The following is a 181,171-nucleotide window of genomic DNA, read 5'->3' as shown; positions in this document are numbered from 1 at the left end:
TTTCTAGAACTAGGGAATAAATACCTTTTTTTATTTCCAAGGCTTACAGCCAGAATTGTCACAAATCAAACCTTCCATATTGTTGATTGGACCAGAATAGATGATCTTACCTATTGTATTAGTTTTATCGTCTATTATTCTGACGGTGGTTTGGTATGAGTCGCTTTTACTCGGACCAAAATATACATACCAGCTTTCACTATCAACAAGTGTATGACTATCACCAGTATCATTTGGTGCTTTATATACGATAGCTTGATTACCCATGTTATTTATAGGAAAACAAGATTCTATGTTTGGATGACCAGCTTTATAACTGTTGCAATACAACTCACCACTTTGAAGGTTTGTATAATTGCTTGTAGCGGATACTATCGAGTGTTTATTTGCTGCTTGAGCCTGACAAGTACTTGCAATAAGTATTGCAGTCATTAAAAGGAATTTCTTGTTTAACATTTTACTCTCCAACGACTTCATGATGTGAGGAGGGATTTTAATCACTTTGCATTGTAAGATAGATATCAATTTAACTTCATGAATCTTTATTAAGATCAACCTTGTAATTTGATGGGCATAGCTCTGATTGTTCAGAGGGCATCTATAGTCTCAATAATTATTATTGTTCAGCTTTTACCGTCAAGCTTTCATTAAGTTTATCGCTCAGCATATTTTTTATATATAGCAGTGCGTGGCACTGAATAAACTTTCCATTAGAGATTTGAAATGATGCTGCAAGGTCTAGTAATTCTGTAATATTCTCCAAAGAAGTGACGGACTCTTTTTGAGCAGTATCCTTCAGTTCATCTATTTTTGTAAAATGTAATTCTCCAGCTTTAGGAAGGTAGCTCTTTAGCTCAGTAATTAACTGGCTGAATATTAAGTTGAGGGAGACAGGTTCTTTGTCTGACGAGCCTTCAAGTATTTCATTTAGCGATTGAATTAAATTAGCTCTTTGTTCAAAGAGTGATTTTAGCTCTAATCTATTCATTAGCGTTACCTTATACTTTTTAGGTTCAGCTTTCTTCGACAGTGGTTCGAGTTCTACAAAGGTTTCTTGACGAAGGCCAACGACCTTTACGGATAAGGTTGGTTTTTGTGCCATTTTTAGTTTTGAAGTATTAGCCCTTTCACGCTTAGCTTCTACTTTGGACTTTACTTCAGGCTGAGTTTTTACCTTGGTTTTAACCTCAGGATTTTTAACTTCTGTAGGGCTTCCAATTTCTCCACAGTCTTTTTGAATGCTGGCAGTCAATTTAGGCGAGTCTGCTGTTGGGGTTAGTTTACTTTTAACTTCGACCTGACTTGAACTAGATGCTGGTTGCAGCTCTATTTTTGGGAGGGAGTGATTAATTTCGGCTTTTGCTTTTCTTTTAGGTTTTGACCTTGACCTTCTAGGCTTGGGATTAACCGTACTCGAATTTCGTGGCGTTGCACTTGCTTCTGTAGAGATGGTAGAGAATTCATCTTCACCTATCGTTTCTTCTTGCTGAGTTATGGCGGCATTTAACGTGCTGTTTTGCCATTGTGCTACTTTGTCTTGTGGTGTTGATGGAGCCTCGGTAACTTCAAGAATTGACTGGTCTCTTGCCTTGTTTAGAGAAGGAGGGATATCTGAACTGGGCTCATTCTCGCTTTTAGTTACCGGTATTTGGTGAAGAGAATAATAACTTTGGCTTGTGGTACTGCTTTTTACGCTTAAATTATCATTTGCAGTTTGAAAGCTACAGTTAGATTCTGAATCTGCACTTTTTAATTTAATGCTGTCTGCCGCATTTTCGACTGGCCATTTATGTGCGATAGCTAAGTCCTGTGCCCTTAAAACATTTTTAGTTGAAGGGTGTTCAAATGTTTTTAACTCTGAATCATCAATTTCAACTAGCCTATCAATAGCACAATAGAGTTTTAAGCGTTCAGCGGTATCAAGTTGAAGATATTGAGGTTGGTATGCCAAGTTTTTGGCCCACTTTAAGATCAGGCTGAGCTGGAGCTTATTTTCTTTATTAAATTCTTCAGTAGGTGATAAAGATAATGCTTCTATCGCATTCACGATAAGGACTTTTATAAAATTGGGGTGATTACATGGGGCTATTTTCATTACACAAAATACGGTTGCTATCCCTTTTTCTGTAGCTGAGGAGGTTACTTCTGTTAATGAGCGAGAATAAAGCTTGGCTAAATTTTTTTGCCATGCAGTTTGTTGTGGCTCAGTAGCAAATCTGAAGATAAGTTGGTAACGGTAAGCTATTTTTATCAGCTCTTCCTCATTTTCGAAGTGATAATACCCTTCCTTTCTGAATTGAGCTGATTGTTTTAATGTATGACTTAAGGGGATTGCAAGGGCTTCTATTAGTGTATGACAAATCCTTTCAAACCTAGAACTTAGAGTTGGGGGCTGTTGCTCATTATAAGGTCGAGTTAATCGAATTGAAGATATCTGCATAGTTTCAAAGACATCTAAGGCTGCTTTAAAGTTTTCCTCCTTGATTAACGCTTCAACCTGACGTAATTCATAATCATGAATTTTAAGACTGTGATTTGTAAATAGATGAGCTAGCCCTCTTTCAAGAGAGAAACTACATACTGGAGGCATTATCAGCGCAGAGGTAAGGGAGGCGCTCGGTGTAGGGGATTCACAAAAACGTTTTGTTAACTCCTCCAGGCGGTCTGTTTCAGTCTTAAAAACAGAGCCATTTAGTCTCGGCAATAAGAACAAGTCTTGAGAAAATAAAAGTAATTGGTTGATAACAGCCGTTGACAATGAGCGTTGTGTTGGCTCCAATTGTTCGTCAAGGATACGAAATAATGCCTTACCAATAAGGTTAAGGGCATGTTTATCTATAAAGTTAATGGGAACCATTTGCCTAATCATAAGCAGGTGTTCGACTTGGCTTGAAGGGTATTTATGTGTAAATATGTTTTCTAAATCAATATGCCATGCAAAACAAATCACTAGGTATAGCTTTTCAACTTCTCTATCACTGAGCTTTTTAATTAATACCTGTAATTGTGATATAACTTTTAATTCTGGTTGAAACCTTTTGTAGTACTCGGTTAGTACAACTTTTTCGCTTTTTGTGCGATGTGGTGTATTGTCCAAACTGCTAATGATCGGATCGATATAGATGACTTTTACTCTTTCTAGCAATCTGTTATATGCCGTTTCAAAATAGCGAGGTGAAGTGGTTTTCTCAATCTCACAGCTTACCTCTAGCTGAGTTAATAATTCCATTGCTTGTTGCGTTTTATCTTGTCTAGCAAGCAAATAAATTTGGTCAAGTTGGCGCTGTAACTGAAAGCTTAGTTTTAACTGCTGTGTAAATGTAATAGCTGTTTTGGTGGACTGTAAATCTTCTATTAAGTTGCAACATTGCGGTGAAATACTAACGCCAGTATCGCTAAACTCTTCTATTTCAGCTACACAGAGCTTTACTGCAGTTTGCATATTCACTTCGTTTTGCCTAAAAAGATAAGAAAAAACGGCGTTAGATAGTGCTATTTCATAATCATCTTTTAGTCCTGAAAACTGTGAGATTGAGAGGGGGCTTTTTTGAACCATTTTCTTTATCGTTTGCAAGGTGGATAAAGAGTGAGTTGAGGTTCCTACGGAAAGCAACGCAACATCGTTTAAATAACATTTCAAGTTAAACTTTGCCTGATGTATTAGAAAGCATCGATATACTTGATGTTGCGGTTGAACGCTTGTCAAAACCATCTGTTCTAGTTGATTGAATTCACCTGAACTGGCCAAACGGTATAGTTTCCCATCTGTTGTAAACCGCTTCATGCTTCTGGGTGCTGTACATGTCTCAGATTTGAAATGGCAAATATCGTCTATTTGTTGGCGAGAAAAAAATTGCATTTGATAGGCTATTGATTTAAACAAGTCCATAATCTCGCGACGAGTATCTTCAAATGCTGCTTTATTACCTAGTTGGTGATATAAGCCCCCAAGTTCCACGAGCCTACTTACTTTTAATTGATAAATGCTTTTTATGTTTGCTATGAACCTTTCGTATTTGGGAGCTGATTCCTTACAAAGTTTTGCCATACAAAAAAGCTTGTTTAAGCAATCTACTGAAAAAACCATTGATAGATGATCAGGTTCAAACTCTTTAAAAATCTTTTCAATTAGCTCGCAATACTCTGGGAGAACTTCTGTTTCAAGCATCGTTTTTCGTGATGCAGCTCTCGCTGTTTCTTTATTTTTTACGTCATCAGCATAGTGCCGATACACCTTTTCAATCATTTTAGAAACATAACGTATTCTTGCATCTCTTAACTCTGATCCACATGCCTCTGTGAGTGTTTTCTTAAGGCTGCGCGCTGGTGTTAGAAGAAAATCTTGTTCTAGTTGTCGACCCTGTTCTTGCCTATGTGAAGTTTGGGGGCCTTGATGAGTGATTGTTCTTCTGTGAGGGCGATTTGTGGTGCCTCCCTCTCTATACCAAGTGGCTTTACTTGTGTGTTGAGTTTGTTTTTTTGCGGTAAATTTTTTTGCTGTAGAGCAAGTGTGAAGGTTCGGCTCAACAATCAATGAGGGAACGTTTTGAGGCGTACGTTTATTGAGTGTAGAAAAGGCTGTTACTTCAACACGCTCAGTCTCAACTATACTCATGGGCTTTAGATTCTAAGAAAGTTTTTTATACAGTAAAATAAAATAGCTTACACTGTACTGAATAACTTTAATTTGGCTGTATGAAAAATATATTATTTTGATGAAAAGCAAAGCATGAGTAATGTACGCCTGAATCGTAACTGAACAAACTTTTGTTACTTATACTTAACTCTCTGTTTTGTACTATCTTTGACTTACCTTTCATACCGTTTTTAATCATGAACAGTTTATGTCTGACACTTCTAAATTTATCAATATTAAAACTCCTAATGGTACACACAAAGTTTGGGTTGAAAAGCACGGTGATAATCCCAAGCAAAAAATATTACTGTTGCATGGTGGCCCGGGTAGTAGCCATGACTATATGAAATTATGTGAGCCTTATTTTGATAAGGCGGGGTATGAATTTTATTATTACGATCAATTGGGATCTTATCGAAGCGATAAACCTGACGATGATAGTTTATGGGAGCTGCCACGCTTTGTAGATGAAGTCGAACAAGTTCGTATTGCGTTAGGTTTAGATAAGAGTAACTTCATTTTAATGGGACAATCATGGGGTGGACTGCTGGCGATAGAATACGCCATTCATCATCAATCGGCGTTAAAAGGGCTTATTATTTCGAACATGATGTCCAGCACTCCTGCGTACGGTGAATACAGTAAAGTATTAGCTAAGCGGTCAATGCCTGAAGATATAAGACAAGAAATTGAGAAATTAGATGCGGCGGAAGATTACGAAAATCCTCGCTTTATGGAGTTGCTGATCCCGCATTATTATGAAAAGCATGTATTACGAATTCCTTTTGATTCATGGCCTAAATGCGTGATGGAGGCGTTTGATCGTATCAATCACACTATTTATATTCAGATGCAAGGGCCTAGCGAATTTGGCGTGAAAGGGAAGTTAGCTAACTGGGATAGAAGCCAAGATATTAAAAATATTCATACTCCTGCGTTAGTCATTGGTGGCGAGCACGACACTATGGATCCCAAACATCTTGCTTGGATGGCAGAGCAAATGCCTAACGGTGTTCACAAAGAGTGTAAAGGTGGTAGCCACATTACTATGGGGGATGCACCTGAAAGTTACTTTAATGCAATCGCTGATTTCCTTTCCAAACTCTAGAGAGCCCTCTAGCCATAGTGCAGCGTGACTGGTGAGCTAGATTGACACCAACTGCGCTGCAATTATATTAAACTCAATTGAGCAAAATTCATTCTTAAAAGTTCAACACGCCATAGCTTGTTTTCTGTATAATCGCCACCATATCTGAGTAATGTACTATGGTATTGGTTATATTTTATGTTGAGTACCAAATTTGATGAATTAATGGAGTTTCCTTGCTCCTTTCCTTTTAAAGTTGTTGGTGATGCCAGTGATACGTTGGCGGATCGTGTTGTATCTGTGGTTCAGCAGCATGCACCAGGTGATTACACTCCTACCACAAAAGCGTCCAGTAAGGGCACGTACCACTCAGTAACCATTCGCGTAAAAGTAACCAGCAAAGAGCATGTAGAGACCTTATACGTTGAATTGGCTAAAATAGATGGTGTAAAGCGCGTTTTATAACGTCTAGGAGAGTGACTCTTGCAAGATGCAAAGCTTCATATTCGACATTTAGGGCAGCAGGATTACGAGTCAGTATGGCATGCCATGCAAGAATATACCGATAATCGTGATGCACAAAGCCGTGATGAATTATGGGTGGTTGAGCACCCCCCTGTATTTACTCAAGGGCAAGCTGGTAAAAGTGAACATATTTTGTTTGCCGGTGATATTCCTGTGATCCAAGTCGATAGAGGTGGGCAGGTGACTTATCACGGTCCCGGTCAATTAGTGGTATATCCACTATTAGACATAAAACGACTTAAAATAGGTGTGCGCCAGCTTGTTACTACAATCGAGCAGAGTATCGTTGATATGCTTAAGGACTTTGGCGTTGAAGCATATCCAAAAGCTGATGCGCCGGGTGTGTATGTTAACGAAGCTAAAATAGCCTCTCTTGGGCTAAGGATCCGTAAAGGATGCTCGTTCCACGGCTTAGCTTTAAACGTAAATATGGATATGGAGCCTTTCCATCGTATCAACCCTTGCGGTTATGCTGGGCTACAAATGGTACAATGTCATGAGTTAGGCGGGCCTGAGTCGGTAGAGCAGGCCGCGGAATCATTAATCCCACACTTAGCTGAACTATTAGGTTATAAGCAGTTGGTTCAACATCAAGGATTAGCAAATACAAATGAATAGACCAGAAAGACTTCAACCGGGCGTGAAATTGCGTGATGCTGATAAAGTATCTCGCATTCCGGTTAAAATTGTACCCTCTGAGCGTGAAACCATGTTGCGTAAGCCTGATTGGTTGCGGGTTAAATTGCCATCATCAAATCAACGCATTACCGAAATCAAAAATGCACTGAGAAGTAACGGGTTGCATTCGGTATGTGAGGAAGCCTCATGTCCAAACTTGTCTGAGTGTTTTAACCACGGTACGGCAACCTTTATGATTTTAGGTGCGATATGTACTCGTCGTTGTCCATTCTGTGATGTTGCCCATGGTCGTCCTCTTAAGCCTGATCCTGAAGAGCCAAAAAAACTGGCGAAAACCATTAAGGATATGAAGCTTAAGTATGTAGTGATCACCTCGGTAGACCGTGATGATCTTCGTGATGGTGGTGCCCAACACTTTGCTGATTGTATTCGCGAAATTCGCGCGTTGAACCCTGAGATTAAGATCGAAACCTTAGTGCCTGATTTTCGTGGTCGCACCGAAAAAGCGCTGGACATCATCTCGCAAAATCCGCCTGATGTGTTTAACCACAACTTAGAGACCGCGCCTGCGCATTATCGTAAAGCTCGTCCGGGTGCAAACTATCAGTGGTCATTAGATTTGCTTAAGCAATTCAAAGAGCGTCACCCTGATGTACCGACGAAGTCAGGTCTAATGATGGGTTTAGGCGAGTCAAACGAAGAAATCATGCAAGTGCTTCGTGATTTGCGTGACCATAATGTTGAAATGCTGACATTAGGCCAGTATTTGCAGCCGTCTAAATTCCATTTACCTGTTGTACGTTATGTGCCGCCAGCAGAGTTTGATGAACTCAAAGAGTTTGCCGATAGCATTGGCTTTACTCATGCGGCTTGTGGACCTATGGTGCGTTCAAGTTACCACGCTGATTTACAGGCAATGGGGAAAGAGGTTAAGTAATCTCTATCTACTGAGTATTCAAAGGCTGCATTTTGCAGCCTTTAGTGTTTTTAGGTGAGCATAAGCTCCATCATAATTGCGTCTTCTCGACCTGTTTCTGTTGGATAATAGCCGTCGCGGCGATAAGTTTCATTAAACCCTAGCTTGCTATATAAGGCGATAGCAGCGGTATTTGAGGCTCGCACCTCTAACATCATTATCGTTACGCCTCTTTGTTTCGCCTGTTCAAGCGCTTGTTGCAGTAACTGCTTGCCATAGCCCTTGCCTTGGCATGAAGGAGAGACACAAATATCCATCAAGGTGGCTTCATCTATTACTTGATGAACAATAGCAAAGCCTTTTATTTCGTCGTCTTCATACAGCCCAATATTATGATACAACCCGCCAAAGCAGGATTGTATGGTGGGCAAAGACCAAGGATGTGCATGTGCTTGTTGCTCGATGTGATACAAAGTGTCGCTATCAGTAACTTCGAGTGATGAAATAGTAATGGTCAACGGCTTAGCCCTTTTTATTTAAATAGCCACACATTTGTTGCCATAACTCTCGTTTGGCTTGGCTTTGTTGCAGTATGTGCGACATGGGAGCCGACTCAATTAGAGCGGTATGGGGGCGCGTTTTTCTTTGGCGCATATCCCAAATCACTTGAGCTCCTTTGATTGCTTGCTCTGAAAAAGCAAACTCAATATCGGATAGTTCTAACAAGGTCAATATTTGGGCTACAAACTCTGGGCTAGGGGGAGTATCATCATCGTCATGCAAAATCAGATACGCGGCTTGAGACTGAGCGTTGGCTGCTGATTGCCACTGTTGGATATTCATGGCATCAAGAAAAGCGGATTTATCCATATTATGCACAAATTAAGATTGATGTTTGCAGTATATCAAACTCATCGCTAATACCAACTTCATTCAAGCTGCATATTGTTTTACGAGGTTGAATCTATGCCTTGTCGTTTTTCCCAGTTGGCTCCGGAACATTTAATCGACGTTCACGGTAATCCGATTTATGGTCAATTTGATGGGATGGTCGAAGAGCTAAATATTCAAGACTTTCACTATTACAACAATATGGATAGAGCGGTTAATCCGCTGAGTAAGTATCTTCATTTTAAACAATTTCAGTTTGTTTCAGTTCACACTCCTCATTTTATTCTCGGTGCCGCAATGTCGGATATTCGCTATTGGGGGACGGGCTTTGTCTACCTTTATGACATTCATCGAAATACGTTAGTTGAGGCAAGCTGGCTAAAGTCACCATTATTTGGCTATCACTTCTCACACTCACCAAAGCATGGTGAAAGCTATATCGGCACAGGAGCAAAGCAATTAGCAATAGCAATAAACGATGGTGTTTGGCAGTTAAAGCTGGAATGTTTAAAGCTCAAAGCAGACCTTATCTTAACTCAGCAAAGTCTCAGTTTGCCAATAGCTCTATGCACTCCGACAGGCTATAACGGCTGGACTTACACTCAAAAGCACAATGGTTTGAAACCAACAGGAAAACTGATGATTAATGATGAGTCACAGCCACTTAATCAGGCATTAGCCAGCTATGATTTCTCAGCGGGGTTCATGCGTCGAGAGAGCAGTTGGCGCTGGGCTTCAATTAATACACGGCTTTATGATGATGTCATTGGACTGAATTTAGCCGCGGGCGTTAATGAAACAGGCAGTACTGAAAATGTACTCTGGGTTAATGGTGAAAAGCACTGGCTACCTTCCATTCATTTTGATTTTGACCGTCACATTAAAAGAGAAAGTTGGCATTTAGTCTCGCAAAAAGGTGACATTAATCTCACTTTTACACCAAGAAACCATCGCAGCGAAAAACGAAACTTGGGCTGGTTGCAGTCTAATAGCACACAATTTATCGGAGATTTTAACGGCCTGATAACGGATACTAAAGGCCGAAAATACCATCTCAATAATGTACTAGGGATAACAGAAGACCATTTTTCTAAGTGGTAGAACGGACAGCTCAATGGCCTATCGAGCTGTCCGTTATCATTTAAAAGCTCAGTTTTGATAAAGCAAGTTGATGTTTCATTACTAGTTTTCCTTGCTCGTTTTTAAGGCCAAATTGAACGACAGGGTCTTTCATTTCCCAGTTGACTTCAATAAACCCATAATTGACTTTATTGGTGAAGTCTCCAACCCGATGTTTATTTGGGCTTACGTCTTTCCATTTTTCACTGAGACCTGAACTGGTGATTTCCCATATTGGGTAGCCATTATCTTGGGGAAGCTTCGACATTTCCCCCCAGTGAGTGTCACCACTGATCAAAATGACACCATTGATTTTATGCTGTTTGATAAAATTCAATAATCGGTTGCGGTCATAAGGAAAGTTCGCCCAAGATTCCCATCCAGTAAATTCTGGTAACAGTTGTAAACTCGAAGCGATGACTTTTATTTTTGATGGTTTGAGTAACTCTTTTTCTAGCCATTGCCATTGCTTCTCCCCAAGCATTGATGCCTTTGGTGTAGGTGAAGCTTTGTAAGGCCCCATATTGTTAGGTAAGCGCTGAGTTGCATATTTAAACTTACTGACTTGATGTAAGGTATCCCTATTCCAGCGTAAATCAGGCATGATCACCTGAATTTGTTTATCTTCAGTACCATAAAAATACGAGGTGTAGATACCATCTCGGTGATAACGGGGCGAATCTTTTGGCTCGTTAAAGAAATCCAGCATGGCTTTGCGGGAAGCCTGCTTTTGTGGGTACTCTTTACCTGCATCATTTTCGCCATAATCATGATCATCCCAAATCGCGATTATCTCTGATTGCTGTCTAAGGGTTGCAAAACCGGGGTTTTTACCAAGTTGTTGATATTTAGACGCTAATTCAACCATATCTTCGGTATCACCATAAACATTATCGCCAAGCATGATAAATACATCGGGTTTATCGTGATTGATGGCATTAAAAATAGGCATGGGTTTGTATTCTTTAGCGCAAGAACCAAAATAAATTTTGCTGATGAGCTCTTCGCTCCAACTAGTTGAGTGGGTCAAACCAAACCCTAATATCAAAAATGTTATGAACTTTTTCATTTGATGATTTCCTGAATAGGTTTACCAGCTTTCGGGTTAAACGCCTTAGGTGATTCATTAAGCAAGGTAAGCGCAGTAGCGGCGATTTGGTCTTGCTTAAGCTCTTGAGCTGTAGGCATGTCGCCGATGGATTTGATGTCTGGGCCAATTGCTGCCATCCAAATATGCTCTGAGCCTATAATGCCTTGTGGAAATACTGGTTTTAGCTTTTTCATATAGCCGGATAAAGAGGCTTTCGAGGCATGATGCATCCAATCTCTAGCGGCAGAGCCTCGACCATGATCCGTAACAATCAATAAGTTGGTGTTGTCTTTATACTCTGGCAATGACTGAAGTTGTTGCCACAAGTCTTTGATAAAATCATCAGTACGACGAGTAGCAGAAATGTAATGATCATAACGGCCGTCATGGGCGAAATCATCGGTCTCGCCGTAAGATATCGCCATGACTTTAGGTTTGTGAGTTTTTAGGTGTTCTAACGCATAATGATGGGTAAAAGCATCTAATCTAACTGTTGCCCAAGGACTAGGTATTTGCGTTTGTAGCTGATTCAGCAGATTTAATTTAGCTGATGTTTCTTTTTCTGAAGTAAACCCTGCATTAACATGAAGACGGCTACGCTGAGTATTCAAAATATACGGAAAAACATCCCAACTACCAAATACAGCCACATTGTTATAATTTCGTTGATTTTGTAGCCATTCCAAAAAGCTAACTTCAGGGTTGTTAACTTTGGCATTAGAGTTGAGATTGGGGTTGGTCACTCCCGTGAAAATTTCACTGTAGCCAGGGTACGAAAAGTTCCAACGGTTGCTTACCGACATTAAAGAGTCATTGTTACGGTTACCAACAATGACACCTTGCTCAGCTATGGTTTGCCAAAGAAAAGGCATGAGTTTTTGTTTCGCTTTATCGGCGGGTAACGTTTCTAACTTTTTAATAAGTGGCGTTTTATGAGGTGTGTATTTGGTATTGTTTGCAATATCAGGCTGAATACCTTGAAAGACTTCTTGCCAGCGCAAACCGTCGATGGTGACCAAGATGAGTTTTCTGTCTTGAGCTGTGGCGGATAAGCTTAAAGACAGTAATAGGATTAAATAAGTAATTTTTTTCATAGTCTTTTACGCAAAAAAGCGGGAAGTAGGCTTAAGCCTGACAACCCGCGAATATAAGGAAATGGTCTTAGAATTTGAAATCTAAGGTTAATGCTGCTGTTTTAGGGGCACCGATAAAGTACTTTTTACCGTTGCCTTGACCTGTTGATAGGTAATCTTTATCAAACAGGTTATTAACGACAAAGTTTAGGTTCATAGATTTGATCCCCATGCCTTCGAAGCCAAGCTTGTAGCCAACCCTTAGATCGGTAATGATGTAATCATCGGTCTTAGTTTGATAGGCTTGACGAGGGCCTGTGTACTTATTTGATAGCCCTATTACTAAGTCATCTACGGAGTAGTTGGCTGCCAGTACCCACATGTTTTTAACTGAGTCGTATACTCTTTTTCCTTTGACAATCGCAATCTTTGGATCCGGAACGCTTTGAGTGTATTCAGCATCATTGTAGGTATAAGAACCATACAGTTTGAAGTTTTCATTAATATCGTAATTAACGCTTAACTCAAGACCTTTAGAATCTACGCCACCAACATTGATGAAGCTGCCATTAGTGCCAATGATGTAGTCAATCTCACCAGTATCGGCGTTAGGAGGTAGGAAAGTAATTCGGTTTTCGAACTTGATGGAGTAAGCCGTAGCCGAAAGGTTTAACTTGTCACCAAAATAGCGAAGTCCTAAATCAATGTTGTCGGCCGTTTCTGGTTGAATGTCTTCAAGTGCTGAAGCATCACGCTCAAGAACCGTATCTTTGATTGCAGCAAAGTTTTGGCTATAGCTACCAAAGAGTTCAATTTCATCAGTAAGTTTGTAGACAACACCAGCACTAAATAGCACATCTGAATCACTCTCAATTTTGGCTTCGGTGCTACCAGTAAAGTTATTTACTTTGTCTAAATCGACCAAATATTGGTTGATACCAGCGTTAATTGTGAAATCACCATAGGTCATGGTGTCTTGTAAATACCACTTTAAGGTGGTGGTGTTAAAGGTATTTGAGTATTGAATCCAATAAGGATCATGATCAAAGTGGTGATATACCCGAGCGTCTATCACTTTATGCCAGTCACGAGACTCGTCACGCTTTGTATCTTCGTACCATAAGCCTGCAAGTATGTCGTGGTTATCTAATTGCCATTGAGTATTGGCAGTCAGACCCATACGATCTTTTTTATAATGGGTATGACGGAAAGACATTACAGGCACTGCATCTTTTGAATAGCACGCTGGATGCAGTGCAGGGCCTGAATTTCCGGGGAAAGTATAACTTGCATTACAGCCTGCCGCTGGAGCTAAAGGCTTACCATCTTTATCAGCAAAACCATATCGTTGAATATTACCATCGCTGTCTAATACGGCGCGTTTATTTTTATCTGCAACGACGAGATAAGGAGGGATCCAGTCGCCACGGCCTTTGTTTTTGTGGTAGTAAGGAGTGACATTCAAGCTTAAGCTGTCATTCACGTCATATTCAAACTTCAGGTAGGCAAAGGTGTTTTCGCGTAGGGTAGACCAGCCTTCTGCGAAGTTTTGATCAATATATGGTTTACCAGTCCAGTTCCACGTCAGCCTATCCCAGTCAGGATCTTGCTTAAATTGCTCTAAGGTAACAGAAGCGTAGTTATCTTCGTGGACGTCATCATAAGAGATGCGGCCAGTGACAGAAAGTTTGTCCCAGTCAGATACGATTTTAGCTTCAAAGTGCTGACCATCAGTACCACCATTTGAGCCGGAGCCTGACCAGCGTTTGGTGCTAGTATCAGCGTAGCTGACGTAAGCATAGGTATCATCAAAAATTTCACCCGTTTCGTGACGAACAAAGAAACGCTTAGCTTGAAAGTCGCCAGCAGTATAAGCAATGGTGGTTTCACGCTCGGTTTCAGGGTTCTTAGAAATGAAATTTAATGTGCCACCAAGAGCATCCAAAGACGCTGATGAAATGTCGGCTGTACCTTGGCTGACGTTAACGGTACTGAGGTTTTCAATGCTGATGTAGCGATTGGCTTTTGAACCGCCACCGTAATTTGAGCCACCGTTTGGTAAACCATCAATGGTCATGCCGATTTGTTGTTCATTACCATTAATGGCGAAACCACGCATAGTTATTGAGGTTGACCAATCATCACCACCAAAGGCATCACCTTGGTTAATATTGATGCCAGGAAGTTCGTCAATAACATCTAATACGCTTGAAATTGGCGCTTCTTTTTCAATCATGGTTTCGCTGGCTTCATTGTTAGCAAATGAAATACGTTTTCCAGCAACTGAAATGCGCTCAATTGAAGTATCATCTTGTAATTCATCAGCCGTAACTGTTGAGACTGAACTTAGTGCGACCAAAATAGCCGTAGTGATGACAGATTTTTTATATGTTGGTGACATGTTTTCTCGCCTAGTGGTTTTAGATTTCCGCAAAGTCTAGGCAGGAAGTATTTCAGTGATATAGGATAAAAATTACACTTTAGCTAACTTGATATTACTAAAATTTGAACAAAAAATGACAGGCTATCAGCTACATAGTCGATTAGGCTTTTGGCTTGCTTGATGATTAAGGTTTATTAATGTGACAATAAAACCTAGCAAAAATGTACTTCAAAATTCATGATTATGAAATCTTTACCTATAATCGCTCAACCACAAAATCGATAAAGGCTCTTACTTTGCTCGATAAGTGCTTTTTACTTGGGTACATAAAGTAAACATCAATGCTTTTGTTTTCAAATTCTTCCAAGATACTAATTAACTTGCCTTGCTCAAGCTGATTTCCTATTCGAAAAGAAGGCATTCGAGTAATACCTTTTCCCGCCATGCACATAGCCAGTAGCGTTTCAGAATCATTACTTTGAAAGCGAACTTTTATAGGCACATTGACTTCTTTTTCGTTATTTGATTGAAAATTCCATACATTTGGGTTTCTGGAGAGGGAATAGCCTAGGCAATCATGCTGGTCTAAGTCGGAGAGACTTTTAGGGGTACCAAATTGAGCTAAATAGTCAGGAGAAGCTAAGGTGAGCAATTTGAATGAAAGTAGCTTGCGGCAGATAAAACTTGAATCAGTAATATCTCTGGTGGCTCGCATAACCAAATCAAAACCTTCGCCAATGATATCCACTCTGCGGTTTGATAATTCCATTTCAAGGCTTATTTTTGGGTAGTGCTCTAAAAATTCATCTATTATTTTTTTCATTTTTGAGGATTGAAAGTCCACCAAACAACTGATCCTTAGTAATCCCGATGGCTCTTTTTGCAATCCTTGAAGCTGTTCTTGGAGCGTTTGAGTTTCTTGAATAATCTGTAAACAGTGTTGGTGAAATTGTTGCCCCTCAGGTGTCAGGCTGAGTTTTCTTGTGGTTCTATTAAGTAATCGCACGCCTAATCGAGATTCTAATTTATTTATCTCTTTGCTTATGTGAGAAGGGGAATGACCTGTTACGTCTGATGCTTTGGTGAAACTATTGCAAGAAACGACTTGTTCAAAAATTAACATGCCGTCAAGTAAATTCGCTTGGTATTTCATTATTAGTCACCAAAATATTTAACCTCATATGGAAATAGTATTTCATTTTTTGATGTATTAATACTTGTTGGTAAACAAACTATGCTGTAGTTGTCTTAAATAACATAGAGTGAAAATGAACATGAGAGTACTCGTATTTGCGGCAACGAATCACCGTCAATCTATAAATTTGCAATTGGCTAAGTACGTAGCACAAAGAGTTAAAAACACTTCACAGCAAATAATTGAAGTTGAGTTACTAGATCTTAATGACTATGAAATGCCTATTTACAGTCAGGATAGAGAAGAAGCCTCAGGCATTCCACAACTTGCCCATGATTTTAGAGCTAAAATTTCACAAGCAGATACTATTATTATTGGTTTTGCCGAACATAATGGCACTTATTCAGCAGCTTATAAAAATGTATTTGACTGGACCTCAAGAATAGATCGCTCTGTATATCAAAATAAACCTGCGTTATTGCTAGCAACTTCCCCCGGACCGAGTGGGGCAAGTACAGTCTTAAATCAAGCGATAACCTCAGCGCCCTATTTTGATATGAAAGTAGCCGGAAGTTTTTCATTACCCAGTTATTTTGATAACTTTCAGGGCGTGGGTGAGCCTATAAAAGATTCAGTATTGGAACAACAGCTGTTAGACGTTATTGATACTATTGTGGCAAAAATTTAGGCCTGCGATATAAGGCTAGGAGCGCAGCAATTTTTGACATGTAATCGAACAAAGGCTGCTGCTCTTCAGTTGGTTGCTTTTCATCAAATTGCTGTAAGTATTGATTCACACAAGTATTCAATTGGGCAAATTCGTCAGCTGTGAGATCTACCCAATCTTGTTTACTTTGAAGTGAAGCAAGGTAAAGGTCTATCACAGCATTTTCGATTGATGTTACCTTCGAAAAACGCCCTCCAAATGCCTTAAAGGCTTGCTCTTTCTCTATAAGAAGCTCAATATCATGATCTGTTATGTCAAGTGCTCTACACTCTGCTGTAAATTCATTACTGTCAGTCTTTAGCTGTTGGTGTATAGCGCCTAGGTTGTTTATGTCATTGCCATCGATGACAATTTGGGTATTGAATAGTCTATATCGATGACTTCCTTCTGGATGAAATACACCTAAACGTGATTCTAAAAATGCGAGCAAAGCATCAGCTTTTATTGGTTGTTGTGGATATTGAATATCGACCGTTTTATCAGCTAATTGAAGCTTCATAATGTGGGTGTCAGGTGTTTCTCTTTCTGCTTCAATAGGTTCTAAATGAGCACACTTAACGTGCACCTCGCAATCAAATTCAGGATTGACGTCAACTTCCACTTTCATATCAGGGGTAATGCCTAAGTAATCATTTCTGCGTTCAACAGCTTGTTCTAACTCCAATTTATCTTGGGGAAAAGTTTGATAGTAAAGCTTCATATTGAAATCATGACCAACGACCTCTTTAGCTTCATATTTCCAATACTGTTGCGCGCGAGAAAGGTGTACTCCTTCAATGGCACCTGTAAAGACAAAAGGGTAGTATTTTAGCTCTTTCTCTTCAGCAACCTTTGATACAGCTCTAAGATTACCAGCGTCATCGTCTACAAATACCACCGCATCGAATTTATCTTGGCTTGCTAAGTATTCTAGTAAAACCTCTCCCTTGTCCATATTATGTTGACCATCTTGCCTTCCGATAACCGCAGCAAACCATTCGGTTTCAATATCTAGAGATTCTAACTTTTGCTTAGCATCATTTTCACCTGATTTGGTAATAATGATGATGTTGGCTGTTGTGTGTTGCTTTTGTAATTGAGTCAGTGTGGTTTTTATATGCTCAGCAGTTTGGCCATCGAGTAATTTAAAGTCGCATAAATGAACTTTGTCATAGCATGGGGTTGATAACTTTAAAGTCAGTAGTACTTCATCCATGTCAAAGATGATCAAAGGTCTTTCCGCCTCTATAGGCTGCTCAAGCAGTTGAGCGATATTAACAAGTTCTGGGTAAGCAACTTCTTGAGTTTTGTTTTCAGCAGTTACTGTTTGAGTTGGTGCGACGGTATTAAACGCTAGATCTGAACGTATTTGTAATGAAGTCAGACCAAGATCTTCATCTTCAATGCTACTTAATGAGTCACCTTCATCAGAAAGTTCTTGCCAGTCATTATTGAGACTGAGTAAGCCTGTGTTTATACCATCATGTTCAGTATTGTTCGAGGTGCTTGTTTGAGGGGATGGCTCTTGCTTATTACTATCACTAGCTCCAGAAGTTATAAATGACTTTAAGTGAGGCTCAGTAGCCTTTTGGGTGCTCTCGAACTGTGACAATCGTTCTTGCAAATTTATGATTGCTGTTTCAGTTATCTTGCTAACTTTCTCTTGGTTATATCCCGTAAGTTGAACGAAATCATCGCCTTTTGTAACTTTGAACTCGATGATTTCTATTTTTCCTGAAGCCTTTACTTCAAACTTTATGATGTGTTCACCGAGTGACAGTTGAGATAAACGCTGTTCGAATGGTTCAGTTCCAGATGTAAGATAGATGCACTTTTCTACTGAATCGTAACGAGCCAAAATATTTGAAGATGTTGACGGGGTTGGGGAAGCCATAACAAGCACTCAATAACTTAACATACTGTTTAGGTTAGCAAAGCGCTTGTTGATGTGGATTAATTGTTGTTAATTATTAATGGCTTGTAACACGACAAACTTTCCGTTGGAACCGATTGTTTTACAGTTACCGAATAACCGCTTCAGCTTTATGTGGTAGCCTAAGTGACGGTTACCCACTATGTGGAGAGTCCCGCCATCGGCGAGTTTTCGTTTTGCATCTAAAAACATTTGCCATGCAATATGGTCAGTAATGGCTTCGCCTTGATGAAATGGTGGGTTACAAATGATCAAATCTGGTTTGATTTCATCGCTTAGATTAGTCAAGCAATCATCCCAGTAGAAGTGTCCGTTTTCAGTGTTAAACTCGTTTAATTGCCAGTTTTGTTGTGCAGAAGCAACAGCCATTTCAGAGTCGTCAACAAAGTGAATATTGGCGTCAGGAAACACCTGCGCTGCTCGAAGCCCCAATACTCCATTACCGCAACCTAAATCGATAATTTGCTTGTAGTTACCCTGAGGGAAAAACTGTAATAAAGCTCTTGCTCCGATATCCAGCTTATTAGCGGCAAACACATTGCTGAAATTGTTTAACTTGAGCTGGTTTTCGGGAATTGACCATTGAGTGAGCTTAGGCTCGTCTCTCGCAGATCCATCAGAGACACAAGTGATCACTCTGCATTTTTTCCAAGCCAAACTGGCACTGGCATCACCTAGCTGTTGCTTAATAAGCTCTATCACCGATTTATTGATGCTCTTAGCCTTTGCCGCAATGAGTACTTTTGTTCCTCGTTTAAGGGAACATGAAAGCCGACTCAGCTGGTGGGCAAAATAGTTCAGGTTTTTAGGCAGCTTCATTAACACTAAATCAATATCATCTGGTAAAGGTGATCGGCTATTAACCCAGTTAATATTGTTATTACTAAGCTCGTTCGCTTCAAGGTTCGCTATGGTGCCTAGCTGGCTGGTTTTGTTATCGGTTTCAATCACCAAAGGAAGTTGTGGAGCTTGTTGGGCTAAGGCACAAGTTAGGGCGCCAAAGCTGTCATTAATGATGGCAACCTTGTTAAAAACCTGAGCAGATTCAAATAGCTGTTTAAGTATGTACTCATCTGCCGCATCCCAAGCCTGTAAATTAGCATTGGCAAATTGTGGGTAACGATGAAGGGATAAAGATAATGTGCGATCTGTTAAAGCAAGGTGCATAACGAACTTCTGATTAATGAACAGAAAGCTATTATCTCAAAAAAACTAAATTAAACATAAAGTTCATAAGATTTTTGTCGTGCCATGACTATACTTATAACAAGTTTATAATATAGGTGTATGATTTTTATGGTAAATAAGCAAGCTCAAGGTTGGACATTTCTTTTTAAGGCAGTATTGGTTATGGTCAGTTGGTATGTGTTTGGTGCTTTAATCATGGAGTGGTTATAATTTCGCGACCGATTTATCACTTGTATAGCCAGTGCAACAATCATTAGCATTTGAAACTGTTGAGCTTCCAGTCAAAATTATTCGACGTTATCTGACAGAGAAACAGCGGCAGTTATTATTACTTGAAGCAGAAAGTTACCCTTATTCCTCTCCTCAAATTGAAGTTTATGGAAAGCTACATCGCATTCCCCGTCGCCAAGTTTGGTTGGCAGATAGAGGCTGTGATTATCGGTATTCCAAGCAAATTATTACAGCGCTTCCTTGGTTTCATTATGTGGCTAGGCTTAAAGAGCAGCTCAACTCTGAATTTGGACAAAGTTATAATGGAGTTTTGGTAAACCATTATGTCGATGGAAGCGAGCATATGGGCTGGCATAGTGATGATGAACCTGAAATTGTCACCAATAGTGATATTGCATCGGTTAGTCTAGGGGATAGCCGAGACTTTGTGCTGAAACACAAAACAACTCAACAGAAGCACCTCATTACATTAGAGTGTGGTGATTTACTCATTATGCCAGCAGGTATGCAATCAGATTGGCTGCATGCGTTACCTAAGCGCCTGAAATCAAAACGCGCTAGAATTAATTTTACCTTTCGCCAAATCATTCCGAATTATCACAAATAATTTGTGGTCCATCACACCGCTTTTCTTTGCTTTATGAGATAACAGCGAAATAGCAAAGGAGAATATACGATGAAAGTCAGTGTGATAAGTACTGTAAGTGGCCTTGGTGGCAGTAATGTAGTGACCGAACTTGCGCAAGAAACACGAGAGTTAGGTGGACATTGGCAAACCAGTAAAGTGATAACGCTTGCCGATCAATTTACGGCATTATTCTTGGTTATGATTGACGAGCATAAATTAGCCGGTTTTAAGCAGGCGATGTCACGACGTTTTTCAGAATTAAGCTTTGAATACTCAATACCCAAAATGGAAGCGACTAATTTTAGCGAGCCTATTTCAGTTACAGTACATTGTGTAGATAGAGCTGGATTAACGAAAGATATTCACGAGCTAATGCAAGGGCTTGAGCTAGATGTGGAGCAATTTAGCTTTTTTCGAGCACCAGTAACTATGCTTGGAGATTCGGTATATCAAGCCAGTATTCAGTTACGTCTACCTTCTGATCTCAACATCGAAAAGCTCACTGAAAAATTCGAAGAGCTTGATCCCAGTATAAGGTTATCGACTCTCGGTTGATCTTTTATGGAGCAATCAGTAACCTGCAAGCATAACCGTTATGTGAGTAGGAACTATGTCCAAGAAACCGATTGGGCCTGTAGCAGCAAAAATTACCGAAAAATTGACTCAGGCCTTTACTCCTCAATACATCGATGTGTTGAATGAAAGTAACCGTCATAATGTACCACCCAATTCAGAAAGCCATTTCAAAGTCGTTATTGTCAGTGATGAGTTTGAGGGTAAAAGATTGATAGCGAGACACCGCTTAGTCAACCAATCTTTAGCTGAAGAACTCTCCAATGAAATTCACGCTTTGTCGATTCATACTTATACTCAACAAGAGTGGCAAGAGAATGATGATGTTCCTCGCACACCAAACTGTAAGGGTTAATTGCTAATCAAAGGGAGGGGACTAATGGAACAACTTGAGTTTTTTGAAGTCCCCAGCCCATGTATTAATGTGTGTCAGTCAGATAGCCGCGGCTATTGTAAAGGATGCTTTAGAAGTCGAGATGAACGCTTTCACTGGCAAAAATTTGATGATGTAAAAAAAATAGATGTTATTCGCTTATGTAAACAGCGAAAACGACGTTATCTATACGCCCAATATCAAGTCTATAAAGCCCAACAACGGAAAAAACAACAAAATGCCGATCTCAATCAGAGTTTTGATTTTGATGAGTGAGAAGTAATCTTTATTTCTATCCCTATAAGCCACTTCCTTGCTATTTGCTGTAGTGTTCAGGTTCCTATAAAAATAGAATTTAAGTTATTTGAAAAAGGTATATTAGTATCTTTTGTTTGCATGGTCTTTTGTTAAATCTAGTATCTGATCGTGCCCATAATTTGTTAAAGCACTTTCGTTGGTTGCTTTTTCAACTTCATTTGGGGTTGCTGGTGGTAAGATTTCAAAAGTTCTTTTTGTCAGTACTGACACTTTTTCAAGGCTTAAATTACGGGTGTTATATTGTTTTTGCAGAGCAGATGCATGAGAAGAAGCTTTTGAACCTGGGAGAGATGCATTACTTGTTTTGACTGTAATTTTTCTATGAAACTTATTCGCTACTTTTCCTGTTGAAAGTTCATCTCCAAAGTCACTAAAGCTGACTTTGAAGGAAATTTCTTCATGCCAGCCTTCGTTTGTATGTTTTATTTTTATTTTTATTAATTGTTCAGTCTCCAGAAGTACATTCACTTGCTTATGAACGGTAGGTATAACGTTCTTTTCTAGCTCCAAAAAACCTTTTCCTTTGGGATTAAAGAGTAAAATTGGATCATCTTTTGTCGAATAAGGTGAGTTTGTTGTAGATGTTGAAGCTGGTGTCGCCATAATAATTTAAAAAGATTTATTCGCTACAATATATGAGCATCTAAGCAAAAAAAATTTTAAACAACCAGTTAATATTTTTTCATCTTCTTTTCATCGTGCTGATTTAGCTCAATAAACAAACTTACTGTTGTGCTAGAGTCAGCGATACAAATTACCTTATGGCGCACAGTTATTTAAGATAAACTGAGGCTCTGCCTTACGCTCATTCTTGGTAATGGGTTACCAGTACAAAAAGATATATAAAAGGATGCTTCATGGCTCGTATTCATTATGATTGGCAAGATCCCTTGCAGCTAAATACTTTACTTTCTGACGAAGAACGCATGATCCGAGATATGGTGCACGAGTATGCTCAAGATAAATTAATGAGCCGTGTATTAACTGCGAACCGTGAAGAGCGTTTTGATCGAGAAATCATGAGCGAATTAGGTGAGCTTGGGTTACTTGGTGTGACCTTGCCAGAGCAATATGGTTGCGCTAATGCTAATTATGTCAGTTACGGCTTAATTGCTAGAGAAATTGAACGTGTTGATAGCGGCTACCGAAGTGCCATGAGCGTACAGTCATCGCTGGTGATGCACCCTATTTATGCTTACGGCACCGAAGAACAAAAACAAAAATATTTACCCAAGCTGGCAAGTGGCGAATGGGTAGGCTGTTTTGGTTTAACCGAACCTGACGCTGGCTCTGATCCTGCAAGTATGAAAACCAGAGCTGAAAAAGTTGATGGTGGTTATCGTTTAACGGGTAGCAAAATGTGGATCACTAACTCGCCAATCGCTGATGTTTTTGTGGTTTGGGCAAAACTGGATGGCGTGATCCGTGGCTTTGTTCTCGAAAGGGGCATGAAGGGCTTAAGTACTCCAACAATTGAGGGTAAGTTCTCATTAAGAGCCTCTATTACTGGTGAAATCGTAATGGATAATGTCGAAGTGGGTGAGGAAGCTATTTTCCCTGAAGTGTCAGGCTTAAAAGGCCCATTTGGTTGTTTAAATAAAGCGCGTTACGGTATTGCATGGGGCGCATTGGGAGCCGCTGAATTTTGTTGGCATGCCGCAAGGCAATACGGCTTAGACAGAACTCAATTTGATAAACCTATCGCGGCTACACAGCTTTTCCAAAAGAAACTGGCAGATATGCAAACTGAAATCACAACAGGATTGTTCTCTTGTCTGCAAGCAGGACGATTGATGGATCAAAATGCGTTACCTGTAGAAGCTATTTCTCTTATTAAACGTAACTCGTGTGGAAAAGCACTAGATATCGCACGAATAGCTCGTGACATGCATGGTGGAAACGGTATCTCCGATGAGTTTCATGTGATCCGTCATGTTATGAACTTAGAGTCAGTCAATACTTACGAAGGAACGCATGATATTCACGCTTTAATTCTAGGTCGTGCTCAAACCGGATTACAAGCGTTTATGTAGATTAAATTGCCTTAATCTTGCTAGATTGAAGCTCAGTTTGCGTTAAGGTCATAGTCAAGTTTGTTATCAGGTAAACTGGCTATGAAACTATCTTCTACACTCTTTCTAATATTGCTTTCTAGCTACTCAGGCTTTGTGTATTGCAAAGCCTCTTGCGCTACTCAAAGAGATCAGCTTATTGAAAAACCAGATGTACAAGTATGGAAAACTCAACTTTGTCGTCGCGGGGTTATCGACTACCACACTCATAAAAACGCACGAGTGATCATATCTTCCGAAAATGCCATTCTCAAAATTTTATATAAAGATGGCAGCTATGAACTCATAAAATTAAGAAAAGGTGTCCCTAAATATTTATCAAAACAAGAAGGTCAAAAACTGCATGAAGACATCAATGTAAGCGGTCATAATCTTGATTTGATGGTGATAGAAGTGAAAACACCTGCTGTATGAAGTTGATTAACCTAACCTTGAATTAACTTAATTTGCCCTAATTTATTTCAATATAAAGGAATTATAAGTTTGGGTATGGATAAATTACTTCTTGAGATTACAGAGTTAGCTGTAACTAACTTTTTACTGGGAATATTAATCTTTATTGCTGGTGGAATAGGATTATTCAAAGTCATCAAATGGGCGAAAGGCATGCCGAAAGCCGCTTTTTTAGTCCTCGCTATTTTTCCTTTGATTTCAATCTTCCCAATACCACCACCCGCGTTCAAAAATGTTGAGAAAGCCAAGATAGAGCAAAGAAAAAATAAACAAAATAATGGTGATTCTGAAGATGATGATTAGTTTGTATAGGTGGAATAAAAGCGGCATGGAATCGAAAATATTGTGAGTTATTTATTACTTTTCAATGATTTACGTTGGGAAGATGGTGGCCCCTCACAGACTTGAACTGTGGACCTATCGATTATGAGTCGAGTGCTCTAACCAGCTGAGCTAAGGGGCCATTTTGAATGTAGCGAATGCTACGAAGTCGAAAAGAAGTATACGAACTTTGTTGGCGCTTGTCATCCCTGTTTTGCCGAGAAATCATGCAAGTAGAATCAATTGGTTATCTGTTATACAAAATTTGCTTCAGTTGTCATCTTTTATTCAGCTAACTTCATAAGATCACATAAAAAAAGCCTCGATATGTTCGAGGCTTTTTTGCTGCTTAGTGAGTAAGTCGATTACTCGTCTAAGAATGATTTTAGAATTTCAGAACGAGAAGGATGGCGCAACTTGCGTAATGCTTTTGCTTCAATCTGACGAATACGCTCACGGGTAACGTCAAATTGTTTACCTACTTCTTCTAGCGTGTGGTCGGTGTTCATATCGATACCAAAACGCATACGCAGTACCTTAGCTTCACGAGCTGTTAGCCCTGCAAGTACTTCGTGAGTAGCGTTTTTCAAGCTTTCACCGGTTGCACTGTCTAGTGGTAGTTCGAGGGTTGTATCCTCGATAAAATCACCTAAGTGCGAATCTTCATCATCACCGATTGGGGTTTCCATTGAAATTGGCTCTTTGGCAATTTTCAATACCTTACGGATCTTATCCTCAGGCATTTGCATACGTTCAGCCAGTTCTTCTGGTGATGGTTCGCGTCCCATTTCTTGTAGCATTTGACGTGAGATACGGTTTAGCTTGTTGATGGTTTCGATCATGTGTACCGGAATACGAATGGTACGTGCTTGGTCAGCAATCGAACGGGTGATAGCCTGACGGATCCACCATGTGGCGTAAGTCGAGAACTTGTAACCACGGCGGTATTCAAACTTATCTACCGCTTTCATTAGACCGATGTTACCTTCTTGGATCAGATCCAAGAACTGTAGACCACGGTTGGTGTACTTTTTCGCAATTGAAATTACTAGACGTAAGTTCGCTTCAACCATTTCTTTTTTCGCACGACGTGCTTTGGCTTCACCGATAGACATACGACGGTTGATGTCTTTGATTGCAGAAATAGCTAAGCCCGTTTCGTTTTCAACTGCAACCAGTTTACTGATGCAGCGAAGTACGTCATCTTCAACTTTTTTCAGGCCTTCTGAGTAGGATTTTCCAGACTCTAGCTCTTTGGTGAACCATTCGCTAGTAGCTTCGTTACCGCCGAAGGCTTTGATAAAGTTCTTTTTAGGTAGTTTAGCTTGCTCAATACATAGCTTCATGATCAGACGTTCTTGAATACGAACTCTGTCCATCATGGTGCGCATGCTTTTTACTAATGCATCGAACTGCTTAGGGACAAGACGGAACTCTTTGAACAGTTCACCTAGTTCAAATAAGCATTTTACAGACAAGTGATGATCACGGCCTTTCTCGGCAATGGTTGCTTGACCAATATCAAACAGTTTTCTCAGCTCCGTGAAGCGTTCTTTTGCTTCTTCAGGATCTGGGCCTTTGTTTGCTTCTTCTTCGTCATCATCATCGTCGTCTTCATCGTCCAATTGCTCGTCAGTCAGTTCAGAGCCAACGTGAGTAGCGGTTGGAGCGACGTCATCTTCGTCAGGGTTTACAAATCCAGAGATAATGTCAGATAAACGGATTTCTTCAGCTTCGTACTTGTCGAATTGCTCAAGGATCATCGCAATCGCTTGAGGGTATTCGGCTACAGAGCCTTGAACGGTATTGATCCCTTCTTCAATTCGTTTGGCGATGACAATTTCGCCCTCACGGGTCAATAGTTCAACGGTTCCCATTTCACGCATGTACATGCGAACAGGGTCAGTTGTACGACCGATTTCACTCTCTACTGTTGCTAGAGCGGCAGCTGCTTCTTCAGCTGCATCTTCATCGGTGCTGTCTTCAGACATCATGATTTCATCGGCATCCGGCGCTTCTTCAAACACGCGAATACCCATGTCATTTATCATCTGGATAATATCTTCAATTTGATCAGAATCGACCATATCTGCAGGTAAGTGATCGTTCACTTCTGCATAAGTCAGGTAACCTTGTTCTTTACCTTTTGCAAGTAACAATTTGAGTTGCGACTGTGGAGTATGATCCATAGATATCATCCAAGTTTGAGTAAACAGTTTACGAGGCGATACGTTGAATTGTTCAGCAGAGCTGTGTTCAACGCAAAGCGTCAATTATAACCATGTGCACTTCCTTGTGCTAGAGGTATGAACAAGAATTTACTTGTTTATTCCCTTCATCACCGAGATAAGCTTTTGAAGCTGTACTCTTTCATCCTTGGTGTGGCTTTGTTTCAAGCTGAGTTCTTGATAACGCTGTTCAAGATATTGGTTACTTAACCAGACAAGCGATTTTTTAAATTCATGCTTGAGTTTGTCTTTTGCGACTTGATGTTCCCAGGTAGACAGTTTTTTTATGGTCTCGAATTGAGGTTGTTGGCGAAAATGCTCAAGCAACTGTGCGGCTGTCATCTGAGTGTTACGAGTCAAATCCATTAATTGGATCAATAAATCCAGCCCAGGCATCGTAAGGTGCTTCAGGGCAGGTTGCGCTGGTAAGTCACTACCAACTTCGGGGTGCTGAATTAGCAAACTAATGGCTAGCCTTAACGGCGTTCCTCTGCCTTTTAGGCCTTTAGCACCCAGAGGATTGGCTTTAGCTGCTTGTGAGTTAAAACCAAATTTCTTTTTGAGTTCATCGCTGCTATTCAGTCCGAGTTTGTGGGCTAAATTTTCGAGCAATAAATTCTGTAAAATTTCATCTTTAACTTTTTCGATCAGCGTCATGGCTTGTTTAGCTAATGTGCTTTTATCGCCAGCTGAATCTTCAGTCAGTTTTTCAAATAAAAAGGTTTCAAGCGGCTTGGCTTGTTCAATGTGGTGTTCAAATGCTTCTTTACCGATGCTTCTTACCGTAGAGTCAGGGTCTTCTCCTTGCTCTAAAAACATAAATTTGAGCTTATCACCCGGTTTTAGCAAAGGTAGAGCTGTCTCAAGGGCGCGCCATGCGGCATCCTTACCAGCTCGATCGCCATCATAACAACACACTATTTCTTCGGCGTTTCTTTGCAGCAGTTGTAGTTGTTCTGCAGTAGTGGATGTCCCCAATGATGCAACTGCGTAATCCACACCATATTGAGCTAAAGCCACCACATCCATATAACCTTCGACAATTAAGGCTCGATGTGGGTTCCTATGTTTTAATTTTAATTCATAAAGGCCATACAACTCGTTGCCTTTTTGAAAAATCGGGGTTTCTGGTGAGTTTAGGTATTTTGGAGTGCCTTCACCAAATACTCGCCCACCAAAGCCGATAACACGTCCACGACGGTCACGGATGGGAAACATGAGTCTGTCACGAAAACGGTCGTAGCGTTTGCCATTGTCATTAGCAATTAACATACCTGCCGTGAGCAGCTTGTCTTGTAATGCTTGGTTATCTCGATAACGGCTTAGTAGGTTATCCCAGCCATCTGGTGCAAAACCTATGTTGAATCGTTCAACTACCTCGGAAGATAAACCTCGGTACTCGAGATAATTTTGTGCTTTTTCTTTGTCTGTGTGTTGCCGAAGTTGTGCTTGATAAAAATGACAAGCCTCTTCCATCAGTTGGTAGAGATCTTTACTTAGGGCATGGTCAACTTTAGGGCCATGACCTTGCTCATTAGGAACTTCAAGTCCGAGCTGTCCGGCTAAATCTTCTATGGCATCTACAAATTCTAATCGGTCATATTCCATGACAAAATCAATAGCATTACCATGGGCACCACAACCAAAGCAGTGATAAAACTGTTTGTCTTGACTGACAGTGAAAGAGGGCGTTTTTTCACTGTGGAAAGGACAGCAGGCCGAGTAGTTCTTACCCGCTTTTTTTAGTGGTACTTTACTGCTGACCAGTTCGACGATATCAGTTCGAGCGACTAACTCATTGATGAAATCGCGTGGTATTGGCATAGTCTCACTCTTAGCTGAGGCAGTTGAACCTAAAAAAAGGTTAAAACAAACAAGCCGCGCAGGTGCACGGCTTGTCGTAACGTTATATTAAGAAGCTATCTAAAGAAAGCTTCTACAGGCTTACTTCAGTTGAGCTCTTACTTGAGCTCCAGCTGCACTCATATCAGCGCGGCCTTGAAGTTTACCTTTTAACGCTCCCATTACTTTGCCCATGTCCGCCATGGAAGAAGCGCCAACAGCTTGAATGGTTTCAGCAATAATTGCATCGACTTCTTCAGCTGTTAGTGGCGTTGGTAAGAAGGTTTCTAAAACAGAAATCTCAACCAATTCCACTTCGGCAAGGTCGCTGCGTCCAGCTTGCTCATATTGAGTTACTGAATCACGGCGCTGCTTCACCATTTTGGTTAGCACAGCTATTACCTGATCATCAGTCAAGCTTTCGCGGGTGTCCACTTCTACTTGTTTGATGGCGGCTAATGCCATACGAATGGTGCCAAGTCTTGCCTTTTCTTTGGCAATCATGGCTTGCTTCATATGGTCTTTAAGCTGATCTAATAGGCTCATAACGGATTAGTATAAACGTACGCGACGAGCGTTTTCGCGAGAAAGCTTCTTAGCAAGACGCTTTACAGCAGCAGCTTTTGCACGCTTACGTGCAGTAGTTGGCTTCTCGTAAAATTCACGAGCACGTACGTCAGCTAGGATACCAGCTTTTTCACAAGAGCGCTTAAAACGACGAAGAGCTACGTCGAATGGTTCATTTTCACGTACTTTAACTATTGGCATACGCCATCACCCCTTAGGTGTAAGTTGTATTGAAAGAAAAACAGCTAAAAGCCGTAATCGATCAAGGTTGATTAAAAAATGGTTCGGAATTTTACACTCAGATTGATGACTTTGTAAACCCCAAAATCTTAGCGATCGCTGGATCTTTTTACGATCCCTGTCAGATAATTGCGATTTACTGGAGCAAATCGTTATCTACAGGTAGAATTGTCCGCCTTTGTTGTCATTAAGTGTAGATGAAATGCGAGTTTTAGGTATTGAGACGTCCTGCGATGAGACAGGTATTGCGGTTTATGATTCAAATGCTGGTTTGTTATCCCATACATTATATAGTCAAGTAAAACTGCATGCTGATTATGGTGGGGTAGTGCCTGAATTAGCATCGCGAGATCATGTTCGTAAAATCATCCCTCTTATTCGTAAAGCACTTGAAGATGCTGAGCTTGCCATGAGTGATTTAGATGGCATTGCTTATACTAAAGGGCCAGGGCTGATTGGGGCAGTATTAGTCGGTGCTTGCGTTGGGCGATCTTTAGCCTTTTCTTTGGGGATCCCAGCTATTGGTGTACATCATATGGAGGGGCATTTATTAGCTCCTATGCTTGAAGAAACACCTGCTGAATACCCTTTTGTCGCTTTGTTAGTTTCTGGTGGCCATACCATGTTGGTTGATGTTAAAGGCATTGGCGAATACGAAGTGCTAGGTGAGTCTGTTGATGACGCCGCTGGTGAGGCGTTTGATAAAACAGCTAAGTTGATGGGGCTGGATTATCCGGGTGGCCCACGGCTGGCAAAATTAGCTGCCAAAGGTGAGTCTGCTAAATACAAATTTCCACGCCCTATGACCGATCGCCCAGGTCTAGATTTTAGCTTTTCAGGGTTAAAAACCTTTGCAGCCAATACTATCGCTGCTGAGCCAGATGATGAACAAACTCGCGCTAATATTGCCAGAGCGTTTGAAGAAGCAGTTGTTGATACCTTAATGATTAAATGTAAACGTGCACTTAAGCAAACGGGTCGTAAACGTTTGGTGATTGCTGGTGGTGTAAGTGCTAATACCCGACTTCGCGCTGGTTTAACCGAGCTGATGTCGAGCTTGAAAGGTGAAGTCTTTTATCCTCGCCCAGAGTTTTGCACCGATAATGGAGCTATGATTGCTTACGCAGGCACTCAACGTTTATTGTCTGGTCAAACAGAAGGGCTCGAAGTAAAAGGTCAACCAAGATGGCCTTTGGATACCTTGGAAGCAATTAAGCGTTAGTTACATTAACAACCTAGATATTCTAAAGAAGTATTGTTCTGGTGAGGATAAACTCGATATATTCTGAGCTAAGACTAACTCTATTATGGGAGTGTTTATGTCTGGTGCAGAAATAAGTTGGTTATCCTCACCTTTCCCTGCATATGGTATTCGTTATCAGGATGAAGCTGATGTGCATGTCACATGGGATCCTCAACATACAGATCTATCTAAACTGAGTATTCAGTATGATAAAGATGTTTTTGAGTCTACTGAGTTAGGTAGTGTACTGCGCTTTAAGGTGTTGGATACAGCAAAAGATCGAACACTTTATCGGGATTTTTGGCTGGTTAATTGTTCAGAGCCAGATACAGAAGTCGTTAGATTTGGTTTAAAACAGCAATCTGAGATACTGCCTGAAAAGTATCGACTAGAAGCGTTTCCTGATGAAGACTTGTTATTTAGAACTCTTTCATATCATGTGGGTCATGTTCAGCTCCAGATTAGACGGGGAGCAGATGTGTCTAATTGGTTATTATAATCGCCGCATCGGCTTTAAGGAATGAGCAAAACTATTTTTTAATAGGCTTTATCATGGTTGATTTAGCCTTTTCTGACGATCATGCTCTTCCAGTCGCACAAGAATGCTGTGTTGTAAATGATGTGACAGTTTTTTAAATGCTTTTATTTGAACAAAGGTTTTTCCATCGCTATCGGTATATGATAGGACGAGGTCTAATTTGTTTTTTAATATATAGTCAATCAGTGTGTTTATAGGCGCTTTTGCAGCAGATTTTACTGCTAAATGCAAAACCGAATCGGTATTCGTGGCAGGAGACAAACGAGTCTTGATAGTAATGTCATTTAATAATAATTGCACAATTTGATTTTTATCGGCTGATATCGCTGCGATAATGGCTCGGAATTTTCCCCTTTCTTTTATAAGCTCAGTGCTTGTTGCTGGAGTTTTTAATTTGGCCAGTGCGTTTAAGCACAAAGCTGTTTCATTTACCCCTTTTGTGGCTGCAAGTTCTATGACTGATCTACCTTGGCTGTTTTCTGTGAGTGGACTCGCTCCTGCATCTACTAACGCTTTGAAAATATCTTGATGATTACAAAGTAATGCTGTCTGCAGTGGAGGTACTCCTTCGAATGGAACAAAATTTACATCAGCTCCAGCATCAATCAGCAATGTTACCTGTTCTTTACAACCTCTAAGAATAGCGAGATGTAAAAGGGTGACTCTGCCGTTACAAATTGTCGAAACCGCTATTTTATCACACGCTTTAAAAACTTTGATGCTAAAGATTGAATGCTCGCATCTTACTTTTTTAGTTGGTAAAACTCTGGGCGATAAAGCGGTGACAGTTTGAGATAAGTTGTAACCTTTTTTCAGATATGTATTTAATGCCGTATTATTTAAACAAAGTATTGCTCGATACAAATGAGGTGTATCAGAACTGGGGTTTAGTTTATTGCAAAATTCACGTGTTAATTGCTTGGATACAGCTGTAATTCGGTGACTGCATTGTTGAGTTGCTATGTGGTTTTGTGGTTCCGGTTGCTCTTGTGTTTCATCCGTAACTTGCAATACAGGTTCTTCTTCGTCTGATATTGAGCGTGAGTCCACTACAGAAGCGGGTGGGGCGATACCTTGTATATTTAATGGCGTCGGTGAATCGGTTGGAGTTTGATGGAAAGACTGTTGTTCACTTAATTGAGGTTGCTTAATACCCCTTACAACCCAGAGCCTCTTCTTATTTTGGAAATGTATTTCAACTGGCAACTTATGGCTTGTTTCAGAATCATGTAGTTCAACTGTTTGGGATTCACTAATTGCAGATATCGCCAATTGGGTCAGCTTTTGAGTTGAAATATCAAAGTAGGTAGACCCTGCGATTGTTGTATGGAAATCAATCGTAGAAGTAGCCATTCTGAACTTTTTCAAGAAAGTTAGATAACAACAAGCTACATCAAAGAAGCTGAATACAAACTTTACTTTTGCTTTCTTTTCAGTTTATTGCGTAAGGTAAAACGAGACTCTTCGCCTTTTAGTAACCGATAAATATTATCTTTATGGCGAATAACAATCAGTATGCCTAACATCGCGACAGGAATGGTAAATCGGTCATCTAAATAATGAGTCAAAATAGGTGCCATAATCGCAGTAACGATTGAAGCAAGTGAAGAGTAGCGGCCGATTAATACCACTAATACCCAAGTCCCCATCAAGTACAAAGCTAAGCCTTCACCAATAGGCGCCATTGCACCGAATGCAGTGGCGACGCCTTTACCACCTTTAAAATCAAAAAAGACGGGGAAAATGTGTCCGAGGCAAGCTGCAATGGCAATAAATCCTAAAGAGACAGAATCAATATTGAGCTTATAGCTGAGGTAAGTGGGAAGCGCACCCTTGAGCATGTCAAAAAATAGCACTAAGGCAGCAGCACCAGCTCCACCTACACGTAATACGTTAGTGGCACCTGGATTACCAGAGCCTTGAGTTCGGGGATCGGGTAAGCCTTTTAAACGACACACCAAAATAGCAGAGGAAATCGAACCCAATAGATAAGCTGCAATAAGCATGACACTGATTAATGCTATTTCACTCAAGTTGGTTTCCTTACTCTGGTTAATGTATTATCACGCCTGCTTAATGCAGTCTGATATGACATTGTTGAAATTATAATCGCTAAGGCTCACAGTCTAAAGCACAAATGTTCAATATGCGACTGCAGAAAGTCATTATATCTCTATTTGATACTAATGCTTATCTGACCTCTAAAGTGTGGAATTATTTTGATGGATAAAGTCATCATTAAGCAATTAAAAGTTGATACCGTTATCGGTGTTTATGATTGGGAAAAGGAAATTAACCAAAGCTTATATCTCGATATTGAAATGCAATGGAATATTGCGAAAGCTGCTCAAAATGATGATTATCAACATGCGCTTTGCTACGAAACTGTATCTAACCGTTTAATAGAGCTGATCACTGAAAAGCCTGTTGAGTTGATTGAAACCGTCGCTGAAATGGTGGCTAATTGCCTGATGTCTGAATTCAATGTGCCTTGGGTGATGGTAACCGTTAACAAACCCGGTGCAGTAAAGGCCTGCCAAAATGTGGCCGTTGAAATCACTCGTCAAAAACAAGACTAAGGTTGCGGCGTGGCACAGATATATATCAGTGTGGGGAGTAATATCGAACCTGAAAAGCATTTTAGGTTGGGATTACAAGCGCTTTCCAACCATTTTAAAACATTACACCTATCGTCCGTCTATTTAAGTGAGGCCGTTGGCTTTGATGGTGGTGACTTTCTTAATATGGTGGTTGGGGCTGAGACAGAACGAACTATAAATGAGGTGGTGGATATTTTAAAGGCCATTGAGTTTGATAATGGTCGCGCTAAAGATGCTAAAAAATTCAGTTCTCGTACTTTAGATTTAGATTTGCTTTTGTATGACGACAAAGTATGTCAGTCACCCGTTCGTCTACCGCGCAGTGAAATTTCCTTTAATGCTTTTGTGCTCTGGCCTTTAGCTGAAATCGCGCCAAATTTGACTCATCCCGAGTTAGGTAAAAGCTACTCATATTTGTGGCAAGAATACGATAAAACTTCTCAGTGTTTAAAACCAATCGACTTTGATTGGATGTGAACCCCCCAGACCAAATTTTTGATATATTTTTTAGGATGTTAAATGGACACTTTACACGTCATTATTCTAGCAATCATTCAAGGATTGACTGAATTCTTACCAATATCAAGCTCAGGGCATTTAGTCTTAGCGGCCCCGTTATTTGGCTGGCAAGATCAAGGTTTATCATTTGATGTTGCCGTAAACACAGGGTCGTTATTGGCTATGGTCATTTACTTTCGTCAAGAAATTTGGCAAATGGCCAAAGCATGGACAACCAGTTTAATCACTCGAAAGCAAACTCCTGATAGTAAATTGGCTTGGTGGATTGTTTTGGCAACTTTACCAGCTGTGATTTTTGGCTATTTGGGCATGGACTTTATCAAAACCCATTTTAGAAATATTGAAACTATAGCGACTACAACAATCGTTTTCGGCTTGCTGCTTTGGTGGGCTGATAAAATCTCAAAGCATCAGCTTGATGAATATCAAACAGGATGGAAAAAGGCGTTGTTAATTGGCTTTGCACAAATGCTAGCCTTAATCCCAGGGACTTCTCGTTCAGGTGCAACCATGACAGCAGGGTTACTTTTAGGGTTAACTCGTGAAGCGGCAGTCCGATTTTCGTTTCTTATGTCTATTCCTGTAGGGCTTGGTGCGGCGATATTGGTGACTAAAGATCTCATTTCTTCACCTGAAGCCATTGATGTTCAGGCATTAACCATTGGTACGATGGTATCTTTTGTTGCCGCTTATGCGTGTATTCATTACTTTTTGAAAGTGATTGGCAAAATGGGCATGACCCCATTTGTTATCTATCGACTGTTACTCGGTGTTGCCCTGTGTGGTTTGATTTTCTTTGGGTAGATAACCCGTTAGGTTAGGTTCGCTCTCGCCTGAGAGCGAACTCAAAACGGTTACTTTTTATAGTGAGTGGCTAAGTTATCTAAACGACTATTGGCTCGTTTTGCCGCTTGCTGATTTCGATCAATATTATTCATGAGTTGATCATGCTGAGACTGAAGATCATTGAGTTGAGCGCCAAGTTGATCAAGCTTTTGATTGGTGGCTTTAATATGATCTTGTAATGCGGCATCGGTGGCACAGCCAGCTAAGAATAAAGGTAAGCCTAATGCTGCAATGGTGAGGATTTTTTTCATTGTAAGGACACTCCCTATTAGATAGTGCCCATATGTTGCCATAGCAAACGCTAGCGACAATTTTGACGTTAGAATAATCGTGTTTTTGTCAGCTAATTGTCAGCTTTTTAACATCAGCAATTGCTTGTATTCTTTGTTTCTCAAGTTCAGGCTTAATGGCTGCACCTGTTATTCCTGAAGCAATTATTTTTTGCACATCAATGGCTTTAGCGGAATTTAAGCAATCAATTAAATAGTTTGCCTGTGGGTATTCATGCTGTTCAAAGCCCGTTCTTCCTCTTATATCGGCATGACAGGCTTTAACAATTTGAGATAGCCGTTCTGGTTTTCGCCATGCGTCCATACTGTTAAAGAATTTAAGAACGGTTGCCGGTTTTAATTCAAAAGCCGTATGAACATTTTGATGTAAATTGCTTACTAGTAATGCTAAATCGCGGTAGCTATTGGGTACTCGTAAACGTTCACACATCTTTTTTATTAAAGGCAATCCAAGTTGACCGTGACCATGATGACTAGGCCATTTATCTTTTGGTGTTAGGCCCTTTCCAAGATCATGAACCAATGCAGCAAAGCGGACTTGTTTATCTTCAGTGAGCCGTGCTGCTTGCTCTAGTACCATGAGGGTATGAATACCAGTATCAATCTCGGGGTGCCACTTTTCAGGTTGTGGCACACCAAATAATTGCTCAATTTCAGGAAACAGGACTTGAAGCGCTCCACAGTCTTTTAATACTTGGAAGAAAACTTGAGGTTGAGAGTAAGACAGCACTTTTTCTAACTCTTGCCAAATACGCTCGGCGCTTAACGCTTGCAGCTCATCTGATGCTGATAGTTGAGTCATCAAAGTCATGGTTTCTGGTGCAATTGAGAATCCAAGTGGTGCAAATCGAGCGGCGAATCGTGCTACTCGTAATACTCTAAGTGGATCTTCAACAAAGGCTTCTGATACATGACGTAAGGTTTTATTCTTGATGTCATCGATGCCATTGTACGGATCGTAAAGCTGGCCTTGTTCATCTTGAGCGATAGCGTTAATGGTGAGATCTCGTCTTAGCAAGTCGTCTTCTAAAGTAACTGACTGGCTTGCGTCAACACAAAAGCCGCCATAACCCACGCCTGTTTTTCGCTCGGTGCGCGCTAAGGCATATTCATCATGGCTCTTGGGGTGCAGAAATACAGGGAAATCTTTTCCAACCTGTTGGTATCCTAGGTTTAGCATTTCTTCTGGAGTGCTGCCCACTACCATGTAGTCTTTATCTTTTACAGAGAGCCCTAAAAGGGCATCACGAACAGCACCACCAACAAGGTATATTTTCACGATAATATTCACTTTTGATTTTGTCTACTTAACCTAAAAACATCAGTTGGCTACGTTCTCAAGCGTAGAAAAAATGATTGTTAGCAAGGCGTAGCTTGCCGCAACTAGTTATTCTATTTGCAAAAGTTACAACGCAGCTATCGGTCATTTTAGCAAGCTTGTGAGCGTAGAGCGACTTACTCATAAGATGAATCCAAGTTTGATAAAATTTATTTATTTAAATAATTATTACTTAAATTAGCGTTCAACTGGTGTTTTTAGGTTTAAAGCTTATCAGACAAAACTTTGACAATAAAAGCACTTAGCCGTAAGTTGTTGCCATATTTGTCGATTATTTAGTTCATTGGTATGTATAAAGCGTTTTTTGGTTTAAAGGATACTCCGTTTTCGATAGCTCCAAACCCTGAGTATTTGTTTTTAAGTGACCGCCACCGCGAGGCGTTGGCACATTTAAGCTATGGTCTTGGTGATACTGGCGGGTTTGTGTTGTTAACGGGAGAAGTAGGCACAGGAAAAACCACCGTCTCACGCACCTTGTTAAAGCAGTTGCCAGAGAATACCGATACTGCCTTTATCCTTAATCCTGCGCTAACTGAATTAGAGTTGCTGGCGACCTTATGTGATGAACTTAAAATCGGCTATCCAGAATCACCAACGCTAAAACAGCTTACCGATCGCATCAGTGAGTTTTTACTTGAGAATCATAAGAATGGTCGTAATACCTTAATGATCATTGATGAAGCTCAGCACCTCAAAGCCGAAGTGTTAGAGCAATTAAGGTTACTTACTAATTTAGAAACTGATACCAAAAAATTGTTACAAGTGATCTTAATTGGTCAACCAGAATTACAACAGCTACTGAGACGCCAAGAGCTGAGGCAGTTAGCACAGCGGATCACGGCTCGTTACCATTTACTGCCGTTAACAGAAGATGAAGTGGCGCTTTATGTGCTACATAGATTAGAAGTAGCTGGGCGTTATGAGCCACTCTTTACGCGTAAATCCATCAAAGCGTTACACAAGAATTCCGGCGGTATACCTAGGCTGATCAACTTGTTATGTGAACGTACTTTGATGGCAGGGTATGGACAGTCGAAAGTTCCGCTGGATCATCGTATGGTCAACCAAGCCGCTCAAGAAATATTGGGCGTGGAAGAAACATCAACTTCAAAATATAAATGGCCACTAATTACTGCTGGTGCCTTAGTCGCCAGTTTTGCAGTTGCTTATGTTGGTTTCACTCAACTGCAATCTCCTCAAGCTGATTCTAATTCAGTTAATCAAGCCAGCGTTACTGACTCTGTAAAGTTACCGAGAGAAAGTGCAGCTTTGACTCAAGTGATTTCTAAAAGCCGTAATATTGATACCGCGTTTGCGGTGTTGTTTGGACTTTGGAATAAAACGCCTTATCAAAATCTCACCAGTTGCCAAGCGGCGCAAGCGCAACAATTAAACTGCTATCAACAGCAAGGGGACTGGAAAAAACTATTGAAAATGGGCTATCCCGCAGTGCTCTACCTTAAAGATGACGCTGGACAACCATTCTATGCGGTGTTAGCGGCCGTTGATGATCATAAGGCCTATATTCAACTTGGTGAGCAGCAATTAAAAGTTGAGCAGGATTGGCTTGATGCACATTATGATGGCACCTTTGAATTATTTTGGCAGAATGTAGGGGCACCGAATGAAACCATCACCCGCTACGCTCCCATTGAACAAATCCAGTGGTTAGAAAATCAACTCGCCAATTATAATCACGAAAAACCAAGGGAAATGACTCATTTTGATGCGTCACTGATCCGAAATTTGAAAGATTTTCAAAAGCAAAATGGTTTGTTAGATGACGGTATTGCAGGCAAGCAAACATTGGTACTATTGAGTTTGTATGCTGAGCATTCTGGCCCAGATTTATCTGCGGCTAAGGAGTTATACTAATGTCGATTTTGCTTGATGCAGTAACCAAAAGTAAACAAAAAAGTGCACCGCTAGACCCTACGCTTTCCCCTCAGCGACAGTTGGCTTCTATGAAATCAGACAGACAACTACCGTGGCACTGGTTTGGACTAGTTTTAGCTATTATTATTGGTGTTTCCGCTGCTTGGTGGTGGCTTAAGCCTGTTGGAACGGTTCAAACCCCGATTAAATCTGATGAAAAAGTCGCTATAAAACCTGCTGCGGAATCACAAATTACTTTAGTGGGAAAAGTGGCGTTACCGATCCCTCAGGCTTATCAGGCACCCAGTCAATCAATATCGACCATGCCGAGTTCTCAAACATTACAAACTCCCACAAATGAATCAAGTCAGCCACAACCTGCTGCTGATACGGTAAAATCTAAGCAGACTCAACACATCATTTTAGGAAAACCGTTAGATAAGAACAGTTCGATAGCCAGTGAGTATGGTTCAGAGCAGACGCAATCAGATCTGGAACAAGCTAAAGAACTAATGCTTGGCACGAAACCAAATAATAGTAAGGCGTTGGATTTAGAAGCATTAAAAAGACAAGTAGCGCTAGCCGCATCGGATGTTGGCTTGAAAACAGATGAACAGCACAAGCAAGACAAAGTCATCAAAAACTTGAAACAAGAATTGAGTCAGGTTGAGCATGAAAGAGCGGTACAAAAACCGTTTTCCGATGATCCGAAATTAGAAGCAAATGGCAAAGATAAATATACGCAAGTGCCTAAATACGGAGAGTTGCCTGCAAGTGTTCAATTACAAGTGCCGGAATTTAGTATTAATGCGCATTTATATTCCACCACACCATCACAACGTCGTTTAAGTGTAAATGGGAAAGAGCTAAAAGAGGGCGATACCATTAAAGGTAAATTGAAAATTTTAGAGATCCGCCCTCAAGATGTTGTTTTAGGAATAGCGGGTGAGAAGTTCTCTGTACCGGCTACTTAACCAAAAAAGTAACGACCTACGATCAGTGTCAGTCCATACCCTAAGCTGTAGCATATGAGTAATGCAGGGAAGAACTTTAGGTAACTACCAAAAGTCAGTTCTTTCACTTTACTCATAGCTATAACACCAGCTGCGCTTCCTATTACCAATAACGAACCGCCTACACCGACACCGTAGGTTAGCCCTAACCACTCTGGAGTCGTTAAGTTTGGATCGGCTTTTAATAATGCGGCCGTCAGTGGCACGTTATCTAATAAAGCAGAGAAAGTACCTGCAATATAGTTTGATACGCTGGCACTGTGCTGGCTATAGACATTAGCTAAGGTATTAAGCACGCCAATTTCTTTAAGCATTCCAACCAGTAACAAAATACCTAAAAAGAACAATAAAGTGTCAAATTCAACCTGTCTGATGTATTCCAATATCTTCAGTTCTTTTTGGTTAGAGCGTGACAAACTGCCTAGTAAGAACATTACGGATAAGCCAGTTAAGAACGTTAGAACTGGTGGGATAGCAAACAGGATATTAAGCAACATAGTGAGCAAGATGGTACTAAAGAATAAAATCGTAATAGCGACATCAATACCGTTATAGTTACTTTCGACTTTGGTGGTACTTACCGTTCCTTTTAAGTTGTATGAAAACATTGAGGACAGCAAGATAACACTGATGGCTGATGGAATAATTAAGGTGACTAATTCAGACATTTTTACATGACCGCTTAAGAAGATCATTAATGTGGTCACATCTCCTGTGATCAAAGCTACACCGCCTGAGTTTACCGCGAATACCACCAAAACAGCCATTTTCAATTTTATTTCTGAGCTAAGGTTGAAGGTACTTAATAGCCCCAAAGTGACTAAGGTCGCAGTGACATTATCGCAAAAGGTTGAGAGGATTAAGGCGAACAGAGATACCTGTATCATCAGTAGTCGAACAGAGATCTGACTGGGAAAAATCTTTTGAACGATCAACTGGATCATACCTTTGGCATTCAAATAGGCCACAAAAGTCATGGTGGACATTAAAAACAGCCATAAGGTCGCTATCTCAAGTAAATTCTCATTCAAATCTTTAGTGATGATTTGCTGGTGAGTAGGAGACCCCGCAGCAACAAATAAACACACCCACGAAAAACAGCCCAAAAATAGAGTCGTTTTCGCTTTGTTAATTTTGGTGATGTCTTCAAAAATAATGGTAACAAGGGCAAGGACAGAAAGGCCAATGAGCAAATAATTGAGCATGTATGGCTCCGTTACTTAATAGGAAATTAAATTCAGTATAGGTGCTTTTTTCAGCGAAAAATCTGGCGCATAAAACCACATATTTATTTCATATACAAATGTCCATAACGTTGTTAACCGAGTAAAAAGACTTGGGAAGCTTAGAATGCTTGTTCTATATAGCTGTTGAGCAAGATGATGGTTTAATTAAAGATGCTTAATGTGCTGAATTTAAAAATTAAAAAAGCTCTTTTAGTATTTATGTTAAGTAAGCATTCAATTTAAATCATTAAAATTAAAACCCTTTACTAAAACGTTAATTTTAGGATCTACATGTCCTGCTTATCTCCTCTTAGCAAGCTCTCGGCGCAGGTAGAATTCGTTGACTACTTAGCTGAAACAGCCAAAGAAAAGGCAAACGAAGTTGCGAAAGTAGCCTGCCTGGGAGTTGTCTTAGGTTCGTTTGGAGCAGGCTCCATTCCGGCCGGTATAGCAGGAGGTGTATGGGGAGGCATTGAAGCAACTGGGTTTCACTTCATTTTTAAAGGTGTTAGCTGGGTAGTTGAGTGTGGGACTGAGCAAGTTTTTGAGGACAAACGATTAGCTGAATTTTTTTCTGGAACGGCAACGTTTGGTCTTGGTGTTGCGTATGTTCATTCTAAAGTTCCTACGGTTGTTCATACCGCTGCTGTTATTGCTGGTGGGATAGTGTCGAAGGCTCTCAGTGATAAACTGTTGCCACCAACTAAAGAATTCTCGGTTCAAAAATTATCGGTAGATGCTGTGTGTTCATTAATATGCAGCTATGCAGCAATCAAAGCCATTGATAAAGCGATATTAACTTTTTGGCCAGAAAAGCCATTTATTCTTGAGATCAGAAATACTGGTTCTTGCAAAAATCCAAAAGTGTTGCTTAACCCGAAGTTCCCATTTAAAAAACGAGCATTAATAAATTGCTCCCCTGCACATTGTGAATATGGTTACCGTGATGGAAAACGATACCACGAGTATAAGATTGATGTGCCTGATTCTCTAGCTGAAGACGTTCTGCCATTGACGTTAGAGATAGACTCAAAACTTGCACCTGATACCGTACTAATGGGGGATATTAACTTTTATGCGTATAAGAGTGGTTTGAGGGGAGATTTCGTTTTAACAGAAAGAACACTTAAGCCAAGTAACTTACGGTGTAAGGCGATTGATGGAGTAAGTGTTTTTCTTGAGACATCTTTGTACAGGACTATAGCCGATTTTCAGAACAAAATTGGTACTTGGGCTTCAATATATTTTAGAGACGATTCAGGTTTTGCAAGTGACTGTCGAATTTCTGGGAAATACAGTGTGAAGCTTAAACACAAGTCAATGACGTTTGCCAAATTGTCGTTTAAGGAAAAATCATATAGTGAATTCATGGGGGAATCTTTGTTCAAAGGCAAAGTAAAATTTCATGACTCACAAGCTAATTTTACTGGGGAGTCTGCTGAAGGGGCTGAAGTATTTATCGATAAAAAAAGTGTTGTTCAAGCTATGGATACCGCGCTAAAAGGAGCCACTTTGTATGTTAAGGGAGAGGTGTTTCTAAAGGGGGACTCCGGTAAAGGAGCCACTGTATATCAAACCCCTGATAGTAAGGTGGCTGCTGAGCAACATTTATTGAGGAGTATCTCATTTAAGACGATGTCTGATTCTGAAATGGAGGGCAAAGTTGCTGATTTACTTAGCTAGCACCTGTTTGAAATTAGAATTCGCTTCAGCACTTCACAGTAAGTCATTGATACTCCAAGATGCTGAATTTATGTACCTTGAAGTATCACGGATATAAAAGAGAAAACTATAAGCTCGCTAGTACCTTATCCGCTGCTTCTAGCGTTTTCTCAAGATCTGCATCATCATGCGCTGCAGACAAGAAGCTCGCTTCATACGCACTTGGTGCTAAATAAATGCCTTCTTCTAACATGCCATGATAGAAAGCTTTAAAGCGTTCTAAATCGCATTTTGTTACTTGTTCAAAAGACGTCACTTTTTCATCTTCAGTGAAGAAGAAGCCAAACATAGCGCCTACATAGTTGATGGTCATCGGGATGTTATGTTTATCCGCTAAGGCTTTAAAGCCTTCTGCAACGTATTTGGTTTTACGAGCTAACTCCTCATAAAGCCCTTCTTCTTCCAAGGCTTCCATTTGCGCAAGACCTGCTGCCATCGCAATTGGGTTTCCTGATAATGTGCCTGCTTGGTAAACAGGACCGGTTGGCGCGATATACTGCATCACTTCTTTACGGCCACCAAAAGCACCGACTGGCATACCGCCACCAATCACTTTACCTAAACAGGTTAGATCTGGCTTAACATCATAATGTGCTTGAGCGCCCGCTTTAGCAACACGGAAACCTGTCATTACTTCATCAATGATCAGCAATGCACCGTATTGGTCACAAACGTCTCGCAGCCCTTGTAAGAAACCATCGATAGGAGGAATACAGTTCATGTTGCCCGCAACAGGCTCAAGAATGATGCAAGCGATGTCTTCAGGGTAGGTTTCAAATAACGCTTTTACCGAGTCTAAATCGTTATAGATGGCGGTTAGCGTATGTTTAGCAAAATCAGCTGGTACGCCAGGAGAGCTTGGTTGACCTAATGTTAGCGCACCTGAACCCGCATTAACCAATAAACAGTCTGCATGACCGTGATAACAACCTTGGAACTTTAGAATTTTGTCACGGCTGGTAAAACCACGCGCTAAACGAATCGCGCTCATGGTGGCTTCTGTACCTGAGCTAACCATACGAACTTGTTCCATTGATGGCACCATAGCGGTCACTTTTTCAGCCATGGTGATTTCAAGTTCAGTTGGTGCACCAAATGACAATCCGTTTTCAACAGCATCGAGAACAGCTTGACGAATTTTTGGGTGGTTGTGACCAAGGATCATCGGCCCCCATGAGCCAACGTAGTCAATGTAAGCATTACCATCAGCATCGTAAATATAAGCACCATCGGCTTTTTCAATAAAACGAGGTGTACCACCTACGCCATTAAAAGCGCGAACAGGCGAGTTTACGCCACCTGGAATGGTTTGTTTAGCCTGTTCAAACAGCGTATCAGAACGGGTCATTTGGTTTTCCTTAAATATTAAATCAATTACTTTCTTACATACCAATTAACTGGTAGCTCGTGCTGTTCTAGTTGAGAGTCAACACCAAGCGTAAGCGCAAAAAGTGCCATGCGGATCAGCAGGCCATTGTCAGCTTGACGGAAAATCGCCAAGTTGGGATTTGTGTTTAGATCATCGTTCAGCTCATTGGCCTCAGGGCGAGAATCACGAGGCAATGGATGCAAAATTACCGTATCTTGATGACAATGTTGAGCATAAACGCGTTGGTTTAGCCTAAATTGTCCTCGATACTTATTGGCTTCATCCTGTGATGGAAAACGTTCTTCTTGAATTCGGGTTTGATACAAAATATCAGCGTTTTCAAGGTTGCCTTCAATTTTATCTACGATGTTCACTTTATGCCCGGCATTCACAACTTGGTCAATCACATATTGAGGCATTTGTAACTCAGTTGGAGAAAGCAGGGTAAAGGTCACATTTTTATAAAGGCTAAGCAGCTTAGATAAAGAATGTACGGTACGACCATACTTCAAGTCACCCATCATTGCGATATTCATTCCATTGATGTCTTTGTTTTTATCTTTGAGCTCTTTTTCAATGGTAAATAAATCAAGTAGTGCTTGGGTAGGGTGTTCATTTGAACCATCACCGCCGTTGATCACTGGTACACAACTGCCAGTGGAAAATTCTTGCACTGAGAAACTTTCTGGGTGACGCATGGCAATGACATCTGAGTAAGTTGCCATCATCTTTGCGGTATCAAACAGTGATTCTCCTTTTGACAGAGAAGATGTGCCAGAGCCGACTGTTTCTGCAACATTTCCACCCAGTAAGTTAAACGCGGAGGAAAAGCTCACTCGAGTACGGGTGCTAGGCTCAAAAAACAGGTTGCCGAGAATCGCGCCATCAAGCACACGGGTACGTCTTTCTCTTAGGGCGTAAGGTTGCATGCGTTGAGCAACAGAAAAAATAGTGTGGAGGGTATCCAAATCAAATTGGTTTACCGAGAGGATGTGGGATCCTTCTAATTGTGTCATCAGCCTATCTTCCAATTTATAGAGTAATACTTAAGTAGGTATAGAGATATTGCTGAGGGGCTATGTTACCAGAACTACATAGAATTTAGTATGTTTTTGAAAATGAAAGGTACCCCTAAAGGTCATTTATACATGACCTTTCCGAACTTCCTTATAAATCATATTCCAACTTATCAGCCCAACAATATTGGATGTTTGTTTTTGGTAAATAGCGATTTCGCCGGTACGTGAGGGAGCTAGAAGATGGTATGCATCATCAAGAGTTGCTGTATCAGGCAGTAATTTCAGTGGCGTTGAAGAAACTTGGAAAGCTTCTGCATTATCTTCACTTTTTGCTAATTGGTGAATGTTTCCATTGTCTGTTTTTATTAGCACTAGCGATTTATCAGCGCTATGAGTGGAAACGCCGTGTTGGAGTTGATCATGGTTTAATATCAATATTTCTTTTTCCATTACAGCGCGAACCCCACGCTTTTGTAGCCCAAGATTCAATGGTGGAACTCTATATCCTAGCCCCATCATATCTAGTTGCCGTAGGAGAATTGAGCGGCAATTAAACCCTTGGAATGCGAGCAGAAAAGCGGGGATCATTACAAACATAGCGGGAAGCAGAATGTTGGCATCGTTAGTAAGCTCTAAAAGGGCGACTAATGCAGCCAAGGGAGCATTTAAGCATACGCCCATCATTACAGTCATCCCTATAATGGTATATGTACCAATGTAAGGGCTGCTCTCTGGAAGTATGTAGACATTTATCCCCGCTAATATTGCTCCTAGCACAGCACCAATACCATAGAGTGGACCGATTAACCCTCCAGGGATCCCTAGCCCTATAGCGCTCACTGTCGCGATGGTTTTTGCAAATAAGATAACAAGTAAAAACGTCATACCAATCGAAGTGTCAGTGGCGGTCATGATGGCTAATCCGTCGCTACCTAAGGCTTGTGGAACCAACATTCCAATAATCGTGGTGACCACTCCGGCTAAAAACAGTTTAGGGAGTAAAGGCCATTGTTGACTGATTTCAGTTATTTTCAGTAAAGATGAATTTAGCAGTGCAGCGAAACAGCCAAGTAACAGACCATTGGCTAATAACGTTGGGTAGAGATTGAGTGGCATATCATTGATGGTGATAGCATCGAATTCATGGATATCGCCAAATACTAACTGACTACTCATCGCTCCACATACGGCTGAGATCAATATTGGGAAGAAGTAGTGGATACGGTATTCCCTGATAATGACTTCAAAAACAAAAATCACAGCGGCTAAAGGTGCATTAAACGTAGCCGCAATCCCTGCGGCAACTCCGCTAGCACTAAGGATACGAACACTGTTATCAGGAAGATTAAATTTTTCAGCCATAACGCTGGCACTCACAGCACCAAGATGAATTGCTGGTCCCTCTCGGCCGACTGAAAAATTAGTTGCTAAGGCGAACAGTGCTTGTAGAAATTGCCCTGGTGCAGATGGTAGGGGAATTTTTCCATAATACAGTTTATAACGATGTAAAACGTAGGCAATGCCCATTTGTTTGTAGCGTTTAGACCCTAGTCGAGCCGTGAACCAAATGAGCAAAACACCAAGTAAAGGTAAATAACTGCGCCAGTCGGTAAAATCAGCAACAAAGTCAGTATGTCTGAGCTCTGTAATTTCGAAGGAAGTTTGTAATAGCCACCGAAAAAGAATGATCACACTGGATGCCACAATAGCAAAAGCTAACGCTAGTAGGCATAACTGAACATTTGTCTTACTCCCTGACAGCAAATCTCTGAACTCAGTAGAAAAATATTCTGATACTTTTGAAGAACTTTGCTTATTCAGTAATTTTTTTATTGTAGAATGCACCTATCAAATGGCTCCAAAAGGTAGAAAGAAAACCATGTCGAGATCGGAACGCAGGCAAGATCGACTCCGAAAGTTTGAGCAGCATTATTTTCCCATAAATCGCTATTTATTTTTAGTGATTTTGTTCTCTTTTGTGGCGGGTGGAGCAAGCTATTTTTATTATGCTCAGTTGTTGCCAGTTCCTAAGCATGAAAATACGGAAATACAACAATTAAAAAATAAACTTAATGCTCAATCTAAAGAGTTAGCTCAGCGAAATTTAGAAGTCAGTATTGCTCATCAGGCTAATCACGCGTTACGAGATCAGTTTTCCAAAAAACAAGCCAGTTTATCTAAAATTCGACGCGAATTAGCATTTTATCGAAGCATTATGGCTCCTGAAACCAGTGCTCAAGGAGTCAGTATTTATGACTTGAGGTTGGACAAATCTGCAATTGAAGGTGAGTTTGAATTAAATTTGATTCTTACTCAGTTAAAGAAACGTCGAAGTATGTTGAAAGGCCAAGCTGAACTTACCTTGATAGGCGTTAAAAATGGTAAGCAAGTTAAGCAATCGATCAACAAGCTAATTAACTACTCATTCGAGTTTAATTTTCGTTTTTTTCAGTCATTAGGTGCTCGCTTAAGCTTGCCGAAAAATACAGATTGGAAGCAAATTCTAGTAACAGTGAAAGTCCCTGCTAGCCGTTGGAGTAAGGCTGAAGAAACAGAGCGACGCTTTGATATTACCAAGCTACTCGCTGAGTCGGTGGAATAAACACGAAAAATCAACATGTCCTATATACTTGAATGAAATACTAAGGTATTAGATAATTAATACTATCAGCAGTAGCTGGTATTGATATGCATAACTAAGAGGTAATCATGGCACAATTTACTGATGCTGCAGGAACAGTTGAAAAGGAACAACCACAACAAGTGGTAGTTCAACAAGAAGAACAAACTCAAAACGCGCAGCCAGAAAGTGATGCACTACCTATCCAATTTACTGATGCCGCAGCCAGCAAGGTAAAAGAGCTTTTAGAAGAGGAAGAAAACCCAGAGTTAAAACTTCGTGTCTATGTGACAGGCGGTGGTTGCTCAGGATTCCAATATGGCTTTACCTTTGATGAAAAACAAAATGATGGTGACTTTACTGTTGAGAAACAAGGGGTGTTGTTAGTCGTTGACCCTATGAGCCTGCAGTATCTGATCGGCGGTGAAGTTGATTATACCTCAGGCCTTGAAGGTTCTCGTTTCTTTGTGAAAAACCCAAATGCCACAACAACTTGTGGCTGTGGTGCAAGTTTCTCAGTTTAGTTTTTTCATTTAATATAAGGCGCAGTAAGCGCCTTATTTATTAAACCTTAGGTTAAGTTATGGACAACACGACTGTTAGAAATCAACTTCGCCAGCAGATCCGTAAACAAAGACGAGCCTTATCTCAATTGCAGCAACAGCAGTTTGCTGAGCAAGCTTCAGTAAGGTTGCTGTCACACCTTATCGAAACCCAATCTCACTCCGTAGCTCTGTATTTAAGTTTTGATGGTGAGCTTGATACCGCGCCATTAATAATAAAATTGTGGTCGTCGGGAATAAAAACATATTTACCTGTACTTCACCCTTTTACTCAGGGGCACTTATTGTTTGTTGAATATCAAAGCTCATCACCTATGAAGCTTAATAAATTTGGTATTACTGAACCTGTACTAGCTTGTAATAAGGTTTTGCCAGTAGATCAACTTGATGTGATTATTACACCGCTGGTGGCGTTTGATGAACAAGGGAATCGAATGGGGATGGGGGGCGGTTACTATGATCGAACACTGGCTTACCTTGAATCAAAAAATTCAATTAAAGTCATCGGCTTCGCTCATGATTGTCAAAAAGTTGAATCACTTCCCGTAGAAGCTTGGGATAAACCATTGTCTAGTGTCATAACGCCAACATTACATCATCGTTTTTAGAAACATTTCACTTCGTTCATTACTTTTCATCAATATTGCCATAAAAATTTAATAATTTAGAACTTTAGGGTAATTGCTCAATGTCATTAGTTGTGTTCTAATTCTTGTTTAGAGTAAAAGCTCGACTTTTTTCAAGTTGTTGTTAGTAATTACTTTTTAGCTTGAAATGGGTGCGGCTGTCATTTTTATAATCAAAAATACAAGGAAGTGAAATGTTAACTCCCATAATACGGGGATCTAATATCCCTTTATTGTTTAAGTGTGCTTCATCTATAGTTTTACTCTCTTCACTAGCAGCCTGTGGTGGAGGTGATAAAAAAGATGAGACGACTCCTATTAAGGAAGCTCCGGTTCAGGTAAATCAACCCCCTTCTGTAAATGCTGGCAGTGATCTGGTAACGAATGAAAAGCTAAAAGTAACACTTTCAGGATCTGCAACCGATAGCGATGGAAGTATTGCAAGTTATCAGTGGAAGCAATTGACTGGAGAAAAAGTTGATATTGATGCTGTTGATACTAAATCGGCGAGCTTTATTGCACCTGACATCACTGAACAACAATCATTAGAATTTGAATTAACAGTAACAGATAATCAAGGTAAAACGGCTTCGGATAAAGTGTTGGTTACTGTTAATCCTGTATTTGCAGATCTAGCAAAAACAGTATTGGTTTTTGCTGATGCTCCAATTCAAAATCAAGAAAACGCAATTACGTTTATTACTGAAGAAGATTTAGGTAATGTGACTTGGAGTGTTGTATCTCAGCCTAAAACCAGTCAATTGACACTGCAAAAATCAGATAAGGCTTCAGTAACATTTACTCCTAAAGTTGCTGGTAGCTATGAATTAAGAGCATACTCCGAAAGCAATAAAACAGCTAAAGTGACTGGTTTCAATTTGTTTGAAACCCTTGCGTTTCAAGAGTCTATGGTTGACGGTTATGTAGAAAGCGAACCGTTGGATGCCTTAATTGGCGTGGTAAAGAATCAGTCATGGGTTTTTTCGACATCTTTATCTAAAGAAGAATTAACTGAAAGCATAACTGATCAAGCTTTAACTGTGATGGGCTTTAATGAAAACCAAGGGCTTCTTATTGAATACGATCCGACACACATAGCTGTAAAGGAAGCCATAGAAGAGCTTAAGTTTGCCAAAGGCATTGATTCAGTAACCCAAAGAGTTTACGAGGGAAGCAAGGCTGATAAAAGTTTCTATATTCCCGATGATGGTGCTCAATTTGATGATAATGGTAATAATTGGCATCTAGAAAAATCTGATTATGGCGCCAACTTGGTTGAAGCGTGGGATATTACTCGAGGAAGTTCTGAAGTCGAGATTGGTGTTACTGATAGTGGTTTTTATCCTGCCCATGAGGATATCGATGGACGAATAGGAGTGGTGTATACCTCAAGTAAAAAGGAGCATGGTACCGGTGTTATCGGTGCTATTGCTGCAATTGCTGACAATAAAAAAGGTATCACAGGCGTTAACCATATTTCTCAAGTGGACTTTGCTAAAGATTCAGTTGACGGATATTTGTCAATTCTTGATAACTCAAAGATAAAAGTGATTAATAACTCTTGGGGGGCGATGGGTAGCGACTCTTCGAGTGTTGAAAATGGGATTACATTTACACGTACCTACCGCAAGCTAGCATTGAAAAATAATGATGTACTGCATGTTTGGGCTGCTGGTAATAACGGCAAAGATGCTAGAACTCAAAATGGTGCATTGCATTTAGATGCTTCAGCTGGGTTATCTAAATTAAATAATATTTTGGTGGTTGGTGCTATTGGTATTGATGGTAAATTGTTGCCATACAGTGGCTATGGTCAAACGGTTGATATTGTAGCTCCTGCAGAATATATGAGTACGCGTTCTGTTTCAGAAAATGGCGAGTCTACCTATTTCGAGGGGACTAATTATGGTCTGAAAAAGAGTGGCTCTTTTAGTGGTACTTCTGCATCAGCTCCGATTGTGAGTGGTGTTGCATCGTTGATTTACTCCATGTACCCCAAATTTACTGCTGAAGAAGTGAAGGAAATACTCATTAGCAGTGCGACTAAAAAAGTAGAGCAGAGATACCTATCGAACGATGATGATAGTGTCGAACCGCTTACTCACTCCATCCCAGTATTGAACGCTCATAATGCTCTTAAGTTGGCTAAGCAAATTATTGACAGCAAAGTTACAGCGAATAAGCAGATACTCAATCCATTTGTACCTGAAGTTCGTTTTAATTTTAATTCGTTTGATGACAATTTAACTATCATTAAAATTGAGTGGCAATCTATGTATTCTCCGAATAATGGAGAAACATGGGAAAATAAGAGTGAAGGTACAGTAGAAGCAAGTTCACTGACAGTGGATTTAAACACTGATTATGCCCATCATCGATTAGTGGCAGAAATTACGCTTAAAAGTTCTGATAGTGACTCATTGATCACGGCTAACAAGGTGGTTGATTTTGCGTATAACAAGCTGGAAATGGTAACCAAAAATACCGTTAATCTTAGTCCGATAGAAAAGGTAGCGATTAAGATTGAGCGAGTATTGGGTACAAGCTTTGAAGGGAGTTCGTTCACTAGCGAGCAAGGGCAAGTAACAGCCTATTTGGATTTTGGAATTTATAAAATCCGCGGCGAACATGAAAACTTCAATGATGTAGTTACATATGCATTTGCAATTGATGATCAGTTACAAAACCTTGCATTGAATATGACTCCTAAGTCGATTGGTGACGTTGGTTCCTTGTCAGGAAAAGTCGTAGATGAATCAGGTGAACCCGTCGAGAGTGCACTAGTGCGGATCTCTGGTGGCGAACAAACCAACGGTTTCTTTGCTTCTGCAACAACGGACTCTAGCGGTGATTATATTATTTCTAATATTTCCAAAATTGACTCAAAAGAGAAGCCAATAACCGCCTTTATTTTAGAAGCTTCTAAACTTGGTTTTGCAAATGTTGTACGTGAAGATGTCATCATCTTGTCTGGCAAGCAGAGAACTGAAAACTTTACAATTAACTCAATTAATTTGAACGAAACTGAAATTTTCGTTGATGACTTTGAAAATGGCACCAATGAGTGGAGCTCAACCGGATTCTGGCGACAAATTGATTTAGATGCTAATACGGTTACCAATGCTTCACAAACATCAGGCTTTACTTCACTAGCTCCAGATGAAGGCGCTACGCAAGCTATTTTGCCAAAGGCATTCAGTGGCAAATCCGTCTGGTGGTATGGTGAGCAAGATAAAGGTTCATTTATTGGCACTCAACGCCCCAGTGACCCTTTGTTGAGTGGTGGAACCTCTGTGTCACAAAATAATGGTTTACTGATTACTCCAAGTTTCGACTTATCAACTACTGAAAGACCTTATCTGAAATTTAGAACTTGGTGGGAAATAGAATCCGTGAATCCAAATGAAGAAGGTTATGACATTTTGGAGATACAAATCAGTATTGATGATGGGCTGTCATACAAAACCATCAAAAAGTTGAATCCATTTGTGGACCCTAATGATGCGGATCGAGATCATAAGCCGTTTTCTTCAGGAGGATTCAACCGCAAGCCTGTTTGGGTATTTGAAGATATTGACCTCTCTGAGTACAAAAATGAAAAGGTAAAAATACGCTTTAACTTTAAAACTGTAGATAATTTATATAACGGCTTTAGAGGTTGGATTATTGATGACTTCAAAGTTGTTGATTTTGTTGAGGTGCCATCTCAAAATGGCGTATCTTTTGAAAGTATCAAAGCTAATCCTGCTTCAAAGAATGTAATACAAGGAAGTGAAGATTTCTTAACTATTCATAAGAAGCCGAGAACCTATCCTCAAGTAACACCTACTCGAAGATAGTTATCAGTGGGGTTGAGCTACCCAGTTTTCTTGGGTAGCTCAACTAATTTGATAGAACAGACTTTTGACAAGTCTATAACTCTTTCCTATACCTTACTCATTGCTGTAGCTGTATCAATGAGGAAGTATCAACATGGAACGTTCGTTCATTTCCAAGCTTTATAAGAGCTTGCTAGCCCTTACCCTTTCAACCTTTATCGTAAGTTGTGGTCACCATGATGACGATGATGATCATGGTCATAAACATGAAGAAAAATCACTGGTTGGTTTTATTTACACGACTACCAATGGCGAAAGTATTAATAAAGTTATTCAATTAAGCCGTTATAGCGATGGCACTTTAGGTGATGAAAAAATCTATTACACTGGTGATAAAGGCGGTGCTGATGTCGATGCTGGTGGAGATGCTCATGGTGATTTTGACTCACAGGGTGCAGTTCAAATCATTGGGGATTACTTATTAACGACCAGTGCGGGTGGTAATGCGATAGCCGTTTTTCAACTGAATAGAAAAACGGGTGATCTAACCTTTATGCAACGAGTGGATTCAGGTGGTCAGCGTCCAGTGAGTATTGGATATACGAAAAATACGGAAACTGAAGACCAATACTGGGTAGTTGTAGGAAACCAATGGAATAACCCTAATATTCAAAAGGCGGGTGATGATATTGAAAGATATCCAAATTCTGATTTTTTTAGCGGTGACTTAACAGCTGCTGATCCTTCTGATGCATTAAGAAACATCGTGCTGTTCAGTTTTGATAGCTCAAATGGTGCCTTAGTTCGTGAAGAGGGTGATTTTATCGATAGCTATAGTCGTCAAAACGGCGGCCCAACAACAGTAACTTTTAGTGATGATGGCACGCGTCTAGCTGTAGCTACATGGGGCATTGCTCACTTTAGTACAGATAGCCCGTTGTTAACTGAGCAGCGTCCAAGCCGCGTTTATGTATACAACTTTAATGCGGAAGATGGCACTATTTCAGGTAAGCGTCATTTCGAAAAAGAAGGTATTGCAGGAACTATTGGAATCAACTTCGCAAAAGATTCGAATGACGTTATTCATGCCAGTAATTTTAACTTAGTGAACGAGTTGCTTGACCATGGTTTAACCATTTTAAAAGATGATGGTTCAGAAATCACCTTAATGGCCAATGGAAATACAGGATCAGAAAACTCACATGATGAAGCTTGTTGGACGGTGTTAAGCCCAGATGGTTCACGATTGTATCTTTCGAGCTTTGGTGCGAATGTAATAACACCATTTGATATTAACTCTGAAGGTGGTATTGCTAAGACGTTAGCATTCGAAGCGCGAAGCTCAGATACGCCTGGTGGTGATAATAAGGAAATGTGGGTATCGCCTGATAACAAGCATGTATACGTGTTAGGGGCTTTCCAAACGTTCACTCTTAACCGCTTTAAGGTAACCGAAGATGGTTTAGAGTACCTTGATCAGTACATTTATCAGGAAACGAAAGATGCTAGAGGTGACGATAGCGCAGGTAAATATAACTTCCTCGGTTTGACTGGCTTCGATATTAAATAATTCAGCAAGAAATAGTGAATAAGCCTCAGCACTTGCTGGGGCTTTTGTTTTTATATAAGTTACAATCAGAATTAATACCTCTCAAAAAATATAAATCTAATGCACTTCGACAATAGCTATCCTCAGTTAGGCGAACAATTTTTTGTAAAAACTCAGCCAAGGCATGCGTCTGATCCTAGAGTACTATTATGGAATAAACCGTTAGCTGAGAAGCTTGGACTTTCTCGACTCCAAGAGACGCAACGTGCGCAGTATTTTTCGGGTAACGAACTTCTCGAAGGCTCAGAGCCGATAGCTCTTGCATACGCGGGCCACCAATTTGGTCACTACAACCCTCAATTGGGAGATGGACGAGCTCACTTACTGGGTGAGGTAATAGACCATGATGGCCAAAGAAAAGACATTCAGTTAAAAGGTTCAGGTGTCACACGATTTTCTCGTGGTGGTGATGGATTATGCGCCGTAGGCCCTGCTTTACGTGAATATCTAATGAGTGAAGCTATGTACGCTCTTGGTGTGCCGACTACTCGTTGTTTGTCTGTGGTATTAACTGGCGAATCTGTTTATCGTCAGAAAGTACATCAAGGTGCGGTGGTAACTCGGGTAGCTAGTAGCCACATACGAGTTGGAACGTTTCAATATATTGCCGCTCAACAAGATAAAGTGGCACTTCAATCTTTATGTGACTATGTGATCCACCGTCATCACCCAGAAGTTCTTCAAAGTGAGAGTGATTCAGTTTGTTCATTATTTGAAGCCATTATGGATAAACAAATTGAGCTGATTGTTGAGTGGCTTCGAGTGGGTTTTATTCATGGTGTGATGAATACCGATAATACGGCGATATCAGGTGAAACCATCGACTTTGGCCCTTGTGCTATGTTGGGCGTTTACGATCCTGAAACCGTATACAGTTCAATTGATCGTCGAGGTCGTTATGCATTTGGTAACCAATCCAAAGTCGCCCATTGGAATATGGCTAAGTTAGCCGAAAGCTTGCTGGTATTAGATGATGAGGTTTCTCGATTAGAACCACTTCAACAAGCGTTAAATCAATTTCAGCCTAAATTTGAACAGGCTTATTACGCAATGATGGCTAGAAAATTTGGTTTGATAGAGTTTCAAGAAAAAGACCGAGAGTTAATTGATGAGCTACTACAAGCCATGTATCAAAATCAGCTCGACTACACTCAAACATTTAGCCTATTTACTCGTTCATTATGTTGCGATGAATCAAAAGAAAAAGTAAGTACATTACTAGGTGGTGTTTATACTAACTGGCTCCAGCGAGTTGAAAGTAATGACCATTCTATCGGTGACATTCAAGTCTCCATGGAGCAAGTTAATCCTGTTGTGATTCCACGCAATCACCAAGTAGAACGAGTATTGGCTGAGTACGAAGAACAGGGAAATATTGAATCTTTAGTAAACTTTTTGAAGGTTCTACAAAGCCCGTATATTGATTCAGAAGCCAGTAAGATTTACCAACAACCAAATCATAAATATGATGAAGACTACAAAACTTTTTGTGGAACTTGATTGAAGCTTTGGTAAGCCAATTGTCAGGTAATTATGAGAGTATAATTTTACTAGACAAAAGAAGTTCTCTGAGGTGTCTATGAGTGCTTTATCTGTTCCTGTTTGTAATGAGATTTTACTTCACGTATATGCTTTAGGGTTAAGAATACCTACTTTACACCTTTTAATTTCCGGAAGAGTATACAAAGTAGAATGTGACACAGATGGCGTTTTTTCTGCAAACTTACAAAAAGGCTTCTTTTGTAAAGTGCAGCATGCGTTAACGAAGTATTTAACACCGTGTGCTCCATTTTTAGCTGATCGCAGAGAAGATTTGTCCTCACAAGTTACTCAATGTTTTAATGATAAAGATTTTTACCAAATAATTCTGAATAGTAATGAAAGCTATCTAGAAAGGCACAGTACTTTAATTGTAAGGATGAAATTTGTTGAAGGATACACTGAACGTTTTTTTGCCTCTGACGGAGTTGAACACAAGGATAAAAGGACTCAAAGGCAGGACAACAATGATTTCTTATATCTTTCTAGAGTTTTTCGTACAGATGCTTCCAAAAAGATCTCTACAGATATGACTGTCCCAACAATGCGCATTGCGATAAATGCACGTCATTTATCGAGGGTGCAGAGAGCGCAATAAGTTTATTCCCTTTCAAACGTATTAAGGAATACCAGAGGTTAACTCGCTTATTTTCTGGGCTCAAACAGGGCTGGCTATCTCCAATCTTTTTAGCATCTCTTAATCAGTATACATTTTGCTTCGCACCATCAAGAATCTCGTAATAGTCGCCTTTTTCTGCAGTAAATATATGCAGCTTGATGGTGCAGCCTGTATTACCATCAATACTGCCTAAAGCGATACTAAACCAATCGTGCTTGTTTTTATCAATAGGATCAAAAAACAGTGTTGAACCGCAGTTTGAGCAAAATCCGCGCCTAACTTTTTCCGATGAATGATACCAACTTAAGAACTTTTCACCTTTTATTGATACCGACTTTAGGGGGACTGAGGTTGAAGCTAGTGCGTAGCCAGTAGATTTTCGGCATTGCACACAATGGCAGATTTCGCCATCACCTAGGGGACTGCTGGTGGTATACGTAATTTTGCCACACAGGCAGGAGCCTTTGATCATATCAACTCCAAATTTGTTTTTTGATCTTTGAAAATAAAGTAACAACAGCCACAGTAATAAGTCCAGCTACAACACCAGTCACTAACTGCAACAGATGTGGCACGATAAACCAGTTAAAGTCGGTGAGGTTTAAATAAGCCAAAATATGTAAGCTATGGTCAACAATGCCACCACCGACCAGAAACATGGCTAAAGTACCAATAATGGTTAGGGCTTTCATTAGCTTAGGCGCAGTATTCAGTAGCGCTAATCCCATGTACTTTGCACTCTTTCCTAATTTTCCTTGGCTATGTCTTTGAAGCAAATAGGCACCGCCATCGTCCATTCGAACAATTAACGCTACAAAGCCATAGACACCAATTGTCATCAATAAAGCGATAATGGAAAGGGTGGAAGCTTGAGTGACCAAGCTTTCTTGGGCAACAACGCCTAGAGTGATAGCAATAATTTCGGCTGAAAGTACGAAGTCCGTTCTAATCGCACCTTTTACTTTTTTAGTTTCAAATGCTTTACGCTCTTCATCGGTTTCAAATTCTGGCTCACCTGAATCTTGAGTCGTTGACCTTTTTGACGTGAGTTTGTGGTGTGTACTTTCAATGCCCTCGAAACATAAAAAAAGGCCACCGCAAAGCAATAATGGCATGATGAGCCAAGGCACAAAAGCGCTAATAAGCAGAGCTGCGGGGACTAAAATGCATTTATTTTTTAAGGAACCTTTGGCAACAGCCCAAATGACAGGGAGTTCACGCTCAGAAGCAACGCCTGATACTTGCTCTGCATTTAACGCTAAATCGTCACCCAACACGCCTGCGGTTTTCTTTGCGGCAATTTTACTCATTACTGAAACATCATCCAAAATGGTGGCGATATCATCGAGTAGGGTTAGCAGGCTTGCTCCGGCCATTGTTTGTCCTTAATTTATTGCATTATTGACGTTATCCTACTGAGTCAATGAGATTTTATCAAACTCAAATTTTGTTAAATCACCGACACTTTTTTGTAAGGATAAGCGTATAATATGCCGCAAAATCCAATGATTAAGAGTGACGATTATGACCCAAGATGAAATGAAAAAGGCAGCGGGATGGGCAGCTTTAGAGTATGTTGAAAAAGATTCAATAGTGGGTGTTGGTACAGGCTCTACCGTAAACCATTTTATTGATGCGCTGGCGACCATTAAAGCTGACATTGAAGGTGCTGTATCAAGCTCAGAAGCCTCAACTGAAAAAATGAAAGCTTTGGGTATTCCGGTGTTTGATTTGAACAGCGTTGATAACCTTTCTGTTTATGTTGATGGTGCCGATGAAATCAATGGTCACATGGATATGATCAAAGGTGGTGGTGCAGCCTTAACTCGTGAAAAAATCGTGGCTGCGGTTGCCGATAAATTTGTATGTATTGTTGATAACACTAAAGAAGTCGATATTCTAGGTGAATTCCCATTGCCAGTTGAAGTGATCCCTATGGCTCGTTCTTACGTGGCTCGTGAGTTAGTAAAATTAGGTGGTGATCCAGTTTATCGTGAAGGTGTTATTACTGATAACGGCAATGTGATTTTAGATGTGTATAACCTAAAAATCATGGAGCCTAAAAAGTTAGAAGAACAAATCAACAGTATCGTTGGTGTGGTTACTAATGGTTTATTTGCTCACCGTGGTGCCGATGTGTTGTTGGTAGGTTCACCAGAGGGTGTTAAGACGGTTAAGAATTAAGTAGTCATATAACCTCTTAAGCTGTCAGCTATTGTTATTTTCAATGGCTGATAGTCATCACTTTAATCTTTTTTTGTATGCTCAAGACTCCTTTTTAACTAATTTCTTTTATCGCATTTTCAGAAGAACTCGTTTTAAGCTACACCTTCAATCTCTATATCATAACCTACCATCACATAATCTTCTTCAAGACTAGTTTCGCTGGCTTTAGGATGCTCTTCTGATTCGAGAAGTTTCTGAAGATTTGTTTTCAATGTTTCGTCATTGAATTTTGTTAATAACTCAAGCTCTTGAACTGTTTTATGAATGAACCACTGATGGCCTTGTCCGCTAATAAAAGGCAGCACAAGCATCTCTTTTGGATCGTACAAGATATCATTTAATAAATGGCTTATTTTTTCGCTCCAAACCTTTGGATTTGTAGGATCGCTTGCAGCTGATTGATGTCGACGATGAAAATTTGATAAACCAGAGAAACTATTACAATGATTAATAGCGTTTGTATACACTGGCTTAAACAATACAAACAATTCGTTTGATTCTTTTGAATCAAAAGCGAGCACAGGAATATCTTCTATAGAAAGCGTGCCATTTCCTGCCTTTTCAAAAGTAAGTAACTGCAATTGAAATATTGCTATTTGGATAATTAAGAAGTGTTCGCTATCACTTTTCAATTTATGACTGGTGAGTAATTGATTGATATAGGTTTCAAGTTCACTGATATCCCTACACTCTTGAAGAACCTTTTGCAATTGAAGCATTTGAACTCCCGAAAGCAACATATCTTTGTTCGCAGCCAGTAATTGAGGAAACAGCAATGAACATGCACCATTTTCTGCACTGGTGATTTGCATCTTTTTATGAGTAATTAGCACTAAAAACTGGCTTTTGTTTTGGTGTGATTTTAGTGAATGATTGAGCGATTCAGTTATTGAGTCTAATTGTTCAACTGTTGTTGCTTCCTGAATTTCTGTGATTAGTTGTTCGGTTAAACTCTCTTTATATTGAGAACTTGTTTGATGTGATTGCGGTAAAAAGACCTGCTGAACAACAGAAATATCTTGAGCAAGAGTAGCAACGTGTTGGAATAGTATCGATTGTAAATATTCACAAGTATAAAACGATGTGTCATTGAGCAAGTGCTTAAACTCAATATCATTAAGCCATTGTTCTGCAACGCTGTAATTAGCTGTATCTAGCTGTTTTTTTATGGCTGAACCTGTCATCTTGTCGGCTTTGCTTTTACTAAACAGATGTTCAATACATTGCTGGCTTTGTTGTTTAATTTGGTAAAGGGTAGCTTTGCTGTTTAATGTGAGTTTAGCCAATGTGCAAAACTCATCAATTTGTTTAGCTGTTACAAATTCCTTTTGACCTTGAAGGAGCAAACTAACTGAAGCGGTTGGCGCTTCCTCGTTCTCATCTGTTTTCTCAGTTTTTTCTGCTTTCTGGGGGAGTCCTAATAGGTCATAACTGGAGCGTACGAGTATCGTAATGTTATGTGGAGTGGGTAAAATTTGTGGGTTATGTCTTAAAAATTGAATCGCTAATTGAGGTAAGGCGCCTATTCTCAGATGTTTCATAGAGGCTGAAAAAGGTGAGTGACATAATAAGGCATTTTCATGAACCTGCTGTATTACTCTATGCAGTTCCTTTTCAGTACTTGCATTTACACCTAGAACAATAAGTTGAATTAATAGTCGTTGCTGTTGTTCTTTAGTATATACAGGTTTGCTTTGTTCTACGGCAACAAGGCGGTGACTGAGCTTTAGAAGCAATGGTTTGCACTCATACAACTCTACTAAACGCTTAAACTCAGTTACTGAAGCAGTCAGTTCATAGCGGTCTCGGCTCAATTTATCTAATTGTGGCTGCAGATATTCAAGTGCAAGCCCTGAGTATGAAGTGGTTTTTTTGTTATCAGCACTGGTCTGTTGTGAGTTTATAGCCTCTGTAAAAGCAGAAGGGCTTTGAGTGTCAACTTGGGGAGAGGCCATAGACAAATATTTTTGAGTTCATTGTCATATAAAGTAAGTCTAAATGTGCCAATAAGTCATTATCTATGAAAGCTATTTAATTTGTTGTTTGTATTGGTTTAATCCGCAAAAAAGCAAGCAAAGGAAAAACGAGAGCATGAGTGACCGAAAGATCACTCAATAAAATAGATTGGGTCAAAAACTAAAGAGGGTTTAACAGTAGCTTTTTTTTGCTGAGAACACGGCGCAAAATTAATCCTGATGATTCAATTTGTTCAGTATCGAGTAGATTGTGAGCGATCATGAATTCTTTTTGTAACTCTTCATCTAAACCCAAAGTTTTAAAAGCTTCAATAGTCAGTGATTGCTGGTGCTCATCAATAATGCTTTTGACTAATGATAGGGGAATGGACTTTTCTAACTCCTGCTCTAAACGAGCAAAAGCGGTGAGTGCAACGATTTGCCCAAAAACACTGAAGAGGCATAATGTTTGAAGCTCATCATTATCAATATTTGTTTCATGCATATCATGCAGTAAGAAAATGGCATCTTCGGCAATACTCTCTGTTAGTGTCCAATAGCCTTTTACTAATTTTTTATAAGGTTGAGATAACTCATCAAACAATTCTTTTAAGTAAAATGAAAACGCGTATCGATAAATGTTGACCTGACCTAATCGGATAAGTGCTTCTTTGATGGTTTTTGGTTTGCTTTGTATAGAAGCCTCTTGGTGCGACATATGGGTACGCCACAAGATATGGGCTGAGAGTGACGGATCGCTAACGACAAGATCAATAATATTCTGAATATCGCCATCTGCAATTATGGCTTTTTTTAGCGGGATCAAAACACCGCGACGGCCGATCAGCAGTTCGTCATTAGCGATAATTGATTTTATTTGAGAAAAAATGATTTGCTCAATGTCTGTCATACTTCTGTCCATAATGCTTTCAGACGCAGCGAGCAGGAGCCGCTACTGGATTTGCCGTATCTATAAATTTAATGCTAAGACAGTATAAAGGAGTTGTTTTGACAAAACTTCTACTTTTGTCAAACTTAAGCTGCGGGTGTCGATAATTTCAGCAAAATAATGCCAGCTAATTGCATAACTGGCATTGATTTTTGAAAAATATTAGAACTGATAATTGATGCTTAGGTTGATATTACGGCCATTACCGATATAAAACCCGCTGCCAAATTTGCTGTAAAAGCCAGAACTAATGTAAGATTTATCGGCTAGATTTTCAGCACTTAAGGTCACTCGCCAATCTTCAAGCTGATAGTTTAATGCTGTATTCACAAGTACATAATCAGGGATTTTATTACCTAAATTGGCGTTATCTCCTTCCAAATAGCGACTACCGATATAGTTTGCAGATAGTGAAAGTTGCAGGTTGTTAGTAAAATCGATCTGGCTGTTAACACGAGCATTGTTTTTAGCTACCCAAGAAAGGTGGTTGCCAGTATTTTTGCCTTCAGTGAACACTGCATCGATATAATTGTATTCAGCACCAAGAGTGATGTCGTCATTCAGTTGCCAACTCCAGTTAATACTCACTCCGTTACGACGGGAAGCATCGGCGTTAACATTAGCACCATTAAAGGTTCCACCTTTTGGCTTTTGAGCGCTAGGGTCAAAAATGATTTCATCGGTTAACTCTAAACGGAATAGGTTAAATTTGATGGTGTGATTAAGAGGGGTGAAATTCCAACCTGCTTCAAATGATTTACCCGTTTGAGGCTTTAATCCGTGCACATTAGGTGAGGTGTATGCTTGTTCATCTACCTTGGCAAAACGGAAGTTAGTCTCTGCTCGTAGATATAAACGGTTAATTTTATTCAGCTGATAGTTAAGCGCTATTTCAAAGGCGGTGGCATTCTCGTTTAAGTCAGTCCCATTTGGATAGATCTTTTTATCTGTTAACTCGTCTTTAGCCGAAGCATAGCGACCACCAAGGGTGTAGCTTATCGATTGATTGAGAGGGATGATAGCTTGTGTATAAAGCGCGGCAGTGGTTTGGGTGTTTGAGCGATTAAGAGAATTAGATAAAAAGCTTGCCTTACCGATAGTAATATCACTACCTATAATCCAGTTTATATTTCCTTGTTGAGTTGGGTAATCGGCGATAAGTTTTGAATACAGGCTAGTTAGTGTGCGGTCTTTTCTGTTCGAGCCAAATTGAAAACCTTTACTATTTGAATCACTGTGAGTCAGTTCGATATCCGCTTGCCAAATACTGTTAAGCTCTTGTCTCCAACCTGTTCGAGCGACATTAGTAATTGTATGGTTATAATCTTTTAATGAACCAGAGTTAGCTTGACGAGGATTTTCTTTATATTTTGCTTCAGTCAGTGAGCCTGCATATAAGCGGTGATTATCAGAATGATTGGCTTCGACAAAAAAACGCGATGAATTATCTTTGTATTCTAATCGGCCTAGGGCATTGCCTGTTTTGCTAGCATTATGCTCACGGTAATTGTCATTCTTGTCATATTGTCCGTTTAAGTAGTAACTCCAGTTATCTGAAATCGCACCACTGACGCTGGCATTGGCACGTTTGTGATCCCAGCTACCCGCTAATAATTGAATATTACCTTGAGAAGTTTGTGGTGATTTAGTGATGATGTTAATAACACCGCCGACGGCTTGATCACCATAAAGTACACCAGCACTGCCTGATAAAACTTCGATACGTTCGATTTGATTCAAGCCAATGCTACTAATATCTGGTGCCGAAATATCAATATTATTTAAGCGTCTTCCATCTATTAAAATGAGAGTATTGTTAACAGCTTGACTACCTGTAAAACCACGAATTGAAAACGTTGGGCCAGAGTTTGAATCTGAGACCTGAATTCCTGCTTGACCTCTAAGTAGGTCGGCAAGATCTTTAGCGCCACTGGCAATAATATCTTGTTGATCAATAGTAGTTATATTGCTTGCAATATCTAACTCATGATTTAAGCGGCGACCAATAACCACAAAAATATCTAGTGGTTTATCTATTTCATTTTTATCAGTTTGAGCTGCAATAGCTTGAGGCGCTAGTAAGCTGGTAGCGGCTAATACACTGGCGATGTATTTACCAATTAGAGTCTGAGTAGTTCTCATTTTCACGTTCCAAAGTTAAGAAAATGAGGCAGGGAGTCGCGAGTTTTCGAAGCGCAGAAAACAGCCGCATTTCGAGATCTGCCCACCGAAATCATCGAAATCACCTATTACGGCCGGTCTCCGGACTGAGGTTATATTGGCAATATTGCCAACACAGCATAATTACGAGTTATGTAAAAAGCTTCACCATCACCGTTGCGGGGGCAGTATCGGATTAATGCAAAGCACTCACCGATTTCCCGATTATCCTTCACCCAAAAGAGAAGGCACCACGAAAGGCTGACAAGGGTATGGATTGTAGAGAAATTTCAAATAGATGTCTAGAGCTCTATTTTTAAAGTAAATTATCAATAAAAGCCTGATAGTTATGATTACTTAAAGGAGGATGCTTACTATCGAATACTTTTCCTCGTTGAGACTTGTGAAGCAAAATCAATGCGTCAGCAGTACTTAATACAGTAAAGTATCCAATTTCACCTTGTGGCTGAGTTACGACAGTTTGGACTTTTCCTGTTCTAATCGTGTGGATATTCGGCATGCGAGTACAGCCTAAAATGCCATGGCTACCGTTATAGCCATTGAGAGTTACTTCTCCCATAGGTTGAAAAACCACTTCACCTTGGCAGTGCTCTTGATAGGTTTGGGCTAAGCTGTCTAAGAATTTTTCTGGTTTTACGTCTTCTGAAACATTATGAAAACCTTGAATACAAATTAATTCTTCCCATTCATTTAAGTGTTGATGTTCAGGAATGAACTCGGCTGAAAACATATTAGTTAAGTTTTCTTTATGTACCTTTTTCCAGTTTTCAGGCAAATTTAAATTCAGTTTTTGAGAAAAAATATCTAAGGTGACTGGAGTGGTTGCGGAAGTCACAGCAGGAGATAGAGACATAGCAATGACAAGAAAGCTTGCAAGAATATGGATGGAGTTTCTTATACTTTTTTTGTTCAAATCCTTCATATGTAGCCTTTTGTTGTCGAGTTTTAAATAAAACGTAAAAGTATACTAACTAAGTTTTATGTAACTAAAAAGTCTAAAGTGTTAAAATTTGCTCAATTTTTTATTCTAATAATAAATTCAGTAGAGGTAGAGTAATGGTTCCAAATGACAAAGGAGTGCTAAAACAGCAGTCTTATATTCACGGTCAGTGGCTAGATGCAAAAAATGGAGCAGAGATGGCCATTACCAACCCTTGTGATGGCAGTGTGATTGCTCTAGTGCCTAATATGGGAAGCGAAGAAACCCAAATGGCTATCAAATCTTCAGAGCAAGCTCAAAAACTGTGGAGTAAAAAATCTAGCCACGAGCGTAGTCAGCAATTACTAAGTTGGTATGAGTTGATTTTAGCTAACAAAGACTCATTAGCTGAATTACTGACCTTTGAGCAGGGTAAACCTTTAGCTGAAGCCAAAGGTGAAATTGTATATGCTGCTTCCTTTATTAAGTGGTACTCAGAAGAAGCAAAACGGGTTTCAGGTGAACTGGTTGCTTCTCCAAGTTCAGAAAATCGCATTGTAGTGATGAAGCAAGCTGTTGGAGTAACGGCTGCCATTACACCATGGAACTTTCCTGCGGCAATGATCACTCGTAAAGCTGCTGCTGCGTTAGCCGCTGGTTGTAGCATGATCGTCAAACCTGCACCTGATACGCCATTAACTGCATTAGCCTTAGCTGAACTTGCAGATCAAGCTGGCATTCCTGCAGGAGTATTAAATGTAATAACTGGTGATGCTAAAGCGATCGGTAAGACTTTATGTGAAAGCCCTGTAGTTAGAAAACTTTCCTTCACTGGTTCTACGCAAGTGGGTCGCATATTAATGGCTCAATGCGCTCCGACAATCAAAAAGCTGTCACTGGAGCTTGGTGGAAATGCTCCTTTTATTGTGTTTGAAGATGCTGATATTGACGCTGCTGTAGAAGGTGCAATTCAAAGTAAATTTAGAAATGCAGGACAGACTTGTGTCTGTGCTAATCGTATTTATGTCCATGAGTCCATCTATCATCAATTTGCTGGTAAATTTGCTGCTGCAGTTACTCAATTAAAAGTGGGGAGAGGTGACGAAGACGGTACTGACATTGGCCCTCTTATCAACCATCAAGCGGCAAAGAAAGTACAGCAACATGTCGATGATGCATTGGAAAAAGGTGCTAGATTACTCGCTGGCGGTAAAACGACGTTAGTAGCAAATGCGCAAAAAGGTCACTTTTTTGAGCCGACAGTACTTACCGATATGAACGATTTGATGAGGATTGCAAAAGAAGAAACATTTGGCCCTGTTGCGCCACTGTTTTCATTTTCAGATACGGATGATGTGATTAAAAAAGCCAATGATACAGAGTATGGTCTTGCTGCTTACTTTTACACAAAAGACGTATCTAAAGTGTGGTTGGTTGCTGAAGCATTAGAGTATGGAATTGTTGGTGTGAATACAGGGATCATTTCCAATGAAGTTGCGCCTTTTGGAGGAGTTAAGTCTTCTGGATTAGGTCGAGAAGGTGGTCACCAAGGCTTAGAGGAATACCTTGAAACCAAATACATTAATATGAAGATATAGCAACTGAAGGGCTTGAGTCACTAATGGCTTAAGCCCTAGTTATTCTTGTAGGCTTTAAACACTTTCCCCGTTTCAACACCTTCTACAGCTCGAACATAGTATTGGGCAACTTCTTTCGCTGAAATAGATTGAAAGCCTGGGAAATAATCAGCATAAGTATCCAGCGATTCAGTGAGCACTGATGGACTAACGCAATTAACTCTAATACCTCTTGTTAGCTCGAGCGCTACATGAGGAACAAAATGATGAATCGCACCGCTCAAGGTTGCTGCACTGACCCCCGTTGAAATGGAATGGTCGGCGATAATACCTGTCGTTAACGTAATGCTGCCATTATCATTAAGTATTCTGGAGGCTTGTTGTACCAAGTAAATCTGCCCCATTAAACGACTATTGATCCCAATATCCCATTGTTCGCGAGTCATTTCATTAAATGGTGCAAAAGCAACAGCTCCTGCCGCACAGATTACTGCATCGAGATTGGTTAACTTTGAAAAGGCAGAATTGATAGAAACTGAGGAAGAAAGATCAATTAAAATATCGCCTTGAGAGCGAGAAGCTTTGACTATTTGATGTTTGGACTCTAATTCAGAGACAATGGCTTGACCTATAGTGCCAGTAGCACCAATAACGAGTATTTTCATAGTGATTTAAATGACCTTAATAAAAAATAATCATATCAAAATCAAAAACTTTTGTGGTTAAACTTTATTCATTCTGGATGGTGATTATTTTAATTCCCCTTGTAGTTTCAGGCTGAGAGTGCAAAGCAATTACAAACAAAGTTTAAAAGCCACTCACTCAGTGGTAAAATTCCCCGTTTTTGAATCTTTCACTAAGAATTAGGCAAAGAATGAGCGACATAAAACTGATCGTCGGTTTGGCAAATCCTGGTACTGAATATGAACGCACTCGCCATAATGCAGGGGAGTGGTATGTTCGAGAACTCGCGAGGATAACAGGTGCCAACCTAGCCATGGACAGTAAGTATTTTGGTTTAACGGCCAGAACCACTTTGCATGGAAAAGACGTTCGTTTGCTTATTCCTACCACTTTTATGAATTTAAGTGGAAAGTCGGTTGGGGCATTAGCTAATTTTTATAAGATTTTGCCTGAGCAAATATTAGTGGCTCATGACGAGTTAGATATGCCTCCCGGCATTGCAAAGTTCAAGTTAGGTGGTGGTCATGGTGGTCATAATGGCTTAAAAGACATCATTGCTAGACTTGCCAATAATAAAAATTTTTATCGACTTCGCATTGGTATTGGTCACCCAGGACATAAAAACTTGGTCAGTAATTATGTGTTGAGTAAAGCCAGTCCAACCGATCAAGAATTGATGGACGCCGCTATTGATGAGGCAGTTCGTTCAACTGAAATACTGTTTAAGCAGGACATGGCAAGTGCCATGCAAAGACTGCATTCGTTTAAAGCAAATTAAGGTAATCAAGTTATGGGATTTAAGTGCGGCATTGTTGGCCTTCCTAACGTGGGCAAGTCCACATTATTTAATGCATTGACTCAAGCAGGTATCGAAGCGGCAAACTTTCCGTTTTGTACTATCGAGCCTAATACTGGGGTGGTTCCTGTACCTGATGCACGTTTAAATGCATTGGCTGATATTGTAAACCCGAAAAAAGTATTACCAACCACCATGGAGTTTGTTGATATTGCAGGTTTGGTTGCTGGCGCCTCTAAAGGTGAAGGTTTAGGTAATAAGTTTTTAGCCAACATTCGTGAAACGGATGCGATTGGTCATGTGGTGCGTTGTTTTGAAGACGACAACATCGTTCACGTTTCTGACGGTGTCGATCCTGCTCGTGATATTGAAGTGATTAACACTGAACTCGCATTAGCGGACTTAGATAGTCTTGAACGTGCGGTTTTACGTCAAACCAAAAAAGCGAAAGGCGGTGACAAAGACGCTAAATTCGAGCTAACGGTTCTAGAGAAGATGCGTCCTGTTTTAGATGAGTGCAACATGTTGCGTTCACTAGATCTTGCAAAAGAGGAATTGGCCGCGGTTCGTTACTTAAACTTTTTAACCCTTAAGCCGACTATGTACATTGCTAACGTATCTGATGATGGTTTTGAAAATAACCCGCATTTAGATGCAGTTCGTAGCATTGCTGAATCAGAAAATGCAGTAGTTGTTCCAGTTTGCGCGGCAATTGAATCAGAACTGGCAGAGATGGATGCTGAAGAGCAGCAAGAGTTTTTGTCGGAATTAGGCTTAGAAGAACCAGGGCTGAACCGTGTAATTAACGCAGGCTATTCACTTCTTGACCTTCATACTTACTTTACCGCAGGTGTACAAGAAGTACGTGCATGGACCATTCCTGTAGGCGCATTAGCTCCACAAGCCGCGGGCGTTATCCATACTGATTTTGAACGTGGCTTTATTCGTGCTCAAGTAACTTCTTATAATGACTTCATCGAATTCAAAGGTGAAAACGGTGCTAAAGAAGCCGGTAAGCTGCGTGTAGAAGGTAAAACCTACGAAGTGAAAGACGGCGACGTGATGCACTTCTTATTTAATGTATAAAAATTAGGAGATATCCTAATTAAAAAACCGCTTTTTTGAGCGTCTTGCTGAAATCATGACCGTTTGATGGCGTTAGGCGTATTTTTACAAAAAAAGCGGTTGACCTGCTTAGGGCGAATAAGCATAATACGCCCCGTTCCTCACGAGGAGCAAAGCAAAGTGGCTATGTAGCTCAGCTGGTTAGAGCACAGCACTCATAATGCTGGGGTCGCAGGTTCAAGTCCCGCCATAGCTACCATCTTCTCTAAGATGTAAAACATAGAGACTCCGTGCGGGAGTGGTGGAATTGGTAGACACGCCAGATTTAGGTTCTGGTGCCGCAAGGTGTGAGAGTTCAAGTCTCTCCTCCCGTACCATTTAATGAATTAATTTGCTAAAGTTAGCTCATTAAATAAAGCAATCTTAGATTGGGATATCGCCAAGCGGTAAGGCACCGGGTTTTGATCTCGGCATTCCCAGGTTCGAATCCTGGTATCCCAGCCATTCTCTAAGAGCGCAAAAAAAGGTTTATTGGGATATCGCCAAGCGGTAAGGCACCGGGTTTTGATCTCGGCATTCCCAGGTTCGAATCCTGGTATCCCAGCCATCTTTGGCTATGTAGCTCAGCTGGTTAGAGCACAGCACTCATAATGCTGGGGTCGCAGGTTCAAGTCCCGCCATAGCTACCATCTATTCTTTGAAATAAAGAGTGAGATGTAAAACTAAAGACTCCGTGCGGGAGTGGTGGAATTGGTAGACACGCCAGATTTAGGTTCTGGTGCCGCAAGGTGTGAGAGTTCAAGTCTCTCCTCCCGTACCATTTAATAGTTAATCTATTAAATAAATTAAAGTTTTAGATTGGGATATCGCCAAGCGGTAAGGCACCGGGTTTTGATCTCGGCATTCCCAGGTTCGAATCCTGGTATCCCAGCCATTTTTCGTACTTTAGTAAAAGTGCAATCTTGTCTATGCGGGAGTGGTGGAATTGGTAGACACGCCAGATTTAGGTTCTGGTGCCGCAAGGTGTGAGAGTTCAAGTCTCTCCTCCCGTACCATCTTTTAAGTATTCTTAATTTATTATCAAGCAATTATTCATATTCTTAATGCTATGCTTATCAGCATTACTGCAGTTTGAGTATTGTTATGAGCTCTAAAATCTCACCAGAAACCATTGATGCCGGTCAGGCTATTTACTCTAAAAAAATTTTAATGATCTATGACATTTGGGTGCTTGGCATTTCAAATCGTTTTATTTGGCGTTGTCCCACCAAACATCTTCGAGCTTTATTTTCTGAACTCGTCAGTGACAATCATCTCGACGTCGGGGTAGGTACTGGATATTTTTTGGATAAATGCTTAAAAGATAAACCACGTAGAGTGGCATTATTAGATCTAAATCCAAACAGTTTAGCTGTTACAGCACAAAGGATTAGCCGTTTTTCTCCTGAAATTAATCAAGGTAACGCATTGGAACCCATTTCGTTAAAAGGAGATAAGTTTGATTCCATTAGCATTAACTATTTGCTCCATTGTTTGCCTGGAAGCATGGCTGAAAAGTGTCAGGCTTTTGGCTTTTTAGCCGATCATATTACACCTGAAGGAGTACTATTTGGTAGCACGATAATCGGAGAGGGATTACCTAAAACAGCCGTAGCAAGCAAATTGATGAGTTTTTATAATGAAAAAGGCGCTTTCAGTAATATCGGGGATGATGTGTCTAGCCTGAAAGCGGGATTAAAGCGTTACTTTGATGATGTAGAATTATATACCATTGGGTGTGTAGCTATTTTTGTCGCACGTAAAGCTATTCAATAACGAAGCAAACTTACAGCGGCTGAACCAATTAAAAATTTCAGTAGTTTCTCACCTTCTTCACCTAGTTGGTTTTTGGCTTCTTCAAGGCTGTTTTCTATTGCTTGAAATTGATTAATTGATGAATACTCATTGCCGCATAGGCGAAAGAAGAGTGAAAGTATGGCTTTTGACTCTGGCTCATCAAATGATTTGAGCCAAGATGCTTCGAGGCTATTGATAGATGTGAAGTCGAGTGCTCCAACAAAGAGCTCGGCAATTCTGTCATCTAGTTTAACCAAGAAGTCGGTTTTTTTAGGGAAGTGATGACTGATCCCCGTTCGGCTGATCCCTGTTGCTTGTGAAAGGGTCGTGTACGACATATTATCAAATCCGATTTCTATGATTTGCTTAAATGCCTCATCTTTAATTTGGTTTATGGTTAATTCTGTTTGAGACTTAGATCGTTTTGCCATAGATCAGTTTCCTAATTCAACAATCAACAGATTTGTTTCCTCGAACTTTTACGTTCTTATCGAAACCAGTTTGATAAAAGCGTTTTGACAAGGACTCAGTAACCTCTCTTCTCTTACTGAATAACAATGACTGATATTAAGTTGATTCTGAGCTTATCAAAGGGGAACGGCTTTTGCTTTTAATTCAAACAATTGTTCAGGGGTGATTCAGATTATTGGCTAAAGGTAGTGCAAGGTTTTCAAGCAATGTGCGTGCTTGCTTTTTATTGAGCAATGCATTCAAGGTTGGAGTTAAATAGGCACTGAATTTTGCTCGCCGCCACGACAAATACCGACGCTGATTAAACGTGCTATGGGAGTGAAACAAATGTTTTATGAGGGAACGAAACTCACGCTGTTCATCTTGGCTTAAAGGGGAGTAATGGCTTAAAAGGTCACTGGCAAACTCTGCATAAGAAGGAAACGCTAAGATGTCTTCAGCGCTATAGTGCTCGAGGGCATAATACAACAGAGGCACGCTCCAGTGAGAGTAATCAGACTCTTGATTTATCACATTTAAGTTGCGGCGATGATATTGTTGCCAAGCGAGTTCTAAGTTTTTGGTTTTGTTGACGCTTTCCCATACTGCATATAGATCAGCAAAGCTTTCGTGTTCACTTTTTGTCAGTGGTCTTTTTAGCAACGGTGTGATGATTTGATTATTTTGTAAATGCCCCTGTTCGTGCCATAGGCTAAGTTGTAATGGTTGTTTGAGCTTTAGCTGAACCTTGTTTCCATCAACAAAGCTGTACACTTCACTGGCAGTGGCTTTAGGGTTTAAAAAAATGACTCCGGATAACGTTTTATCCTTAAAGGAAATTACCATGGCATCGCGAAATGCCATATTTTGTGTAATGTTTTGTGAGGATAAGGTCTGTTGAACAGAGGTGGGGAGCTGCTGTATACACTCACTTAGGTGATTGATATTACAAATTAACGCTTGTTTATCTTCAATATTCACCCAAAAACTGGCCGTTAACAGCAACCCAAACAGCATTATTGATTTGCCATAATATTTTCAATAATGGCGGTAGTAGAAATACCATCTTCAAAACAAAGAACTTTGACTTCACCACCTGCGGCTATAACTTCTTTACCGCCAGCAATGTCTTCAACTTGATAATCACCACCTTTAACCAGTAAATTCGGAAGTAAGTTTGCAATTAAACGCTGTGGCGTATCTTCGCTAAAAGGTACAACCCAATCAACAGCATTCAGTCCAGCCAATACTGCCATACGTCTATCTAATGTATTGATAGGACGCTCTTCACCTTTAAGGCGTTTTACCGAATCATCTGAATTTACTGCAACGATGAGCCTGTCACCTAAATTGCGAGCTTGAGAAAGGTAGCTGACATGACCTGCATGTAGAATATCAAAGCAACCATTGGTCATTACGATCTTCTCACCTTTAGCCTTAGCTTGTTGCAGGGTGTCTAATAGCTGTTCTTCAGATACAACACCTAAGCCTGACTCTCCGTGATGAGTTTTTAATGCTTCAATTAGCTCGATACGTGAAACTGTTGATGTCCCTAGCTTACCGACCACAATGCCTGCTGCGGCATTAGCTATCAAACATGCCTGAGCTAAATCACTGCCAGCTGCCAAACAAGTCGCTAATGTTGAAATTACAGTATCGCCAGCTCCCGTTACATCATAAACTTCACGGGCTACGGTAGGGATATGTAATACTGGCTCGGAACGACTGACAAGAGTCATGCCTTTTTCAGAACGAGTGATCAAAATAGCTTCGATATCAAAGTCATTCAGAAGTTGTTCCGCTTTTTGTTGCAAGTCATGTTCGCTTGCGACCTTACCAACAACGGCTTCAAATTCTGATAGGTTAGGAGTGATCAAGCTTGCGCCTTGATAGCGAGAAAAATCACTGCCTTTTGGGTCGACCAACACTTTAACATTCTTCGATTTTGCTTTTGCAATAAACGCTGTTGGGTTGTAGATAGCTCCTTTAGCGTAATCGGATAAAATCGCTACAGAAGCACTATCCAGATGTTTTTCAGAACTCGTAAGTAATGCTTCGCTGTCATCTTCTGTAAAAGGTTCTTCAAAATCTAAACGAATCAATTGCTGATGACGAGAAAGAACTCTTAACTTGGTTATTGTTGGCAGTAGAGAAATCGAGTGCCATTTTGGCGTTACACCTTGTGTCTCTAACGATTTTGTTAATGAGCGACCTGCTTCATCTTCTCCAATGATCCCTGCCAGTTGAACCTGCCCCCCTAGGCTGGCGATATTGAGGGCAACGTTGGCTGCTCCACCCGGTCTGTCTTCAATTTGATCAATTTTAACAACAGGCACAGGCGCTTCTGGAGAGATACGCCCTGTTGGGCCTGTCCAGTAGCGGTCTAACATCACATCGCCAACAACGAGCACTTTTGCATTTTCCAGTGCGGGAAGAGAAACCTTCATGGTATTTAATCTTTTACAGGAAATAATAAGGTTAGATTTTACCGTAGATGAGTTAAAATGTTACTAATTTTTATTTTGTAGTGAGTCACTCGTGGTAGATAAGGCTGATTTTTCTTTTCGATTATTGCACCCTAAGTTTTGGTTGGTTTGGTTTGGTGTTGGCATAGTTCGTTCAACCTTATTATTACCGCTTTCTATGCAAATGAAATTGGGAGCAGGAATTGGTCGATTAGCGTTAAAACTAATAGGTAAACGTGCAAAAACGGCCAAGCGAAATCTTGAATTATGTTTTCCTGATATGCCGAAAGAGGAGCAAGAAAAGCTACTGGTAAGCAATTTCGAAGAAACCGGAAAAGCTATTTTTGACTCAATTAATGCATGGTGGTGGAGTGATAGCCGAGTGCAAAAGCACATGAGTCTGAATGGTGCTCATCATGTAACAGATAATATTAATGCGGGTCATGGTGTCATTTTATTCGCAGTGCATTGCTTACCATTAGAAATGGGTGCAAGGATCATTGGTCAGTTTAATCCGGGGGTTGGGGTTTATCGCCCTCATAACAACCCAGTTATGGAATACCTTCAAGTAAAAGGTCGCTTACGTTCGAATAAAGGCCTCATTCCAAAGCGTGACATGCGTAAAATGGTTAAGGCTTTGCGAAATGCTGAGTTGATTTGGTATACAGCCGATCAAGATTTTGGCCGTTCTAGCGCCGTATTCATTCCATTTTTTGGCGTTAAAGAAGCCGCTACGATAACTGGTGCGACGACATTGGCTAAACTGGGCAAAGCTAAAGTGGTACCAATGTTTGTTGAGAGAAATGAAGGTGACACTGGTTACAGTGTGGAATTAATGCCACCTCTTGAGGATTTTCCAGGGGAAAATGAAGTAGATGATGCACTTCGTGGTAATAAAATCATTGAAGAGCTGATTAGTCGCAATCCTGCTCAATGGATGTGGTTACATCGTCGTTTTAAAACTCGACCTGATGAAAACAGCCCGAATTTATACAAGTAACACCTGATTCCATTTATTCTTAAACGCTTTTACTCTAATAAATACAAGCATTTTCAGTTGGTGTTTTGAAACTCTTAACTATACTGAATGCAAGTTGGTATGAGTGACTATTTATCGGAGAAAGTGTTATGAAATACTGTTTAGCGGCTTTACTGGTTTGTTCTTCTTTTCATGCAGTTGCTGAAGATAATCATGCTTTAGCCATTGCATTGAACGCAGGCGATACTTCAAGCAATAGCAAAACCATTGAAACAGATAATGGTAAAATCGGTTTGGACTTTTCATATCGATATCAGCTTGATAACAACTGGGGTATTGAAGCTGGTTATAAATCGGTAGATACAGAGCCACTAGAATTAATCTTTAATGATGTTCTTAACATTTCTGCATTAGACGGTGTGGATAGCTTTAGGCTCGTAGGCGTGTATTCTCAACCTCTTTCTGAGCGAAATCGAGTTGTTTTTAAATTGGGTGTTCAACGTTATTCCACTGAGTTTGATCAGAAAGTGTCTAATACAAAAACCAGAACTTATACCAGAACCGGTGAAGGCGTGTATGGTGCTATCGGTTGGCAATACCAATTTGATTTTGGTGGTGAAGTTAACTTTTTTTATGACTACAGCAAAATGGATAAAGTTGATTTGAAAACCTTTAATTTAGGTTTTGGCTATCGCTTTTAAGCTGATTTAGGCAACTGTATCCCTACGCGGCTAATTTTATCATCTTGCATTTCAGCCACAATCCAGCGTAGGGATTGCCATTTAAACTGATCCCCAATTACGGGTGACTCACCTACTTTATTATCAAATAAGTCTTGTACTTTCCAATTTTGATACTCATCGGTAAGCGTTATGGCATACATAGGTGCCAGTTGTATAAGTGGTGTTTGTGGATCAATAAAGAAATCACCCAAGAAACGAGTCGGTGTGATACCGATATCACTCTCAGGAGCTTGACTGAAGAGTTCACTTAATGCCATCAAGTTAATTTCTTTTGCTAGGACACACAGCACATCATCTTTTTTTAGCTTAGTTCTTGTGGATGGTTGTAACATTTTTTGATTTCTGAACAACGCGACTACTCTTGTGCCTTTAGGCATACTTAGAGAGTTTAAGGGTTCACCAATGCACCATTTGTTGGAGCCCAGTTGGTAAACAAAAACTTCCCATTCACTTTTTGGGTAGATTTCGATGCCTGAACGAGAAATAGGTTCTGGTTTCGGAGGTAAAATCACTTTTGCTAATTTTGCAGCATAAGTAAGTGTTGAACCTTGAGCTAACAATGATACAAGTACTACGAAGAAGGCGACGTTAAAGTAAAGCTGTGCATTGGGCAGGCCTGCCATCATTGGATAGACGGCAAGGATGATGGGAACTGCTCCTCTTAATCCAACCCATGAAATAAACCAGCGTTGGCGCTTACTAAAGTGTTTGAAAGGCAATAAGCTTAACCATACTGAAATAGGGCGACCAATAAAAATCATTCCAAAAGCCAATAACAAACTTGGCACAATCATGCCGGTTAATGATGATGGGGTCAGCAGTAACCCTAATATTAAGAACATACCAATTTGGCTCATCCAAGTCACACCGTCGAGTACTGCTAAAATAATGTGGCGTCCGCGAGTAGGGTGGTTACCAAGCCAGACTCCAGCGAGATAAATTGATAAAATGCCGCTGCCATCAAGGCTATTACTGATAGCATAAATTAGTAATCCACCACTTAAAGCTAAAATGGCATACAAGCCTTCGTCTAATTGAATATGGTTGATGAGTTGCCAGAGTAACCAGCCACCACCGATACCTAAAGCGATTCCAACTCCAAAGTTTTGAATAAAGTGCCAAATCATCATAAAGCCTGAGGATTCAGTTTGGCTCATAGATAGAAGTGAAATAAGAGTAACGGTTAAAAATACCGCCATAGGGTCATTGCTACCTGATTCAATTTCCAGTGTTGCCTCTACCCTTTCATTAATGCTCAATCCCTTCATTAATGAGAACACGACTGCTGCATCTGTAGAGCCAACAATCGCTCCCAATAGTAGCCCTTGCATTATGCTTAAATCAAAAAGCCAAGCGGCCATAGAGCCTGTTATGATGGTGGTTAACGCAACTCCTAAGGTTGATAGAGATAAGGCGGGGCCAAGAGATATTTTGAAACTACTTACCCGTGTTCGTAATCCACCATCAAGCAGAATTATGGCTAGAGCAAGGTTGCTGACAAGGTAAGCGAGAGAGAAGTCATTAAATACAATTCCACCCAATCCATCAACGCCAGCCAAGATGCCAACGGCTAAAAAAACCAATAAGATAGGAACACCAAGACGAGAGGATAAGGGGCTGAGCAATACGCTGATGGCGATCAAGACTGCAGAAATAAGAAAAAAACTATTTATCCATTCAGCGCTCAAGCTTTGCTCTCCTATTATCTAGAAACGAACAACGACATAGTCAGTATGACATAGTTTTATTACGGATTGTGTTTTAGCAGACCTTAGAACTTACTCAGTGGAAAAAAGACAATACAGGTTAGAAGAGCTGCGATAATAAAAAGTTCTATTTTGCTGAGCAATTTTGCTACATCAATAATATGCTGAGGTGTTGGCGTTGGTCCAGAACAAAATTTAGCTTGATGAACTTTAATGCCACTGAATAGCTGAGGGCCACCCAGTTCTATGTTAAGTTTTGTAGCGACAAGGGCAAACGTTAATTGAGGTTGACCTATGTGTTGAGGAATAAACGCTTGTTGTAACCATATTTTAAAACCTCTCCAACCACAAATCACGGCCATCATTCCTGAAAAAAGAAGACTGGGTATAAAGTTAAAGGCTCTTATGATGGCATTAAGAAAGTAATTAAAGCCATGGAATTTTGGATTGGAAATCGGCCATACATCATCAAGCCTTTGCAGCATTTTATAAGTTAGCACGAGTGGCACTCCACCGATTAAAAACGCTAAAAGAACACTAACAAAGTTATATTGCGTTGAACCTATACTGGTTTCGATGGTAGCTTTGTTTATCCCAACAAAACTCAAAGTTTCAGTATCTCTTGCGGTCCAATTTGCTAATTTATTACGAGCTTGTTTTTTTTGTTGCTGATGACTTAACAAAGCAATATTAGCGCTTTCTTTGATAATTTGACTATCTTGCAAGCATAGATACAAAAGTAAAAATTCAAAGAACCAAGGGTAATGAGCTAAAGCAATAAAAAAATAAATCAGCAGAATAAATGGGAGAGTAAGCAAGAGTATTGAAAGTGAACCTGCAATTTTTCTTTGGGTTAAAGCCCTATGTGGGTGATTAACATGTATCGCAAACTGTTTGGCTAACCTGCCGAATTGAAATAAAGGCTGCTGGAGTCGAGGTAGTTGAATAAAATGCGCCATTATCATAGCGGCAAATAAAATGGCCGCTTGTCGATAATAAGCTAGGTCTTGTTCAATCAGATTAACCAGTGTATCCAGCATAATTGCCAATTTAATTTATAAAAACTCAGTTAATGCTAATACCATGAGTGCCGAATGATGACCGGCTTTGACAATATATGAATCAAAATCCACTGCGGAATCATCATTAGCATTATCAGATAGAGAACGGATCACCACGAAAGGCTTTTGATATTGATAACACACTTGAGCCACGGCTGCCGCCTCCATTTCACAAGCCGCCATGGTTGGGAAATTGGATAGCATGATCTTAGCTCGCTCAGGATCATTGATAAAGCTGTCACCAGAGCAAATTAAACCTTCAATGGTTTTTACTTGGCCGATTTTATCAATGGCTTTTTTAGCTGCCTCAACCAAAGTTGGGTGAGGTTTATAGGCCGCTGGTTGCTGTGGTACTTGTCCAATTTCGTATCCAAAAGCGGTAACGTCTACATCGTGATGACGAACTTCATTAGAAATCACGATATCACCAATGCTGAGGTCGTCTGCAAAACCACCAGCTGAGCCAGTGTTGATAATATATTCAGGGGCAAATTCTTGAATAAGTAAAGTTGTGGCAATGCTTGCTGTAACTTTACCAATACCAGAACGAGTAACGATAAGCTGGTGCTGCCCATAGTCACCAGTTACAAATTCAATGCCGGCAATGGTTTTAGAGTGAGAATTTTGTAAAGAATCGATTAAGTGAATAACTTCCGGCTCCATTGCGCCGATTACACCAATTTTCATATCTTTTATGCCTTCGGGGGTAAATGCGGCGAAATAGGGGATGAAATGAGTCGCCGCTCTTTTGTAATTATGCTTTTGACTCTAAATAATCTTTGAGTTTTTTAAGATCATTCGCTGAATGGTCAAGGATCAAGTTTAACCAAACGTCTTTATCTTGATCCCAACTGGGTACTTCACCATGTTGAAGTTTCTGTGCAGTCTGTTGGATACGCTTCAGACCAACTGAACCTGCCGCGCCTTTAAATTTATGTGCTTCAGAACATAATATGTCTTTATCTTTAGACTCGTTCGCTTTAACAAGGTTATCTAGATACTCTGGAAGTAATTGTTCGAACAACACTACGCTTTTCAGCAAGGTGGAGGCTCCAATGGCATTACAATACTGCTCTAATGTATTTAGATCCAAAATGGGGTCTAATTCCGCTGCTGCCATCCTGTTACCTCTTTTAACTATTTCAACAATAAGTGAAAAACAATCGCTACTGATTGCTTTCCTTGAATAAATTAGTACATCATACCCAGTATGTCTTAGTCTGAAAAGCGAAACCAGTATTTCAGTGGCATGAGTACCAATATTTACGCAAGTAAATAACAAATTGAGATCATCTTTATGAAAAATTTACCAAGTTTGAAAAACTTGCATTACCTCATCCACTTGCATCGTGAGCAGAATTTCAATCGAGCAGCAAAAGCTTGCTTTGTGAGTCAATCGACTTTGTCTGCCGGAATTCAAAACTTAGAAGAACTTCTTGGGCAGCAATTAATTGAGCGTGATAATAAATCTTTTATGTTCACTGCGACTGGAGAAGAAGTGGTAACCAGAGCTCAACAAGTCTTGACGGATGTGACGGATTTGGTGGACTTGGTTCAGCAGCAAGGTGAACCAATGACAGGAGAAGTACGGTTAGGGTGCATCCCTACAATAGCTCCATTTCTATTAGGTCGTTTATTAGGGCAATGTCAGCAAAAGTATCCAGAGCTGAATTTACAAATTAAAGAAGATACAACCGAGCAATTATTACTGGCATTAGGTGAAGGGAAGTTGGATTTACTGATTTTAGCCTTGCCAGTAGAAACTCATGGCTTTCATACCAAGAAAGTGGGAATTGATCCTTTTAAGATGATCGCGCACAAACAGTTTGCTAATGGTCTTAAAGAGCCGGTGGATTATGGCAACCTTCCAGAGAATAGTATTTTTTTACTCCAACAAGAACATTGCATTACCGGTCATGCCATTAGCGCTTGTAAGCTACAAGACACACGTAAAGTGCATCCTTTTTCGGCGACCAGTCTTCATACTTTGGTGCAGATGGTCAACTGCAAATTGGGCGCAACTTTTTTACCACAAATGGCAATTGATAGTGGGATCCTACAAGGTACTGAGCTAGAAACATTAGAGCCGCCGGGAGAAGCACCCTATCGTGATATCGGCATTGTATGGCGTCAAACGTCCAGTCGTTTGACGACATTTAGAGGCATCGGTGACGAGGTTAAGTCATTATTGGAGTAGATAAAAGAGCTTATTCACTTTTGTTTATTGTTATAGCTATATGATGACGGCTTACTCCAAAAACCTGCATGGAATGCTGTTTGCCTTTGAGTTTTTGCATACCTAGATCTTCGATGATGAAATCTGATTGCTGTTTATTAAGTCTCATGGCTACGGCTGATGAAATAAGCAACTCTTGGTTAAGTTTGCCGCACCGTCCTTGCAGTCGAGCAAGGGTGTTCAATACATCGCTAAAAAAACTGATCTCACGCTTTTGTACGCCAACGACTGCGGTTACTACCTGCCCGCAGTGGATGGCGGCTTTAAACTCGGGGACAAATCCATATTTTTTCTTAAAGTGAGCGCCATGCCATTTTAAAATTTGATTGTATTCGAAATACAAATGTAAGCATCGCTCATCCTTAATTCCACGATCTACTTTCCAATGAAGAAATACTCCATCCCCCATGTAGCGATAGATTTCAGCACCATTGTTACTTACAGGTTCGTTGAGTAATTTAAAGCAATCTTGAATTAAACAGCTGAAGCGATAATCTCCAAGTTTTTCGGCGTTAGTGGTGGAGTTAGACATGTCTAAAAACATAAATAAGCGTTGTTCATAAAGAGGGCGGTGGTATTTGCCAATGGCTATATTCATTAACTCTCTGGTGCCGACTAATAATCCCATTTGCTCGACAAAAGCTAGGCTAAGCCGAACAAAAATGAGGTACACCAAGAATAATTTAAATGAACCGCTATAAATGATACTTGCAGCGTCCACCTCCCATAATGTCGTATCGTGATTGCTGATCCCCCAAAGTTCAAGATGTTGGAAGAATCGACCGATTGTGACTGCAGCAGCAAATAAAATGATGCCTTTTACAAACAATGAAACGATATAAGGTAGACGGTAGATGAAGCTGTAGTCCACAATCAGATTGGATAACCAATGTAAACAGCCAAAGATGAGTCCGACACAAATTGCCAGTATTTGCAGATCAGCAGCGCTATTGGCCCAAATTGGAAAACCAGCATTATGGGAGTAGCGGAAAAAAATAAATACGGACATGGCTATTATCCAAGCGATAACAGCAAAAGACAGCTTTTTAATTTGATGATCTAATCTCACAGACCAAAATTCACTTAGTTGATTAGGCTGCGCAGTCTAGTCAACAATAGGGATTGAGATCCAGCGCGAGGCGTGATTTTGATCACGATGTAGAGATAATTTTCTCAGCCACCAAACATTTTGGCTAAGATTTGTGAGGTAAACTGGGTTTTCAGGTAAAAGCCACGAGGGTTGGTAAGTTTGATTGTCCCTTCCTCTGTAATGCTTTCTGTTAATGCCTTACTATTGGCCGCTTTCGGTCTAAGCTGAAGTACTTCTCCATGTCTTGCCGTTATACTTTCGACTTTACCCATGGCGATCATTTCCATAATTTCTTCCCAATCCTGTTTTAATAGCTTTAGTTCCATTGGATCAGGCTGCCACAAAAATGGGGTGCCGACTCTGCGTTCTGCAATGGGTATTTCACGTTCACCCTCAACTGGAACCCAAAGTACTTGTTGTAACTTATGGAAAACCAGACTTTCGAAAAAGTTTAAGTTGTTCACATTTGTTAAAGGCGTTGTTGTAACAAATGTCGTTTCTAATGGTTTGCCAAATCGATTAATTGGAATGGTTTTTAATTCAACACCAAGATGAAGAAAGTCTTGTTGAGCCTTAGAGCCTGCATCAGCACCTAGTTCAACCTCAATAAGCTGTCCTACCCAGCCTTTATCTCGCCTTAAATTTTGCGGTACAGGGATTTGATTGAGACTTGCTAGCTCTCCTAAACTGAGTCCGGCCATAGCTTCGGCTCGTTGCAAAAGTTCATTAAGTGATTGAGGTGTAGATTTCATTGATAGGAAAAGTGAACGATAGCGAATATGAATAGTGTAACAACTTTGTATGTTTCTGTCCTTGGTTAAAAAATGTTCTATTTGTTGTTGTTAGTTCTCATTATTTGGTTAAAACCCTAAGAGAGTGAATTCACAAGGGGCTTGAAGTTCTTTTTTCAGAGTTAATTTAAAGTTATACCAGTTACCAAAGTATTACCCTATGACTTTTCACAGTGTTATCCACAGAATGATGGGATAACTTATGCTCCTAGATCATAAAATCGAATTGGTCAATGTAAAAACGTTGATAGTTTGACCTAAAAAAAGCCTGTTTATAATTTTTCTGTGCATAAAAAATGAAATATTTTAGCATTTGTTTGTGAATAATTTTTGGTGGTTATTTTTTGTTCTTTTCGAGTGTGTGAGATATGATGGATAGAGTTTTTTATGTTTTATAGATTGAATTATAAGGTTTTATTTGTATTTCTGTCTTTTGCTTTTTCTCTTTTGAACTTAATAAAGTGGTGAAATAATCACAGTTTTCAACAGTTGCGAACAGGGATATCCACAACTTTTGTGGATAAAAAAAGGTTTTGCTCATTTTTTTGTTGATAACTCGAAGATTTTGGATTGGTTATCCAAAATCTATAACAATGGCTAAATTTGCTGGAATCCTAACTTTATGAAACAATCAGTTTATATATTTGCAAAATATTTGGAGTCCATGTGATTGATAGTGACGGCTTTCGTGAAAATGTAGGCATCATTATCTGTAATAAATTCGGTCAGGTTATGTGGGCAAGAAGGTTTGGGCAGCATTCATGGCAATTTCCGCAGGGCGGTGTCGATGATGGGGAAACCCCTGAGCAAGCAATGTATAGAGAATTGTATGAAGAAGTGGGGCTTAAACCTGAGCATGTAACAATCTTATCCTCAAGTCGATCTTGGTTACGATATCGTTTACCAAAGCGCTTGATTCGACAAGATAGTAAACCTGTTTGTATCGGACAAAAACAGAAGTGGTTTTTATTGCAATTAAAAAGCCCAGAGAACGCAATTAACCTAAATGCTTCTGGTCACCCTGAGTTTGATTACTGGCGTTGGGTTAGTTATTGGTATCCGGTAAGGCAAGTCGTTTCCTTTAAGCGAGACGTGTACCGTAAGGTAATGAAAGAATTTGCGCCAATAGTGTTAGCAATGCAGCAAAGGGATTTTAGTGGAGGAAGAAAGCGCTTTAAAAAACGCTAAGACCTTTTATTTAGGTCATTTCTCAATCAATTAAGGAGGCCGCCATTGTTAACTACGCTTAAAAAAATAAGTCAATCAATGGCTGCGGCTGTAAATTACGAACAAGCCTTAAATATCTTAGTGACTGGAACCAAAGAGGCCATGCTCACAGAGTGCTGTTCGATTTTTATTCTGGAAAATCAAAAATTGGTTTTATCAGCTACTGATGGCTTGCAACAGTCAGCGGTTGGTAAAGTTAAAGTGCCCATTTCAGAAGGGTTAATCGGCTTAACAGTTCAACGTGAAGAGCCACTTAATTTAGCTGATGCACATAATCATCCTAGTTTTACAGCTTATCCTGAAGTAATGGAAGAAGAGTACCGTGCTCTTCTTTCAGTCCCTATTATTCATCGTAAGCAAGTACTTGGGGTCATCACCCTCCAACAGCATGAGCCTCGACAATTTACTGAAAGTGAAGAAGCTTTTTTAGTGACCTTAGCGGCTCAAGTATCGTTAGCGATAGGGGGCTTACAGCAAAAAGAGAAAGTGAATAAACCTCTTACGCAAGTCATTCTTCAAGGGTTGGCAGCATCTCCCGGAATTGCGATTGCACCTGCAGTAGTTATAGGTGGGCAAATTTCGATTGAACAGCAAGATGCCGTTAGTGAAGATACAGATCTTGAATACCATCGCTTGCATCTAGCCATAACCAAGACTCGAACTATGCTGGATGAACTTGCTCAGCGTTTTGAGCAAGAACAACAAGAGGATGTGGTATCCATTTTCTCAGCGCTGCAGTTATTGCTTGATGACAGTAGTCTTGGCGGAGAATACGAAAAAGAGGTTAAGCTCGGATGGAAAGCTGAGACTGCTGTAAGTCGAGTTTCATTCAGGTTTATTAAACAATTTTCTGAAATGAGCGACCCATATTTAAAAGAGCGAGCGAATGACGTTCGAGAATTGGGTCAGAAAGTACTAAGACATCTAATTGAACCGAATCGGTTGAAAATGGAGTTTGATAAGCCTGTAATTCTTGTTACTCGTGATGCCGATGCAACAATTTTGGCTGAATTTCCACGGCAAAAACTAGCTGGGATCATCACTGAATTTGGTGGTATTAACTCTCATGCCAGTATAATGGCACGTGCTTTGGGGATCCCCGCTGTCGTAGGTGTTAATAAATTATTATTAGCAGATTTAACGGATAAAAAGCTGATCCTAAATGCACATAGAGGCACCTTACTTGTTTCTCCCTCACGCGCTGTGGTTAGAGAATATCAGGCATTGGTGAAAGCGGATCGAGCCCAAGAGCGACGCTACCGTAAAGAAATGTGTGAGCCTACTGTGACACTAGATGGTCGGCGGATCAAGCTGTATGTCAATGCAGGCTTACTTGGCGGGATCAAAAGTGAAGTAGTCAATGAAGCCGATGGCATTGGTTTATATCGAACAGAAGTTGCATTCATGCTTCAGTCACACTTTCCTAGTGAAATTGAACAAATTAAGCTTTATTCAGAAGTCCTGCAATCGATGCCAAATCGTCCTGTTGTGATGAGAACCTTAGATATTGGTGGCGATAAGGCTTTACCTTATTTTCCTATTTCGGAGGTGAATCCTTGTCTTGGTTGGCGAGGGATACGTTTATCTTTAGATCACCCTGATTTGTTACTTATTCAATTGCGAGCCATGATGCAAGCGGATCATGGTAAGCAGCAATTGAAAATATTGCTACCAATGGTGAGCCACCTCAGCGAAATTGATAATGCCTTGCAATACATAGAGCAAGCACACACTGAAATAGAATCAGAATTGGGTAAAGTCATCCCTAAACCCAAAGTAGGTGTGATGATAGAAGTGCCCAGTTTGGTTTATCAATTAGATCAAGTCGCGCAAAGGGTGGATTTTGTGTCTGTAGGCAGTAATGATTTAACTCAATACTTACTGGCTGTAGATCGTAATAATCCCAACGTTAGTGAGCTGTACGATAGCTACCACCCTGGAGTTTTACGAGCACTGCAAAGAATTATGCTTGACTGTCGTCAGCATGAGCTAGAGGTCAGCGTGTGTGGTGAACTAGCGAGTGAACCCATGGGAGCGGTATTATTGTTAGCCATGGGCTGCAATAAGCTCAGTATGAATCACGGTAATATTCCTAAAATTAACTATGTACTAAGAAGAGTCAAACATTCAGAGTTAACCGTTCTTTTGCTCAATTGTTTAAGTCTTGATAGTGCTAACGACGTTAGACAGTTAATTGATAATTACTTTATAAAAAACGACATCAATCTTAATTAGAAGAGAGACAATCGATAAATGTTGTTAGCATATTACCAACTCTTTATGTAGTTTGCTCAGGAGATTGAGAGCCTGACGTCATTACGAATGCGATAAAAATACGGGTATGGGAACAACTTGATGTGCTGGCACCTTCTGATTTTTGGTCATAATCAGTTGGGATTTTTTTGGCATTCGTTTCTGGTTCAGTGTCGGGTTGAGACAATATGTTGTCCCATTTTGAATAACTTTTAGTCAATGGGTTTGCTGACGCTTCTCTTGCTAAGTCTGCCGCTTGTTGGGCCGTTATTTTTTTACCAACTGTAGGCTGATTATGAAATTGAGCTGCTTTTGGGGAAGAGGAGGAGGAAACCTCATGTTGACCCAGTATATTTGGGGTTTCTTGTTTTGTTCCATCAATGCCCCCATTATTCCCTTGAGCTGATTGGAGTGCTGTTGTTAGAGATGCAGGTGCGGTCATAATTGCTCAATTGATGTATGTTGTACTGATTAATCGAGAGCATATTTTTTTTGAGTTTTTTTATCAATAAAATTAGGTTGTTAGTTCAGTTGGTATTAAGTTTTGGGTGATTGCTTATTCGTTTTTTCAGTTTCCAGTTTTTCTTTAAGAACCTCTTTAGCAAAAAGTTGAGCTCCTTGCTTGGCATCTTTTTCTGGGGTATTAGAGTCCAGTGGTGCGAAAGCAAATAACGTTTTTGAGTTTGTTTTATATGAATACACTTTTCTGCTTTCGAGACTTAATGCAGTTATTATTTCACCGAGTTCTGGTTGTGTAATGCCTTGAACCTCATCGCCTGATTCAACATCAGAGCCTTCATCTGACGATGTTTCAAACTGATCCCATTTTGAATAACTTTGGTCAAAAGGACTTTTACTCTTGGGCTTGGCAGTATGAGAGTTATGGAAGTTATCTACATTTTTATTTGGTGGTTCAGTCTTTACTTCGGTTGTTTTTTCTCCTATGCAAAGTGTTTCAGCACAATGTTTAGTGCTTATTTCTGCAGGTGATATTCTCTCGTGTGAAGCAGAATCATTAGACACTGAAGATGAAGCCATAGATAACTCAAAAGTAGTTTAGTCATTGTGACATATGTACTCGTTTTGCCTTTATTGTCAAAAAATACAACGATGCTATTAAGCCAACTTTCAGTTTATGCATCTTATACCCATTACAGTAATTGGTATAAGTATTATTGCTTTGAGAGATAGCCTGTTATTATTGCGGAGTTACACTTTGGTTGGTGAGGTTTAATTGGATTCGTTATGGTTAGCCATTGTTATATTTATGGCTTTAGGCTCTGTAGTTGGCTTTATGGCTGGGTTATTAGGAATTGGCGGAGGTCTGATTGTTGTTCCTGCTCTATTCTATTTATTGCCTAAGTTGGGCGTAAATGCCGACTATGTTCCATTGATTGCCATCGCCACATCTCTGGCGAACATGGTTCTCACGACATTTTCATCCGTTGCAGCTCATCACCGAAGACAAAACCTTGACTGGAACGTCGCTAAAGTACTGGTTCCGGGTATATTTATTGGTGCTATGTTATCTGGAAGTGTTGCCTCTCATATCCCTGCAGAAGCTATGAAACAGTTTTTTGCGGTTTTTGTCATTTTAATGGCTATCAATATGGCCAGACCGATAAAAGCAGAAGCGAATGATCGCAGTTTACCAAGTGCGCCTGTTTTATTTGTTTTAATGATATTGATAGCAATTTTGTGCGGCTTATTAGGGATTGGCGGCGGGGTCATAATTGTACCTTTACTTTGTTATTTTGGTCAGAAAATGCAGCGAGCTGTTGGTCTATCTAGTATGGCCGGTTTTTGTGTTGCATTCGCAGGAAGCATTGGTTACATCATCGCGGGATGGAATGTATCTGACTTACCATCAGGCACTACGGGTTATATTTACATTCCAGCGTTAATCGGTATTGCGTTAACTTCAACCTTAGTGGCACCACTGGGCGTAAAAGCGGCAATGACATGGCCTACGCCAATTTTGAAAAAAGTGTTTGCTGTGTTTTTATTTTTTGTTGGTATTGAACTTGTAATTAGTTCATTCAGCAGTTAGTTTTATTCACAATTTTAATTGGTTACGAAAATATAATGGCATTAGAATTTCCCCATATTGACCCCATCATGCTGCATTTAGGCACATACGAAATTTTTGGGCATACTTTTGAACCTGCTATCCGCTGGTACGGATTTATGTATTTAGTCGGCTTTGTGGCTGCGATGGTATTATTAAACCGTAAAGCCGATAACTCCAATGGCGTTTGGACACGAGATCAAGTTTCTGACTTGTTATTCTATTCCTTCTTAGGGGTGATTTTAGGTGGGCGCATAGGCTATGTTCTGTTTTATCAGTTCGACTATTTCTTATCTGATCCTATGTACTTGTTTCGTATCACTGAAGGTGGCATGTCTTTCCATGGTGGGCTGATAGGGGTAATTTTAGCCTTTGTATATATCTGTTTTAGCCAAAAACGAAATTTTCTTGCTGTAGGCGATATGGTTGCACCAGTAGTGCCAATTGGTTTGGGTGCGGGACGTATCGGTAATTTTATTAATGGAGAGCTTTGGGGACGAGTAACCGATGCGCCATGGGGTATGGTGTTTCCGGGAGCAGGGCCTTTAGCGCGGCATCCATCGCAACTTTATCAATTTGCCTTGGAAGGGGTAGCGTTATTCTTCATTCTGTATTGGTTTAGTAAACGCACCGATAAAGTTGGTGCTGTATCGGGGATGTTTTTACTTTGTTACGGTATATTCCGTAGCTTAGTTGAATTTGTACGTCAGCCTGACGCCCAATTGGGGTTATATCTAGGTGAGTTCACTATGGGACAAATTTTGTCTCTTCCTATGATTTTATTGGGGCTTTATCTTATCTTTAGAAAGCAGGGACAGCAGTCATGAAGCAATATTTAGATCTTTGCCAGCGTATTATCGACGAAGGTGTTTGGGTTGAAAATGAGCGTACAGGTAAACGCTGCCTTACAGTGATCAATGCCGACTTAACTTATCATGTTGATCGCAATGAACTACCACTGGTGACTACTCGTAAAAGTTATTGGAAAGCAGCCATTGCTGAATTGTTAGGATATTTGCGCGGTTACGATAATGCTGCTGATTTTCGTAAAATTGGTTGCAATACATGGAATGCTAACGCCAACGATAATGAAGTCTGGTTAGCGAATCCTCATCGCAAAGGTGAAGATGATATGGGGTTTGTTTACGGAGCCGTGGCTCGTAATTTCCCTAAGCCAGATGGCGGTAGTGTTGACTTAATTAAGCAAGTGGTAGATGACTTATCTAAGGGCATTGATAATCGAGGTGAAATCATTACCTTTTATCACCCCGGTTCATTTCATCTAGGCTGCCTTCGCCCTTGTATGTTCCAACACCAGTTTTCTATTTTGGATGGCACCCTTTACCTAAACAGTTATCAACGCAGCCAAGACGTTCCGCTGGGTGGTAATTTTAATGCGGTGCAGGTGTTTGCTCTGCTTAAAATCATGGCGCAAATTACAGGGCTGAAAGCGGGTAAGGCATACCACAAGATAGTTAACGCTCACATTTATGAAGATCAGTTGCAGCTAATGCGAGATGTACAAGTCAAGCGTGAGCCTTTCGCATCGCCTCAGCTTCACATCAACCCTGAAATTAAGTCATTTGAAGATCTTGAAACGTGGGTCACTTTGGATGACTTTGAAGTGACGGGCTATGAACATCACGAAGCGATAAATTACCCTTTCTCTGTATAGGTTCAATAAGTCACACCGAAAGCTAAGTCATTTTGACTTAGCTTTTTTGTCGATATGGAAATCAAAATGAAAAATAAAAAACGAGTAATTCATTGGGAGAAATGGACGGCGCTGGGGACCGTACTCATGGCGGTTTGCGCTATTGTCACTACTCTTTGGCAAGGTCACTTATTAAAGAGGCACAATGAATTGTCGATTTACCCTCATCTGGCGTTGGAAGTGAATACAGATCCGGTTCCCAAAGGTAGGATGACATTAAGTATGTACATTAATAACCAAGGACTAGGGCCTGCAAATGTGACTAATGTTGATATCTTATGGGGAGATAAAGAGCTTAAAGGTACCGCTGATATTTGGGAGCAGATAAAATCTAAAGATGTTAAGAAAAGTTGTCAAAGAGGCTCAGGTAATATCAACCGTTTTTATAAAGTAGATGATGTACAGATGGTGATTAAAGCGGTCAATTGCCCTTTAACTTCGGAACAAATGTGGGAGTTAATGGACAAGTTAAAATTTAACGTAACCTACGAATCACTTTATGGCGAAGCGTTTGTACAAGAGTGGGCATTCTAGTAACCCAAATCAAGTTCAGTAACCATTAGTCATAAAAAAACGGGCAGAAAAGTTGCCCGTTTTCAAATTTTAACCATTTCCAATGGAGGAAGACCGTTTTTACGGGAGCCGCACAAAACTCATGTAACTACTTATCCTCTTTTCCTCAATAAGTTTGCGTGTTTTTGATTAAAAATTAAAAAGTAGTCTAAGCTAAATGTAATTCAGAATATCAAATAGGTATACCTCAAAGTGAGACTTCGCTCTATGGCTTTCCTAAACGTTTATATAGTCTTGGTTAAGGAATTCATCAGTACATATGATCCTCCCGTACGCTTTTAATTCTATGTGTTAGTTCATAAATTGTAGAAGTTTGATACAGGAGTAGATGTAAAATGGAATCAAAACTATTAAGGAAGATAGAGTTAAATTCTAAACTGATTGAAAGTGAACTTAAGCTTATAGATGAAAAGCAGCTATCTGCGGTATATAAGGAATATTCGGCGGGAAATTGGGGAACACTAACACTATGGAATTCAGTAGGTGATGAAGCCCAAGGAAAATCTAAAGAGCACAATGCACCAGCTATTCCAACTGACTTTAGTCGTAGCCTTACTTACATATCAAGTTTGATTTCAAACAACTTTAATACACAGTTTATAAGATCTATTCGTATATTTAGATCATTTGATGGTGGCACCATTTTTCCTCATAAAGACTACTTAGAATTCGATAACGGCTTTAAAAGAGTTCACTTAGTTCTGGCAACAGATAAGACATGTTTAAACTCTGAAGATGGTATTGTTTATCATATGCGAGCTGGGGAAGTGTGGTTTGTCGATGGAAATTCGATTCACAGTGCTCTTTCAATGAGTAAGCAAGGGAAGTACAGCCTTGTAATCGATTTTTGTAGCCAAGCCGACTTTATGAATATTTTTAAAGACAATTCTTCAATGTTAAACAATATTCCAGAGCCTTGTGTTTTACGCAACAGACCCAAGCTAACTGAAGAGATCATTGCTAGCTATAAGACGATAGCAACATCATCAACGATGTATGATGTTGAGATGCTATTCTGCCTAGCCACAAAGCTATATTTTAGATTTGATATGGATGGAAAGTCTTTCTTTAATCTTATGGATGATGCCGTTTTAAATGGCAATAATGAAAGTACAAAAAAAATGTATATTGCTTATAAAAATATATTGATTAAAAACGGTTACACGTCTGATCAGCTTGATGACTTTTATAACGTGATTGATGAAATAGAGAAGACATACCAATATAGCTAAGTTTGGGAGACAGTAAAAACGGGCAAATAAAATGCCCGTTTTTACTTCAAGCACCTAAGCCATTACAGGCTAAAGTTCACATTAGCCATTAGCCATAGCTTGTCAGTATCTTTATTAGTTTTAGGATCAGTGTTGCTGCTATCAGCGTCGTAACTAGCGTATTTCATAAGCAAAGTTGTGGTTTTATGAACTTTCGCGCTGGCTACCAAGTCGTATTCTGTACCGAAGTCACGGCTGTTTTCGACTGATTCAAATTTGTGGTAGAAAGCAGCCAGTTTTACAGGGCCTACTTTGGTGGCTACTTTACCGTAGAAGTCTTTTAAGCCATCTTTTGGAGTACCTAAGAACTTGTCAGCAAAACCGTTAAATTTGTGAGCAGTAGCTAGTGGAGTGCTAAACCCATACTTTCCGTCGTCAGAACCAAGTTGCTCCATACCTAATGTAAATTTAAAGGCAGAAACACTCGCTGTACCATCCAATGCAAAATAATTGGCGTCATAGTCGCCATTTGTCTGAGTTGCATAACTGGCGTGCACGTTTAGCCAGTTGAATTTACCCATGTAATCAAAGCCGTAGGTATTGTTTGCATCAGTCCAGTCGTCGTCTTTAAGTAGGTAAGCAAAGCCAGTAACTTTATGCGCTTTGTTTACTTTGTAGGTAGCGTTGATGAAGTTAAAGTTTCCATCCATACCGCGTTTAGGACCGTCTGGGCCAAAAATACGGTTTACATAGTATATATAGCTGTAATCAAACGATAGTTGGTCGTTGAAAGCATATTGACCACGAATACCATCAAAGGTTTGCTCGTTTTGTCTCCATGCTACACCACCAACAAAACGTTGGTTCCCGAGGTTTATACGCTGGCGACCGACAGTGACAGAGCCCGCATCACCTTGATACATTACATTAAATTGATTTAGGCTCGTTCCAGCAGGGTCAGCAACTACAGGGTAGCCAGTTTTATTATCATAACCATTGGCGCTATTGTATCGCTCTGAGCCAATACGAGAGACATTATCAAGCTCAGCCAACACTCTTAGGTTGCTGAAAGTACCACTTTTAAAAGCAACTCGGCTGCGAAGCGTAGAAGCATCAGCTTGATTTTTGATGCCTTGCTGTTCGACATTTTCATAACGATAACGGAAATTTAGGTTTGTGCTGCTGCCATCGATAAAGCCTGTATCGCTAGCGGCCATCACGGGTACCGATGAGATGCCACCGAGGACAGCTAATAATACTGCCGATTGTTTGAAAACTGGTAGTTTATTCATCATAGGTTATACCTCAAGAATGATTATTATGTGTGGTTTAAAGCATGGAGCTATTATGTGCTTTTTATTTTTTCTGAAGTTGACCGAAATCAAGACTAGATGTTTTTTGTTATCCTAATCAGGCTATCAGTTATTGGAATTCAAACTTAGATTGAAATGATCTTTCCAATAAAAGCTAGCTATAAACAAAGGAAAAGAAATCAATGCTGGTATCCACGCAATAGCCGAATTGATGCCGTGAAGTTTGAGCCATTCAGTCATTAACGGTGAGCAACCACCTATTACAGAAAAAGCGAGGTTTAGAGAAAGGGCAATACCTGTAAATCGTATATGTGTTGGCATAAGTTCAGTGAGTGTTGCTTCATAGACGCCGCTGATTAAGGCTGAATTTACTAATAGAGGTAAGAATGCCAGCAATAAGCTGTACTTGAAAAAGTAAGAGTAGCTTACAGGCAGTAAAAAGATCACCAGACAACTTAGTCTTATCACAGGGATTCGACCTATTTTATCGGATACCCAGCCAGAGACTATCGCGCCTAGGCAAGTAAAAACAAAACTCAGTAGGATCAAACTGTGCAATGAGATCGGAACAGATAAAGCAACGTTTGGTAGGTAACTGAATTGATAAATGCTTGAAATAGCAATGGCTGGCGATGAAGTAAGGATTGTCCCTAATAGGAGTTTACTCTTGTGGTTGCACAATAGCTCTTTGGCTGGAAAGTCCATCACTCCTTTTTTTAATGCAAGAAATACGGGCGTTTCAGCTATAGAAAGTCGCAAATAAAGGCTGATAAGACTAAGCAATGCTCCTGTAATGTACATTAATCGCCAGCCGTATAGAGAAAAGTCAGCATGAGATAAATGACTCGTGAGGATAAGTAATAGGCCACTGGCGATGACATTACCACTAGTGACACCTGCAACAATAAGCCCAGTAGTAAAGCCCTTACGATGATGTTCACTATGCTCTGCAGCAAATACAATTGCCCCAGGGATCTCTCCCCCTAAGGATAAACCTTGTATTAATCGTAATACAATTAGGCCTAATAACCCGACATAGCCAGCGTGAGCGTAGCTTGGTAACAATGCAATACCAAAGCTGGCACACGCCATAACACCAACTGTTTTGATGTAAGTGGACTTACGACCTAATCTATCACCATCATGGCTAAACCAAATACCACCAATAACCCGAGTCAAATATCCAGACGCAAAAATGGCCAATAAAATAAGTTGGTGGTTTTGTATGTGTGAATTGGGAAAAAATATCACCTTTAACGTTGGGGCTAAAAAGATCAGTAACGCGAAGTCATAAAATTCGAGCATTGAACTCATGGTCGTCATGAGTTTTATCTTGGCAATTTGGTTCACCTCAGATTATTGCTTAGACATTAGTATTTTGTGTATTACGGAAGGGGTCTCCTACCTGAGCAATGTCACCAGCAACCTTAACCAGAAGCACTTTTGCTGCAATGCGAGTGATTTTTGATCCTTGTGTGGCGGCATATTGCGCTGGATTTGGTGAGGTGGGGGAGGATGGTAGTGCACGTGGTTGTTGCTGCCAAAGTGCTCCGATTCCAGCTCTTACTCCCACAGATAAAGCAACGCCCCAAAGACTTGTCTTAGTGTTTTCTGACTCAGAAGGATCTTCTTCATCAACATGATGATTGGCAAGTTTAGCGGCTACTTCTGTGGCCGCGGCCCCAAAAGCTTGAGCACTACCTTTTGCCTTTAAAGGGCCTGCACTTGTTATGAGCACGTCTCCAGCTCCTGATATAAAGCGATAATAACCAGAACTGGCAACATCAGGAGCAACTTTATAAACCGCCTCATCAAGTAACGTTTTAACTATAGCTAAGCCACCGTTAAATGCGGCTGCATTACCGCCACCGAACATCAAACCGCTAAGCATCGCGCCTCCCACTGTTTCGGCTTTATCGAGTAATGTTGAATATCTTTGTGGTTGCTGTGCTGCTGTTGTCATTTCTGTCATTGGAGCACTCCTCATTGGTATAGGGACAAATAGGCGGGATAACGAAAAAAGATGCTACACTAGCGTTCAATTTCGAAGTAATTAAACTTTATTAATCTATAACTTAGGGTTACTTTTGTGACAGAAACATCCGTCAAGGTCTCTCAGCTTTCATGGAGTCCCAATTTTTCACCAGTTTTAGATAGCATTAGCTTTGAACTGCAAACAGGAAAAGTATTGGGAGTGATTGGGCCTAACGGTTCTGGGAAATCGAGCCTCCTACGTTGCTTATACGGCTATATCAAGGGGTGGTCTGGTTCTGTTAAGTTATTTGATAAATCGATAAATGATTATTCGCCACAAGAATTGGCAACCAAACTTGCTGTTGTACAACAAGATACTCCGAGTAATGTTCAACTTACTGTTAAACAGTTAGTTGCCTTGGGGTTAACACCTCATCAATCTTTACTGTCATTTAAACGTCCTAACTTAGCTGTAATAGAAGATGCTCTTGCTAAAGTAGGTTTGACTGAAAGACACTCACAACAGTTTCACACATTATCGGGTGGGGAAAAGCAAAGAGCATTAATTGCGAGAGCATTAGTGCAGCAACCTGATTTATTAATTTTGGACGAGCCAACAAATCACCTGGATGTTCGTTATCAAATTCAACTACTGAATTTGATTAAAAGCTTGTCTATTACCGTTGTTATCACCATTCATGACTTGAATTTAGCAAGCGGGTTTTGTGATCAATTGCTATTACTCAATGAAGGAAAAGTAGTGGCATATGATGAACCCGAGCAAGTGCTTACCCAACATCATATTTCAAATGTTTTCGGTGTAGATTGCCAATTGCAAAAACATCCTGATTCAGCGAAACCTTATATTCAATATCGCTATGAGCTTTCTCAAACAATAGAGCAAGAGGAGAAAGCATGAAAAACGATTCAGTTATTCACATTTTAGGAGTGGTGTTTCTCATTATTAGTGTATTTGTTTCCTTAAGTTTTGGCTCTGTAGATACACCACTTTCTAATGTCTGGCAGGCGATGAGTGCACCAACCTCCAGTGATTTGATTAATCGTATTGTTATTGATCTTAGGTTTCCAAGAGTGTTATTAGCTTTATTGGCGGGTATTGGGCTAGCAATAACAGGGCATACTCTACAAACGGTTACTCGAAACCCTTTAGCCGACCCTTATCTATTCGGGATAAGTTCAGGTGCCTCATTTGGAGCCGTTGCCTTTACCATATTAGCTTCTTCTGTTGGGGGATCGGCAAGCCTTGCTGCTTCTCTGGGTATCACTGCTTTTGCCTTTGTTGGAGCTGCGGCGTCGGTATTCTTAGTTTTAATTTTAGCTGGCGTTCATCAGCAACTCCAAGTGGAAAGAATGCTGTTGTCGGGGGTGGCGATTTCTTTTATGTTTTCTGCATTTAGCAGTCTATTGCTTTACTTTGCTCAACCTCAAGCCGCAGCATCGGTATTGTTTTGGGGGCTAGGAAGCTTTACTCAAGCAAACTGGGAAATGTTATTGTGGCCAACTTTGGTTGTAAGCAGCTCAATAGTAGCGCTATGGCTATTTCAACCTTGGGTAAATACATTACAGCTTGGAGACGAAACTGCGCAAACACTAGGTGTACCGGTTCAAAAGCTCAGGTTGGTCGTATTATTGATTTGCTCCCTTATAACCGCAGTTTTGGTTGCCAATTGTGGTGGCATAGGTTTTGTAGGTTTGATGATCCCTCACTTAGTTCGAATGGTATTTAAGTCAAATTCCTTGCTTGTTTCTGGCTTATTAGGTGGCATCTTTATGGTGTGGGTTGATGTACTTGCTCGTGTGATTTTACCTTCGCAAGAGTTGCCAGTTGGTATTATTACCACGGCTTTAGGCAGCATCTTTTTTATCGGTATCATGGGTAAAAAAGCTAAGGGCTAGAGGCAGTAACAAATCAAAAAGTCTTTAATTGAGAATGGCCTCTAGGTGAATACATTATTAAAATTCATTCACATTTTTAGCTTAGCTAAGAGGATGGATGTATCTTTAGTAATAGTATGTTAGGAGGGACTTTCTTATGCCTGAAATAGCAAACCCAGTAGCGGTCCATAGAAATCCATTTTTGAAGGCTTATGATATTACTCCTGAGCAATATAAAGGGATTCATGATGCCCAAAGTCGTGCAGAAGCTAGGCAGTTTAGAACTGTCTGGCAGCGGATCAGTGATTGGTTTTTCGGCGATTACTCTCGTGTTTTCGATCAACTCAACTTGTTATTACGTTATTCACAACAAGAGACGGTGAATGTAGAACAATTACATTATCTGATGATTGCCTTTAACCAATTGAGAGAGTGTAGTTGTTATGACTATGCAGAACTATTTAAAGTAGATATTGAAGATAAGGGGCTAGGTAATTTTAGCTTCAAATTTCATATTAAAGGATTAGAAGATGTATTTGGGCCAGATTCTGATGAAGAAGCTGGAGAACCCGAGTTACAACAAGCAGATCCACAACAACAAGCTCCACAACAACAAGCTCCACAACAACAAGCTCTTGTTGAAGAAAGCCTTGAAGAACAGCAGGTAGAACCCTCTCAATTTTTAGTTCCCTTATATGCTCAAGCTTCGATAACACTTATTGATAACGATACAGAACAAGAGCTTGAAGGTGGTGAGGATGCTTATATCGTAGAAGGGTATAGTCCTGAAACAGGAATAACGAAAGCGAACTATATCCTCTCTCGCGCTCGTAGTGAAATTAATATGCTTAAGCAATGCAGGATAAAAAGAAAAGGGCAAGAAAATGCTGCAGATATTTCGTGGGATAAGAATGTTACTAGTTTGATCGATCAAACCTTATCTCAGGCACTATTTGATCTGATGGAAATTGACCCAGATGGAAATTGGAATGCTAATCGAGTCAAAAGTCAGCTTGGGGTGAAATAGCCGCACCTGTGTCTTGAGCATCACATGATTAGCTGAACTGCTGTTAGAAATTAAGCTTATCATTTTGAATTGTAATATTGCTGGTTTTGTTATACCGAATGGAAGTAAAAGGGGGCAGTAATCACTGCCCGTCAGTAGGTGTTTATTTTTTTGCAAAATACTCTTTAGTTAACTTAAATACTACTGGGCTAAGAAGCAATAGAGCAATCAAGTTAGGTAAAGCCATCATCGCGTTTAGGGTATCGGCCAGTAGCCAGATGAACTTCAATGAACTCACAGCACCAATAGGAATTGCGATAATCCATAAAATTCTGAATGGCAATACGGCTTTTACACCAAACAAATATTGTAGACACTTCTCTGAGTACAAACTCCAACCCAATACGGTAGTAAAGGCAAAAATAGCTAATGCGATAGAAACAATATGCTCACCAGCTGGGATAGCCGTTGCAAAAGCTTGTGACGTTAATGCCGCACCATCAGCGCCAGATGTCCATTCGCCAGATACCACAATCGCTAAGCCCGTAATAGAACACACAATCAAGGTATCAATAAAAGTACCCAGCATGGCAACCAAACCTTGAGATACAGGATTTTTAGTTTGTGCCGCAGCATGTGCAATCGGTGCGCTACCTAAACCCGCTTCATTAGAGAATACGCCTCGAGCCACACCAAAACGGATTGCAGCCCAAACCGCAGCACCAGCAAATCCACCTGTTGCAGCAGTACCATTAAAGGCAGAGTCAAAAATCAAAGCGATAGCAGCTGGAATCTCAGAAACGTTAGTGGCAAGTACAAACAAACCTGCACCTATGTAGAAAATTGCCATAAATGGTACAAGCTTACCTGCAACATCGGAAATCCGCTTAATGCCGCCCATAAGTACTAAACCAACCAGTACCATCATAGTAAGGCCTGTAATGAAAGGGTCGATACCAAAGCTAGATTCTAAGGCGTGGGCAACAGAATTTGACTGAACCGTATTACCAATACCAAAGCCTGCGATAGAGCCAAAGATAGCAAATGCACCACCTAACCATGCCCATTTCTTGCCTAAGCCGTTTTTGATGTAAAACATTGGGCCACCAATGTGGTTACCATTTTCATCTGTTTCACGATATTTTACTGCAAGTACGGCTTCTGCGAATTTGGTAGCCATACCAACAAGGGCAGTACACCACATCCAGAAAAGTGCGCCTGGACCACCTAGTACAATAGCTGTTGCAACACCAGCGATATTACCCGTTCCCACAGTAGCAGAAAGAGACGTCATCAAGGCATTAAAAGGGCTAATTTCACCTTCCTTTTCATCACCTTGCTCAGGGCTACGACCACGCCAAAGTAGTTTAAAACCTGTCCCAAGTTTGAGGATAGGCATAAATTTTAAGCCAATGGTTAAGAATAACCCTACGCCTAAAATGGCTACCAACATGGGGATTCCCCAAACAACGCCATTTACTGCCCCAATCCAGCTAGTAAGTATTTCCATAACACTATTTCCTGTGTTTTATATACTCAGAGTTGCTCCGAGAAGAATGTTACAAATTGGTTAACAACTTATAGGAAACGCCAATGTTTGCCAAGTTCAAGTGTGTAAAATTATGAGCGATAAATTAAAAACAGTGTTTTAAGGGGCTATATCACAAAGGAAATTTTCTGTTGAGTTACAGTCATCAAATAGAAATTTTAGATATGATTAAAAAGGATTAATGGCAATTTAATGACGTTCATCATTTTGATTTTTATATGCTTTTTTGTTTTTAAGCATTGGGTTGATATTTGTTAGGTGGATTTTTTTATTTAAGTGAATAAAGATGATTTTTATCTTATCTTCAATGAGTTACCCCAGATGAGTACGGAAAGAACAGTTGCTACAACAAACTTTAGTGAATATGAAGCTCGTCTAAAAGAGCAAGGTTTCGACTATGTTGAAGTTAAATCAAAAAATTCTATAACTTCATCTAACCAGGCTCATTCTCGAACTGCACAAAACGATCTAGATGAAAAGCATAGCTCGATAGAAAAAGAGCCGTTACCTGATGACGCACCTTCACATCCTCACCCTGAGGTCATAGATACAGCTTTAAGACGAATGGCATTGAATAAGTCTCTAGAAGCCAATCAATCGAGTACAAGTGTTAAGAAAACGAGTGAAGATAATTCTGTAACTTATAGCACTCCATTAACGAAAACAGCCATAAGTAGATTTTCAAGCACTCTGAAGCCTGATGACGGAACGTTTGTTGACGATGAACCAGAAGACAAGCCTATTCCAACAAGGTACCTTCCTGATACAGATATCGCAGAATTTCCTGATAATACGCAGCGTCCTGTACCTCTGCCTTTACCTAAACTTCCAACGGAAAACGAGCATCAGGAGCAATGCGCACAAATTAAGAAGTTAGCTTCTGGTGCTGCAGGTTTTGATGGAGAAACGCTAACAAAAAGCAGTGAAGCAGTTGCCAAGTTTAAGAGATTCAATGGCTTTCAAAGTAGAACTAGTCAAGAGTTTAATGATTGTGATGACCGTGAATACGCCGACAGAATGGGCGGTCATGGAATAAAGGTATACGGAAATCGAAAGATAGTACCAAGTCCTATAGGGTTTCAATTTAAAGGGCAAACGCTTGGAGGAAATCAACAGCCACATTCTGAAAGTGCACTGCCTACTTCTACTAATCGCACTGAAGATGAAGTAAGGCAACTGAGACTACTGAGACTGACGGGGCAAAAATAGAAAGGGCACGCTTTCGCATATCTTTTTTAGCTTTATCATTGGTATAAAGCGGACACATGGCGGACATAACGATGTGTCCGTGGACACTGTTTTTGAATTGTAATTTTAATGATTGTTATGTAACTTGTTGTTATTTATGTTGAAAGTTGATTTGGCACATTAACTGCTATCCCAAGCTCATAAGTTAAAAAAGGATAGTGGTAATGATTCAAGATACCAGCAAACAAGATACAACCCTTTCTCCCTCATCGAATAAACCGTGGAAGAAACCATTATGGGCTGTTGCCATTATTGCCACTATCATCGTTGGCGTTTGGGCAAGCTTTGGTGGCGAGTCAGCTAGTCATTCAGTTGCTAAAGATGAACTCAGGTTAGCTACAATTACCCGAGGTAATTTAACACGAGATATTGCCGCTACAGGTAAAATCGTGGCGGCCAACGCTCCCGTATTATATAGCACTGAAGCAGGTGTGGTGACCTTAGTGGGCAAGCCTGGAGATCAAGTAAAAGCCGGCGATATACTTGCGATCATCAATAGCCCATCATTAGCGAACCAAGTTCAACAACAGCAGTCAGCACTCTCGGCTATGAAAAGTGAATTAGAGCGAACAAAGCTTACGGCACGTAGTGAGCTGCTCGCTGCACAGCGTAGTTTAGATATGGCTCAGGTAGAAATGTCAGCCGCAGATCGGGAGAGCCGCCGTGCCAAATTGCTCATCAAAGACAACCTTATTTCACAAATCGATTATGAAAAAAGCAAGGATGATCTTGATCGAGCCAAGCTTCAATATAAACATGCGAGCCAAGAGTTAGCGTTAATAAAAGAACGCTTAGCCTTTGAAGTGAAAAACAAATCGCTAGAGGTTGAGCGGCAAGACTTAGTGGTTGTCGACTTAGAAAGACAGCTCACCGAACTGAAAATTAAAGCGCCTGTGGATGGCATTATCGGCAATTGGTTGGTGGAACAAAAAGCCCGTATCGCAGCCAGTCAGCCTGTGCTTACCGTTGTTGACTTAAGCGCGTTTGAAGCCGAGCTTTCGGTTCCTGAATCTTATGCTGATGAAATCGGCTTAGGTATGGACGTTGAACTGAATATCGGTGGCAACAAAATTATGGGCGCTTTATCAGCCATATCACCAGAAGTCCGAAATCGAGAAGTCACAACTCGGGTTCGTTTTACTCAAAATTCATCTCTCAAATTAAGACAAAATCAGCGTTTGTCAGCACGGGTATTACTTGAAAATAAACCGAATGTACTAATGGTCAAACGTGGAGCCTTTTTAAGTTCAAGCGGTGGTCGTTATACCTATCAACTGAATGACGAATTAGCAAAACGTATCCCTATTCAACTGGGCGCTCAGAGCATGAGTCATATCGAAGTCTTGTCAGGTGCGAAAGAGGGAGATGTATGGGTTGTATCGGATCTTTCTAGCTTCAAAGAGTCGAAGCAAGTGAGGGTTCGATAATGAAACGTAAATTTATTGCAGCGATGGCGTTACTGCTTTTGAGTGTCGCATTTCATCACGTATTTTCAGAAATAAACCATTGGTCGATGATAGGTCTATTAGCAATAGAAATTACAGAATTAGTTTTTAGTAGTTAGCAGAATTGAAAAAATAGAATTGGAAATAAGGAAATTCAGTATGTTGAAAATGAACAAGGTCAGCAAAATATTTAAAACCGACCTAGTGGAAACCCACGCTTTGCGTGACTTTAATCTCATGGTGAATGAAGGTGAGTTTGTAGCTGTAACGGGGCCATCTGGTTCAGGAAAAACGACCTTTTTGAATATTGCAGGGTTGTTAGAGCCTTTTAGCCAAGGTGAGTTTGAGTTAGACGGTATTGATGTGGCTAACTTAAATGATAACCAAAGAACACAAATTCGAAATGAAAAAATCGGCTTTATTTTTCAAGGTTTCAATTTGATCCCTGATCTAAACCTAGCCGAAAATGTTGAAGTGCCATTGCGTTATCGTGGAATGGGGCGTAAAGAGCGGCAGCAACGAGTGAATGCTGCATTGGAGCAAGTAGGCTTAGGTTCACGTCAAAAGCATCTTCCTTCTCAGCTTTCCGGTGGTCAGCAGCAACGCGTGGCTATTGCAAGAGCGTTAGCGGGCGAACCTCGTTTTCTACTTGCTGATGAACCGACAGGTAACTTAGATAGCTTAATGGCACGCCAAGTGATGGAGCTGCTAGAAGATATCAACCGTAAAGGCACAACCATCATTATGGTGACGCATGATCCTGAACTCGCTCGCCGAGCACAAAGAAACATCCAAATTGTAGATGGTCAGGTGTGTGATTTCACCATGTATCAGCCTCAGCAAGAAACGCCAAGTGACACTGAAGAAGCATTAGCTTAAGGAGAAAACAATGTTTCTACATTATTTAGATTTAGCGTGGCGAAGTATTCGTAAAACGCCAGCACTGTCGCTGCTGATGGTAACAGCTATTGCCATAGGTATTGGCATTACAACGACAACGTTAAACATATACCAAATGATGGCGTTTAACCCGGCAGGGGAAAGAAGTGATCAATTACATGCGGTGCAATTGTGGAGTCAAGGGCCAGAAACTTGGGATGACTTTCACATGCAAATCACGTATCAAGATGCGATGAACCTGAGAAACTTAGCCCCTCAATTTAAACAGTTAGCGCAAATGCGTTCTGGAGCAGTACTTCAAGTTGATGAAAGTAATTTCGAACCTGAACTACGTGCAATTCGTGTAACTGATAGCGATTTCTTTTCTATGTTCTCAGTCCCTTTTCTTTATGGGACGTCATGGGGAGAACAGGTAGATAAAGATGCGGCTTATCATGCAGTGATCAGTGAAAAATATAATAAAAAAATGTTTGGTGGTGGGGATAATGTAGGTAAGACCGTATACCTTAACCGTAAACCGTATCAAGTAGTGGGTATCATTGATAACTGGAACCCTCAACCAAAATTTTTCGATCCGATGAACGGTGCATTTCGTGATGCTGAAGAAGTCTTTGTACCATTCTCCCTACTGCCAATTGAGAAGTTCCAAGTGTGGGGAAATATCAGTGGTTGGAAACATGAAGACACGAAAACTTTCTCAGATACGCTGAAATCAGAAAAAGTTTGGCTCCAATATTGGGTTGAGCTAAACAACGAAGAAAGCCGTCAGCAATATAAACAAATTTTGACCGGTTATATTGATGAGCAAAAAGCGTTAGGACGATTTACTGACAATAAGACTTCGGCAGATTCAAGTAAGTTAAACACGGTTTCACAGTGGCTAACTATTGCTGAGGTTATTAAAGAAGATAATCGTATTTTAGTTGGGCTAAGTTTCTTATTTCTATCAGTTTGTTTAGTGAACATTCTTGGACTAATACTGACGAAATTTTTAAAGAGAACATCAGAAGTTGGAGTCAGAAGGGCGATAGGCGCAAGCCGAGCGCACATTTTTAGTCAATATATGGTTGAGGTCGGTATTATCGGATTGCTGGGTGGTCTCGTTGGGCTAGCTTTGGCATCAGGCATGCTTTATCTACTGGGTGAAAAGTTTGGTATGGATTCATCGCTGATCAGTATGAGTAATAGCATGTGGTTTATTGCACCTCTTATCGCAATTGCTACTACTTTGGTGGCAGGCATTTTCCCTGCATGGAAGGTGTGCCATACCAAGCCAAGCGTTTATTTAAAGAGCCAGTAAGGGAATACCATGTTAAATATTAAACCTATTATTAGCGCATTATGGCGTAGTAAAAGCGGCCCAGCTTTATTATTACTGCAAATTATTTTGTCGGTAGCGATTGTGGCTAATGCCAGTTTTATTATTCATGAACGATTACAGAAAATGAATCGTGAATCGGGTATTGCAGAAGCTGAAGTATTTACTGTAAATATTTATAACTTTGGAGAAAAAGTTGACTACGACTTGCAACGCCGTAAAGACATCGAAGTTATAAAAAATTTACCCAACGTCAAAAATGCTTCCTTGGTGAGCATGATCCCTATGAGTGGAAGTGGGTGGTCTTCAAGTTTTACAAGGGAAGCATTCGATAGAAATAAAGAGAATCAACAAGAAGTATCAGCAGGGATCTTTTTTAATGACCATAATTTTATTAATACACTCGGATTAAAATTGATTGAAGGCCGCAATTTTCGAATAGAGGAGATAGATTATTCTCCGAATGCGAAAGACGTCAAGGCTATTGTATCAAGAGCTTTTGCAACTGCAATGTGGGGCGAAGGTCCTGCAGTAGGAAAAACGTTTTTTAATGGTCCAGATGAGAGTGCAGAAGTTGTAGGGGTTTTAGAATACTTACAAGGGGACAGTGTCGGAAGAAGTACCTTTCAACATGGAGTGATATTTAGCTATGACTTTGTAAGGGCTGGCAAAAATGCTATCTATGCCGTTAGAGCAAACCCTAAAGATATTCCTCAACTAAAAAAAGACATTAAAGATGCTTTGCTAGCTGACAATCCATATCGAGTCTTTCAGGGTTTTGAAACCATTGCTGAAATTCGTGAGGACGCATATCGAAATGATGCGTTAATGGTTAGTACATTATCGATGATCATTGTTCTTCTTCTGGTTATTGCTTCTCTTGGTCTATCCGGCATGGTGATGTTCAACATTCAAAAACGCACTAAGCAAATAGGAACACGTCGAGCACTCGGAGCGAAAAAACGCGATATTATTCAGCAGTTTTTAGTTGAAAACTATTTGATTTGTAGCTTAGGGGCTTTGCTTGGTGGCATTCTCGCTATGCAATTAGGTAATCAAATGATGCGTCACTATGACTTGCCCATGTTGGATCTGAGTTATGTCTTTGTTACAGTGGCGGGATTATTTGTCGTTACTACCATAGCGGTATTACTTCCCGCTAGAAAGGCGGCTGCAATTTCGCCAGCGATTGCTACGAGAAGTGTATAAGGTTTAATTGCCGTCATGCCTGCGGAGGCAGGCATCCAGCGACTTTTTAATGGATAAAGACACTAGGTTCCTGCTTGCGCAGCTATACGCTTATAAACGGAAAAAACAAAAGAAATGGAAAAAATTCTTATCGTCGATGACAACCTATCTGTCTGCCAAGCATTAGCTTTAATGTTGGAGCTCAATGGTCATCGAGCTTTGTTCTGTCATAACGAAGCGGATGCGCTTAGCATTATCAAGCAGCAAGAAATCTCGTTGGTGATCCAAGATATGAATTTCAGCGCAGATACGACTTCAGGCCAAGAAGGGCAACAGCTGTTTTATGCCATTCGAGAACTTCAGCCCACCTTACCAATTATTTTGATCACTGCATGGACTCAGCTTGAAATGGCGGTGGAGCTGGTAAAAGAAGGTTCAGCAGATTATATGTCTAAGCCTTGGGATGACGATAAATTGCTAACCAGTATTAATAATTTATTGGAATTACATCGAGCCACCAAACACAACCAGCAGCTAAAGCGAATCGACAATCAAAGAACTGAATCTATTGCTAAAGCTGAATTATGTGGGCTAGTGTTTGCCAGTGGCACTATGCAAAGGGTTGTAGACTTAGCTTTGCAGCTCGCTAACTCTGATGTATCAGTGTTGGTCACGGGTCCGAATGGTGCTGGCAAAGATAAAATTGCCGATATTCTTCACGCTAACTCGCCGTTAAAAGATAAGCCTTTAGTCAAAGTGAATATCGGTGCTTTACCAAGTGAGCTACTCGAAGCTGAATTGTTTGGTGCTGAAGTTGGCGCATTTACAGGAGCGACAAAAGCACGAGTTGGGCGCTTTGAAGCCGCTAATGGTGGTACCTTATTTTTGGATGAAATTGGTAACCTTCCACTTTCTGGGCAAGTAAAGTTACTGAGGATTTTGCAAACTGGAGAGTATGAACGTCTTGGCAGTAGTCAAACACGTAAAGTGAATGTTCGAGTGATAAGCGCTACCAACGCAGATTTATTATCAGATATTGCTAACGGTAGCTTTCGTGAAGATTTGTATTACCGCCTAAATGTGATTGAGCTGAACGTTCCTGCTTTATGTGAGCGTAAAGACGATATTGTTCCCTTAGTCGAGCATTTTATAGGTCCTGAATTTTCGTTAGAAAAAGTCACTAAGCAAGCTTTATTAGCCCATCCTTGGAATGGCAATGTTCGAGAACTTCAAAATGCCTGTAAACGTGCAGTTTTGTTAGCAAGAGACAGTAAATTACAACCGCAAGATTTTGGCTTGGTTGCGTCTGATTTTAATCAAGAAATAGAAGTGAATAAACAGCAAATACTAGAAGCAATGGAGCAACATAATGGTGTTATTGCTCATGTGGCTAAATCCGTTGGCTTAAGTCGTCAGGCCTTGTATCGACGTTTAGATAAGTTCGGGATTGAGCGATGAGTTTATCTTCTCGACTTGCTGTAGTTTTCAGCATTTGTGTTGGAAGCAGTATTTTATTAACCCTAATGATAGGCGGATTACTGCAGCAACCAGATAGTTGGCTAACTCAAGCAAATCAATGGCTAGGCTGGGATATCAGTTGGCTGTTCCATTTAATGATATTGCTTTTCGGTGCTTCTCTTGTAAAGCTATTGACCGCCAATATCAGTAATAGTTTACAGGCGTTAGAAGTAGGGCTACTTAACTTTAAAGATAATGATTTTAGCGTTACTGTTCCAGAGGTCAAAGATACAGAAGTCAATCGACTGGTAAAGTTGTTTAATCAGGCTGCGAAGGTTTTACGGAAAGAGAAGCAATCCATTTATCAGCGGGAATTATTGCTTGATAAGGTCATTCAAAGTTCGCCTCATATCATGTTACTGCTGGATAATGATCAGAGGGTCATCTACTCCAATGATGCAGCAAGGCATTGGTTTGCAGAGGGTAAGTCGATTGCAGGATGCTTTTTGCAAAACATCAGTGATAATTTATCACCTGAAATGGCCAATATCATTCAAAGCCAGCAACAAGGTTTGTTTACCTTAAATCAAGAAGAAGTGGAAAGTTGGCATATTAGTCGTGGTACGTTTGCACTCAATGGTCAACAACATCATTTACTGTTATTGAAGCAACTGACCAAAGAAATCAGTCGTCAAGAAGTACAGGTATGGAAAAAGGTTATCCGCATTATCAGCCATGAACTCAACAACTCGCTAGCACCTATTGCCTCAATGGTAAACTCAGGAAGAAAACTGACAAAAGATCAGGAGTCTCCTCAGTTAAATTTGATTTTCGATACTATCGAAAGTCGCTGCACTCACTTAAATCAATTCATTTTTAATTATGCTCGGTTTGCAAAATTGCCGTTACCCCAAAAAGGCCAAGTTGATTGGCAGGTGCTTACTCAGCAGTTATATCAGCATTATTCATTTAAGTTGGTAGGGCAATTACCCAGTGAAGCAGGATATTTTGATCAAATCCAAATTGAGCAAGTTTTATTAAACTTATTGAAAAACGCCCATGAGTCAGGTTCAGCGCTTGATGACATCACCATGACGATTCAAATCACAAGGGTTGCAGCTAAACAAGGCGTGAGCATTTGTATTTCAGATGCGGGCTCTGGCATGTCGAGCGAAGTGATGCAGCAGGCTTTACTCCCTTTCTACTCAACTAAACAGTCTGGAACAGGATTAGGCTTGCCGCTTTGTCGAGAAATCGTTGAAGCCCACGATGGTCAAATCAGCTTACACCATAGACAACCTCAAGGGCTGATGGTGCAGGTGTGGCTGCCCAGTTAACCTCAGCTCTGTATAACGAAATCAATAACATTATGTATTTACAATACAAACCTTAATTTTTTATCTACAGTACTGCTAATTTTGTGTAGTTCAAGGCAGAACCGTTCGTAATAGCCAGCCTATTACGGGCTGTTCTAACACAGAAATGCGCATAAGTAGCTGTGCTGTAGAGGTTGGCTTATACAGAGCTGAGGTTAATTAACCTTACGATATAAATCATGATTAGTGGCGCGAGCACTCCAAGTATCAAGGCCATTTGTCTGTACTAAATATAAAGTATCTAAGCGCTCTTGATTATCTATGCTACCTACCATGGCGATGGTAGTGGGAGAACCACATGATTTTAGAGTCATACTCAAAGCGATAGCATTGCGGTTGACAGAACCTTGGATGGGAATGGCTTTGCCAATACAGCTTTTGGTATGAGCTACAGCAGTGGTAAAAGTACCATTGAAGTGATTATGGGCTAAAGTCTCAATTTGTAATGTTGAGCCTCGTTGGTTTTTCCATGTTCCTACGATTTGCTCAGGATTCCAAGGTGATTGCGAAAAAGCATTGATAGATAGAAAAGAAAAAGCAATTAAGGTCAATTGAAAGAGACGTTTCATAGTAAAGCTCCAGTATTCCAAACATTGACGTAATATTACAAGAGGAATACTGGATAGTGGCTTGCTAGAGGGCGTTCCCAATCAAAAATCTAATTGGAAACGCCCTCTAATTATTTCAAAAAGCTGCCTAATAGGAATTTTTGAAGTTTGGTACCGTAAGGAGGATGGATAAATTTACCCATATCAAACCAGCCTTTCTTTAATACTGTTTTTGCGTGGCTAAAGGTTTTGAATCCCTCTTTACCATGGTAGTGCCCCATTCCTGATGGGCCAATTCCGCCAAATGGTGCGTCATCTACCGCGACTTGCATCACGGTATCGTTAATGCTGATGCCGCCAGAGTGAGTATGGTTTATGATGTGGTTTTGAATATCAGTATCAAAGCTCATGATATACAGTGCCAACGGGCGAGGACGTTGGTTAATGTAATCAAGGCTTTCATCTAAGCTATCGTAACCAACAATTGGTAGAATCGGACCAAAAATCTCTTGTTGCATTATTTGCATATTATCAGTCACACCGGTTACTAATTGAGTGGCAAATTTTCGTTGTTGCTTATCAATGTCGGTATTGGATGCAGAAACAATATGCGCGCCTTTTTCACGGGCATCGTCCAATAAGTTCATTAATCGTTCAAACTGATGCTCATTGATGATACTGGTGTAATCTTGGTTGTTCTCCAAATTTTGATACATGACTTGAAAGCGTTGTTGGTAAGTTTGAACGAATTCTTCAATTCGATGCGATGGGCAAAGTATATAATCAGGAGCCACGCAGATTTGACCAGCATTAAGGCACTTACCGTAAATTAAGCGTTCGACAGCGGTTTCAATTTTCATATCTGGAGCGATGATCACTGGTGACTTGCCCCCTAATTCTAATGTGACAGGAGTTAGGTTATCGGCTGCCGCTCGCAGCACATGGCGTCCCACTTGAGTAGAACCTGTAAATAACAGGTGATCGAAAGGTAAGGCTGAAAATTCTGCCGCAATGTCAGTTTCACCTTCTATAACTGCAATATGGTTTTGAGAAAATGTCGTTTCGATGACTTTTCTAATAACTACATTAGTATTTGGGGTGAATTCAGATAGCTTGAGCATCACACGATTGCCCGCCGCAATAGCTGTAGCAAGTGGGCAAAGTGATAACATAATCGGAAAATTCCACGGCACAATTATCCCAACTACACCTTTAGGTTGATAGTGCACTTTTACCTTGGCTGGTGCCAACATTAGCCCTGCGCTTCGGTTCTCTGGCTTCATCCATTGCTTTAATTTGGAAATCGTGTAATTGATTTGAGATACAGTGGGAAGAGTATCGCCAATCAAAGTGTCGTATTCTGAGCGTCCACTGTAGTCTTGATTTAACGCTGAAACTAACTCTGCCTGATGAGCTAATAGTGATTTTTTTAACGATTTTAAGAAGTGAATTCGAACAGAGTAGGGGAGAAATGGCTCACTCTGAAACGCTAGTTTTTGATTATTAAACGTTGAAAGTAAAAGTGAAGCTTGTCCGTTATTATTCATACTTTTTAAATCTCAATCGTCATAAGGAAGTTAGAATAATAGCACTATAACCTAATGAAAATTTTGATAAAAGAGGAAGTATAAGAATAACAATAGGAGAAAGTTGGTGCCCGAACCCGGAATCGAACCAGGGACACGAGGATTTTCAATCCTCTGCTCTACCAACTGAGCTATTCGGGCAACGGGCGACATTAAACGGTTTTTTATTGGTGGAGTCAACTCTTTTAATGCACTTTCTATAAAAAAGCGAATAAGCGAAGGTTTTGTAAACGAATTAGTTCAAAACCAAAGGCAAATATTCCAGTTCAATACTGGGAGCATTTAGGGAACGTACGGGTAAACTGAATGCTTCCAGCTAATTATTTCGTTCAGTTAAATGAAATTCACCCTCTCTAGGTTCATTATTTCTAAATACAAACTGCTTATGGTTAAATCGAAGTTGACAGCGCTGAGCTTCGTTTATGTTGTCGGCGGTAACTTCTCTGATATCATCCTCTGTAATGTGTTCTGGGGCGAAATTAACTGGAATTGATTCATATTGTACGCCGTCATGCATTGACAGCAAGTATCGGCGCAAGCCTACTCTAGAAACTGTGACCCAATGTGCTTCTGCATCTTTGCTTGGGTCATTATCATCTGGTCTATGTAATCTAAGCTGAATAGCGTTATCATCTTTGAGTTTTTCACCAGTAAAGGGACATATGCAGGGGCTAGCTGTCCATTCGGTGGTTTCTTTGCCGAAAAACCGTAAAATGGCTTGTTTAATTACCTTGAGTTTAGTGTCATTGTATTGCTCATGAATTTGGCTACTAGCCTCTGAGGTCCTAAATAGCTTTCTTACGATTCCTTGTGCTTTTTTACCTTTGTCTGTTTCTAGAAAAGACTCAAGATTACTTTTAAAAGTGGGGTTAGGGTCTTTAGCTATGATTTTACTTGTTACTTCAACGTCATCGCTGGGGCGGGGAAGAGTGGTATCGAATGAGACAAAATCATCTTCTTCTGAGGCTTTTTTTGCGCTTACTCTAGATTCATATGCCTGCATTTTTTTTACTGAGCTCCTTTGAGGCTCTGGATTGCTTGCAACTGTAGGTGCGGCTGCAATGCCTTCATCCAAAAAAGCCTTAATCACAGCTTGGTGATGTAAATCTGATTGTGGCCCAGCTGCTACTTTATTGACAGTAAAGGCTTTAGCTTCTCCATGGAACTCTAAAGTATAAGCACTTTGCCTAGTGCCACCCTTATTGTAATAAAAGTGCTCCTTATCCTTTTCTTTAATCCAAGCGTGATGAGCGGCTTGCTCTTGTAGAGGGCGTTTGTGTAGAGGAATTGTCATTAAATCATTCCATAACTCGAAGAATGATTTAAGTGTAGATCATGTTTTGGGCTTGATAAATAAGGGAAAGGCTGTAGATATACAGCCTTTTTAAAAACTATTTGATAAGAGCGTTTTCAGGGTAATTAGCTTTCATTACACTGAGAACATGAGCTTCTAGTGTTTTTTGGCCTAGCTCTTTGTAGGATTTAGCCATAATTTCTAAGGCTTTTTCTCTTGATGGCGAGCCTTCAAATGTTTCTAACACATATTGAGCTCGGCTAGCAGCAGCACTCCATGCGCTCATTTTGAAATAGTACTCAGCAACATGGAGAGAATAACGTGCTAAGCGGTTTTTAATGGCTTTCATTCGTTGACGAGCATCTGCAGCATAAACACTATTAGGATAAAGCTTTATTAATTTCTCAAAATCTTTAAATGCTTGTTCAGAATGCTGAGGATCACGGTCAGTTCTATCTATGTTCAGCAGATCATGAAACAAATAATCATCTGATTGCATATTGGTTAAGCCACGCATAAAGTAGACATAATCAATATTTTTACTGGTTGGATTTAATCGGATAAAACGATCAATATTTGCTAATGCTTGAGCCGTATCACCAGTTTTGTAATAAGAGAAAATCATATCCAATTGAACTTGTGTTTTGTACGGTCCAAATGGGTAGCGAGAGTCAAGAGCCTCAAGCGTACGAATGGCTTTAGAGTAGTTACCTAACTCCATAGAGTTTCTAGCTTGGGAGTATAAAATCTCTGCCGTGGCTTTTTTTGAAATTTCTTCTGGTTTACTGCTACAGGCATTTAGCGTTAATGCGAGTAGGGCTAAGGCAACACCTTTTGACACTCTATTCATACTTGAATTCAATTCTTTTAAAGTTGTAGTTAAGAATTTTTCCATTTCGCGATAAAATGGAAGTTATCCGATTGTAACAGAGATACCAGAGATTCTTCAAAACGTCGAGAGAAATACTTGAAAACTTCTGAATAATCAAATTCTGGTATTCACATATTGACCCCAAAGTTGGGTTAGGGTTCCCATGTCTCAAGAGATAAATATAAAAAGTGAGTTTTCATCAACTCAAACTGGTCAGCGCTTAGATCAAGCGTTGGCTGAATTGTTTCCCGATTACTCCCGTACTCGAATAAAAGAGTGGATTTTATCGGGTGCAGTCACTGTCGATGGTGAGGTGTGGGACAAGCCTAGAACCAAAGTAATGGAATTACAGCAGGTTGAAGTTAACGCAGAGCTACCTGAAGAAGTTGTTGCCGAAGCTCAACAAATTGATTTAGATATCGTGTATGAAGATGATGATATTTTAGTGATCAATAAACAAGCTGGGTTGGTGGTTCACCCTGGAGCAGGAAATCAAGACGGCACTTTGATGAATGCACTTTTACATCACTGCCCAAGTATTGAGCTAGTACCTAGAGCGGGTATTGTTCATCGTCTTGATAAAGACACAACAGGTTTAATGGTTATTGCTAAAACGGTAGAGGCGCAAACCCATTTAGTCGCGTCATTACAAGCTCGCCAAATTACCCGTGAATATGAAGCTATTGCCACTGGCACCATGACCGCTGGTGGCTTGGTCGATGCGCCTATTGGGCGTCATCCAACTAAGCGTACTCATATGGCGGTAAATCATTCAGGTAAGCCTGCTGTAACTCATTATCGTGTAGCAGAAAAGTTTCGTGCTCATACCCGATTACGTTTGCGTCTTGAGTCTGGTCGTACTCACCAAATTCGTGTTCATATGGCACATATCGGTCATATTCTGGCTGGTGATCCTGTATACGGTGGTCGACCCCGTTTACCTAAAGCGGCCAGTGCAGAGTTTATTGATGTATTGAAAGGTTTTAATCGTCAAGCGCTTCATGCTGTGAGACTTGAGCTACAACACCCTATCACTTGCGAAATGATGAGCTGGACAGCCCCAATACCAGCGGATATGGCTGAATTGGCCAAAGCACTTCGTAAAGATACTGAGTTAAACCCTATTGTTATATAAACAGATTAATCTATGGGGCTTCAATTCCCCGCAGCTCGCTGCGGTTTGTAACCGAAAGGGAGAATGTTAATACCCCACTTTCGCTTTGAGAAAGTCTGAGCGAAGCGAAGATAGCTTGCTACGGGGATTATTTATTTAGCCTTTCTAGATTGGTATAAATACGAAAAGCCGCACTTTTGCGGCTTTCTTGTATTGATTTATTGAAATCAATTTAATGCATCTAAAATCAGCTGATGAGTGGTTTCATTAACGCCTAATTTATCTTGATATATGGTTTCACCAGTATCATGGTAATTACCCATTCGTATTACTCCATTGACTTTGGTAATCGCTGTTTTATTAGGGAGATTAGCCAAGGAAGGAGTAAGATTAGGGACACCAAAATCACCAAGTATTTGAATAGCTTTTGGGTGATCGATAACATAGACCTCCTGTGAATCGATTATTTTTTTCTCCCACTTAGAATAGGCGAAGTCACCCGAGCTGTCATCTAGAAATGAAGAAGGTCCACCCGTAAATGAATTTCCGTACTGCTTAAAGGTGAGTAGGTCGTTTTGTGGCTGAGTGGAATTAGAAAATACAAAAGTTGGCTCTAATATTTTAAACATAAAAGCAAAAATTTTTTCATCATCGTCATAATTGGTAAATTTGATAAATTGAGCAATACCATTTTCAAGTAGTTGAATCGTAATATATTCATAACTGTTAATATTAAGTCTGAGTAATACTGGTTGAGTCGTATTTTGATTTGAAACTAAAGAATCAAGAGAGCTAAAACTCCCCACTGGATTTAATGTTACCCTTTGAGCATCACCACCACTTTCATTAAAAATATTTTCATGAAATTCATTTTCATAAACAGGAGGGTTATCTAAGGCAACGTTAAACCCAGAGACAATGTTACAGTCATTAGATTTAGATGGGGTATCACAAGTTGGATTATTAAAACTAACAAAGCCTGAAAAGGCTTTCAATTGAGAGTCGTAAACAGTATTTTTTTCAGTAAAAAAAGCATTTTTATCATCGATTGAAGTCGGGCTAACCGCTTTTGCCCATTCATTTAATCCTGCAAAAGAGTACATCAAGCTGGCCACTTGTTTTGGTTTGTCAACGTTAAAGCTTTTGGCTGAATATACAAATTTTATATTAGGCGTTGTCCTATTTTTTAGCACAACGCTGCTTGGATATTTTTGATGCAGGGTTTTAATGGTGTCTTGCTGATCACTCGGTAAGTCCAAAAAATCGGTAGAAGTTAAATCTAGAGCACTAACATCGTATTTATCTCCTAAGGGGAGAACTTGGCTATTTGAAAGAATATTTTTCAAACTAATAAAGGGCGATGGCGTGGCTCCCGATACAGTAGTGCCATTAATTATGTGTTCAACTCGTTCAAACGCATCTTCCTCTTCATTGATAGAATCAAACGCTAATTTTTTTGAAACTTCTTTATAAGTATTTAACTTAGTGGACTCTGAAGTGTTGCTTGTAAACAAGGGTAAAACATCAGCTGCTTTTGCTGACATCCTGTTGTTTAAAATTACGGCTTCTTCGAAATGATTTCTTAAATTAAGAGAACTGGTTCTTTCTGGACAATGACTCACTAGCTCAGCTTGTTGTTCTCGTTCTGTTCCAATGGCTTGTAACTTATTGAGCGCATTATGAACTGAAAAATGATGTTTTAATTTAAACGTTAACTCACCACCATTGTTTGAGCTTTCATTGACTAGCGCAAAGTGAGAAATCATGTTTTCCATTAATGCACTGGATAGCGCTTGCATTCTTTTTATCACTTGTTTGTTAAATCTCATAAGAGATTCTGAGCTATTGTTGTTCTTTTGAGGTGCAAGATAATCAAAGCAAGGAGATTGATCGATAACTAACTGGTTTTGTACCTTTTTATTTGCTTCATAATTGCTTAAACCAAAATTACCGTAGAAATGAGCTAGGGTCGTTTTAGTCGATATTACAGTGCAGTCACTGTTAGCTGCTAACGTGACTGATTTATCGACATTCTTGTTGGACGTAGTATAAAAAGAATTAGGTGTGACTTCAGCAAGGAGAGGGCAATGACCTATTGTAGATTGTTGAAATCCAGACACATCATAGCTACCGTCATTGGATGTATAAGTACTGTCTTCTTCATTTCCGCATAACATATCATTGTTGCAATCAAGGCATACTTTAGCGTTACCTATGTAACTATCTCCCACCAATACTCTATTGGGAGAATATTTTTTTTTATCCCCCCCACAGCCCACTATGAATAAACTTACAGTGATAACCAATAATACAAAACGCAAATACATGTGAGTACTCCTTTACTTCAAACACTCACTAATATTAGCTGTTGAATAAATTATTGCATGATTTAAGGCAAACTAACCTCTTAGTATGACTATTTTGGCTATAGATTGTATTTTGTTCCAACATGAAACTCTTTTGCCGCAATTCAGCTATATCAATGCCATAGTCATAACAAATTTCATAAGCAATCCTGATTACCCATAAACCTCAGCCAAAAAAAGCGATGATTGGTAACTGCTTGAAATATTATTATTCTTTACCGTCATACCTGCGAAGGCCGGTATCCAGTGACTAACTTGGAAAAAGGAAAGTCGCTAAACTCCTGCTTTCGCAGGAGTGACACCAAAGTTAGCTGAACTTTGTCGGTAATCAGGTAAGCAATTGACTTTAACACCCACGATAAGGCTTTATAAATATTTTGCGGCGTTATCATTATTTTGGCACCTATGCAAAGTGAAAGTGATACATTAATCTGTAGAAGTGATGTGAATTTCTTTGAATTTTCATATACAGGGGATATAGGCAGAGCTTCGTCCAGTTTACGTTACCCAGCATTGGGACAAGCCTCAGAGCTTTCGCTTCGCGAGTTAAAGAAGTCGTCGATAATTTGCAATTAATTACAGTGTGCAGTGTTAAGATTAATTACTGTTATTGGTATTAGACTGGAGTGATGCAGACGGTAAGAACTGCAAACTCTAGGCGGTACTTTGAACCTAAACAAGTTGTTGGTTGAGCATAATTTCTAATTTGAAAATTAAAGTTTTAAAACAACCTCGTAATATGAAAATGTCTAAAAGTGAGTCTACTTGAAATTTACATGATATTCTTGGACATACACTCAGCTCTGGACTATTAAATGCTTTTTAAACACGATTGGCCTGTACCTGACAATGTTGGTATTGCTATCACGAATCGTCATGGTGGTAGTAGTTTGTCGCCGTATGATAGCTTTAATCTTGCTTTGCATGTTGAAGATGACAAACAACGTGTACGAGTAAATCGTGAACAGCTGAACATCGTATTGAATTTGAAGAAAGAACCCACATGGCTTGAACAGGTGCATGGTACAGAAGTTGTGAGTTTGCCACAGCAAGGTATTCCGGTCGCGGATGGCAGTTACAGCAACCAAGTTGGACAAATATGTGTGGTGATGTCGGCTGATTGCCTACCTGTGTTACTTTGCAATGATGACGGTACTGAAGTCAGTGCATTACATGCTGGCTGGCGTGGATTATGTGAAGGGGTAATTGAAAATGGCGTTCAACAATTTCAATCATTACCGAGTCATATTCGAGCTTTTCTTGGTCCTGCTATTGGTAAAGACGCCTTTGAAGTCGGAGATGAAGTGAGGCAAGCCTTTGTAGACAAAGATGCCAATGCTGAACAATGCTTTCAAGCTTATGGTCAAAAATATTTGGCTGATATTCAAGGTTTAGCGACTCAAAGGTTACAACGTGTAGGTGTTACGCAAATTCACCTTTCAAATCAATGCACATTTTCTAATTCTGATTACTTTTCTTATCGCCGTGATGGTCGTACTGGAAGGCAAGCCTCTTTGATCTGGATTAAATAATTCACACATATTCACTATCCTCTCGCTTGAAAAAACATCAATAAGCCCCATCTCTTAAATCAAGTTAGTTTGATTTTAAGGAGAGGCGGTATGCGACTCGACAGAATGACCAATAAATTTCAACAGGCATTATCCGATGCTCAGTCGTTAGCACTTGGACGTGATCACCAATTCATTGAACCTGTGCATGTAATGTCTGCCTTAGTGAATCAAGAAGGTACATCCATCACTCCGCTTTTAAGTGAAGCGGGAGTTAATGTAAGAAGCTTGCGTTCAGCACTCAGCCAAGAGATAGATCGTTTGCCTGTTGTTGAAGGCACTGGCGGCGATGTTCAATTGTCTCAAGCCATGGGACGCTTACTGAACCTCTGTGATAAGACGGCTCAAAAGCGCAAAGATAAGTTTATTTCAAGCGAGCTATTTGTTCTTGCCGCGCTTGAAGGTAGCGATAAGCTTACGTCATTACTGAAAGACGCAGGTGCGACCGTAGAAAAAATTGAAAAAACCATAGAGACGATTCGTGGTGGTCAAAATATGGATGATCCCAATGCAGAAGATAATCGCCAAGCCTTAAAAAAGTATACCGTTGACCTTACTGAGCGAGCTGAGCAAGGGAAACTAGATCCAGTGATTGGTCGTGATGAAGAAATTCGTCGTACCATTCAAGTCTTGCAACGTCGTACGAAAAACAATCCTGTGCTCATTGGTGAACCAGGCGTGGGTAAAACAGCGATTGTTGAAGGTTTAGCTCAACGGATCGTAAACGGAGAAGTACCTGAAGGCATTAAAAACAAGCGTGTACTTTCTTTAGATATGGGCGCTTTAATTGCTGGTGCTAAATACCGAGGTGAATTTGAAGAGCGTCTTAAAGCGGTACTGAATGAACTAGCCCAGCAAGAAGGGCAAATCATCCTGTTTATTGATGAGTTGCACACTATGGTTGGCGCGGGTAAAACCGATGGCGCTATGGATGCGGGCAATATGCTCAAACCCGCATTAGCTCGTGGAGAATTACATTGTGTTGGTGCCACGACATTAGACGAATATCGTCAGTATGTTGAGAAAGACGCGGCATTAGAAAGACGTTTCCAAAAAGTGTTGGTGGAAGAGCCTAATGTGGAGTCGACTATTGCTATTTTACGTGGCTTAAAAGAACGTTATGAGCTTCATCATCACGTCGAGATCACCGATCCTGCGATTGTTGCTGCTGCCACAATGTCACATCGTTATATGTCTGATCGCAAGTTACCCGATAAAGCCATCGACTTAATTGACGAAGCCGCATCGTCGATTCGTTTACAAATGGACTCTAAGCCTGAGCCATTAGATAGACTTGAGCGTCGTGCAATTCAGTTAAAACTTGAAGAACAGGCATTAGCAAAAGAGAAAGATGATGCCAGTGCTAAGCGTTTAACTACCTTGCGTGATGAGTTAAATAAAGTCGAAAAAGAAGTGGCTGAACTGACCGAAGTATGGACGGCAGAAAAAGCGGCCTTGGCAGGCACTCAACACATCAAAGCCGATTTAGACCAAGCGAGACATGACTTAGAAGTCGCACGTCGTGCCAGTGATTTAGGTCGCATGTCGGAATTACAATACGGCAAGATACCTGAATTGGAAAAACAGCTGGATTTAGCTTCACAAGCTGAAATGCAAGAAATGACCTTGCTGCGCAACAAGGTAACTGATGTTGAAATTGCCGAAGTATTATCAAAAGCTACGGGGATCCCTGTTGCCAAGATGATGGAAGGCGAAAAAGAAAAGCTACTGCAAATGGAAGATGCCTTGCATGAGCGTGTGATTGGACAAAATGAAGCTGTGGATGCTGTGGCGAACTCCATTCGTCGAAGTCGAGCAGGGTTGTCAGATCCGAATCGTCCTATTGGTTCATTTCTATTCTTAGGCCCAACAGGGGTTGGTAAAACTGAGCTGTGTAAATCGCTAGCTAATTTCTTGTTTGATACTGAGTCTGCCTTGGTTCGTATAGATATGTCAGAGTTTATGGAGAAGCACTCAGTGGCGCGTTTGGTGGGGGCTCCTCCTGGGTATGTGGGTTATGAAGAAGGTGGTTATTTAACTGAAGCGGTTAGACGTAAGCCGTATTCGGTGATCTTACTTGATGAAGTAGAAAAAGCGCATCCAGATGTGTTCAATATTTTGCTTCAAGTGCTAGATGATGGGCGTTTGACTGACGGGCAAGGTCGCACGGTTGATTTTCGAAACACGGTGGTGATCATGACTTCTAACTTAGGCTCTGATTTGATCCAAGAACACGCTTCGGATCTGAATTACCAAGAAATGAAGCAAGCGGTAATGGGCGTTGTATCTAACAACTTCCGACCAGAGTTCTTAAATCGCATTGATGAAACTGTGGTATTCCATAGTCTTGGTCAAGAGCACATTAAGCACATTGCTGGTATTCAAATTGAGAACTTGCGTAAGCGTTTGGCGGACAAAGATTACGGTCTAGAGTTAGGTGAAGAAGCGTTAGATCTTATCGCTCAAGCAGGGTTTGATCCTGTATATGGGGCAAGACCTCTCAAGCGAACCATACAAACTGAAATTGAGAATCCATTGGCTCAGCAAATTTTGCAAGGTAAGTTGCTACCCGGAACACCAATTAAGGTGATTCGAGTAGAAAATGAATTAGCCTTTGAGCAGTAAGTCGTAATCTATTTAAAATGCCGCGATTATCGCGGCATTTTTATGTCTAATCCCAATCGCTACATTTATTTAAAACACACTTAACGCCAACGTAGTTTTTAGCATCACCGTTATAGAGCACTTTGCCTCCCAGCATACTGATAATTTCAACTTTCTCTGTGTCATGTTTTACCGTTTTATTAGACATAGTGACTACCCCAAGTTGAGCAAGCTGAGTAGCACCTAGCTTAGTGTCTGGAAATTTCAAAACCAACGGCAGAATTGATAAATTTCCGACGGGAATACAAGTTGCAGGGTTCCGCTTTAACTTACATACCAGTGATGGAATGGATGCCTGCGGCGTAAAATTACTCGAAGGAACTTTAGATGAGCTGACTGTGAAATTTGAAAGGTTATTTGAGTTTTGCAAATTGCCAGTTGCGTGGCTTGCTGCCATGGCTGTACTACAGGTTAGGGTCAATGACGCGAATGCGAGTAGCTTAAGCTTATTAAATGTACTCATTGTTTCTCCTTTAGTGTAAAGAAAATGAGCTGGTATACGGTGTGACGTGTACCAAGAACGAGTAAATCTAAAGGCTGTTAATTAAGGCTGTCAAAGTGAATCTTTGAATAAAAAAACTATACGCTAGGTAAAAGTTGTTTGTTATTGATTTTCCAAAAAAATACGTATTAGATTTGTTGAGTATACGATATGTCATGCTTAAATAAAGAGGTTAGCAACTATGGTTATTTATGGTTCAATAAATTAATATTGCGCTGAGTATATAGTCTATGTTGGAGATTTTTTGGACTGTGAGTGTTGGAAGGAAGATGCAAAGAGCTAACAAAGGGTTCACCTTAATAGAATTAGTTGCAGTCATAATAGTGCTCGGAATTATAGCGGTAACAGCGTCCAGTAAATTCATTAATTTTGAAGATGATGCATTAATTGCTACCCATCAAGCAACAGCAGCCTCTTTTAAACAAGGGATCCATATGGCTCACATCAAATGGATGGCTGAAGGGCATTCTGGGCCAGTTGAAGAATTTAATATCTATCCACAAAGTTCAAGAAATATTGATATGAATCGTTTTGGATGGCCTGCACAAAGTTGGAATGGAGGACGTGAGAGTTTTCCTGATCTTGATAATGGTGCAGATTGTCAATCGGTATGGAATCAAGTGTTGGACGATAATTCTGCCAGAGCTGCGGAGCAAGGTCGAAATAATGATTATGTTAATGCAGATGCAGCTGATTACTTAGTTAAATATATTAATCCCGCTCAATGTACTTTTAGTAATGTGAAGCAAAATACATTAACGGTAAGTTATAACGCCCATACTGGCGAAGTGTCAGTTGGAATATAGGAATTTAATGGAAGAAATCACTAAATGACAACAATTACCATCCGTCATAGCACTCCTGAAGACATCAAAGCTATTGTTGCTTTGTATCAGCAACCAAGCATTTATGCTAATACACTTCAACTACCTCACCCATCAACCGAAAAGTGGAAGTCTTTTTTTGACTCTTTACCTGAGAACTTTTACAGCTTAGTAGCAGAAAAAGATGGCAAAATTGTTGGGCAATTAGGGATGGAAGTATTTACCCGGCCTAGACGAAAACATGTAGCTAATTTAGGTATGGGAGTTTGTGGTTCTGCAAGAGGTCAAGGAGTCGGTAAAGCCTTATTAAAAGAAGCACAGAGACTGGCTCATGATTGGTTGGCCGTAACACGTATTGAAATTGAGGTTTATACCGACAATCAAGCTGCGATTGCATTATATAAGAATTGTGGCTTTGAAATGGAAGGCACAGCTAAGAGATATGCTTTCCGTGATGGTGAATATGTTGATGCATATTATATGGCGTCAGTGTCGAACTAGCGAAGTCTGTTCTTCTAAATTGACTTTAAATTAATGTGATTGGAGGTGTTGGCTAAGTGGTTGTTTTATTTTGAAAACAATCTCAGCTGTAATTTTTTTGTAGTATTTTTTAAATTTTTTAGAAATATAAAATAAATATTTTAGAAATATAAATGCCGTCCTATTGTCATTTTTGAGGGTTAAGTTTTACCTGCCTAAAAACTTAACCCTAAATTCCGTCCTCGGAGATGACAATGGAACTGAAGAATCTTTTCAAATTGGCTGCTTTAACATCAGCATTAGCATTAGCTGGTTGTGGTGGCGATATCAATGTAAATACTGGTAGTGAAGGTAACAATGGCGGTGGTAGTGTTACACCTCCCTCACCGGTAAAGTCAGATCAAGAAAAAGCATATGGCGGCTTCGCATCAAAAAGTACCACTATTACAAAAGTAGACGGTAAAGAAGTATGGGTACTAAAAGGAAATTTAGCTCCAGCCTCCAGTGCTTCAACAATTGGTAATAACGGTGGTCAAGACGGCAAGCGTATCGTTTTAGGAAACGATGTAGTTTGGTTACTTGAAGGTGCGGTTGTTGCTGGTGGTGATAACGCAAACCAAGTTGACTTAGAAATTAAAGCAGGCACTAAAATTTTAGGTGCTAGTGAATCTTATCTTGTCATTAGTCGTGGCTCAAAAATCAAAGCTGAAGGTACTGAAAGTGCCCCAATCGTTTTCACATCTGCTGCTAAAGGTATTGGCCAGCAAGGTACTGCAGGTCAGTGGGGTGGATTAGTATTACTTGGTAATGCTCCTGTTAACACTTGTCCTGACTTAAACAACTGCTCAACATCTTTTGAAGTCGGTAACCACAACTATGGTGGTAACAAAGCTGACGATAACTCTGGTTCTCTTAAGTATGTTCGTGTTGAATTTGGTGGTTTCAAAATCAACGATAAGCAAGAAATGAACGGTATTTCTTTCGGTGCAGTTGGTAGCGGCACTCAAGTTAGTCATATTCAAATCCACGAAAATAATGATGATGGTATCGAATTCTGGGGTGGTAGCGTTTCAGTTAAAAACGTTGTGCTTACTAATAACTTTGATGACTCTTTAGACTGGACAAACGGATGGACGGGTGCTGCCCAGCATGTATATATTCGCCAAAAAGACAATGGCTCTAACCGTGGTATTGAAGCCGATAGCAACGGTAATGCTGATGCAGAACCTATGTCTAATCCTGTATTAGCTAACTTTACTATTGAAGTCGCTGAAGGGAAAAATGCAAACGGTGAGTATGCCGAAGGTATTCTATTCCGTAAAGGTACAGGTGTTAAAGCCTTCAACCTGCTTGTTAAAGGGACAGCAGGCTCTAAAGAGTGCCTAGAAGTAAACGGTAGCAGCACTGTAGATAATGTTGAAGCTGATAAACTAACAGTTGAGAACAGCATCATTGATTGTGTTATGCCATTTAAGAGCACTAAAGATGATGCCGATAATGTGATCTTAAATGCTGAAGAGTGGTTCTTAGCTGCAGGTAAAAATAACCTCGCTGCGGCTTCTGATTTAAATGGATATCAACCAAACCCATCTTCTCCTGCGCTAGCTAACGGTAAAGCTAACTTGGCCAACGAAGATGCACGTTTAGATAACGCTGAATATGTAGGTGCATTTGACGGTACCAATGACTGGACCAAAAACTGGACAACAGATATTCATGGTGATTCTGGCGAGCAACCTTCAGCAGCACTTCCTGTACTAAGCTCATGCCCAGTAGGTACAGCTTCTGAAACAGTAACCGATGGTACGTTCAAAGATTCAAAAGTAAGCTTAGTTTGTGGTCTATCTGGCAATATCAATTCTAACGTGACATTACTTGCCGGTTCTAACGTACTTTATAAGCTAAAAGGTGGTGCAGTACTTGTTGGTGGTGATAATAAGGACTCTGCAACTTTAGGTATTCAAGCTGGTGTAAATATCATCGGAGAAGCAGGAAGTTACTTAGCGGTAAGCCGTGGTTCTAAAATTATGGCTACTGGTACTAAAGAGCGCCCAATTGTCATGACTTCTGAAGAAGATGCGATCACAGGTGCGACTGCTGCTGGTGGACAGTGGGGTGGTCTCGTACTACTTGGTAATGGTTTAACCAATAAATGTGATAACAAAGATGACTGTGACGCTTCTTTCGAAGTCGGTAACCACAACTATGGTGGTAACAACAATGCAGATAACAGTGGCCGACTAAGTTATGTGGTTGTTAAATATGCTGGTTTCAAAGTAAATGACAAACAAGAGATGAACGGCATCTCATTTGCAGCAGTGGGTAGTGGTACTCAAGTTGACCACATTCAAGTTCACGCAAATGGTGATGATGGTGTTGAGTTCTGGGGCGGTGCAGTAAGCCTTGAGTATGTATACCTTACAGACAATTTCGATGACAGCTTAGACTGGACTAACGGCTGGACAGGTAGTGCGCAACACGTATTAATCGAGCATAAAGACAATGGTTCTAACCGTGGTATCGAAGCGGATAGTAATAGTGATGCTACTAAGACTCCTATTTCGAAGCCATATCTAGCTAACTTTACCATTCTAGTTGGAAGTGGAAGTAACGGAGAAGATGACGCAGAAGGAATCTTACTTCGTAAAGGAACACAAGTTAATGCTTATAACATGTTAGTTAAAGGTAAAGATGGTTCTGGTGAATGTCTCGAGATTGATGATGACAATACGGTCACATTTGCTCAGCAAAATAAATTAATCTTTACCAATAGTCTTATAGATTGCCCTAATGAATTTGAAAATGCAGTACCAAACTCAGATAAAGGTCACACTTTAAGTTATGACGTTGAAGCTTGGTTTAAAGGACAAGAAGGTAACTTAGTGGAAGACGCCAAATTAGATGGCTACATCCCTATGGCTTCATCAAAAGCATTAACTGGAGGTAAGGCTGGACTTCCATCAGTAGATAATCGCCTTAAGGAAGCTAAGTACATTGGTGCTTTCGACGGACAAACCGATTGGACTGAAGGCTGGACGTATAAGCCTGCGCAGTAATCATAATCCACCGACGACCTAAGCGGTCGTCGGTTTCTTTAAAAAAAGCAATTTGATCACAATGAATGGAAGTTGCTTTTTTTAAATATAAAAACACACCCTATGAACGAAAACCGCAGTCGATGACGGTTTGAGACAGGACAGTCAAGAAATGAAGACCAAGCCAAACTTTTCCACGAGTAAATTAACGAAAGCCATTGCCCTTGCTATATCAGCAGCGGCAGCTTTTACTGTTTTACCTGCGTTTTCAGCTGAAGAAGCTGAATCAACAACGGCTGATGAAAATAAGGTTATCGACAAAGACGATTTTCCGATTGAAGCCATACAAGTAATTGGTCGTTTAAGAAGTTCAGCTTCAGCTGCTATGGAAGAAAGACGAGAGTTGCCCACTGTTGCTGATTTGATGGGGGCAGAGCAAATCAGCCGAACTGGTGATAGTGATGCGGCAGCCGCTCTTCGCCGCGTAACAGGTTTGACTTTAAAAGATGGTAAATTCATTTACGTACGTGGTTTAGGTGAGCGTTATTCATCGACTTCGTTAAATGGTGCCGTGGTTCCATCGCCAGATCCAACACGTAATGTGGTACCGCTTGATATGTTCCCTGCATCAATTATTGAATCCTTGTCGGTACAAAAGGCGGCATCGGCTGATATGCCTGCTGCTTTTGGTGGTGGTCATGTTGATATTCGTACCAAGTCGATCCCATCTGACTTCTTATTCAAGATGTCTGTAGGTAGTGAGTATAATTCTAATGATTCAGACGACAGCTACACCTATCAAGGTGGAAGTGATGACAAATGGGGGAAAGATGACGGCTCTCGAGCTATGCCTCAGAGCATCACTAATACCATCAAGGCTTATGGCGGTATCAGTCCTATTGATATTTTAACAGGCTCAAAAGGGGCTCTGAACTTCCAACAAGCTCAAAACCTCAACCGTTCACTAGCGTTAGATTTGAACCGCAATATGGCGATTGAAACTAGAAATACGCCTACACCTATAAATGCAAACCTAGCCATTGGTGATAAGTGGGAAGTCGGTGAAGAATCAGTATTCGGTGCGCTAGCAGCTGTGGCTTATAAGCGTAAGTCTGAGAATTACACTAAGCGCGAAGTTGAATTAGATGGTGGTAAAGATAATGTACAAATTGAAAATCAGAAGGACATAAAGGGTACAGAGTCTGTTGTTCAGCTTTCCGGCATGTTCAACATGGGTTTCGAATTAAATGATGACCATAAAATAGAGACATTTACGACTTATCTTCGTGATACTTCAGATGATGTGTCGATTGGTATTGAAGAAACCATTGATACTATTAGCGAATCCAATGCGCTTCAAATCTACGAGGTTGAATACGAAGAGCGTACTTTGATCAGCAACCAAATTCGCGGCGAACATTACTTAGTGGACTTGTGGGATATCCAAGCAAACTGGATGTACTCAGATTCTCGCTCACGTCGTTATGCGCCAAATGAACTGTCATACACTTATAACGTTATTGAGCAAGATGATGGCACTTTTACCAACCCTATTTTAAACACCCAAGATGCGCCAAAATACGTTTATAGTAATCTGGAAGATGATTCCAAAAACTATGGTTGGGATGCAGCGTTACCGCTGGAGTTTGGCAGTACTACGGTAAAAGTTAGAGGCGGCTACCAATACTTCGAACGTGTTCGTGACAGTAAAGCAACCCGTTTAGGGCTGGAAGTTCGTCTAACACCTTCATCAACTCACGGTTCGATTTTATCTGAGCGATTTGATCAAATTTTCTCAAACGAAAACATTGATACGAACCGTTTAAACCTTGAACTCCGAGATGCATCTACGGATACAGAAGATTATGTCGCCACTGAAAAGAATGATGCATACTTCGGTAGTGTAGATATTGATTTTGATGACGTATGGCTCATTAATGCGGGAATCCGTTATGAAGACTTCCGTCGCGTCACATTACCGTTAACACCAGAGGGTGAGATTTCTGATGAGAATGGCCGATACAAAATACTTGATTACATCATTAAAGATGACGGCATCTATCCATCACTATCGGTAACGTGGAAAGACTCTGATATCACCCAATGGCGTTTAGGTGTGAGCAAAACCGTTGTTCGCCCGGATTTACGTGAAGTGTCACCTGTTCGTTTCCAAGACCCTGTGACCGGTTTTGACTTTTTCGGTAACCCAGAGCTTAACAGTTCAGATATCGTAAACTTCGATCTGCGTTGGGAGTGGTACTCTGACGAAGGTAACAGCTTCAGCGTTGGCGGCTTCTACAAAGACTTAGAAGCACCAATCGAGCCAATTCAACGTATTTCAGAAGCGGGTCGTCAGTTGAAGTTCTATAACGCTGAATCAGGTTTGATTTACGGTATCGAAACTGAGTTTTTGCATGACCTTGAATTCTTAGGCGGTATTGGTGAAAACTTCTTTGTTGCTGGTAACTTAACTCTAAGTGACTCAGAAATTGAAATTTTACCTAATGGTGAAATTGACCCAACCAACTTAAAGCGTCGTATGACAGGGCACTCTAAGTGGGTGGCTAATTTACAGTTGAGCTTTGATTCTCCAGATGAATCTCACAGTGCGACCTTAGTTTATAACATCTTTGGTGAGCGTATTGCCTACGGTGGTCGTGGTGGTTTAGATGACGTTTATGAGCAACCATTCAGCAGCTTAGACTTTACTTATAGCTTTACACCTGATGAATTTTGGTCTGTGAAGTTTAAAGCGAAAAACTTGCTTGGTTCTGAAACTGAATATGATCAACAAGGTACTCAGGTTTATGCTAAAGACCCAGGAACGGGGCTATCCCTACAAGTGAGTTACACATACTAGCTCACGAAAGTTTGATCAAAAAAAGGCGATACCATCAGGTATCGCCTTTTTGTATCAAGCTTAAGTTTCTAACCTTTCAAATGTGTTTTAATTTTTTCGTTATGAGTTTGCATTTGGCTCTGTAAATCAGACATCTTTTGTGCAATATTTACTGCGTTTATCAGAGCTTCATTGTAATGTTTTCTCATATCAGCAAACATCTTGGTTTGCTCAGGAGATAAGTCATTATTATCTACTTGAATTTCCTTAAATGCACCGTCTAATGATTCAAGAACAGAAGCTGTTTTATCGGCAACTGTATTAGCATCTTGGGAATGAAGGTTTTCATACAAGCCTTTCAGTGTTTTGAGTTCGTCGTTAATTTCATTAAACTTTTTTGCAATGTCTTGCCCAAATAAAGTTTTTATTTTAGCTTCGTCAAATTTAGGCTTAGCATCCTGCATTTGATCTATATTTTGGCTGACACTTCCGCTAGTTATTGAATCAATCGGGCTCATTTTTGACTTCCTTGTAGATGGGTAATTAGAAGACTATAGCTGGTTTATCCTAGTAGAGATTTTTTAATCGTTTGATTATTTTGCGCTAATGTAAATTCAACATCAGTCAGTTTTTTCAGAATATCAATCTGTTGAATATAGGTGTTACGAAAATACCGGGATACCTTATCTAGTATTGCCGCTTTCGCTTCATCAAAAACCTTTTGATCATTACTCTTTAGGGATTTAAGAGTTGTGGGATCATTTTTTGCGCTAGAGTAAACCTCCTGTTCTAGAGCAGTGGGCCTATAGGAAGCATCAGATGCTTGCGATAGTGTTCGATTAAGCTCTTTCATCACAGCTTCGTTCAGCTCTAAGGCTTGTTTTCCCTTATTCGCAGGAAGTGTATCTAGCATTTTTTTGAGCTCATCAACTTGCTTATCTATCTGGGAAAATTTAGTAGCAAGCTCTTGGCCTAACACTGCTTTAATTTCATCAGTATTAAGTTTTCCATGCCTTTCATGAGCAGGATCTAATCCAATAGGTTGTTGACTGCCAGAAATTGAATCAATAGGGCTCATTTTGACTTCCTTGTAGATGAATATGACTTGATTATAGTTGATTATTTACAAGTTCAGCGGTTATGCGTTTGATCTCTTTTACATCATCTTGTATTTCTTTAAGGCCTTGCTTTACATCCTGTATTGCAATTTGAATTGCTTCTTCTCGTTTTAGTTCTGCTTCATTTAATGTCGTAGCAGCCGAAGATTGAGCATTGGTAAGAATTAAACTGCAGCTTTGAGTGAGGTCTTGCAGCATCTGCTTTAAGCTTGCAAGTTTTAGTTCCAGCTTTTTTTCATATCCCACAAGGTGATTCACCAGCTTGTTGAATTGATCTTTTAAATCAATTGCATTTTCAGATTCTGATATAGTTGAAGGGGTAGGCTGATCTACTGCAAGCACACTCCTAGTTGAGTCTACGGATAAATCGCTCATAATATTTTACCTCTTTGAGTGAAATATCCGTTTTCATTGCTAAATCTCTATCTATTAAGATTAGGACATTGATAATGAACCTAATATTGAATAAACATTAAAATTTCATCATTTGGTCAAACCTGATGCATCAATAACGATTTCTCTCACTCGGCAGGTCTGTTAAATATTCAACAAATTCTACTTCAATTCCGTTAGGGTCAATAAAATAAACGCTTTTATGGCTTGGGTCTTCTCCGCCATTTATGGCAATTTGATATCCAGCTGATTCTAGTCGGATAATTAATGCATCAAGATTGGAGATAGTAAAAGCGATATGGGCTAAACCTATTTGTGAGGTTTTCAAATCACGACCATCTTCTATTCCATGGTCACTAAATGCGAGGTAGTGATAATCATCGCCAAAATGTAACCAATTACTTGCCATTCCATACCGGATATTTTCGCCACCACCTCTCACTTTCCAATGAGGAAATGCAGCTTGGTAAAAGGCTAATGTCTCATCTAAGTCTCTAACAACTATATTTACGTGTTCTAATCGAATCATATTGTCTCCTTACATTCCAAATGAATAGTTTTCTTGATTAGGAAAAGGGTTGAGTAGAAGCTGCTCCCGCATAGGAGTTAGTGCTTGTGCATAGCAATGAAGCATGTGCAAGCAGTAATCTATTCTTCCTCTAATTTGAGGATCATGGTTGCTATGTCCGTCTTCATTCAGCACATCTTCTGCGCTTCGAACAATCAAGTAGTCTGGGATCGGTAATAGCTTGTTATTTTTAGTGCCATCCAACTTTAATTCAGAGATAGGATAAGCACCGCTTATGCCGCTCGACACTGAGGTAAAAACTACAGGTTTATGAGCAGTGGCTTTGTTTGGGAGCATCATCAAAAAGTTTTTCAATAGTGGGGAAGCCATGCCATTCCACTCTGGAGTAATAAGAACAAGCGCGTCGGCTTGTTCGACCTCAAGAACAAGTTCGTTCCAGTAAGGCCCACGATTTTCGCTAGCATCCCAAAAAGGCAGCTGTTTATCTGCTAATTCAGTGTGAGTTACTTGGGTAAATTGCCCTGCGTTATTTTTTATGTACTCACCTACTTTGGCGCTTTGTGAGTCTTTTCTATGACTACCGCTAAAAATGGCTAGTTTCATAATTCATATCCCTTTTCTAATTTTTTCACTTTGATGTTTAATAAAGTAAATTGTTTATTTAATTCTGTAAAGTAAAAATAAATAAAAAAGTTTATTTAATTGTGTTTTTATTTGATAATGAGGTTATTAGGACAAGGAAGCAGATATGAAAACTTCTCAAAAAATCCTCAATTTACTTAAGACTCAAGGTGCACTAACAGCAAAAGTGCTTGCTGAAGAGCTATCACTTACGACAATGGGAGTAAGGCAGCACTTACTGTCTTTGGAAGAGTCAGATGACGTTACCACCTTTGATAAATCTGCGGGGCGTGGTCGTCCGACTCGATATTGGAAGCTGACAGATAAAAGCGTTGACCGTTTTGAAGATCGCCACGAAGATTTATCTCTCCAATTAATCGATTCGATTAAAGTCGTATTTGGGGATTCAGGTTTAGATAAATTGATTGATGAACGTGAGGCTCGTAGTTATGAAGTTTATCAACAAGCCATGTCTTTAGCCTTGGGGGTTGAGCAAAAGTTGAATATTTTGGCTGATATTCGAAGCCAAGAAGGGTATATGGCTAGCATAGAGCAAAATAATGATGTGTGGTGGTTGTATGAAAACCATTGCCCCATATGCGCAGCGGCGACTAAATGCCAGAATTTTTGCCGTTCAGAACTGCAGTTGTTTCAGCAATTGTTTGAGGGGTGTGCGACAGTGAGCCGAGAAGAACACATTATTGAAGGCGCACGTCGATGTGCTTATAAATTTTATGCAAAGTAAGCGAGGACGATTAGATCGCTTCTTAGCGAAGCAATTAATTCAGCCCAAAAAAGCGATTCGCCAATTATTGCTTCAAGGGCGAGTTAAAGTGGATGATGCTATTTGTAAGGATATGGACAAACAAATAGATGAGTTCAGCCACATCCTAGTGGATGATATAATTCTCCAATCAACCCAGCCTATATACATCATGCTGCATAAGCCTGTTGGAGTGGTGAGTGCAACTCAAGACCCTATTCACAAAACGGTATTAGATCTTATCAATCACCCTCAAAAAAACGAGCTGCACATAGTAGGACGTTTAGATTTAAATACTTCAGGTCTGATTTTGCTGACCAACGATAGTCGTTGGTCATCTCAACTAATGCATCCCCAGTATAAAATAACCAAGCGTTATAAAGTTAAACTAGCCAACCCAATTCAATATGAATACATCGAAGGCTTTGCGAATGGTTTTCACTTCGAATATGAGGGAATAACTACCTTGCCTGCAAAGCTGGAAATTGTTGCTGAGCGAGAAGCCATAGTGTCGATACAAGAAGGAAAGTATCACCAAATTAAACGGATGTTTGGCCGCTACCAAAATCCCGTTGTTGAGTTGCATCGACAGGCTGTTGGTCAGTTAGAACTTGATCCTGCGTTAAAGTGTGGAGAAAGTAGAATGCTGACTCAATCAGAAGTCTTTCTGGTTAGAAGTTAAGATGTCACTTGGCAGTTTTCCCAATCCATTAATTCGAAGATAGACTTAGGTAAAATATGATCGCTAGGGTTATTCATAAATTCAATTACAGCTGGACGGTATTGCTCTAAGATATTTTTATTAATCCAGTTAGTGAAGCTAGAAGTGTTGCTTAAAGTGCATACACTAACTTGTGGTCTTACTTGCAGGAAATTTGGATTTAATTCGTGCCTGATAGAGAGTGAACTGCACTCCATCATGGTTAGCAATAAAGCATAATTATCCGCATTAAGATAGGCTTGTTTTTCTCCTTGCTCCAACTTTCTAACTAAATTATTAGTGAGTAAGGTCTCTGTACCGACATCCAAAGTTAAAGAACTTGCAGTGATTGACCTCATATCATCTAAGTCAATTAGCCTTACTTGCTCACCTACTCCTTTTTTCACGCAGTTCTCACTTTTGATATCTCCTAAAATAATATTGTTACGATGTTGCTGAGCAACAAACTCACAAACATTTTTAAAGGCTGATGGAATTAATCGTAACCCTGAGTTTAATAGAGATTCGTGTAAGTCTTTGCCTCCATTTTCGCAAATAACCATGCAGGGAGATACGATTTGGCTTTTACAAACTGCGGGAGATTCTTCGGCTTGTTTGACTAATTCTTGTCGTTTACGACAGTGCTTTGCTACAAAATTATACTTTTTCTCTCGTGTTTTTAACGCAACAAGTTCCTTTGATTGAGCGCACACTTCTTTACATCTACCTGAAACAGGAGCTTCTATTGGCTTTTTGGGGACACAATATGATTCTTGAGTTGGATCTTCAGCAATATAATAATCAGAAAATTGAGATTTGAAGTGCCTAAACCCAAAACCGTTTACCGGCGATTCCGCGAGAGTTTGTTGTACAAGGCGATAGCCTTCTTTGACGCTCTGAGTGACTTTGGGGGCGATAGCATGAAGCTTTGTACTATCACAAAAAGATGCAAAGTCTCTGACGTTTTGTCGGCGATAAATGTGTTTAAGTCGAGCGCATGTTGATACTTTAAAGAAATCACTGACATCTTGTCGAAATCGCTTATGTGCTGAATTGGTAGGAAAGCTTCTAGAGACCCTTGCAGCATAGCCATCTTCGGATAACTCGATCAGGTAAATTTTACTATCGTTTAATTTAAAATAGACATGTTGATTGTTTTCAGCATCAACGGTAAGGGTTCCATATTCAGTAAAAGGAAGGTTTTCTAATTGTTGAATTTGAGCCATATAAGCCATACCCTTTTAAACCTATGTCTGATGGCATCTTACCCAGATTGAGACTATTGTTCTATTTCACTGGGAGGATTTAATACTCTGTTAATGTAAGTGAGGAGAGTTATGTTAGGTACCGCATTATCCAAGAGCGCATTGAGAGCATTATTATTAGGTAGCGGCGAGCTAGGTAAAGAAATCGCAATTGAATTACAACGTTTAGGCATTGAAGTGATAGCAGTAGACAGATATGCCAATGCGCCAGCAATGCACGTTGCACATCATTCTCATGTAATCGATATGCTCGATGACTCAGCGTTACGGTCAGTGATAACTCAAGAGCAGCCTCACATCATCATTCCTGAAATTGAAGCCATAAATACTCAGACCCTTATTGAGCTAGAAAAAGAAGGAGTGAGAGTAGCTCCTTCAGCTAAAGCTACTCAGTTAACCATGGATAGAGAAGGGATCCGTCGGTTAGCGGCACATCAATTAGGCGTACTAACATCTCGATTTTTCTTTTGTAGCACTCGAAAAGAAATGGATAAAGCCATTGAGACCATTGGTTTTCCTTGTATTGTTAAACCCTTAATGAGTTCATCGGGTAAAGGGCAGAGTGTTGTAAAGTCTGCAGCTGAAAATGAACAAGCATGGGAGCATGCTCTGGCAGATGCTAGAGGTTGTACTGGTCGTGTGATTGTTGAAAGTTTCATTGACTTTGATTTTGAAATAACAATGCTAACCGTTAATGCCATTGATGGTATTCATTTTTGTGAGCCTATCGGTCACCGACAACAAGGTGGCGATTACCAAGAATCTTGGCAACCGCAATCCATGTCAAAGCATGCCTTAGAGCAAGCCCAAGAAGTATCTCGAAAAGTGGTAAAAGCATTAGGAGGATACGGTGTCTTTGGAGTGGAGTTATTTATAAAAGGGGATGAAGTCTATTTTTCTGAAGTCTCTCCACGCCCTCATGACACAGGGTTAGTTACATTGATAAGCCAAGATTTATCTCAATTTGCTTTACATGTTAGAGCCATTTTAGGGTTACCTATCAGTCAAATTAATCAGTTAGGGGCAAGTGCTTCGGCGGCAATTAATGCTGATGGTCATTCCGTTAATATTAAATTTAAGGGGATGCAACAGGTTTTCTCCCAACCACAAGTACAGCTAAGGTTATTTGGAAAACCTGAAATCAATGGCCATCGTCGTTTAGGTGTTGCATTGGCAAAAGGGGAAAATGTCGAATCAGCAGTGTTAAAAGCTAAGTCAGCTGTTGAGAGCATTGAAGTTGTGCTTTAGGTTATGTATTTCAAGCTGTAGTGACTAAGCTAAAGGTAAATCGGTTTAAATGGAATTTTCTCAATGAGTGGGATCTCAGTTGGTACACGTGGAAGTAATTTATTTCTGACGGATAAAGACACTAGTGTCGTAGCGGCTGAACGCGTAACAGCCAAAGCTTTAGCAAAAACTGACCGTTGGGTATCTTTCTCCATAAAAACACCTGACGGCAAAACTGAAAAAAAATTCCAACTGAAAGTGGTCAGTCAAAGTGGTGCGCCAGCTGACAATCACGTTGAAGTGCGGAGAAATAATTTTAGTGCTAAATTTCATCGTGCATTTTTATCTCTTTTTTCTCCGCATAAATTATCAGAAGCAGATAAGCCTTTAGCTCATTTTTCACAAGATTTATTTTCTCGATATGCTTCAAGCCAAACAAAAATTGCACAAAGTTCAGAGCGTTCTAAACCTGCCACTGAACACCTATTTGATACTGAACAATTAGCACAGGCTTCAAAGCCATTTATGGATGATCACAGCCACCATGTAGTAATGACCCCTTCTCAAATTATTGATAATTTAAATGAGCAACAACACTCTGATGAGTCAATCGCTTTAGTTTTTGATTTAGATGAAACTTTATATACTGAGACGGATTATCATGGTAGCTCTGAGAAAAATACTAAAGGCTTAGATCCACTTCTTCCTCAAAAGTTAAAGGTGTTCAAGCAGAAGTACCCTAACGCGAAGCTGATAGCGCTCACTCAAACGCCATTTACCAGTCAATCATTGGCTGAAGCTAAATTAAAGAAATGTGGTTATGAATTCATTTTTGATGTACTGAACACTAAAGGTGATTCCAAATATAAAGATGCTGATGGTCGGCCATTGGGTATGAAGGGGGAACGTTTCTCAGCCATATTAAAGGTGGAAAAAATAAATTCAAATTGGTCACCAAAAAGAGTCATTTTCTTTGATGATGACGTTCCCAACCTAAACGATTTAAAACATGTGAGTGAAGAATTAGGGATGCAATACGAAGGGTATCACGTGCATGCCTCTCAACATGTTTCTGCTCATAAGCATCAACAAATATCGAGCGCTGATGAAGATAGAATATTAAATCGAGACGAACTTGCAAAGCTAGTCGTAACTGAAAAAACATTAACCGATAATTTAAAGCCTGCTCAGCGACATCGTTCACGAATGTTAAGGTGAGTCCGAGAGGGCGTTCCCAATTAAAGACTTTTTGATTTGTTACAACCTAAAATTTGCAAAATCAAGGCACGAAGAATAAAGTTTAGTGGACTAAACGAAAGATGAGTAACGAAGAGTTTGCGAATTTTAGGTGTAACCCGAAGGGCTGCGTTTCTTTTTTGTTTAAACTGCGTTGTCAAAAGTTCGTGTAGATTACTACACATCACATTTTCCGCCTTGTCTAACCTAAAAAATTAACAGCAGCAAATCAAAAATCTAATTGGGAACGCCCTCTAGCCAATGACTAATGAAGCGAAGCGAGCGTTTTGTTGATCGACTCTCTAGTATTGTCAATCGCAGTTATAACGGCGTCAGTGGCTTGCTGACTATTTTTAACACTATTCCAATTATTTGACCAAGTGTTCATCAGCTTACCAGACATTTTTTCTACATCTTCTCCTGCAAGAGGGCTTAGATCTCTAATTAATCCTACTTTTACCCAGCCCTTTCTTGGGCTGCCATCTTTAATGTTTTTGTCATAGTGAAGAAGGAAAATTAGCTGTTCAAGCTCAGAAAGCTCTTTAAGCATTTCAAAGCTGGCAGTGCGGATAGTACTGTTTTGCTCAGTGACTTCAAGTCGCCAAACATTATACGAAAAACCAACTAGGGAGAGGATAATACTAAAAGCAATAAAGTACCCTTGGAAGCGGCGTCTTGATTTGTAATCCATAATTGTCCCTTAGATGATTCTCAGTTTCACATATTTAAAGTATCAATATAGTATAGAAAAAACATCAGCTTTTTAGAGAAGAAAAAATGGATAATTTTTTAAAAATTGTATTTATCGCAGTACCTGCCGTATTTCTTATTTACTTTTTATTCTCAAATCGCCAAGGTTTAACCTTGTTTGAAATGCATTTTAAACAAGGAAAATTAGATCGCCACAAAGGTAAAATACCGCCTAAATTTGAGCGTGATGCTCGTGATTTAGCAAAGAAAAACAAACTAACAGGACTCGTTAGAGCAGAAAAAAGTAATGGTGTTCGATTACATATTTCAGCCACCATTAGTGACAATCATAGTCAGCAACTACGGAACATTTTTCCTTTTGATCTTTATGATGAAAAATCGGTAGATAACAGCAAACTTAGAGGTTAACTCATTGGTTTACATCTTTCCCAATCGATTACATCAAACACTGAAACTGCTAATGGATTTTCTGTAGGCTCAGTTATAAAGCCTTTCACTACTTGATGATATTCTGGTCTGATATTGGTTTTTATCCAAGGCATAAATAGGTGCTCATTCGACCAGTCGCACAAACCAGTTGTTGGTGTGATTATTACTCCTTGTTTCGCAATAAGCGTTCTGATTTTGAGCGAGCTTGCTTCAAGAATAGTTTTTAACATCGCGTATTTATCAGCCTGTACCACGAAATGTTTGTCCTTGGCTTCAATGCCTTTGACAAGGCCTCTCGTGAGCATTGCTGGTGTATACATATGGTGGACCGCTTGTAAATCATCTAAATTAACCACCTCATCCAAATCAATAATTTTTACTTGGGCGTATAGAGATTTTGTGCAAAAATTTTCAGGTTTTATATCTCTTAGTGCGATTCCTCTCGAATGCATCTCAGCTAAAAAACAGCACACTTCTTTAAATACGGCAGGATTAAACAGCCATGAATAGTCGGTCATTAATGTTTTCACTTCTGAGCCTGCATAATCTGCAAGCATTAAATTAGGGCTTACCCAGCGGGCTCGGGAAACACAAGGAAATTCGTTAAAAAGTTTAGTAAGCATACTTTGATGTTTTTCACATTGCTGCCAACTCATCTGATAAGTACCATCTTTAGGTTGTAAAGCAATGAAGTGTTCGTCAACGGCTGTCACTGTCTTATTTGAACCTGACAAGTCATTTTTTAATGTTCTGTCTGGTGCTCTGTAATGCTTCTGGTTTTCAAATTTTCTATCAAAATAATACGTTCGAGTCTTGGTTTGCATAATGGAAAAACCAAACTCATTAATTGGAAGCGCATTTTTAAGGTCTAAAAATCGTCGAAATGATCTGGCAATTTTAGTAACTGCCAAATGCTCTCCTTTTTTGATTAATTTAATTTTGCTTTCAAGTGTATGTATATCTTGCTCTGACAACATTTGTTGTAATTGAGAACGTGTAGATAAACACAAAAGGTCTGCACCCCAGAGATTCACTTGTTCACAGAAATTGGTTGCTAAATAGGCTCTGATGACCTCTGTAGCATAGCCTTTAGAAGACAACTGGATTTTGTAGGTTCTTCTGTCATCAAGTTTAAACTCAGCCTCTGAACTATCATAGTTAACTGCAAAGTCTTGATGATTGACGATTACATACTCTTCAAATGTTCTAACAATTGCCATTGAAACTTTAGTTTGAATACGAGGTGGAGTTGTTGAAGTGTATTGTAATAGTGGTAGTTTGCTGAAAAATAAAAAGAAAGTTTAATGTTGAGTTTAATTGAAATGATATTTTATAACTGTTCTTTCATTAAATTCAATGCCCCCAACATTATTGCTTATTTGTTAAAATTAAATGAATGATGTTTAACTTGTGCTGACTCAACTTAATGATAAATTAGTTAAACCGTTTTGGCCTTTTTGTAATTAATGTATGCAAACGGTTAAATAACCAAATTTTCTTAGAACACGTGAATATGTTAGAGGTAATTCATGGCTGCAATAACACCAACAATTGAACGTGCTAGTTTGTTTGATGAAAGCGGCACTTTGTCCTTACAGGTAACGCAACAAGAATGGGAGAGGCATTGCAGCAACTTACTTGATACACACAAGTTAGACTTTAGCTATCAAGATCAGGATGGCGAAGAAAAACAAATAAAGTACGATTTAACAGTTGAAGTAAACTGTTGCAGTCCAGAGTATCGCTTTCATACTAAAGATGATGGTCCGTCATGGATGAGTAAGTTAACAGTAGAATTAAATGCTTCAATTAATGTTGCCCTGTCCTCAAGTCAGAAAGTGAGAGAAACGCTTGGTAGAGGCGAGTTTCAAACTTCTGCACAATGGGTGAAAGATAATATCATTGCGAAGACTTCAATTTTCAAACGATAATGAGTACGTTAACCCCTTATGCTAATTTTTAGACAAAGGTTTATTAACCAATGGTGCTTTTAAGGGGTAATCTGCTTTTTCATAACATTCAACGTTGCCAGTGCTCTTTCTCTAGCAACCTTATGTTCAATAATGGCAGAGGTATAATGCTCTGATATCAGATGCCCATCTTCGGAATGCGTGTTAACTTGATGTAATTTTTTAGCGTTTATATCGGCTAATTCTGGTACAAAATCTTTAATAAATTTACCATCAGGATCAAACTTCTTGCTTTGTTCCATAGGGTTAAAAATTCGAAAGTAAGGCTGGGCATCGCAGCCTGTTCCAGCTGACCACTGCCAACCACCATTGTTAGCCGCTAAATCACCGTCGATCAATTTTTCTCTAAAATATCGCTCACCCCAACGCCAATCAATCAGTAAGTGTTTCGTTAAAAACGATGCCACAATCATTCTTAAGCGATTGTGCATCCAGCCTGTGGTGTTGAGTTGGCGCATCGCGGCATCAACAATCGGGTAGCCGGTTTGCCCCTCGCACCACTTTTGAAAATCATCAGGATTGTTTTGCCACTGAATGTTATTGGCAAGCGAATTAAAGTTTTGGTTGCGTGAGAGCTTAGGGAAAGCCACTAACAAGTGACGATAAAATTCCCGCCAGATAAGTTCGTTTAACCATGTCTCTGCGGGCGTTTTTTCAACAATGGCATTGGGGAATTCTGCCTGTAATGCCGCTAAACATTGTCTTGGGCTGAGTATGCCTAACGCTAAATAAGGAGAAAGTTGGCTGGTGGCATGCAGAGCGGGATAATCTCGTTGCTCGCCATAATCCGCAAGATGCTGCATACAAAACTGACGTAAGAGTTGATGCGCGGCTTTTTCACCTACAGGCCATTGGTTACTAGAGACTTTTTCACAGTTAAGAGTAATGGTTTGAGCTTGTATTTGCTTGGAAATAGCCTGTGGTTTTCCTAGTGGCTCGACAGCAACGCTTTGCATTATTTCACGCCAACGATTTTTAAAGGGCGTGAATACTTTGTACATCATTCCTTGCTGATTTTTGACTGTTCCAACGGGTAAAAGGCAATGTTCGTCAGTGAATGATATCGGTAAGCCATATTCTATCAGTTGCTTATCTCTGAGCCTTTCATTCCATTCAGGCTCTGAACCTGCAAATACGTGTTTGATAAGTCTTGATTGTTGCTGGCTGATAAACCATTGGATTTGCCCTTGAAAATCTTCTACATCAAAAACAGACAATGGAATGCCAAGCTCAGCCAAAGATTGTGATAAATAATTGAGTTGACGCTCAATAAAGTGCAATTGAATCGGAGCTTGATCGTGAAGCTGCCATTGTGATGGTGTTGCAAGATAAACTGCATGCAGAGCTAGATCTTGCTCTGCGGTAAATTCTAAGGCTTTTGAAAGAGCTTGATTATCACTAATCCTGAGATCGTTACGAAACCAAAAGATAACCGAATTAGGTTTAATATCCATATCTAAGTTTCAGCGTCTCTGGGTGTGGGTTGAGATAAACCTGATCTTGAATATAGTCTTTTGGAAACTCTCTCAGGTAATGATTAATCAAAGTGATAGGAACTAAAAGAGGTGCGATACCTTGATGGTATTTTTCAATACTTTCAGTAAGTTCTTCCTTTTGCTCTTTAGTTAAATCTTGCTTAAAGTAACCTTGAATATGTTGCAGTGTATTTGTGTGTGTATTGCGAGTCGCACGATGTTTTAATGCTGCCATAAAGCCTGCAAAATATTGCTCAGCGGTTTTTTCTAAATCAGATAAATCTGCCAATAAAGGCCCAAGTTGTCTATAGCTTTCACGGTGATGAGCCATGATCAGATACTTGTACCGAGAATGAAACTGAATAAGTTTATGCTTGGTTAGCCCTGAGTGCACCATGCATTGCCAGTCGTGATAAGCATATACACGAGTAAAGAAGTTTTCTTTTAAATTGGGGTCGTGTAATCGTCCTTCTTCCTCAACAGGCATTAATGGATACATTTCCATTAAGGCTCTGGCATACACACCGATACCGCTTTTAGTGGCGTTATTGGTGCCTTTTTTATATTCCAATACCCGTTCCATGCCGCAGGTTGGTGATTTAGAACAAAAAATGTAGCCACCCAGCTTATCCAGTTGGGAAACCTTGTTGTGACTAAATTCATGAAGTTGATCTGTGACATCCAAACTACCATCACCACTTTGAACCAGTATGATGTCTCCGTCTTTAACCAATCGAATCGATTTTCTAGGAGCGCCAAGACCAATCGCCATTTCGGGACACACTGGGATGAATCTAAAATACTGACTGAGCTCTTTTTTACAATAAACAGAGTTTTTGTGGCCGCCATCAAAGCGGACTTTTTCACCCAATAAACATGAGCTGATGCCCACTTGAATCTTTTCAGCGCTAAATTGCATAGTATGTCCCAAAGATAATTACTTTGTATCAGTATCGGAGCGACTTCCGACTTTTTCCAATCCCCACACTAATACGATAGCACTCAACATACAGATCACGGCTAATAACAATTGATGAGACTCGCCTGTGGTATGTTGGTAAGTAAAAGGAGATAGGTTTTCTTGAACTAGTGGCACTTGTTCTCCTTTAGAGTTCGTGCGCCAGCTAAGAGTGATTTTCCAAGGCCAAATCTTCCCAAGTGTACCCAGCATTAACCCAGTTAAAAAGGCTAGGGTAGCATCGTGCCAACGTGAGAGCAGCATAGATAAAAAACGACTGAAGCTCAGTAATCCACATAAAGCTCCGGCAGCAAATACGGCAAGAGTGGTGACATCAAAGCTTTTAGCTGCACCTAAAATGGTTGAGTAAAGGCCGAGAAGAAGCAATAGAAAAGCGCCTGATATACCCGGTAAGACCATGGCGCAAATAGCAATAGCGCCACCGATAAAGATAGTAAGGGTGTTTATTTCTAAACCAATATGGGTGAGTTGATTCAATCCCCAAGCAATGACTATCCCCGAAACGAAGCTAATAAGCCTTTGAACGGTATAGCCATTAATTTGTTTAAGGACATGCACAACCGAAATCAAAATAAGTCCAAAAAAGAAAGACCAGATTGGAATTGGGTGAGTAACGAGTAACCAAGAAATGAGCTTGGCTAATGTAAAGGCACTAGTCAAAATGCCTGCTAGTAAAGAAACCAAAAAACCGCCATTGATATGATCGAATGTGGCCTTTAGACCTTCACGTTTAATCATGCCAAATAACGATGGCTTGATTTTATTGATGCTGCCAAGCAAAGTATCAAGAATCCCTGTAATAAAGGCAATCGTACCGCCAGAAACACCGGGCACGACATCTGCCGCCCCCATTGCCACTCCCTTGAAATAAGTTTTAAGTAAATTCAACTTCTTTTCCGTTTATAAATTATCAATGTAGGCATTATACCGAAAGTTATTGCACTGTCTTACGTTGTGATTTAGTTTAAATCATATGCTCGTCCGACCACTGAATATGGAAGTTATGGAAAATCAAATTAACTCAAGTGATAACAAAGTACTTAGCCTTTATAAAAAGTGCTGCCAGTATCCCTTTGGAAAATGGCTTTTTTCGAAAATCTTTTGTCATAAGGCGCCTTATTTTGGCTCTGCGGATCCTAAGATAACCACGCTTCGAGCGAATTACTGCGAGTGCGTCATCAAAAAACGACGTAGCGTTGAGAACCATATAAAAACGGTTCATGTGATTGCGATTTGTAATGGTTTAGAAATGGCCATGGGAGCCGTTGCAGAAAGCTCTATTCCTAAGCATCTTCGATGGATACCGAAAGGAATGAAGGTTGATTACACCGCAAAAGCGGGGAGTGATATTCGTTGTGTGGCTGAAGTTAAGCAAGAATGGCAAGCAGGTGACTTAGATGTGATTGTAACGGCTTTTGATACCAAAGGCATTGAAGTTGTAAAAGGTAAAATCCATTTATGGATTTCAGAAAAACCGAAGAAGTAGGTTAGTTTATGGAACATTTTATAGGTGCGATAAAAAAATACGCCACATTCACAGGTCGAGCCACTCGAGCCGAATTTTGGATGTACATGCTGTTCTATTGGCTGTTTTACTTTGGCATGATCATTGTTGCACTAACCATTAATGTTCCTATGTTACTGACGGCTTATGCAGTGGCATTGCTTTTGCCAACACTAGCAGTTGGTGCTCGCCGGCTACACGATACTGGGCGTTCAGGCTGGTGGCAGTTGATCGGCTTGATCCCTATTATTGGTCTTATTGTGCTTATCGTTTTTTATGCTCAAAACAGCCACAATGATAATGAATATGGGCTAAATCCTAAAGCATAGAGGGATGTGCTTTTATGATGGTTTTGTAGAAACGAAATTGGAATAGTTTCGTTAGCCGGAGTTAGGGACCATATACGCACTCTAGTCAATAGTTGAAAACTCACGATGCTAAAATGTTACCTTTCTTAAAACAATTATTGAACGCTCAATTCGAGTACTTTAAAGATCATAACTCAGCACAATTTTTTTACCCCTTACAGATAGCTTATTTGGATAAGTTGATCGAGGAAACCAATGCTTTCCCCCAAACGTTTGCATAAAAAAGGCTGGTAAATACCATTCGTATCACTTAACTATGTTTTAGATGAAGCCTTAGCTTTGTAACTACATCGTTGTAATTCCTCACCATAGCTACGGCTATGATTCGTCATTACGCCTTGTATTTACTTTGCTAACGCTCCCCTTTAACCACAGTTAATTGATGTGAATGGTATAAAACCAACCAAAGGGTAATGATTCTTTATTTAAAGAGTCTTCTAAATTTCTTCCACTTCTTTCGTTTGATGCGATTCAGCTAAATATGAATAAATTACTGGCAATACAAACAAAGTAAAGAAAGTACCAATCAACATACCTGCCACCAATATCAATCCGATACTGTTACGAGCAGCAGCACCAGCACCACTGACCAATACTAGCGGGAAGTGACCTAATACCGTTGCAGCAGTCGTCATCAAGATTGGGCGTAGACGAACACTAGCAGCTTCAATAACTGCGGTTGTTTTGTCTTTGCCTTCAAGCTGTAGGTGCTTAGCAAATTCCACAATCAAGATACCGTTTTTGGCAACCAGTCCCACAAGGGTGATCAAACCAATCTGCGAGTAAATATTGATGGTGGTGAAGTTGGTAAACGACAACAACAGTGCGCCAGATAGTGCTAGAGGTACAGAACCAAGCAATACAACCAGCGGATCACGGAAACTGTTGAACTGAATGGCTAGTACAAAGAAGACGAAGATCAAAGCAATACCCAGCACGCTCACCAAGGTGTTGCCTTCTTTACGTAGCTGGCGAGACTCACCAATGTAATCAATGCTGTAGCCCATTGGCAGAATATTAGCAGCGGCTTGCTCAAGAGAAGTCAGCGCTTGATCTTTGGTTACACCAGGAACAATACCGCCGTAAATTCTAAATGAATTACGTTGACCAAACTTAGATAGAGCACGAGGCGCAGCTTGAGTCGATGCCGTTGCAATACTTGAAAGTGAGAATTGCTTGCCGTTCGGAGCCGTTAATTGCAGCTGCATAATGGCTTGCTGATCTTTACGGAACTCATCTGGTACCTGTGCAATCACTTTATAAGCTTTACCATCTAGATTAAAGCGATTCACATAGTTATCCGATAGCAAGAAAGATAGCTGCTGGTTAACATCACTAATGGTCATGCCTAAGTCAGCAATTTTTGACTTATTAAACTCAAATTTGATTTGAGGTAAGTCTACTTTCAAATCCGTATCGGCAAACATAAAGTATCCCGATTGAAATGCTGAATATACTAACTGCTGTGCAATACCTGACATATTTGCTTGAGGATCGGATGAGGTCACTATCAATTCCACATCAAACTGACCAGAAGTTGGCAGTGATGAGGGCAAGTTAGGTAAAGCATTCACTTCTGGAAACTGGCTGATCACGCCATAAACTTGTCCACGAAGCTCTTGAATACTTTGCTCACGCTCACCGACAGGATCAAACAGCAATCCACCAAAGCCAGTCGTTTGCATTGCAACATGCCACATATCATTAGTATTTGGCAGTTGAAGGTTGGCTTTTACTATCTCACCAATTTGCTGGCTAGTGAAGTCAACGGTTGATTCTGGTGGCGCAATCACATACATCTGCACTTGAGACTGATCTTCAACAGGTGCAAGCTCAGACTTTGAGAACATAAACAGCGGCACGATCAGCAAAGTGAAAAATATCGCTACAGCAACCACTTGAGGGCGGTGATTAAATACACGACTCAAGAAGGCAGAATACGCATTTTCAAGGCGCAAAAATTGACCATTGATGAACTGAGTGATCTTGCCTTCTTTGCCACCCTCAGGAGAGACATAAGCACTCATGATCGGCGATAACGTTAGTGCGACCACACCAGACATTAATACGGCTGTTGCTAGCGTAAATACGAACTCTTTAAACAGCACGCCTGTTAGGCCAGATAGAAAACCAATCGGTGCGTAAACGGCTGCAAGAGTAATGGTCATACCAATAATTGGCGTGAACAACTGACGCGAACTTAGCAACGCAGCTTTAGGGCCACTCATGCCGTTACGCATGTGTCTTGCAACGTTCTCTACAACAACAATCGCATCATCAACCACCAAGCCTACCGATAGAACAATCGCTAATAGCGTTAATAGGTTTAATGAGAATCCCATCAAAGTCATGGCCGCTACAGCGCCAAGGATTGAGATTGGAATAGTGATCAGAGGGACTAGTGCAGTACGGAATGAACCCATCATCAACAAGATCACAATACCAACCAATAACACAGTTTCAATCAAAGTAGAAAATACTTCCTTAATTGAGTCACGCATGTATTCAGTCGCATCGTAAGCAATCTTGATTTGCAGATCTTTTGGCAAACGTTGGTTTATTTCGGCAATCTTTTTATAAAGCGCGTCACCAATGGCAATTTCGTTTGCACCGGGTTGCGCAAACACCGAAATATAAGCTGAGTTTTTACCACTCAAGCCTGAAACTTCGTTACCTTGTTCAGCGCCAAGTTCTACTTTTGCGACATCGCTAAGCTTGATGCTGCGTCCATCCATTTCCTTGATGACGATATTTTCAAAATGCGCAGCATCTTCAAGTAAGGTGTTGGCGACAATATCAATGCGTTGATTATGTGTTTTGGTGCTGCCAAAGGTAGCGGCTACGTTATTGGTCATCAAAGCCTGTTGAATATCGTTAGCACTGACATTCATCATCGACATTTTGATTGGGTTTAACCAAATACGCATAGAAGGTGAGCGACTACCGACTAAGCCAACTTTTTGCACGCCGGGAAGCGAATTAAATAGCGGGTTAACTTGTCTAGTCAGATAGTCACTCAAATCAGCAATATTGAACTCTTTGGTATCGGCATACAGATAGAACGAAGCAAAAGGTCTATCGGCACGAACCACGTCAATACTTGGATCTTGAGTACCACGAGGTAGCTCAAAACGAATTTGGCTTAAGCGGGTATTCAGTTCTGCTAATGCTTTCGTACTGTTAGCATTGAGTTCGAGCTGAACTTTTACATCACTTACGCCAGCGGTCGAATTTGAGCTGATGTAATCTACCCCTGTTATGGTCGCAGCGGCTTTCTCTATCGGATCGGTTACAAAACCTTGGATTTCTTCAGCCGAAGCTCCAACATAAACCGTAGTAATGTTTAATGACGTATTCTCAATTTGAGGATACTGAAGTACTGGCAATTTTAGCGCGGATATTGTGCCGATGATCACTAAGGTCAAGGACAAAATAATGGCTAGAATTGGCCGTTGCACAAACATATCTGTGAAACGGGCTTTATAAGATGTAGCAGACATTACTAACCCTTATTATTTTCTTGCGTACCAGCTTGTTGAATATTGACTAGCTTATTTGGGTAGAGTTTAAATGCGCCCGAAGACACAACTTGCTCACCTACTTTTAAGCCATCTGCCAAGTAGCTGAACTCACTGTCATCTTGGAATACTGTGACGTCGCGGCGTTGTACTCGATAAGTACCTTCATTCTCAGGTACCAGTACATAAACATAGCGAGAAGATTGCTGACGCAATACGGCATGCTTTGGCAGTTTGATCATCTGCTTGTTTTGGCCTTGCTGTAGTTTTACCTCAACAAAAGTACCTGGACTTAGGTTCATATCTGACGTTTTTTTCAGCTCTGCACGATATTTAACACCACGAGTTTGAGCGTTAACGACAGGCTCTTTTGCAATGATGTCGGCAAACTCTGCTTTAGGGTGATTTTCAATGATCATTTCAACTTTTTCGCCACTCAAGCGCTGTGCTTGAACTTGTGACAAATTAAAGTCGACCCAAAGTAGTGGCTGCTCAGTGACAAGGTTGGCCACTTGAGAGTTGGGTGCTAGATATTCACCGATAGATAAATTGTGGAGTCCAACAACACCATCAAAGGGAGCATGAATGGTTTTTTTATCAATAATGGCTTGAATTCTTTCGACTTCAGCTTGGCTGATTTGAGCATCTGCTTGTGATTTGTCTAATGCGTTATCAGAAGCCAGTTTTTTACGGTGTAACTCTTTGGTTCGTGCTAACTCATTACTCGCTAATTTTGCTTTAGCTTTTGCAGTCTTAACTTGTGCTAATTCCTCGCTGATATCAACTTGGAGTAGCTTCTGTCCTTTTTTGACTGTTGAGCCACTTTGCAAATCCAAATAAGTGATTTTTCCAGCAAAGCTATTGGTTAGCATTAATGAATCTGGTGCAACGATTTCAGCGGGTACCGTTACACGCTCTTTATAATCAGAATAATCAACAGTTACCGCATTGATAGGTGATGGAAATTCAGGTTGTGTCTGCTCCATTGCCGTTTTAATTTCGGAAGATTTAAAGTGGTAAAGACCATAACCAATGCTGGCGATGGCAATAAAAGTCAGGCTCCAATTAAGGAGTGGCTTTTGCTTGGGCATGTTAATTTTCCTAATGTTTTATCTATATCCAAGAGCTTCTAGCTCTAGTTTTGTTTGTTCTATGGCTGCTGCTGTCAGTGGCTCTTTCCAAGGGTGCGCATTAATAAAATGGCTCATGGCAACAATACTGTTTTCTTCAACATCAGTTGCGGCTTGGCATTCTGCCCCCGGTAAATGCTGCGAAACCACATCGATATGATTCTTGATTTGCTTAAATCCCATCGACATAGCCCAGTGCCCAATACTAAGTTCATATATGGCACTCAAGTCATTTCCTAGAAATTCTCCTGAATTGAAACAGTCAATATTCTTTTGTCTGCATAGATCACTCATCTTATTTTCAAGTTCTAAAATACGTGACTTCCACATAGGAGAGCAGCGACGGATCACTGCTTCGCTTTTCGATAAAATGTCCAAATCCAAATCAAAGCTATATTTCTGTGACTTATTTGGATCAAGCAAAATGAAGGCGATTAGCTTTTGTGGCATGGTGAGCGAAGTATCAAAAATTCGTTTAAATAATTGATAGAAATGCTCATCTTTTTCACAAGCCAGTGCGATGATCACGTCTTCTTTTGTCTGTACACATTTATACAGTGAACCAACAGATAAGCCTGCCTGTTTCGCAATAGTGGTCATTTTAAAGTCCATCAATGAAGAGGACTCAATGACCTGAGCAGCAGCATCAAGGATCATTTGCTGTTGCTGCTCAACGGTAAATCTAGGTGCTGGACACATGATTTGACTCGCATTCGAATAGTGTTCGAATGCAATTCTAGTTGCTTGGGTTTTAAGATTCAACTTTTATTTTTGATGCTATACCTTACCTTTTTTGTTAACAAAATGTTAATTAAGGAGCGTATCTTTGATACGATACATCTCGCAATGACTTATATCGCTTTCATTCGGAGAAAAAATGGATTTTTTGGTGCCAAATATAATTACAAAAAAACGAACATTGTTGAGTGTCGTGCTAGCTGGATTACTTGTAGGATGTGGTGGTTCCGGTAACTCACAAAGCAGCGCTAAGCCAGTTGAAGCTGTTAATGCCCCTCCTGCTGTTTCAGTAACAAATAAAGAAGTACTTGAGGGAAAAGAAGTTACTTTATCAGCCGAAGCAAATGATTCAGATGGACAAGTTGCTTCCTATCAATGGAGTCAAACTTCAGGCCCTTCCATAGCGTTACAAAAGACAAACGAAAAAAATTTGGTGTTTACAGCTCCTATTGTTACAGAAGATACACCACTTGTTTTCCAAGTAACTGTTAGTGATAACGATGGCGGAAAAACGACATCGTCTGTAAATGTGACAGTAAAATCTAATATGGTAGGGGTAACATTAAAAGGCAAGGTAGCAGGCTCTCCAGTCGCTGATGCAAAAATTAAAGCTCGTGTGAATAAAAAAGTATTCGAAACACAAGCGGATAAAGATGGAAACTATCTCCTTTCAATTTCTGTTGATGATTCTCAATTAACCGACTTAGTCCAAATTACGGCATTAGGTGAAGGACAAAGTAGCCATATTAAATTAATGTCATACATAGATAGCTTAGAAAAGGTCATTAATATTGCTGGTGATGACAAAGTACTAGATAAAAATGAGCTGTTTGGAGTAAATATTACTCATGTGACTACTGCGAAAAGCGCTTTAATGCATCAAATCAATAAAGGTAACGAAGTTGCAGATGTAGAGATGTTAAATCGCTTGAGTGATCAGATAGACGTTGAATTAGTATTACCGCTTGCTACTGCTGTTAAGTTAGTTATCGATCATACAGATAAATTTGCGACTCTTAAGTTGCCTGAAGGGGTTAATGACACATTGGCATTAGTCAATGATCTGCCAATAGTGACTGAATATTTGAATCAAGCGCGCTTAAAAGGAATAAAAGAAGTTGAAAAAGCGACGAAGGAGACGCTAACCAACCCTGAAGTTTTTTCAGACAATGTCGGTTCAAAAGATGTATTCGTGAATGATTATTATAGGTTGAACAATTCAACTTTCGGCATTGGTGAGCGTTTTGATTTGAAGCAAGATGGAACAGGGAGTTATACCTTTGAAAACTCAAAAATCCAATTAACATGGGATATTGTTCCAGAAAAAGGGATTCAAATAATATTCCCTGAAAAAGGTTTATTAGTCGACACTGACCATGTTAATGAGCCTGATGGATCTTTTTTAAAAAATCGTTATTGGACTAAAGCCTTTTTCAAACCAATATTATCAACATCTAATAAAGTTCAATTTATTAATCAAGTTGAGTTTTATGTTGAATATCAAAATAACGAAAAGCCTGCAACATCTCCTACTTTGGGAGAGCCTGTTTCCATAGCCTTTGTAAAAAAAAGTAATACCTTAGATAGTATGACACTACTTAAACAAGGCGTAACTTATGGGATATCTGCGTTTGATTCTCTTCATTTGGTCGATGATGAAAATAAGTTATCACTTCTAGGCTCCAAAAGAGCAATGAAGATCAATTTTAAAGAAGAGAATAAAGCCGAAATTCATGCTCCATATCTAACTGAAGATAGTGTGGGTTATTCTATCAAATTCGCTAAGGTTGAAGCTGACTATAATTTTTCTGACAACGGTGCTTTGAATGTGTTGACCAAGAATTCAGATGGTAAAACGGTTGAGTTTAAATATCGCTTCCTATCGTCTGATAAACCTCATAATTACTTCGGAGTTCAAACTGAAGAGGATAGTAAGTTTTTCTCATATACATCTAATTTAATTGAAAATAATTCTGTACAAAAATGGAATCAACAAAATGTTGTCGGCATTTATCAGCTTAAAACAAGCCGATTTAGTTCGCTTAATTCATTTTGGATAGAAATAAACGCCGATGGGACAGCATTGCGCGTCTTAACTAATGATAGAAATAATGATGGTCAGTTGAGCGTAAATGAAATTAGTAAAAGACCAAGTCGATGGAAGCTAAAAGATGATGGTATGTTAAGCATTCGATATTACTTGGAAAAGACCGAGTTTGGGTTAACGGTTTGTTTATCAGAGGTGTTCACTCCGGGTAATGATGATTCATGTCGCATCGCACATCAACGAGATTGGGATTTGTTTAGTATAGATAATAAGCAATTTCAAGTGATGGAATTCCATCAGTTTTTTACCGTGCCCTCGACTAAACATTTTAGTTTTGCCTCCATTAATAGAACTTGGACAAAAGTTGCCAAGCGCCCGATTGAGTTATCTGATTAACTTTCCCAAATTATTCTGGAGTAATATCAGTGCTGTTTAAGTAGAGTTCTACAGCACTGGTATTTCTACGTAGAATAGTTTGCAATCATAAGGGTAGCTTTCGTTATTCGTTGTGTTAAGTCCGTATCGTATATCATTCCAGTATTCATTATCTTTGTATCAGCTAAAACATAAATATTCAGATCCTATTCCACATCAAATGCTAAAAAGTACAAATTGATAGCAGTGAATTTAAGCGTGATGTTTACCAGTCTTCCGAGTATGGTACTTCGTATTATCGAGGCTCGTTGGGAAGCAGTATCTCTCTCTTCTAATGTATTTTAATTAACAAACAACCACTTGGCTCAGTAATGTGGTGACTGCTCTCAAAGGTTATTTCGAGAAAAGCAGGCGCGAATTATTGTAAAAGAAAAACTCTTATATAAAAGTGGATTAGCATAATCCTGCTTGAGTTTTTATTTTGTATAAGTAAATAATTATTCTTTTTAGGGTTGACAGTGATGTCATAAGTGTTTAATTATATGATTAATTAATATAAATATATTTTTTGAACTCTATGAAATTTGCATTTTTACTCTCACTGAACCTCTTACTCCTATTTAAAAGTAGGCGTGGGATGCTTGGTTAATTTCATTTGAGACCAGAAAACCCGCCTACGAAGTGCGGGTTTTTTTATGTGCATTCCAAAATCACTAAATCTGGAGGAACCATGAATAATCGAGTGATCGTTTTTGACACTACATTAAGGGACGGTGAACAAGCTTTGGCGTCCAGTCTTTCAGTGAATGAAAAATTGCAAATTGCGTTAGCCATTGAGCAGCTGGGTGTTGATGTGATGGAAGTTGGTTTTCCTGTTTCTTCTCCTGGTGATTTTGAGTCAGTTCAAACCATCGCGCGAACAGTAAAAAACTCAAGAGTTTGTGCCTTAGCGAGAGCTATTGAAGCCGATATTCAAGCTTGTGCGGATTCATTGAAAGTCGCTGATCAATTTCGAATTCATACCTTTATTTCGACATCGGATATTCACGTGTTACAAAAATTGAAGCGCGAGTTCTCCGATGTTGAGCAAATGGCGATAAATGCGGTGAAATTTGCTCGACGATTCACTGATGATGTCGAGTTTTCTTGTGAAGATGCTGGGCGTACTTCAATCGATAATCTATGTCGCATGGTGGAAAGTGCCATTAAAGCAGGTGCTACCACAGTCAATATTCCTGATACAGTCGGTTACACTTTGCCTAACGAATTTAGCAGCATTGTTGAGCAGTTATTCAACCGAGTTCCTAACATCGACAAGGCCATAATTTCAGTACATTGCCATAATGACTTAGGTATGGCCGTCGCGAACTCTATGTCTGCTATTCAAGCTGGAGCAAGACAGGTCGAATGTACCATTAATGGTATTGGTGAACGTGCCGGAAACTGTTCGTTAGAAGAAATTGCCATGATCATTCAAACCCGTCAAAAAATGCTAGGTTTGTGTACAAATATCAATCATAACGAAATTGCTAAAACATCTAGGTTAGTCAGTGAACTGTGTAATATGCCAGTGCAACCCAATAAAGCTATCGTGGGCAGCAATGCATTTAGCCATTCGTCGGGTATACATCAAGATGGCATGTTAAAGGCCAGTAATACTTACGAAATCATGACGCCTGAAAGTGTTGGGATTTGTAAGACCAAATTGAACTTAACTTCTAGAAGTGGTCGTCATGTTATTAAACACAGAATGGAGAGCCTAGGATATAACGACACTGACTTTGACCTAGACAAGTTATACCAAGATTTTTTGGCTTTAGCTGATAAAAAAGGGCAAGTATTCGACGATGATTTAGAAGCCTTAATATTTAATATTAATCAACAATCTAATTCTGCTTTTTACCGACTAAATACCCTTAATGTTCAATGTGGTACAGGCCGTTTTGCTACGGCCAGTATTGATATCGCTATCGGTAATGAAAGCCAAATAAGTTCAGCGACAGGTAACGGGCCTGTAGATGCATTAATTAAGGCGGTTAAAGACGCTGTTGGCATTGAATTTAAAGTTGAAGATTACAAAATCTCGAATAAAGGTTCGGGTGGCGATGGTTTAGGAAAAGCGGCGCTTGAAATTGTATGGGGTGATCGTCGCTTCCATGGCTATGGTATCGAAACGGATGTCGTAAAAGCTTCAGCACTCGCTTTGGTGGACGCCTTAAATAGTATTCACCTATCGCGGACGGTGACTCAATTAAAAATAAATCAGCAGCAATTAAATAAGGATTTGGCATGTTACGTGTAGCGGTATTAGCTGGGGACGGAATTGGTCCTGAAGTGATGGAACAAGCGATAAAAGTATTGAATGCTGTATCGCTGCAATATGATTTTGAAATTGATTATGATCACCATGATGTGGGCGGTTGTGCCATTGAACATCATGGCGTTGCATTGCCTGAATCTACATTGAAAGGTTGTGAGCAAGCCGATGCTATTTTATTCGGTTCAGTAGGTGGTGAGAAATGGTCAAGCTTACCGCCAAGTGAACAACCAGAGCGTGCTTCGTTACTTGGATTAAGAGGTCACTTTGGGCTGTTTTGTAACATGCGTCCAGCACAATTGCAGTTGTCTTTGTCACAGTTATCGCCACTTCGAGCAGATATATCATCAACAGGCTTTGATATTTTGGTGATGCGAGAGCTTACCGGTGGCATTTATTTTGGCGAACCGAAAGGTCGTCGGGAACAGGATACAGCACAAGAAGCCGCTTTCGACACCATGATTTACTCTCGATCTGAAATCGAGCGCATTACTCGTCTTGCTTTTGAAGCCGCACAAAAACGTAACAACAAAGTAACCTCAGTTGATAAGGCAAATGTTTTGGAATCTTCGCAATTATGGCGTGAAGTCGTTATTGATATTGCTAAAGATTATCCTGATGTCGAACTTGAACACATGTATATCGACAATGCGGCAATGCAACTTGTACGAGCGCCGAATCAATTCGATGTGATTTTATGCTCTAACTTATTTGGCGATATTTTGTCTGACATTTGCGCCATGATCACTGGTTCTATGGGGCTTTTACCATCGGCCAGTTTGAATGAATCTGGGTTTGGCATGTATGAGCCTGCTGGTGGTTCGGCTCCTGATATTGCCGGAATGGGCATTGCTAATCCTGTTGCCCAAATTCTATCTGCGTCATTAATGCTGCGTTTTAGCCTTAATCAACCACAGGCCGCTGATGCTATCGAACAAGCTGTATCGGCTGTGTTAGAACAAGGATTCTTTACTCGTGATTTAGTGTCTGACCCAAGTCAGAACCAAGCCTTATCAACCGCTGAAATGGGTGAAAAAATTTGCCAGCATATTGTTCAATATGCGTCGACAAAACAGGGAGGGCAGTAATATGGCTTCGACACTATACGACAAGTTATGGCAGCGAAATCTAGTAGAACAGCAAGAAGGGGAAACGCCACTTATTTATGTAAATAGACATTTGATCCACGAAGTAACATCTCCGCAAGCATTTGCAGGGCTTCGCTTTCATGGTCGGCAGCTACGTCATCCTGAACGCACTTTTGCCACTATGGATCACAATATTTCTACTCGCTCAATAGCCATGGATGCAGCAGGAAAAAACGCGGCTAATCAGCTGGCAACGTTAGAAAAAAACTGTATTGATTTTGGTGTTACCTTATTTGGTATGGGGCATAAAAATCAAGGGATTGTCCATGTTATAGGGCCAGAGCTTGGGTTGACTTTACCGGGAACTGTTATCGTTTGTGGTGATTCCCATACCGCGACTCATGGCGCATTTGGCGCATTAGCCTTTGGTATCGGTACGTCTGAAGTTGAGCACGTATTTGCGACTCAAACACTAAGACAAAACAAAGCCAAATCGATGAAAATTCAGATCAATGGCAAAGTTGGTGATGGGATTAGCGCCAAAGATATTATTCTAGCCATTATTGGTAAAACCGGCTCCGCAGGTGCCGCTGGGCATATAGTGGAATATTGCGGTGAGGCAATAGATGTGTTGAGCATGGAGCAGCGCATGACCATTTGTAATATGAGCATTGAGTTCGGAGCTAAAGCAGGATTAATTGGGCCAGACGAAACGACATTTGCTTACCTTAAAGGACGAGATTATTGCCCAAAAGGGAAATTATGGCAGCAGGCTGTAGAAGATTGGAAAACATTAAAAAGCGATGTTGATGCCCAATTCGATAAAGTGCTTATTATGGACGGTGCTGAGATCAAACCTCAAGTTACTTGGGGAACGTCTCTTGATCAAGTTTCAGAAATTGATGGGGATGTACCTCATCCAGATTCTTTTGATGATGCCGTTGAAAGAGAGTCCTGTGCTAAGGCATTGCAATACATGGGATTAACCGCGGGTACCAAAATATCAGATATAAAAATATCTCATGTATTTATCGGTTCATGTACTAATTCTCGTATTGAAGATCTTCGTGCTGCCGCTAATACCATACAAGGTCAGCAAGTTTCTAAGGATGTAACAGCCATAGTCGTTCCCGGATCTTATCGCGTAAAAGAACAAGCTGAAAAAGAAGGGTTGGATGAAATTTTCGTTGAAGCTGGATTTGAGTGGAGATTACCCGGTTGCTCCATGTGTTTAGCGATGAATGATGATGTATTAAAAGAGGGAGAACGTTGCGCTTCAACCAGTAATCGTAACTTTGAAGGTCGGCAAGGTAGGGGCAGCCGTACTCACATTGTTAGCCCTGAACTGGCAGCAGCGGCTGCAATTGCGGGACGATTTATCGAACCTGCATTACTTAATTTAGAGGGAATTGGTGATGGAAAAGTTTATTAGACACTCTGGGAAGTTGTTGCCATTAAATAAGGCCAATGTCGATACAGACCAAATCATTCCTAAGCAGTTTTTACAGAAGACAGAAAGAGTAGGTTTTGCACAGCATTTATTTCATGATTGGCGTTATTTAGATGATCACGGCAATATTCCTAATCCAGAATTTGTACTGAATCAATCAGAATATCAAGGTGCAAGCGTTCTTTTGGCGAGAGAAAATTTTGGCTGTGGCTCAAGTCGTGAACACGCTCCTTGGTCGCTGCAAGAATATGGCTTTAAAGTGATCATCGCCCCAAGCTTCGCCGATATTTTTTACGGCAACTGCATCAACATCGGTGTGTTACCAATTATTTTAAATGATGCTCAAGTCAGCGAACTGTTTTTGTTAGCTGAAACAAATGTATTAACGATTGAGGTTAATCTAGTAAAAAAGACCTTATTAGTTAATGACAAAGAATTCAGCTTTGACATAAAAGAAGTGAATCAAAAATCATTACTTGAAGGCGTTGATAGTATTGGTAAGTCTTTGCATCGATTAAAGCAAATCCAAGCTTTTGAGCAGAAGATGCCTGCTTGGCTGTAACCTTGACTTTTAGAGTGCCCGAAAGAAAATGTCGGGCATTTTTTGTCCTATTCCTTTTTACTTTCTTGAAACCTTTACAAATAAAATATTTCTATGATTAAGTAAAAGTAATAAACAATTAACATTGCTTAACATGTTGTTTTTATTTGGTTTTGTTTAGTGTTGTTTTGTGTGTGGTTCGTGGGCTCTTTGTATTCTGTTTTAAAGCTGTTATTACTTATTATCAAGTAAATAAGTTGTAAGGTTTTGTCATGAGCGTAGAGAATTTGTCAGTTCAGGTTACTAAATCTGATGCTGTTTTAAACTGGGAAAAACTTCAAAAAACGTACAGTATGCACAGTTTAAACGAGCAACAGACTCAAGTTGTTAGCTTTGTTAGACCGGGAAGAGAGTATCAAATATTAATAAACAAAGAGACAACATATAAAGAAGCCATAGATGAATTTTTAACAATTCTTGATCGGCATGAGCGCCCACAATTTGCAGCGCCTAAAATTGAGCTAGCATTTCGACAGCGTGAATTGGAGCACTATTTATGGGGAAAAGCTTTGAATCTTCCAAACAGTTATATTCAGTTTGAAGGTTATGTAGTAGGGCCAGAATACGATTCATTGAGCGGTTTTCGATACAGAGTTACGAATAACGGGTCTGCAGTACAGTATTACTCATAAGAATGCTGAATGCTCCCCTTATAGCTAAATCAATAAAAAGCTCTGAGAATGCCATTTTATACTGATTTAGCTATATTACTCACAACCAAATAAAATCTTTGGTTGAATTTGCGCTACATTATCATTGTGTTACATTGGTGAAACTCATTGAATCATCATAAAAATAAATCATGGATGAAAACATTTCTGCTTTTAGAGAGAGTTACCGCTCAAATATGAGCGCTCATTATCACCCTCACTTTCATTTCTTTTTTGTTTTTTCTGTAGGTCTAGTCGTTATTCTTTACTCTGCTTTTGAAGTAAAGAACGTAAGCTTGCTTGAGTGGTTGACAGTACCTATCACCCTAATTTGTGTGAATTTTTCAGAGTATGCGGCTCATCGCTGGCTTGGACACAGGAGGACTAAAATTGGTCGCTTTTTCTACCAAAGGCATACAGGCGATCACCATCATTTTTTTGATGAAAACAATATGAACTGGGAAACGCTAAAAGACTGGAGAGTGGTGTTATTTCCTTCATACCTAATTTTAGCTTTTATCCTCGGTATCGCATTACCTATAGGTAGTGGTTTGTATTTTTATGTATCCCCTAATGCAGCATATTTAATGGTCAGTAGCGCCATATTTGGTTATTTGTTGTATGAAGCTTTGCATTTAAGTTTTCATGTACCTGATGATTCCTTTCTTAAAAAAATTCCTTTTTGGTGGCAGTTAAAGCAACTTCATGTCATGCACCATGAACATAAGTTGATGGTCAAAAAGAATTTTAATATCACATACCCTTTATTCGATTGGTTATTGGGGACTTTGTTTTTTGATAAGAAAGGTAATAGTTGATTATAACCTTTACGATAGAAGCTTTTGGAGATGACTAATATCTGTATAAGGCATTAAAAGTATACTGAATTGACTTTTAGTGTTTGAGTAAACTTATTTTGCTCAAAGTGAGATAGAAATCTGCTAATGATCCATCAAATAAATAAATTCTGGTGGTTCATGCATCAAAAAATGTTGGTGGGATATGTTCCAGCTATAAGCGCCTGCATGTGTGAAAACAACATAATCACCTATATGAAGAGTTTTAACTTTTTGATCGATAGCAAGAACATCTTTGGGAGTACAGAGTTGCCCAACTATTGTTACTTGGGAGTTTGATATTTCGAAGCCCTCTGGAATACACTCTGAGTCAATATTTCCTCTCGATATTATATAAAATGGATGGCTGTGGCTTTGAGCTGCAGGGGTTCTGAAATGATGAGTTCCACCGTGAATGATTGCAAACCATTTACCGTAGGATTGTTTAATATCAATAACCTCAGCGATATAAAATCCCATAAAAGCGGTAAGAAAACGACCACATTCAAACCTTATAACAGTATTTTGCAGCCGATATTGTGCGATTAATTTTTCAAGCTCAATACAAAGTTCACCCCAATCGAATTGATTTTGTGGTTGTAAATAATTGATACCAATACCGCCACCAACATTGATCATGTTTATGTTCAACGAATGGTGGTCAGCCCATTTAATGACTGTTTCAAAATACAATTTGAGTAACTTTATATGTTTTTCTAGTGAACATTGATGAGACATGAGATGGAAATGAAAACCTTCAAATTTTAAAAGAGAGGCTACATTGTCAGACTGCAAAAAATTCAACACTTCTTCGATGTGTTCTGTTGTAAAGCCAAAAGGAGATGGAACGCCACCCATTGCAAGTCGGCTCACTTGAATATCTGAAATTGGGATATTCATTCGAATTAAAATACGACAATGACACTGCTTAACTTTGCAAAGTTCATAAAGTCGCCTCAGCTCAGTCATACTCTCAACATGTATCATCTCTACTTTATTATCCAGTGCTTTAGCTAATTCCGTTTTCAGTTTTCCAGGCCCCCCAAATGTAATTGGTAATCCTAACTTTTCATGAACAACATGTGATAGCTCTCCGCCTGATGCCACTTCAAAACCATGAACGTAATGACTCAAAACCTTAAGTATTTTGGGATCTGGATTAGCTTTTACGGCATAAAACATCTGAACATTTTTGGGAAGATGATCCATTATTTTTTTTAGATGAGTGCTTAATGCATTCAAATCGTACATGTATGCACAAAATGGATTCAAAGGCTTTCGTTGCAAATGTTTCCGTATAGGCAAGATGAGAGGATTATTCATTTTCTCTCCTTAGTGTTAGAAATCATGGGATTTTTTATGGTTTGATAACCAGATTGACTGTCATGTTTTTTAAATAACCTTACATGCAATGGTTCTTTGGAGATCAGTCCTGCTCCATTTATGATTTCCTCTACTTCTTTGGTGAAACCAAATTGAGATTGGAATGAAATTAAGCAATCTAAGACAATTGACCATAGTTGTTTTGCTAAGGAAAGATCATCCTCTGCCAAATGGTTTATCGCTTCACTAAGGTTATTGATAAATAGGCAGTAGTTAACTCTATTCCAACCTTTTTGCTGTGAGTAATGAATTGACTCAATTTGAATATCAGTCAATGTTCGCAATCTATCTTTAGGCCATTGGTTGTCGATTAATTTTGTACCTTCCATGTCTCGAATCCAAAGGCGGCAAGGAACACCTTCTCGATAACCGACCAAAATGTTCTGTAAATGTGGCTCAAATACAACGCCCTGTTTAAAATAATAAAGAATCGAATTGATCAACAATTTGGCATAGTGTTGAAACCAATTCACACATAATTGATGATACTTCTCTTTGGATTGCTCAGCGCTAGCCATGAGACGTAGTCGTAATACACCTTCCCCATTAGCGTTGTCAGAAAATAGATAACAAGCCACTTCGGGTTCGTATTGTTTCATCAAGTTAACGGATATGCCTTGTCTGATAATTTGTCCAAAACATTCAAACAATAACTCTTGTTGTTTTTTCTCATCTTTATCAGATACAAAGCTTGAGAGATCGATACTGCTGGCGTAGTTCTCACTCATAAAATCAAAATACTTTAGAGCTTTCGGAGAATCTTGTTTTAACTTCGCAACCAGCTTAGAAAGAAACACGGCTGTATGTAACTCATAAGCTGCATTTTTCCTAATACAGTTAGTTAATCGGACATGCATGGAATATTTTACGAATTGATTTTTAGATGATTGATAAAGAGTTCTGACTGATGAGGTTGGGTAAAAAGACTCGCCATTGATGCCTATTACTTCAATATCACCGCATGCCATAGCCTTCTTTAATAAAGGCTGCGAGATTATGAGTTCAGTTTCCCATGGATGGCAGGAATAATATGAGAATTCGGTTTGACTTTGCTGGTAAACAACTTGTTCCGTTTTAGAGTCACCTATATGAGAAATTAAGTCAGCTTTCACTTTAAACCAAAATGGCTGAACTAATGATCTTACTTCTGGCGAGCATTCTAATAATTGTTGTTGAGAAATTCCTCCTCGACTTTTAGGTGCTGGGTGAAATGTATGACCCCAAAGTATGCTTTGTTCTGCATTAAGTAATGAAGTTGCCCCATTTTTAGAAACTAATATTGATGGAATAAACTCACGCCGTTTTGCACTAAATAATGTAATGTTATTGATGCTATTTTGTATCTGCTTCAACAACTCAAGATTGAAACCTGTTTGCGTAGTTCGTGCTAGATGACTTAACAGCAATATGCAAAATTCATTTGGAGTTAGAAGATCACTAACTTCTGATGCCGTTTGTAATTTCACTATTCCCTTAAGCTTTACTTTACCGAGTAAACTCATGTGAGAGACTTGTAGTAATAGCCAACTTTGTTCATTGCTGAACGTTACTTTCAGCCACATGTCGGATAGTTGGAGGTCATGACTAGTGAGAACCTCGCATTGATTGTTAGGTATGGCAAATTCTCGTAAATAACAGTTCAATAAAGGTTCAATGCCTTTTATTTGCGCGAGTGACCACCTTGCTTCAATTTCATTGACTGTACTTAAAGCAGATGAGCTAGAAATTTGTTCTTCTAGTTCAAGTTTTATTTTATTCATTGCATGAACTCCACATTAATAGGTTACGGCTCTATTGTTGAGTGATTTAATAACGTCCATGCAATGACACTTCCCAAGACTGCAATCAAGGCTGCAAGTATGTAAGGTGCTGTAATATTAAAATGACTGACCATTTGCCCAGCTAATACACCAGCAATTAAACCTGCGCACTTGCCACTACTATCGAACCAACCAAATGAATGACCTGAGCGATTTAAGTCAGCATGCTTACTTAGCCATGTGTGTATGCCACTGAAGCAAAACAACATCGCTAGGCTTAAGAAAATTCGTGCAATAACAATTGCGGTAATGTTTATTGCAATTTTATGTAAAACGGCAGAAAACATAAGACTAAAGAAGCCGATGCAAATTTGTTGCCGTGCAGATAGCTTTAGCATTTTTAATTTTTGCACCAGAAACAGATAGATAAGATGAGGTAATCCAAACAGCATTCCAATAATAAAACTAGATTGCACACCCAATCGATGCATTAGTGGGAGAAAATAAGGAAACGTCATTACCAACGCAAAGCAATAACAAAAATTAACAACTAGAATACTGAGAAAATGTTTATTGCTGTTCTGAGCTTTATCAGGAGCTACATTGTCGGATTGTACATTTGCACTACTTGTTAGGCGTTCATCTAGAAATAACCAACTGATGATAAACGCCAATAAAGGCAATAAGCTCAGATAGCTCATGAGCTTTGGCGCGGGAATGACGGACAATAGCAGCCCGATTGTTGGTGGTGCAATGATAAAGGCGCATCTTGCCGATGCCTGAGTGAGGTTTAAAGCGGAAGAAAGCTGTTTTCCTTGGAAACGTTCACCTAAGTAAGCATTTGATGCGGCTAAGCAGCCACCTGAGATTCCTTGGATAAATAACCCTATTATGAATACCGTTGAATCGGGAGCGTAAGCACAGATGATAAAACTAATAAATAAGCCTATTTGTGCTCTTAGAAGTGACAAGCGTTTTCCGAATGTATCAGCAAATTTTCCCCAAAGCGGTGAGCATATGGTCGTCCCCAGCGCAGGTAATACATAAAGAAAGCCAATTAGGGATATGTGAATGGCACCCGCATATTGTTTTAAGATAATTGGTAGAAACAGCGGCATACCTAGTGCAACGAAGGCACTGAGAAAATGACAAAACAAAATGATAAATGTAATTCGTTTTGAATGTTCCTTACTTAACTGAGAGATTAAACTGGCCATGCGGTATTCCTTAAAAAGTTTTTGCCGGAGTAGCCATAACATTTATTAATATCTTTGATTTTCAATGCTGCCTTTTCTTCTAAGCAACCAGATCGCAGCATATATTTAACTGGATAATATTCTTGCTCAAACAAAGCGTGCTGGGCAAAATCAATATTCAAGCCTTGCTGTTCGAAATTATGCAATTTCAGTTTTATTTTTTCGGAAAAGAGGTTGATGAGCTTCGTTTTAAATGAGTGATCATTTTGGCTAACTATGTTGATCAGAGGCAGAATATTAAGCTGTAAAGTGATGGTAATAAACATTTCAGCCAATTCTGTGTCGCTTTGTACTGCGATTCGCATATCGTTTAAATCTTCTTTACATAAAGGGGATTGAACGCGCTGTAGGTAAGGATCGAGCTGGGTAAAATTGATTCGTCCAGAATCATTATCTTTTAGTAATAAACTTAACTTGTTGGATTCAAATATGAGTAATAAGTTTTGCTGATGTGCTTCAAGGCAAATTCCATATTTAACCCAAAGGGTAAGGTGAAACGTGATGACCAAATCAAAGTAGTCTTCAATCCAAGAATCTACTGAGCCGCAATAATAGTGGTTTATTAGTTGGACAAGATAATTTTTATCACAGCATAAAGAAGCAACTGAACAGACCGCTACTCGATGATTGAGATCAGGGTATTTTCTAACAATGTACGCGATGTTTTTGTTTGATTTGCAGTACGCACCATGTTGCTCATTAACATGATTTGCAAGTGGAGCAAGCGTTTTATCACTTCTAAGTATTGTGTTAATCAAGCTCTCAAACCAATGTCCATCAAAAATAGTGCCTGACTTGATCAACCTCAGGTTCTTTCTACCAAGGGTTCCTATTGCAATAGGGAGCTTGATATGAATATTTGGAAAATCTATCAAAACAACAGTACGCATAGATAAAGTCGGTTTGACTGATAGATAAGCTTTTTCGCTTAAATAATAATTGTCAGGAAGAATGGGTAGTTGTTTAACTGTGAGCGGATGAATAGGAACAAGTACATGACTTTCCGATAAATGAGCCGCTAGTTCTAAGTCATTAAAGCTTGGCCAACAAGAAGGTTGCTTCGAGGTGATTTCTATTTCTTGCAGCGGAACGGCCAGCCACCTTAATTTGAATTGATTAGCATAATCTGGAGAGTATTTACGATACTCCCTTTCATTAAATCCAACTTTTGCTTTGGCTGTGGGGTAGTATGGATGATCACCAAATGCGGCAATTTGTTCGCTTTCAGCAAGCGTTTCATGCCATGTTCCATTAAAAGAACAATCGCTTTTAAACTTATTTTTGGCTGCATTTGAAAGTTCGCATTGTAATTCGGCGGTTTTAGCTTCCTCTCTAAATAAATCGTAATTATTCTTTTGCTCTGCAGGTAGACCTGATGAAAGCAAATCAAGCCAAGCTATATAACCGCTACCTTCTTTTATTTTGTCATTTGTTGGCGACGTATAGAGCCAACTTGAAGTTGCAGTACACCAGCGTTGAATGCTGTCACCTTCAAGCAGGGGAACATAAATGGTATAAGGATTTATATGGGAAATGATTAGCCAAGCGGTAGGATTTTCGTGATGCCACACCTCTGCTATCGCACCATCAAGTGTGTCAACGATAATGCCACTACTCAAAATACTTCGAACATCTTCTTTCAGGCACGTATTTATGATGCGTATACTGATATATTCTTTGGCATTCATTGAGTTACCTCCCAATGAATATTGGAAAGCAAATTAGAGGTATTGGCCTGTAATTGTGATTTGTCATTCCCCCAAGTCATCAGCAGAGCTAAGTAATCTTTATTTGAATTGGTAATCGTTATCTTTTCACCTAGTTCTCTAAGTCGCATCAGACGACAGCTTGATTGTTCCGGGAGATGTAAAAACGAAGGTTGACTCGTTAACGTACCGCAGTCATTTGCACTTATATAATTAAGTTGTCCGTAACAATAATTTAATTCAAGCGGCGGAAGTTGTTGCCCTGCATGAATATTAATGATGGTTTCAAACCAATCAAAACTCGATAAATTATTGACAAAAAATTCTGAGCCGTCCCCAATACTGCGATAATTAATCTCTACCAATACTGGTCCGTTTTCAGTCGCAATAAACTCACTGTGACAAACACCAAGATCAATTCCAAATTCTTTTAGTTGCCTTAATGCTTCATCTTGATGTTTTTTAACATTATCACCATTCCACTCAGCAGCTGTTTCGTAACAATAAGGCCAAGCACTTAACGTAACGTCAAACCCACCAACTACCTGTATTTGATTTCCGTCTGAAAGAGTTTCAATTGAAAAAAGATCGCCTTTGATGAATTCTTCTAGCAATAATGCAGTCGACCAATCATAGTCATTACAAAACTCAATCAATTCGTCTTGAGTTTGGCAAATTTTGACATTCAAACTTGCAACGCCTTCACGAGGTTTGGCCACAATAGGAAAAGGTATATTTGGAGGAATTTGGTCTTTATTTGTTACTTCTAAAAACCACGGGGTTGGTAAGTCTTGCGATAATAAACGGTTACGCATTGCTGCCTTGTTTTTGGCCTTATAACAAATGTCCCAATTTTTTCTTGGACACTGAAAGTAACCCGCCACTATAGCTGTTGTGGCTTGAATGTGATCGCTATTGGACATAACAACTTTAGGAGAGAGTTGCAGACTCAATATCAAATCAATGACTAAAGTGGGATGACTAGTATCGACTTGATAAATTGATAATGATTGATCGTCAACTTTGTCAAAGCGCTTTTGATAATCTTCAGCATACGAACTGAGCAAAACAACGTGATATCCCATGCGCATCGCAGTAGGAACAAATCCTTGTGTTACCGCTCGATTTACAGCACAGGTAAGAATCACCAAAGTAGGTGGTTGCATTCTTAACCTAAAAATCAAATAAACAGTAATACGTAAGATTGAACGATATAAGAAAAGTTCATATTTTATACAATTAAGAGTTTCAGTTATTACGAATCAAAGATTTTTAAGGCTATCTTCTTTGCCTTGAAAAGGCAGTTTTCATATGTGAAAAAAAAGAGTCTAAATGTGTTTTGTATTTGTAAATGTAACTCACTTGTGTCCAAATTCGAGCTGCTTACTAGCCCAATTACACTGGATAAATATCACTTGGTAGTTACTTCAGTTTAAAGTTATTAGATGATGTTTTAAAAACACAGTTAAATGCGTCGATAGCACCATTAAGGCTGTAATTGTCTGTGCTTTTGTCTTGCTCTATAACACTGATATCTATAGAGAGGTAATTGAATCGAGTCCCTGCTGATAGCACGGTATAAAAACTGTTTTTAATTTCTGCTGTTGTAAATTTATTGCTGTTTCAGAAGATTCTAACGGTCAATATGTCCAAGTACAGATTAATCGTTTTTATGGTCAGCCTGCGGAATGGCAAGGTTATTTGAAAACACTGTAAAGATTAAAAAGGTTAGTGCGCAGTTAGGCTGGTTTAAAAAAATATGCTGGTTGCTCTACGAGCCGTGTTCCATGCTGTTGGTTATATCTTCTTGCAGCAGCGTTACCTAACTGCGCTCCCAAAACTAAACCAACCGGTCCAAGTGCTAAGGTTCCAGCCGTCGCGCTTATACTGGTCAGTGCTAATTCGGATATTTTATGGCCATCAGCAGGTATTGGTTTAAGCATTTGTTGGTATGTGGCATTAGGTAGTAAGCGTTGAAGATTAGTGTACTTTTGTTTGGCTAGCTCTATTGAAATTTCATCGTGCCACATTTGATGGTAGGCCGCATTCACGTACTGAGCATTGCAAACGAATTTTTTTAATGGGTCGTAACTTCTTATACATTTTGGTTTGTTATCTTTCCCTGTAAAAAAGACGCCATATATATGCGGCTCTGAGGCGTTGCATTTGATTTCATACCTTGCCCAAGGGTTAGTGTTTTGGTTTAGTGTTTTCACCGCATCTGTAATTTTGCCAGCATCAGGAATGCCATGGAATAAATACTCTAATTCGGCGCAGGTTACAGGCGAGGTATATTTTTTGGTTGAGTCAAAGTCATAATTTTGAGTGTATAACTCAAGCAATTCTCGATAAGTTTTCTGTTTGAGTGGTGAGTCAAAAGCTTGATACTCTCCACACGCAACTTGCCTCAAACACTGCTCTTGCTCAGAAAGTCTGTGGAAACGATAGGCTTTGGTTTGAGGACTCGAATCGCTAACTTGGTATTTTGTATGCCCAATGACAAGATAGAAGTTATAGCCATGTTCATCTGATTTCATATCTTTGGTGATATAAGCAGCAGATCCTTTTAGGTAACATCTATTGAGCCTTTCCATCGCTTTATTGCTTACTTCTACATCATCGGTATGTAATAGCGCATGGAATTGAGTCAAAGCATCGTCCATATTGATACCAAATAACCAGTTTACAGCTCTTGTCGACCAACGGTTATTGATTGACTTAGGGGTGAACACCTCACTTCCATTCATTGTGGTAAAGTCATCAGCTGAAATGCTTCGTTCAAGCCTAAAACCAAGTAAACTTCCTGATATTTGTATGGAGGGAAATTGAGCACTCATATCAAACACCAAAGCATGATTTAGATAAACCATTATAGGTATCCGCTTGTATCTGATATAAGAATTTTTGCTTATATAGAAGTCAGTTATCTGATAATCACTCCCAATAAACTGCCTTGGCAATTCTCTTCACTTTGCCTTTTGCATAATTCCATCTTGTCAAAAAAACATGGGAGGTAGTAATGCAAATTGCTGTTAACTCAGGGTAAACAGAAATGCCCAGAACACGCTCTATTAATCTATCAAGATTTTATGCAGGCTTTCGAGTAGTTTGGTTTTTTGCCTTTAATGCATTTTTAAACTGAAGTGTTGAATTCATTAAGTGATCATCAGATGTCGCTAATAGTTTACGAAAGCTATTAGGATTGCCATTCGCTCTATATTGAATAGTCGTGTACCCATTGGCTGCAGGTGCTGGTAAGGCATGTTCACGCGATGATGGGGTTAAATATGGCTGTGGCGTTACTGGAATGGGGGATGGTATTGAATCACTTGAAGGAACATTATCTTGTTCATGAATTGAAACGTAATCATCATCAGATGAGCTTTCCGGTCTTGAGTCTGTCTGTCGAAGAGTTGTATGTGATGAAGTCGGATAAGAAGCAGGCAGAGGCTCGACCGCTGCTACATGACTGGAAGAGGTAGTTGCATACATAGGATTATCAAGTGTGGAAATAGTAGAGGCTGTGAACCTTGAATGAATTGAACGTCGAGGTTGAGAGTTTATTGATGAAGGCGTTTGCATTACTGACTCGGGTGTTGGTCGCCCAATCTGAGAGTTATTCCGAGTTTCAGTATAATTAGCTGCAGTTCGTGAAGTTCCGTATGAAGTATTTTGAGAAGTAGGGATTTGCTCATTTGGTCTTTCAAGTGGAAGTGGTGAAGGCAAAACTTGAAGGTATTCTCGATCATTGAAGCCTGAGTCTCTTGGATGAGGCGAAGCAGAGAGAGTTGAAGCTTCACCTGTAGATCTTTCTAATGTTGCTGCACTTATATACAAAGGGTTATTGTTATGACTTGATGAAGGTTCGGTTCTCGCCAGTTGAGTTTGCTGATGTCGAGAGGTGAGGTTAGCGTTGCCTTTTTTATTAAGACGTTTGAGTATACCTGCAGCGACTAGAACGCCACCAGTTGCCACTACTAATGTGAAAGTTACTACTCCTACCGCGATGTATATTAATAACCCACCATTAAAAATATTTTTGTCTTCATTTATAACAGACTGTATCGGGGTTGAAGTGACGGATGTTGCCATTTTCAAAATACTGCTTGCAGTTTGTTGGATACTTTCTGGTAATTGAGTGATCAGGGGCTCGATAGTAGAAGGCTCAATAGCTTTAGATACTGCCGTTGAGGAAACAACAACGTTAATTGACGAAGTTAAGCCATCAGCCGAACCTAGAGTCGAAAAAAAAGTTTTACTAAAACTGACATTGTAAGTTGAACTAGGCACTGTGTTACTTGGCATGAGCGGTTGTGCTGCTTCATCAACTTTACAAGGTGGCACATCACTGGGCTCTACAGCACACCTTTCCCTCGGCTCAGGTAAATGACCGCATAGGCTATGAGGATAGCGATCTGGTGGGGTAAAACAGTGATGGGATTCATGTGTAAAACGAATTCCATATCCATCAATATAATTATTACATTTCACTTGCTGAAAACAGTAGGCTTTTGGTGATGAGAAAGCACCATGATCATTCAATGAATATATTTTGCAAAGAGTTGTTTTTGCATTTTTTGTAATAAAAGCGTGTGCGGTTTCATGGTGCCTAAGGCCGAGTAGCGTGCCATTAGAATTGTATGTTTGTGAATACTGCTGACATGCAACGCTTGGATATTCGTTTGGCTCTATGTGAGGAAGCTTACAAAATGGTAAATCACCAGCAGGAGTCGCTCTTAAGTTGCCCTGTACAGGACAAACAGGGGGATGTTCAAAATCGAAATTGTCAAAATCATAGGCGCGATATACCGTGCCGTCATGGTAGTGACAAAACTGAGCGTGCCCATTATGAGGGTGGCAATTGTGCATAGTATTTCGTATTTGTATTCCATAGCCTCCGTCAGAGCACTGTATTAATGAGTAACAATCATCCGACAAAAAATAAGGGTGAACGTCACCGTAAACAAACTTACAAGCTTGAGAGCCTTCTACTCGGTATGCGGGGGATGGAGAACCGCCAGTGCCTAGTACGTAACGAGTACCATTTTTTTCGAAAAAAGTTGGGTGTTGTTCACATTTTACCTCTGGTAGCGGTGGGTTCGATACTATAGAGTCGCCTTGTAAAATATCTCTCTCATGCCGGAATAGTTTATCGTTAAGTTTGTTAAGCTCAGTGAGATTTTTTCTCTGTGTCTGTTCTTCAATAGTTGCCTTTAAAGGCCCTTCAGGTGCTTGCGAACCTGATAATTGCCACCAGTTATGGAGACTCTGGCCAATTGTGTTTCCAGCATAAGCACCTCCAATTCCACCGCCTAACTTCAAAACCTCTTTCGTTATGGAGTAGGTAAAACTGTTTGGAGTTACATCAAACCACTCCATGACTTTATGGTGGACGACTAATGCTGTTCCTGAACCGACCAATGTACCGCCAACAGAAAATGCTATATTGAGGGCTGGAATTCCTTTTATAAAATAACCAAAACTACCGACAATAAGTAGGCTCACAATTTCACTTTCTCTGCCTTTGGTAACGGCATCAGCTAATGATATTTTTTGTTCTTGTTGATTTGAATCTGGCTTCCCTTTTTCGATTTGCGATTCAATCATTGAATCAGGTTGTTCAGCTTCTTTAAAAAATGAAGCTAATTTGAATACTCCTTGTGTAGCAGCACCCGTAGCAATTAACGTAGTTAATGTTGCAGCAATTCCAGCAGGAGGGCTTACGAAATAAAAGCACACCCAAGTTCCGAAAAGGGCTCCGACTATGGTTTTACCTGTTTGCCCTGTAATTGTGGGGTTTTCGAGCTGATACGGAACCAACTCACCGTGAACGGAGGCTTCTGCAGTCGTTATTTCTTGAGCTTCACAATCCATTTTGTAGGCAGGGTTGGAATCATAAAATTCACGTAATTTATTATTTGTATTGGGAGAGGGGTTAACTTCTGAACAACTCATATTTTGCTCCTATACCATTTATCGTGAAATAAACAAAGCGAAAATAAGGAGCCCTTCATGGCTTTATTGTTGGTTACAGATTTAGGTGATAAGGAAAGTGTGAATTTTCTCGAACACTTAACCTCAAATATGAAAAAATATTAAATTAAGCTAAAACCGTAAGTTAACCCATTTAAAGCGCTATTGCTTATTAATTTTTTTTAATAGATTCAGGGCGTGTTGACCTTTCAGGATTAAATTTTGTGCTATTTGAGCACTTTTCTGTTCAAGGCGTGAGCAGTGAAGCTTAGCCATCTAAGTAAGCTGGTCACAACAAAGAACAGGGAGTGCTCAAAAGCATCGAAGACAGCGTAAATTGGTACTTTCTTTGAAACTGAGAGCTGCTGCGTTATCGCTTGTTTAAGTGGCCAGCCACACTTCACAAACTCTGCCTTGCATAAGACAACCAATTTATCACTGCAAAAACAATCACGAAAGATCAACACGCCCTAGTATACAAATACTACTTTTATTCATTTGGCATAATAATTAGATTGTGTTCTCAAAAAGAAACCAATAGTTCTTAACGCGAATCCTTGGCATACCCTTTGCTTTATCTCTCACATAACTCCATCTCGTCAAAAAAAAGTCATGGGAGACGAACATGCAAATTGGTGCTAGTTCTTTGTATACAGAGATGCAAACGATGAAAGGGGAGATTACTCCTTCAATTTCTCCGCAACATCATGGAATGCGTGAGATTAATAATGTAAATTCGTCAAATTTTAATGACGTTCTTGCGAATGCCATTGGCAATGTTAATCAACTTCAGGCGACATCAGCCGATTTATCGACACGATTAGAAATGGGTGATACCTCAGTAACGCTTTCCGATACCGTTATTGCACGTGAAAAAGCCAGTGTTGCATTTGAGGCTACGGTACAAGTTAGAAATAAACTGGTTGATGCTTACAAGCAAATAATGAATATGCCTGTTTAATGGCGTAGAAAAATAGTAATCGCTTAAGAAAAATAAATAGCAGTAAAGCAGGTAAGAATTTTGAGCACAGAACTCACCGTTGGTAGCCAGTCATCAGAAATCAGTACAACTAATTCTGGAGCGGACCAAGAACATAAATCAGGTATGCTTGAAGGCCTAGGTAATACTAATACCCTTCGTCAAATTACTATGATTTTAGGTTTAGCTGTATGTTTGGCATTGGCGGTTTTCGTGTTGCTTCTTGCCTCGGAAGATGAATATCGACCACTTGGGAAAATGGAAACCCAAGAACTTATCCAAGTGTTAGATGTGCTCGATAAAAATAAAATCAAATATCAACTTGATGTCGATGTAGTGAGAGTACCTGAAAACAAATACCAAGAAGTTAAACTACTGTTGAGCCGTTCTGGCATCGAAAGTAGCACTAAAAAAGATGACTTCTTAAATCAAGATAGCGGCTTTGGTGTTAGTCAACGTATGGAGCAAGCTAGACTGAAGCACAGTCAGGAACAAAATCTAGCTCGAGCCATTGAAGAACTTAAAAGTGTTACTCGCGCTAAAGTGATTCTGGCGTTACCAAAAGAAAATGTGTTTGCTCGACGCAAATCACAGCCAAGTGCAACGGTGGTGATCACGACTCGTCGTAGCGGACTAGGACAAGAAGAAATTGATGCCATCGTTGATATTGTGGCATCAGCGGTACAAAACCTCGACCCTAGCCGTGTGACAGTAACAGATTCAGCAGGTCGATTATTAAATTCTGGCAGCCAAGATGGCGTGTCAGCAAGAGCACGTCGTGAGCTTGAAATCGCACAGTCAAAAGAAGACGAATATCGTAATAAAATTCAGTCTATTCTTATCCCAATCCTAGGCCCTGAAAACTTTACTTCTCAAGTAGACGTTGGCATGGATTTCACGGCCAAAGAACAAACAGCTAAGCGTTTTAATCCGGCTCAAGCAGCGGTAAGAAGTGAGCAAACCTTAGAAACTAATTCAGGTGCTGGATTTGTTGGTGGAATCCCTGGTGCATTGACCAATCAGCCGCCAATGAAATCTGAAATTCCAGAGCAAGTAAGTGAATTAACTCAAGAAGGTTCCGCTGAACGTTCAGGCAGCTCCCATCGTGAAGCCACGAGAAACTTCGAAGTAGACACCACCATCAGTCATACTCGTCAGCAAATCGGCATTATCCAACGTATCAGTGTATCGGTTGCGGTTAACTATAAGCCCGGTGCTGTCGGTGAAGATGGACAATTAAATCGTGAGCCCCGTACAGAAGCGGAACTGGCGAATATTCGTCGTTTGCTAGAAGGGGCGGTTGGGTTTAATTCAGCTCGCGGTGATATGTTGGAAGTGGTTACCGTACCATTTATGCAACATGAATTTGAAGCCGCGCCGAAGCCTGAACTATGGGAACAGCCTTGGTTTATGCGAGTGGTGAAGTTTGTGCTGGCGGCCATTGTAATTTTGGTTTTAATCCTGACGGTAATGCGCCCTATGTTCAAACGTATGGCTCATTCCGGTGCAGATATGCCACAGGAAAAAATCATTCCGGGTAGTGAATTGGCTGAAATTGAAGACCAATATGCACAAGAAACCCTAGGATTGATTAACAAATCTGATGGTGAATACAGTTATGCCGATGATGGGTCGATTTTAATCCCCGATCTTCACAAAGATGATGATATGATCAAGGCTATTCGTGCACTGGTAGCCAATGAGCCAGAGTTGTCTACCCAAGTAATTAAGAGTTGGTTGCAAGAAGAAGATGCCTGATATTGTAGAAAGCCCATCGAATACTGATGCTTCATCATTTGATGTAAGTACGCTAACGGGCGTTGAAAAAGCCGCTATTTTATTGCTGAGCTTAAGTGAAGCGGACGCCGCGTCAATTTTACGCCATCTTGAACCAAAACAAGTTCAACAACTGGGTATGGCAATGGCCTCGACTCAAGATTTCGGTCAAGAAAAAGTCATTGGTGTTCACAAACATTTTTTAGATGATATTCAGCAATTTTCTGCCATTGGTTTTAACAGTGAAGACTTTGTTCGTAAAGCACTGACCGCAGCCTTGGGTGAAGACAAAGCTGGTAATATTATTGAACAAATCATCATGGGCAGTGGTGCTAAAGGCTTAGACTCATTGAAATGGATGGATGCCCGTCAGGTGGCGACCATTATTCAAAACGAGCATCCTCAAATTCAAACCATTGTCTTGTCTTATCTCGAGCCTGATCAAGCCGCAGAGATTTTTGCACAATTCCCTGAGAACACTCGTGTCGACTTGCTAATGCGTATTGCAAACTTAGAAGAAGTTCAGCCAGCAGCATTACAAGAGTTAAATGACATCATGGAGAAACAGTTCGCAGGTCAAGGTGGTGCTCAAGCTGCGAAAATGGGTGGCTTGAAAGCGGCTGCCGATATCATGAATTACTTAGATACTTCTATTGAGTCACAGCTTATGGAAACCATGCGTGAATCAGACGAAGAGATGGCGCAGCAAATTCAAGATCTCATGTTTGTGTTCGAGAACTTATTGGATATTGACGACCGTGGCATTCAAGCGCTACTGCGTGAAGTTCCACAAGAAATATTGATGAAAGCACTGAAAGGTGCGGATGATTCAATGAAAGATAAGATCCTTGGCAATATGTCTAAGCGAGCGGCTGAGTTGTTGAGTGATGATCTTGAAGCTATGGGCCCAATCCGTATTAGTGAAGTTGAGTTGGCACAAAAAGAAATTCTTGGTGTGGCTCGTCGTTTGAGCGAAAGCGGTGAAATCATGCTAGGTGGTGGAGGCGGTGATGAGTTCCTCTAATTCTGATGCTGTCGCCGAAGAATTTAAGCATTGGCAAATACCTGATGTTACAGACGTTGAATCTGAGCAGCAAAATTTATTTGGACGAACTCAAGCTCAATCGCTCCCTAAAATAGAAGAAGAAAGTTTCACTCCGCCAACGTTAGCCGAAATAGAAGCGTTGCAACAGCAAGCGGAACAAGAAGCAAGAGAGCAAGGGTTTCAACAAGGTTTCAATCAAGGTCTAGAGAAAGGTAAACTTGAAGGCTTAGAAAAAGGACACGCAGAAGGCTTCACTCAAGGTAAAGAGCAAGGGCTCGAGCAAGGATTAGCTGAAGCTAAAGATCTATTGTTGCGATTAGAGCAATTGGCGCAACAACTTGAACAGCCTTTATCTGTTGTCGACACTCAAATTGAAGCCAGTTTAGTTATGCTAAGCTCTAGTCTTGCTAAAGCCATTGTTGCCACCGAAATTCAAACCAATCCGCAACATATACATAATGTATTGCGCCAAGGTATTGAGTCGCTGCCACTAAAAAATCAACCTGTTAACGTGCGATTGAATCCGCAAGATGTTGAACTTGTGGAGCAAGCATACAGCGCAACCATGCTCGAAAAGAAACAATGGCAATTTGAAGCCGATCCCTCTTTATCAGTAGGTGATTGTTTTATCGAAAGTCAAAAATCCTCGGTCGATCTTAAAGTTAAAAATCGAACCGAAGCGGTATTAATGGCCTTGACTGAGCAACAATTCCATCTAGAAAAGCAACTCCAGCAAGCTTTATTTGAGCAAACTCAAAAAGCCACACACATCTCTCCTCAAGAAGTACCAACTCAAAATGAATCTACAGAGATCCAAGAAGCTCAAGAACCAGCTTGATCAATATTGTCAGCAAGTAACGCCGTTTCGTGCCGTCGCTAGCGGTCAATTGGTTCGAGTGGTTGGGTTAACGCTAGAAGCCAGTGGTTGTCGAGCGCCAGTAGGCAGTCTCTGTTCAATTGAAACCATGGACGGGGAATTAGTCGCTGAAGTCATTGGTTTTGATGATGAATTGTTATATCTGATGCCCATTGACGAACTCAGAGGTGTTTTACCCGGAGCAAAAGTGGTACCGCTTGGTGAAAAGTCAGGCCTGAATGTCGGAATGTCATTATTAGGTCGTGTACTGGATGGTAGCGGTCAGCCAATTGACGGCTTAGGCGGTATTCAAAACTCAGAAAGCGTTTCTACTCATTCTGTGGCGATGAACCCATTATCACGTCGTTCAATTTCTGAGCCGTTAGATGTTGGTGTTCGCGCGATTAATGCCATGTTAACAGTAGGTAAAGGGCAGCGAATGGGCTTGTTTGCTGGTTCTGGTGTAGGTAAGAGTGTTCTGTTGGGCATGATGACCAGAGGAACAACAGCTGACGTCATTGTCGTTGGCTTAGTGGGTGAGCGTGGCCGAGAAGTAAAAGAATTTATTGAAGAAATTTTGGGTGAAGAAGGGCGTAAACGGTCTGTTGTTGTGGCCGCTCCTGCGGATACCTCGCCTTTAATGCGCTTAAGAGCCTGTGAAACATCAACTCGTTTAGCCGAATATTTTAGGGACCTTGGTTATAGCGTACTGCTATTGATGGATAGCTTAACCCGTTACGCTCAAGCACAACGTGAAATAGCGCTTGCTGTTGGTGAACCGCCAGCAACCAAAGGTTATCCGCCCTCTGTATTTGCCAAATTACCGAGGTTGGTTGAGCGAGCGGGCAACGGTGGAGGTGAGCAAGGTTCAATTACTGCCTTTTATACCGTGCTGACAGAAGGGGATGATCAGCAAGATCCGATTGCCGATGCATCCCGTGCCATTTTGGACGGTCACATTGTCCTTTCTCGTGCGCTTGCCGAGTCTGGTCATTATCCTGCCATAGATATTGAAGCCAGTATCAGCCGTGTTGCACCTATGGTGGTGAGTGACGATCACTTAAACAATATGCGTAAGGTTAAGCAGATGTACGCCCATTATCAGCAGAATCGAGATTTGGTATCGATTGGTGCTTACAATCAAGGTAGCGACCCGATCTTAGATAATGCTATTCGATTGCAGCCTGCAACAAATGCATTTTTACAGCAGGGAATGAAAGACAGTTTGAGCTTTGATGATTGTGCAATGATGTTGTCTCAACTTGCCGCCCAATGTTAGTTCTTAGAGTGTGACAATGGCCAAAGATCCTCTACATACCGTATTAAAACTGGCGAAAGATGAAGAAGAGCAAGCTTCACTGCAATACCGCAGTGCCAAGCTAGACGAACAAAAAGCTCGTAGCCAGCTAAATGCATTAAACACTTATCGTTTGGATTATATGCGGCAAATGGGGGATAAAGTGGGAAGCAACTTATCTTCTTCTCAATATCAACAATTCCATAAATTTGTCGACCAAATTGATCAAGCTATCAAGCAACAAGTCGAAGCAATCAGGCAAACCGAAGAGCAGCTTAAGCATCGACACCAACATTGGCTTGAAAAGCAACAAAAGCGACAAGCGGTTGAAATGCTGTTAGAAAAAAAAGAACAAAAACGACAGGCGGCACAAGCTAAATCAGAACAAAAAATGATTGATGAGTTTGCGATACAGCAGTTTTTTCGTAGGAAAAATCATTAACTTTAGTTTCAAACAGTCGTTGTTACTGACGGTGGTGGTAATTGTGGGATATGTTGGTCAAGCAAGTTTTGAACTCTAGTGTCATTTTTTTCAACTGCAATCTGATAGGGACACCTATTATATTTATCTGGAATAAATATACCTTTTGGGAAGGCTTTTGCTAAGCAAGGTATGTGTAATAATCTTCTTTGATCAACAGCTTGGCGTAGGGGTAACCTATTTTCTCTGTCTGCTAACTCCGCTAATTGGGGGGAGTGTTTAAGTAATAATTGAAATACCTCTATTTTTTCTGAGTTGATAGCATAGGAAAGTGGTGAGCCACCATTAATATCTTGAACAATAGGGCTAACTCCCATTTTGAGTAATTGTTTACAAAGATCAACATGATCAAATTCGGCTATAATATGGTACGCATGAATTTGATTAAATTTGGAGACCAATTCTGCTTGATGAGTGCCTATTATTTTGGCTGCAATTTTTACTTTTCCGTTAATTAAGGCATAAAAAAATACTGATAAATGCGAATCAATGGGAGTATTTACTGATATCCCCGTTTTCTGTAATACAGTATTGAAAATTTCAACGTTGTCTCTGTCACAAGCAAGCTTGATGAGTTCTTTATGGTCGTATTCTTTTAAACTTAGTTGAATAAAAGCAGTGGCAAATAAACTTTTTACGGTTGGGTAGTCTCCTTTGGTTATGGCTGTCGTCAATAGCTCCATTCCATCTATTGGAATGCTCTGATCGCTTCTGCAATTTAATAGAACTTTAACCCTGCAAGCATCATGATGCTTTATATAACCTCCAAGCATTTCTTGGGTCACTTGGAAACTAACTTGTGCTCCATTATTTATTAATAACTGCAGATGTGTTTCTTGCACGTGCTGATTGCGTATAGCCCTTGATAAAGGGGAGTAACCTTCACCATCTATGGCATTAATTGACGTTTTATTTGAAAGTAATTCAACGAGTTCTTTGAAAACATTGAATGGGATGTTTGGTTCGAAGTTTTTTAACAAAATATGTAATGCAGTAGGGTTACCTGTGCTGGCTTGTGTGAATGGATCTGCACCTTTTGATATTAGAAACTTGATAATATCAATTCTTGCATCTTGTGCTGCGATTTCAAGTGCGTTTGCTGTGATGTGCTTCCCTAGTTTACCTCTATGATTAATGTCCATGACACAGGGAAACATGGCTTTTATCAGGTTCAGCATTCCTTGTTTTACTGCGATATGAAATGGAGTTTGAGCGTAGCAATCTAATATAAAATCAATATATAAGTGACTTGGGCATAATCTAGATACTATCTGTTCAAGCTTTTCAACTTTAGCCGAGCGCAGATGGGGGTTATAAGCAAGATTAAACATCGGAATTTTTCGATCTGAATCAAGATCATCGATTTGTAGTCCATTATTAATCAAATACTCCATTTGGTTCAAAGTGCCAAAAGCGCAGGCATAATGAAGTAAACTCCCTCTTTCGAGATCAGTAACGTGTATATTAGCACCCGCTTTTATGAGATGTTCATACATTTCCATTTGATTATGGAATAGTGCCACCATTGGTGGATAAAAACCGTCGAAGGGGAGATTAATGATGTTAGGATTTGACTTAGCCAATAGTTTTAAGGCTTCTAGATCTCCGTTACCACAAAGCTTGGACATTAATAAAGGTTCGATATTATTTGGCTCCAATCCTCTAGTGACCTCTTCAGGCTCGAATCTCCTTGTGCTTTGCTCCCAGCAAAGTAATTTTAGGGCAATGTTAACGTGACCATTTTTGATCGCGATATAAACAGGGGTAAGGGTTTTGTCATCTGTTGAATAGCAAAGTTTGGCACCATGTTGCAATAAGGTTATGGCACATTGCTCGTACCCCGATTCGCAGGCATGATAAAGTGGAGAAACATATTTAGCATCTAATGTATTGATAAGATTGGGGTCACCAGCCAATAGTGAAACAATGGCCTGATGACCTTTTTGGGCGGCGATATGCAGTGGTGTTTCCCAATGAGTCTCAGTTCTCCTTAATGCATTAGCTTGTCTTGTCATTAAAGCATTTACAGATCTTAAATCACCGTTTGTGCAAGCTAAGTGCAGTGGAGAGCAATTATCGTAATCAGTTAATTCTATGTTTACACTTGCCCCTTGGTTGCAGAAATACTCCACGCCTTCTGAAAAGCCCAGATAGCAAGCAATATGTAATACTGGGGCGTTGATCGTTTGTGAGTTTATTTGAAATGGAATTGGAGTATCAATGCTATCTAAATGAGCCAATAGCTGTTTAACTGTATTTATTTCTCTTGAGCGGATAGCATTAACTAGCCTTGTATTTAAAGCTTGAGCATCATGCCGTCTATCAGGAGCGTTGATCGGTGATTTTGGTTCAACAGTAGCTAACATATCGCATTCTCTCAGGCTATGAGAGTCTCATCTTAACAGCCTGTATTAACTGAAATTAGTTTCAGTTTTTATATCTTATAACAGAGTTGTAAATCATATTGATTTTAGCTTGGCATAAATCGTGCTTTCTCTTTTTATAGATAAATGTTTGACGGTCAGTTTCAAGCAGTTGCTTAGAGAAGGAAATTATAGTGTCGCAAGTTAATCCTCTATCATTTACGTCCCATGTTTCAGCGGAAAATTCGGAAAACGAAGTGGCGTTGTCGGATGAGGCTACTGTGGATTCAACAAGCTTTGCACAACAACTATCTAAGCTTTCAGAGCCTGAAAAACCTGCGGCTAGTGACCTAGATAGTTCTCAGCAGCAAGCTGATGAAGAAACATCAAAAGAGCAAGACTCTGGTCAGGATTCATCTGAAAACAAAGCGCCATCGCCAGAGTCATTGTTAGAACAAATCAATGACTCTAAAAGCTATCAAACGACAGTAAGCCCCGTGACGAATGTGCAAAACGGTGAGTCTTTGCCGCTTGAACAAAGCGATAAAGATAAAGCAAGCGATGACGTAGAAGCCGATGTTGAAAAGCTTGATGTGTTAGTTAAGTTAAATGCAAAAACATCGGTAGAGACTCAACCTGATGGTGACTCTACTGATGCTGAGCTGGTGTCTAAGCTCGATAAAGCGAAAGCCAATTTAGAGGTCACTCCAAGTTCAAAAGAAGTTGATGCAGATGTTAAATCTGTTCAGACAGAGTTGGCGCCAACACGTCAAGTGTCAGAGCAAGCGGCTACTTCTGTAAAAGAGTTAGGGAAAGTAGCGGAAGCTACCACGGCTAAAGCTAGCTTAGAACCGAACTTAACTAAAGAGCAAGCTAAGGCTATAGAATCAGCTTCTTTGCAATCTCAAGATGGTAAAGCATCACAAGAGCTGGAAGCGAATAAAGATAGTAAAGTCCAAGTAAAAATGGCTGAAGCTTTTAACGCTATAAAGCCAAAATCAGAAATGCCAACGGCGAAGGTTGAGCTGGCCAAAGCGTTAGAAACAACGTCGATGGAGACGTTAGAGCCGACTCCCGTAGCTGAAAGAGTAAATCAATTACAAACCCAAAGCCCGCTATCGTTGCAGCAAATGCTGACTCCAGAAAGCAAAACTGACGTACCTCAACTGCATGTATCATTAAGACAGGGGGCAGAGCAAACTGTGCAAATGCAGGATATGATCCAGCGTTTTTCTCCTGTGATGAAACAGCAGCTGGTTGCCATGGTTAATAAAGGCATTGGGCAGGCTGAAATCAGACTAGACCCTCCTGAACTTGGTCACATGATGGTACGCATTCAAGTGCAAAATGAACAAACTCAAGTACAGTTCCAAGTGGCGACACCACAAGCTAGAGATCTACTAGAGCAAGCACAACCAAGATTAAGAGATATGCTGGCTGAGCAGGGGCTAAATTTAGCTGATAGTCAGATTTCTTATCATGATGGTGGACAGCAGCAAGGAAGAGAGCAAGGAAATGGACATGGATTTTCTGGCTCAGGTGCTCAATCAGAGTTTGAACAAGAAGCAAGTGAACAAATAACGCTCAAAGTCGCAACAAACCCAACCTCAGTTATAGATTATTACGCTTAAATCGTTACCATTACCCGATTGAGCTTGAAAGAACTAAGTAAGGAAATTTAGCTATGGCAGATGAAGAAACGCTAACGGTTGAAGAACAAAAAAAGAAAAGCCCGTTAATGTTGATCATTATCGCTGCGGTTGCTGTGTTGATTCTCGGTGGTGCAGGCGCTTTCTTTTTCCTCTCTGGTGATGATGCGTCAGAATCAGCTGAGCAGATGCAAGGCTCAAACTCTACTGAGCAAGCGGCACCCATGAAGCCAGAAGTGGCCAGTTATGTGCCTTTACCAAGACCGTTTTTGTTCAACCTTACAGGCACGAAAAAGCCTGTGTTAGTACAAATTAAAGTGCAGCTACAGGTAAGAGGTAGCTCGGTTGAAAATGATGTGAAAAAGCACATTCCTCTGATTGAGTCTGCGTTATTATCGACTTTTAGTGGTGCAGATGCGCAAAAGCTCAGCACACAATCAGGAAAAGATGAATTGCGTCAACAAGCCTTGTTAAGTGTACAAAATGCGTTAATGCCGATTCTAGGTAAGCATAGTGTAGAAAAAGTATTGTTTGTTGGATTTGTGATGCAGTGATGAACTGCTTTTTTAGGAAAAGGCCAATCAGTGAGTGACTTACTAAGCCAAGATGAGATTGATGCGCTACTTCACGGGGTTGATGAGGTAGAAGAAGAGGTTGTCGAACAAAGTATTGACGATGCTCTATCGTATGACTTTTCGTCTCAAGATAGAATTGTTCGTGGCCGTATGCCAACGCTTGAAATCGTCAACGAACGTTTTGCTCGTCATCTTCGGATCAGCATGTTCAACATGATGCGTCGAACGGCTGAAGTGTCTATCAATGGCGTGCAGATGCTGAAGTTTGGCGAATATATCCACAGTCTTTTTGTACCTACAAGCCTTAACATGGTGCGTTTTAGCCCGTTAAAAGGTACTGCGCTCATTACCATGGAAGCTCGTTTAGTCTTTATTTTGGTGGACAACTTTTTTGGTGGCGATGGTCGCTTTCATGCCAAAATCGAAGGTAGAGAGTTTACTCCCACTGAACGCCGCATTATCCAGCTGTTGTTAAAAATCATTTTTGAAGATTACAAAGATGCTTGGGCTCCTGTTATGGATGTGGAGTTTGAGTACTTAGACTCTGAAGTTAACCCTGCCATGGCTAATATTGTCAGCCCAACAGAAGTGGTGGTGATTAACTCATTTCATATCGAAGTCGATGGCGGTGGCGGTGATTTCCATATTGCTATGCCGTACTCCATGATTGAGCCAATCAGAGAATTACTGGATGCGGGTGTTCAAAGTGACAAACAAGATACCGACATGCGCTGGTCACAAGCATTAAGAGAAG

The 181,171-nt window shown here is 40.1% G+C and carries 158 protein-coding genes, 10 tRNA genes and 1 riboswitch (1 of these 169 only partly in view); of the genes, 93 read left to right on the top strand and 75 right to left on the bottom strand.

From position 1 onward, the window contains the following. Positions 1-30: 30 nt before the first annotated feature. Positions 31-456 (bottom strand): hypothetical protein, encoded by a 426-nt coding sequence (locus AC1EU0_RS08850; protein WP_480302041.1) that lies wholly within the window; start codon positions 454-456, stop codon positions 31-33. A 160-nt stretch (positions 457-616) separates the two neighbouring features. Next, a complete protein-coding gene (locus AC1EU0_RS08845; protein WP_480302040.1) occupies positions 617-4,615 on the bottom strand; it encodes a hypothetical protein in 3,999 nt (1,332 codons plus the stop codon). 229 nt (positions 4,616-4,844) lie between these two features. Here AC1EU0_RS08845 and AC1EU0_RS08840 point away from each other — a divergent pair, with 229 nt between their 5' ends. The 4 genes from AC1EU0_RS08840 (at position 4,845) to lipA (ending at position 7,824) form a co-directional block, all read left to right on the top strand. Then, positions 4,845-5,744: a proline iminopeptidase-family hydrolase gene (locus tag AC1EU0_RS08840; RefSeq protein ID WP_480302039.1), complete on the top strand. Its 900-nt coding sequence runs from the start codon at positions 4,845-4,847 to the stop codon at positions 5,742-5,744. Between the two features lie 177 nt (positions 5,745-5,921). After that, entirely contained in the window at positions 5,922-6,188 is a 267-nt protein-coding gene (gene ybeD / locus AC1EU0_RS08835) for a DUF493 family protein YbeD (RefSeq protein WP_480302038.1), read from the top strand. Positions 6,189-6,206: 18 nt separating this feature from the next. Next, positions 6,207-6,866: a lipoyl(octanoyl) transferase LipB gene (gene lipB, locus AC1EU0_RS08830; protein ID WP_480302037.1), complete on the top strand. Its 660-nt coding sequence runs from the start codon at positions 6,207-6,209 to the stop codon at positions 6,864-6,866. Then, a complete protein-coding gene (gene lipA, locus AC1EU0_RS08825) occupies positions 6,859-7,824 on the top strand; it encodes a lipoyl synthase (protein WP_480302036.1) in 966 nt (321 codons plus the stop codon). The genes lipB and lipA overlap by 8 nt, the downstream gene beginning before the upstream one ends. 50 nt (positions 7,825-7,874) lie before the next feature. On the opposite strand, the gene rimI is transcribed toward lipA, so the two are convergent. Both rimI and AC1EU0_RS08815 read right to left on the bottom strand, forming a co-directional pair. Next, positions 7,875-8,321 carry a ribosomal protein S18-alanine N-acetyltransferase gene (gene rimI, locus AC1EU0_RS08820; RefSeq protein ID WP_480302035.1) on the bottom strand — a complete coding sequence of 149 codons (447 nt, stop codon included), beginning with the start codon at positions 8,319-8,321 and terminating at the stop codon, positions 7,875-7,877. A gap of 4 nt (positions 8,322-8,325) precedes the next feature. Then, on the bottom strand, positions 8,326-8,673 hold the full coding sequence (locus tag AC1EU0_RS08815) for a DNA polymerase III subunit psi (protein WP_480302034.1): 348 nt from the start codon (positions 8,671-8,673) through the stop codon (positions 8,326-8,328). A 96-nt stretch (positions 8,674-8,769) separates the two neighbouring features. Between AC1EU0_RS08815 and AC1EU0_RS08810 the strand changes: the two genes are divergently transcribed. Continuing rightward, complete coding sequence (locus AC1EU0_RS08810; protein ID WP_480302033.1) at positions 8,770-9,795, top strand: DUF2804 domain-containing protein; 1,026 nt, start codon at positions 8,770-8,772, stop codon at positions 9,793-9,795. 40 nt (positions 9,796-9,835) lie between these two features. Here the strand turns inward: AC1EU0_RS08810 and AC1EU0_RS08805 are convergent, their stop codons facing one another. From AC1EU0_RS08805 to AC1EU0_RS08790, 4 genes are all read right to left on the bottom strand, one after another. Beyond that, positions 9,836-10,882, bottom strand: a complete 1,047-nt coding sequence (locus tag AC1EU0_RS08805; RefSeq protein ID WP_480302032.1) for an alkaline phosphatase D family protein — start codon at positions 10,880-10,882, stop codon at positions 9,836-9,838. Next, entirely contained in the window at positions 10,879-11,997 is a 1,119-nt protein-coding gene (locus AC1EU0_RS08800) for an alkaline phosphatase family protein (RefSeq protein ID WP_480302031.1), read from the bottom strand. Before AC1EU0_RS08800 ends, AC1EU0_RS08805 begins: the two co-directional genes overlap by 4 nt. 67 nt (positions 11,998-12,064) lie before the next feature. Beyond that, complete coding sequence (locus AC1EU0_RS08795) at positions 12,065-14,377, bottom strand: TonB-dependent receptor (RefSeq protein ID WP_480302030.1); 2,313 nt, start codon at positions 14,375-14,377, stop codon at positions 12,065-12,067. 238 nt (positions 14,378-14,615) lie between these two features. Continuing rightward, a complete protein-coding gene (locus AC1EU0_RS08790) occupies positions 14,616-15,512 on the bottom strand; it encodes a LysR family transcriptional regulator (protein WP_480302029.1) in 897 nt (298 codons plus the stop codon). Between the two features lie 121 nt (positions 15,513-15,633). On the opposite strand from AC1EU0_RS08790, the gene AC1EU0_RS08785 reads away from it, so the two are divergent. Beyond that, on the top strand, positions 15,634-16,182 hold the full coding sequence (locus tag AC1EU0_RS08785) for an NADPH-dependent FMN reductase (protein ID WP_480302028.1): 549 nt from the start codon (positions 15,634-15,636) through the stop codon (positions 16,180-16,182). Here the strand turns inward: AC1EU0_RS08785 and AC1EU0_RS08780 are convergent. Both AC1EU0_RS08780 and AC1EU0_RS08775 read right to left on the bottom strand, forming a co-directional pair. After that, complete coding sequence (locus AC1EU0_RS08780; protein ID WP_480302027.1) at positions 16,163-18,094, bottom strand: HAD family hydrolase; 1,932 nt, start codon at positions 18,092-18,094, stop codon at positions 16,163-16,165. The two genes, AC1EU0_RS08785 and AC1EU0_RS08780, sit on opposite strands and share 20 nt — an antisense overlap. A 69-nt stretch (positions 18,095-18,163) precedes the next feature. Further along, entirely contained in the window at positions 18,164-19,300 is a 1,137-nt protein-coding gene (locus AC1EU0_RS08775; RefSeq protein WP_480302026.1) for a methyltransferase, read from the bottom strand. A 262-nt stretch (positions 19,301-19,562) separates the two neighbouring features. Here AC1EU0_RS08775 and AC1EU0_RS08770 point away from each other — a divergent pair, with 262 nt between their 5' ends. The 4 genes from AC1EU0_RS08770 to AC1EU0_RS08755 all read left to right on the top strand — a co-directional run bounded on the left by AC1EU0_RS08770 (position 19,563) and on the right by AC1EU0_RS08755 (position 21,402). Continuing rightward, positions 19,563-20,159, top strand: a complete 597-nt coding sequence (locus tag AC1EU0_RS08770) for an alpha-ketoglutarate-dependent dioxygenase AlkB family protein (RefSeq protein WP_480302025.1) — start codon at positions 19,563-19,565, stop codon at positions 20,157-20,159. A 69-nt stretch (positions 20,160-20,228) separates the two neighbouring features. Then, positions 20,229-20,735: an ACT domain-containing protein gene (locus AC1EU0_RS08765; protein ID WP_480302024.1), complete on the top strand. Its 507-nt coding sequence runs from the start codon at positions 20,229-20,231 to the stop codon at positions 20,733-20,735. Positions 20,736-20,790: 55 nt separating this feature from the next. Continuing rightward, positions 20,791-21,108 carry a BolA family protein gene (locus AC1EU0_RS08760; RefSeq protein ID WP_480302023.1) on the top strand — a complete coding sequence of 106 codons (318 nt, stop codon included), beginning with the start codon at positions 20,791-20,793 and terminating at the stop codon, positions 21,106-21,108. Positions 21,109-21,132: 24 nt separating this feature from the next. Further along, the gene (locus AC1EU0_RS08755) at positions 21,133-21,402 is read left to right on the top strand and encodes a DUF1289 domain-containing protein (RefSeq protein WP_480302022.1); all 270 of its coding nucleotides are present in this window, start codon (positions 21,133-21,135) and stop codon (positions 21,400-21,402) included. 102 nt (positions 21,403-21,504) lie between these two features. Here AC1EU0_RS08755 and AC1EU0_RS08750 read toward each other — a convergent pair whose 3' ends face one another. Continuing rightward, positions 21,505-22,047, bottom strand: a complete 543-nt coding sequence (locus AC1EU0_RS08750) for a hypothetical protein (protein WP_480302021.1) — start codon at positions 22,045-22,047, stop codon at positions 21,505-21,507. Positions 22,048-22,301: 254 nt separating this feature from the next. Here AC1EU0_RS08750 and AC1EU0_RS08745 point away from each other — a divergent pair, with 254 nt between their 5' ends. The 3 genes from AC1EU0_RS08745 to AC1EU0_RS08735 all read left to right on the top strand — a co-directional run bounded on the left by AC1EU0_RS08745 (position 22,302) and on the right by AC1EU0_RS08735 (position 24,272). Further along, positions 22,302-23,477 carry an acyl-CoA dehydrogenase gene (locus AC1EU0_RS08745; RefSeq protein WP_480302020.1) on the top strand — a complete coding sequence of 392 codons (1,176 nt, stop codon included), beginning with the start codon at positions 22,302-22,304 and terminating at the stop codon, positions 23,475-23,477. Between the two features lie 81 nt (positions 23,478-23,558). Continuing rightward, positions 23,559-23,930, top strand: coding sequence for a hypothetical protein (locus AC1EU0_RS08740; RefSeq protein ID WP_480302019.1), 372 nt, complete (start codon positions 23,559-23,561; stop codon positions 23,928-23,930). A 75-nt stretch (positions 23,931-24,005) separates the two neighbouring features. Next, complete coding sequence (locus tag AC1EU0_RS08735; protein WP_480302018.1) at positions 24,006-24,272, top strand: hypothetical protein; 267 nt, start codon at positions 24,006-24,008, stop codon at positions 24,270-24,272. Positions 24,273-24,355: 83 nt separating this feature from the next. On the opposite strand, the gene AC1EU0_RS08730 is transcribed toward AC1EU0_RS08735, so the two are convergent. From AC1EU0_RS08730 to rpsU, 5 genes are all read right to left on the bottom strand, one after another. Continuing rightward, positions 24,356-24,432, bottom strand: a tRNA-Ile gene (locus AC1EU0_RS08730). A 223-nt stretch (positions 24,433-24,655) separates the two neighbouring features. Then, entirely contained in the window at positions 24,656-26,479 is a 1,824-nt protein-coding gene (gene rpoD, locus AC1EU0_RS08725; protein WP_480302017.1) for an RNA polymerase sigma factor RpoD, read from the bottom strand. A gap of 129 nt (positions 26,480-26,608) precedes the next feature. After that, entirely contained in the window at positions 26,609-28,342 is a 1,734-nt protein-coding gene (gene dnaG, locus AC1EU0_RS08720; RefSeq protein WP_480302016.1) for a DNA primase, read from the bottom strand. 120 nt (positions 28,343-28,462) lie between these two features. Beyond that, positions 28,463-28,906: a GatB/YqeY domain-containing protein gene (locus tag AC1EU0_RS08715; RefSeq protein WP_480302015.1), complete on the bottom strand. Its 444-nt coding sequence runs from the start codon at positions 28,904-28,906 to the stop codon at positions 28,463-28,465. 6 nt (positions 28,907-28,912) lie between these two features. Beyond that, a complete protein-coding gene (gene rpsU, locus AC1EU0_RS08710; RefSeq protein WP_011758943.1) occupies positions 28,913-29,128 on the bottom strand; it encodes a 30S ribosomal protein S21 in 216 nt (71 codons plus the stop codon). A 241-nt stretch (positions 29,129-29,369) separates the two neighbouring features. Between rpsU and tsaD the strand changes: the two genes are divergently transcribed. Both tsaD and AC1EU0_RS08700 read left to right on the top strand, forming a co-directional pair. Beyond that, positions 29,370-30,389 (top strand): tRNA (adenosine(37)-N6)-threonylcarbamoyltransferase complex transferase subunit TsaD, encoded by a 1,020-nt coding sequence (gene tsaD, locus AC1EU0_RS08705; protein ID WP_480302049.1) that lies wholly within the window; start codon positions 29,370-29,372, stop codon positions 30,387-30,389. Positions 30,390-30,486: 97 nt separating this feature from the next. Then, entirely contained in the window at positions 30,487-30,909 is a 423-nt protein-coding gene (locus AC1EU0_RS08700) for a hypothetical protein (RefSeq protein ID WP_480302014.1), read from the top strand. A 51-nt stretch (positions 30,910-30,960) separates the two neighbouring features. On the opposite strand, the gene AC1EU0_RS08695 is transcribed toward AC1EU0_RS08700, so the two are convergent. Both AC1EU0_RS08695 and plsY read right to left on the bottom strand, forming a co-directional pair. Then, a complete protein-coding gene (locus AC1EU0_RS08695) occupies positions 30,961-32,301 on the bottom strand; it encodes an ankyrin repeat domain-containing protein (RefSeq protein ID WP_480302013.1) in 1,341 nt (446 codons plus the stop codon). 62 nt (positions 32,302-32,363) lie between these two features. Next, positions 32,364-32,981 (bottom strand): glycerol-3-phosphate 1-O-acyltransferase PlsY, encoded by a 618-nt coding sequence (gene plsY, locus AC1EU0_RS08690; protein ID WP_121837144.1) that lies wholly within the window; start codon positions 32,979-32,981, stop codon positions 32,364-32,366. A 189-nt stretch (positions 32,982-33,170) separates the two neighbouring features. On the opposite strand from plsY, the gene folB reads away from it, so the two are divergent. The 3 genes from folB to AC1EU0_RS08675 are packed head-to-tail and all read left to right on the top strand — an operon-like array spanning position 33,171 to position 34,871. Beyond that, on the top strand, positions 33,171-33,527 hold the full coding sequence (gene folB, locus AC1EU0_RS08685; RefSeq protein WP_480302012.1) for a dihydroneopterin aldolase: 357 nt from the start codon (positions 33,171-33,173) through the stop codon (positions 33,525-33,527). A 9-nt stretch (positions 33,528-33,536) separates the two neighbouring features. Then, positions 33,537-34,025, top strand: a complete 489-nt coding sequence (gene folK / locus AC1EU0_RS08680) for a 2-amino-4-hydroxy-6-hydroxymethyldihydropteridine diphosphokinase (protein WP_480302011.1) — start codon at positions 33,537-33,539, stop codon at positions 34,023-34,025. A 42-nt stretch (positions 34,026-34,067) separates the two neighbouring features. Continuing rightward, complete coding sequence (locus tag AC1EU0_RS08675; protein WP_480302010.1) at positions 34,068-34,871, top strand: undecaprenyl-diphosphate phosphatase; 804 nt, start codon at positions 34,068-34,070, stop codon at positions 34,869-34,871. Between the two features lie 50 nt (positions 34,872-34,921). Here AC1EU0_RS08675 and AC1EU0_RS08670 read toward each other — a convergent pair whose 3' ends face one another. Both AC1EU0_RS08670 and AC1EU0_RS08665 read right to left on the bottom strand, forming a co-directional pair. Beyond that, positions 34,922-35,164, bottom strand: coding sequence for an LPP leucine zipper domain-containing protein (locus AC1EU0_RS08670; protein ID WP_480302009.1), 243 nt, complete (start codon positions 35,162-35,164; stop codon positions 34,922-34,924). Positions 35,165-35,252: 88 nt separating this feature from the next. After that, on the bottom strand, positions 35,253-36,482 hold the full coding sequence (locus tag AC1EU0_RS08665) for a multifunctional CCA addition/repair protein (RefSeq protein WP_480302008.1): 1,230 nt from the start codon (positions 36,480-36,482) through the stop codon (positions 35,253-35,255). 348 nt (positions 36,483-36,830) lie between these two features. Between AC1EU0_RS08665 and AC1EU0_RS08660 the strand changes: the two genes are divergently transcribed. Continuing rightward, positions 36,831-38,417 carry an AAA family ATPase gene (locus AC1EU0_RS08660; protein ID WP_480302007.1) on the top strand — a complete coding sequence of 529 codons (1,587 nt, stop codon included), beginning with the start codon at positions 36,831-36,833 and terminating at the stop codon, positions 38,415-38,417. Beyond that, entirely contained in the window at positions 38,417-39,391 is a 975-nt protein-coding gene (locus tag AC1EU0_RS08655) for a general secretion pathway protein GspB (RefSeq protein ID WP_480302006.1), read from the top strand. Before AC1EU0_RS08660 ends, AC1EU0_RS08655 begins: the two co-directional genes overlap by 1 nt. Here AC1EU0_RS08655 and nhaD read toward each other — a convergent pair. Then, positions 39,388-40,635, bottom strand: coding sequence for a sodium:proton antiporter NhaD (gene nhaD, locus AC1EU0_RS08650; protein WP_480302005.1), 1,248 nt, complete (start codon positions 40,633-40,635; stop codon positions 39,388-39,390). The two genes, AC1EU0_RS08655 and nhaD, sit on opposite strands and share 4 nt — an antisense overlap. A 312-nt stretch (positions 40,636-40,947) precedes the next feature. On the opposite strand from nhaD, the gene AC1EU0_RS08645 reads away from it, so the two are divergent. Further along, positions 40,948-42,339, top strand: a complete 1,392-nt coding sequence (locus AC1EU0_RS08645) for a hypothetical protein (protein WP_480302004.1) — start codon at positions 40,948-40,950, stop codon at positions 42,337-42,339. A 106-nt stretch (positions 42,340-42,445) separates the two neighbouring features. Here the strand turns inward: AC1EU0_RS08645 and hemL are convergent, their stop codons facing one another. The 3 genes from hemL to AC1EU0_RS08630 all read right to left on the bottom strand — a co-directional run bounded on the left by hemL (position 42,446) and on the right by AC1EU0_RS08630 (position 46,611). Continuing rightward, complete coding sequence (hemL, locus tag AC1EU0_RS08640; RefSeq protein WP_480302003.1) at positions 42,446-43,726, bottom strand: glutamate-1-semialdehyde 2,1-aminomutase; 1,281 nt, start codon at positions 43,724-43,726, stop codon at positions 42,446-42,448. A gap of 26 nt (positions 43,727-43,752) precedes the next feature. Further along, positions 43,753-44,763 (bottom strand): aspartate carbamoyltransferase, encoded by a 1,011-nt coding sequence (locus AC1EU0_RS08635; protein ID WP_480302002.1) that lies wholly within the window; start codon positions 44,761-44,763, stop codon positions 43,753-43,755. A gap of 126 nt (positions 44,764-44,889) precedes the next feature. Then, positions 44,890-46,611: a chloride channel protein gene (locus AC1EU0_RS08630; protein ID WP_480302001.1), complete on the bottom strand. Its 1,722-nt coding sequence runs from the start codon at positions 46,609-46,611 to the stop codon at positions 44,890-44,892. Positions 46,612-46,618: 7 nt separating this feature from the next. Here AC1EU0_RS08630 and AC1EU0_RS08625 point away from each other — a divergent pair, with 7 nt between their 5' ends. The 7 genes from AC1EU0_RS08625 (at position 46,619) to AC1EU0_RS08595 (ending at position 56,139) form a co-directional block, all read left to right on the top strand. After that, entirely contained in the window at positions 46,619-47,368 is a 750-nt protein-coding gene (locus AC1EU0_RS08625) for a DUF6776 family protein (protein WP_480302000.1), read from the top strand. A 161-nt stretch (positions 47,369-47,529) separates the two neighbouring features. Continuing rightward, positions 47,530-47,910, top strand: a complete 381-nt coding sequence (gene erpA / locus AC1EU0_RS08620; protein ID WP_480302048.1) for an iron-sulfur cluster insertion protein ErpA — start codon at positions 47,530-47,532, stop codon at positions 47,908-47,910. A gap of 59 nt (positions 47,911-47,969) precedes the next feature. Beyond that, the gene (locus tag AC1EU0_RS08615) at positions 47,970-48,557 is read left to right on the top strand and encodes a 5-formyltetrahydrofolate cyclo-ligase (RefSeq protein WP_480301999.1); all 588 of its coding nucleotides are present in this window, start codon (positions 47,970-47,972) and stop codon (positions 48,555-48,557) included. A gap of 212 nt (positions 48,558-48,769) precedes the next feature. After that, entirely contained in the window at positions 48,770-52,414 is a 3,645-nt protein-coding gene (locus AC1EU0_RS08610; RefSeq protein ID WP_480301998.1) for a S8 family serine peptidase, read from the top strand. A gap of 133 nt (positions 52,415-52,547) precedes the next feature. Next, positions 52,548-53,963: a lactonase family protein gene (locus AC1EU0_RS08605; protein WP_480301997.1), complete on the top strand. Its 1,416-nt coding sequence runs from the start codon at positions 52,548-52,550 to the stop codon at positions 53,961-53,963. A gap of 99 nt (positions 53,964-54,062) precedes the next feature. After that, the gene (locus tag AC1EU0_RS08600; RefSeq protein ID WP_480301996.1) at positions 54,063-55,502 is read left to right on the top strand and encodes a protein adenylyltransferase SelO; all 1,440 of its coding nucleotides are present in this window, start codon (positions 54,063-54,065) and stop codon (positions 55,500-55,502) included. A 79-nt stretch (positions 55,503-55,581) separates the two neighbouring features. Then, a complete protein-coding gene (locus AC1EU0_RS08595; protein ID WP_480301995.1) occupies positions 55,582-56,139 on the top strand; it encodes a hypothetical protein in 558 nt (185 codons plus the stop codon). A 103-nt stretch (positions 56,140-56,242) separates the two neighbouring features. Here AC1EU0_RS08595 and AC1EU0_RS08590 read toward each other — a convergent pair whose 3' ends face one another. Next, the gene (locus tag AC1EU0_RS08590) at positions 56,243-56,632 is read right to left on the bottom strand and encodes a GFA family protein (RefSeq protein ID WP_480301994.1); all 390 of its coding nucleotides are present in this window, start codon (positions 56,630-56,632) and stop codon (positions 56,243-56,245) included. A gap of 1 nt (position 56,633) precedes the next feature. Beyond that, complete coding sequence (locus AC1EU0_RS08585; RefSeq protein WP_480301993.1) at positions 56,634-57,536, bottom strand: DUF808 domain-containing protein; 903 nt, start codon at positions 57,534-57,536, stop codon at positions 56,634-56,636. 148 nt (positions 57,537-57,684) lie between these two features. Here AC1EU0_RS08585 and rpiA point away from each other — a divergent pair, with 148 nt between their 5' ends. After that, positions 57,685-58,344 carry a ribose-5-phosphate isomerase RpiA gene (gene rpiA / locus AC1EU0_RS08580; protein ID WP_480301992.1) on the top strand — a complete coding sequence of 220 codons (660 nt, stop codon included), beginning with the start codon at positions 57,685-57,687 and terminating at the stop codon, positions 58,342-58,344. A gap of 134 nt (positions 58,345-58,478) precedes the next feature. On the opposite strand, the gene AC1EU0_RS08575 is transcribed toward rpiA, so the two are convergent. From AC1EU0_RS08575 to AC1EU0_RS08560, 4 genes are all read right to left on the bottom strand, one after another. Further along, positions 58,479-60,341: a hypothetical protein gene (locus AC1EU0_RS08575; protein WP_480301991.1), complete on the bottom strand. Its 1,863-nt coding sequence runs from the start codon at positions 60,339-60,341 to the stop codon at positions 58,479-58,481. A gap of 181 nt (positions 60,342-60,522) precedes the next feature. After that, positions 60,523-61,251, bottom strand: coding sequence for an HDOD domain-containing protein (locus AC1EU0_RS08570; protein ID WP_480301990.1), 729 nt, complete (start codon positions 61,249-61,251; stop codon positions 60,523-60,525). 201 nt (positions 61,252-61,452) lie between these two features. Next, complete coding sequence (locus AC1EU0_RS08565; protein ID WP_480301989.1) at positions 61,453-63,432, bottom strand: TonB-dependent receptor; 1,980 nt, start codon at positions 63,430-63,432, stop codon at positions 61,453-61,455. A 94-nt stretch (positions 63,433-63,526) separates the two neighbouring features. After that, a riboswitch (cobalamin riboswitch) is annotated at positions 63,527-63,721 on the bottom strand. Between the two features lie 45 nt (positions 63,722-63,766). Further along, positions 63,767-64,393: a hypothetical protein gene (locus tag AC1EU0_RS08560; RefSeq protein ID WP_480301988.1), complete on the bottom strand. Its 627-nt coding sequence runs from the start codon at positions 64,391-64,393 to the stop codon at positions 63,767-63,769. Between the two features lie 134 nt (positions 64,394-64,527). Here AC1EU0_RS08560 and AC1EU0_RS08555 point away from each other — a divergent pair, with 134 nt between their 5' ends. Then, the gene (locus AC1EU0_RS08555; RefSeq protein WP_480301987.1) at positions 64,528-65,988 is read left to right on the top strand and encodes an NAD-dependent succinate-semialdehyde dehydrogenase; all 1,461 of its coding nucleotides are present in this window, start codon (positions 64,528-64,530) and stop codon (positions 65,986-65,988) included. A 35-nt stretch (positions 65,989-66,023) separates the two neighbouring features. Here AC1EU0_RS08555 and AC1EU0_RS08550 read toward each other — a convergent pair whose 3' ends face one another. Next, positions 66,024-66,632 carry a short chain dehydrogenase gene (locus AC1EU0_RS08550; protein ID WP_480301986.1) on the bottom strand — a complete coding sequence of 203 codons (609 nt, stop codon included), beginning with the start codon at positions 66,630-66,632 and terminating at the stop codon, positions 66,024-66,026. Between the two features lie 209 nt (positions 66,633-66,841). On the opposite strand from AC1EU0_RS08550, the gene pth reads away from it, so the two are divergent. The 11 genes from pth to AC1EU0_RS08495 all read left to right on the top strand — a co-directional run bounded on the left by pth (position 66,842) and on the right by AC1EU0_RS08495 (position 70,327). Further along, positions 66,842-67,429, top strand: coding sequence for an aminoacyl-tRNA hydrolase (pth, locus tag AC1EU0_RS08545; protein ID WP_480301985.1), 588 nt, complete (start codon positions 66,842-66,844; stop codon positions 67,427-67,429). Between the two features lie 12 nt (positions 67,430-67,441). Further along, the gene (gene ychF / locus AC1EU0_RS08540; RefSeq protein WP_480301984.1) at positions 67,442-68,533 is read left to right on the top strand and encodes a redox-regulated ATPase YchF; all 1,092 of its coding nucleotides are present in this window, start codon (positions 67,442-67,444) and stop codon (positions 68,531-68,533) included. Between the two features lie 161 nt (positions 68,534-68,694). Next, positions 68,695-68,771, top strand: a tRNA-Met gene (locus AC1EU0_RS08535). 33 nt (positions 68,772-68,804) lie between these two features. Then, a tRNA-Leu gene (locus AC1EU0_RS08530) sits at positions 68,805-68,889 on the top strand. A 52-nt stretch (positions 68,890-68,941) separates the two neighbouring features. After that, positions 68,942-69,016, top strand: a tRNA-Gln gene (locus AC1EU0_RS08525). A gap of 28 nt (positions 69,017-69,044) precedes the next feature. Continuing rightward, positions 69,045-69,119 (top strand) — tRNA-Gln (locus tag AC1EU0_RS08520). Positions 69,120-69,124: 5 nt separating this feature from the next. Continuing rightward, positions 69,125-69,201 (top strand) — tRNA-Met (locus tag AC1EU0_RS08515). A 46-nt stretch (positions 69,202-69,247) separates the two neighbouring features. Then, positions 69,248-69,332, top strand: a tRNA-Leu gene (locus AC1EU0_RS08510). 39 nt (positions 69,333-69,371) lie between these two features. After that, positions 69,372-69,446 (top strand) — tRNA-Gln (locus AC1EU0_RS08505). A gap of 36 nt (positions 69,447-69,482) precedes the next feature. Next, positions 69,483-69,567: transfer RNA gene (locus AC1EU0_RS08500), tRNA-Leu, on the top strand. Between the two features lie 88 nt (positions 69,568-69,655). After that, positions 69,656-70,327 carry a class I SAM-dependent methyltransferase gene (locus AC1EU0_RS08495; protein ID WP_480301983.1) on the top strand — a complete coding sequence of 224 codons (672 nt, stop codon included), beginning with the start codon at positions 69,656-69,658 and terminating at the stop codon, positions 70,325-70,327. Here the strand turns inward: AC1EU0_RS08495 and AC1EU0_RS08490 are convergent. The 3 genes from AC1EU0_RS08490 to hldE all read right to left on the bottom strand — a co-directional run bounded on the left by AC1EU0_RS08490 (position 70,321) and on the right by hldE (position 73,245). Beyond that, positions 70,321-70,779, bottom strand: a complete 459-nt coding sequence (locus tag AC1EU0_RS08490) for a TetR family transcriptional regulator (RefSeq protein WP_480301982.1) — start codon at positions 70,777-70,779, stop codon at positions 70,321-70,323. The two genes, AC1EU0_RS08495 and AC1EU0_RS08490, sit on opposite strands and share 7 nt — an antisense overlap. 196 nt (positions 70,780-70,975) lie before the next feature. Further along, positions 70,976-71,815: a hypothetical protein gene (locus AC1EU0_RS08485; RefSeq protein WP_480301981.1), complete on the bottom strand. Its 840-nt coding sequence runs from the start codon at positions 71,813-71,815 to the stop codon at positions 70,976-70,978. Further along, a complete protein-coding gene (gene hldE, locus AC1EU0_RS08480) occupies positions 71,815-73,245 on the bottom strand; it encodes a bifunctional D-glycero-beta-D-manno-heptose-7-phosphate kinase/D-glycero-beta-D-manno-heptose 1-phosphate adenylyltransferase HldE (protein WP_480301980.1) in 1,431 nt (476 codons plus the stop codon). The genes AC1EU0_RS08485 and hldE overlap by 1 nt, the downstream gene beginning before the upstream one ends. A gap of 91 nt (positions 73,246-73,336) precedes the next feature. Between hldE and AC1EU0_RS08475 the strand changes: the two genes are divergently transcribed. Beyond that, positions 73,337-74,263: an LpxL/LpxP family Kdo(2)-lipid IV(A) lauroyl/palmitoleoyl acyltransferase gene (locus AC1EU0_RS08475; RefSeq protein WP_480301979.1), complete on the top strand. Its 927-nt coding sequence runs from the start codon at positions 73,337-73,339 to the stop codon at positions 74,261-74,263. Positions 74,264-74,391: 128 nt separating this feature from the next. Further along, positions 74,392-74,943 (top strand): porin family protein, encoded by a 552-nt coding sequence (locus AC1EU0_RS08470; RefSeq protein ID WP_480301978.1) that lies wholly within the window; start codon positions 74,392-74,394, stop codon positions 74,941-74,943. On the opposite strand, the gene AC1EU0_RS08465 is transcribed toward AC1EU0_RS08470, so the two are convergent. From AC1EU0_RS08465 to AC1EU0_RS08450, 4 genes are all read right to left on the bottom strand, one after another. After that, entirely contained in the window at positions 74,940-76,673 is a 1,734-nt protein-coding gene (locus AC1EU0_RS08465; protein WP_480301977.1) for a potassium/proton antiporter, read from the bottom strand. The genes AC1EU0_RS08470 and AC1EU0_RS08465 overlap by 4 nt on opposite strands. Before the next feature lie 83 nt (positions 76,674-76,756). Next, positions 76,757-77,731, bottom strand: a complete 975-nt coding sequence (locus AC1EU0_RS08460; RefSeq protein WP_480301976.1) for a cobalamin biosynthesis protein CobD/CbiB — start codon at positions 77,729-77,731, stop codon at positions 76,757-76,759. 15 nt (positions 77,732-77,746) lie between these two features. Then, positions 77,747-78,439 (bottom strand): 5'-methylthioadenosine/adenosylhomocysteine nucleosidase, encoded by a 693-nt coding sequence (locus AC1EU0_RS08455; protein ID WP_480301975.1) that lies wholly within the window; start codon positions 78,437-78,439, stop codon positions 77,747-77,749. A gap of 67 nt (positions 78,440-78,506) precedes the next feature. Continuing rightward, a complete protein-coding gene (locus tag AC1EU0_RS08450; RefSeq protein WP_480301974.1) occupies positions 78,507-78,872 on the bottom strand; it encodes an Hpt domain-containing protein in 366 nt (121 codons plus the stop codon). 177 nt (positions 78,873-79,049) lie between these two features. Between AC1EU0_RS08450 and AC1EU0_RS08445 the strand changes: the two genes are divergently transcribed. Continuing rightward, complete coding sequence (locus AC1EU0_RS08445; protein WP_480301973.1) at positions 79,050-79,949, top strand: LysR substrate-binding domain-containing protein; 900 nt, start codon at positions 79,050-79,052, stop codon at positions 79,947-79,949. Positions 79,950-79,959: 10 nt separating this feature from the next. On the opposite strand, the gene AC1EU0_RS08440 is transcribed toward AC1EU0_RS08445, so the two are convergent. Then, positions 79,960-80,997 (bottom strand): adenylate/guanylate cyclase domain-containing protein, encoded by a 1,038-nt coding sequence (locus tag AC1EU0_RS08440; RefSeq protein ID WP_480301972.1) that lies wholly within the window; start codon positions 80,995-80,997, stop codon positions 79,960-79,962. Positions 80,998-81,161: 164 nt separating this feature from the next. Next, positions 81,162-81,830, bottom strand: coding sequence for a DNA mismatch repair endonuclease MutH (gene mutH, locus AC1EU0_RS08435; protein ID WP_480301971.1), 669 nt, complete (start codon positions 81,828-81,830; stop codon positions 81,162-81,164). A 705-nt stretch (positions 81,831-82,535) separates the two neighbouring features. Here mutH and rppH point away from each other — a divergent pair. Together rppH and ptsP are read left to right on the top strand one after the other, a co-directional pair. Beyond that, positions 82,536-83,057, top strand: coding sequence for an RNA pyrophosphohydrolase (gene rppH / locus AC1EU0_RS08430; protein ID WP_480301970.1), 522 nt, complete (start codon positions 82,536-82,538; stop codon positions 83,055-83,057). Between the two features lie 45 nt (positions 83,058-83,102). Then, positions 83,103-85,331 carry a phosphoenolpyruvate--protein phosphotransferase gene (gene ptsP / locus AC1EU0_RS08425; protein ID WP_480301969.1) on the top strand — a complete coding sequence of 743 codons (2,229 nt, stop codon included), beginning with the start codon at positions 83,103-83,105 and terminating at the stop codon, positions 85,329-85,331. 43 nt (positions 85,332-85,374) lie between these two features. On the opposite strand, the gene AC1EU0_RS08420 is transcribed toward ptsP, so the two are convergent. Both AC1EU0_RS08420 and AC1EU0_RS08415 read right to left on the bottom strand, forming a co-directional pair. Then, the gene (locus tag AC1EU0_RS08420; RefSeq protein WP_480301968.1) at positions 85,375-85,791 is read right to left on the bottom strand and encodes a hypothetical protein; all 417 of its coding nucleotides are present in this window, start codon (positions 85,789-85,791) and stop codon (positions 85,375-85,377) included. 95 nt (positions 85,792-85,886) lie between these two features. Then, complete coding sequence (locus tag AC1EU0_RS08415) at positions 85,887-86,387, bottom strand: hypothetical protein (protein ID WP_480301967.1); 501 nt, start codon at positions 86,385-86,387, stop codon at positions 85,887-85,889. Between the two features lie 196 nt (positions 86,388-86,583). Between AC1EU0_RS08415 and AC1EU0_RS08410 the strand changes: the two genes are divergently transcribed. The 5 genes from AC1EU0_RS08410 (at position 86,584) to AC1EU0_RS08390 (ending at position 90,936) form a co-directional block, all read left to right on the top strand. Then, on the top strand, positions 86,584-87,399 hold the full coding sequence (locus AC1EU0_RS08410) for a sulfite exporter TauE/SafE family protein (protein ID WP_480301966.1): 816 nt from the start codon (positions 86,584-86,586) through the stop codon (positions 87,397-87,399). 35 nt (positions 87,400-87,434) lie between these two features. Continuing rightward, a complete protein-coding gene (gene lgt, locus AC1EU0_RS08405) occupies positions 87,435-88,244 on the top strand; it encodes a prolipoprotein diacylglyceryl transferase (RefSeq protein ID WP_480301965.1) in 810 nt (269 codons plus the stop codon). Continuing rightward, complete coding sequence (locus AC1EU0_RS08400; protein ID WP_480301964.1) at positions 88,241-89,092, top strand: thymidylate synthase; 852 nt, start codon at positions 88,241-88,243, stop codon at positions 89,090-89,092. Before lgt ends, AC1EU0_RS08400 begins: the two co-directional genes overlap by 4 nt. Before the next feature lie 66 nt (positions 89,093-89,158). Next, positions 89,159-89,665 carry a hypothetical protein gene (locus AC1EU0_RS08395; protein WP_480301963.1) on the top strand — a complete coding sequence of 169 codons (507 nt, stop codon included), beginning with the start codon at positions 89,159-89,161 and terminating at the stop codon, positions 89,663-89,665. Between the two features lie 374 nt (positions 89,666-90,039). Then, a complete protein-coding gene (locus AC1EU0_RS08390) occupies positions 90,040-90,936 on the top strand; it encodes an aspartyl/asparaginyl beta-hydroxylase domain-containing protein (protein WP_480301961.1) in 897 nt (298 codons plus the stop codon). Positions 90,937-90,998: 62 nt separating this feature from the next. Here the strand turns inward: AC1EU0_RS08390 and AC1EU0_RS08385 are convergent, their stop codons facing one another. From AC1EU0_RS08385 to AC1EU0_RS08375, 3 genes are all read right to left on the bottom strand, one after another. Then, a complete protein-coding gene (locus AC1EU0_RS08385) occupies positions 90,999-92,210 on the bottom strand; it encodes an alginate export family protein (RefSeq protein WP_480301959.1) in 1,212 nt (403 codons plus the stop codon). A gap of 123 nt (positions 92,211-92,333) precedes the next feature. After that, a complete protein-coding gene (locus tag AC1EU0_RS08380) occupies positions 92,334-93,578 on the bottom strand; it encodes an MFS transporter (protein ID WP_480301957.1) in 1,245 nt (414 codons plus the stop codon). A gap of 13 nt (positions 93,579-93,591) precedes the next feature. Next, positions 93,592-94,200, bottom strand: a complete 609-nt coding sequence (locus AC1EU0_RS08375) for a hypothetical protein (RefSeq protein ID WP_480301955.1) — start codon at positions 94,198-94,200, stop codon at positions 93,592-93,594. A 117-nt stretch (positions 94,201-94,317) separates the two neighbouring features. On the opposite strand from AC1EU0_RS08375, the gene AC1EU0_RS08370 reads away from it, so the two are divergent. The 3 genes from AC1EU0_RS08370 to AC1EU0_RS08360 all read left to right on the top strand — a co-directional run bounded on the left by AC1EU0_RS08370 (position 94,318) and on the right by AC1EU0_RS08360 (position 97,125). Beyond that, a complete protein-coding gene (locus AC1EU0_RS08370; protein ID WP_480301953.1) occupies positions 94,318-95,121 on the top strand; it encodes an ABC transporter ATP-binding protein in 804 nt (267 codons plus the stop codon). Further along, on the top strand, positions 95,118-96,119 hold the full coding sequence (locus tag AC1EU0_RS08365) for a FecCD family ABC transporter permease (protein WP_480301951.1): 1,002 nt from the start codon (positions 95,118-95,120) through the stop codon (positions 96,117-96,119). The genes AC1EU0_RS08370 and AC1EU0_RS08365 overlap by 4 nt, the downstream gene beginning before the upstream one ends. Before the next feature lie 136 nt (positions 96,120-96,255). Continuing rightward, entirely contained in the window at positions 96,256-97,125 is an 870-nt protein-coding gene (locus AC1EU0_RS08360) for a hypothetical protein (protein ID WP_480301949.1), read from the top strand. Positions 97,126-97,267: 142 nt separating this feature from the next. Here the strand turns inward: AC1EU0_RS08360 and AC1EU0_RS08355 are convergent, their stop codons facing one another. Further along, entirely contained in the window at positions 97,268-98,614 is a 1,347-nt protein-coding gene (locus AC1EU0_RS08355; RefSeq protein WP_480301947.1) for an alanine/glycine:cation symporter family protein, read from the bottom strand. A gap of 360 nt (positions 98,615-98,974) precedes the next feature. Here AC1EU0_RS08355 and AC1EU0_RS08350 point away from each other — a divergent pair, with 360 nt between their 5' ends. From AC1EU0_RS08350 to AC1EU0_RS08315, 8 genes are all read left to right on the top strand, one after another. Continuing rightward, on the top strand, positions 98,975-99,862 hold the full coding sequence (locus tag AC1EU0_RS08350; RefSeq protein WP_480301945.1) for a hypothetical protein: 888 nt from the start codon (positions 98,975-98,977) through the stop codon (positions 99,860-99,862). 203 nt (positions 99,863-100,065) lie between these two features. Further along, a complete protein-coding gene (locus AC1EU0_RS08345; protein ID WP_480301943.1) occupies positions 100,066-101,328 on the top strand; it encodes an efflux RND transporter periplasmic adaptor subunit in 1,263 nt (420 codons plus the stop codon). Then, positions 101,328-101,465 carry a hypothetical protein gene (locus AC1EU0_RS08340; protein ID WP_480301942.1) on the top strand — a complete coding sequence of 46 codons (138 nt, stop codon included), beginning with the start codon at positions 101,328-101,330 and terminating at the stop codon, positions 101,463-101,465. Before AC1EU0_RS08345 ends, AC1EU0_RS08340 begins: the two co-directional genes overlap by 1 nt. 40 nt (positions 101,466-101,505) lie before the next feature. Beyond that, entirely contained in the window at positions 101,506-102,225 is a 720-nt protein-coding gene (locus tag AC1EU0_RS08335; RefSeq protein WP_480301940.1) for an ABC transporter ATP-binding protein, read from the top strand. A gap of 10 nt (positions 102,226-102,235) precedes the next feature. After that, positions 102,236-103,546: an ABC transporter permease gene (locus AC1EU0_RS08330; RefSeq protein ID WP_480301938.1), complete on the top strand. Its 1,311-nt coding sequence runs from the start codon at positions 102,236-102,238 to the stop codon at positions 103,544-103,546. Between the two features lie 9 nt (positions 103,547-103,555). After that, a complete protein-coding gene (locus AC1EU0_RS08325; RefSeq protein ID WP_480301936.1) occupies positions 103,556-104,773 on the top strand; it encodes an ABC transporter permease in 1,218 nt (405 codons plus the stop codon). Positions 104,774-104,887: 114 nt separating this feature from the next. Next, on the top strand, positions 104,888-106,210 hold the full coding sequence (locus tag AC1EU0_RS08320) for a sigma-54-dependent transcriptional regulator (RefSeq protein ID WP_480301934.1): 1,323 nt from the start codon (positions 104,888-104,890) through the stop codon (positions 106,208-106,210). Next, positions 106,207-107,547, top strand: coding sequence for a sensor histidine kinase (locus AC1EU0_RS08315; RefSeq protein WP_480301932.1), 1,341 nt, complete (start codon positions 106,207-106,209; stop codon positions 107,545-107,547). Before AC1EU0_RS08320 ends, AC1EU0_RS08315 begins: the two co-directional genes overlap by 4 nt. Positions 107,548-107,741: 194 nt before the next feature. On the opposite strand, the gene AC1EU0_RS08310 is transcribed toward AC1EU0_RS08315, so the two are convergent. The 5 genes from AC1EU0_RS08310 to AC1EU0_RS08290 all read right to left on the bottom strand — a co-directional run bounded on the left by AC1EU0_RS08310 (position 107,742) and on the right by AC1EU0_RS08290 (position 111,864). After that, entirely contained in the window at positions 107,742-108,155 is a 414-nt protein-coding gene (locus AC1EU0_RS08310; RefSeq protein ID WP_480301930.1) for an avidin/streptavidin family protein, read from the bottom strand. Between the two features lie 110 nt (positions 108,156-108,265). Then, the gene (locus AC1EU0_RS08305) at positions 108,266-109,681 is read right to left on the bottom strand and encodes a coniferyl aldehyde dehydrogenase (RefSeq protein ID WP_480301928.1); all 1,416 of its coding nucleotides are present in this window, start codon (positions 109,679-109,681) and stop codon (positions 108,266-108,268) included. A gap of 104 nt (positions 109,682-109,785) precedes the next feature. Further along, a tRNA-Phe gene (locus tag AC1EU0_RS08300) sits at positions 109,786-109,861 on the bottom strand. A gap of 175 nt (positions 109,862-110,036) precedes the next feature. Continuing rightward, complete coding sequence (locus AC1EU0_RS08295) at positions 110,037-111,014, bottom strand: hypothetical protein (RefSeq protein WP_480301927.1); 978 nt, start codon at positions 111,012-111,014, stop codon at positions 110,037-110,039. Between the two features lie 97 nt (positions 111,015-111,111). After that, positions 111,112-111,864, bottom strand: coding sequence for an outer membrane protein assembly factor BamD (locus AC1EU0_RS08290; RefSeq protein WP_480301925.1), 753 nt, complete (start codon positions 111,862-111,864; stop codon positions 111,112-111,114). 184 nt (positions 111,865-112,048) lie between these two features. On the opposite strand from AC1EU0_RS08290, the gene rluD reads away from it, so the two are divergent. Then, entirely contained in the window at positions 112,049-113,020 is a 972-nt protein-coding gene (gene rluD / locus AC1EU0_RS08285) for a 23S rRNA pseudouridine(1911/1915/1917) synthase RluD (RefSeq protein WP_480301923.1), read from the top strand. 206 nt (positions 113,021-113,226) lie between these two features. On the opposite strand, the gene AC1EU0_RS08280 is transcribed toward rluD, so the two are convergent. Further along, the gene (locus AC1EU0_RS08280) at positions 113,227-115,326 is read right to left on the bottom strand and encodes a hypothetical protein (RefSeq protein WP_480301921.1); all 2,100 of its coding nucleotides are present in this window, start codon (positions 115,324-115,326) and stop codon (positions 113,227-113,229) included. An 854-nt stretch (positions 115,327-116,180) separates the two neighbouring features. Here AC1EU0_RS08280 and pgeF point away from each other — a divergent pair. Continuing rightward, positions 116,181-116,897 carry a peptidoglycan editing factor PgeF gene (gene pgeF / locus AC1EU0_RS08275; RefSeq protein WP_480301919.1) on the top strand — a complete coding sequence of 239 codons (717 nt, stop codon included), beginning with the start codon at positions 116,181-116,183 and terminating at the stop codon, positions 116,895-116,897. Between the two features lie 90 nt (positions 116,898-116,987). After that, entirely contained in the window at positions 116,988-119,561 is a 2,574-nt protein-coding gene (clpB, locus tag AC1EU0_RS08270; protein WP_480301917.1) for an ATP-dependent chaperone ClpB, read from the top strand. Between the two features lie 46 nt (positions 119,562-119,607). Here clpB and AC1EU0_RS08265 read toward each other — a convergent pair whose 3' ends face one another. Beyond that, positions 119,608-120,063, bottom strand: coding sequence for a hypothetical protein (locus tag AC1EU0_RS08265; protein ID WP_480301915.1), 456 nt, complete (start codon positions 120,061-120,063; stop codon positions 119,608-119,610). Positions 120,064-120,371: 308 nt separating this feature from the next. Here AC1EU0_RS08265 and AC1EU0_RS08260 point away from each other — a divergent pair, with 308 nt between their 5' ends. From AC1EU0_RS08260 to AC1EU0_RS08245, 4 genes are all read left to right on the top strand, one after another. After that, positions 120,372-120,908, top strand: a complete 537-nt coding sequence (locus AC1EU0_RS08260; RefSeq protein WP_480301913.1) for a type II secretion system protein — start codon at positions 120,372-120,374, stop codon at positions 120,906-120,908. Positions 120,909-120,932: 24 nt separating this feature from the next. Next, a complete protein-coding gene (locus tag AC1EU0_RS08255; protein WP_480301911.1) occupies positions 120,933-121,427 on the top strand; it encodes a GNAT family N-acetyltransferase in 495 nt (164 codons plus the stop codon). A gap of 233 nt (positions 121,428-121,660) precedes the next feature. Then, on the top strand, positions 121,661-124,462 hold the full coding sequence (locus AC1EU0_RS08250) for a hypothetical protein (RefSeq protein WP_480301909.1): 2,802 nt from the start codon (positions 121,661-121,663) through the stop codon (positions 124,460-124,462). Between the two features lie 151 nt (positions 124,463-124,613). Beyond that, entirely contained in the window at positions 124,614-127,301 is a 2,688-nt protein-coding gene (locus tag AC1EU0_RS08245; protein WP_480301907.1) for a TonB-dependent receptor domain-containing protein, read from the top strand. A 68-nt stretch (positions 127,302-127,369) separates the two neighbouring features. Here the strand turns inward: AC1EU0_RS08245 and AC1EU0_RS08240 are convergent, their stop codons facing one another. The 5 genes from AC1EU0_RS08240 to AC1EU0_RS08220 form a co-directional block, all read right to left on the bottom strand. Further along, the gene (locus AC1EU0_RS08240) at positions 127,370-127,798 is read right to left on the bottom strand and encodes a hypothetical protein (RefSeq protein WP_480301905.1); all 429 of its coding nucleotides are present in this window, start codon (positions 127,796-127,798) and stop codon (positions 127,370-127,372) included. A 44-nt stretch (positions 127,799-127,842) separates the two neighbouring features. Beyond that, positions 127,843-128,358: a hypothetical protein gene (locus AC1EU0_RS08235; RefSeq protein WP_480301903.1), complete on the bottom strand. Its 516-nt coding sequence runs from the start codon at positions 128,356-128,358 to the stop codon at positions 127,843-127,845. 31 nt (positions 128,359-128,389) lie between these two features. Next, a complete protein-coding gene (locus AC1EU0_RS08230) occupies positions 128,390-128,773 on the bottom strand; it encodes a hypothetical protein (RefSeq protein WP_480301901.1) in 384 nt (127 codons plus the stop codon). Positions 128,774-128,903: 130 nt separating this feature from the next. Next, positions 128,904-129,320 (bottom strand): VOC family protein, encoded by a 417-nt coding sequence (locus tag AC1EU0_RS08225; RefSeq protein ID WP_480301899.1) that lies wholly within the window; start codon positions 129,318-129,320, stop codon positions 128,904-128,906. Between the two features lie 9 nt (positions 129,321-129,329). Beyond that, entirely contained in the window at positions 129,330-129,923 is a 594-nt protein-coding gene (locus AC1EU0_RS08220; protein ID WP_480301898.1) for an NADPH-dependent FMN reductase, read from the bottom strand. Positions 129,924-130,068: 145 nt separating this feature from the next. Between AC1EU0_RS08220 and AC1EU0_RS08215 the strand changes: the two genes are divergently transcribed. Next, positions 130,069-130,686: a helix-turn-helix transcriptional regulator gene (locus AC1EU0_RS08215; protein WP_480301896.1), complete on the top strand. Its 618-nt coding sequence runs from the start codon at positions 130,069-130,071 to the stop codon at positions 130,684-130,686. After that, positions 130,676-131,386 (top strand): pseudouridine synthase, encoded by a 711-nt coding sequence (locus tag AC1EU0_RS08210; protein ID WP_480302047.1) that lies wholly within the window; start codon positions 130,676-130,678, stop codon positions 131,384-131,386. The genes AC1EU0_RS08215 and AC1EU0_RS08210 overlap by 11 nt, the downstream gene beginning before the upstream one ends. Here AC1EU0_RS08210 and AC1EU0_RS08205 read toward each other — a convergent pair. Then, positions 131,383-132,630, bottom strand: a complete 1,248-nt coding sequence (locus AC1EU0_RS08205) for a protein kinase family protein (RefSeq protein WP_480301894.1) — start codon at positions 132,628-132,630, stop codon at positions 131,383-131,385. The two genes, AC1EU0_RS08210 and AC1EU0_RS08205, sit on opposite strands and share 4 nt — an antisense overlap. 111 nt (positions 132,631-132,741) lie before the next feature. On the opposite strand from AC1EU0_RS08205, the gene purT reads away from it, so the two are divergent. Further along, the gene (gene purT / locus AC1EU0_RS08200) at positions 132,742-133,917 is read left to right on the top strand and encodes a formate-dependent phosphoribosylglycinamide formyltransferase (RefSeq protein ID WP_480301892.1); all 1,176 of its coding nucleotides are present in this window, start codon (positions 132,742-132,744) and stop codon (positions 133,915-133,917) included. A 63-nt stretch (positions 133,918-133,980) separates the two neighbouring features. Then, positions 133,981-135,114, top strand: coding sequence for a hypothetical protein (locus AC1EU0_RS08195; protein ID WP_480301890.1), 1,134 nt, complete (start codon positions 133,981-133,983; stop codon positions 135,112-135,114). A 283-nt stretch (positions 135,115-135,397) separates the two neighbouring features. Here the strand turns inward: AC1EU0_RS08195 and AC1EU0_RS08190 are convergent, their stop codons facing one another. Beyond that, entirely contained in the window at positions 135,398-135,823 is a 426-nt protein-coding gene (locus AC1EU0_RS08190) for a hypothetical protein (protein ID WP_480301889.1), read from the bottom strand. An 86-nt stretch (positions 135,824-135,909) separates the two neighbouring features. Between AC1EU0_RS08190 and AC1EU0_RS08185 the strand changes: the two genes are divergently transcribed. After that, positions 135,910-136,251 carry a DUF3634 family protein gene (locus AC1EU0_RS08185; protein ID WP_480301887.1) on the top strand — a complete coding sequence of 114 codons (342 nt, stop codon included), beginning with the start codon at positions 135,910-135,912 and terminating at the stop codon, positions 136,249-136,251. Here AC1EU0_RS08185 and AC1EU0_RS08180 read toward each other — a convergent pair. Beyond that, positions 136,248-137,492 (bottom strand): hypothetical protein, encoded by a 1,245-nt coding sequence (locus AC1EU0_RS08180; RefSeq protein WP_480301885.1) that lies wholly within the window; start codon positions 137,490-137,492, stop codon positions 136,248-136,250. The two genes, AC1EU0_RS08185 and AC1EU0_RS08180, sit on opposite strands and share 4 nt — an antisense overlap. Positions 137,493-137,801: 309 nt before the next feature. On the opposite strand from AC1EU0_RS08180, the gene AC1EU0_RS08175 reads away from it, so the two are divergent. Then, positions 137,802-138,203 (top strand): hypothetical protein, encoded by a 402-nt coding sequence (locus tag AC1EU0_RS08175; RefSeq protein ID WP_480301883.1) that lies wholly within the window; start codon positions 137,802-137,804, stop codon positions 138,201-138,203. A 59-nt stretch (positions 138,204-138,262) separates the two neighbouring features. Here AC1EU0_RS08175 and phrB read toward each other — a convergent pair whose 3' ends face one another. From phrB to AC1EU0_RS08160, 3 genes are read right to left on the bottom strand one after another with little or no spacing between them, the layout of a single operon-like run. Then, positions 138,263-139,696 (bottom strand): deoxyribodipyrimidine photo-lyase, encoded by a 1,434-nt coding sequence (gene phrB / locus AC1EU0_RS08170; protein WP_480301881.1) that lies wholly within the window; start codon positions 139,694-139,696, stop codon positions 138,263-138,265. Next, positions 139,686-140,636, bottom strand: coding sequence for a YbgA family protein (locus AC1EU0_RS08165; protein ID WP_480301879.1), 951 nt, complete (start codon positions 140,634-140,636; stop codon positions 139,686-139,688). The genes phrB and AC1EU0_RS08165 overlap by 11 nt, the downstream gene beginning before the upstream one ends. 18 nt (positions 140,637-140,654) lie before the next feature. Next, positions 140,655-141,584 (bottom strand): polyprenyl-phosphate transporter, encoded by a 930-nt coding sequence (locus AC1EU0_RS08160; protein ID WP_480301878.1) that lies wholly within the window; start codon positions 141,582-141,584, stop codon positions 140,655-140,657. 115 nt (positions 141,585-141,699) lie between these two features. Here AC1EU0_RS08160 and AC1EU0_RS08155 point away from each other — a divergent pair, with 115 nt between their 5' ends. Both AC1EU0_RS08155 and AC1EU0_RS08150 read left to right on the top strand, forming a co-directional pair. Further along, positions 141,700-142,182: a hotdog fold domain-containing protein gene (locus AC1EU0_RS08155; protein ID WP_480301876.1), complete on the top strand. Its 483-nt coding sequence runs from the start codon at positions 141,700-141,702 to the stop codon at positions 142,180-142,182. Positions 142,183-142,190: 8 nt separating this feature from the next. Continuing rightward, positions 142,191-142,529, top strand: a complete 339-nt coding sequence (locus tag AC1EU0_RS08150) for a DUF805 domain-containing protein (RefSeq protein ID WP_480301874.1) — start codon at positions 142,191-142,193, stop codon at positions 142,527-142,529. Positions 142,530-143,005: 476 nt separating this feature from the next. Here the strand turns inward: AC1EU0_RS08150 and AC1EU0_RS08145 are convergent, their stop codons facing one another. From AC1EU0_RS08145 to AC1EU0_RS08135, 3 genes are read right to left on the bottom strand one after another with little or no spacing between them, the layout of a single operon-like run. Beyond that, positions 143,006-146,068 carry an efflux RND transporter permease subunit gene (locus AC1EU0_RS08145; protein ID WP_480301872.1) on the bottom strand — a complete coding sequence of 1,021 codons (3,063 nt, stop codon included), beginning with the start codon at positions 146,066-146,068 and terminating at the stop codon, positions 143,006-143,008. A 2-nt stretch (positions 146,069-146,070) separates the two neighbouring features. Further along, the gene (locus AC1EU0_RS08140) at positions 146,071-147,177 is read right to left on the bottom strand and encodes an efflux RND transporter periplasmic adaptor subunit (protein WP_480301870.1); all 1,107 of its coding nucleotides are present in this window, start codon (positions 147,175-147,177) and stop codon (positions 146,071-146,073) included. A gap of 18 nt (positions 147,178-147,195) precedes the next feature. After that, positions 147,196-147,978, bottom strand: a complete 783-nt coding sequence (locus tag AC1EU0_RS08135) for a TetR/AcrR family transcriptional regulator (RefSeq protein ID WP_480301869.1) — start codon at positions 147,976-147,978, stop codon at positions 147,196-147,198. Between the two features lie 127 nt (positions 147,979-148,105). On the opposite strand from AC1EU0_RS08135, the gene AC1EU0_RS08130 reads away from it, so the two are divergent. From AC1EU0_RS08130 to AC1EU0_RS08100, 7 genes are all read left to right on the top strand, one after another. Beyond that, a complete protein-coding gene (locus AC1EU0_RS08130; RefSeq protein ID WP_480301867.1) occupies positions 148,106-150,397 on the top strand; it encodes a PKD domain-containing protein in 2,292 nt (763 codons plus the stop codon). A gap of 709 nt (positions 150,398-151,106) precedes the next feature. Beyond that, positions 151,107-152,678 (top strand): 2-isopropylmalate synthase, encoded by a 1,572-nt coding sequence (gene leuA / locus AC1EU0_RS08125; RefSeq protein ID WP_480301864.1) that lies wholly within the window; start codon positions 151,107-151,109, stop codon positions 152,676-152,678. Further along, positions 152,666-153,781 (top strand): 3-isopropylmalate dehydrogenase, encoded by a 1,116-nt coding sequence (leuB, locus tag AC1EU0_RS08120; protein ID WP_480301862.1) that lies wholly within the window; start codon positions 152,666-152,668, stop codon positions 153,779-153,781. The genes leuA and leuB overlap by 13 nt, the downstream gene beginning before the upstream one ends. A gap of 1 nt (position 153,782) precedes the next feature. After that, positions 153,783-155,213: a 3-isopropylmalate dehydratase large subunit gene (gene leuC / locus AC1EU0_RS08115; RefSeq protein ID WP_480301861.1), complete on the top strand. Its 1,431-nt coding sequence runs from the start codon at positions 153,783-153,785 to the stop codon at positions 155,211-155,213. Further along, positions 155,197-155,793: a 3-isopropylmalate dehydratase small subunit gene (gene leuD, locus AC1EU0_RS08110; RefSeq protein WP_480301859.1), complete on the top strand. Its 597-nt coding sequence runs from the start codon at positions 155,197-155,199 to the stop codon at positions 155,791-155,793. Before leuC ends, leuD begins: the two co-directional genes overlap by 17 nt. A gap of 251 nt (positions 155,794-156,044) precedes the next feature. Then, complete coding sequence (locus AC1EU0_RS08105) at positions 156,045-156,464, top strand: hypothetical protein (RefSeq protein WP_480301857.1); 420 nt, start codon at positions 156,045-156,047, stop codon at positions 156,462-156,464. 170 nt (positions 156,465-156,634) lie between these two features. Continuing rightward, on the top strand, positions 156,635-157,300 hold the full coding sequence (locus tag AC1EU0_RS08100; RefSeq protein ID WP_480301855.1) for a sterol desaturase family protein: 666 nt from the start codon (positions 156,635-156,637) through the stop codon (positions 157,298-157,300). A 123-nt stretch (positions 157,301-157,423) separates the two neighbouring features. On the opposite strand, the gene AC1EU0_RS08095 is transcribed toward AC1EU0_RS08100, so the two are convergent. From AC1EU0_RS08095 to AC1EU0_RS08065, 7 genes are all read right to left on the bottom strand, one after another. After that, the gene (locus AC1EU0_RS08095) at positions 157,424-158,641 is read right to left on the bottom strand and encodes a type III PLP-dependent enzyme (RefSeq protein WP_480301853.1); all 1,218 of its coding nucleotides are present in this window, start codon (positions 158,639-158,641) and stop codon (positions 157,424-157,426) included. After that, positions 158,638-160,461: an IucA/IucC family protein gene (locus AC1EU0_RS08090; protein WP_480301852.1), complete on the bottom strand. Its 1,824-nt coding sequence runs from the start codon at positions 160,459-160,461 to the stop codon at positions 158,638-158,640. The genes AC1EU0_RS08095 and AC1EU0_RS08090 overlap by 4 nt, the downstream gene beginning before the upstream one ends. Before the next feature lie 23 nt (positions 160,462-160,484). After that, the gene (locus tag AC1EU0_RS08085) at positions 160,485-161,678 is read right to left on the bottom strand and encodes an MFS transporter (RefSeq protein ID WP_480301850.1); all 1,194 of its coding nucleotides are present in this window, start codon (positions 161,676-161,678) and stop codon (positions 160,485-160,487) included. Further along, a complete protein-coding gene (locus AC1EU0_RS08080) occupies positions 161,666-163,405 on the bottom strand; it encodes an IucA/IucC family protein (protein ID WP_480301848.1) in 1,740 nt (579 codons plus the stop codon). Before AC1EU0_RS08080 ends, AC1EU0_RS08085 begins: the two co-directional genes overlap by 13 nt. After that, on the bottom strand, positions 163,402-164,589 hold the full coding sequence (locus tag AC1EU0_RS08075) for an ATP-grasp domain-containing protein (protein WP_480301846.1): 1,188 nt from the start codon (positions 164,587-164,589) through the stop codon (positions 163,402-163,404). Before AC1EU0_RS08075 ends, AC1EU0_RS08080 begins: the two co-directional genes overlap by 4 nt. Positions 164,590-165,162: 573 nt before the next feature. Then, positions 165,163-166,260 carry a hypothetical protein gene (locus AC1EU0_RS08070; protein ID WP_480301844.1) on the bottom strand — a complete coding sequence of 366 codons (1,098 nt, stop codon included), beginning with the start codon at positions 166,258-166,260 and terminating at the stop codon, positions 165,163-165,165. Between the two features lie 250 nt (positions 166,261-166,510). Next, positions 166,511-169,378, bottom strand: a complete 2,868-nt coding sequence (locus AC1EU0_RS08065) for a hypothetical protein (protein WP_480301842.1) — start codon at positions 169,376-169,378, stop codon at positions 166,511-166,513. A gap of 643 nt (positions 169,379-170,021) precedes the next feature. On the opposite strand from AC1EU0_RS08065, the gene fliE reads away from it, so the two are divergent. From fliE to fliJ, 6 genes are read left to right on the top strand one after another with little or no spacing between them, the layout of a single operon-like run. Next, positions 170,022-170,357 carry a flagellar hook-basal body complex protein FliE gene (fliE, locus tag AC1EU0_RS08060; protein ID WP_480301840.1) on the top strand — a complete coding sequence of 112 codons (336 nt, stop codon included), beginning with the start codon at positions 170,022-170,024 and terminating at the stop codon, positions 170,355-170,357. Positions 170,358-170,417: 60 nt separating this feature from the next. Continuing rightward, positions 170,418-172,133: a flagellar basal-body MS-ring/collar protein FliF gene (gene fliF, locus AC1EU0_RS08055; RefSeq protein WP_480301838.1), complete on the top strand. Its 1,716-nt coding sequence runs from the start codon at positions 170,418-170,420 to the stop codon at positions 172,131-172,133. After that, on the top strand, positions 172,126-173,175 hold the full coding sequence (gene fliG, locus AC1EU0_RS08050; protein ID WP_480301836.1) for a flagellar motor switch protein FliG: 1,050 nt from the start codon (positions 172,126-172,128) through the stop codon (positions 173,173-173,175). Before fliF ends, fliG begins: the two co-directional genes overlap by 8 nt. Continuing rightward, the gene (gene fliH, locus AC1EU0_RS08045) at positions 173,162-174,034 is read left to right on the top strand and encodes a flagellar assembly protein FliH (protein ID WP_480301834.1); all 873 of its coding nucleotides are present in this window, start codon (positions 173,162-173,164) and stop codon (positions 174,032-174,034) included. Before fliG ends, fliH begins: the two co-directional genes overlap by 14 nt. Continuing rightward, positions 173,994-175,331, top strand: coding sequence for a flagellar protein export ATPase FliI (fliI, locus tag AC1EU0_RS08040; RefSeq protein ID WP_480301833.1), 1,338 nt, complete (start codon positions 173,994-173,996; stop codon positions 175,329-175,331). The genes fliH and fliI overlap by 41 nt, the downstream gene beginning before the upstream one ends. A gap of 16 nt (positions 175,332-175,347) precedes the next feature. Beyond that, the gene (fliJ, locus tag AC1EU0_RS08035; RefSeq protein WP_480301831.1) at positions 175,348-175,791 is read left to right on the top strand and encodes a flagellar export protein FliJ; all 444 of its coding nucleotides are present in this window, start codon (positions 175,348-175,350) and stop codon (positions 175,789-175,791) included. 8 nt (positions 175,792-175,799) lie between these two features. On the opposite strand, the gene AC1EU0_RS08030 is transcribed toward fliJ, so the two are convergent. Continuing rightward, positions 175,800-178,196 (bottom strand): ankyrin repeat domain-containing protein, encoded by a 2,397-nt coding sequence (locus AC1EU0_RS08030; protein ID WP_480301829.1) that lies wholly within the window; start codon positions 178,194-178,196, stop codon positions 175,800-175,802. Positions 178,197-178,387: 191 nt separating this feature from the next. Here AC1EU0_RS08030 and AC1EU0_RS08025 point away from each other — a divergent pair, with 191 nt between their 5' ends. The 3 genes in view from AC1EU0_RS08025 to fliM are tightly spaced (at most 53 nt apart) and all read left to right on the top strand, a layout consistent with a single transcriptional unit that may run on beyond the window. Next, on the top strand, positions 178,388-179,824 hold the full coding sequence (locus AC1EU0_RS08025; RefSeq protein ID WP_480301827.1) for a flagellar hook-length control protein FliK: 1,437 nt from the start codon (positions 178,388-178,390) through the stop codon (positions 179,822-179,824). Between the two features lie 53 nt (positions 179,825-179,877). Beyond that, the gene (gene fliL, locus AC1EU0_RS08020; RefSeq protein ID WP_480301825.1) at positions 179,878-180,396 is read left to right on the top strand and encodes a flagellar basal body-associated protein FliL; all 519 of its coding nucleotides are present in this window, start codon (positions 179,878-179,880) and stop codon (positions 180,394-180,396) included. 30 nt (positions 180,397-180,426) lie between these two features. Further along, positions 180,427-181,171: the 5' portion of a flagellar motor switch protein FliM gene (gene fliM, locus AC1EU0_RS08015; RefSeq protein ID WP_480301824.1), read on the top strand. Its footprint extends 284 nt past the window's final position; only the first 745 of its 1,029 coding nucleotides appear in the window; the start codon lies at positions 180,427-180,429; the stop codon falls past the right edge of the window.

The sequence above is a fragment of the Parashewanella sp. 2210YD4-3 genome, from assembly GCF_056591735.1.
This window is presented reverse-complemented; position numbering and strand designations above follow the sequence as displayed.

What these genes read in the sequence shown, in the direction of transcription:
- AC1EU0_RS08850 (WP_480302041.1), bottom strand. Translation starts at nt 456, where the DNA reads ATGTTAAACAAGAAATTCCTTTTAATGACTGCAATACTTATTGCAAGT.
- AC1EU0_RS08845 (WP_480302040.1), bottom strand. Translation starts at nt 4,615, where the DNA reads ATGAGTATAGTTGAGACTGAGCGTGTTGAAGTAACAGCCTTTTCTACA.
- AC1EU0_RS08840 (WP_480302039.1), top strand. Translation starts at nt 4,845, where the DNA reads ATGTCTGACACTTCTAAATTTATCAATATTAAAACTCCTAATGGTACA.
- ybeD (WP_480302038.1), top strand. Translation starts at nt 5,922, where the DNA reads ATGTTGAGTACCAAATTTGATGAATTAATGGAGTTTCCTTGCTCCTTT.
- lipA (WP_480302036.1), top strand. Translation starts at nt 6,859, where the DNA reads ATGAATAGACCAGAAAGACTTCAACCGGGCGTGAAATTGCGTGATGCT.
- AC1EU0_RS08815 (WP_480302034.1), bottom strand. Translation starts at nt 8,673, where the DNA reads ATGGATAAATCCGCTTTTCTTGATGCCATGAATATCCAACAGTGGCAA.
- AC1EU0_RS08810 (WP_480302033.1), top strand. Translation starts at nt 8,770, where the DNA reads ATGCCTTGTCGTTTTTCCCAGTTGGCTCCGGAACATTTAATCGACGTT.
- AC1EU0_RS08805 (WP_480302032.1), bottom strand. Translation starts at nt 10,882, where the DNA reads ATGAAAAAGTTCATAACATTTTTGATATTAGGGTTTGGTTTGACCCAC.
- AC1EU0_RS08800 (WP_480302031.1), bottom strand. Translation starts at nt 11,997, where the DNA reads ATGAAAAAAATTACTTATTTAATCCTATTACTGTCTTTAAGCTTATCC.
- AC1EU0_RS08795 (WP_480302030.1), bottom strand. Translation starts at nt 14,377, where the DNA reads ATGTCACCAACATATAAAAAATCTGTCATCACTACGGCTATTTTGGTC.
- AC1EU0_RS08790 (WP_480302029.1), bottom strand. Translation starts at nt 15,512, where the DNA reads ATGAAATACCAAGCGAATTTACTTGACGGCATGTTAATTTTTGAACAA.
- AC1EU0_RS08785 (WP_480302028.1), top strand. Translation starts at nt 15,634, where the DNA reads ATGAGAGTACTCGTATTTGCGGCAACGAATCACCGTCAATCTATAAAT.
- AC1EU0_RS08780 (WP_480302027.1), bottom strand. Translation starts at nt 18,094, where the DNA reads ATGGCTTCCCCAACCCCGTCAACATCTTCAAATATTTTGGCTCGTTAC.
- AC1EU0_RS08775 (WP_480302026.1), bottom strand. Translation starts at nt 19,300, where the DNA reads ATGCACCTTGCTTTAACAGATCGCACATTATCTTTATCCCTTCATCGT.
- AC1EU0_RS08765 (WP_480302024.1), top strand. Translation starts at nt 20,229, where the DNA reads ATGAAAGTCAGTGTGATAAGTACTGTAAGTGGCCTTGGTGGCAGTAAT.
- AC1EU0_RS08760 (WP_480302023.1), top strand. Translation starts at nt 20,791, where the DNA reads ATGTCCAAGAAACCGATTGGGCCTGTAGCAGCAAAAATTACCGAAAAA.
- AC1EU0_RS08755 (WP_480302022.1), top strand. Translation starts at nt 21,133, where the DNA reads ATGGAACAACTTGAGTTTTTTGAAGTCCCCAGCCCATGTATTAATGTG.
- AC1EU0_RS08750 (WP_480302021.1), bottom strand. Translation starts at nt 22,047, where the DNA reads ATGGCGACACCAGCTTCAACATCTACAACAAACTCACCTTATTCGACA.
- AC1EU0_RS08745 (WP_480302020.1), top strand. Translation starts at nt 22,302, where the DNA reads ATGGCTCGTATTCATTATGATTGGCAAGATCCCTTGCAGCTAAATACT.
- AC1EU0_RS08740 (WP_480302019.1), top strand. Translation starts at nt 23,559, where the DNA reads ATGAAACTATCTTCTACACTCTTTCTAATATTGCTTTCTAGCTACTCA.
- AC1EU0_RS08735 (WP_480302018.1), top strand. Translation starts at nt 24,006, where the DNA reads ATGGATAAATTACTTCTTGAGATTACAGAGTTAGCTGTAACTAACTTT.
- rpoD (WP_480302017.1), bottom strand. Translation starts at nt 26,479, where the DNA reads ATGGATCATACTCCACAGTCGCAACTCAAATTGTTACTTGCAAAAGGT.
- dnaG (WP_480302016.1), bottom strand. Translation starts at nt 28,342, where the DNA reads ATGCCAATACCACGCGATTTCATCAATGAGTTAGTCGCTCGAACTGAT.
- AC1EU0_RS08715 (WP_480302015.1), bottom strand. Translation starts at nt 28,906, where the DNA reads ATGAGCCTATTAGATCAGCTTAAAGACCATATGAAGCAAGCCATGATT.
- rpsU (WP_011758943.1), bottom strand. Translation starts at nt 29,128, where the DNA reads ATGCCAATAGTTAAAGTACGTGAAAATGAACCATTCGACGTAGCTCTT.
- tsaD (WP_480302049.1), top strand. Translation starts at nt 29,370, where the DNA reads ATGCGAGTTTTAGGTATTGAGACGTCCTGCGATGAGACAGGTATTGCG.
- AC1EU0_RS08700 (WP_480302014.1), top strand. Translation starts at nt 30,487, where the DNA reads ATGTCTGGTGCAGAAATAAGTTGGTTATCCTCACCTTTCCCTGCATAT.
- AC1EU0_RS08695 (WP_480302013.1), bottom strand. Translation starts at nt 32,301, where the DNA reads ATGGCTACTTCTACGATTGATTTCCATACAACAATCGCAGGGTCTACC.
- folB (WP_480302012.1), top strand. Translation starts at nt 33,171, where the DNA reads ATGGATAAAGTCATCATTAAGCAATTAAAAGTTGATACCGTTATCGGT.
- AC1EU0_RS08675 (WP_480302010.1), top strand. Translation starts at nt 34,068, where the DNA reads ATGGACACTTTACACGTCATTATTCTAGCAATCATTCAAGGATTGACT.
- AC1EU0_RS08670 (WP_480302009.1), bottom strand. Translation starts at nt 35,164, where the DNA reads ATGAAAAAAATCCTCACCATTGCAGCATTAGGCTTACCTTTATTCTTA.
- AC1EU0_RS08660 (WP_480302007.1), top strand. Translation starts at nt 36,831, where the DNA reads ATGTATAAAGCGTTTTTTGGTTTAAAGGATACTCCGTTTTCGATAGCT.
- AC1EU0_RS08655 (WP_480302006.1), top strand. Translation starts at nt 38,417, where the DNA reads ATGTCGATTTTGCTTGATGCAGTAACCAAAAGTAAACAAAAAAGTGCA.
- nhaD (WP_480302005.1), bottom strand. Translation starts at nt 40,635, where the DNA reads ATGCTCAATTATTTGCTCATTGGCCTTTCTGTCCTTGCCCTTGTTACC.
- AC1EU0_RS08645 (WP_480302004.1), top strand. Translation starts at nt 40,948, where the DNA reads ATGTCCTGCTTATCTCCTCTTAGCAAGCTCTCGGCGCAGGTAGAATTC.
- hemL (WP_480302003.1), bottom strand. Translation starts at nt 43,726, where the DNA reads ATGACCCGTTCTGATACGCTGTTTGAACAGGCTAAACAAACCATTCCA.
- AC1EU0_RS08635 (WP_480302002.1), bottom strand. Translation starts at nt 44,763, where the DNA reads ATGACACAATTAGAAGGATCCCACATCCTCTCGGTAAACCAATTTGAT.
- AC1EU0_RS08625 (WP_480302000.1), top strand. Translation starts at nt 46,619, where the DNA reads ATGGCTCCAAAAGGTAGAAAGAAAACCATGTCGAGATCGGAACGCAGG.
- AC1EU0_RS08615 (WP_480301999.1), top strand. Translation starts at nt 47,970, where the DNA reads ATGGACAACACGACTGTTAGAAATCAACTTCGCCAGCAGATCCGTAAA.
- AC1EU0_RS08610 (WP_480301998.1), top strand. Translation starts at nt 48,770, where the DNA reads ATGTTAACTCCCATAATACGGGGATCTAATATCCCTTTATTGTTTAAG.
- AC1EU0_RS08605 (WP_480301997.1), top strand. Translation starts at nt 52,548, where the DNA reads ATGGAACGTTCGTTCATTTCCAAGCTTTATAAGAGCTTGCTAGCCCTT.
- AC1EU0_RS08600 (WP_480301996.1), top strand. Translation starts at nt 54,063, where the DNA reads ATGCACTTCGACAATAGCTATCCTCAGTTAGGCGAACAATTTTTTGTA.
- AC1EU0_RS08595 (WP_480301995.1), top strand. Translation starts at nt 55,582, where the DNA reads ATGAGTGCTTTATCTGTTCCTGTTTGTAATGAGATTTTACTTCACGTA.
- AC1EU0_RS08590 (WP_480301994.1), bottom strand. Translation starts at nt 56,632, where the DNA reads ATGATCAAAGGCTCCTGCCTGTGTGGCAAAATTACGTATACCACCAGC.
- AC1EU0_RS08585 (WP_480301993.1), bottom strand. Translation starts at nt 57,536, where the DNA reads ATGGCCGGAGCAAGCCTGCTAACCCTACTCGATGATATCGCCACCATT.
- rpiA (WP_480301992.1), top strand. Translation starts at nt 57,685, where the DNA reads ATGACCCAAGATGAAATGAAAAAGGCAGCGGGATGGGCAGCTTTAGAG.
- AC1EU0_RS08575 (WP_480301991.1), bottom strand. Translation starts at nt 60,341, where the DNA reads ATGGCCTCTCCCCAAGTTGACACTCAAAGCCCTTCTGCTTTTACAGAG.
- AC1EU0_RS08570 (WP_480301990.1), bottom strand. Translation starts at nt 61,251, where the DNA reads ATGACAGACATTGAGCAAATCATTTTTTCTCAAATAAAATCAATTATC.
- AC1EU0_RS08565 (WP_480301989.1), bottom strand. Translation starts at nt 63,432, where the DNA reads ATGAGAACTACTCAGACTCTAATTGGTAAATACATCGCCAGTGTATTA.
- AC1EU0_RS08560 (WP_480301988.1), bottom strand. Translation starts at nt 64,393, where the DNA reads ATGAAGGATTTGAACAAAAAAAGTATAAGAAACTCCATCCATATTCTT.
- AC1EU0_RS08555 (WP_480301987.1), top strand. Translation starts at nt 64,528, where the DNA reads ATGGTTCCAAATGACAAAGGAGTGCTAAAACAGCAGTCTTATATTCAC.
- AC1EU0_RS08550 (WP_480301986.1), bottom strand. Translation starts at nt 66,632, where the DNA reads ATGAAAATACTCGTTATTGGTGCTACTGGCACTATAGGTCAAGCCATT.
- pth (WP_480301985.1), top strand. Translation starts at nt 66,842, where the DNA reads ATGAGCGACATAAAACTGATCGTCGGTTTGGCAAATCCTGGTACTGAA.
- ychF (WP_480301984.1), top strand. Translation starts at nt 67,442, where the DNA reads ATGGGATTTAAGTGCGGCATTGTTGGCCTTCCTAACGTGGGCAAGTCC.
- AC1EU0_RS08495 (WP_480301983.1), top strand. Translation starts at nt 69,656, where the DNA reads ATGAGCTCTAAAATCTCACCAGAAACCATTGATGCCGGTCAGGCTATT.
- AC1EU0_RS08490 (WP_480301982.1), bottom strand. Translation starts at nt 70,779, where the DNA reads ATGGCAAAACGATCTAAGTCTCAAACAGAATTAACCATAAACCAAATT.
- AC1EU0_RS08485 (WP_480301981.1), bottom strand. Translation starts at nt 71,815, where the DNA reads ATGCTGTTTGGGTTGCTGTTAACGGCCAGTTTTTGGGTGAATATTGAA.
- hldE (WP_480301980.1), bottom strand. Translation starts at nt 73,245, where the DNA reads ATGAAGGTTTCTCTTCCCGCACTGGAAAATGCAAAAGTGCTCGTTGTT.
- AC1EU0_RS08470 (WP_480301978.1), top strand. Translation starts at nt 74,392, where the DNA reads ATGAAATACTGTTTAGCGGCTTTACTGGTTTGTTCTTCTTTTCATGCA.
- AC1EU0_RS08460 (WP_480301976.1), bottom strand. Translation starts at nt 77,731, where the DNA reads ATGCTGGATACACTGGTTAATCTGATTGAACAAGACCTAGCTTATTAT.
- AC1EU0_RS08455 (WP_480301975.1), bottom strand. Translation starts at nt 78,439, where the DNA reads ATGAAAATTGGTGTAATCGGCGCAATGGAGCCGGAAGTTATTCACTTA.
- AC1EU0_RS08450 (WP_480301974.1), bottom strand. Translation starts at nt 78,872, where the DNA reads ATGGCAGCAGCGGAATTAGACCCCATTTTGGATCTAAATACATTAGAG.
- AC1EU0_RS08445 (WP_480301973.1), top strand. Translation starts at nt 79,050, where the DNA reads ATGAAAAATTTACCAAGTTTGAAAAACTTGCATTACCTCATCCACTTG.
- AC1EU0_RS08440 (WP_480301972.1), bottom strand. Translation starts at nt 80,997, where the DNA reads ATGTCCGTATTTATTTTTTTCCGCTACTCCCATAATGCTGGTTTTCCA.
- mutH (WP_480301971.1), bottom strand. Translation starts at nt 81,830, where the DNA reads ATGAAATCTACACCTCAATCACTTAATGAACTTTTGCAACGAGCCGAA.
- AC1EU0_RS08420 (WP_480301968.1), bottom strand. Translation starts at nt 85,791, where the DNA reads ATGACCGCACCTGCATCTCTAACAACAGCACTCCAATCAGCTCAAGGG.
- AC1EU0_RS08415 (WP_480301967.1), bottom strand. Translation starts at nt 86,387, where the DNA reads ATGGCTTCATCTTCAGTGTCTAATGATTCTGCTTCACACGAGAGAATA.
- lgt (WP_480301965.1), top strand. Translation starts at nt 87,435, where the DNA reads ATGGCATTAGAATTTCCCCATATTGACCCCATCATGCTGCATTTAGGC.
- AC1EU0_RS08400 (WP_480301964.1), top strand. Translation starts at nt 88,241, where the DNA reads ATGAAGCAATATTTAGATCTTTGCCAGCGTATTATCGACGAAGGTGTT.
- AC1EU0_RS08395 (WP_480301963.1), top strand. Translation starts at nt 89,159, where the DNA reads ATGAAAAATAAAAAACGAGTAATTCATTGGGAGAAATGGACGGCGCTG.
- AC1EU0_RS08390 (WP_480301961.1), top strand. Translation starts at nt 90,040, where the DNA reads ATGGAATCAAAACTATTAAGGAAGATAGAGTTAAATTCTAAACTGATT.
- AC1EU0_RS08385 (WP_480301959.1), bottom strand. Translation starts at nt 92,210, where the DNA reads ATGATGAATAAACTACCAGTTTTCAAACAATCGGCAGTATTATTAGCT.
- AC1EU0_RS08375 (WP_480301955.1), bottom strand. Translation starts at nt 94,200, where the DNA reads ATGACAGAAATGACAACAGCAGCACAGCAACCACAAAGATATTCAACA.
- AC1EU0_RS08365 (WP_480301951.1), top strand. Translation starts at nt 95,118, where the DNA reads ATGAAAAACGATTCAGTTATTCACATTTTAGGAGTGGTGTTTCTCATT.
- AC1EU0_RS08360 (WP_480301949.1), top strand. Translation starts at nt 96,256, where the DNA reads ATGCCTGAAATAGCAAACCCAGTAGCGGTCCATAGAAATCCATTTTTG.
- AC1EU0_RS08355 (WP_480301947.1), bottom strand. Translation starts at nt 98,614, where the DNA reads ATGGAAATACTTACTAGCTGGATTGGGGCAGTAAATGGCGTTGTTTGG.
- AC1EU0_RS08350 (WP_480301945.1), top strand. Translation starts at nt 98,975, where the DNA reads ATGAGTACGGAAAGAACAGTTGCTACAACAAACTTTAGTGAATATGAA.
- AC1EU0_RS08345 (WP_480301943.1), top strand. Translation starts at nt 100,066, where the DNA reads ATGATTCAAGATACCAGCAAACAAGATACAACCCTTTCTCCCTCATCG.
- AC1EU0_RS08340 (WP_480301942.1), top strand. Translation starts at nt 101,328, where the DNA reads ATGAAACGTAAATTTATTGCAGCGATGGCGTTACTGCTTTTGAGTGTC.
- AC1EU0_RS08335 (WP_480301940.1), top strand. Translation starts at nt 101,506, where the DNA reads ATGTTGAAAATGAACAAGGTCAGCAAAATATTTAAAACCGACCTAGTG.
- AC1EU0_RS08330 (WP_480301938.1), top strand. Translation starts at nt 102,236, where the DNA reads ATGTTTCTACATTATTTAGATTTAGCGTGGCGAAGTATTCGTAAAACG.
- AC1EU0_RS08325 (WP_480301936.1), top strand. Translation starts at nt 103,556, where the DNA reads ATGTTAAATATTAAACCTATTATTAGCGCATTATGGCGTAGTAAAAGC.
- AC1EU0_RS08320 (WP_480301934.1), top strand. Translation starts at nt 104,888, where the DNA reads ATGGAAAAAATTCTTATCGTCGATGACAACCTATCTGTCTGCCAAGCA.
- AC1EU0_RS08315 (WP_480301932.1), top strand. Translation starts at nt 106,207, where the DNA reads ATGAGTTTATCTTCTCGACTTGCTGTAGTTTTCAGCATTTGTGTTGGA.
- AC1EU0_RS08310 (WP_480301930.1), bottom strand. Translation starts at nt 108,155, where the DNA reads ATGAAACGTCTCTTTCAATTGACCTTAATTGCTTTTTCTTTTCTATCT.
- AC1EU0_RS08305 (WP_480301928.1), bottom strand. Translation starts at nt 109,681, where the DNA reads ATGAATAATAACGGACAAGCTTCACTTTTACTTTCAACGTTTAATAAT.
- AC1EU0_RS08295 (WP_480301927.1), bottom strand. Translation starts at nt 111,014, where the DNA reads ATGACAATTCCTCTACACAAACGCCCTCTACAAGAGCAAGCCGCTCAT.
- AC1EU0_RS08290 (WP_480301925.1), bottom strand. Translation starts at nt 111,864, where the DNA reads ATGAATAGAGTGTCAAAAGGTGTTGCCTTAGCCCTACTCGCATTAACG.
- rluD (WP_480301923.1), top strand. Translation starts at nt 112,049, where the DNA reads ATGTCTCAAGAGATAAATATAAAAAGTGAGTTTTCATCAACTCAAACT.
- AC1EU0_RS08280 (WP_480301921.1), bottom strand. Translation starts at nt 115,326, where the DNA reads ATGTATTTGCGTTTTGTATTATTGGTTATCACTGTAAGTTTATTCATA.
- pgeF (WP_480301919.1), top strand. Translation starts at nt 116,181, where the DNA reads ATGCTTTTTAAACACGATTGGCCTGTACCTGACAATGTTGGTATTGCT.
- clpB (WP_480301917.1), top strand. Translation starts at nt 116,988, where the DNA reads ATGCGACTCGACAGAATGACCAATAAATTTCAACAGGCATTATCCGAT.
- AC1EU0_RS08265 (WP_480301915.1), bottom strand. Translation starts at nt 120,063, where the DNA reads ATGAGTACATTTAATAAGCTTAAGCTACTCGCATTCGCGTCATTGACC.
- AC1EU0_RS08260 (WP_480301913.1), top strand. Translation starts at nt 120,372, where the DNA reads ATGCAAAGAGCTAACAAAGGGTTCACCTTAATAGAATTAGTTGCAGTC.
- AC1EU0_RS08255 (WP_480301911.1), top strand. Translation starts at nt 120,933, where the DNA reads ATGACAACAATTACCATCCGTCATAGCACTCCTGAAGACATCAAAGCT.
- AC1EU0_RS08250 (WP_480301909.1), top strand. Translation starts at nt 121,661, where the DNA reads ATGGAACTGAAGAATCTTTTCAAATTGGCTGCTTTAACATCAGCATTA.
- AC1EU0_RS08245 (WP_480301907.1), top strand. Translation starts at nt 124,614, where the DNA reads ATGAAGACCAAGCCAAACTTTTCCACGAGTAAATTAACGAAAGCCATT.
- AC1EU0_RS08240 (WP_480301905.1), bottom strand. Translation starts at nt 127,798, where the DNA reads ATGAGCCCGATTGATTCAATAACTAGCGGAAGTGTCAGCCAAAATATA.
- AC1EU0_RS08235 (WP_480301903.1), bottom strand. Translation starts at nt 128,358, where the DNA reads ATGAGCCCTATTGATTCAATTTCTGGCAGTCAACAACCTATTGGATTA.
- AC1EU0_RS08230 (WP_480301901.1), bottom strand. Translation starts at nt 128,773, where the DNA reads ATGAGCGATTTATCCGTAGACTCAACTAGGAGTGTGCTTGCAGTAGAT.
- AC1EU0_RS08225 (WP_480301899.1), bottom strand. Translation starts at nt 129,320, where the DNA reads ATGATTCGATTAGAACACGTAAATATAGTTGTTAGAGACTTAGATGAG.
- AC1EU0_RS08220 (WP_480301898.1), bottom strand. Translation starts at nt 129,923, where the DNA reads ATGAAACTAGCCATTTTTAGCGGTAGTCATAGAAAAGACTCACAAAGC.
- AC1EU0_RS08215 (WP_480301896.1), top strand. Translation starts at nt 130,069, where the DNA reads ATGAAAACTTCTCAAAAAATCCTCAATTTACTTAAGACTCAAGGTGCA.
- AC1EU0_RS08210 (WP_480302047.1), top strand. Translation starts at nt 130,676, where the DNA reads ATGCAAAGTAAGCGAGGACGATTAGATCGCTTCTTAGCGAAGCAATTA.
- AC1EU0_RS08205 (WP_480301894.1), bottom strand. Translation starts at nt 132,630, where the DNA reads ATGGCTCAAATTCAACAATTAGAAAACCTTCCTTTTACTGAATATGGA.
- purT (WP_480301892.1), top strand. Translation starts at nt 132,742, where the DNA reads ATGTTAGGTACCGCATTATCCAAGAGCGCATTGAGAGCATTATTATTA.
- AC1EU0_RS08195 (WP_480301890.1), top strand. Translation starts at nt 133,981, where the DNA reads ATGAGTGGGATCTCAGTTGGTACACGTGGAAGTAATTTATTTCTGACG.
- AC1EU0_RS08190 (WP_480301889.1), bottom strand. Translation starts at nt 135,823, where the DNA reads ATGGATTACAAATCAAGACGCCGCTTCCAAGGGTACTTTATTGCTTTT.
- AC1EU0_RS08185 (WP_480301887.1), top strand. Translation starts at nt 135,910, where the DNA reads ATGGATAATTTTTTAAAAATTGTATTTATCGCAGTACCTGCCGTATTT.
- AC1EU0_RS08180 (WP_480301885.1), bottom strand. Translation starts at nt 137,492, where the DNA reads ATGGCAATTGTTAGAACATTTGAAGAGTATGTAATCGTCAATCATCAA.
- AC1EU0_RS08175 (WP_480301883.1), top strand. Translation starts at nt 137,802, where the DNA reads ATGGCTGCAATAACACCAACAATTGAACGTGCTAGTTTGTTTGATGAA.
- phrB (WP_480301881.1), bottom strand. Translation starts at nt 139,696, where the DNA reads ATGGATATTAAACCTAATTCGGTTATCTTTTGGTTTCGTAACGATCTC.
- AC1EU0_RS08165 (WP_480301879.1), bottom strand. Translation starts at nt 140,636, where the DNA reads ATGCAATTTAGCGCTGAAAAGATTCAAGTGGGCATCAGCTCATGTTTA.
- AC1EU0_RS08155 (WP_480301876.1), top strand. Translation starts at nt 141,700, where the DNA reads ATGGAAAATCAAATTAACTCAAGTGATAACAAAGTACTTAGCCTTTAT.
- AC1EU0_RS08150 (WP_480301874.1), top strand. Translation starts at nt 142,191, where the DNA reads ATGGAACATTTTATAGGTGCGATAAAAAAATACGCCACATTCACAGGT.
- AC1EU0_RS08145 (WP_480301872.1), bottom strand. Translation starts at nt 146,068, where the DNA reads ATGTCTGCTACATCTTATAAAGCCCGTTTCACAGATATGTTTGTGCAA.
- AC1EU0_RS08140 (WP_480301870.1), bottom strand. Translation starts at nt 147,177, where the DNA reads ATGCCCAAGCAAAAGCCACTCCTTAATTGGAGCCTGACTTTTATTGCC.
- leuA (WP_480301864.1), top strand. Translation starts at nt 151,107, where the DNA reads ATGAATAATCGAGTGATCGTTTTTGACACTACATTAAGGGACGGTGAA.
- leuB (WP_480301862.1), top strand. Translation starts at nt 152,666, where the DNA reads ATGTTACGTGTAGCGGTATTAGCTGGGGACGGAATTGGTCCTGAAGTG.
- leuC (WP_480301861.1), top strand. Translation starts at nt 153,783, where the DNA reads ATGGCTTCGACACTATACGACAAGTTATGGCAGCGAAATCTAGTAGAA.
- leuD (WP_480301859.1), top strand. Translation starts at nt 155,197, where the DNA reads ATGGAAAAGTTTATTAGACACTCTGGGAAGTTGTTGCCATTAAATAAG.
- AC1EU0_RS08105 (WP_480301857.1), top strand. Translation starts at nt 156,045, where the DNA reads ATGAGCGTAGAGAATTTGTCAGTTCAGGTTACTAAATCTGATGCTGTT.
- AC1EU0_RS08100 (WP_480301855.1), top strand. Translation starts at nt 156,635, where the DNA reads ATGGATGAAAACATTTCTGCTTTTAGAGAGAGTTACCGCTCAAATATG.
- AC1EU0_RS08095 (WP_480301853.1), bottom strand. Translation starts at nt 158,641, where the DNA reads ATGAATAATCCTCTCATCTTGCCTATACGGAAACATTTGCAACGAAAG.
- AC1EU0_RS08090 (WP_480301852.1), bottom strand. Translation starts at nt 160,461, where the DNA reads ATGAATAAAATAAAACTTGAACTAGAAGAACAAATTTCTAGCTCATCT.
- AC1EU0_RS08085 (WP_480301850.1), bottom strand. Translation starts at nt 161,678, where the DNA reads ATGGCCAGTTTAATCTCTCAGTTAAGTAAGGAACATTCAAAACGAATT.
- AC1EU0_RS08080 (WP_480301848.1), bottom strand. Translation starts at nt 163,405, where the DNA reads ATGAATGCCAAAGAATATATCAGTATACGCATCATAAATACGTGCCTG.
- AC1EU0_RS08075 (WP_480301846.1), bottom strand. Translation starts at nt 164,589, where the DNA reads ATGCAACCACCTACTTTGGTGATTCTTACCTGTGCTGTAAATCGAGCG.
- AC1EU0_RS08070 (WP_480301844.1), bottom strand. Translation starts at nt 166,260, where the DNA reads ATGAGTGCTCAATTTCCCTCCATACAAATATCAGGAAGTTTACTTGGT.
- AC1EU0_RS08065 (WP_480301842.1), bottom strand. Translation starts at nt 169,378, where the DNA reads ATGAGTTGTTCAGAAGTTAACCCCTCTCCCAATACAAATAATAAATTA.
- fliE (WP_480301840.1), top strand. Translation starts at nt 170,022, where the DNA reads ATGCAAATTGGTGCTAGTTCTTTGTATACAGAGATGCAAACGATGAAA.
- fliG (WP_480301836.1), top strand. Translation starts at nt 172,126, where the DNA reads ATGCCTGATATTGTAGAAAGCCCATCGAATACTGATGCTTCATCATTT.
- fliH (WP_480301834.1), top strand. Translation starts at nt 173,162, where the DNA reads ATGAGTTCCTCTAATTCTGATGCTGTCGCCGAAGAATTTAAGCATTGG.
- fliI (WP_480301833.1), top strand. Translation starts at nt 173,994, where the DNA reads ATGAATCTACAGAGATCCAAGAAGCTCAAGAACCAGCTTGATCAATAT.
- fliJ (WP_480301831.1), top strand. Translation starts at nt 175,348, where the DNA reads ATGGCCAAAGATCCTCTACATACCGTATTAAAACTGGCGAAAGATGAA.
- AC1EU0_RS08030 (WP_480301829.1), bottom strand. Translation starts at nt 178,196, where the DNA reads ATGTTAGCTACTGTTGAACCAAAATCACCGATCAACGCTCCTGATAGA.
- fliL (WP_480301825.1), top strand. Translation starts at nt 179,878, where the DNA reads ATGGCAGATGAAGAAACGCTAACGGTTGAAGAACAAAAAAAGAAAAGC.